Source organism: Pseudomonas mandelii (genome assembly GCF_006438925.1).
In the GTDB taxonomy this organism is placed as follows: Bacteria; Pseudomonadota; Gammaproteobacteria; order Pseudomonadales; family Pseudomonadaceae; genus Aquipseudomonas; species Aquipseudomonas mandelii_C.
In genome coordinates this window covers 112,788-332,117 of the sequence record NZ_RCZA01000009.1, presented here as the reverse complement: position 1 = coordinate 332,117, position 219,330 = coordinate 112,788, and the positions used below count along the sequence as shown (strand labels likewise).

General features: G+C 59.3%; 208 protein-coding genes, 4 tRNA genes and 1 pseudogene (1 of these 213 cut by a window edge). 94 read left to right on the top strand and 119 right to left on the bottom strand.

Annotated elements, in window-relative coordinates:
* Positions 1 to 304 precede the first annotated feature (304 nt).
* From msrQ to EAH74_RS22285, 6 genes are all read right to left on the bottom strand, one after another.
* Positions 305 to 925: a protein-methionine-sulfoxide reductase heme-binding subunit MsrQ gene (gene msrQ, locus EAH74_RS22310; RefSeq protein WP_140681143.1), complete on the bottom strand. Its 621-nt coding sequence runs from the start codon at positions 923 to 925 to the stop codon at positions 305 to 307.
* Complete coding sequence (gene msrP / locus EAH74_RS22305) at positions 925 to 1,938, bottom strand: protein-methionine-sulfoxide reductase catalytic subunit MsrP (RefSeq protein WP_140681142.1); 1,014 nt, start codon at positions 1,936 to 1,938, stop codon at positions 925 to 927. The genes msrQ and msrP overlap by 1 nt, the downstream gene beginning before the upstream one ends.
* 63 nt (positions 1,939 to 2,001) lie before the next feature.
* Positions 2,002 to 2,859 (bottom strand): CDP-diacylglycerol--serine O-phosphatidyltransferase, encoded by an 858-nt coding sequence (gene pssA, locus EAH74_RS22300; protein WP_056746100.1) that lies wholly within the window; start codon positions 2,857 to 2,859, stop codon positions 2,002 to 2,004.
* Positions 2,860 to 3,003: 144 nt separating this feature from the next.
* Positions 3,004 to 4,020 (bottom strand): ketol-acid reductoisomerase, encoded by a 1,017-nt coding sequence (ilvC, locus tag EAH74_RS22295; RefSeq protein WP_007948647.1) that lies wholly within the window; start codon positions 4,018 to 4,020, stop codon positions 3,004 to 3,006.
* 48 nt (positions 4,021 to 4,068) lie between these two features.
* Positions 4,069 to 4,560 (bottom strand): acetolactate synthase small subunit, encoded by a 492-nt coding sequence (gene ilvN / locus EAH74_RS22290; protein ID WP_003176102.1) that lies wholly within the window; start codon positions 4,558 to 4,560, stop codon positions 4,069 to 4,071.
* Between the two features lie 2 nt (positions 4,561 to 4,562).
* Positions 4,563 to 6,287 (bottom strand): acetolactate synthase 3 large subunit, encoded by a 1,725-nt coding sequence (locus EAH74_RS22285; protein WP_140681141.1) that lies wholly within the window; start codon positions 6,285 to 6,287, stop codon positions 4,563 to 4,565.
* Between the two features lie 400 nt (positions 6,288 to 6,687).
* Between EAH74_RS22285 and EAH74_RS22280 the strand changes: the two genes are divergently transcribed.
* Entirely contained in the window at positions 6,688 to 7,110 is a 423-nt protein-coding gene (locus EAH74_RS22280) for a DUF4124 domain-containing protein (RefSeq protein ID WP_140681140.1), read from the top strand.
* 23 nt (positions 7,111 to 7,133) lie between these two features.
* Here EAH74_RS22280 and EAH74_RS22275 read toward each other — a convergent pair whose 3' ends face one another.
* Genes EAH74_RS22275 through mrcB form a run of 3 tightly spaced genes read right to left on the bottom strand, consistent with a single transcriptional unit; the run spans position 7,134 to position 10,544 of the window.
* Positions 7,134 to 7,469, bottom strand: a complete 336-nt coding sequence (locus tag EAH74_RS22275; protein WP_033054374.1) for a YqcC family protein — start codon at positions 7,467 to 7,469, stop codon at positions 7,134 to 7,136.
* Positions 7,469 to 8,203 carry a tetratricopeptide repeat protein gene (locus EAH74_RS22270; RefSeq protein WP_140681138.1) on the bottom strand — a complete coding sequence of 245 codons (735 nt, stop codon included), beginning with the start codon at positions 8,201 to 8,203 and terminating at the stop codon, positions 7,469 to 7,471. Before EAH74_RS22270 ends, EAH74_RS22275 begins: the two co-directional genes overlap by 1 nt.
* A gap of 16 nt (positions 8,204 to 8,219) precedes the next feature.
* The gene (gene mrcB, locus EAH74_RS22265; protein ID WP_140681135.1) at positions 8,220 to 10,544 is read right to left on the bottom strand and encodes a penicillin-binding protein 1B; all 2,325 of its coding nucleotides are present in this window, start codon (positions 10,542 to 10,544) and stop codon (positions 8,220 to 8,222) included.
* 118 nt (positions 10,545 to 10,662) lie between these two features.
* Between mrcB and EAH74_RS22260 the strand changes: the two genes are divergently transcribed.
* From EAH74_RS22260 to EAH74_RS22245, 4 genes are all read left to right on the top strand, one after another.
* Entirely contained in the window at positions 10,663 to 12,219 is a 1,557-nt protein-coding gene (locus EAH74_RS22260; protein ID WP_140681133.1) for an AAA family ATPase, read from the top strand.
* A 91-nt stretch (positions 12,220 to 12,310) separates the two neighbouring features.
* A complete protein-coding gene (locus EAH74_RS22255) occupies positions 12,311 to 12,655 on the top strand; it encodes a pentapeptide repeat-containing protein (RefSeq protein WP_008015079.1) in 345 nt (114 codons plus the stop codon).
* A gap of 243 nt (positions 12,656 to 12,898) precedes the next feature.
* Complete coding sequence (locus EAH74_RS22250) at positions 12,899 to 13,171, top strand: TfoX/Sxy family protein (RefSeq protein ID WP_003228231.1); 273 nt, start codon at positions 12,899 to 12,901, stop codon at positions 13,169 to 13,171.
* A gap of 15 nt (positions 13,172 to 13,186) precedes the next feature.
* Positions 13,187 to 13,987: a Crp/Fnr family transcriptional regulator gene (locus EAH74_RS22245; RefSeq protein ID WP_140681131.1), complete on the top strand. Its 801-nt coding sequence runs from the start codon at positions 13,187 to 13,189 to the stop codon at positions 13,985 to 13,987.
* 233 nt (positions 13,988 to 14,220) lie between these two features.
* On the opposite strand, the gene EAH74_RS22240 is transcribed toward EAH74_RS22245, so the two are convergent.
* The 4 genes from EAH74_RS22240 to EAH74_RS22225 are packed head-to-tail and all read right to left on the bottom strand — an operon-like array spanning position 14,221 to position 17,766.
* Entirely contained in the window at positions 14,221 to 15,072 is an 852-nt protein-coding gene (locus tag EAH74_RS22240; RefSeq protein ID WP_140681129.1) for a ChaN family lipoprotein, read from the bottom strand.
* A gap of 20 nt (positions 15,073 to 15,092) precedes the next feature.
* Entirely contained in the window at positions 15,093 to 15,860 is a 768-nt protein-coding gene (locus EAH74_RS22235) for a heme ABC transporter ATP-binding protein (RefSeq protein WP_140681127.1), read from the bottom strand.
* Positions 15,860 to 16,843 carry a FecCD family ABC transporter permease gene (locus EAH74_RS22230; protein WP_161990846.1) on the bottom strand — a complete coding sequence of 328 codons (984 nt, stop codon included), beginning with the start codon at positions 16,841 to 16,843 and terminating at the stop codon, positions 15,860 to 15,862. The genes EAH74_RS22235 and EAH74_RS22230 overlap by 1 nt, the downstream gene beginning before the upstream one ends.
* A 50-nt stretch (positions 16,844 to 16,893) precedes the next feature.
* Entirely contained in the window at positions 16,894 to 17,766 is an 873-nt protein-coding gene (locus EAH74_RS22225) for a heme/hemin ABC transporter substrate-binding protein (protein ID WP_140681123.1), read from the bottom strand.
* 166 nt (positions 17,767 to 17,932) lie between these two features.
* Between EAH74_RS22225 and EAH74_RS22220 the strand changes: the two genes are divergently transcribed.
* The gene (locus tag EAH74_RS22220) at positions 17,933 to 18,250 is read left to right on the top strand and encodes a Rieske (2Fe-2S) protein (RefSeq protein ID WP_123367825.1); all 318 of its coding nucleotides are present in this window, start codon (positions 17,933 to 17,935) and stop codon (positions 18,248 to 18,250) included.
* On the opposite strand, the gene sfsA is transcribed toward EAH74_RS22220, so the two are convergent.
* Together sfsA and EAH74_RS22210 are read right to left on the bottom strand one after the other, a co-directional pair.
* Positions 18,247 to 18,960: a DNA/RNA nuclease SfsA gene (sfsA, locus tag EAH74_RS22215; RefSeq protein WP_140681121.1), complete on the bottom strand. Its 714-nt coding sequence runs from the start codon at positions 18,958 to 18,960 to the stop codon at positions 18,247 to 18,249. The two genes, EAH74_RS22220 and sfsA, sit on opposite strands and share 4 nt — an antisense overlap.
* Positions 18,960 to 20,132 carry a pyridoxal phosphate-dependent aminotransferase gene (locus EAH74_RS22210; protein WP_140681119.1) on the bottom strand — a complete coding sequence of 391 codons (1,173 nt, stop codon included), beginning with the start codon at positions 20,130 to 20,132 and terminating at the stop codon, positions 18,960 to 18,962. The genes sfsA and EAH74_RS22210 overlap by 1 nt, the downstream gene beginning before the upstream one ends.
* Before the next feature lie 332 nt (positions 20,133 to 20,464).
* Here EAH74_RS22210 and dksA point away from each other — a divergent pair, with 332 nt between their 5' ends.
* The 16 genes from dksA (at position 20,465) to EAH74_RS22115 (ending at position 41,630) form a co-directional block, all read left to right on the top strand.
* Positions 20,465 to 20,905 (top strand): RNA polymerase-binding protein DksA, encoded by a 441-nt coding sequence (gene dksA, locus EAH74_RS22205; RefSeq protein WP_007902025.1) that lies wholly within the window; start codon positions 20,465 to 20,467, stop codon positions 20,903 to 20,905.
* Positions 20,906 to 21,105: 200 nt separating this feature from the next.
* Positions 21,106 to 21,993 carry a tRNA glutamyl-Q(34) synthetase GluQRS gene (gene gluQRS / locus EAH74_RS22195; protein ID WP_161990843.1) on the top strand — a complete coding sequence of 296 codons (888 nt, stop codon included), beginning with the start codon at positions 21,106 to 21,108 and terminating at the stop codon, positions 21,991 to 21,993.
* A 77-nt stretch (positions 21,994 to 22,070) separates the two neighbouring features.
* Positions 22,071 to 22,247 (top strand): hypothetical protein, encoded by a 177-nt coding sequence (locus EAH74_RS22190; protein WP_003176118.1) that lies wholly within the window; start codon positions 22,071 to 22,073, stop codon positions 22,245 to 22,247.
* Complete coding sequence (locus EAH74_RS22185) at positions 22,231 to 25,185, top strand: sensor histidine kinase (protein WP_161990842.1); 2,955 nt, start codon at positions 22,231 to 22,233, stop codon at positions 25,183 to 25,185. The genes EAH74_RS22190 and EAH74_RS22185 overlap by 17 nt, the downstream gene beginning before the upstream one ends.
* A 22-nt stretch (positions 25,186 to 25,207) precedes the next feature.
* Positions 25,208 to 26,644, top strand: coding sequence for a sigma-54-dependent transcriptional regulator (locus EAH74_RS22180; protein WP_140681113.1), 1,437 nt, complete (start codon positions 25,208 to 25,210; stop codon positions 26,642 to 26,644).
* Positions 26,645 to 27,519: 875 nt separating this feature from the next.
* On the top strand, positions 27,520 to 28,920 hold the full coding sequence (locus tag EAH74_RS22165; protein ID WP_008153304.1) for a polynucleotide adenylyltransferase PcnB: 1,401 nt from the start codon (positions 27,520 to 27,522) through the stop codon (positions 28,918 to 28,920).
* Positions 28,921 to 28,923: 3 nt separating this feature from the next.
* On the top strand, positions 28,924 to 29,409 hold the full coding sequence (folK, locus tag EAH74_RS22160; protein ID WP_140681109.1) for a 2-amino-4-hydroxy-6-hydroxymethyldihydropteridine diphosphokinase: 486 nt from the start codon (positions 28,924 to 28,926) through the stop codon (positions 29,407 to 29,409).
* A gap of 367 nt (positions 29,410 to 29,776) precedes the next feature.
* Positions 29,777 to 30,577, top strand: a complete 801-nt coding sequence (gene panB, locus EAH74_RS22155) for a 3-methyl-2-oxobutanoate hydroxymethyltransferase (protein WP_140681107.1) — start codon at positions 29,777 to 29,779, stop codon at positions 30,575 to 30,577.
* Positions 30,574 to 31,434, top strand: coding sequence for a pantoate--beta-alanine ligase (gene panC, locus EAH74_RS22150; RefSeq protein ID WP_140681105.1), 861 nt, complete (start codon positions 30,574 to 30,576; stop codon positions 31,432 to 31,434). The genes panB and panC overlap by 4 nt, the downstream gene beginning before the upstream one ends.
* Positions 31,435 to 31,633: 199 nt before the next feature.
* A complete protein-coding gene (gene panD, locus EAH74_RS22145) occupies positions 31,634 to 32,014 on the top strand; it encodes an aspartate 1-decarboxylase (protein ID WP_003228271.1) in 381 nt (126 codons plus the stop codon).
* Between the two features lie 229 nt (positions 32,015 to 32,243).
* Positions 32,244 to 33,908: a glucose-6-phosphate isomerase gene (pgi, locus tag EAH74_RS22140; RefSeq protein WP_140681103.1), complete on the top strand. Its 1,665-nt coding sequence runs from the start codon at positions 32,244 to 32,246 to the stop codon at positions 33,906 to 33,908.
* Between the two features lie 226 nt (positions 33,909 to 34,134).
* Positions 34,135 to 36,072: an acetate--CoA ligase gene (gene acs / locus EAH74_RS22135; protein WP_140681101.1), complete on the top strand. Its 1,938-nt coding sequence runs from the start codon at positions 34,135 to 34,137 to the stop codon at positions 36,070 to 36,072.
* Between the two features lie 150 nt (positions 36,073 to 36,222).
* Positions 36,223 to 37,095, top strand: a complete 873-nt coding sequence (locus EAH74_RS22130; RefSeq protein ID WP_140681099.1) for an oxygenase MpaB family protein — start codon at positions 36,223 to 36,225, stop codon at positions 37,093 to 37,095.
* A gap of 177 nt (positions 37,096 to 37,272) precedes the next feature.
* The gene (locus EAH74_RS22125; protein ID WP_140681097.1) at positions 37,273 to 38,289 is read left to right on the top strand and encodes a class I SAM-dependent rRNA methyltransferase; all 1,017 of its coding nucleotides are present in this window, start codon (positions 37,273 to 37,275) and stop codon (positions 38,287 to 38,289) included.
* 105 nt (positions 38,290 to 38,394) lie between these two features.
* Positions 38,395 to 41,334, top strand: coding sequence for a DUF748 domain-containing protein (locus tag EAH74_RS22120; RefSeq protein WP_140681095.1), 2,940 nt, complete (start codon positions 38,395 to 38,397; stop codon positions 41,332 to 41,334).
* Complete coding sequence (locus EAH74_RS22115; RefSeq protein WP_140681093.1) at positions 41,334 to 41,630, top strand: DUF2845 domain-containing protein; 297 nt, start codon at positions 41,334 to 41,336, stop codon at positions 41,628 to 41,630. The genes EAH74_RS22120 and EAH74_RS22115 overlap by 1 nt, the downstream gene beginning before the upstream one ends.
* 235 nt (positions 41,631 to 41,865) lie before the next feature.
* On the opposite strand, the gene EAH74_RS22110 is transcribed toward EAH74_RS22115, so the two are convergent.
* Both EAH74_RS22110 and EAH74_RS22105 read right to left on the bottom strand, forming a co-directional pair.
* Positions 41,866 to 42,219 carry a BON domain-containing protein gene (locus EAH74_RS22110; RefSeq protein WP_140681091.1) on the bottom strand — a complete coding sequence of 118 codons (354 nt, stop codon included), beginning with the start codon at positions 42,217 to 42,219 and terminating at the stop codon, positions 41,866 to 41,868.
* Between the two features lie 310 nt (positions 42,220 to 42,529).
* Positions 42,530 to 42,961, bottom strand: coding sequence for a pilin (locus tag EAH74_RS22105; RefSeq protein ID WP_140681089.1), 432 nt, complete (start codon positions 42,959 to 42,961; stop codon positions 42,530 to 42,532).
* A gap of 225 nt (positions 42,962 to 43,186) precedes the next feature.
* On the opposite strand from EAH74_RS22105, the gene pilB reads away from it, so the two are divergent.
* The 5 genes from pilB to yacG are packed head-to-tail and all read left to right on the top strand — an operon-like array spanning position 43,187 to position 47,798.
* On the top strand, positions 43,187 to 44,887 hold the full coding sequence (gene pilB, locus EAH74_RS22100) for a type IV-A pilus assembly ATPase PilB (protein WP_140681087.1): 1,701 nt from the start codon (positions 43,187 to 43,189) through the stop codon (positions 44,885 to 44,887).
* A 2-nt stretch (positions 44,888 to 44,889) separates the two neighbouring features.
* A complete protein-coding gene (locus tag EAH74_RS22095; RefSeq protein WP_140681085.1) occupies positions 44,890 to 46,107 on the top strand; it encodes a type II secretion system F family protein in 1,218 nt (405 codons plus the stop codon).
* 1 nt (position 46,108) lies between these two features.
* A complete protein-coding gene (locus EAH74_RS22090; protein ID WP_140681083.1) occupies positions 46,109 to 46,981 on the top strand; it encodes a prepilin peptidase in 873 nt (290 codons plus the stop codon).
* Positions 46,978 to 47,601: a dephospho-CoA kinase gene (gene coaE, locus EAH74_RS22085; protein WP_123367804.1), complete on the top strand. Its 624-nt coding sequence runs from the start codon at positions 46,978 to 46,980 to the stop codon at positions 47,599 to 47,601. Before EAH74_RS22090 ends, coaE begins: the two co-directional genes overlap by 4 nt.
* Complete coding sequence (gene yacG / locus EAH74_RS22080; RefSeq protein WP_140681081.1) at positions 47,598 to 47,798, top strand: DNA gyrase inhibitor YacG; 201 nt, start codon at positions 47,598 to 47,600, stop codon at positions 47,796 to 47,798. Before coaE ends, yacG begins: the two co-directional genes overlap by 4 nt.
* Positions 47,799 to 47,801: 3 nt before the next feature.
* On the opposite strand, the gene EAH74_RS22075 is transcribed toward yacG, so the two are convergent.
* The 3 genes from EAH74_RS22075 to EAH74_RS22065 all read right to left on the bottom strand — a co-directional run bounded on the left by EAH74_RS22075 (position 47,802) and on the right by EAH74_RS22065 (position 49,779).
* Complete coding sequence (locus EAH74_RS22075) at positions 47,802 to 48,017, bottom strand: hypothetical protein (RefSeq protein ID WP_140681079.1); 216 nt, start codon at positions 48,015 to 48,017, stop codon at positions 47,802 to 47,804.
* A 63-nt stretch (positions 48,018 to 48,080) separates the two neighbouring features.
* Positions 48,081 to 48,770: an energy-coupling factor ABC transporter permease gene (locus tag EAH74_RS22070; protein ID WP_140681077.1), complete on the bottom strand. Its 690-nt coding sequence runs from the start codon at positions 48,768 to 48,770 to the stop codon at positions 48,081 to 48,083.
* A gap of 76 nt (positions 48,771 to 48,846) precedes the next feature.
* On the bottom strand, positions 48,847 to 49,779 hold the full coding sequence (locus tag EAH74_RS22065; protein ID WP_140681075.1) for a LysR family transcriptional regulator: 933 nt from the start codon (positions 49,777 to 49,779) through the stop codon (positions 48,847 to 48,849).
* Positions 49,780 to 49,900: 121 nt separating this feature from the next.
* Here EAH74_RS22065 and EAH74_RS22060 point away from each other — a divergent pair, with 121 nt between their 5' ends.
* Complete coding sequence (locus EAH74_RS22060; RefSeq protein ID WP_140681073.1) at positions 49,901 to 50,143, top strand: DUF2790 domain-containing protein; 243 nt, start codon at positions 49,901 to 49,903, stop codon at positions 50,141 to 50,143.
* 103 nt (positions 50,144 to 50,246) lie between these two features.
* Here the strand turns inward: EAH74_RS22060 and EAH74_RS22050 are convergent, their stop codons facing one another.
* The 4 genes from EAH74_RS22050 to EAH74_RS22035 form a co-directional block, all read right to left on the bottom strand.
* On the bottom strand, positions 50,247 to 51,512 hold the full coding sequence (locus EAH74_RS22050) for an OprD family porin (RefSeq protein ID WP_140681071.1): 1,266 nt from the start codon (positions 51,510 to 51,512) through the stop codon (positions 50,247 to 50,249).
* Between the two features lie 17 nt (positions 51,513 to 51,529).
* Complete coding sequence (locus tag EAH74_RS22045) at positions 51,530 to 52,750, bottom strand: benzoate/H(+) symporter BenE family transporter (protein ID WP_140681069.1); 1,221 nt, start codon at positions 52,748 to 52,750, stop codon at positions 51,530 to 51,532.
* The gene (locus tag EAH74_RS22040; RefSeq protein ID WP_140681067.1) at positions 52,747 to 54,114 is read right to left on the bottom strand and encodes an aromatic acid/H+ symport family MFS transporter; all 1,368 of its coding nucleotides are present in this window, start codon (positions 54,112 to 54,114) and stop codon (positions 52,747 to 52,749) included. The genes EAH74_RS22045 and EAH74_RS22040 overlap by 4 nt, the downstream gene beginning before the upstream one ends.
* Positions 54,115 to 54,415: 301 nt before the next feature.
* Entirely contained in the window at positions 54,416 to 54,883 is a 468-nt protein-coding gene (locus EAH74_RS22035) for an FAD/FMN-containing dehydrogenase (protein WP_140681065.1), read from the bottom strand.
* 129 nt (positions 54,884 to 55,012) lie between these two features.
* Here EAH74_RS22035 and EAH74_RS22030 point away from each other — a divergent pair, with 129 nt between their 5' ends.
* The 5 genes from EAH74_RS22030 (at position 55,013) to EAH74_RS22005 (ending at position 58,465) form a co-directional block, all read left to right on the top strand.
* The gene (locus tag EAH74_RS22030) at positions 55,013 to 55,639 is read left to right on the top strand and encodes a DUF1780 domain-containing protein (RefSeq protein ID WP_008154887.1); all 627 of its coding nucleotides are present in this window, start codon (positions 55,013 to 55,015) and stop codon (positions 55,637 to 55,639) included.
* The gene (locus tag EAH74_RS22025; RefSeq protein WP_140681063.1) at positions 55,636 to 56,163 is read left to right on the top strand and encodes an MOSC domain-containing protein; all 528 of its coding nucleotides are present in this window, start codon (positions 55,636 to 55,638) and stop codon (positions 56,161 to 56,163) included. The genes EAH74_RS22030 and EAH74_RS22025 overlap by 4 nt, the downstream gene beginning before the upstream one ends.
* Positions 56,164 to 56,214: 51 nt before the next feature.
* Complete coding sequence (locus tag EAH74_RS22020; RefSeq protein WP_008154890.1) at positions 56,215 to 56,388, top strand: DUF3094 domain-containing protein; 174 nt, start codon at positions 56,215 to 56,217, stop codon at positions 56,386 to 56,388.
* Positions 56,389 to 56,448: 60 nt separating this feature from the next.
* A complete protein-coding gene (locus tag EAH74_RS22015) occupies positions 56,449 to 57,747 on the top strand; it encodes an NAD(P)/FAD-dependent oxidoreductase (protein ID WP_140681061.1) in 1,299 nt (432 codons plus the stop codon).
* A 319-nt stretch (positions 57,748 to 58,066) separates the two neighbouring features.
* Positions 58,067 to 58,465, top strand: coding sequence for an HvfA family oxazolone/thioamide-modified RiPP metallophore (locus EAH74_RS22005; RefSeq protein ID WP_123367792.1), 399 nt, complete (start codon positions 58,067 to 58,069; stop codon positions 58,463 to 58,465).
* Positions 58,466 to 58,529: 64 nt separating this feature from the next.
* Here the strand turns inward: EAH74_RS22005 and EAH74_RS33940 are convergent, their stop codons facing one another.
* From EAH74_RS33940 to rluD, 9 genes and pseudogenes are all read right to left on the bottom strand, one after another.
* A complete protein-coding gene (locus EAH74_RS33940; protein ID WP_430539794.1) occupies positions 58,530 to 59,393 on the bottom strand; it encodes a methyl-accepting chemotaxis protein in 864 nt (287 codons plus the stop codon).
* Positions 59,385 to 60,155 (bottom strand): annotated as a pseudogene (locus EAH74_RS33935) (MCP four helix bundle domain-containing protein); the annotation flags it as partial. The pseudogene EAH74_RS33935 and the gene EAH74_RS33940, both read right to left, overlap by 9 nt.
* Before the next feature lie 167 nt (positions 60,156 to 60,322).
* A tRNA-Pro gene (locus EAH74_RS21995) sits at positions 60,323 to 60,399 on the bottom strand.
* Between the two features lie 98 nt (positions 60,400 to 60,497).
* Positions 60,498 to 60,573: transfer RNA gene (locus EAH74_RS21990), tRNA-Lys, on the bottom strand.
* 5 nt (positions 60,574 to 60,578) lie between these two features.
* A tRNA-Pro gene (locus tag EAH74_RS21985) sits at positions 60,579 to 60,655 on the bottom strand.
* Between the two features lie 9 nt (positions 60,656 to 60,664).
* Positions 60,665 to 60,740: transfer RNA gene (locus EAH74_RS21980), tRNA-Asn, on the bottom strand.
* 298 nt (positions 60,741 to 61,038) lie between these two features.
* The gene (clpB, locus tag EAH74_RS21975; protein WP_095130594.1) at positions 61,039 to 63,603 is read right to left on the bottom strand and encodes an ATP-dependent chaperone ClpB; all 2,565 of its coding nucleotides are present in this window, start codon (positions 63,601 to 63,603) and stop codon (positions 61,039 to 61,041) included.
* A 295-nt stretch (positions 63,604 to 63,898) separates the two neighbouring features.
* Positions 63,899 to 64,618, bottom strand: coding sequence for a peptidoglycan editing factor PgeF (pgeF, locus tag EAH74_RS21970; RefSeq protein ID WP_140681057.1), 720 nt, complete (start codon positions 64,616 to 64,618; stop codon positions 63,899 to 63,901).
* Positions 64,615 to 65,577, bottom strand: a complete 963-nt coding sequence (gene rluD, locus EAH74_RS21965) for a 23S rRNA pseudouridine(1911/1915/1917) synthase RluD (RefSeq protein WP_140681055.1) — start codon at positions 65,575 to 65,577, stop codon at positions 64,615 to 64,617. The genes pgeF and rluD overlap by 4 nt, the downstream gene beginning before the upstream one ends.
* Positions 65,578 to 65,728: 151 nt before the next feature.
* Here rluD and EAH74_RS21960 point away from each other — a divergent pair, with 151 nt between their 5' ends.
* The 4 genes from EAH74_RS21960 to EAH74_RS21945 all read left to right on the top strand — a co-directional run bounded on the left by EAH74_RS21960 (position 65,729) and on the right by EAH74_RS21945 (position 70,029).
* Positions 65,729 to 66,751, top strand: coding sequence for an outer membrane protein assembly factor BamD (locus EAH74_RS21960; RefSeq protein WP_140681053.1), 1,023 nt, complete (start codon positions 65,729 to 65,731; stop codon positions 66,749 to 66,751).
* Positions 66,752 to 66,873: 122 nt separating this feature from the next.
* Positions 66,874 to 67,107 carry a PP0621 family protein gene (locus EAH74_RS21955; protein ID WP_008154904.1) on the top strand — a complete coding sequence of 78 codons (234 nt, stop codon included), beginning with the start codon at positions 66,874 to 66,876 and terminating at the stop codon, positions 67,105 to 67,107.
* Entirely contained in the window at positions 67,097 to 68,686 is a 1,590-nt protein-coding gene (locus tag EAH74_RS21950) for a sensor histidine kinase (protein WP_140681051.1), read from the top strand. Before EAH74_RS21955 ends, EAH74_RS21950 begins: the two co-directional genes overlap by 11 nt.
* A 2-nt stretch (positions 68,687 to 68,688) precedes the next feature.
* Positions 68,689 to 70,029, top strand: a complete 1,341-nt coding sequence (locus EAH74_RS21945; protein WP_140681049.1) for a sigma-54-dependent transcriptional regulator — start codon at positions 68,689 to 68,691, stop codon at positions 70,027 to 70,029.
* A 3-nt stretch (positions 70,030 to 70,032) separates the two neighbouring features.
* On the opposite strand, the gene thiO is transcribed toward EAH74_RS21945, so the two are convergent.
* From thiO to EAH74_RS21910, 7 genes are read right to left on the bottom strand one after another with little or no spacing between them, the layout of a single operon-like run.
* Positions 70,033 to 71,133, bottom strand: coding sequence for a glycine oxidase ThiO (thiO, locus tag EAH74_RS21940; RefSeq protein ID WP_140681047.1), 1,101 nt, complete (start codon positions 71,131 to 71,133; stop codon positions 70,033 to 70,035).
* Positions 71,134 to 71,189: 56 nt separating this feature from the next.
* Positions 71,190 to 71,591, bottom strand: a complete 402-nt coding sequence (locus EAH74_RS21935; protein ID WP_140681045.1) for a type IV pilin protein — start codon at positions 71,589 to 71,591, stop codon at positions 71,190 to 71,192.
* A 14-nt stretch (positions 71,592 to 71,605) separates the two neighbouring features.
* A complete protein-coding gene (locus tag EAH74_RS21930) occupies positions 71,606 to 74,716 on the bottom strand; it encodes a pilus assembly protein (protein ID WP_140681043.1) in 3,111 nt (1,036 codons plus the stop codon).
* Positions 74,703 to 75,182: a pilus assembly PilX family protein gene (locus tag EAH74_RS21925; RefSeq protein WP_140681041.1), complete on the bottom strand. Its 480-nt coding sequence runs from the start codon at positions 75,180 to 75,182 to the stop codon at positions 74,703 to 74,705. The genes EAH74_RS21930 and EAH74_RS21925 overlap by 14 nt, the downstream gene beginning before the upstream one ends.
* An 11-nt stretch (positions 75,183 to 75,193) precedes the next feature.
* Positions 75,194 to 75,907, bottom strand: coding sequence for a PilW family protein (locus EAH74_RS21920; RefSeq protein WP_140681039.1), 714 nt, complete (start codon positions 75,905 to 75,907; stop codon positions 75,194 to 75,196).
* Positions 75,904 to 76,353 (bottom strand): type IV pilus modification protein PilV, encoded by a 450-nt coding sequence (pilV, locus tag EAH74_RS21915; RefSeq protein ID WP_140681037.1) that lies wholly within the window; start codon positions 76,351 to 76,353, stop codon positions 75,904 to 75,906. The genes EAH74_RS21920 and pilV overlap by 4 nt, the downstream gene beginning before the upstream one ends.
* Positions 76,350 to 76,823: a GspH/FimT family pseudopilin gene (locus EAH74_RS21910; protein ID WP_140681035.1), complete on the bottom strand. Its 474-nt coding sequence runs from the start codon at positions 76,821 to 76,823 to the stop codon at positions 76,350 to 76,352. The genes pilV and EAH74_RS21910 overlap by 4 nt, the downstream gene beginning before the upstream one ends.
* A gap of 131 nt (positions 76,824 to 76,954) precedes the next feature.
* Here EAH74_RS21910 and EAH74_RS21905 point away from each other — a divergent pair, with 131 nt between their 5' ends.
* Positions 76,955 to 77,512, top strand: a complete 558-nt coding sequence (locus tag EAH74_RS21905; RefSeq protein ID WP_140681033.1) for a GspH/FimT family pseudopilin — start codon at positions 76,955 to 76,957, stop codon at positions 77,510 to 77,512.
* Here the strand turns inward: EAH74_RS21905 and ispH are convergent.
* The 6 genes from ispH to murJ all read right to left on the bottom strand — a co-directional run bounded on the left by ispH (position 77,481) and on the right by murJ (position 84,983).
* Positions 77,481 to 78,428, bottom strand: a complete 948-nt coding sequence (gene ispH, locus EAH74_RS21900; RefSeq protein ID WP_033054296.1) for a 4-hydroxy-3-methylbut-2-enyl diphosphate reductase — start codon at positions 78,426 to 78,428, stop codon at positions 77,481 to 77,483. The two genes, EAH74_RS21905 and ispH, sit on opposite strands and share 32 nt — an antisense overlap.
* A 154-nt stretch (positions 78,429 to 78,582) precedes the next feature.
* The gene (fkpB, locus tag EAH74_RS21895; RefSeq protein WP_193560142.1) at positions 78,583 to 79,020 is read right to left on the bottom strand and encodes an FKBP-type peptidyl-prolyl cis-trans isomerase; all 438 of its coding nucleotides are present in this window, start codon (positions 79,018 to 79,020) and stop codon (positions 78,583 to 78,585) included.
* Between the two features lie 7 nt (positions 79,021 to 79,027).
* Entirely contained in the window at positions 79,028 to 79,540 is a 513-nt protein-coding gene (lspA, locus tag EAH74_RS21890) for a signal peptidase II (RefSeq protein ID WP_033054294.1), read from the bottom strand.
* Positions 79,533 to 82,364: an isoleucine--tRNA ligase gene (gene ileS / locus EAH74_RS21885; RefSeq protein WP_140681029.1), complete on the bottom strand. Its 2,832-nt coding sequence runs from the start codon at positions 82,362 to 82,364 to the stop codon at positions 79,533 to 79,535. Before ileS ends, lspA begins: the two co-directional genes overlap by 8 nt.
* Positions 82,365 to 83,315 carry a bifunctional riboflavin kinase/FAD synthetase gene (ribF, locus tag EAH74_RS21880; RefSeq protein ID WP_008154932.1) on the bottom strand — a complete coding sequence of 317 codons (951 nt, stop codon included), beginning with the start codon at positions 83,313 to 83,315 and terminating at the stop codon, positions 82,365 to 82,367.
* A 129-nt stretch (positions 83,316 to 83,444) separates the two neighbouring features.
* The gene (murJ, locus tag EAH74_RS21875; RefSeq protein ID WP_140681027.1) at positions 83,445 to 84,983 is read right to left on the bottom strand and encodes a murein biosynthesis integral membrane protein MurJ; all 1,539 of its coding nucleotides are present in this window, start codon (positions 84,981 to 84,983) and stop codon (positions 83,445 to 83,447) included.
* A gap of 252 nt (positions 84,984 to 85,235) precedes the next feature.
* Here murJ and rpsT point away from each other — a divergent pair, with 252 nt between their 5' ends.
* Complete coding sequence (gene rpsT / locus EAH74_RS21865; RefSeq protein WP_008154937.1) at positions 85,236 to 85,514, top strand: 30S ribosomal protein S20; 279 nt, start codon at positions 85,236 to 85,238, stop codon at positions 85,512 to 85,514.
* A 185-nt stretch (positions 85,515 to 85,699) separates the two neighbouring features.
* Here the strand turns inward: rpsT and EAH74_RS21855 are convergent, their stop codons facing one another.
* The 5 genes from EAH74_RS21855 to rplU all read right to left on the bottom strand — a co-directional run bounded on the left by EAH74_RS21855 (position 85,700) and on the right by rplU (position 89,475).
* On the bottom strand, positions 85,700 to 86,164 hold the full coding sequence (locus EAH74_RS21855) for a CreA family protein (RefSeq protein ID WP_046052761.1): 465 nt from the start codon (positions 86,162 to 86,164) through the stop codon (positions 85,700 to 85,702).
* A gap of 12 nt (positions 86,165 to 86,176) precedes the next feature.
* On the bottom strand, positions 86,177 to 87,295 hold the full coding sequence (gene proB / locus EAH74_RS21850; RefSeq protein ID WP_123367775.1) for a glutamate 5-kinase: 1,119 nt from the start codon (positions 87,293 to 87,295) through the stop codon (positions 86,177 to 86,179).
* 137 nt (positions 87,296 to 87,432) lie between these two features.
* Positions 87,433 to 88,656, bottom strand: a complete 1,224-nt coding sequence (gene cgtA, locus EAH74_RS21845; RefSeq protein WP_123367774.1) for an Obg family GTPase CgtA — start codon at positions 88,654 to 88,656, stop codon at positions 87,433 to 87,435.
* A gap of 194 nt (positions 88,657 to 88,850) precedes the next feature.
* Positions 88,851 to 89,126, bottom strand: coding sequence for a 50S ribosomal protein L27 (gene rpmA, locus EAH74_RS21840; RefSeq protein WP_140681023.1), 276 nt, complete (start codon positions 89,124 to 89,126; stop codon positions 88,851 to 88,853).
* A gap of 34 nt (positions 89,127 to 89,160) precedes the next feature.
* Positions 89,161 to 89,475 (bottom strand): 50S ribosomal protein L21, encoded by a 315-nt coding sequence (gene rplU, locus EAH74_RS21835; RefSeq protein WP_003176051.1) that lies wholly within the window; start codon positions 89,473 to 89,475, stop codon positions 89,161 to 89,163.
* A 240-nt stretch (positions 89,476 to 89,715) separates the two neighbouring features.
* Here rplU and EAH74_RS21830 point away from each other — a divergent pair, with 240 nt between their 5' ends.
* The 3 genes from EAH74_RS21830 (at position 89,716) to EAH74_RS21820 (ending at position 91,656) form a co-directional block, all read left to right on the top strand.
* Entirely contained in the window at positions 89,716 to 90,684 is a 969-nt protein-coding gene (locus EAH74_RS21830) for a polyprenyl synthetase family protein (protein WP_123367773.1), read from the top strand.
* Positions 90,685 to 90,850: 166 nt separating this feature from the next.
* The gene (locus EAH74_RS21825) at positions 90,851 to 91,192 is read left to right on the top strand and encodes a zinc ribbon domain-containing protein YjdM (RefSeq protein WP_123367772.1); all 342 of its coding nucleotides are present in this window, start codon (positions 90,851 to 90,853) and stop codon (positions 91,190 to 91,192) included.
* A gap of 206 nt (positions 91,193 to 91,398) precedes the next feature.
* Positions 91,399 to 91,656, top strand: coding sequence for a PA4570 family protein (locus tag EAH74_RS21820; RefSeq protein ID WP_140681021.1), 258 nt, complete (start codon positions 91,399 to 91,401; stop codon positions 91,654 to 91,656).
* 135 nt (positions 91,657 to 91,791) lie between these two features.
* On the opposite strand, the gene EAH74_RS21815 is transcribed toward EAH74_RS21820, so the two are convergent.
* From EAH74_RS21815 to EAH74_RS21805, 3 genes are all read right to left on the bottom strand, one after another.
* Positions 91,792 to 92,409 (bottom strand): FKBP-type peptidyl-prolyl cis-trans isomerase, encoded by a 618-nt coding sequence (locus tag EAH74_RS21815; protein ID WP_046048787.1) that lies wholly within the window; start codon positions 92,407 to 92,409, stop codon positions 91,792 to 91,794.
* Positions 92,410 to 92,530: 121 nt separating this feature from the next.
* Positions 92,531 to 92,830 carry a DUF6482 family protein gene (locus EAH74_RS21810; RefSeq protein ID WP_123367771.1) on the bottom strand — a complete coding sequence of 100 codons (300 nt, stop codon included), beginning with the start codon at positions 92,828 to 92,830 and terminating at the stop codon, positions 92,531 to 92,533.
* Positions 92,831 to 92,963: 133 nt separating this feature from the next.
* A complete protein-coding gene (locus tag EAH74_RS21805) occupies positions 92,964 to 93,452 on the bottom strand; it encodes a TIGR00645 family protein (protein ID WP_033054284.1) in 489 nt (162 codons plus the stop codon).
* A gap of 159 nt (positions 93,453 to 93,611) precedes the next feature.
* On the opposite strand from EAH74_RS21805, the gene EAH74_RS21800 reads away from it, so the two are divergent.
* Positions 93,612 to 95,441: a hypothetical protein gene (locus tag EAH74_RS21800; RefSeq protein ID WP_140681019.1), complete on the top strand. Its 1,830-nt coding sequence runs from the start codon at positions 93,612 to 93,614 to the stop codon at positions 95,439 to 95,441.
* Between the two features lie 5 nt (positions 95,442 to 95,446).
* Here the strand turns inward: EAH74_RS21800 and EAH74_RS21795 are convergent, their stop codons facing one another.
* Entirely contained in the window at positions 95,447 to 95,788 is a 342-nt protein-coding gene (locus EAH74_RS21795) for a hypothetical protein (RefSeq protein WP_046048783.1), read from the bottom strand.
* A 324-nt stretch (positions 95,789 to 96,112) separates the two neighbouring features.
* Complete coding sequence (locus EAH74_RS21785) at positions 96,113 to 98,551, bottom strand: Lon protease family protein (protein WP_140681017.1); 2,439 nt, start codon at positions 98,549 to 98,551, stop codon at positions 96,113 to 96,115.
* A 276-nt stretch (positions 98,552 to 98,827) separates the two neighbouring features.
* On the opposite strand from EAH74_RS21785, the gene EAH74_RS21780 reads away from it, so the two are divergent.
* The 4 genes from EAH74_RS21780 (at position 98,828) to EAH74_RS21760 (ending at position 102,413) form a co-directional block, all read left to right on the top strand.
* The gene (locus EAH74_RS21780; protein WP_046048781.1) at positions 98,828 to 99,316 is read left to right on the top strand and encodes a DUF3015 domain-containing protein; all 489 of its coding nucleotides are present in this window, start codon (positions 98,828 to 98,830) and stop codon (positions 99,314 to 99,316) included.
* Positions 99,317 to 99,421: 105 nt separating this feature from the next.
* Positions 99,422 to 101,275 (top strand): DUF4105 domain-containing protein, encoded by a 1,854-nt coding sequence (locus tag EAH74_RS21775; protein ID WP_140681015.1) that lies wholly within the window; start codon positions 99,422 to 99,424, stop codon positions 101,273 to 101,275.
* Between the two features lie 216 nt (positions 101,276 to 101,491).
* Complete coding sequence (locus EAH74_RS21765) at positions 101,492 to 101,848, top strand: hypothetical protein (protein WP_140681011.1); 357 nt, start codon at positions 101,492 to 101,494, stop codon at positions 101,846 to 101,848.
* A gap of 70 nt (positions 101,849 to 101,918) precedes the next feature.
* Entirely contained in the window at positions 101,919 to 102,413 is a 495-nt protein-coding gene (locus EAH74_RS21760) for a GreA/GreB family elongation factor (RefSeq protein ID WP_140681009.1), read from the top strand.
* Between the two features lie 156 nt (positions 102,414 to 102,569).
* On the opposite strand, the gene ettA is transcribed toward EAH74_RS21760, so the two are convergent.
* Positions 102,570 to 104,234, bottom strand: a complete 1,665-nt coding sequence (ettA, locus tag EAH74_RS21755) for an energy-dependent translational throttle protein EttA (protein WP_140681007.1) — start codon at positions 104,232 to 104,234, stop codon at positions 102,570 to 102,572.
* Between the two features lie 285 nt (positions 104,235 to 104,519).
* Between ettA and EAH74_RS21750 the strand changes: the two genes are divergently transcribed.
* The 5 genes from EAH74_RS21750 (at position 104,520) to EAH74_RS21730 (ending at position 113,053) form a co-directional block, all read left to right on the top strand.
* Entirely contained in the window at positions 104,520 to 108,368 is a 3,849-nt protein-coding gene (locus EAH74_RS21750; protein WP_140681005.1) for a sensor domain-containing protein, read from the top strand.
* A 249-nt stretch (positions 108,369 to 108,617) separates the two neighbouring features.
* Positions 108,618 to 109,871, top strand: a complete 1,254-nt coding sequence (gene glyA, locus EAH74_RS21745; protein ID WP_123367763.1) for a serine hydroxymethyltransferase — start codon at positions 108,618 to 108,620, stop codon at positions 109,869 to 109,871.
* 363 nt (positions 109,872 to 110,234) lie between these two features.
* Positions 110,235 to 111,548 carry a C4-dicarboxylate transporter DctA gene (locus tag EAH74_RS21740; RefSeq protein ID WP_123367762.1) on the top strand — a complete coding sequence of 438 codons (1,314 nt, stop codon included), beginning with the start codon at positions 110,235 to 110,237 and terminating at the stop codon, positions 111,546 to 111,548.
* A 67-nt stretch (positions 111,549 to 111,615) separates the two neighbouring features.
* Positions 111,616 to 112,320 (top strand): FadR/GntR family transcriptional regulator, encoded by a 705-nt coding sequence (locus tag EAH74_RS21735; RefSeq protein WP_123367761.1) that lies wholly within the window; start codon positions 111,616 to 111,618, stop codon positions 112,318 to 112,320.
* 25 nt (positions 112,321 to 112,345) lie between these two features.
* A complete protein-coding gene (locus tag EAH74_RS21730; RefSeq protein WP_140681003.1) occupies positions 112,346 to 113,053 on the top strand; it encodes a GntR family transcriptional regulator in 708 nt (235 codons plus the stop codon).
* Between the two features lie 103 nt (positions 113,054 to 113,156).
* Here EAH74_RS21730 and yjiA read toward each other — a convergent pair whose 3' ends face one another.
* The 3 genes from yjiA to EAH74_RS21715 all read right to left on the bottom strand — a co-directional run bounded on the left by yjiA (position 113,157) and on the right by EAH74_RS21715 (position 116,577).
* The gene (gene yjiA / locus EAH74_RS21725; RefSeq protein ID WP_140681001.1) at positions 113,157 to 114,128 is read right to left on the bottom strand and encodes a GTPase; all 972 of its coding nucleotides are present in this window, start codon (positions 114,126 to 114,128) and stop codon (positions 113,157 to 113,159) included.
* Between the two features lie 170 nt (positions 114,129 to 114,298).
* Positions 114,299 to 114,496, bottom strand: coding sequence for a YbdD/YjiX family protein (locus EAH74_RS21720; RefSeq protein ID WP_007895266.1), 198 nt, complete (start codon positions 114,494 to 114,496; stop codon positions 114,299 to 114,301).
* A 14-nt stretch (positions 114,497 to 114,510) separates the two neighbouring features.
* Positions 114,511 to 116,577, bottom strand: coding sequence for a carbon starvation CstA family protein (locus EAH74_RS21715; RefSeq protein WP_140680999.1), 2,067 nt, complete (start codon positions 116,575 to 116,577; stop codon positions 114,511 to 114,513).
* Between the two features lie 159 nt (positions 116,578 to 116,736).
* On the opposite strand from EAH74_RS21715, the gene EAH74_RS21710 reads away from it, so the two are divergent.
* Positions 116,737 to 117,105, top strand: coding sequence for a PilZ domain-containing protein (locus EAH74_RS21710; RefSeq protein WP_140680997.1), 369 nt, complete (start codon positions 116,737 to 116,739; stop codon positions 117,103 to 117,105).
* A gap of 129 nt (positions 117,106 to 117,234) precedes the next feature.
* On the opposite strand, the gene radA is transcribed toward EAH74_RS21710, so the two are convergent.
* The 3 genes from radA to EAH74_RS21690 are packed head-to-tail and all read right to left on the bottom strand — an operon-like array spanning position 117,235 to position 120,801.
* On the bottom strand, positions 117,235 to 118,602 hold the full coding sequence (radA, locus tag EAH74_RS21700) for a DNA repair protein RadA (protein ID WP_008149143.1): 1,368 nt from the start codon (positions 118,600 to 118,602) through the stop codon (positions 117,235 to 117,237).
* A 45-nt stretch (positions 118,603 to 118,647) separates the two neighbouring features.
* A complete protein-coding gene (locus tag EAH74_RS21695) occupies positions 118,648 to 119,202 on the bottom strand; it encodes an ankyrin repeat domain-containing protein (RefSeq protein ID WP_140680993.1) in 555 nt (184 codons plus the stop codon).
* A gap of 57 nt (positions 119,203 to 119,259) precedes the next feature.
* On the bottom strand, positions 119,260 to 120,801 hold the full coding sequence (locus tag EAH74_RS21690) for a catalase (RefSeq protein WP_140680991.1): 1,542 nt from the start codon (positions 120,799 to 120,801) through the stop codon (positions 119,260 to 119,262).
* 286 nt (positions 120,802 to 121,087) lie between these two features.
* On the opposite strand from EAH74_RS21690, the gene mscL reads away from it, so the two are divergent.
* On the top strand, positions 121,088 to 121,513 hold the full coding sequence (gene mscL / locus EAH74_RS21685) for a large-conductance mechanosensitive channel protein MscL (protein WP_140680989.1): 426 nt from the start codon (positions 121,088 to 121,090) through the stop codon (positions 121,511 to 121,513).
* 33 nt (positions 121,514 to 121,546) lie between these two features.
* Here the strand turns inward: mscL and EAH74_RS21680 are convergent, their stop codons facing one another.
* Entirely contained in the window at positions 121,547 to 122,323 is a 777-nt protein-coding gene (locus EAH74_RS21680) for a ferredoxin--NADP reductase (protein ID WP_123367755.1), read from the bottom strand.
* 335 nt (positions 122,324 to 122,658) lie between these two features.
* Between EAH74_RS21680 and EAH74_RS21675 the strand changes: the two genes are divergently transcribed.
* Positions 122,659 to 123,390 carry a helix-turn-helix transcriptional regulator gene (locus tag EAH74_RS21675; RefSeq protein WP_140680987.1) on the top strand — a complete coding sequence of 244 codons (732 nt, stop codon included), beginning with the start codon at positions 122,659 to 122,661 and terminating at the stop codon, positions 123,388 to 123,390.
* Between the two features lie 176 nt (positions 123,391 to 123,566).
* A complete protein-coding gene (locus EAH74_RS21670; protein WP_140680985.1) occupies positions 123,567 to 124,691 on the top strand; it encodes a methyltransferase in 1,125 nt (374 codons plus the stop codon).
* Positions 124,692 to 124,767: 76 nt separating this feature from the next.
* On the opposite strand, the gene EAH74_RS21665 is transcribed toward EAH74_RS21670, so the two are convergent.
* From EAH74_RS21665 to EAH74_RS21655, 3 genes are read right to left on the bottom strand one after another with little or no spacing between them, the layout of a single operon-like run.
* Positions 124,768 to 124,938 carry a DUF2474 domain-containing protein gene (locus EAH74_RS21665; protein WP_082555883.1) on the bottom strand — a complete coding sequence of 57 codons (171 nt, stop codon included), beginning with the start codon at positions 124,936 to 124,938 and terminating at the stop codon, positions 124,768 to 124,770.
* Positions 124,939 to 124,995: 57 nt separating this feature from the next.
* On the bottom strand, positions 124,996 to 126,003 hold the full coding sequence (gene cydB / locus EAH74_RS21660; protein WP_140680983.1) for a cytochrome d ubiquinol oxidase subunit II: 1,008 nt from the start codon (positions 126,001 to 126,003) through the stop codon (positions 124,996 to 124,998).
* A gap of 3 nt (positions 126,004 to 126,006) precedes the next feature.
* The gene (locus EAH74_RS21655; RefSeq protein WP_140680981.1) at positions 126,007 to 127,446 is read right to left on the bottom strand and encodes a cytochrome ubiquinol oxidase subunit I; all 1,440 of its coding nucleotides are present in this window, start codon (positions 127,444 to 127,446) and stop codon (positions 126,007 to 126,009) included.
* 362 nt (positions 127,447 to 127,808) lie between these two features.
* On the opposite strand from EAH74_RS21655, the gene EAH74_RS21650 reads away from it, so the two are divergent.
* Positions 127,809 to 129,047 carry an MFS transporter gene (locus EAH74_RS21650; protein WP_140680979.1) on the top strand — a complete coding sequence of 413 codons (1,239 nt, stop codon included), beginning with the start codon at positions 127,809 to 127,811 and terminating at the stop codon, positions 129,045 to 129,047.
* 22 nt (positions 129,048 to 129,069) lie between these two features.
* On the opposite strand, the gene EAH74_RS21645 is transcribed toward EAH74_RS21650, so the two are convergent.
* Together EAH74_RS21645 and EAH74_RS21640 are read right to left on the bottom strand one after the other, a co-directional pair.
* On the bottom strand, positions 129,070 to 129,621 hold the full coding sequence (locus EAH74_RS21645; RefSeq protein ID WP_140680977.1) for a DJ-1 family glyoxalase III: 552 nt from the start codon (positions 129,619 to 129,621) through the stop codon (positions 129,070 to 129,072).
* Positions 129,622 to 129,687: 66 nt separating this feature from the next.
* Positions 129,688 to 130,134, bottom strand: coding sequence for a DUF4879 domain-containing protein (locus EAH74_RS21640; protein WP_430539793.1), 447 nt, complete (start codon positions 130,132 to 130,134; stop codon positions 129,688 to 129,690).
* Between the two features lie 224 nt (positions 130,135 to 130,358).
* On the opposite strand from EAH74_RS21640, the gene EAH74_RS21635 reads away from it, so the two are divergent.
* Both EAH74_RS21635 and trmA read left to right on the top strand, forming a co-directional pair.
* Positions 130,359 to 131,654 carry an NCS2 family permease gene (locus EAH74_RS21635; protein WP_129441035.1) on the top strand — a complete coding sequence of 432 codons (1,296 nt, stop codon included), beginning with the start codon at positions 130,359 to 130,361 and terminating at the stop codon, positions 131,652 to 131,654.
* Complete coding sequence (gene trmA / locus EAH74_RS21630) at positions 131,651 to 132,730, top strand: tRNA (uridine(54)-C5)-methyltransferase TrmA (protein WP_140680973.1); 1,080 nt, start codon at positions 131,651 to 131,653, stop codon at positions 132,728 to 132,730. Before EAH74_RS21635 ends, trmA begins: the two co-directional genes overlap by 4 nt.
* 54 nt (positions 132,731 to 132,784) lie before the next feature.
* Here the strand turns inward: trmA and EAH74_RS21625 are convergent, their stop codons facing one another.
* The 3 genes from EAH74_RS21625 to EAH74_RS21615 all read right to left on the bottom strand — a co-directional run bounded on the left by EAH74_RS21625 (position 132,785) and on the right by EAH74_RS21615 (position 134,076).
* Entirely contained in the window at positions 132,785 to 133,231 is a 447-nt protein-coding gene (locus EAH74_RS21625) for a DUF2442 domain-containing protein (protein WP_140680971.1), read from the bottom strand.
* On the bottom strand, positions 133,228 to 133,656 hold the full coding sequence (locus EAH74_RS21620; RefSeq protein WP_140680969.1) for a DUF4160 domain-containing protein: 429 nt from the start codon (positions 133,654 to 133,656) through the stop codon (positions 133,228 to 133,230). Before EAH74_RS21620 ends, EAH74_RS21625 begins: the two co-directional genes overlap by 4 nt.
* A gap of 213 nt (positions 133,657 to 133,869) precedes the next feature.
* On the bottom strand, positions 133,870 to 134,076 hold the full coding sequence (locus tag EAH74_RS21615; protein ID WP_123367741.1) for a tautomerase family protein: 207 nt from the start codon (positions 134,074 to 134,076) through the stop codon (positions 133,870 to 133,872).
* 133 nt (positions 134,077 to 134,209) lie between these two features.
* On the opposite strand from EAH74_RS21615, the gene EAH74_RS21610 reads away from it, so the two are divergent.
* The 3 genes from EAH74_RS21610 (at position 134,210) to EAH74_RS21600 (ending at position 136,562) form a co-directional block, all read left to right on the top strand.
* Positions 134,210 to 135,121, top strand: a complete 912-nt coding sequence (locus EAH74_RS21610; protein ID WP_095130673.1) for a LysR family transcriptional regulator — start codon at positions 134,210 to 134,212, stop codon at positions 135,119 to 135,121.
* A gap of 140 nt (positions 135,122 to 135,261) precedes the next feature.
* On the top strand, positions 135,262 to 135,702 hold the full coding sequence (gene aroQ, locus EAH74_RS21605; RefSeq protein WP_008084592.1) for a type II 3-dehydroquinate dehydratase: 441 nt from the start codon (positions 135,262 to 135,264) through the stop codon (positions 135,700 to 135,702).
* Between the two features lie 5 nt (positions 135,703 to 135,707).
* Complete coding sequence (locus EAH74_RS21600) at positions 135,708 to 136,562, top strand: shikimate dehydrogenase (protein WP_140680967.1); 855 nt, start codon at positions 135,708 to 135,710, stop codon at positions 136,560 to 136,562.
* A 36-nt stretch (positions 136,563 to 136,598) separates the two neighbouring features.
* Here the strand turns inward: EAH74_RS21600 and EAH74_RS21595 are convergent, their stop codons facing one another.
* Positions 136,599 to 137,276 (bottom strand): TetR family transcriptional regulator, encoded by a 678-nt coding sequence (locus tag EAH74_RS21595; protein ID WP_140680965.1) that lies wholly within the window; start codon positions 137,274 to 137,276, stop codon positions 136,599 to 136,601.
* Between the two features lie 102 nt (positions 137,277 to 137,378).
* On the bottom strand, positions 137,379 to 139,280 hold the full coding sequence (gene quiC, locus EAH74_RS21590; protein ID WP_140680963.1) for a 3-dehydroshikimate dehydratase QuiC: 1,902 nt from the start codon (positions 139,278 to 139,280) through the stop codon (positions 137,379 to 137,381).
* Between the two features lie 429 nt (positions 139,281 to 139,709).
* Between quiC and EAH74_RS21585 the strand changes: the two genes are divergently transcribed.
* Positions 139,710 to 141,011, top strand: coding sequence for an MFS transporter (locus tag EAH74_RS21585; protein ID WP_240050540.1), 1,302 nt, complete (start codon positions 139,710 to 139,712; stop codon positions 141,009 to 141,011).
* 46 nt (positions 141,012 to 141,057) lie between these two features.
* Here the strand turns inward: EAH74_RS21585 and EAH74_RS21580 are convergent, their stop codons facing one another.
* Together EAH74_RS21580 and EAH74_RS21575 are read right to left on the bottom strand one after the other, a co-directional pair.
* On the bottom strand, positions 141,058 to 141,936 hold the full coding sequence (locus tag EAH74_RS21580; RefSeq protein ID WP_140680959.1) for a DMT family transporter: 879 nt from the start codon (positions 141,934 to 141,936) through the stop codon (positions 141,058 to 141,060).
* A 148-nt stretch (positions 141,937 to 142,084) separates the two neighbouring features.
* On the bottom strand, positions 142,085 to 142,861 hold the full coding sequence (locus tag EAH74_RS21575; protein WP_140680957.1) for an IclR family transcriptional regulator: 777 nt from the start codon (positions 142,859 to 142,861) through the stop codon (positions 142,085 to 142,087).
* 287 nt (positions 142,862 to 143,148) lie between these two features.
* Here EAH74_RS21575 and ypfJ point away from each other — a divergent pair, with 287 nt between their 5' ends.
* Together ypfJ and EAH74_RS21565 are read left to right on the top strand one after the other, a co-directional pair.
* A complete protein-coding gene (ypfJ, locus tag EAH74_RS21570) occupies positions 143,149 to 144,042 on the top strand; it encodes a KPN_02809 family neutral zinc metallopeptidase (RefSeq protein ID WP_140680955.1) in 894 nt (297 codons plus the stop codon).
* On the top strand, positions 144,043 to 145,002 hold the full coding sequence (locus tag EAH74_RS21565; RefSeq protein ID WP_140680953.1) for an alpha/beta fold hydrolase: 960 nt from the start codon (positions 144,043 to 144,045) through the stop codon (positions 145,000 to 145,002).
* A 97-nt stretch (positions 145,003 to 145,099) separates the two neighbouring features.
* On the opposite strand, the gene EAH74_RS21560 is transcribed toward EAH74_RS21565, so the two are convergent.
* From EAH74_RS21560 to EAH74_RS21550, 3 genes are all read right to left on the bottom strand, one after another.
* A complete protein-coding gene (locus EAH74_RS21560; protein ID WP_046056569.1) occupies positions 145,100 to 145,693 on the bottom strand; it encodes an HAD family hydrolase in 594 nt (197 codons plus the stop codon).
* Positions 145,690 to 146,559, bottom strand: coding sequence for an acyl-CoA thioesterase II (gene tesB / locus EAH74_RS21555; RefSeq protein ID WP_140680951.1), 870 nt, complete (start codon positions 146,557 to 146,559; stop codon positions 145,690 to 145,692). Before tesB ends, EAH74_RS21560 begins: the two co-directional genes overlap by 4 nt.
* A 103-nt stretch (positions 146,560 to 146,662) precedes the next feature.
* Positions 146,663 to 147,232 (bottom strand): GNAT family N-acetyltransferase, encoded by a 570-nt coding sequence (locus EAH74_RS21550; protein WP_140680949.1) that lies wholly within the window; start codon positions 147,230 to 147,232, stop codon positions 146,663 to 146,665.
* Positions 147,233 to 147,318: 86 nt separating this feature from the next.
* On the opposite strand from EAH74_RS21550, the gene EAH74_RS21545 reads away from it, so the two are divergent.
* Together EAH74_RS21545 and EAH74_RS21535 are read left to right on the top strand one after the other, a co-directional pair.
* Entirely contained in the window at positions 147,319 to 148,239 is a 921-nt protein-coding gene (locus tag EAH74_RS21545; RefSeq protein WP_140680947.1) for a histone deacetylase family protein, read from the top strand.
* A gap of 281 nt (positions 148,240 to 148,520) precedes the next feature.
* A complete protein-coding gene (locus EAH74_RS21535; protein ID WP_193560140.1) occupies positions 148,521 to 149,762 on the top strand; it encodes a TIGR03862 family flavoprotein in 1,242 nt (413 codons plus the stop codon).
* A 116-nt stretch (positions 149,763 to 149,878) separates the two neighbouring features.
* On the opposite strand, the gene EAH74_RS21530 is transcribed toward EAH74_RS21535, so the two are convergent.
* Positions 149,879 to 151,213 carry a DEAD/DEAH box helicase gene (locus EAH74_RS21530; RefSeq protein ID WP_140680943.1) on the bottom strand — a complete coding sequence of 445 codons (1,335 nt, stop codon included), beginning with the start codon at positions 151,211 to 151,213 and terminating at the stop codon, positions 149,879 to 149,881.
* 78 nt (positions 151,214 to 151,291) lie between these two features.
* The gene (yedA, locus tag EAH74_RS21525; RefSeq protein ID WP_140680941.1) at positions 151,292 to 152,218 is read right to left on the bottom strand and encodes a drug/metabolite exporter YedA; all 927 of its coding nucleotides are present in this window, start codon (positions 152,216 to 152,218) and stop codon (positions 151,292 to 151,294) included.
* Positions 152,219 to 152,383: 165 nt separating this feature from the next.
* Here yedA and EAH74_RS21520 point away from each other — a divergent pair, with 165 nt between their 5' ends.
* Positions 152,384 to 152,836: an Lrp/AsnC family transcriptional regulator gene (locus EAH74_RS21520; protein ID WP_140680939.1), complete on the top strand. Its 453-nt coding sequence runs from the start codon at positions 152,384 to 152,386 to the stop codon at positions 152,834 to 152,836.
* Between the two features lie 124 nt (positions 152,837 to 152,960).
* Here EAH74_RS21520 and EAH74_RS21515 read toward each other — a convergent pair whose 3' ends face one another.
* From EAH74_RS21515 to EAH74_RS21500, 4 genes are all read right to left on the bottom strand, one after another.
* Positions 152,961 to 153,509, bottom strand: a complete 549-nt coding sequence (locus EAH74_RS21515) for a BRO-N domain-containing protein (RefSeq protein ID WP_140680937.1) — start codon at positions 153,507 to 153,509, stop codon at positions 152,961 to 152,963.
* Positions 153,510 to 153,836: 327 nt separating this feature from the next.
* Complete coding sequence (locus EAH74_RS21510) at positions 153,837 to 154,448, bottom strand: 3'-5' exonuclease (RefSeq protein WP_140680935.1); 612 nt, start codon at positions 154,446 to 154,448, stop codon at positions 153,837 to 153,839.
* A 22-nt stretch (positions 154,449 to 154,470) separates the two neighbouring features.
* The gene (locus tag EAH74_RS21505; RefSeq protein WP_010467410.1) at positions 154,471 to 154,950 is read right to left on the bottom strand and encodes an NYN domain-containing protein; all 480 of its coding nucleotides are present in this window, start codon (positions 154,948 to 154,950) and stop codon (positions 154,471 to 154,473) included.
* 137 nt (positions 154,951 to 155,087) lie between these two features.
* A complete protein-coding gene (locus EAH74_RS21500) occupies positions 155,088 to 155,843 on the bottom strand; it encodes a DUF2076 domain-containing protein (RefSeq protein WP_140680933.1) in 756 nt (251 codons plus the stop codon).
* 175 nt (positions 155,844 to 156,018) lie between these two features.
* On the opposite strand from EAH74_RS21500, the gene EAH74_RS21495 reads away from it, so the two are divergent.
* Positions 156,019 to 156,693, top strand: a complete 675-nt coding sequence (locus EAH74_RS21495) for a YciC family protein (RefSeq protein WP_140680931.1) — start codon at positions 156,019 to 156,021, stop codon at positions 156,691 to 156,693.
* A 270-nt stretch (positions 156,694 to 156,963) separates the two neighbouring features.
* Positions 156,964 to 158,043, top strand: a complete 1,080-nt coding sequence (locus EAH74_RS21490) for an endonuclease/exonuclease/phosphatase family protein (protein WP_140680929.1) — start codon at positions 156,964 to 156,966, stop codon at positions 158,041 to 158,043.
* 128 nt (positions 158,044 to 158,171) lie between these two features.
* Here EAH74_RS21490 and EAH74_RS21485 read toward each other — a convergent pair whose 3' ends face one another.
* The 5 genes from EAH74_RS21485 to EAH74_RS21465 form a co-directional block, all read right to left on the bottom strand.
* On the bottom strand, positions 158,172 to 159,008 hold the full coding sequence (locus tag EAH74_RS21485; protein WP_140680927.1) for an ABC transporter ATP-binding protein: 837 nt from the start codon (positions 159,006 to 159,008) through the stop codon (positions 158,172 to 158,174).
* Positions 158,996 to 159,799 carry an ABC transporter permease gene (locus tag EAH74_RS21480; RefSeq protein ID WP_111451147.1) on the bottom strand — a complete coding sequence of 268 codons (804 nt, stop codon included), beginning with the start codon at positions 159,797 to 159,799 and terminating at the stop codon, positions 158,996 to 158,998. The genes EAH74_RS21485 and EAH74_RS21480 overlap by 13 nt, the downstream gene beginning before the upstream one ends.
* 9 nt (positions 159,800 to 159,808) lie before the next feature.
* Positions 159,809 to 160,795 (bottom strand): ABC transporter substrate-binding protein, encoded by a 987-nt coding sequence (locus tag EAH74_RS21475; protein ID WP_140680925.1) that lies wholly within the window; start codon positions 160,793 to 160,795, stop codon positions 159,809 to 159,811.
* Positions 160,796 to 161,156: 361 nt separating this feature from the next.
* On the bottom strand, positions 161,157 to 162,527 hold the full coding sequence (locus EAH74_RS21470; protein WP_140680923.1) for an aspartate aminotransferase family protein: 1,371 nt from the start codon (positions 162,525 to 162,527) through the stop codon (positions 161,157 to 161,159).
* 31 nt (positions 162,528 to 162,558) lie between these two features.
* Positions 162,559 to 164,052 (bottom strand): aldehyde dehydrogenase, encoded by a 1,494-nt coding sequence (locus EAH74_RS21465; protein WP_140680921.1) that lies wholly within the window; start codon positions 164,050 to 164,052, stop codon positions 162,559 to 162,561.
* A 225-nt stretch (positions 164,053 to 164,277) separates the two neighbouring features.
* Between EAH74_RS21465 and EAH74_RS21460 the strand changes: the two genes are divergently transcribed.
* On the top strand, positions 164,278 to 165,192 hold the full coding sequence (locus EAH74_RS21460) for a LysR substrate-binding domain-containing protein (protein WP_095130716.1): 915 nt from the start codon (positions 164,278 to 164,280) through the stop codon (positions 165,190 to 165,192).
* A 108-nt stretch (positions 165,193 to 165,300) separates the two neighbouring features.
* On the opposite strand, the gene hrpB is transcribed toward EAH74_RS21460, so the two are convergent.
* The gene (gene hrpB / locus EAH74_RS21455; RefSeq protein ID WP_140680919.1) at positions 165,301 to 167,820 is read right to left on the bottom strand and encodes an ATP-dependent helicase HrpB; all 2,520 of its coding nucleotides are present in this window, start codon (positions 167,818 to 167,820) and stop codon (positions 165,301 to 165,303) included.
* Between the two features lie 109 nt (positions 167,821 to 167,929).
* Between hrpB and EAH74_RS21450 the strand changes: the two genes are divergently transcribed.
* Complete coding sequence (locus EAH74_RS21450) at positions 167,930 to 168,349, top strand: hypothetical protein (RefSeq protein ID WP_008152885.1); 420 nt, start codon at positions 167,930 to 167,932, stop codon at positions 168,347 to 168,349.
* A 29-nt stretch (positions 168,350 to 168,378) separates the two neighbouring features.
* A complete protein-coding gene (locus tag EAH74_RS21445; RefSeq protein ID WP_140680917.1) occupies positions 168,379 to 169,275 on the top strand; it encodes a cation diffusion facilitator family transporter in 897 nt (298 codons plus the stop codon).
* Here EAH74_RS21445 and EAH74_RS21440 read toward each other — a convergent pair.
* Complete coding sequence (locus tag EAH74_RS21440; protein WP_140680915.1) at positions 169,269 to 170,333, bottom strand: DUF6515 family protein; 1,065 nt, start codon at positions 170,331 to 170,333, stop codon at positions 169,269 to 169,271. The genes EAH74_RS21445 and EAH74_RS21440 overlap by 7 nt on opposite strands.
* A 447-nt stretch (positions 170,334 to 170,780) precedes the next feature.
* Between EAH74_RS21440 and EAH74_RS21435 the strand changes: the two genes are divergently transcribed.
* Complete coding sequence (locus EAH74_RS21435; protein WP_007937367.1) at positions 170,781 to 171,260, top strand: Lrp/AsnC family transcriptional regulator; 480 nt, start codon at positions 170,781 to 170,783, stop codon at positions 171,258 to 171,260.
* A 236-nt stretch (positions 171,261 to 171,496) separates the two neighbouring features.
* On the top strand, positions 171,497 to 171,706 hold the full coding sequence (locus EAH74_RS21430) for a DUF2788 domain-containing protein (protein WP_123367715.1): 210 nt from the start codon (positions 171,497 to 171,499) through the stop codon (positions 171,704 to 171,706).
* On the opposite strand, the gene EAH74_RS21425 is transcribed toward EAH74_RS21430, so the two are convergent.
* The 4 genes from EAH74_RS21425 to EAH74_RS21410 all read right to left on the bottom strand — a co-directional run bounded on the left by EAH74_RS21425 (position 171,701) and on the right by EAH74_RS21410 (position 178,192).
* On the bottom strand, positions 171,701 to 172,342 hold the full coding sequence (locus tag EAH74_RS21425) for a pseudouridine synthase (protein WP_140680913.1): 642 nt from the start codon (positions 172,340 to 172,342) through the stop codon (positions 171,701 to 171,703). The genes EAH74_RS21430 and EAH74_RS21425 overlap by 6 nt on opposite strands.
* Positions 172,343 to 172,413: 71 nt before the next feature.
* Complete coding sequence (amn, locus tag EAH74_RS21420) at positions 172,414 to 173,913, bottom strand: AMP nucleosidase (RefSeq protein WP_178082220.1); 1,500 nt, start codon at positions 173,911 to 173,913, stop codon at positions 172,414 to 172,416.
* A 173-nt stretch (positions 173,914 to 174,086) separates the two neighbouring features.
* Entirely contained in the window at positions 174,087 to 175,733 is a 1,647-nt protein-coding gene (locus tag EAH74_RS21415) for an acyl-CoA dehydrogenase family protein (protein WP_140680911.1), read from the bottom strand.
* A 74-nt stretch (positions 175,734 to 175,807) separates the two neighbouring features.
* Positions 175,808 to 178,192, bottom strand: a complete 2,385-nt coding sequence (locus EAH74_RS21410) for a hybrid sensor histidine kinase/response regulator (RefSeq protein WP_140680909.1) — start codon at positions 178,190 to 178,192, stop codon at positions 175,808 to 175,810.
* A gap of 428 nt (positions 178,193 to 178,620) precedes the next feature.
* Between EAH74_RS21410 and EAH74_RS21405 the strand changes: the two genes are divergently transcribed.
* The 4 genes from EAH74_RS21405 (at position 178,621) to EAH74_RS21390 (ending at position 182,152) form a co-directional block, all read left to right on the top strand.
* Positions 178,621 to 179,418: a hydroxymethylpyrimidine/phosphomethylpyrimidine kinase gene (locus EAH74_RS21405; RefSeq protein WP_140680907.1), complete on the top strand. Its 798-nt coding sequence runs from the start codon at positions 178,621 to 178,623 to the stop codon at positions 179,416 to 179,418.
* Between the two features lie 32 nt (positions 179,419 to 179,450).
* The gene (gene thiE, locus EAH74_RS21400) at positions 179,451 to 180,074 is read left to right on the top strand and encodes a thiamine phosphate synthase (protein ID WP_140680905.1); all 624 of its coding nucleotides are present in this window, start codon (positions 179,451 to 179,453) and stop codon (positions 180,072 to 180,074) included.
* A gap of 15 nt (positions 180,075 to 180,089) precedes the next feature.
* Complete coding sequence (gene hemL / locus EAH74_RS21395; protein WP_140680903.1) at positions 180,090 to 181,373, top strand: glutamate-1-semialdehyde 2,1-aminomutase; 1,284 nt, start codon at positions 180,090 to 180,092, stop codon at positions 181,371 to 181,373.
* Positions 181,374 to 181,597: 224 nt separating this feature from the next.
* Positions 181,598 to 182,152: a tetratricopeptide repeat protein gene (locus EAH74_RS21390; protein ID WP_046048719.1), complete on the top strand. Its 555-nt coding sequence runs from the start codon at positions 181,598 to 181,600 to the stop codon at positions 182,150 to 182,152.
* Between the two features lie 140 nt (positions 182,153 to 182,292).
* Here the strand turns inward: EAH74_RS21390 and EAH74_RS21385 are convergent, their stop codons facing one another.
* Positions 182,293 to 182,622 carry a DUF1820 family protein gene (locus EAH74_RS21385; protein WP_007894425.1) on the bottom strand — a complete coding sequence of 110 codons (330 nt, stop codon included), beginning with the start codon at positions 182,620 to 182,622 and terminating at the stop codon, positions 182,293 to 182,295.
* 134 nt (positions 182,623 to 182,756) lie between these two features.
* Between EAH74_RS21385 and miaB the strand changes: the two genes are divergently transcribed.
* The 5 genes from miaB (at position 182,757) to lnt (ending at position 188,167) form a co-directional block, all read left to right on the top strand.
* Complete coding sequence (gene miaB, locus EAH74_RS21380; protein WP_161990840.1) at positions 182,757 to 184,091, top strand: tRNA (N6-isopentenyl adenosine(37)-C2)-methylthiotransferase MiaB; 1,335 nt, start codon at positions 182,757 to 182,759, stop codon at positions 184,089 to 184,091.
* A 201-nt stretch (positions 184,092 to 184,292) separates the two neighbouring features.
* Positions 184,293 to 185,297, top strand: a complete 1,005-nt coding sequence (locus EAH74_RS21370; protein WP_123367708.1) for a PhoH family protein — start codon at positions 184,293 to 184,295, stop codon at positions 185,295 to 185,297.
* Positions 185,290 to 185,784, top strand: a complete 495-nt coding sequence (ybeY, locus tag EAH74_RS21365; RefSeq protein WP_123367707.1) for an rRNA maturation RNase YbeY — start codon at positions 185,290 to 185,292, stop codon at positions 185,782 to 185,784. Before EAH74_RS21370 ends, ybeY begins: the two co-directional genes overlap by 8 nt.
* A gap of 5 nt (positions 185,785 to 185,789) precedes the next feature.
* Positions 185,790 to 186,629, top strand: coding sequence for an HlyC/CorC family transporter (locus EAH74_RS21360; protein WP_008152854.1), 840 nt, complete (start codon positions 185,790 to 185,792; stop codon positions 186,627 to 186,629).
* A 14-nt stretch (positions 186,630 to 186,643) separates the two neighbouring features.
* Positions 186,644 to 188,167, top strand: a complete 1,524-nt coding sequence (lnt, locus tag EAH74_RS21355) for an apolipoprotein N-acyltransferase (RefSeq protein ID WP_140680897.1) — start codon at positions 186,644 to 186,646, stop codon at positions 188,165 to 188,167.
* Between the two features lie 124 nt (positions 188,168 to 188,291).
* Here the strand turns inward: lnt and EAH74_RS21350 are convergent, their stop codons facing one another.
* Positions 188,292 to 189,053, bottom strand: a complete 762-nt coding sequence (locus tag EAH74_RS21350; protein WP_140680895.1) for a YdcF family protein — start codon at positions 189,051 to 189,053, stop codon at positions 188,292 to 188,294.
* Between the two features lie 108 nt (positions 189,054 to 189,161).
* The gene (locus EAH74_RS21345; RefSeq protein ID WP_123367704.1) at positions 189,162 to 189,482 is read right to left on the bottom strand and encodes a hypothetical protein; all 321 of its coding nucleotides are present in this window, start codon (positions 189,480 to 189,482) and stop codon (positions 189,162 to 189,164) included.
* 279 nt (positions 189,483 to 189,761) lie between these two features.
* Between EAH74_RS21345 and leuS the strand changes: the two genes are divergently transcribed.
* The 5 genes from leuS to EAH74_RS21320 all read left to right on the top strand — a co-directional run bounded on the left by leuS (position 189,762) and on the right by EAH74_RS21320 (position 195,889).
* Positions 189,762 to 192,368 carry a leucine--tRNA ligase gene (leuS, locus tag EAH74_RS21340; protein ID WP_140680893.1) on the top strand — a complete coding sequence of 869 codons (2,607 nt, stop codon included), beginning with the start codon at positions 189,762 to 189,764 and terminating at the stop codon, positions 192,366 to 192,368.
* A gap of 88 nt (positions 192,369 to 192,456) precedes the next feature.
* The gene (lptE, locus tag EAH74_RS21335) at positions 192,457 to 193,062 is read left to right on the top strand and encodes an LPS assembly lipoprotein LptE (protein WP_140680891.1); all 606 of its coding nucleotides are present in this window, start codon (positions 192,457 to 192,459) and stop codon (positions 193,060 to 193,062) included.
* A gap of 39 nt (positions 193,063 to 193,101) precedes the next feature.
* On the top strand, positions 193,102 to 194,139 hold the full coding sequence (holA, locus tag EAH74_RS21330) for a DNA polymerase III subunit delta (RefSeq protein ID WP_140681145.1): 1,038 nt from the start codon (positions 193,102 to 193,104) through the stop codon (positions 194,137 to 194,139).
* A gap of 200 nt (positions 194,140 to 194,339) precedes the next feature.
* Complete coding sequence (gene arfA, locus EAH74_RS21325; protein ID WP_056744572.1) at positions 194,340 to 194,504, top strand: alternative ribosome rescue factor ArfA; 165 nt, start codon at positions 194,340 to 194,342, stop codon at positions 194,502 to 194,504.
* A 62-nt stretch (positions 194,505 to 194,566) separates the two neighbouring features.
* A complete protein-coding gene (locus tag EAH74_RS21320) occupies positions 194,567 to 195,889 on the top strand; it encodes a lytic murein transglycosylase (protein ID WP_140680889.1) in 1,323 nt (440 codons plus the stop codon).
* A 106-nt stretch (positions 195,890 to 195,995) separates the two neighbouring features.
* On the opposite strand, the gene EAH74_RS21315 is transcribed toward EAH74_RS21320, so the two are convergent.
* The 13 genes from EAH74_RS21315 to EAH74_RS21255 all read right to left on the bottom strand — a co-directional run bounded on the left by EAH74_RS21315 (position 195,996) and on the right by EAH74_RS21255 (position 208,565).
* A complete protein-coding gene (locus tag EAH74_RS21315; RefSeq protein ID WP_140680887.1) occupies positions 195,996 to 196,946 on the bottom strand; it encodes a S66 peptidase family protein in 951 nt (316 codons plus the stop codon).
* A 162-nt stretch (positions 196,947 to 197,108) separates the two neighbouring features.
* Positions 197,109 to 198,134, bottom strand: coding sequence for a lipoyl synthase (gene lipA / locus EAH74_RS21310; RefSeq protein ID WP_010467371.1), 1,026 nt, complete (start codon positions 198,132 to 198,134; stop codon positions 197,109 to 197,111).
* 1 nt (position 198,135) lies between these two features.
* Positions 198,136 to 198,783 carry a lipoyl(octanoyl) transferase LipB gene (lipB, locus tag EAH74_RS21305; protein ID WP_140680885.1) on the bottom strand — a complete coding sequence of 216 codons (648 nt, stop codon included), beginning with the start codon at positions 198,781 to 198,783 and terminating at the stop codon, positions 198,136 to 198,138.
* Positions 198,783 to 199,058 carry a DUF493 domain-containing protein gene (locus EAH74_RS21300; protein WP_123367698.1) on the bottom strand — a complete coding sequence of 92 codons (276 nt, stop codon included), beginning with the start codon at positions 199,056 to 199,058 and terminating at the stop codon, positions 198,783 to 198,785. The genes lipB and EAH74_RS21300 overlap by 1 nt, the downstream gene beginning before the upstream one ends.
* An 80-nt stretch (positions 199,059 to 199,138) precedes the next feature.
* Entirely contained in the window at positions 199,139 to 200,296 is a 1,158-nt protein-coding gene (locus tag EAH74_RS21295; RefSeq protein ID WP_140680883.1) for a D-alanyl-D-alanine carboxypeptidase family protein, read from the bottom strand.
* Between the two features lie 183 nt (positions 200,297 to 200,479).
* On the bottom strand, positions 200,480 to 201,490 hold the full coding sequence (locus EAH74_RS21290; RefSeq protein ID WP_140680881.1) for a septal ring lytic transglycosylase RlpA family protein: 1,011 nt from the start codon (positions 201,488 to 201,490) through the stop codon (positions 200,480 to 200,482).
* Positions 201,490 to 202,500, bottom strand: a complete 1,011-nt coding sequence (gene mltB, locus EAH74_RS21285; protein WP_140680879.1) for a lytic murein transglycosylase B — start codon at positions 202,498 to 202,500, stop codon at positions 201,490 to 201,492. The genes EAH74_RS21290 and mltB overlap by 1 nt, the downstream gene beginning before the upstream one ends.
* A 17-nt stretch (positions 202,501 to 202,517) precedes the next feature.
* Entirely contained in the window at positions 202,518 to 203,621 is a 1,104-nt protein-coding gene (rodA, locus tag EAH74_RS21280) for a rod shape-determining protein RodA (protein ID WP_161990844.1), read from the bottom strand.
* Between the two features lie 31 nt (positions 203,622 to 203,652).
* Positions 203,653 to 205,548 carry a penicillin-binding protein 2 gene (gene mrdA, locus EAH74_RS21275; RefSeq protein WP_140680877.1) on the bottom strand — a complete coding sequence of 632 codons (1,896 nt, stop codon included), beginning with the start codon at positions 205,546 to 205,548 and terminating at the stop codon, positions 203,653 to 203,655.
* Positions 205,549 to 205,558: 10 nt separating this feature from the next.
* Entirely contained in the window at positions 205,559 to 206,026 is a 468-nt protein-coding gene (rlmH, locus tag EAH74_RS21270; protein WP_007937439.1) for a 23S rRNA (pseudouridine(1915)-N(3))-methyltransferase RlmH, read from the bottom strand.
* A gap of 9 nt (positions 206,027 to 206,035) precedes the next feature.
* Positions 206,036 to 206,530 carry a ribosome silencing factor gene (gene rsfS / locus EAH74_RS21265; protein ID WP_046055550.1) on the bottom strand — a complete coding sequence of 165 codons (495 nt, stop codon included), beginning with the start codon at positions 206,528 to 206,530 and terminating at the stop codon, positions 206,036 to 206,038.
* A 72-nt stretch (positions 206,531 to 206,602) separates the two neighbouring features.
* Positions 206,603 to 207,292 carry a nicotinate-nucleotide adenylyltransferase gene (nadD, locus tag EAH74_RS21260; protein WP_259696405.1) on the bottom strand — a complete coding sequence of 230 codons (690 nt, stop codon included), beginning with the start codon at positions 207,290 to 207,292 and terminating at the stop codon, positions 206,603 to 206,605.
* 1 nt (position 207,293) lies between these two features.
* Positions 207,294 to 208,565 carry a glutamate-5-semialdehyde dehydrogenase gene (locus EAH74_RS21255; RefSeq protein WP_123367691.1) on the bottom strand — a complete coding sequence of 424 codons (1,272 nt, stop codon included), beginning with the start codon at positions 208,563 to 208,565 and terminating at the stop codon, positions 207,294 to 207,296.
* A gap of 189 nt (positions 208,566 to 208,754) precedes the next feature.
* Here EAH74_RS21255 and EAH74_RS21250 point away from each other — a divergent pair, with 189 nt between their 5' ends.
* Positions 208,755 to 209,450, top strand: a complete 696-nt coding sequence (locus EAH74_RS21250; RefSeq protein WP_140680875.1) for a DNA-3-methyladenine glycosylase — start codon at positions 208,755 to 208,757, stop codon at positions 209,448 to 209,450.
* Positions 209,451 to 209,573: 123 nt separating this feature from the next.
* Positions 209,574 to 210,890 carry a bifunctional DedA family/phosphatase PAP2 family protein gene (locus EAH74_RS21245; RefSeq protein WP_140680873.1) on the top strand — a complete coding sequence of 439 codons (1,317 nt, stop codon included), beginning with the start codon at positions 209,574 to 209,576 and terminating at the stop codon, positions 210,888 to 210,890.
* Positions 210,891 to 210,980: 90 nt separating this feature from the next.
* Here EAH74_RS21245 and EAH74_RS21240 read toward each other — a convergent pair whose 3' ends face one another.
* From EAH74_RS21240 to EAH74_RS21230, 3 genes are read right to left on the bottom strand one after another with little or no spacing between them, the layout of a single operon-like run.
* Positions 210,981 to 211,571, bottom strand: a complete 591-nt coding sequence (locus EAH74_RS21240) for an LON peptidase substrate-binding domain-containing protein (RefSeq protein ID WP_140680871.1) — start codon at positions 211,569 to 211,571, stop codon at positions 210,981 to 210,983.
* Positions 211,572 to 211,581: 10 nt separating this feature from the next.
* Positions 211,582 to 212,298, bottom strand: a complete 717-nt coding sequence (locus EAH74_RS21235; protein ID WP_008152800.1) for an LrgB family protein — start codon at positions 212,296 to 212,298, stop codon at positions 211,582 to 211,584.
* On the bottom strand, positions 212,295 to 212,657 hold the full coding sequence (locus EAH74_RS21230; RefSeq protein WP_140680869.1) for a CidA/LrgA family protein: 363 nt from the start codon (positions 212,655 to 212,657) through the stop codon (positions 212,295 to 212,297). The genes EAH74_RS21235 and EAH74_RS21230 overlap by 4 nt, the downstream gene beginning before the upstream one ends.
* 195 nt (positions 212,658 to 212,852) lie before the next feature.
* Between EAH74_RS21230 and EAH74_RS21225 the strand changes: the two genes are divergently transcribed.
* The 3 genes from EAH74_RS21225 to EAH74_RS21215 all read left to right on the top strand — a co-directional run bounded on the left by EAH74_RS21225 (position 212,853) and on the right by EAH74_RS21215 (position 215,808).
* Complete coding sequence (locus EAH74_RS21225) at positions 212,853 to 213,308, top strand: MaoC family dehydratase (RefSeq protein WP_123367685.1); 456 nt, start codon at positions 212,853 to 212,855, stop codon at positions 213,306 to 213,308.
* Positions 213,309 to 213,420: 112 nt separating this feature from the next.
* The gene (locus tag EAH74_RS21220) at positions 213,421 to 215,139 is read left to right on the top strand and encodes a C13 family peptidase (protein ID WP_140680867.1); all 1,719 of its coding nucleotides are present in this window, start codon (positions 213,421 to 213,423) and stop codon (positions 215,137 to 215,139) included.
* 27 nt (positions 215,140 to 215,166) lie between these two features.
* Positions 215,167 to 215,808, top strand: a complete 642-nt coding sequence (locus EAH74_RS21215) for an oxidoreductase (protein ID WP_123367683.1) — start codon at positions 215,167 to 215,169, stop codon at positions 215,806 to 215,808.
* Between the two features lie 127 nt (positions 215,809 to 215,935).
* Here the strand turns inward: EAH74_RS21215 and EAH74_RS21210 are convergent, their stop codons facing one another.
* From EAH74_RS21210 to EAH74_RS21195, 4 genes are all read right to left on the bottom strand, one after another.
* Positions 215,936 to 216,220 carry a YceK/YidQ family lipoprotein gene (locus tag EAH74_RS21210; protein WP_046055560.1) on the bottom strand — a complete coding sequence of 95 codons (285 nt, stop codon included), beginning with the start codon at positions 216,218 to 216,220 and terminating at the stop codon, positions 215,936 to 215,938.
* The gene (ubiX, locus tag EAH74_RS21205; RefSeq protein WP_046048695.1) at positions 216,213 to 216,845 is read right to left on the bottom strand and encodes a flavin prenyltransferase UbiX; all 633 of its coding nucleotides are present in this window, start codon (positions 216,843 to 216,845) and stop codon (positions 216,213 to 216,215) included. Before ubiX ends, EAH74_RS21210 begins: the two co-directional genes overlap by 8 nt.
* Complete coding sequence (gene mpl, locus EAH74_RS21200) at positions 216,842 to 218,191, bottom strand: UDP-N-acetylmuramate:L-alanyl-gamma-D-glutamyl-meso-diaminopimelate ligase (RefSeq protein ID WP_074871220.1); 1,350 nt, start codon at positions 218,189 to 218,191, stop codon at positions 216,842 to 216,844. Before mpl ends, ubiX begins: the two co-directional genes overlap by 4 nt.
* 268 nt (positions 218,192 to 218,459) lie before the next feature.
* Positions 218,460 to 219,330 carry the 3' portion of a sigma-54-dependent Fis family transcriptional regulator gene (locus EAH74_RS21195; protein ID WP_140680865.1) on the bottom strand. 1,043 nt of this gene lie beyond the right edge of the window, so 871 of the gene's 1,914 nt are visible here — the last part of the coding sequence; its start codon lies beyond the right edge, outside the window; the stop codon is at positions 218,460 to 218,462.

Sequence of the window (219,330 nt, the reverse complement as noted above, 5' to 3'; positions counted from 1 at the left end):
AGCTTTCAAAGTTTCCTTTGCAACTTCAACCACTTGCGCTTCCGATCTCTCGTTAGCGGGAGGCGAATTCTACAGCGTTAGTCGCTGCTGTCAACACCTCTTTTACACCGCTTTCGACCGAGAAGATCGAATCGTTAAAAGAGCCAAACAACCTCGCTCTTTCAACTCCTTCTGGGCTTCGATGACCTGAAGCAACTCGCTGCCGAAAACTGCGTAACTCATTGTTTACCAAGGAGTTTTCCGTTTCGACTGCGCCGGAAGTGGGGCGAATTATAGACTTCCAGAATCTGCCGTCAACCCTTAATTACGCTTTTCGTGCAGAAGGTGTCTTTTTGGCAATTAATCGAGGGATTCGGCGGGTTACAGGGGGTAGTCGCAATACTAATAGCAATGCACCTATAGAGGCGTAAACCGCCCACTCCTTAAGATCAGCGCGCACGATCCACAACATATGCAGCAATCCAAGCCCGAGAACCACATAGGCAAGACGATGTAATTTCTTCCAGCTAGAACCCAAACGCCGCTGACTATAACGATTTGAGGTCACCGCCAAGGCCAATAAACACAGAAACCCAAGCGTCCCGACAATAATGTACGGCCGTTTGCGCAACTCGACACCCAACTGCGACCAATCAAAGCCGAGGATGAACGCCGTATACCCACTCAAATGCAAAACCACATAAGCGAAGCACCACAACCCCAGTTGCCGCCGGACAGCAACCCACCCCGCCCAACCGGTAAGCTTCTGCACAGGTGTCATGCTTAACGTAATGAGCAGCAGGACAAGCGTCCCCAGCCCCAACCGGTCAACCAGCACCTTGCCCGGATCAGGCCCCAGCACATCCTCCCAGGCCTGATACAACCAAAGCAGCGGCCAGACCGCAGCAGCTATAAAGACGCCAATTCGCCAAAACGGAAATCGCATCAGTAGTTCTTCCGCAAATCGAGCCCTGTATATAAGGAGGCGACTTCATCCGAGTAGCCATTGAACATCTGCGTGTCCCGCACATTGGGCTTGAACAGCCCGCTCGGCAGACGCCGCTCACGCGCCTGAGTCCAACGCGGATGGTCGACCGCAGGATTTACGTTCGCATAAAAACCATACTCATCCGAGGCAATGCTCTGCCAGGTGGTTTTCGGCTGCTCACTCACCAAACTGATCCGCACGATGGATTTGATGCTCTTGAAGCCGTATTTCCACGGCACCACCAAACGCAGAGGCGCGCCGTTCTGATTAGGCAGCTCCCGCCCGTACATACCCACGGCAAGAATCGCCAACGGATTCATCGCCTCATCCAGACGCAGCCCTTCCACATATGGCCAATCGATCAAGGCAAAACCGGAACGTTGCCCGGGCATGCTCTTGGGATCTTCCAGGGTTTCGAAGCGAATGAATTTGGCTTTGGAAGTCGGTTCGACTTCCTTGAGCAGGGCCGAGATGGGAAACCCGATCCATGGAATAACCATCGACCAAGCCTCCACACAGCGAAGACGGTAGATGCGCTCTTCCAACTGATAAGGCTTCATGAAGTCTTCCAGTGCGTACCGTCCCGGCTTGCCCACCTCCCCGTCCACCACCACACTCCAAGGTTCGGTTTTCAGCGCGCCGGCGTTGGCGGCAGGATCACCTTTATCGGTGCCGAACTCATAGAAGTTGTTGTAATGGGTTGCGTCCTTGAATGGCGTGATCGCCTCATCCTTGACTTTGACCGCCCCCCATTTGGTAGCAGGCAGTTTTTCGGTAAACCAGGAAGGCGCCGTGCCAGGCTCGACATCCGCATAACGCGCAGCATCTGCAGCACTGACCCAACGCGGCAGGCTGCTCACGGCCAAACCGGCAACGGCGGCACCGAGAACATTGCGACGAGATAGATAGAAGGATTCAGGCGTGACGTCCGACTCATGGCAGTCAGACGTTTTGGGGATTTTGATCAGCATGACAACTCCGCAGCATTGGAGGACAGATGCACCCATAGACTGCGGAGTATGAGGGAAATTACATCACTCGGCGTTTTTGTGCCGACGAAGACGTAACAGATATTGAACCGGGCCAGAGGCTGCATAAGCGAGGAAAACCAGCAGCAGGATGCGCGGCGGATCACTGAACACTACGGCAAACACCAACACCACCGCGAGGATGGCCACGAAAGGTACACGTCCCTTCAAGTCCAGCTCCTTGAAGCTGTTGTACTTGATGTTGCTGACCATCAGCATGCCGGCGGCAGCGACCATCAGCGCAACCAGGAAGGACATCTTCGAGCCCTGAATGCCGTAATCACTGAACGCCCAGACGATGCCTGCAACCACACCAGCAGCAGCCGGACTGGCCAGACCAATGAAGTAGCGTTTGTCCGCAGTGCCGACCTGGGTGTTGAAACGCGCCAGACGCAACGCGGCACCAGCTACATAAATGAAGGCAACCATCCAGCCGACCTTACCCATATCGCCCAAGGCCCAACCGAACGCCAGCAATGCCGGCGCGACACCAAAGGCGACCATGTCCGACAACGAGTCGTACTCGGCACCGAAGGCGCTCTGGGTATTGGTCATACGGGCAACGCGACCATCGAGGCCGTCGAGCACCATCGCGACAAAAATCGCGATCGCTGCAAAAGCAAAATACTTGCTTGCACCTATCGAATCACCGGCACTCAAGGCGCTCTGGGCACTCATCGAGTTGATGATGGAATAAAACCCTGCGAACAGATTCGCAGTGGTGAACAGATTCGGCAGAAGATAGATACCACGATGCCGGACTTTACGACCTTCAGCGTCATGCCCTTCCTCGATGTGCTCATCGATGGGCAGCAGGCTTTCGGCGTCAGAAGCCTGGTTTGGCTCTTCGGGACGTTCGCTCATGGACATTACCTTGCAACGGGGTGGAAAGTTTGGACAGGTGTCTGGGACGACGGTTCGGCCGCAAACGATGCAGCTTTATACCAGAACCAGCCACCCAAACGAAAAAACGCGGCCTAGGCCGCGTTTTTTGTACAAGTGCGCGACTTAGTTTTTAGCTTTGTCGACGATCTTGTTGGCACCGATCCACGGCATCATGGAGCGCAATTGCTCGCCGATGATTTCGATACCGTGAGCGGCGTTGTTACGACGCTTGGCGGTCATCGAAGGATAGCCGGTTGCGCCTTCGCTGATGAACATCTTGGCGTATTCGCCGTCCTGAATACGTTTCAGGGCGTTGCGCATGGCCTGACGGGATTCGGCGTTGATCACTTCCGGACCCGTCACGTACTCGCCGTATTCAGCGTTGTTGGAGATCGAGTAGTTCATGTTGGCGATACCGCCTTCGTACATGAGGTCAACGATCAGCTTCAGCTCGTGCAGGCATTCGAAGTAGGCCATTTCCGGCGCGTAGCCAGCTTCAACCAGGGTTTCGAAACCGGCTTTAACCAGTTCAACGGTACCGCCGCACAGAACGGCTTGTTCGCCGAACAGGTCGGTTTCAGTCTCGTCCTTGAAGGTGGTTTCGATGATGCCGGTACGACCGCCACCAACGCCAGCGGCGTAGGACAGTGCAACGTTTTTGGCGTTGCCGGAAGCATCCTGATAGATAGCGATCAGGTCAGGGATACCGCCGCCTTTGACGAACTCGGAACGCACGGTGTGGCCCGGAGCTTTCGGCGCGATCATGATCACGTCGAGGTCAGCGCGCGGAACAACCTGGTTGTAGTGGATCGCGAAGCCGTGGGAGAAGGCCAGGGTGGCGCCTTTCTTGATGTTCGGCTCGATTTCGTTCTTGTACAGAGCGGACTGGAACTCGTCCGGGGTCAGGATCATGACCAGGTCGGCAGCCGCAACAGCGGAAGCAACGTCGGTCACTTTCAGGCCGTGAGCTTCGGCTTTGGCAACAGTCGCCGAACCTTTACGCAGACCAACAGTAACGTCAACGCCGGAGTCTTTCAGGTTGCACGCTTGAGCGTGGCCCTGGGAACCGTAACCGATGATGGCAACTTTCTTGCCCTGGATGATCGACAGGTCGCAGTCTTTTTCGTAATAAACTTTCATGAAATTCCCCTATATATCCAGGCCGTTCAGGCCATTCGCTAATTTGGTTTAGATGCTGAGTACTTTGTCGCCGCGGGCAATACCGGTTACGCCGCTGCGGACGGTCTCCAGAATCGAGGCGGTGCCAATGGACTGAATGAAGCTGTCGAGCTTATCGCTGGTACCGGTCAATTGAACGGTATACACGCTAGCGCTGACGTCAACGATCTGCCCACGATAAATATCGGTAGTGCGTTTGATCTCGGCGCGCTGGGCACCGGTAGCCTTGACCTTGACCAGCATCAGTTCGCGCTCGATGTGAGCACTCTCCGACAGGTCGACCAGTTTGACCACTTCGATCAACTTGTTCAGGTTTTTGGTGATCTGCTCGATAACTTCATCGTGACCAACCGTGGTCAGCGTCAGACGCGACAGGGTCGGGTCTTCGGTAGGTGCCACGGTCAGGCTTTCGATGTTGTAGTTGCGCTGCGAGAACAGGCCGACTACACGAGACAGAGCACCCGGTTCGTTTTCCAGAAGCAAGGAAATAATATGCCGCATGATTAAGTACGCTCCGTCTTGCTCAGCCACATATCGCGCATGGAGCCGTCTTTGATCTGCATCGGGTAGACGTGCTCGCTGGTGTCGACCGAAACATCGATGATCACCAGACGATCCTTCATGGCGAACGCCTCTTCCATCTTCGTCTTCAAATCTTTCGATTCGGTGATGCGCACGCCGACGTGACCATAGGCTTCCGCCAACTTGACGAAGTCAGGCAGCGACTCCATGTAGGAATGCGAGTGCCGGCTACCATAGCTCATGTCTTGCCACTGGCGAACCATACCCAGAACACCGTTGTTCAGGATGACGATTTTCACCGGCAAGCCATATTGCAGACAGGTGGACAGTTCCTGAATGTTCATCTGGATACTGCCCTCGCCCGTCACGCAGACGACGTCGTCATCCGGGAAGCTCAGCTTGATGCCCATGGCCGCCGGAAAACCGAAGCCCATGGTGCCCAGGCCGCCGGAGTTGATCCAGCGGTTCGGCTTGTTGAACGTGTAGTACTGCGCCGCGAACATTTGATGCTGGCCCACGTCGGAGGCTACAAAGGCGTCGCCCTTGGTCACTTCGCACAGGGTTTCGATCACGGTCTGCGGCTTGATGACGCTGCCGTCGCCCTTGTCATAAGGGAACAGGCCGCGATCACCGCGCCACTCATCAACTTGCTTCCACCAGCTGGCAACGGACTCCTTGTTCGGGGTCTCGCCGATTTCCTTGAGGATCGCGACCATCTCGGTCAGGACACTCTCGACCGGACCGACAATAGGCACGTCGGCCTTGATGGTCTTGGAGATCGAAGCCGGGTCGATGTCGATGTGAATGATCTTGGCATTTGGGCAGAACTTCGCCGGGCCGTTGATCACGCGGTCATCGAAACGAGCGCCGACTGCAAGGATCACGTCGGCATGGTGCATCGCCAGGTTAGCGGTGTAGCTGCCGTGCATGCCGAGCATGCCGATGAACTGACGGTCGGTGCCAGGGTAGGCACCCAGACCCATCAGGGTATTGGTCACTGGCAGGTTGAGCATCTTCGCCAGCTCGGTCAGCGGCGCGGAGCCACCACCGAGAATCACACCGCCGCCTGCATACATCACAGGACGCTTGGCCGCCAGGAGCATTTCTGCCGCCTTGCGGATTTGCCCGGAGTGACCGCGAACAGCCGGACTGTAGGAACGCAGCTTGGCTTTTTTCGGGAAGATGTATTCGAACTTCTCGGCCGGGTTGGTCATGTCTTTCGGGATATCGACAACGACCGGACCAGGACGACCGGATTGCGCGAGGTAGAACGCTTTCTTCATGACTTCCGGGATTTCCGACGCGTGCTTGATCATGAAGCTGTGCTTCACGATCGGCCGGGAGATACCGATCATGTCGGTTTCCTGGAACGCATCGGTTCCCACCATGGTGCTAGGCACCTGGCCGGAAATGACCACCATCGGAATGGAGTCCATGTAGGCCGTGGCAATACCGGTAATGGCGTTGGTTGCGCCCGGGCCGGAGGTCACCAGTACCACACCGGCTTTACCGGTAGCACGGGCATAGCCGTCAGCCATATGGGTCGCAGCCTGTTCGTGACGAACCAGGATGTGGGTCACTTCCGGTTCTTTGAACAGGGCATCGTAAACATGAAGAAGAGCACCACCCGGGTACCCGTAGATATATTTGACGCCTTCGTCACGCAAAAAGCGGACGAGCATCTCACCGCCAGATAAAAGCTCCACGTTGTTCACCTCTAAAACGCCAGAATACCGCCCACATAAAAGGGGACGGGTCTTAATAGGTTTACTTCTCAGCAGAGCATGAGCGACGGTGGTCGCCGACTACGTCAGCACTGACTGAGCAAGTATTGGGATCGTCCCAAGTGTTGCGGGCTTTTCCCACCCAGCGCGAGGTAACGCGTTGCGGGTGTAACAGGTCGGCGCGGATGTGCGCCTCATGATCTGCTGAGCGGGCCTGCTTCTGGCAGTCCCTCTACAGCGGACTTTGGATTCTTCTGTTTCGTCCTCTCCAAGTCAAGTCGTCTATGTGCTTTATTGAACTAAGCACATGAGAAAGCAAGAAAAAACCGCTAAACAGCAACTGTGTTAGCTTCAATTGCGCAACCCAATACAAGGAAATGGCATGCGAACGTTTTTCCTGACCGTCAGCCTGCTGATTGGCATCAGCCCTCCGTGCATGGCCGCTCAGATCTACAAATGGGTCGACGCCCAGGGCGTTACCCACTTCGACGCCCAGCCGCCCCAAGGCCGGGAAGCCACCACCGTGGTCACGCCCTCCTCGCCCGCCAGCAACCAGTCCCCACCGCCACCCAGCGGTGCCATTGGCGATCAACAGGCCATCGACAAAAAAGTGAAAAAGCAGGTCAGCGAACAGCAAGCCCAGCTAAAGGCATTCTGCGAACAGGCGCGGACGAACCTGGCTCAACTGCAGAACAATCCGCGAATACGGGAGGATGTCGAAGGCGAGATGCGCCGCCTGACCGACCAGCAGCGGCAGGAGCGCATTAGCGAAGCACAGAAACAGATTGCGGATAACTGCCAGTAGACAGCTCGTGCAACGGATCGAACTCAGCGAGAGGCGGTGATCAGTAGATCAAACTCTTTGAGCAGCACCTGCAACTGCCGGTCCTTGCCCTGAACATTACGGGCGGCGAAGACCATTTCGGCCATCTCCTGAATTCCCGAAGCGTTTGGCAAGGGCAGATCCTGCTCGAGGATCACCTTCATCCGCGGAAGGAAGATCCATTGCAGCCACTGCTCGAAATCCAGCGTATCGACCGAGAATGGTTCGACACTGGAAAGCGCTTCGGCGGAGGGCGAGACCTCGTCCCACCAACCCTGAACCCGCAGCTCGCGCTCGATCAATAGCAACTGTTCGGCAATCTTCGGAAAGCGCGCATCCATCACAGCGATACCTTGGCCTTCTGACGGGCCAATGCTGCGCCAGCAGAATCACCCTGTTTCTCACGCGCCTGAGCGATCAATCCCCACAGGCTGGCCTGAAGTGCCGGACGACCGTTGGCGAAGGTCAGGCCACGACGAGCAAACTGTTCTGCTTGTGGCGCATCGCCTTGAGCCATACGCACCTGAGCCAGACGATAAAGCACTTGCGGCTCACGCGGCGCAACACGCTGGGCGCGCTCGAGGCTGGAGGAAGCACCGTTGAGATCACCGCTCGCCTGTTGCTGCTGAGCGGTAGTCAGCAAGGCCAGAACCGGACCGTCCAATTGCTCGTCGGCAGACAAGCCACCGGAGCTCGCCGAAGGAATCCCGCTCGGCGTCGACGGCATGCTGTAGCTGCCCTGATTGACCGGTGCCGACTGGACCGGCGCGGTATCGATCGGCCCCGGGGTAATCGGGCCTGGCGTGATCGGCGCAGTGCTGATCGGTGCCGACGTTACTGCCCCGCCACCTGGCACCATCACGACAACGCCGGTATCACCTTGTGGAATTGCCTGTGTCTGGGCTTGCGCAGGACGTTTAGTCGTCGTCTGACGGAAACCGCCATTCGCCGAAACCCGTTCACTGTTCGAAACGGCGCTACCGGAATCCACAACCGGAATCGACCCGCGTTGTACGGAGGAGCAACCGCTGAGCAAAGCCACGGCGGTAACCGCTGGAATCAACCACTTGTTCACTTGAAACCCTCTTTGCTTAATTCATCCAGCCCTTGACCCAATCCATCACCGTTTCGCCGGAAACAGGGCTTTCGCCACCGCAAGCGGCACCGGGAGGCGGTTCGCTGCCGCGAATATACGGCATCTGCACGGCACCTGGGCAGTTGGCATCAGAGCCTTGTCCGGTACGCGAATCGACCCAGGCCTGAACAATGTTGTCTGGCTGCGGCATATCCAGCGGCAACGGATCGGCCTTGCGCATGAAACTGGTCCAGACCTGCAGCGCACCGGTGGCGCCGGTGAACGGAGTCTTGCCGTTGTCATCGCGACCCAGCCAGACCACTGCCAGCAGGTCCTGACTGAAACCGGCAAACCAGCTGTCCCGCGAATCGTTACTGGTGCCGGTCTTGCCGGCCAGGGTCAGGGTTTTCGGCAACACGTTGTAAACCGAACTGCCGGTACCTTCCCGCATGACCCGCTGCATGGCGCTCTGGATCAGGTAAATGGAGGCCGGATCGAAACGCTGCTGAATCTGGAACGGATAACGCTTGAGCGGTTCGCCTTCAGCGGTCAATACGCTACGGATCCCGCGCATCGGCGTATTGAAACCACCGTTGGCCAGGGTCTGGTACATCGTCGCCACTTCGATCGGGGTCAGACCGCCAGCGCCCAACAACATCGACGGGAACGCCGGGAATTCGCGACTCACACCGAGACGCGCCAGGGTCTTGAGGACATTCGGCACGCCCACTGCCAACCCGAGACGCGCGGTCGACAGGTTGTAGGAATGCGCCAGGCCCTGATACAGGAACACGGTGCCATGGGAACGGCGATCGTAGTTCTGCGGCTTCCAGACTTGACCGTCCGCGCCTTTGACCGAGAAGGAATCGTCCGACAGCCAACTGGTCAAGGTGTACTGGCTCGGCTTCTCAAGGGCTGTCAGATAAACCGCCGGCTTGATCAAGGACCCGATCGGTCGTACAGCGTCCAGCGCACGGTTGAAGCCGGCAAAACTCGCCTGACGACTGCCGATCATGGCCTGGACTTCACCGGTTTCCGGGTTGGTCACGACCATGGCCGCTTCAACCTCATCGGAACCCTTGCGTCCGGAGAGTCTCTTGAAGGTGTCGTTGACCGACGCTTCGGCTTTCATTTGCAGGATCGGGTCGAAACTGGTGAAGATCCGCAGACCTTCTTCGGTCAAGTCTTCGTCGCGATAGTCTTCGCGCAGCTGACGCTTGACCAGATCGAGGAAGCCAGGGAACGAGCTGTCCGCCAGCTTGCCGCGAGTCGTCACGCCCAGTGGCATGTTCTTCGCGGCAGCGACTTGCTCGGCGGTGGCAACGCCTTGTTGCTCAAGTACATCGAGCACCAGATTGCGCCGCTCAAGCGCTCGTTCAGGGTTGCGACGCGGGTTGTAATAGGACGGCCCCTTGACCATGCCCACCAGCATCGCGACTTGATGCAGTTTCAGCTCGGACAACGGTTGCCCGAAGAAAAACTGGCTTGCCAAGCCGAAGCCATGCACTGCGCGCTGGCCATCCTGACCGACGAACACTTCATTGAGGTAAGCCTCAAGAATCTCTCGCTTGTCGTAATGCAGCTCAAGCAACATCGCCATCATGGCTTCGGTGAGTTTACGGGTCAGGCTGCGTTCGCTGGTCAGGTAGAAATTCTTGACCAACTGTTGTGTCAGCGTACTGCCGCCCTGGGTCATCTTGCCGCCAGAGGTATTGACGTAGACGGCACGGGCAATCGACTTGGGCGACACGCCCCAGTGGCTATAGAAATCCCGGTCTTCCACCGCAACCAGGGTTTCCAGCAGATAGGGGGGGACCTGATCGATTTTGATCAGAATGCGATCTTCGAGATTCTTCGGGTAAATCCCGCCGATCAGCAGCGGCTCAAGGCGCACCACAGAAAGCTTCGAACCGTTGGTCGCCGAAAGTTCGGCCACGTAGTCGCCGGAGAAGCGCACACGCACGGGCTGAGGTTTCTCCAGGCCTTCATAGAACTGGAAACCACGGGTATTCAAGTCGACGGTATTGCCGCTCACTGCGGCCGCGCCGGGGCCGTTGCTCACGGCTTCGCGTCGGTAGCCCAAGGCATCGAGCTCGGTGAGGAAGTCCTCCTTGCTCAACTTTTGGCCGGTAAACAGCTCCAGCGGGCGCGCGTACACCTTGGCCGGAATGGTCCAGCGCTTGCCGGAGAACTTCTCCTGGACGATCGCGTCGAGGTAAACCGCGAATCCGGCGAGCACCACCAGGCCGACCAGACTGAGTTTAAGGGCCCAGCCCAGCCAGGGGCGCAGGCCCTTGGAAGGTGGTTTTTTTGGGGTGCGGGGGGATCGAGTACGAGTCATGGCGGCGGATTATACGCACTTTATTCATACTCAACAGGAGCCCTCCGAGGTTTGCGTCAGACGGACTTGCGGCCATAATGACGGCCGTGAATTTTCCCCAGACTCTGAAGGATCGCCTGTGAGCCAGTCCCTGATCGCTGCCCTGCAAAACCCGGCCCTCTACCCGCATCCCGTAGACGGGTTCCAGGTCATCGAAACCCATATTTCCTGGGTAATCCTCACTGGCCCCTTTGCGTATAAAGTGAAGAAGCCCGTGAATTTCGGCTTCCTGGATTTCACCAACCTCAACGCTCGCAAGCATTTTTGCGGGGAAGAGCTGCGTCTTAACCAGCGCCTGACCAACGATTTGTACCTCGAAGTATTGCCCATCACCGGCAGCGCCGAAGCCCCACAACTGGGCGGCGAAGGCCCGGTCATCGATTACGCGCTGAAAATGCGTCAATTCCCACAGAGCGGGTTACTCAGCACGCTGCAAGCCAACGGCGAACTGACCACTGCGCACATCGACGAGATGGCCGCGCAGATAGCCCAATTCCACCTCAACGCACCGAAAGTGCCTGCCGAACACGAAGCCGGCACTCCGGATAGCGTGATGGCACCGGTACGCCAGAACTTCGAACAGATCCGCCCATTCCTCAGCGACAAGGCCGATCTGCTGCAACTGGATGCGCTGCAAGCCTGGGCTGAAAGCAGCTTCGAACGCCTCAAGCCACTGTTCGCCCAGCGCAAGGCCGAAGGTTTCATCCGCGAATGCCACGGTGACATCCACTTGGGCAACGCCACCGTAATCGACGGCAAGGTCGTGATCTTCGACTGCATCGAGTTCAACGAACCGTTCCGCTTCACTGACGTTTACGCCGACACCGGTTTCCTGGCGATGGACCTGGAAGACCGTGGCCTGAAGAGTCTGGCGCGCCGCTTCATCAGCCAATACCTGGAATTGACCGGCGATTACCAGGGTCTTGAGTTGCTGAACTTCTATAAAGCCTACCGCGCACTGGTTCGCGCCAAGGTCAGCCTGTTCAGCATGCCAGCCGAGGCCGACCCGGTGCAGCGAGCCACCACCCTGCGCCAGTACCGCAACTACGCCAACCTGGCGGAAAGCTACAGCACCATTCCTTCGCGCTTCATGGCCATCACCCACGGTGTTTCTGCCGTCGGCAAGAGCCACGTGGCCATGCGTCTGGTGGAAGCGTTGGGCGCCATTCGCCTGCGTTCCGATGTAGAGCGCAAACGTCTGTTCGGCGAACAAACCGTGCCAAACGACCCTCAGGCCGGCATCTATAGCGCCGACGCCAGCGCCGCCACTTACACCCGCCTGCATGAAATTGCCGCCGTGATCCTGCGTGCTGGCTTCCCCGTGGTGATCGATGCGACGTACCTCAAACGCGACCAGCGTGACGGCGCAGCGAAAATTGCCGAAGCCACCGGCGCGCCATTCCTGATCCTCGATTGCAATGCGCCGCAAGCAGTGATCGAGAGCTGGCTGGCCCTGCGTCAGGCAGACAAAAAGGACCCGTCCGACGCCACCCTGGTGGTTATCGAAGCCCAACAAGCCACTCGAGAGGCTCTGACGCCAGCAGAGATTCTCTGCAGCAAACGCGTTCAGACCAATGAAAGCGGAACCCTCGACACAGTCGTTGCACAGATTCGCCAGCGCCTGCCGGGCCTGTAAGAAACTATTTCAGCCGTGAAGCCTTCGCCGGCTTCACGACTGCCAAATAGTGGCACTATACTGGCGTCATAAAACCAACAGGTGATCTGACATGAGCCAGCCGAAACTTCTCGACACCCCGCTTTATGCGTTGCTGCACAAAGACGACATCACTGGCTTCAACAACGAGCGCCCAAAAGACGGACCTATCGATATGGTCGGTGGCGATTTTCGGGGGCTGGATCTGCGTGAACTGAACGCCGACGGCGTTGACTTTACCGATGCCTATTTCCGCTCCGCCGACTTGCGCGGCATCGACTTTCGCAACGCCTCCCTGGAAGGCGCGAGCCTTGCTCATGCACAGATTTCCGGCGCCTACTTCCCGCCAGAGTTGAGTGCTGACGAGATCCTGATGTCGATGAATTTCGGTACACGCCTGCGTTATCGCACCCGCTAAAAGCGACTTTTAACTGACCCGTTCGGCGCCCCCGCATTGCGCTGAACGCAGGCATATTTTGCCCGGAATTCTGATTCCACTGCCCTCTCTTCCTCCGCGCTCGCGAACTTTCACGCAGCTTTAAGACTTCGCTTCTTAGAAGCTTTTGCGTCGAAACCGACCAAACAATCACGCTTTTCCTACTGATGGCTACACTCCTGAGAAGCTCGCCCACGCACCGTTCGGCCGTCGCAAGGAGGCTTGATGAATGATGAACTGCAGCACCTGAAGAATCTTGGCAAGACGTCGGCGCAGTGGCTGCATGCCGTGGGCATCCACAGCGCCTCGGACTTGCGTCGCCTGGGAGCGGTGGATGCGTATCGGGCCGTGCGCACGCGCGGGTTTCGGGCGTCCAAGGTGTTGTTGTATGCCATCGAAGGTGCCCTGATGGATGTGCACTGGAATGACATTCCCGCCGAGCGCAAGGACGCCTTGAACAAACAGCTGGAAGCTATCTCGTCACGTCACAAGAACTGAACGGACGCAGCAGCCATGTACCTACTTGGGGAACAACCGGCTTACGCCGACGCGCTGATCAACCGACTGCAACATATTCCCGTCCGGCTGCTGGAAGGTTTGATGCCGTGCGGACCGACCCTGGAGTTTTCAGCCGTCGATGATCTGGCAGCCCTGTTACCCGGCAATCAACTGTTTGTGTTGAAAAATGGCCTGCTGCATGGGTGCATCGACGAGCGGGCATTGTTCTATCTGCACGAGGGAGATCTGATCGGCTTGCGTCAGGGTACAGAGCTGCCGCGTTGCCGCTTTCGCAGCGATAGCCCTTTGGCACTGACGCCTTATCTGCGATCCGAGGTTTTTCAGCATATCTACGCCGACCCGGAGCGTTCGGAACTGTTCCTTCAATACATGGCCGGTCAGTCCGCCCTGCTGTCCGACGCCGTCGCCCGCCTGAAACAACCCGAGTTTCGAAGCACCAATGGTTTTCAGCGCGTGGCCAGTGGCGAAGTGTTGATCCGTCAGGGCGATGAGCCGGATCACGTGTTCGTCATCATCGATGGCCATGCCGAAGCCTTTGTCGACGGCTATAAAGTTGGCGATATACCCAAGGACGAGATTTTTGGCGCCATGGCGGTGTTTACCGGCGAGAAGCGTAACGCCAGCGTGATCACCAGCGAACCCAGCACTGTCATGCTGATTCCCAAGGATCAGTTTCTCAGCCTGACCCAAGGCAATCCGAAGATCGCCCATAGCCTGATCGAGAGCATGGCCCGACGTATCGACCTGCTGAACAAGCAGATCATTCAACTGAGCTCGCTCAACCGCACAGGCTGAAACCCAATGATTACGGGGGTTTCCAGCGAACGGAAAGCACATCTCAAAGAATTGAGAGATCAGTGGTTGACTTGATAATGAGAATCGCTATGATTACCACAGCTGGTCGCGAGACTGGCCGATATTTGAAAAGCCCTTGGTTCGGACTCTCAGATATCTCCTCATCAGGCTAATCACGGTTATTTGACCCGGCTCTTGCCGGGTCTTTTTTTGCCTGCAGAAAAGTCGTTCGATCACTTGCCAAATTGCTTACGCATTTGCGCGCAGTAATCCTGCGGCGGCGTGGCAGGCGTGTACCAGACGTAATCAGCCATGGCCGGTGTGACCTCGCTACCCTGCTCCGCCAGCATCAACACTGCAGGCGCCTGAGGCCCTCCCAGATCAAGCACATGAATCGGCACGCCGACATCCTTGCGCGCATGGTAAGCACCGGCAAACAGCAGTGAAGGCGTGGGTGCCGCCAGCAGGCGCTCGGCCATCCGTCGGTCACGTTGCTGCTGAACCGCCAGCATCGCCGGCATCTGCGATGTCGGCAGCAGGCCGCAGTGGGAGTCGCTGACTTGCTTCAGCAACTCGTCCTTGACTGAAGCAGCGTTGGAGCGCGAACCGCTCAATGTCGGAGGATTAGCGTAAACGGCACGGACTTCAAGCATGTCCAGATTGGCTGCCAGCAACGGGTATGGCTGGGGCAGCGCGAAGCGAACGATCGGCCCGTACAGATTCCAGTCCCACCCCGACTGCCAGGCTAATGCACCGGGTAAATCCGCCGGTGGTGTCGAGGCGTGACGAACGTCATCGACACGCGGCTGCTGATCCGGCGTGAGCATTTCCAGCAGCAGACTGCCTTGAGGTCGCCGCTCACCCAGCGACTGCAATAACCACAACTGCAGTTCATGGTGATCGCGATTGTCATGTTGCTCGCCCACGATCAGCCTCGAGGGCTTTTCCAACCGTTTAACCAGTTCCTCTGCCGTGAGGGTCTGACCGCTGCGTAAGTCCCGGATCTCGCCGACAACCGGCGGCGGAGTCGAAACATGCTGACAGGCACTCAGCATCAGCAAGGCCAGCATCAAAATCCCACGCATGTTTTCACTCCATAAAAAACTCAGCGGGCGATGATCAGCGGATGCCCACGTTCCGGGTGCTGCTGCACGAGCACTTCCAGCCCGAACACTGCCTTCAGTGGTTCCGGGCGCAACACCTGCTCCGGCGTATCGAGTGCCACAGGGCGTCCGCCTTCGAGCAGTAACAGACGATCACAATAGCGCGCTGCCAGGTTCAGATCATGCAGGATCACCAGCACCGCCGCGCCTCTATTGGCGAACTCGCGCACGGCTTGCAACGTGGTGTGCTGATGAAGCGGGTCAAGCATCGACGTTGGCTCATCGAGCAACAACGTTTGTCCTGCTTCGCCCGGCCAGAGCTGCGCCAGAACCCGCGCCAGATGCACCCGCTGACGTTCGCCACCGGACAAGGCCAGATAGCTGCGGCCACTCAAATGTCCGGCATCGGCAGCGTGCAATGCGGCGGCAACGATCTCGTCATCGCGAACCCGACCGCTTTGATGCGGCAAGCGGCCCATGCCGACCACCTCTTCGACACGAAAGGCGAAGTCCAGGGTCGACACCTGCGGCAATACCGCCAAGCGCTGCGCTCGCGCCGTCCCCGTCCAATCGCTCAACTCGCGCTCGTCGAGCCAGACGCTGCCATGATGAGCCTGAAATTCGCCGCACAAGGCGCCGAGCAAAGTGCTTTTGCCGGCGCCATTCGGCCCCAGCACGCCGAGAACTTCGCCCGGTTTGAGCTCAAGCGTGATGTCCGTCAGGACAATCTTTCGGCCCCGACGGATTTGCAGATTTTGCGTTCGCAACATCAGGCACGCCCTCTGAGCAATAAATACAGAAAGAACGGCGCACCAATGAATGCCGTGACAATCCCGATCGGCAATTCGGCCGGCGCCAAGGCCAGTCGCGCCACCAGATCGGCAAACAACAAAAGACTGGCACCCGCCAATACTGACGCTGGCAATAGCACACGATGATCCGGCCCGGCCAGCAGTCGCACCAGATGCGGCACCACCAGACCCACAAACCCGATCATCCCTGCTGCGGCCACCGCGGCCCCGACACCCAACGCCGTGCAAAACACCAATTCGCGCTTGAGCCCTTCGACGTCGATGCCCAGGTGACCGGCCTCCGACTCACCCAGCAACAACGCATTCAAGGCCTTGGCCCGACGCGGCAGCCACAGCGCCACGCCGGCACTGATCAGCAGTAGCGGCCAGAGCCGCGAATAGCTGGCGCCATTGAGGCTGCCCAGGTTCCAGAACGTCAGGGTGCGCAGCGTCGCGTCATCCGCCAGATAGGTGAACAGCCCCACGGTGGAGCCGGCCAGCGCAGTCAACGCAATACCGGCCAACAGCATGGTCGCGACATGGGTCTGCCCATTGCGCCGGCCCAGTCGATACACCAACGCCGTCACGCCGAGCCCGCCGAGAAACGCGCACAGCGATAACAGATATGGCCCGAAGGACTCAGGCAGACCGCCGAACACAGAACCACCGACGATCGCAATTGCCGCGCCCAATGCTGCACCGCTGGAGACGCCGACCAGCCCCGGATCGGCCAGGGGATTACGAAACAACCCCTGCATTGCCACGCCGGACAGTGCCAACACCCCTCCCACAGCCAAACCCAACAAGGTTCGCGGCAAACGAATCTGCCCGAGGATCAGTTCGGCCTGCTCCAGCCCGTCGGGCGCGATCGGCACCCCCACCAGCCGCAGGGCTGCACGCAAGGTGTCGAACAACGGCAAGCTCACCGGCCCAAGCGCCAACGACAGCCAGATGGCCAGCACACACAGCAGGATCAGACCGATGAATAAAGCGCGGGGTTTAACCAGGATGGTCATTGGCCGGCCGAATCGGGGTAAAAGGCGTCAGACAGTTTTTTCAACGAAGGGGGTAGCCGCGACCCCAATCCCCCGACCAACAAAGTCGGATCAAGCTCCAAGACTCGCCCGTCCTTGACCGCGCGGGTCGAGGACAGGATCGGGTTCTCCTTGAACAACGCCGCACGTGCCGCATCGCCGATCAGTGCACGATCAGCAAACACCAGCACCTCAGGGTCCAGACTGACCAGGGATTCGACAGAAAAGGGTTTGTAGCCGGTATGCGTGGCCAGATTGTGCCCACCGGCCTGTTGCAGCAACCAATCGGCGGCGGTGTCCTTGCCGGCGATGAGCAGTTTGCCGCCCGCGTGGCCAAGCAACAACAGCACGCCCGGCGATTTTTGCGTCAGTTGTGCCTGAGTGACCCGACCCCTTTCATGATCGAGCATCCGTTGATAACTCTCGAACAACCGCGCCGCCCGGTCTTCAGCGCCGAGCAACGAGCCCAAATGCTTCAAGTTGTCCTGCAAGGTCATCAGATCCGGTTTAGCCGAAAACAGTTCGATTTGTACGCCGGCACTGCGAATCTGCGACAGCACCGGCGGCGGTCCCATTTCTTCGGTGCCGATCAAAATCTGCGGGCGTAAGCTCAAGATGCCCTCCGCCGACAGTTGCCGCTGATACCCGATTCTTGGCAGCGTCTTGAGGGAGTCAGGATGCTGACTGGTGGTATCGACACCGACCAGTTTTGACGCTCCGCCCAGCGCGATGACCCAATCCGTCAGCGCTCCACTGGCACTGACCCAACGTTGTGGCAACTCGGCCGCTGCGGCGAGGTGGCTGATGAGGAGTCCGACACAGAGCGCAGCAACGCGGGTACTCAGGCGCATAAACAGCTTCCTTTAAGGGTTTTTCCGGGCATCAAAATGACAGGCCACGTATCCTTGGCGCCTGGCATCTGTACCCGAAGGGCAAGGCAGCCATTTGATAATTGCTTGCATTTGAACGTCAAGCTCGGACATATCCAGTCACGAGCCGCAGGACTTGAGGATAGACATGAAGTTTCTTTGTGCAGGCGTTGAGCTGGCCGATGCCAGCAGTCGCGGTTTCGACATCGACGGCCAGAAGCTCTTTGCCGTGCGCCGTGGCGGCCAGGTTTACGTCTACATCAATCGCTGCCCGCACCGTGGCGTGGGACTGGAATGGAAGCCCGACCAGTTTCTCGACCCCAGCAACAGCTTGATCCAGTGCGCGACCCACGGCGCACTGTTTCTGATCGAAGACGGCGAATGCGTGTCCGGTCCTTGCGCCGGGCAGTCCCTGACCACCGTCGCCTGCCGCGAAGACGAGCAAGGGATCTGGGTCAGTCTTTAACCGTTGAGCAACACATCCAGACGCCGATCGACCACCATTTCTTTGTGGGTCAAGTGCACGCCATAGGCCAGCACCTCGACCCCGCACGACACCGCCTCACGCAAGGCTGCGGCGTAGGCCGAATCGATTTCTTCTGCAGGACGCACAGCGTCGATGCCGGTGAGATTGACGCAATACAACTGCACCGCACGAATTCCGTCCCTGGCCAAATGCGCCAATTCGCGCAAATGCTTGGCCCCGCGCTGGGTCACTGCATCGGGAAATGCCGCCACCGAAGAACCATCGAAGCCCAGGGTCACGCTTTTGACTTCTACATAAGCCGGCCCGCTCGGGTAATCGAGGCGGAAATCGATGCGACTGCTCTCCTGACCGTAGGCCACTTCGCGCTTCAGCTCGGTAAAGCCGGTGAGTTCGGTGATGACACCGGCTCGCAATGCTTCTTCGATCAAGCCGTTAGCCCGCCCGGTATTCACGCAAAACAAGCGCCCCTGAGGGGTTTCGCCGACTTCCCAGGTGCCTGGCAACTTGCGCTTGGGGTCGTTGGAACGGCTGAACCAGACCTGCCCCCCTTCGACCTGGCAATTGAGCATCGAGCCGGTGTTCGGGCAGTGAATGGTCAGCAACTCGCCGCTAACGGTTTCGATATCGGCGAGAAAACGCTTGTAACGACGAATCAAACGACCTTCTTCGAGGGGAGGATGAAAACGCATCAGCCTTGCCAACTCTTCAAGCCGCGCGCAATCCGCTCGACCGCTTCCTGTAGGCGCGGAAGACTTTGGGTGTAGGCAAACCGCACATGGTGGCCGGCCTGATAACGACCGAAGTCCAGACCCGGAGTAATCGCCACGTGTTCGGTTTCGAGGAAATGTCGGCAGAACGCGAAGGCATCACCGCCGAACTTGCTGATATCGGCATACAAGTAGAACGCGCCTTCAGGCTCGACGGCGATACCAAAGCCCAACTCTCGCAGGGCTGGCAGCAGGAAATCCCGACGACGACCGAATTCCGCACGACGTTCTTCCAGAATGCTGATCGTGGCCGGTTCGAAGCAGGCCAGAGCGGCGTACTGAGCCATGCTCGGGGCGCTGATGTAGAGGTTCTGGGCGAGTTTTTCCAGCTCACCGACCGCCGCTTCCGGCGCCACCAGCCAACCGAGGCGCCAACCGGTCATCCCGAAATACTTGGAAAAACTATTCAGTACAAAGGCACTGTCATCGACTTCCAGCACGCTGGCCGCATCAGTGCCGTAGGTCAGACCGTGATAGATCTCATCCACCACCAGATGACCGTGACGCTCCTTGATCGCGGCCGACAGGCCCGCCAGCTCATCGCGGGTCAGGATCGTCCCGGTCGGATTGGCTGGCGAAGCCACCAGGGCACCGACGCTGTCGTTATCCCAATGGCGGGCAATCAGGTCCGGCGTCAGTTGATAGCGCACGTCCGGACCTACAGGAACAAGCTGCGCTGCGCCTTCCACCAGCCGCAAAAAGTGTCGGTTGCACGGGTATCCCGGGTCCGCCAGCAGCCAGTGCTTGCCCGGGTCCACCAACAAGGCGCTGGCCAGCAGCAGCGCACCGGAACCGCCAGGCGTGATGAGGATTCGCTGCGGATTGATGTTCAAACCGTAACGTTGCTGATAAAAGCCGGAAATGGCCTCACGCAACTCGGGAATGCCACGCGCGGCGGTGTAACGGGTCTTCCCCGCCGTCAATGCGGCCTGGCCGGCCTGAATGATCGGCTCGGCGGTGGTGAAGTCGGGTTCGCCGATTTCCAGGTGGATCACGTCGTGACCAGCGGCTTGCAGTTCATTGGCCCGCGCCAGCAGCGCCATGACATGGAAAGGTTCGATCGCGCGACTGCGGGCACTGTAGGACTGAGCCATTAGCCTTCCTTCAACGGGGAAAAAAACCAATTCTACCCATGCGCAGGAACGAGCGAGAACCTAAAGCGGTCAGACCGTTATAACGCTGGTCTCAAACGACTCAAGCGTGTGTCTCAGGTTTGACTAAAATCAATAATTGATCAGGTCTCCAGCGCCACCAGACAAGGCTTTGCAATCATTTGCAAGCACTGCGGGCCACTACCTCGACATCCGGGAGTAGCGCGGTCCGATTTGATCTGGTAAGTTCGCCCGCTTGCAGCCGCAGGGCCGGCAGGTGTCGGTGATGGAGCAATCCTGCGCAATGGATTACAAGAGTAGAGGCGGTCCATTTCATGCCCACCCAAGCAAAGCAGCAAAACCAGTCGATCAGCGGCTTCGAACCCTACAAAGAAGTAAAGGGCGAGGAATACATGGGCAAGCCCATGCGCGCTCACTTCACCAAGATCCTGAATAAGTGGAAACAGGACTTGATGCAGGAAGTCGACCGTACGGTTGATCACATGAAAGACGAAGCGGCCAACTTCCCGGACCCGGCAGACCGTGCCAGTCAGGAAGAAGAATTCAGCCTCGAGCTGCGTGCCCGCGACCGCGAGCGCAAGTTGATCAAAAAGATCGACAAGACGCTGCAACTGATCGAAGACGAAGAATATGGCTGGTGCGAGTCCTGCGGCGTCGAAATCGGCGTCAAGCGACTGGAAGCCCGCCCTACCGCCGACATGTGCGTTGACTGCAAGACCCTGGCGGAAATCAAGGAAAAGCAAGTCGGCAAGTAATCTCGACCTGAACGAAAAACGGAGCGTGCGAACGCTCCGTTTTTGTTTCTGAAGTTCGCTTCGATAGCAAAAACTGTGGGAGCGAACCTGCTCGCGAAAGCGGAGTATCAGGCAACAGTAATGTTGGAGCTGATGGCCCCTTCGCGAGCAGGCTCGCTCCCACAGGGACTTGCGTACGCCGGACAACATAGATCGCCTTTATGACTTCCCCCACCTACATCGGGCGTTTCGCCCCCACGCCCAGTGGACATCTGCATTTCGGTTCGCTGGTCGCAGCGCTGGCCTCGTACCTCGACGCGCGCTCGGTGGGTGGCCGCTGGCTGATGCGCATGGAAGATCTCGATCCGCCACGGGAGGAGCCCGGCGCTCAAGCGGCCATTCTCAAGGCCCTGGAAAGCTACGGTTTCGAGTGGGATGGCGAAATGGTCCGACAGAGTGACCGGCACGATGCCTACGCCGAAGTCCTCAATCGCCTGTTCAATCACGGTCTGGCCTACGCGTGCACCTGTTCACGCAAAACACTTGCGCCCTACCACGGGATTTATCCGGGGCTGTGCCGCAACGCCGGTCATGACACTAAAAATGCCGCGATCCGCCTGCGCGTCCCCGAGCTGGAATACCACTTCATCGACCGGGTGCAAGGCGAATACCGCCAACACCTGGGCCGGGACGTCGGCGATTTCGTGATTCGTCGCCGCGACGGGCTCTACGCCTATCAACTGGCGGTGGTGCTGGACGACGCCTGGCAAGGCATTACCGATATCGTCCGCGGCGCCGACTTGCTTGACTCCACGCCGCGCCAGCTCTACCTGCAAGAATTGCTTGGCCTGCCGCAACCGCGTTATCTGCATATCCCGCTGATCACCCAGCCCGATGGCAACAAGCTCGGTAAGTCCTATCGTTCGCCGCCGTTGACCGAAGATCAGGCAACCCCCTTGTTGCTGCGTGCATTGCGCGCACTGGGGCACAATCCCGGCGCCGAACTGGCTTACGCCACCCCACGGGAAGTGCTGAACTGGGGCATCGCCCACTGGGATGCCTTGTTGATCCCGCGCACACTCAACCTGCCCGAAGCGCAACTACAGTGATCACACTTGCAGTGGCGCGCCCATCCGTTACCATCGCCGCACGTTTTCGGGCACGCGCATAAAAAAGAGAGGCCGGGATGTACATCTATCGCTTGGTCCTGCTCCTGGTAGTGGGGATTTATCTGTTCTCCCCGGCCATCATGGATTGGTGGATCGACGCCACTGGCGCCTGGTATCGCCCTTATCTGCTCTGGCTGATTCTGATCGTCGTGACCTTCATCCTGCAGAGCCAAAAAGATGCCGATGAGCTTTAGCCTGACCGAGATGATCCTGATCAGCGCCGCGTACCTGGCGGTGCTGTTCGGCGTAGCCTGGGTCAGCGAACGGGGCATGATCCCCCGGGCGATCATTCGCCACCCGCTGACATACACCCTATCGCTGGGCGTTTACGCCAGTGCGTGGGCGTTTTATGGCACGGTGGGCCTGGCCTATCAGTACGGCTACGGATTTTTGTCCAGCTATCTAGGCGTCTCCGGCGCGTTTCTGCTGGCACCCGTGCTTTTGTATCCGATCCTGAAAATCACCCGCACGTATCAGCTGTCGTCGCTGGCCGATCTGTTCGCCTTCCGCTTCCGCAGCACCTGGGCCGGCGCACTGACCACGATCTTCATGCTGATCGGCGTGCTGCCGCTGCTGGCGTTGCAGATTCAAGCGGTAGCCGACTCCATCGGCATCCTCACCCGCGAGCCGGTGCAACATCGCGTGGCCCTGAGCTTCTGTGCACTGATTACGCTGTTCACGATTTTCTTTGGCTCGCGCCACATCGCCACCCGCGAGAAACACGAAGGCCTGGTGTTCGCGATTGCTTTCGAGTCGGTGATCAAACTGATCGCCATCGGCGGCGTTGGCCTCTATGCGCTGTATGGCGTCTTCGACGGCCCGCAACAGCTGGAACTGTGGCTGCTGCAAAACCAGACCGCCCTCGCCGCTTTGCATACACCATTGCAGGAAGGCCCATGGCGCACGTTGCTGCTGGTGTTCTTCGCCTCGGCGATTGTGATGCCGCACATGTACCACATGACGTTTACCGAAAACCTCAACCCGCGCTCGCTGGTCAGTGCGAGTTGGGGCTTGCCGCTGTTCCTGCTGTTGATGAGCCTGGCGGTACCGCTGATTCTCTGGGCCGGACTGAAACTCGGCGCGACCACCAACCCGGAATACTTCACGCTGGGCATCGGCATCGCCGCCAATAACAAGGCCCTGGCGCTATTGGCTTATGTCGGTGGATTGTCGGCGGCCAGCGGCTTGATCATTGTCACCACCCTGGCGCTGTCCGGGATGGCGCTGAACCACTTGGTGCTGCCGCTTTATCAGCCGCCCGCCGAAGGCAATATCTACCGCTGGCTGAAGTGGACCCGCCGGGCGCTGATCGTCGCGATCATCATGGCCGGTTACGGTTTCTACCTGCTGCTGGGCGCGGAACAGGATCTGGCTAATCTGGGCATCGTCGCCTTCGTCGCCACCCTGCAGTTCCTGCCAGGTGTGCTGTCGGTACTGTACTGGCCGACCGCCAACCGCCGTGGCTTCATCGCCGGTTTGCTCGCGGGGATTCTGGTGTGGCTGGTGACCATGCTGCTGCCGCTGGTCGGCAATCTGCAAGGCTTCTACATACCATTGCTGAACATGATCTACGTGCTGGACGACACCAGTTGGCACATGGCGGCGATCGCCTCGCTGGCGGCCAACGTACTGATGTTCACCCTGATTTCGCTGTTCACCAACGCCAGCAGCGAAGAAGCCAGCGCCGCCGAAGCCTGCGCCGTGGACAACGTGCGCCGTCCGCAACGCCGCGAACTGCACGCCGCCTCACCCCAGGAGTTCGCCACGCAGCTTGCAAAACCCTTGGGCGCCAAGGCTGCGCAGAAAGAAGTCGAACAGGCCCTGCGCGACCTCTATCTGCCTTTCGATGAGCGCCGGCCTTATGCCTTGCGCCGCTTGCGCGACCGTATCGAAGCCAACCTCTCCGGCCTGATGGGGCCGAGCGTGGCTCAGGACATGGTCGAGACATTCCTGCCTTATAAGGCCGGCGGTGAAAACTACGTCACCGAAGACATCCACTTCATCGAAAGTCGCCTCGAGGATTACCACTCGCGCCTGACCGGGCTTGCCGCCGAACTCGATGCCCTGCGCCGCTATCACCGCCAGACCTTGCAGGAGTTGCCGATGGGCGTTTGCTCGCTGGCCAAGGATCAGGAAATCCTCATGTGGAACAAAGCCATGGAGGAGCTGACCGGAATTGCCGCACAGCGTGTGGTCGGTTCGCGCCTGAGCACCATTGCCGATCCATGGAAAGAGCTGCTGCAAGGCTTCATCAATCTGCCGGACGAGCATTTACACAAACAGCACCTGGCCCTCGACGGCCAGACCCGCTGGCTGAACCTGCACAAAGCAGCGATTGACGAACCGCTCGCGCCGGGTAACAGCGGCCTGGTTCTACTGGTGGAAGACCTGACCGAAACCCAAATGCTCGAAGACAAACTGGTGCACTCCGAGCGTCTGGCCAGCATCGGTCGACTGGCTGCCGGCGTGGCCCATGAAATCGGCAACCCGATCACCGGCATCGCCTGTCTGGCGCAGAACCTGCGCGAAGAGCGCGAAGAAGACAGCGAACTGAAGGAAATCAGCGGGCAGATCCTGGAGCAGACCAAACGCGTGTCGCGCATCGTTCAGTCGCTGATGAGCTTCGCCCACGCCGGCAGTCATCAGCACAGTGACGAGCCCGTCTGTCTGGCCGAAGTGGCCCAGGATGCCATCGGTTTGCTGGCCCTGAACCGACGCAATTTCGAAGTGCAGTTCTACAACCTGTGCGATCCCGATCACTGGGTCGAAGGCGACCCGCAGCGGCTTGCACAAGTACTGATCAACTTGCTCTCAAACGCCCGCGACGCCTCGCCTCCCGGCAGTGCGGTGCGGGTCAAAAGCGAAGCCGGCGAACACACGGTCGATTTGATCGTGGAAGACGAAGGCAGCGGTATTCCGAAGAACATCATGGATAGATTGTTCGAACCTTTCTTCACCACCAAGGATCCTGGCGAAGGCACCGGTCTGGGCCTTGCACTGGTCTATTCCATCGTTGAAGAGCATTATGGACAAATCACCATCGACAGCCCGGCTGATGTTCAAAGCCAACGCGGCACCCGTATCCGGGTGACCTTGCCGCGTCATGTCGAAGCGACGTCCGCTGTGAACTGAGACCGTCGAGAGTATCGAATCAATGCCGCACATTTTGATCGTCGAAGACGAAACAATTATCCGCTCCGCCTTGCGCCGCCTGCTGGAACGTAACCAGTACCAGGTCAGCGAAGCCGGTTCAGTGCAGGAAGCACAAGAACGCTTCACCATTCCCACGTTCGACCTGATCGTCAGCGACCTGCGTCTGCCTGGCGCGCCTGGCACCGAGTTGATCAAACTCGGCCAAGGCACTCCGGTGCTGATCATGACTAGCTACGCCAGCCTGCGTTCTGCCGTTGACTCAATGAAGATGGGCGCGGTGGATTACATCGCCAAGCCTTTCGATCACGATGAAATGCTGCAAGCCGTCGCGCGAATCCTGCGTGACCGTCAAGCGGTGCAAGCCAGCGGTGAGCCGGTCGCCGGTAAAGCCGGCAATGGCGCTGCGAAACCGGGCGCCAATAACACCAACGGCGAAATCGGCATCATTGGCTCCTGCCCGCCGATGCAGGATCTGTACAGCAAGATCCGCAAAGTCGCGCCAACCGACTCCAATGTCCTGATCCAGGGCGAATCCGGCACCGGCAAAGAACTGGTGGCGCGCGCCCTGCACAATCTGTCCAAACGCGCCAAGGCGCCGATGATTTCGGTGAACTGCGCGGCCATTCCGGAAAGCCTGATCGAGTCCGAACTGTTCGGCCACGAAAAAGGCGCGTTCACTGGCGCCAGCGCCGGGCGTGCCGGCCTGGTGGAAGCGGCCGACGGCGGCACCTTGTTCCTCGACGAAATCGGCGAACTGCCACTGGAAGCCCAGGCCCGCCTGCTGCGCGTGCTGCAGGAAGGTGAAATTCGTCGTGTGGGTTCGGTGCAGTCCCAGAAAGTCGATGTGCGTCTGATCGCCGCGACTCACCGGGACCTCAAGAGCCTGGCGAAGATCGGTCAGTTCCGTGAAGACTTGTATTACCGCCTTCACGTGATCGCCCTGAAACTGCCGGCCCTGCGCGAGCGCGGCGCCGACGTCAACGAAATTGCCACCGCGTTCCTGGCGCGGCAGAGCGCGCGGGTCAACCGCACCGACCTGAAGTTCGCTCCGGATGCTGAGCAAGCCATTCGTCACTACTCCTGGCCGGGTAACGTTCGGGAGCTGGAAAACGCCGTAGAACGCGCCGTCATCCTATGCGAGAGCCCTGAGATTTCCGCCGAGCTGCTGGGGATCGACATCGAACTGAGCGATCTGGACGATGACGATTTCATCGGCCTGCCCCCACAACAGGGCAGCGCCGCCGGTAACAATAGCCATGAGCCGACCGAAGACCTGTCACTGGAAGACTACTTCCAGCACTTCGTTCTCGAGCATCAGGACCACATGACCGAAACCGAGTTGGCGCGCAAACTCGGTGTCAGTCGCAAATGCCTGTGGGAACGCCGTCAGCGCCTGGGCATTCCGCGGCGCAAGACCGGAGTGGCCAGCGAGAGCTGAACCGTGCCTGTCTGATGCGCGGGTAACACGTGACTTTGTGAAAAAACTGTTACCTCAGCTTTTTCACGTAACAGAAGCCGGGGCTTACGGTAACGAAGCCCCGGTTTTTTTTGGCCTCTGAAAACCTCACCAGCCGGCCTAACCCCTTGTTTTGCTGGCCCTCACAAAAGTTGGCACGCACCCTGCTATATGTTTGGTACAAGAACAATAACAAGCAATGTACAAGACAATAAAAATAAGACGTATCGACTCACGCACAATAAAAACAAGACGGCGAGAGGCGTAGCTAACTGATTCTTTTGGAGAGGCGTTGTATTTGGGGCTTGCCCCACGACCAGGCCGAGAACAACAAAAACTGTCACAAGACAGAGCCTGCACTGGTTGGATCGCAAGATCACTGCAACACAGCGACCAAAGCAATCCGTTTGCTCTTGGCTCCCGATTGGGAGGGTCATGAAGGAAATCTTCATGGCGAGGGCACTTAATAAAAACAAAAAGCCCGAATCAAAAATAAAAATAGAGCATGCAACTACTTTCTTGGGGAGCTTCGGCTCCCCTTGTAGTTTCTGCGATTCGACATTCACGCTGCCCCTGTAGCAGCTGCCGAGCCTGCGAGGCTGCGTTCGACTACGCAGTAGTCGCAATATAGGCAACCGGCTTTCTCCTGACACACCGCAATCTCAGGTTTTACGACTGCTTCGCAGTCGAACGCAGCCTCGCGCTGCTCAGCAGCTGCTACATGCCTATGCGTACCAGCCCCTGCTTCAAGCGCTTGCGCAGCTTCCTACACCATCCCCCGACTAAATGCTAGAATCCCCGCCCATCATGCGGTCATTCTTCGTTTTGGCCGAACATTCCTTCAAACAGTGCATCCCATGCTGAAGAAGCTGTTCCAGTCATTCCGTTCTCCCAAGCGTCATACGCAACACATTCGCAGTACGCCTGAAGTGCTCAACAGCGGCCAACATTCGCTGCAAAAGGCCCAATTCAGTCGCTACGCGGTGAACATCGTCGAACGCCTGCAGAACGCCGGTTATCAGGCTTACCTGGTCGGCGGCTGTGTGCGTGACATGCTGCTCGGCATCACGCCAAAAGATTTCGACGTCGCCACCAGTGCCACCCCTGAACAGGTGCGGGCCGAATTCCGCAACGCGCGGATCATCGGTCGCCGCTTCAAGCTGGTGCACATCCACTTTGGTCGCGAAATCATTGAAGTCGCGACCTTCCGCGCCAATCACCCGCAAAACGATGAAGAGGAAGACAGCAACCAGTCTTCCCGTAACGAAAGCGGGCGCATCCTGCGCGATAACGTCTATGGCACGCTGGAAGAAGATGCGCAACGCCGCGACTTCACCATCAACGCCTTGTATTACGATCCGGTCAGCGAGCGCATCCTCGATTACGCCAACGGCGTACACGACATCCGCAATCACCTGATCCGCCTGATCGGCGATCCGAAGCAACGCTACCAGGAAGATCCGGTACGGATGCTGCGAGCCGTGCGTTTCGCCGCCAAGCTGAACTTCGGCATCGAAAAGCACAGCGCCGCGCCAATCCGTGAACTGGCGCCGATGCTGCGCGAGATCCCATCGGCCCGCCTGTTCGAAGAAGTGCTCAAGCTGTTCCTTTCCGGCCATGCCGCGGACACCTTCGAGATGCTGGTCGACCTGCAGCTGTTCGATCCGCTGTTCCCGGCCAGCGCCGAGGCGCTGGAATACAACCCGACGTACACCCACACGCTGATCAGCGAAGCGTTGATCAACACTGATCTGCGGATCAAACAGAACAAACCGGTGACCCCGGCGTTCCTGTTTGCGGCGTTGCTTTGGCCTGCCCTGCCGGCCCGTGTATTGCGCCTGCAAGAACGTGGCATGCCGCCGATTCCGGCGATGCAGGAAGCGGCTCACGAGTTGATTGCCGAACAGTGCCAGCGCATCGCGATTCCGAAACGCTTCACCATGCCGATCCGCGAGATCTGGGACATGCAGGAGCGTCTGCCACGCCGCAGCGGCAAGCGCGCCGACCTGTTGCTGGACAACCCGCGGTTCCGTGCCGGTTACGACTTCCTGCTGCTGCGCGAAAGCGCCGGTGAGCAGACTGATGGCCTGGGCGAATGGTGGACGGACTATCAGGACGCCAACGACAGCGAACGTCGCGACATGATCCGCGACCTCAGCGGCAAAGATGACGGCACTGGCGCGCCACGCAAACGTCGCCGCAGCGGTGGCGCCAAGCGCAAACGCACCGCAGGCGCACCGAGCGCCACGGGCGAGTAATCCATGGAACGCATCTACATCGGCATGGGCAGCAATCTGGCTGACCCCGCCGAACAATTGCGCAGCGCCGTCGAGGCGCTGGCGCAGTTGCCGCAGACCGAACTGATCGGGGTTTCCGCGTTTTATCAGAGCGACTCGCTGCTGCCCGGTCAACCGCGATACACCAATGCGGTCGCCGCCCTCGACAGCACGCTCCCACCGTTGGACCTGCTCGATGCGCTGCAAGCCATCGAGAACGAACAGGGCCGCGAACGTCTTGAGCGCTGGGGTCCACGCACGCTTGACCTCGATATCGTGCTGTTTGGCGATCGGCTGATCGACGAGCCGCGCCTCAAGGTGCCCCACTACCATATGCAGGAACGGGCTTTCGTTCTCTATCCACTGGCCGAACTGGCGCCTGCGGATTTGCGTCTGGCTGATGGTCGCAGCCTGAGTGATTTGCTCGCTGCCTGCCCGTTCGTCGGGCTGGAACGTCTCCTCCAAAATTGACAAAAATCCCCTGCGGGAGCGAGCCTGCTCGCGATAGCGGCCTGTCATTCAACATTGATGCTGGCTGATCCACCGCTATCGCGAGCAGGCTCGCTCCCACATTGGTTTTGTGTCGAACATGAGATCGGTAGTTGCTGAATCGCATCAGTTACCCCGGTAACACCCCACGCGTAACAATGCGGTAACACACGCAATTGACTTCCCGAGTTCTCCTCACGACTATAGGCGTCCCGCTGCCGCCAACACGGCGTTGAAGGGCGCAATCCAGGCCTTAAAAGCACGACAACAGACCGTGCGCCTGTATTTAACGAAGAATCACGCGCGTTACTCGCAGTAGTTTCCACAGCGCCTGAATGAGGAACTTTTCATGCCAGCCATCACCCTGACCACTCTGCAAGGTCTCAAGCAAAAAGGTGAAAAGATCACCATGCTGACCTGCTATGACGCGACCTTCGCCCACGCCTGCAATGAGGCGGGTGTCGAAGTGCTGCTGGTGGGCGACTCCCTTGGCATGGTTTTGCAAGGTCACGACAGCACCCTGCCGGTCACCACCGCTGAAATGGCTTACCACGTGGCATCCGTCAAACGCGGTAACACCGATGCGTTGATCCTCGCCGACCTGCCCTTCATGGCCTACGCCACCATCGAACAAACCATGACCAACAGTGCTCTGTTGATGCAGGCGGGTGCGCACATGGTCAAGGTTGAAGGTGCGCTGTGGCTGGCGGACTCGATCCGTCTGCTGGCCGAACGCGGCATCCCGGTGTGCGCCCACATGGGGCTGACGCCACAATCGGTGAATATTCTGGGCGGTTACAAAGTCCAGGGCCGTAGCGAGAACCAGGCACGCCAGATGCGCGCCGATGCCATCGCCCTGGAACAGGCTGGTGCAGCCATGCTGTTACTCGAGTGCGTACCGAGTGAACTGGCCCAGGAAATCACCCAGGCTGTGGGTATTCCGGTAATCGGTATCGGCGCCGGCAGTGCCACCGACGGCCAGGTGCTGGTTCTGCACGACATGCTCGGCCTTTCGATCACTGGCCGTGTGCCGAAGTTCGTGAAGAATTTCATGGCCGGGCAACAAAACATTCAAGCGGCGCTTGGTGCGTACGTCACTGAAGTCAAAGCGGCGACTTTCCCTGGTATCGAACACGGATTCTCTGCATGAACACCGTAAAAACCGTACGCGAATTGCGGGCCGCCGTGGCCCGTGCCCGCAGTGAAGGCAAGCGCATCGGCTTCGTGCCGACCATGGGCAACCTGCACAGCGGTCATGTGGCACTGGTGACCAAAGCCACTCAACGGGTGGACTTCGTGGTCGCGAGCATTTTCGTCAACCCATTGCAGTTCGGCGCCGGCGAAGACCTCGACAAGTACCCGCGCACCCTCGCAGCCGATCAGGAGAAACTGCTCCAGGCCGGTTGCCAGTTGCTGTTCGCGCCAACCGTTGAAGAAATGTATCCCGACGGCATGGTTGGCCAGACCCGCGTCAGCGTCCCCCAACTCTCCGAAGGCCTCTGCGGCGCCAGCCGTCCCGGGCATTTCGAAGGTGTGGCGACGGTAGTCACCAAGCTGTTCAACATGGTTCAGCCGGACCTGGCGATCTTCGGCCAGAAAGACTTCCAGCAATTGGCGGTGATCCGCGCCCTGGTGCACGACCTGAACATGCCGATCCAGATTATCGGTGAACCGACGGTACGTGCAGCCGATGGCCTGGCGCTGTCGTCGCGCAATGGTTTCCTCAGCGAAGAACAGCGGGCCATTGCGCCGGTTGTGTATCGCGGCTTGAGCCAGATTGCCGACACGATCAAACAGGGCGAACGGGATTTCCCGACGTTGATTGGCGCGCAGATCAAGCAGCTTGAAGCAGCGGGTTTGCGTCCAGACTATCTGGAAATTCGTCATGCCCAGACCTTGCGCCCGGCAACGGCGGAAGATCGGGACCTGGTGATTCTGGTGGCAGCGTTCCTGGGCACTACGCGGTTGATCGATAACCTGCACCTGAACCTCGACGCTACTGCCTAAAAGCACCGCAATTCCCCTGTGGGAGCGAGCTTGCTCGCGATGGCGGACTGTCAGCCAACATTGATGTTGAATCTGACGGCCCCATCGCGAGCAGGCTCGCTCCCACATTGGGTCGGCGGTGACTTCACACGCCGTATTGCTGACCCTCAAGCCCTTGGGCACAATGCCCGCCGTTCGATTCCGACCAGGGGAAACACTCATGCACGCCATCATGCTCAAAGCCAAGCTCCATCGCGCCGAAGTCACCCACGCTGTACTCGATTACGAGGGTTCTTGCGCCATCGACGGCGAATGGCTGGACCTGTCCGGCATCCGTGAGTACGAACAGATCCAGATCTACAACGTCGACAATGGTGAACGCTTCACCACCTACGCGATTCGTGGTGAAGAAGGCTCGCGCATGATCTCGGTCAACGGTGCCGCCGCACACAAGGCCAAGGTGGGTGATCGCGTGATTATCTGCGCATACGCTCACTACAGCGAAGCCGAGCTGCTCAACTTCAAGCCACGCATGCTCTACATGGCGCCGGGTAATGAACTGAGCCATACCAGCAATGCCATTCCGGTTCAGGTCGCCTGATCCAGTCTTAGCCCCTTCCCCTTCCGTTTGTCGGACCGTTCCCTGCTTGATGTATAAAAAAGTACCGGGAACGGGTCAGACAAAGTCAAGACAGATCGCAGCGCGAGGTTTACTGTATTCGCCCTGTGTCATGAAATCGTGTCGACGCAGTTGACCGGACGCCCACCCACAGCGCTCCGGTATTTTCAGTGTTCAAAAGGCCGTTCAAGTAAAAAGGAAACCCGCAGCGATGGCGTATTACCGCACCCCTCAAGACGTTACCGCTCTGCCCGCCTGGCAAGCGTTGAATGACCACCGCCAAGCCATGCAAGATTTCAGCATGCGCGAAGCCTTTAATGCCGATCCGCAGCGCTTTACCCAATTCACCCTCAGCAGCTGCGGCCTGTTTCTCGATTATTCGAAAAACCTGATCAACGCCCAGACCCGCGACCTGCTGGTCGGCCTGGCCAACGAAGTCGACCTCCAGGGCGCAATCAAAGCGCTGTTCGAAGGCGAAATCGTCAACTCCTCCGAAGGCCGCCCCGCCCTGCACACAGCCCTGCGCCGTCCGGTCGGCGATAAGCTGAAGGTCAACGGCGTCAACGTGATGCCGGAAGTGCACAAGGTCCTGAACCAGATCACCGACCTCGTGGGCCGTATCCATGACGGTTTGTGGCGCGGCTACTCCGAGAAGCCGATCACTGACGTGGTGAATATCGGCATCGGTGGCTCGTTCCTCGGCCCGGAACTGGTCTCCGAAGCGCTGCTGTCCTACGCCCAGAAAGGCGTGCGCTGCCATTACCTGGCGAACATCGACGGCAGCGAGTTCCACGAACTGACCATGAAGCTGCGTGCCGAAACCACGCTGTTCATCGTTTCGTCGAAATCCTTCAACACCCTCGAAACCCTGAAGAATGCCCAGGCCGCACGTGCCTGGTACCTGGCTCAGGGTGGTTCGGAAGCCGAGCTGTACCGTCACTTCATCGCCGTCTCCAGCAACAATGCAGCGGCGGTGGCCTTCGGGATCCGCGAAGAAAACATCTTCCCGATGTGGGACTGGGTTGGCGGCCGTTACTCGCTGTGGTCGGCCATCGGTTTGCCGATTGCCCTGGCCATCGGCATGTCGAACTTCAAGGAACTGCTGTCCGGTGCCTACACCATGGACCAGCATTTCCAGAGCGCGCCTTTCGAACAGAACATGCCGGTGCTGCTGGCGCTGCTCGGTGTGTGGTACGGGAATTTCTGGGGCGCGCAAAGCCACGCGATCCTGCCGTACGACCACTACCTGCGGAACATCACCAAGCATTTGCAACAGCTGGACATGGAATCCAACGGCAAGAGCGTGCGCCAGGACGGCACTCCGGTCTCCACCGACACCGGTCCGGTGATCTGGGGCGGCGTCGGTTGCAACGGTCAACACGCTTACCACCAGTTGCTGCACCAGGGCACCCAACTGATCCCGGCCGACTTCATCGTGCCAATCGTCAGCTTCAACCCGGTGTCCGACCACCACCAGTGGCTGTACGCCAACTGCCTGTCGCAAAGCCAGGCGCTGATGCTGGGCAAGACCCTTGCCGAGGCCGAAGCCGAGTTGCGCGACAAAGGCATGAGCGAAGAAGAGGTGCACAAAATCGCACCGCACAAGGTGATCCCGGGCAACCGTCCGAGCAATACGTTGGTAGTCGAGCGCATCAGCCCGCGTCGTCTCGGCGCATTGGTGGCGATGTACGAACACAAAGTCTTCGTGCAAAGCGTGATCTGGGGCATCAACGCCTTCGACCAATGGGGCGTGGAGCTGGGTAAAGAGCTGGGTAAAGGCGTCTACAACCGCCTGGTCGGCAGCGAAGAAACCCCGGCTGACGATGCCTCGACCCAAGGCTTGATCAACTACTTCCGCGGTCGTCACCGCGGGTGATAGGCTGAAGGGGCGGTTTACCCGCCCCTTTAACTTGTAGCATCGACAGCTCCACGGCACCGGGTTTACTGCAAAATCGGTGGCGTGCGCTATCACTGTAGGAGCTGCCGAAGGCTGCGATCTTTTGATCTTCTAAAAAGCAAGATCAAAAGATCGCAGCCTTCGGCAGCTCCTACGAGGGTCGCGCAGCTCCCCTCTTGTCGCAAAACAAGAATAAGGAACCGTCATGTTCGATATCAGCACGTTCCCCAAAGCCGATGCCGTCCGCCGGGCTGCAAATCTGAGTCAAGACGACTATAAGCGCCTCTATCGCCAATCCATCGAACACCCCAGTGAATTCTGGGCTGAACAGGCCACACGCTTTCTCGACTGGAGTAAGCCGTGGGATACCGTCCAGCGCTATAACCTGAAAACCGGCGAGGCGAGCTGGTTCGCCGGCGGCAAGTTGAACGTCAGTTACAACTGCATCGACCGCCACCTGGAAAAGCGCGGCGATCAAATCGCGATCATCTGGGAAGGCGACGAACCTGCCGAATCCGCGCAGATCAGCTACAAAAAACTTCATCACAACGTCTGTCGCCTGGCCAACGTACTCAAAAGCCGTGGCGTGAAGAAAGGCGACCGCGTGTGCATCTACATGCCGATGATCCCCGAAGCCGCCTACGCCATGCTCGCCTGCTCGCGCATTGGGGCAGTGCATTCGGTGGTCTTCGGTGGTTTCTCTCCGGACTCTGTGCGTGACCGGATTCTCGATGCCGACTGCCGCACCGTGATCACCGCCGATGAAGGCGTGCGCGGCGGTAAAGTCGTGCCGCTCAAGCAGAAGGTCGACAAGGCGTTGCAAAGTTGCCCGAACGTCAGCACCGTCATCGTGGTCGAGCGCACTCAGGGCGAAGTGGACTGGGTCGAGGGCCGGGACATCTGGTATCACCAGGCGCTGCGTGACGTCAGCGACGATTGCCCGCCTGAACCGATGGACGCCGAAGACCCGCTGTTTATCCTCTACACCTCTGGCAGCACCGGCAAACCCAAAGGCGTGCTGCACACCACCGGCGGCTATCTGCTGCAAGCGGCGATGACCTTCAAATACGTGCTCGACTACCGCGACGGCGAAGTCTTCTGGTGCACCGCCGATGTCGGCTGGGTCACCGGCCACAGCTACATCGTCTACGGCCCGCTGGCCAACGGCGCGACCACGCTGATCTTCGAGGGCGTGCCGAGCTACCCGAGCAGCTCGCGCTTCTGGCAGGTGATCGACAAGCACCATGTGAATATTTTCTATACCGCCCCGACCGCCCTGCGCTCCCTGATGCGTGAAGGCCCCGAACCGTTGAAGGAAACTTCCCGCGCGAGCCTCAGATTACTCGGCACTGTCGGTGAGCCCATCAACCCGGAAGCATGGGAGTGGTACTTCAATGCCGTCGGCGAACAGCGTTGTCCGATCGTCGATACCTGGTGGCAGACCGAAACCGGCGGCATCATGCTCAGCCCTCTGGTCAGCGCTCAACGGATCAAACCCGGCTGCGCCACGCAACCGATGTTCGGCGTGCAACCGGTGCTGCTCGATGAAGTGGGCAAGGAAATCAAAGGCGCCGGCAGCGGCGTGCTGGCGATCAAATCCAGCTGGCCGGCGCAGATCCGCAGCGTCTACGGCGACCCGCAACGAATGGTCGACACTTACTTCAAGCCCTACCCCGGTTACTACTTCACTGGCGACGGTGCCCGGCGCGATGAGGATGGTGATTACTGGATCACTGGGCGCATCGACGACGTGATCAACGTCTCCGGGCACCGCATCGGCACCGCGGAAGTGGAAAGCGCGCTCGTGCTGCACGACAGCATCGCCGAAGCGGCGGTGGTTGGTTACCCGCATGACGTCAAGGGTCAGGGCATCTATGCCTTCGTCACCCCCATGAACGGCACCGAGCCCAGTGACGAACTGAAGAAAGAACTGCTGGCTCACGTCAGCGAGGAAATCGGCAGCTTCGCCAAACCGGACCTGATCCAGTGGGCGCCGGCCTTGCCGAAAACCCGTTCGGGCAAGATCATGCGGCGCATTCTGCGCAAGATCGCCTGCAATGAACTGGACAGCCTGGGTGACACCTCGACCCTGGCTGACCCGAGCGTGGTCCAGGAGTTGGTCGATAAACGCCTGAACCAATAACACTCGGACCTGGAACGCCTAGCGTAGGAGCTGCCGAAGGCTGCGATCTTTTGATCTTCGTTTTCAAGATCAAAAAATCAAAAGATCGCAGCCTTCGGCAGCTCCTACAGGGGTATTCCAAGTCCGCCTTTTTTTCGCCACTGAGCCGCCATGGAATTCATTCGAACCCGCATCGAAACCCAGATCATGAGCCTGACCGGTCTGTCTCTGGGCAAACTCGACCTGGAAAACCCCAAGGGTGATCCCGGCCTGTTCGGCCCCGACTCGGTGAGCTGGCAAGTGCATGGCGACTTCAGCAGCATGCTGATCGGCGGCATCAGCGCCCTGATGCTGCAAGCCCTGCATCCACTGGCCCTGGCCGGGGTCTGGGACCATTCGAATTTCCGCGAGGACATGATCGGCAGACTCCGCCGCACCGGGCAGTTCATTTCCGGCACCACGTTCGGTTCGCGAAAGGACGCCGACTGGCTGATCGAGAAAGTCCGCACCATCCACCTGCAAGTGACCGGCACGGCACCAGATGGCCGGCCTTACGCCGCCAGCGATCCCGATCTGTTGACCTGGGTGCACGTGGCCGAAGTCAGCAACTTCCTCGCGGCCCATCTGCGTTACCGCAATCCGAACCTGTCCCTGGCTGATCAGGACCGTTACTACGGCGAGATCGCCCTGGTCGCCGAACGCCTCGGCGCCCGTGATGTGCCCCGCTCCCGGCAAGAGATCGCCGATTATCTTGAACGAGTTCGCCCACAACTGCTGTGCGACGAGCGCAGTCGCGAGGTGTTACGGCTGTTGTTGAACGCCCCATCCCCCAGCCGCTTGGCCAGACCTTTCGGCGGTTTGATGATGAAGGCCGGGATCGACCTGCTACCGGACTGGGCCAGTGACATGCTGGGCGTCAGCCAGAGCCCGCTGCAACGCAAGCTGATCCGTGCCAGCGTTAATCGCAGCGTGCCAATGCTGCGCTGGGCGGTGCGTAACGGCTCGGTGCACCGGGCCAAACGGCGGATGGGTTTGCTGACCTGAAAACCGCTTAAAAGCTTCGCGAGCAGGCTCGCTCCCACAGGGGATTTTCGGTGATTGCACATTTTGAGTTCGACACAAATCTAATGTGGGAGCGAGCCTGCTCGCGAAGGCAGCACCTCGGTTTGGCGCCAAGCTGTTAAACTCCCGCGCCAAATTCCCTCCTGCAAGGCGCCCAGCATGTCTTCCTTGAATCAGGCGCTGCGCGCCGCCCTCGATCGTCGTCAGGACCTGCTGGCCGAGCTGCATCAGCAAGGCACCGATTGCTATCGCCTGTTCCATGGCAGCCAGGAAAGCGCCGGCGGCCTGACGATCGATCGCTACGGTCCTCAATTGCTGGTGCAAAGCTTTCACCAGTCGCTGGAACGAGATGCGCTGCTGCAACTGCACGACACCATCAATCAGCACCTGGGCCTCGAAACGCTGCTGGTCTACAACGATCGCTCCCGGGGCAACTCACGCATCGACCGTGAAGACACTGTCTATCGCGCCGACGAAGCCGCCCTGCAAGACTTGGTCGGTCACGAATGGGGCTTGAATTACCGGGTTCGCGGCCGCCACGCCGGCCAGGACCCGCTGCTGTTCCTCGACCTGCGCAACACGCGCGGCTGGGTCAAGCAGCACAGCAAAAACAAAAGTGTGCTGAACCTGTTCGCCTACACCTGTGGCGTCGGCCTGAGTGCTGCGGCCGGTGGCGCGAGCGAAGTCTGCAACCTCGATTTCGCTGAGGGCAACCTGGCTGTCGGCCGTGAGAACGGCCTGCTCAATCCGCAGTTGCCGACCATGGACTTCATCCAGTCCGACTATTTCCCGGCCATCCGCCAACTGGCGGGCTTGCCGATCAGCCAGCGCCGCGGGCAAAAACTGCCGAGCTATCAACGTCTGGAACAGCGTCAGTACGACCTGGTGCTGCTGGACCCGCCAGCCTGGGCCAAGAGCGCTTTTGGCACCGTCGACCTGCTGCGTGACTATCAGAGCCTGTTGAAGCCGGCACTGCTGACCACCGCCGACAATGGCGTGCTGATCTGCTGCAACAACCTGGCAAAAGTCAGCATGGACGACTGGCGCGAGCAAGTTTTGCGTTGTGCAGAGAAAGCCGGCCGGCCGGTGCGCGAGTGGACAGTGATGAAACCGGGCGGCGATTTTCCGTCAATGGATGAGCAGCCGCCGCTGAAAACGCTGATTCTGCAGCTCTGAGATTCTTCCGAAAAATCAGATAAATCCTATAAAGCATGATCACTTCGGAACCGGAAACGCGTGCCATACTCCAACGCACTCCGATTCAGACAGATGAAGCCGCACATGCCCAAAGGATTGATTCGCGCTATTGGCGCTCTGTTGACCGCTCTAGCCCTCTACAGCCTGCTGGGTTTTCTTGTTTTGCCGGGCATCGCGTTACGGGTGGCCAACCAACAATTAGCCAGTTACGCGACGACGCCCGCGACGATCCAGCGGATCGAACTCAACCCGTTCAGCCTTGAAGTCACCCTTTGGGGCCTGATCATCGGCGAGCCGGGCAAGGAACAGGTCGGCTTCGAGCGCCTGTACGCCAATTTGCAGATCGACAGCCTCTGGACCAAGGCGCTGCACCTGTCCGATATCGAAATCGACAAACCCAAGACCGAAATCCTCTTCGGCAAGGACGGCAAGCTCAATCTGCTTGGCCTGTTCAAAATCCCCGTCAGTGAACCGACCCCGGCCGACCCGAACGCCAAACCGTTCCCGTTGCGCATCGAGCGGATCAAACTGGCCGGCGGCTATGTGCACTTCCAGGACGCACGGCCCAGCGAGCCGATCGAATTCCTCTACGACAAACTCGATTTCGAGCTGAAAAACCTCAGCACCCTACCCGAAGACAGTGCCGACATGACCTTGGTGGCTGTCGGCCCGGCGGGTGGCCAGATCGACTGGACCGGCAACTTCAGCCTGATTCCGATTGCCTCCGAAGGTAAGTTGAAGATTACCGACGGCAAGATGAAAGCCTTTTGGCCCTATGTGCGTGACGCTGTGCCACTGGATCTCGAAGACGGCGTCCTCAACCTCAGCACCGATTACAAGCTCAACCTGAGCAAGGAAACCGAACTGCTGATGAGTAACGTCGCCGTCAGCGTCGCCCCCTTCGCCATCAAGGCCCCGGATGGTCGACCACTGGCGAAGCTCGCACGCCTGGACATCAGCGAAACCACGGTGGATCTGGCCAAGCAGCAAGTGGTGGTCGGCAAGATCCGCAGCCAGAAACTGGAAACCTGGGCCGCCCTCGAAGCCGACGGGCAACTCGATTGGCAGAAACTGTTTGCCAGCCAACCGTCCAAAGCAACCGTCAAAGCCAAGGCCGAACCGGCCAGCACCCCGGCCGCCGCCGATTCACCGAAACCCGACCCGGCGCCACCGAGCAAGCCATGGCAGGTGCTGCTCAAAGACGTGCAACTGCGCGATTACCAGGTGCATCTGGCTGACCGCAAGGCGCAACCCGCCGTGGCGCTGGACATCGGCCCGCTGAACCTGGACCTGCAGAATTTCGACAGCCTCAACGGCTCGCCTTTTAACCTCAAGCTCGATACGGGCGTGGGCAAGCAAGGCAAGCTCACGGCAGACGGCGTGGTCAATCTCGCCCCAATCAGTGCCAAGTTAAAAGTGCAAACCAAGGACATCGACCTGCGCGTCGCCCAGTCCTATATCAACCCGTTCATTCGCCTGGAACTGCGCAGTGGCATGCTCGGCAGTGATCTGGCGGTCGATCTGAAAAGCACCGAGCCGCTGGCGTTCAACGTCACCGGCCGTGCTCAGGTCGATCAACTGCATACCCTCGACACCCTCAAAACCCGCGACTTCCTCAAGTGGCAACAATTGGTGCTTGAAGGCCTGAATTATCAGCACGGCGACAGCCTGTCGATCGACAAGGTCAACCTGTTCCAGCCTTATGCGCGCTTCATGATCAACGATGACCGCACCACTAACATCGATGATCTGCTAATTCCGCAACCGCCCGACTCCGGCGCCAAAACGGCTGAAGCCAAACCTGCCGGCAAGGAAAAACCGCTGGGCATCCACATTGGTGGCATTGCCATCAACGACGGCTCGGCCAACTTCGCCGACTTCAGCCTGACCCCGAATTTCGCCACGGCCATTCAACAGCTCAATGGGCAAATTGGCACCATCGACAGTCGTCAGGCGAAACCGGCCAGCGTCGATATCAAAGGCAAAGTCGACCGCTATGCGCCAGTTACCATCAAGGGCTCGGTCAACCCGTTCGACCCGATGGCCAGCCTCGACATCGCCACCAGTTTCAAACGTGTTGAACTGACCACGCTCACGCCCTACTCCGGCAAGTTCGCCGGTTACCGCATCCGCAAGGGCCGGCTCAATCTCGACCTGCATTACCTGATCACCAAGGGCCAGCTCAAGGCCGAAAACAAAGTGGTGGTCGAGCAGCTGCAACTGGGTGAGAAAGTCGACAGTCCGGATGCCGTGAGCCTGCCGTTGAAACTGGCCATCGCGCTGCTCAAGGACGTCGACGGCAAGATTTCCATCGAGCTGCCGGTGACCGGCGACCTGAACAATCCGCAGTTCAGCATCATGCCGATTGTCTGGCAGACCTTGCGCAACCTGATCGTCAAAGCTGCCGCGGCACCGTTCAAAATGATTGGCGGGCTGGTCAGTGGCGGTGGTTCCGAAGATTTAGGCACTGTGTCGTTTGCACCGGGTTCAAGCGACCTGAGCAAGGAGGCCGAGGGTTCACTGGTCAAACTGTCCCAGGCCCTCAAGGAACGTCCGGCCTTGCGCCTGGAAATCGAAGGCACGGCTGCTGCAAGCAGCGATGGCCCGCTGATTGCCGAGCAACGTCTGGAACGGGAATACCAGTACAACTACTACAAAATGCTCCAGCGTCGCGGTGACAAGGTGCCGGCTCAGGCTTCATTGCTGGAAGTACCGGATAACGAGAAAGGTTCGCTGCTGGAAGGGATCTACCGCACGCGCCTGAAGACGCAGCCGCCCGCCGAGTGGAAGGATCTGGGCAACGAAGAACGCACGGCAAAAATGCGCGAAGGCGTGATCAAGTTCTGGAGTTCCAGCGACGTTCTCTTACGCCAGCTGGGTCAGGAGCGCGCCAGCAGCATCAAGGACTATCTGGTCGACAAGGGCCAGTTGGCCGATGACCGCGTGTACTTCGTCGACGCCAACCTCGGCGAAGCGGAAAGTGACGGTCGAGTGGTTACGCCGCTGCATCTGGACGCCGAGTGATGCGCGCGAAATGGCTGATGAGCCTGGCTCTGGCGATGGCCGCCTGTCAGGCCTCGGCAGCCGATACCCTGCGCTGCGGCAGTCAATTGGTCAGTGTCGGGGACAGGTCCAGCGAAGTGCTGCAGAAATGCGGTGAACCGGTCAGCCGTGATCTGTTGGGCTACAAGCGCAGCGCTAACCGCCGGGAAGAGTTTCAAGTCGAGGAATGGACCTATGGACCCAACGGCGGGATGTATCAGTACCTGCGTTTTGAAGGTAATCGTTTGAAGCAGATCACCAGCAAGCGCGGCAACTGAAAATCAAAAGATCGCAGCCTCCGGCAGCTCCTACAGTGGAATGTGAACACCCTGTAGGAGCTGCCGGAGGCTGCGATCTTTTGCGTTTGCCAAATAGAACAGGCCCCTGACACGAATGCCCGGGGCCTGTAATGGCCACATCCTTATGGCCTTCGCATGAACTCTCCAGAAGCGGCAGACGTATTGCTCGGCCCGTCTGTCGCGCCTTCTCCCAGTCCAGGCGAGAAGTCTTGCCTTACTCGGCTTTCAGGCCGTCAGCGGAAACCGCTTTGACGCCTTTGATTTTCTTGGCGATCGCCACGGCGGTGGTTTTCTGAGCGTCAGTCACTGCAACGGTGGACGACAGGGACACTACGCCTTTGTTGGTTTCGACTTTGATGTCGGTGCCTGGAATGCCTTTTTCAGTCACTAGATCTGCTTTGACTTTGGTAGTGATCCAGGTATCGGAAGTGGATTCTTTAGCCTTAGTCATTTCACCCGCCGCCAGAGTCATCGGGGCTTGGGTGGTGGTGGTCTGTGCAAATGCAGCGTTGGCCAGGGTCAGGGTCAGCGCGGTAGCAGTAGCGGCAGCGATAGCGAACTTCTTCATACGAGTAACTCCTGTTTTTCATAAAGTCTGCTGCGTGTCTTGTCAGCAGGGTTACTGGAGATATTGCGAACGTTGTGCCAACTTTGAGACAGCCAATAAATACATATAAATCAATAGCTTACAAAAACACCTGATTTTCGGAATCATGCAAAATGCATGACTTCCAAATTATCGACATGCAAGTTGCGGGTTTTACCGCAGGCCTAAGGCCATGAATTGTTGGAAGTTTTCTCAATTACTCGATTTTTCCCAAACTGCGAACAAAAAAATGCCCCGTCAAACAGACGAGGCATCAGATCAAGCAGCCAAATTACGCGCCGCTGCCGGGACAGCCTTTTGGTGCAAAGTCAGCGTTAACAGTGCTGGCACATGTCCAGGTGCCCGCCGTGTTCCCTGATGAGCGAGTCAGTGTGATGGTTTTGCCCAACACCGGTCCTGGCGCATTAACCAGCGTACAAGTGATCGTGCCTGCACCTGTTGACGCTGTCCCTGAAGCAGCCAGCGTGCAATTGGAAGTCGTCGCCGTCGCGTTACCTGCAACCAATAGCAATGTAGGGTCGGTGCCTTGGTTGATGGTGTCTTCGAAAGGCACTTTCAACGCGCTGATCTCAGCCAGGCCGGCCGTAACTTTGGCTCGGGCCTGGTACTTGGAATATTGCGGCAACGCAAACGTCGCCAGAATCCCGATGATCGCCACCACGATCAGCAGCTCGATAAGCGTAAAACCTTTCTGAGTATTCATAGACAAGCTCCATGCATGAGTCGAAATCTCATGATCTGAACTAGCCGCAGCACAGCCCATGCCAAACCCTTCGCCCCGTGTTGGCGGGGCGTGCAATCGACAAAAAACCTTTTCCTACCCCCAGAATCCGCACTATCTGACACTTTTTGTCACCTCAACACCGCTGGTTTGGTTCCTTCCCTTGACTAGGCTATAAGTCATGAACTGTCTGCGTCCGGTATCCCAATGAATGACATCGCCCTTAGCGGTCTGGCCAAGCAATTGGTCCTGGCCGAACTGCTCACTGACAAAAGCGCGCAACAGGCGTATCAGCAAGCCCAACGCAACCAAATCTCCCTGGTCAGTTATCTGGTGCAGAACAAACTGGTGAAGAGTCGCCAGGTCGCCGAGATCGCTTCGGAACATTTCGGCATGGCCTTGCTCGACCTCAGCTGTCTGGACAAGGAAACCCAACCCAAGGGTCTGGTCAGCGAGAAGCTGATTCGCCAGTACCACGCCCTGCCCCTCTGGCGGCGCGGCAACAAGTTGTTCGTGGGCGTTTCCGACCCGAGCAATCAGCAAGCCATCAATGACATCCAGTTCAGCACCGGGCTGAATACCGAAGCCATCCTGGTGGAGGACGACAAGCTCAGCGACGCCATCGAAAAATTCTTCGATACCCAAGGCACCGGCCTGGAAGACATGGCCGACGTTGACCTCGATGGTGTGGACATCGAGTCGATCGATGACAACAAACACGACACTATCGCCGGACAGGATGCCGATGACGCGCCTGTGGTGCGCTTCGTGCACAAGATGTTGCTGGACGCGATCAAAAGCGGCTCTTCCGACCTGCATTTCGAACCCTACGAAAAAACCTACCGAGTGCGGATGCGCACCGACGGCATGCTGCGTGAAGTCGCCAAGCCGCCGATTCAACTGGCCAACCGCATCGCCTCGCGCCTGAAAGTCATGGCCAGCCTCGACATCTCCGAACGGCGCCGGCCCCAGGACGGGCGGATCAAGATGCGCCTGTCCAAGAGCAAGTCCATCGACTTCCGGGTCAATACCCTGCCGACCCTATGGGGCGAGAAAGTGGTGATCCGGATCCTCGACCCGTCCAGCGCTCAAATGGGCATCGACGCCCTCGGCTATGAGCCCGACCAGAAAGAACTGTACATGGCCGCCCTCAAGCAGCCACAGGGGATGATTCTGGTGACCGGGCCCACCGGCTCGGGCAAGACCGTGTCGCTCTACACCGGGCTGAACATACTGAACACCGTAGACATCAACATCTCCACCGCTGAAGACCCGGTGGAGATCAACATGGAAGGTATCAACCAGGTCAACGTCAATCCCAAACAGGGAATGGACTTCGCCCAGGCGCTGCGCTCATTTCTGCGACAGGACCCGGACGTGATCATGGTCGGCGAGATCCGCGACCTCGAAACCGCCGAAATCGCCATCAAGGCCGCCCAGACCGGTCACCTGGTGCTGTCGACCCTGCACACCAACAGCGCCGCCGAAACCCTGACGCGCCTGCACAACATGGGCATTCCGGGTTTCAACATTGCCACCTCGATCAGCCTGATCATTGCCCAGCGCCTGGCGCGCAAGCTGTGCAGCCATTGCAAGAAACCCATCGAGATTCCCCGGGATGCACTGCTCAAGGAAGGTTTCCCCGAGGAACGCATCGGCTCATTCACGATCTATGAGCCTGTCGGTTGCGATCAGTGCAACGGCGGTTACAAAGGGCGAGTCGGGATTTATGAAGTGGTGAAGAACACACAGAACCTGCAACGGCTGATCATGGCCGAAGGCAATTCACTGGAAATCGACAGTCAGATGCGTAAAGACGGCTTCAACGACCTGCGCACGTCAGGCCTGCTCAAGGCCATGCAAGGCATCACCAGCCTTGAAGAAATCAACCGGGTCACCAAGGACTGAATATGGCGGTCAAAGCAGCAAAAATCAGCGTCTACGCCTGGGAAGGCACAGACCGCAAAGGCACCAGGATGACGGGCGAGTTGAGCGGTCAGAATCCGGCGTTGATCAAGGCCCAGTTGCGCAAACAGGGCATCAACCCCGGCAAGGTACGCAAGAAGTCCGCCTCGATTTTCAACCTGGGCAAGCGCATCAAGGCCCAGGACATTGCCCTGTTCACCCGGCAGATGGCGACCATGATGAAGGCCGGCGTACCGCTGTTGCAGTCCTTCGACATCATCGGTGAAGGCTTTGATAACCCGGCCATGCGCACACTGATTGACGAGGTGAAACAGGAAGTCGCAGCGGGTAATAGCTTCGCCGCCTCCCTGCGCAAAAAGCCTCAGTATTTCGATGAGCTCTACTGCAACCTGGTCGATGCCGGCGAGCAGGCCGGTGCCCTCGATACCCTGCTGGAGAGAGTGGCGACCTATAAGGAAAAGAGCGAAAGCCTGAAGGCCAAGATCAAGAAAGCCATGACTTACCCGCTGGCGGTGGTGTTCGTCGCGATCATTGTGACCGGGATTCTGCTGGTCAAAGTGGTGCCGCAGTTCGAATCGGTATTCAAAGGGTTTGGCGCCGAATTGCCAGCCTTCACGGTGATGGTCATCGGCCTGTCGGAATTCATGCAGGACTGGTGGTGGGCGATGCTCGGCGTGCTGATCGCGGCCATCTTCGGCGTGCGCCACGCGTTTAAAACGTCGCAAGGCTTTCGGGACCGAATGGACACCTGGCTGCTGAAACTGCCGCTGATTGGCACATTGATGTACAAGTCCGCCGTGGCCCGTTACGCCCGCACGCTGTCGACTACCTTTGCGGCGGGTGTGCCACTGGTGGAAGCCCTGGATTCGGTGGCCGGCGCTACCGGCAACATCGTGTTCAAACGCGCGGTGCTGCGCATCAAGCAGGACGTGGCGACCGGTATGCAGCTGAATTTTTCCATGCGCACCTCCGGTATCTTTCCGAATATGGCGATCCAGATGACCGCGATTGGCGAAGAGTCTGGCGCGCTGGACGATATGCTCGACAAGGTCGCGAGCTTCTATGAGGACGAAGTGGACAACATGGTCGATAACCTCACCAGCCTGATGGAGCCGTTCATCATGGTGGTGCTGGGTGTTATCGTCGGTGGCCTTGTGGTTGCGATGTACCTGCCCATCTTCCAACTCGGCTCAGCGATCTGACATGCCCTTGAACGACATTCTGAACCTCTATCCTTTAGCCTTCGTGATCGCAGCCATGTTGGTCGGTCTGTTGATTGGCAGCTTTCTCAACGTGGTGGTCTGGCGCCTGCCAAAAATGCTGGACCACGAATGGCGTGAGGAGGCTCGTGAAGTGTTGGGCTTGCCAGGCGAAACACCGCTGCCGACCTTCAACCTGATGCTGCCCCATTCCCAGTGCCCACATTGCTGCCATCGAATCCGCGCCTGGGAAAATATTCCGGTGCTCAGCTATCTGTTCTTACGGGGTCGATGCTCGAACTGCACGGCAGCCATCAGCAAACGCTACCCGCTGACCGAACTGGCCTGCGGTCTGCTCTCGGCATTCATCGCCTGGCATTTCGGTTTCGGCTGGCAGGCCTGCATGGCGCTGCTCCTGAGCTGGGGGTTGCTGACGATGAGCCTGATCGACGCCGAGCACCAACTGCTGCCGGATGTGCTGGTGCTGCCGCTGATATGGCTGGGCCTGATCATCAACAGCTTCGGACTTTTCGTGTCCTTGCATGAAGCGTTGTGGGGCGCGGTGGCCGGCTATATGGCGCTGTGGTCAGTGTTCTGGCTATTCAAGCTGATTACCGGCAAGGACGGCATGGGCCACGGTGATTTCAAGTTGTTAGCGATGTTCGGCGCCTGGGGGGGCTGGCAGATCTTGCCACTGACCCTCTTGTTATCGTCGATGGTGGGCGCCGTTGTCGGCGTGATTTTGCTGCGTTTGCGCAACGCGAAAACCTCCACGCCGATCCCCTTCGGACCCTTTCTGGCAATTGCCGGCTGGATTGCCTTGCTCTGGGGTGGTCAAATAACCGACTTCTATTGGCAGTTTGTCGGTTTGAAATGAATACCCCTGTGGAAAAACCCTGGATTCTCGGCCTGACCGGCGGCATCGGCAGCGGCAAAAGCGCGGCTGCCCAGCACTTCATCGACCTGGGCGTACACGTTGTGGACGCCGATCACGCGGCGCGTTGGGTGGTTGAGCCGGGGCGCCCGGCGCTGGCAAAGATCGCCGAACACTTCGGTCCCGGCGTATTGCAAGCCGACGGGCAGCTGGATCGCGCGGCGTTGCGCAAACTGATCTTCGAAGTGCCAGACGAACGCCGCTGGCTCGAAGCGTTGTTGCATCCGCTGATCGCCAAGGAGATCGCCGATCATCTGGCCAAGGCACAATCGCCTTACGCGATTCTGGTTTCACCGCTGCTGATCGAGTCCGGGCAGTACGCCATGACCCAACGGGTTCTGGTGATCGATGCCCCGGAACAACTACAGATCGAGCGCACCCTGCAGCGTGACCAGACCAGCGAGCAACAGGTCCAGGCGATCCTCAAGGCCCAGTCCAGCCGACAGGACCGCGTGAGCCATGCCGACGATGTGGTGGTCAACGACCGCGACCTCGCCTGGCTGCACAGCGAGGTCGAACGCCTGCATCACTTTTACCTTACTTTGCGTGGAGGCCAGTCATGAGCCAAACCCCAACCGTCGATTGCCCAACCTGCGGCGCCCCTGTTGAATGGAGCCCAGAAAACAAATTCCGGCCATTCTGTTCGGACCGTTGCAAGCTGATTGACCTGGGCGCCTGGGCGTCGGAAGAACACAAGATTCCGGTCAGTCCGGATGCCGAAGACGACCTGTTCAGCGAAGACTTCGAGCCGCGTCACTGATCTTCAAGGCCGCATAAAACCGTAGTCCTGGCTGTCATCGAGGTTTTCCGCAAGAAAACGCAACTCATCGGCCAGGTCTTCGGCGCTGCGCACTGCCTTGCTCTGTTGCACCACTGCACTGAGCAAGGCACGCAGGCTCAACCCCGGATCAAAACCCACTTCCTGCGCCACATCCAGACTTTGACGCAACTCCTGCCTTGCCCATTCGTAGACACTCATTTCGATGCTCCTGAAGGTTTTCCAAAGCATGGATTCGTGAGTGATTTTTGCCTTTGATGTGGATCAAGATTTGGGATCGTCGTCTTTCCAGGGCGCTGAAAGGTAGCGCGTGCGATTGAACGTCTCCAGCCACTCGGGGCAAAACACCACCAGCGCACTGACCACCATGCCGTTGATGAACGCTTCCGGAAAAATCAGCAGCCACAAATAACCGACAAAATCTTCCAGCCAATAGGGCATGGCAAAACGTTCGTTGAACCACAGCAGCCACAGTGCCAACACCAGGCACAGCAATGCCGACAGCGCCGCAGCAAAGAAACCGGAAACGAAGATATACACAAAGGGATTACGCGGCTGCTTTCGCTCCACCAGGATGGCGCAGCATTCGGTGACCAGCACCGGCAGCAGAATCAGCAGCGCGCCGTTGACCCCCATCGCCGCCAGATCCTGCCGCCCGAGCAGCACCAATCCCGCTTGCGCCACCAATCCGCCGATAATCGCCAGCGGCCAATCGAGCAGCAAGGTCACCGCCGTCATGCCGATGAAGTGATAAGACACGCCAGTATCGAAATCTCGTCGCACCAGCCACAACATGAACAGCGCGAACACCGTGCCAAACAGTAAATGCTGACGACGGCTGTCGGTGAACAGTTCGACCCACGGTGCTCGCGCAACGGCCCAGATCAGCACCGGCACATAGATCAACCACCCCGCCGTGAGGGTTTCAGGTGACAGCAACTCGGCGCCGATCATGGCTGGGCACACTCCCTTGTCTTGCCGAAAGAGAACAGGCCCTCAGTCTACACCGCCCTTCGCACGCCCTTCGACTTCAGGCCCAATGCCGTGGATCGTTCATCACCGTCTCGTGTTCAGCGAATAGCTTGGGTAATTCGTCCTTGAGAAAGTCCACCCAGGTCCGGACCTTGGCATCGAGAAAACGCCGCGACGGGTACACCGCATACACGTTGCGCTCACGAGGGCGCCAGGCCGGCAGCAAGCGCAACAAGGTGCCATCGCTCAAGGGGCGCGTCGCGGTATAGAACGGAATCAGGCTGATCCCCATGCCGGATTCCGACGCCTTGACCATCGACTCGGCGACGTTGCATTGAAAGGTCCTGGCCGGGCTGACGGCGTGCTCGCCCTCTTCGTCCCGGAACACCCATTCATCGCTGTACAACGGGTCGAGCATACGCAGGCACTGATGATCGTTCAGTGCCGTCGGTGTGTGCGGCACGCCATGCCGTTGCAGGTACTCCGGGGAGGCGCAGGGCACGCTGTAAATCTGCCCGATGGACTGGGCGACCAATTGCGAATCGGCCAGTTCATGGGCAATTGAAATCACCACATCGTGCCCTTCCTCCAGCGGATCGGGATTGCGCTGCGACAGCGTCAGTTCGAACACCACATCGGGGTAAAGCTCGCTGTAACGGGCGATCAATGGCGTGATCAGCACGCCCAGGGCGTTCATGCTGTGAACCCGCAGCCGTCCACTCGGTTTGAGATGGGCGCCGCGGGCCTCTGCCGTTGCCACCTCCATTTCTTCGAGTATTTGCCGACTGCGCACCAAAAAGCGTTCACCGGCCTCGGTCAGGCTCAGTCGCCGCGTGGTGCGTTGCAGCAAGCGTGCTTGCACGTGCTGCTCCAGATCGGCCACCAGTCGCGACACTTGCGCGGTCGACAGGTCCAGCGCATCGGCGGCGGCGGTAAAACTTGCGCAGTCCACCACGCGGACGAACACCCGCAAGTTATTGAGCAGATCCATAAGCCCTCCAAGGGCGGTGACTGTTACGTTTCATGTAAGGCTGCATCAGGCGCTGGCCCCTTTATCGGTCGCAGGCAAAGACTAGAATTCAGGTATCGGAATCAACACGGAGCACGGAAAAATGAAAACCCTGATCAGCCTGTTTCTGACCGTTGTCGCCACCTCGGCCATGGCCGCCGGCAACGAGCTAGCTGCCACTTCTTACAACCCGGCACAGCCGATGGACATCGCCAAGGTCGTTTCAGTGTCGAACACCGCGACCGCCTGCGGGGTTTTGCCGGCGGCCATGGAGTATGTCGATCATCAAGGCCAGACCCATCGCGTGACGTACGAGGTCATGGGTGATTGCACGAGCAACCTGTAATCACTGGCAAACCGCACGACTCACACAATCATTCGTTTCGCCTGCAAGGCCAGATCATGCAGGCCGGCCAGACGCGCCATGATGCGTTCGTCTTTCTCAGGGTTCATAGCAGCGTCCATGTGTAGCTGAGGATCAGGCGGTTTTCGTCGATATCACTGCGGTAGTTGGAGCGAGCCATCGCGTTGCGCACGCGGATCCCGAGGCCTTTGAGGCTGCCGCTCTGCAGCACATAGCCAATGTCCAGGTCACGCTCGCGGTCCTTGCCCTCGAACCCTTTGCCGGTATCGACGTTGTTGCCGGTGATGTAGCGAACGGTGCTGGTCAACCCCGGCACGCCAAGGGCCGCAAAATCGTAGTCGTAACGCGCCTGCCAGGAGCGCTCATCGGTGTAGGCGAACTCGTAGGTCGGCACCTCGTTACCCAGTGGGCTGATGTTGGCAAACACTCGCGGGAAGGCGCTGTCGCCGAACATGCCCTGATAGCCGACATAGAACGTGTGGCCGCCACGCTTGGCCGACAGCAAGGAGAAGAACGCCCGGTTGTCGATGTTGCCCAGCAATTTTTTGCCGTCTTCGCGCGAATCGTAATACCCAAGGTTGGCGCCCAGGATCCAGTCACCTAGTGGCTCGCTGTGTTTGAGGCCGAGAAAACGCTGGTTGTAGATATCTTCCAGTTGCCCGAACCAGGCGCTGACCGAGCTGCGTTTATCGTTGAAGGCGTATTCGGCGCCGGCAAAGTTGAAACCATCACTGCTGACCTGACGCTGCGGTACATGACCGAGCATGGCTTGCATCTTTTCGTCGCCAGCCTCGTTGCGCAGGCTGGTTGAACTCAAGTGGCCGCCCTGCACAGTCAGGCCATTGATCTCGTTCGAGCTGATACTTGCACCCTGATAACTGGGCGGCAGCAATCGGATATCACTGAAGACCAGCACTGGCACGTTGGGTTGCAACTCGCCCACCTTCAACTCGGTTTTGGAGACACGCACCTTCAGCGCGCCTTCCAGTCGGCTGTAATCATTCGCCGCGCGCCCGTCAGACTGCACCGGCAGCAAACCGGTATTGACCCGGTCCGGGCTGCTGTCGAGTTTGAGGCCGAGCAGGCCAATGACATCCACACCAAAACCGACGGGGCCCTGGGTATAACCGGATTTGACGTTGAGGATGAAGCCCTGCGCCCACTCTTCAGCCTTCGACTGTTGGTTGGCCCCGACGATGTCGGAAAAGTCCCGGCTGAAGTAGTAATTGCGTGCTTGCAGGGTCGCCGTGGTGTCTTCGATGAACCCGCCCTCGGCCGCCATTGCACCGGCGGAGAAACTCGAGACGACAGCCATGGACAACACTGAACCGGTTGGAAGAATCTGTTTCATCGTTTTTTCTCTTATTTTTATTGATCGACAGGTTGAAGTGCTTCAGCCGCAGCGGTTTCGCGGCGGGGAACGGGACGACGGGCGTTTAACAACAAGTGCGTGACCATGCCGAAAATCAGCCCCCAAAAGGCGGCAGACAAACCCAACAACGACATGCCCGACGCGGTGGTCAGAAAGGTCACCAATGCAGCTTCGCGATCACTCGGCATGGCCATTGCGCCAGCCAATGCCCCGGCAATCGCAGCAAACAGCGCCAGCCCGGCCAAGGCAGCGATCAGCTCTTTGGGGAACGCCGAAAACAGTGAAACCAGGGTGGCGCCGAAGATCCCCAGCACCAGGTAACACAGCCCGCCCACTACCCCGGCTACATAGCGCTTGCCGGGATTTTCATGAGCCTCGCGCCCGGTACAAATCGCCGCGGTGATGGCTGCCAGATTCAGCCCATGGCAACCGAACGGCGCCAACAGCGCCGTGCCCATCGCACTGCTGGCGATGATCGGGCCGGCCGGTGTTGCGTAACCGCTGGCGCGCAGCACCGCCATGCCGGGAACGAACTGACCGGTCAGCGCCACCATCACCAGCGGCAAGGCGATATTCAGGGTCGCGCTCAGGCTGAACGCGGGCGTGATCCACACTGGCGTGGCCAACCCGATCAGCAACGCCTCGCTGTGCAAATCACCGGCGAGAAAAGCCATCGAGCAGCCCACCAGCAGCACCATCAACACCGCATACCGCGGCATCAGCCGTTTGCAGATCAGGTACGTGACGAACATCGCCAGCACCAGCAGCGGCTTGCCCTGCAACGAGACGAATAAGCCGGTGCCGAAGCTGAACAAAATTCCCGCCAGCATCGCTGCCGCAATCGCCGCGGGCAGTTTGCCGATGATCCGGTCAAACGCCCCCGAGACCCCGACCAGAAAGATAATCAGGCTGCTGACCAAGTAAGCACCCACCGCCTCCGGCATGGAGATCCCCGGCAACAGCGCCACCAGCAACGCCGACCCCGGCGCCGACCACGCGATGATCACCGGGACGCGGTAACGCAGGCTCAGACCGATGCCGAGCACGGCGCTGCCGATGGAAATCGCCCAGATCCAGGACGACAACACCTCCCGCGAGAGGTGCGCGGTCTCGGCGGCCTGGAAGATGATCACCAAAGGGCCTGCATAGGAAATCACCGTGGCGATAAATCCGGCGACGGCCGCAGACAGGGAAAAGTCCCGGACTAACGCTCTCATGAAACGTCGCCAACAGCCCCGTCGGGCGAACTGTGGCGCAGGCCCGACAGCGCTTGTCTAGCACTGCGCCGACTGCTGATGGCGAACACGGTCATGGCAATCGCGGCCACCGCACCGGGCAAGGCAAAGGCCATGAAGTTCAGTTGCAGCGGCAGGCTGATCCCGAGCAACGCACCGCCCAGCAGCGGTCCGACGATGGCACCATTGCGCCCGATACCTGACGCCCAGCCCAAACCGGTGGAGCGAATGGTCATGGAGTAGAACTGCGCGGCGCAGGCGTACAACAGAATCTGCGAGCCGATGGTGGTGGCGCCGGCGATGGCGATCAGCAGGTACAACAGCGGCATCGGGCTGTTGAAGCCCAGCAAGGTGATCGACACCGCAGCCACGGCGAAGAACACCGCCAACACCCGCGGCAGGTTGAGCTTGTCACCCAGCACGCCGCCGCCGACCGCGCCGAAAATGGCACCGAAGTTGAGCACCAGCAGGAACGACAGACTCGAGCCCAAGCTGTAACCGGCGTTGGCCATCAGTTTTGGCAGCCAGGAACTCAAGGCGTAGACCATCAGCAAGCAGCAGAAAAACGCCAGCCACAACATCAGCGTGCGCAGCGCACGACCTTCGCGAAACAGTTGCAACACCGGGGTGCCAGTGCCCTTCACTTCGCTCATGTGCAGCTGATCGCTGGTTTGCGCGACGTACGCCGGGTCAATCCGCTGCAGGATGTTGCGCGCCTCTTCATTGCGCCCCTGGCGCAGCATGAAACCCACCGACTCGGGCAGGAAGTACATAATCAACGGCAACAACAGCAACGGCAGCACCGCCACGTAAAACACCGATTGCCAGCCAAAACTCGGGATCAGCACGATACCGAGCCCCGCCGAGAGCATGCCGCCCACCGAGTAGCCGCTGAACATGATCGCCACCAGCGTGCTGCGGATTTTCTTTGGCGCGTACTCGTTCATCAGCGCCACGACGTTGGGCATCACCCCGCCAATGCCAAGCCCGGCAATGAACCGGCAAAGGCCAAACTCGGTGGGGTTGCGGGCAAAACCATTGAGCACGGTAAAACCGCTAAACAGCATTACACAGATCGTGATGGCTTTTTTGCGGCCGATCTTGTCCGACAGCGGGCCGAAAAACAGCGCGCCGAACATCATCCCGAACAATGCATAACTGCCCAGTGCGCCCGCTTGCAGAGGATTGAGCCCCCACTCTTTCATCAGCATCGGCAGCACCACGCCGTAGATCACCAAATCGTAACCGTCGAAAATGATGATCAGGGCGCACCAGAACAGCACCATCCAGTGGAAGCGGTTGAATCGTGCGTTGTCGATAACCTCATGTACGTCGATCTTGCGCATGGCATTTATCTCTTGTTGTTATTTTTTTAAGAGCGTCGGCAACACGGCTAACGTCCGTACAGCCGAGGGTAAAGGCGACAGGCACGGGGCAATATCCGCTTTGCGCAGATCGCTATCCGTTTTGTGCATGGCCCTGAACCGGGCGTGGTATGAGGCGTGTTGCGGGGATGGCGGGCCGCAAATCCGGCAGATCGGAACCTCTCCGATGAACTGCCTTCATTGCGATCACATTTGAACGCTAAGCGCGGGCTGATGGATGACTCAGATGTCAGCGTCTGCGGTCACAGGCGCTTTGCGCCAATCAGGGCAGGGCCTTCTCCAGCGCCTCTCGCAATTGCGCAGCCGTGGCGTATTCATGCTGAGCCACCAATTGACCGTCCTTGAGCTGCAGCCACAGCACTTTATCCACAGGCCCGGGATAGCGCGGCGCCACGCGACCATCACGGTCAAGCATCACTCGGTAGGAATAATCGCGCATGGCCGGTACAGCGAACATTTTCGCGATCAGTCGAGGCATGCGCTGGATGTCCGCGACAAATACCGCGTGCCGAGCCTCCAGGTAGCCCTTGGGCTGGTCCTGCAGAGCGGCGCCGACCAGTTTGGCGGCGTCCATGCTGCGCGCCACCAGCAGCGTCTGAGTCTGGATATCGAGCGTGAAGGCCTGATCGAACTGATCAAGCAAGGTCCACGGCGCCAGCCGCTCACCCACCTCCAGCGCCTGAACCCAAAGAGGCAGAAGACTGAGCAACAACACCGGCCAATATTTCACGTTCTACTCCTCGTTCGAGTGCGTATGCGTAATGGCCATCAGTCTACACCGCCCGTTTCGAGTGCCCAGCGCCCCTGTTTACCGTTTCACGCTTTCTGCTTGTCGCAAATGAACGCTAAGCTTGGGCTTATGGATGACTCAGATTATTTACGCCTGCTGACCATCGCGGCCGAGCAAGCCAACGCGTTCCTGTCCAATGCCCGCAAATGGGAGCGTGAGCGTTGGGTCTGTCAGCGCCTGCTGCAAGGCCTGAACATTCCCTATCGCGCCGACGAATTCGCCCCGGCCGGGGAGCCGCCGGACGTGCTGTTTCGTGACGCCAGTTTCGAAGTGTTTTTCGTGCTTGATGAAGGCCGACGCCTCAACGACGAATGGCGCGATGAGCTGCAACGTCGGCGCAGCGCGTTTTCTCTGAGTTCGTTGGTGCGCCGTGAGGCCAAACCCCGGCGCATCCCGGCCAATGAGTTTCTGCTGAGACTGGCGCCGACCTTGCGCAAAAAAGCGCACAACTATAAAGAACGCGGCATGGACCTGGGTGAACTGGACATCATCGCCTTCGCCAGCCTCAAGCGCGAAGTGCTGGACCTCAACAGCCATTTCCCGCCACCGACCGAATACCTGCGCCAAGGCTGGCGCTCGTTGTCGCTGGTCGGCCCGACCTTCGCCCGTGTGCTGTTCGCGCACCCGGATGCGCCGGATTTCCTGCGCAGCAACCTGGGCCGCAGCATTGTTTTCGACGTCGGGATCAGCCTGTGAGTCCATTGCAGGAGCTGATTGCCGAAGTGCCGCAAACGGGTCGCGTTCGCTGGATCGGCGTGCGCCCGGCACCTCATACTCCGATGATTGAACTGGAGGCCGTGGAAGCGCGGCTTGAGGCCGGTTTGACCGGCGATCGAGCCCGTCCCGGCGTACGCAATGCGCGGCAGGTGACGCTGATTCAGTGGGAGCATCTGGCAGTGATCGGCTCGCTCATGGGCCGCCCGGACGACAAACCGGTCTTACCGAATGATTTGCGGCGCAACCTCGTTATCAGCGGTATCAACCTGTTCAGCCTCAAGGGCCGTCGCTTCCGGATCGGCCAGGCGATTTTCGAAACCACCGGTTGGTGCCAGCCTTGCGCACGCCTGCAAAACAACCTTGGCCCCGGGACGTTTCAGGCGGTTCGCGGACATGGCGGAATCACAGCCCGAGTGTTACAAAGTGGGATCATTCGCCTGGACGATACGCTGAATGTCGAGCCTGTTCCGGACAGCGGCTATGCTCCGTTCAACGTTCGTTAAATCAGCCTGTAGCTTCTACACATTCAGCAACGTCTACCTGACGAGGCCTTTATGACCAGCCGCCTGAACCCCGACGACCAAAAGCATGTCGAAGAGTACCTGCAACTGTCCCAGCACCAAGTCGAGCGCCGGCCTTTCCGGCCGTGGATGCTCCTGGTGGTGGTGTTGGCAGTGACCATTGGTCTGGGCCTGTTGAGCCGACTTATCAGTTACCTGACGCTATGAGCAGCATCGCGCTCGCTCGGGTAATTGCACCGATTTCTTTTAGCCTTGCGAGATATCCCCATGACTCATCGTATTGTCATCGTTGGCGGCGGCGCCGGCGGCCTGGAGTTGGCTACCCGTCTGGGTAAGACTCTGGGCAAGCGCGGCACGGCCAGTGTGATGCTGGTCGACGCGAACCTGACCCACATCTGGAAACCGTTGTTGCACGAAGTGGCGGCAGGTTCCCTGAACTCTTCCGAAGACGAACTCAACTATGTTGCCCAGGCAAAATGGAACCACTTCGAGTTCCAGCTGGGGCGCATGAGCGGGCTTGATCGCGCACAGAAAAAAATCCAGCTGGCCGCCACCTACGACGAAGCCGGCATTGAACTGGTCCCGGCGCGCGAAGTGGGTTACGACTCGCTGGTGATCGCGGTCGGCAGCACCACCAACGATTTCGGGACTCAGGGCGCGGCGCAACACTGCCTGTTCCTCGACACCCGCAAACAGGCCGAGCGCTTCCATCAGCAATTGCTCAACCACTACCTGCGCGCCCATGCCGGGCAGACCGACAAGGTCGAGCAGATCAGCGTGGCCATCGTCGGCGCCGGTGCCACCGGGGTCGAATTGGCTGCCGAACTGCACAACGCCGCCCATGAACTGGCGGCTTATGGCCTGGACCGGATCAAACCGGAAAACATGCACATCACCTTGATCGAAGCCGGACCACGGGTGCTGCCAGCGCTGCCGGAACGTATCGGCGGGCCGGTGCATAAAACCCTGGAGAAACTCGGGGTCAACGTGATGACCAATGCCGCCGTCAGCGAAGTGACAGCCGACAGCCTGATTACCGCCGATGGCAATGTCATCAATGCCAGCCTGAAAGTCTGGGCGGCCGGGATTCGTGCACCAGGTTTCCTCAAGGACATCGATGGCCTGGAGACTAACCGGATCAATCAGCTGCAAGTGCTGCCGACCCTGCAAACCACCCGCGACGAGAACATCTTCGCCTTCGGTGACTGCGCGGCCTGCCCGCAGCCGGGCACCGATCGCAATGTGCCGCCGCGCGCCCAGGCTGCGCATCAGCAAGCTTCGTTGCTGGCCAAATCGCTGAAACTGCGGATCGAAGGCAAACCTCTGCCTGCGTACAAATACACCGACTACGGCTCGCTGATCTCGCTGTCGCGTTTTTCGGCTGTGGGTAACTTGATGGGCAACCTCACCGGCAGCGTGATGTTGGAAGGCTGGCTGGCGCGGATGTTTTACGTGTCGCTGTATCGCATGCACCAGATGGCGCTGTATGGCGCGTTTCGTACGGCGATGTTGATGTTGGGCAGCAAGATCGGGCGCGGGACTGAGCCGCGCCTCAAGTTGCACTAACACCCATCCCCTGTGGGAGCGAGCTTGCTCGCGATAGCGTCCGTACAGTCGACATCAATGTCGCCTGACACGCCGCCATCGCGAGCAAGCTCGCTCCCACATTTGTTATTCATTGCCCTACAGATCTGTGTCTCACTGTATCTCCCCGGTCGTTTCGCCCCTTCGCTTACAAACTCCCCCCTTGCGCGACACAGTAGCGATACACCACGCCCGCTAAATGGCCACACCCGAGCAAGGCACCCCGCCAGCTACGGTTATCGCCGCACTTACGTGGCGTCCTTTATCGAACGGTTGTGTCGTGCAACCCAGGAGTATTGAAATGTCCCGTACCACCAAAAACACTATCGGTTTGCTCGGCGCTGTTTTGGCCGGTGGCATGATGTTGTCCGGCGCGGTGTTCGCCTCGCAACCCCTGACTCAGGGCTACCTGCTGGCCTCGGCCGAACAGGTCGTGAAGACGCCTGAAGGTAAATGTGGCGAAGGCAAGTGTGGCGATGCGTCGATGGCAAAAACCGACACCGATGGCGACGGCAAGGTATCCCGTGCCGAATTCCAGAAAGTCGCGCCGAAGTCCAATTTCGACAAGATCGACACCAACCATGACGGCTTCATCGACGAGCAAGAGGCTTTCGACAACGTGAAGGCCAACTACGAAGCCAATGGCAAGAAAATGCCAAAAGGCCTGTTCGAGCACTTGAAAGACCAAGACGGCGCCTAAGCTTCCGAGACCCAAGCCGCGCTTTTCCGTCGAGAAGCGCGGCTTTTTTTTGCGTCTGGAACATTTAAATCTGGAAGCGCCGCACCATGCCCTGCAAGGCATTGGCCAGCTGAGACAACTCATGGCTGGACGCGCTGGTCTGATCCGCCCCGGCGGCAGACCGCACCGAAAGGTCGCGAATATTTACCAGGTTGCGATCCACTTCCCGCGCCACCTGCGCCTGTTCTTCGGCAGCACTGGCGATCACCAGGTTGCGTTCATGGATCAGATGCACCGACGCGGTGATGGTCTGCAACGCTTCACCAGCACGCTCGGCCAAGGCCAATGTGCTGGCCGCACGGGTTGAGCTGGCCTGCATGGAATCCAGTGCCTGAGTCGAGCCGTTGCGCATGCCCTGAACCATTTGTTCGATTTCCTGAGTCGATTGCTGCGTGCGATAGGCCAAAGCGCGAACTTCGTCGGCAACCACCGCGAAACCGCGACCGCTTTCCCCGGCCCGCGCCGCTTCAATGGCAGCATTGAGGGCCAGCAAGTTGGTTTGCTCGGCAATCGCACGAATCACGTCCAGTACCTTGCCGATGTCCTGAGACTGGTTGGCCAGGGACTGCACCAACCCGCCCGTGATCTGTACATCGCTGGCAAGGGCGCCGATGGCCGTGACTGTTTCGCTGACCCGCTCCTGACCGGCGTGCGCGGACTCACTGGATTGGCGCGTGGCGTCGGAGGTCGACACCGCGTTGCGAGCGACCTCCTCCACCGCGGTGGTCATTTCAGTGACAGCCGTCGCCGCTTGTTCGATCTCATTGTTCTGCTGTTGCAGGTTCTGCGTGCTGTCGAGGGTGACCGCATTCAACTCGTCAGCCGCTGTCGCCAATTGCGCGGCCGAGCCGCTGATACCTTGCAAGGTCTCGCGCAGGTTGCGCTGCATGGTCGCCAACGCCTTGAGCAAGCGACTCACTTCATCGTTGCCATGGGTTTCGATGGGGCGCGTCAGGTCGCCTCGTGCCACGTTTTCCGCGGCATGCAACGCTTCGCTCAACGGCTTGACGATGCTGCGGGTCAGCAGCATCGCCAGGCCGACGGTGGCCAATGCCGCCAATGCGATAAACAGGCTGACGATCATCCGCGATGTTTCGTAATGCGCTGCAGATTTCTGGCTCTCGGCGGCGACTTGTTTGGCGAACAGATCCGCCAGGTCGTTGAGCTGTTTGCCCGAGCCATCAACCACGGTTTTCATATCGATCAGCAGCAGTTGGGTCAGTTCGTCACGACGACCCTGTTCGGCCAGGGAGAACGATTGAGCAATACCGGAACGATAAGCCGCGAAGGTAGTTTTGAACTGGTCATACAAGGCTTTGCCTTCGACTGTGTTGACCAACCTGTCATAAGCCGCAATCTTCTCGCTCAACTCTTTGTCGCGAGTGTCCATCTGGCCGCGGTAGACAGGGATGTTCTTCGGATCCTGATCCAGGGCCATGCGCAGGGAAATGGTACGGATGCGCAGCATGATTTCGCGGATCTCGTCACCGCCGCGAATGCTCGGCAACCATTGTTTCTCCACCGTCACCTCGCTATCGCGAATGCTCGACATCTGCCCCAGGGCAAAAATCCCGAGCAACGCTACCAATACGGCAATCAGGGCAAACCCCAAGGCTGCCCGAGGAGCGATATTTAACTGTCGAAGCACCATAACGAACGCCCTTTTCTTGTAGTGGCTTAGATAAGGGGCGTTGTTTCGGCAGTACCCCGTCGCCTCGTTATCGGCAAGTTATACGATGACTGAAGTGTTATTTCTCGAAGACAAAAAATCGAAGACAAAAAAAATCCCCGTATCTTTCGATACGAGGATTTTTAATATGGTCGGGGTAAGGGGATTCGAACTCCTGACATCCTGCTCCCAAAGCAGGCGCGCTACCGGACTGCGCTATACCCCGGTAATAAAAAGGCGACCTTTAAAAAAGTCGCCTTCTTCGATCAGTGCTTTTGGCCTCTGATCTTAAGATCTGATCCCAGCGTGAACTGGTTTCAAAAATGGTGGGTCGTGTGGGATTCGAACCTACGACCAATTGGTTAAAAGCCAACTGCTCTACCAACTGAGCTAACGACCCAAAAATGGTCGGGGTAAGGGGATTCGAACTCCTGACATCCTGCTCCCAAAGCAGGCGCGCTACCGGACTGCGCTATACCCCGGTTTGAAATTGGCTCCGTGACCAGGACTCGAACCTGGGACCCAATGATTAACAGTCATTTGCTCTACCGACTGAGCTATCACGGAACTGCATATTTCAATTTACAACTGTGAAGCTTGCTTCACCTCTTCGACCCGTTCGCATCGCTGCGTTCGTGTGTCTGAGGCGCGCTATTCTACAATCTTAAGCACCTCTGTCAACCCCCTAAATTGCCTTCAAGTTAATGATTTGCAACTTATTTCAGATTCCTGCTTGGGGAGCAGGAACCCTTCAGGGCGACTTACTGCGGGGCGCACTTTACAAGCCTTTTCCTTAGAGTTCAACAGCCTGGCGAAAAAAAGGCCTCGCAATGCGAGGCCTCTTCAATTTTGCTGCCACCGTGGATCAGACGAATACGATTTCGTCGTTCTCCACGACACCCTTGGCGGTATCGCCCGGCATGAAACGACCGGACAGAATCAGCTGCGCCAGCGGGTTCTCGATCCAGCGCTGGATAGCTCGTTTGAGCGGCCGTGCGCCGTAAACCGGGTCGTAACCCACCGCTATCAGCTTATCCATGGCCTCAGGGCTGAGATCAAGCTTCAGCTCGCGCTCGGTCAGGCGACTGCGCAGGCGACCCAACTGGATCTCGGTAATGCCCGCGATCTGATCCCGAGCCAACGGCTCGAAGATCACCACTTCGTCGACCCGGTTGATGAACTCCGGCCGGAAGTGCGTGGAAATCGCATCCATCACTGCCGCACGCTGAGCCTCACGATCACCGACCAATTCCTGGATCTGCACCGAACCGAGGTTGGAGGTCATGACAATCACGGTATTTTTGAAATCCACCGTGCGGCCATGACTGTCGGTCAGTCGGCCATCTTCCAGCACTTGCAGCAAGATGTTGAAGACGTCCGGGTGGGCCTTCTCGACCTCGTCCAGGAGGATCACCGAATAAGGCTTGCGACGCACCGCCTCGGTCAGGTAACCGCCCTCTTCATAGCCTACGTAGCCTGGTGGCGCACCGATCAGACGAGCCACGGAATGTTTCTCCATGAACTCGGACATGTCGATCCGCACCATCGCCTCTTCCGTATCAAAGAGGAACTCGGCCAGTGCCTTGCACAGCTCGGTTTTACCGACACCGGTAGGGCCGAGGAACATGAACGAGCCGCTCGGGCGATTCGGATCGGACAACCCGGCACGGGAACGCCGCACGGCGTTGGAAACGGCAATCACCGCTTCGTCCTGGCCGATCACACGTTGGTGCAACAGGCTTTCCATCTTCATCAGCTTGTCGCGCTCGCCTTCGAGCATTTTCGACACCGGAATGCCCGTCCACTTGGACACGACCTCAGCGATTTCTTCTTCGGTCACCTTGCTGCGCAGTAACTGGTTTTCAGTTTTACCGTGCTGGTCGACCATTTGCAGGCTGCGTTCCAGGTCCGGGATGATCCCGTACTGCAACTCGGCCATACGGTTCAAGTCGCCTTTGCGGCGGGCAGCTTCCAGTTCCTGACGGGACTGTTCGATTTTCTGCTGGATCTGCGCAGAACCCTGAACTTCGGCTTTTTCCGCGTTCCAGATTTCCTCCAGGTCCGAGTACTCACGTTCGAGGCGGACGATTTCTTCCTGGAGTTTTTCCAGACGTTTTATCGCGGCCTCGTCGCTTTCTTTCTTCAGCGCCTGGGATTCCACCTTCAGCTGAATCAGTCGACGCTCCAGACGATCGAGCACTTCCGGCTTGGAGTCGATCTCCATGCGGATGCGGCTAGCCGCTTCGTCGATCAGGTCGATGGCCTTGTCCGGCAACTGACGGTCCGTGATATAGCGATGACTGAGCTTGGCCGCGGCGATGATCGCGCCGTCGGTGATCGCCACTTTGTGGTGAACCTCGTAGCGCTCTTTCAGGCCACGCAGAATCGCGATGGTGTCTTCTTCGCTCGGTTCGTCCACCAGCACTTTCTGGAAGCGCCGCTCGAGGGCTGCGTCCTTCTCTATATATTGGCGGTATTCGTTGAGCGTGGTCGCGCCGACGCAGTGCAGTTCACCACGGGCCAACGCAGGCTTGAGCATATTGCCCGCGTCCATCGAGCCTTCGCCTTTACCGGCGCCGACCATGGTGTGCAGTTCGTCGATGAACAGAATGATCTGCCCTTCCTGCTTCGACAGTTCGTTGAGCAGGGATTTTAGGCGTTCTTCGAACTCGCCACGGTACTTGGCGCCGGCAATCAGCGACCCCATGTCCAGGGACAGCAGGCGCTTGCCTTTCAGTCCATCCGGGACTTCGCCGTTGATGATGCGCTGGGCCAGGCCTTCGGCGATGGCGGTTTTACCCACGCCCGGCTCACCGATCAGCACCGGGTTGTTCTTGGTGCGACGTTGCAGGACCTGAATGGTCCGGCGAATTTCATCGTCACGGCCGATCACCGGATCGAGCTTGCCTTCTTCGGCACGCTTGGTCAGGTCGACGGTGTATTTATCCAGCGCCTGGCGCGACTCTTCGTGGTTGGCGTCATTGACGGCTTCACCACCGCGCAGGTTGTTGATCGCGTTTTCCAGGGCTTTCTTGCTGACGCCCTGGCCGAGCAACAATTTGCCAAGCTTGCTGTTCTCGTCCATGGCGGCCAGCAACACCAGCTCGCTGGAGATGAACTGGTCGCCCTTCTGCTGGGCCAGACGATCGGCCTGGTTGAGCAGACGCGCCAAATCCTGCGACATGTTGACGTCGCCGGTCGGGTTCTGGATTTTTGGTAGTTGGTCGAGCTCTTTGGTCAGCTCTTTACGCAGGCTGTTGACGTCGAAGCCGACCTGCATCAACAGGGGTTTGATCGAACCACCCTGCTGTTCAAGCATGGCTTGCATCAAATGCGCTGGCTCAATGCCCGGATGATCGAGGCCGACGGCCAGGGATTGGGCGTCGGACAAGGCTAACTGCAACTTGCTGGTTAAACGGTCTATACGCATGGGTCACCTTCCTTTTGAGCAGGCCGGACCTATAAACATCCTGAATGAAGAAACCTGCCAGATACCGTTATAGATGCGGTCGATTCTGGGAGTTTCAAGCGTCGTACAGTTGATGTAGATCAGAGAAGTTTAGCGTTTGTGCCCTGTCTTACGAGTACGTTCCTCTTTTGACGAGTGACTGTTGTCGTCAGGCAAGGCGTCGCGACGAGTCATAGCCCGCTATGGCGAGGAGCGACAACGCAGCATGACGGCAACAGACACCGTCAAAAAGGAACAGTACTCGTGAGACAGGACACTAAAGCCAGATCAGGGAGGCAAACCGACCAGTACGTGGACTGCGGCGGTAAGAAAAGAAGCGTGGATCAGTTACGGTGCAGAAACCGCCACCATAAACAGCGGTGACACCGCGAGCCGCCAGACGTAAGCGCGCAAGCTCATAGATATCAGCCATGAATTTGCCAGCATTTTGACTCGGCACAAAGGCTTTAGCGGCTTCGGGCAATTGCTCGACGAAGGTTTCGCGCACTTCAGGGCCGACTTCAAAGGCTTGCGGACCAATGGCCGGACCGAGCCAGACCAGCACTTCTTCTGGCGGCACGGCCAGACTGTCGAGTGTTGCTTCCAGCACACCCGCCGCCAACCCGCGCCATCCGGCATGAGCCGCCGCTACGCGAGTACCGGCACGGTCACAGAAAAGCGCCGGCAGGCAATCCGCGGTCATAGCCGTGCAGGCAATACCGGGCGTTGCCGTCCAGCTGGCATCGGCAGTGGCCGTAAGGCTTGGGTCTGCGTGGGCCACGGCAATGCCGTGAACCTGCTTTAACCAGGCCGGTTGAATAGAGAAATGATCGGTGAGGCGACGGCGGTTTTCGACAACAGCTTCGGGGCTGTCATCGACGTGATCGCCGAGGTTGAGGCTGTCGAACGGCGCCAGACTGACGCCGCCCGCACGGGTGGTAACGCAGGCTTTCACCCCGGCAGGCGCAGGCCAGTCGGGAATCAGCCAGTCACTCATCCGATGAACGCCTCGCGGTCTTGCTTGAGCAGCGTCAGCAACCAGACGAAATCGTCCGGCAGTGGCGATTCCCAGCTCATGCGTTTACCGGTGGTCGGGTGATCCAGTTCCAGGAACCGCGCATGCAGTGCCTGACGCGGGAACGCCTTCAACGATTCGACCATGGTCACACTGGCTGCCGGCGGAATGCGGAAACGACCGCCGTAGGCAGGATCTCCGACCAACGGGAAGTTAATGTGAGCCATATGCACACGAATCTGGTGCGTACGACCGGTTTCCAGCTTCACCCGCACGTGAGTGTGGGAGCGGAAACGCTCGAGCACGCGGTAATGGCTGACGGCCTGCTTGCCACCTTCCATCACGGCCATGCGCTGGCGTTGCTGACCGTGACGACCGATCGGCGCGTTGATCTTGCCGCCGGCAGTCACCACACCGATCACGATGCACTCGTAGATCCGGCTTACGCTGCGGCTCTGCAATTGCGTGACAAGCTGTGTCTGCGCCTGAATGGTCTTGGCCACCACCATCAGACCGGTGGTGTCCTTGTCCAGGCGATGCACGATACCGGCGCGGGGCACATTGATGATGTCCGGCACGTGGTGCAGCAAGGCGTTGAGCAAGGTGCCATCAGCGTGGCCGGCAGCCGGATGCACCACCAGACCCGCAGGTTTGTTGATCACCAGGATGTCGTCGTCTTCATAGACGATGTCCAGCTCGATGTCCTGAGCGATCCATTCGCCCTGAGCTTCCTGCTCGGCAGTGAGTTCAAGAATGGCACCACCATGAACGATGTCTCGCGGGCGGATAACCGCCCCATCCACAGTCAGGCGGCCGTCTTTGATCCAGGCGGAAAGGCGCGAGCGCGAGTGCTCAGCGAATAATTGTGCGGCGACTTGATCGAGGCGTTGGCCGCCCAATTCGGACGGCACCTCTGCGCGAAGTTCAATTTTATCGGACATGCTCAGACTAGGCGTCGGCACAGCCTTTGGTTTCGGCTGCGCGCTTGTGGTTAAATACGGCGTCTTTTGCCCCGAGGCTATTCAACGGGGCGCTCATCATAACAGGACGGCCCCGCCCAAGACAGCGGCCGTCATAGGGACGCAAGCCGCCATGCAAGTGAAACACCTGCTGCTGATCGCCATCCTCGCATTGACCGCTGCTTGCTCATCGAAGGAAGTCGTAGACGAAAACCTGAGCGAGGTCGAGCTGTACCAGCAGGCTCAGCACGATCTGGACAACAATAGCTACACCGCCGCCACAGCCAAGCTGAAGGCGCTGGAGTCGCGTTATCCGTTCGGTCGCTACGCCGATCAGGCTCAACTCGAGCTCATCTACGCCAACTACAAGAACGCCGAGCCTGAAGCTGCGAAGTCCGCCGCCGAGCGCTTCATTCGCCTGCACCCGCAGCACCCGAACGTGGATTACGCGTATTACCTCAAGGGTCTGACTTCTTTCGACCAGGACGTCGGCCTGTTGTCGCGCTTCCTGCCGTTGGACATGACCAAGCGTGACCCGGGCGCCGCTCGCGACTCCTACAACGAGTTCGCCCAGCTGACCAGCCGCTTCCCCAACAGCCGCTACTCGCCGGACGCCAAGCAGCGCATGATCTACCTGCGCAACCTGCTGGCGGCCTACGAGATTCACGTTGCCGACTACTACCTGACCCGTCAGGCCTATGTCGCCGCCGCGAACCGTGGTCGCTACGTGGTGGAAAACTTCCAGGAAACCCCTTCGGTCGGTGACGGCCTGGCGGTGATGACAGAAGCCTACCAGCGTCTGCACCTGGACGACCTGGCTGCCACCAGCCTCGAAACCCTGAAGCTCAACTACCCGAATCATCCAAGCCTGGTGGACGGTCAGTTCGTGCCATCGGTGGCCGAAGCCGATAACCGTTCGTGGTTGAGCAAGGCGACCTTGGGCCTGATCGAATCCCGTCCACCGCTGCCGCCGGGCGAAACCCGCGCCAACCAGGACGTGCAGAAGCAGTTCCAGGACGCCAAGGACGCGATTCCGAACGATCTCAAGCCTAAAAATGAAAATGGCGACGTGATCGAAGAAGAGCAACACGAGTCCGAAGCCAATAACAGCGACCGCTCGTGGTTCAGCTACATGACCTTTGGCGTGTTCGACTGACACGTCGGGTTGTACAAAAAGGAGCCTTTCGAGGCTCCTTTTTTATGGGCTCGATGATTACGCTGTGCGCTGGTCATGTCCTTGGCTAAACTGGCTCATCACTCGTCAAATAGCAGCTCATCATGCTTCGTTTACTGTTCTGGATCGCCCTGATTGCCGCTGCGGTATGGTTCTGGCGCAAGTTCAAGGGCCAGGCTTCTGTGCCCAAGTCCTCTGCCGAGCTGGAAGCGGCCCCCATGGTCCGCTGCGCCCATTGCGGCGTACACCTGCCACGCGACCGCGCGCTGAGCCTTCAACAACAGTGGTATTGCAGCCAGGCTCATCTTGAGCAAGGCCCGGGCTCCAGTGACCGCTGAGACCTCCAGTCCCGGCAGCAAACAGGCCCGGCGACTGCTGCGCCTCTATCACCTTTACCGTTTGAGCATCGGCATCACCCTGGTGCTGTTGATCTCCAGCAACATGGACAACCAGCTGCTGACGTTCAGCAATGACGACCTGCTGCGCAGTGGCAGCTGGTTTTACCTGGTGCTGAATATCCTGCTGGTGGTATTCCTCGGGAACACCCGGCGCCCGGCGCAACTGTTCAGCCTGGCGCTGACCGACGTCCTGCTGCTGTGTGGTCTGTTCTACGCCGCCGGCGGTGTGGCCAGCGCCATCGGCAACTTGCTGATCGTATCGGTAGCCATCAGTAATACCTTGTTGCGAGGGCGCATCGGCCTGCTGATTGCCGCCGTTGGCGCGCTCGGCATCGTCGGGCTGAGCTTCCTCCTGAGTTTCAGCCATCGCGCCACCCCCAATGATTACCTGCAAGTCGGCACGCTCGGCGCCTTGTGTTTTGCTGCGGCATTGCTGGTGCAAGGGCTGATCCGACGCCTGGAGGTGAGCGAAACCCTCGCCGAACAACGGGCCAGCGAAGTCGTCGGCCTCGAAGCCCTCAACGCACTGATCCTGCAACGCATGCGTACCGGCATCCTGGTACTCGACGACAAACGGCGGGTTCAACTGGCCAACCACAGCGCCTTGAACCTGTTAGGCAGGGAAAATCTTGCAGGCCAGCTGATCGACGACTACTTACCCAACCTGGTCGAACGCCTGCAACTGTGGCTCAACAATCCAACGCTGCGCCCCCAGAGCCTGAAAGTCGCCAGTAGTGGTCTGGAGCTGCAACCGAGCTTCATTGCCCTGGACCAAAGCCCACACCACCAGACCCTGGTCTTTCTCGAAGACCTCGCGCAAATCGCTCAACAAGCCCAGCAATTGAAGCTCGCCGCCCTCGGTCGCCTGACCGCCGGTATCGCCCATGAAATTCGAAATCCACTGGGCGCCGTTAGTCATGCCGCGCAGCTATTGCAGGAATCAGAGGAACTGAACCGCGCGGATCGACGTCTGACACAGATTATTCAAGACCACTCTCAGCGAATGAATCGGGTAATCGAAAACGTCCTGCAACTGTCCCGCCGCCAGCAAACCGTAGCGCAACGGCTTGATCTGAAGCCGTGGCTGGAACAGTTCGTCAACGAAACCCGCGAGGGGGCGACCGAGCGTCAGAAAACTCACCTGCGCATCGGCTCAGGGGACTTCAAGACCCTGATGGATCCAGACCAACTGACCCAGATTCTCGACAATCTGTTGCGTAACGCCTGGCGCCATAGCGCCTTGAATCACGACTTGGCACAGGTCTGGCTCGAGTTGTTTGTCGACCCGGACAGCCAACTGCCGGTCCTCGAGATCCTGGACGATGGCCCCGGAGTGGCACCGGAGCACCACGTGCACTTGTTCGAACCGTTCTTCACCACGAGCACCCAAGGCACCGGCCTGGGGCTTTATCTGTCCCGTGAGCTGTGCGAAAGCAACCAGGCCCGCCTAGACTTCAAACCACGCCAAGGCGGCGGCTGCTTTCGCATCACTTTTGCTCACGGACGGAAACAAAGTTGAAGATGAGCCCACGGCAAAAAGTCCTGATCGTCGACGACGAACCGGATATCCGCGAACTCCTGGAAATCACCCTGGGACGGATGAAACTCGACACCTTCAGTGCCCGCAACCTCGGCGAAGCCCAGGCCCTGCTGTCGCGAGAGACGTTCGGCCTGTGCCTGACCGATATGCGCCTGCCGGACGGCACCGGCCTTGAGCTGGTGCAACACATCCAGCAACGCCACCCAAACGTACCGGTGGCAATGATCACCGCTTATGGCAGCCTGGAAACGGCGATCAACGCCCTCAAGGCCGGCGCCTTCGACTTCCTGACCAAACCGGTGGACCTCACGCGCCTGCGGGAACTGGTCAGCAGCGCGCTTCGGTTGCCTGCGCCGGGCGGCACTGGCATCGCCATCGATCGCCGGCTACTGGGTGATTCGCCGCCCATGCGCGCATTGCGCAAACACATCGACAAACTGGCCCGCAGCCAGGCGCCGGTGTACATCAGCGGCGAATCCGGCAGCGGCAAGGAATTGGTCGCGCGACTGATCCATGAGCAAGGACCGCGCGCCACCCAACCCTTTATCCCGGTCAATTGCGGGGCGATTCCGTCAGAATTGATGGAGAGCGAATTTTTCGGTCATCGCAAAGGCAGCTTCAGCGGTGCCATCGAAGACAAACCCGGACTGTTCCAGGCTGCCCATGGCGGCACCCTGTTCCTCGACGAAGTGGCTGATTTGCCGCTGGCGATGCAGGTCAAACTGCTACGAGCCATACAGGAAAAAGCCGTTCGCGGTGTCGGCGAGCAACAGGAAACCGTGGTCGATGTGCGTATCCTGTGCGCCACCCATAAAGACCTCGACGCCGAAGTCGCCGCCGAACGCTTTCGCCAGGACTTGTACTACCGGTTGAACGTAATCGAACTACGGGTACCGCCCTTGCGCGAACGCCGTGACGACATCGAATCCCTCGCCAGCCATATGCTCAAACGCCTGGCCACCAGCACTGGCCAACCCGCCGCAAAACTCCACCCCCAAGCCCTCGACGCACTGAAAAACTATCGTTTCCCCGGCAATGTGCGGGAACTGGAGAACGTGCTCGAACGGGCGCACACGTTGTGCGAAAACAAACAAATTGAAGCCAGCGACCTGCGACTGGCCGAAGGCAACTGCAACCCGGAAGGCGGTGTGCCGGACCTGACGCAGATCGACAACCTGGAAGACTACCTGGAAAACGTCGAACGCAACCTTATCCTCCAGGCCCTGGAAGAAACCCGCTGGAACCGCACGGCGGCGGCTCAGCGGTTGAATCTTTCATTCAGATCGATGCGCTACAGGCTCAAGAAACTGGGACTCGATTGAGTCTCAGATCCGTCCAGCCGGCGCATACGGTGCCGGATCAATGATCGGCTCACGCCCCAGCATCACATCCGCAAACAACTGACACGACGCCGGCGCCAGCACCAAGCCATTACGGTAATGCCCGCAATTGAGCCAAAGCCCTTCGAACCCTGGCACCCGACCGATGTAAGGAATGCCTTCCGGCGAGCCCGGTCGCAACCCGGCCCAGTGTCCCACGACCTCGGCATCCGCCAGTGCAGGAATCAACTCCACCGCCGATGCCTTCAGGCTCTCCAGGGCAGATTCGGTTGGTGTCTTGTCGAAGCCTTCATGCTCCAGCGTACTGCCGATCAGAATGTGGCCGTCGCGCCGAGGAATCGCATAACGCCCCTTGGCCAGAACCATGCTCGGCAGGAAATCCGCTGCGCATTTGTAGAGAATCATCTGCCCTTTCACCGGTTCGACCGGCAGGTCCAAGTCCAGGCTCTTGAGTAAATCACCGCTCCAGGCACCCGCGGTCAGAACCACCTGATCGCCATGAATCGCTCCTGCCGAGGTCTGCACCCCGACCACCGTAGCGCCTTCACGGATAAACCCGCTGACTTCACACTGCTCATGAATCGTCACGTTCGGCAGGGCGAGCAACGCAGCCTTGAGGGACTTCACCAGCCGCGGATTACGCACGTTGGCCACATCGGCCATGTAGATCGCCCGGGAAAAACCGCTCCCCAACACCGGCATCGCGTCGTGAGCCGCCGAGATATCCACAGCCCGCAACGGACGGTTTTCCCGCTCGGCCCATGCCAGCGCCTCGGCCTCGTCATCGAGGTCCAGCCAGTACAACCCGGTGGTATGCACCTCGGGATCGACACCGGTGGCTGCAAACAGTCGCTCACCCAGCTGTGGATAAAAATCCTGGGACCAATGCGCCAACGCGGTGACCGCCGGGCTGTAGCGCCACGGGTAGAGCGGCGAGACGATGCCGCCGCCGGCCCAGGACGACTCTTGACCGACGTTCGAACGATCCAGCAGCACAACACTTTGCACTTCTGACGCGAGATTGAACGCTGTCAGCAGACCAATCACGCCGCCGCCGACAATCACCACTTGCTGTTGCCTGGTCATGTTCTGATCCAACCGTTAAATAGACAGAGGGCACAAAAGGCACCCGAAAAAGAAACTCAGCGACCCCAGCAATCTTTAGTGACGAGCCCGGCCGTCGCATTGACCATGCTTCTGACACCGGTGTTGGAGATGGTGAAATCCCCACATTTGTCAGTCTCCATGGCTTTGCCAGACTTGCGCACGGCCGTCAGCAGGAAGGTCTGATCGGTCAGTGTCTGGGTAATGGTGTAAAAGTCATTGCCTGGGCTCAGGCCGGCGGCGTTGGTGTAAACATTGTTCTGCGAATAAAAACGCTCGAGGATCTGCGCCTGCTCGGAGAGCAGCCCGGCCACTTCAGTTCGACGGCCCTTTTTTACGTACTCGGTGAGGCTAGGGTAGCCAATGGTGATGACGATCCCGATGATCGCAATCACGATCATGATTTCGATCAGGGTAAAACCTCGGTTGGATCTGCGCATGACTCAACTCTCACTTACTGTATTTGTCGCCACATGATGCGACGGCTACCGCCGCCGCCGGGCTTTTCCACCAGGGAGCTGATGCCACCGCTGGAGTCGTTCACAATCTTGCGGGATGCATTGTTGACGATCGCGTTCAGCGTCGGAATACCGCCGGTGAAAATCACCCCGCTGGAAATCGAATCCTTGATGTCGACCAGCCCGTCGCCATTGGTGTCGAGCACCGCGTAATTGAGCATCTTACCGCTGAATGCATCCAGTTCGACCAGTTTGCCGGTGCCGAAGCTGGCACACGGGTCCGTGGTATCCACACTGGCCGTGGTAAAAACGATTCGCCCCGACACCAGACTGGCCTGATTGATCACCCGCTCACCGGTTAGCACGTTGTTGAACACCAAGGGCAAGTACCAGCCTTTCTTTGCCGGGTAGATTACTTCGTTCTGGCTGGTGGTGATGAGTTGCCCCGTGCTGCCCGAAATAACGCCGGTCACCGCCTGCGCCTGCAAGCTGGAAGTGGTGATTTGCCCCGTACCACCCTCCGCGTCCCATACCGCGTAGAACGCCTGTAGATCCTTGTTGATCTTGTCGGCGGTCTCATTGAATTTGCCGGTGCCGAAAAACACTTCCTTGCCGCCCAATGCGTGATCGGCGAGCAATGGTTGTACGGTGATCGGCTGGCTTGCGCCGCCCGCCGTGGTAAACAACGGCTTGCCGGAAAACGCCACACCCCAGGTGTCGGTGGTGGCGCCACTCAAATCGAACTTCCACAACCGCCCTTTCAGGTCGCCACCATAGGCAGACTGCACTACATTCTGCGAGTTGACCCTGAGCTTCACCGACGACAGGCCATTGGTGGTATCTGTACTGTCGACCACGATTTTTTTGATCAGCGAGCCGTCACGGATATCCACCACATACAGCGCTGCCACGCCGGAGTTGCTGCCATAGCCGTTGGAGATAAACGCCGCCCAGCGACCATCGGCCAAGCGTGCCACTTCGGGGCGCGCATAGGCATAACCCAGATCATTGAAAACATTCTCCGCACTGGCCGTGGCCGGCGCACTGATCTCCCACAATGCCCTTGTCACGTTACCGGCCGATGCGTCGAACAGTTGCAGTGCATAGAAGGTTTTGCCGCCTGCCCCTGTTCCGCCAATCGCCAGCGTTTTCCAGGCACTGTCGAGTTGAGCATCGAACACGCCGACCTGGCCATCCACCAGAAACTTGTGGCTTACCCCATTGATGTAAGTGGGGTCAGCGATGTAGCGCAATGATGGCAGCACACTGGAGGGCATATAGGCGTAACGTCTGACACCCTTGGTCGAGTTGATGACGTTTACAAAACCATCGTTGGCGTTCACCACCAGGCTGGCATTCATGTTGGCGGCTTTGGTGCTCAGGTAGGTGCTGTAGGTAGTATCACCCACCAGATCGGATGCGGTTTTGTCCGTGGGCGCGGCGAGCACGAGTGGCGAATTAATGATGTCGCCGAGCAATACACTGCGCGCTTTTAACCCGGTCTTGTTGGTGCCCTTGCTCCACTCCACCAGATCGCTACCGGTGATGCCGGTGGGCAGCCCCTGGCCGAGGGAAGTCTGTTGGACCGGAGAGAAATTGCTGTAGGCCAGGGTGACGACGGCGTTGGTCAGGGTATTCCAGGACTGGTAGGTCGGCGCGGTGGCACCGGGCAAGATGGTGGTATCGGTCGTCCACAGCGCTGCGGCTGTGTTGACCGCGCCGGCCGATGTGAAGCCAAAGGCTTTGATGGTGCCCCGCCAGTCCTTGGGATCGTAGCTTGTCTGGAAGTAGCTTGAGTTGCTGGCCAGAGTGGTGCCACTGGCCACGCCGCTGCCACCTGAGCCAGCCTTGGAGGTGATATCGCTCAAGGCCGAAGACAGTGCGCTGTTGAGCCCAGTGCCGTCGGTCGCCCGGTAGTACTTACCCTGTCCATAGGCCGCGGCATCCGACAACATCTGGTTTGCTGCGGTGAAACCCACGGTGTAGGTATTCATGTTCTGCCTGGGAAAATCCAGGGTGTCCCAACTTTTGCCCGCGGCATCGGTTCCCGTGGAGCGCATGTCGATATCGAAGGCAAACTTGGCGATGTCATCCAGGAACAGGGTGTCGCCCTCGTTGTCGCCAAAACGGTTGGCGCCATCGTTACTGCTGATACCGTCCCAGTTCGGCAACTGGCTGCCGCCCAGCGGATCGTCGGTCGGAAAGGTTTGGTCGAAGGTCGGCAGACCACCGGTGATTACTACGCCGTAATTTCTCTGGCAGCGGTATTGAATCGGACTGGTGTAGGTGGTGGGCGTCGAGTTGTTGTATGGCGCCATGCCACGGAAATAGCGGGTGATCTCGTAATAGGCTTCCGCCAGCGGCGTATTGGCCTGCGCGCTCAGTTCATCGATTCCGGCGAGCAATGCGTTGTAGTTGGTATCGGCCTGCGCCTGTGTCACGGTGCCGCTGACTGCCGACAAATCACTGACCGAACGGGCGATGTAACCGCCGTCATCCTTATGGTTGCCGACAGCCAGGTTGAACGTTGCCAGGCCGATGCGCAGCGAGCGGTTGCTGGCCACCAACGCCTTGGAAACGTTGCGCGCCACATTCATCCGATAATCATTGGGAATCGAGCCATCGGTGAAATCCCGGTCGGAATTGTTGGCCAGGCTTATCAGATAAGACAGGTAATTCGCCGTATATAGAGTGTCCTCGCTCCCCACCGGATCGGGAAGCTTGAGGCAAAGCGAATCAAGACCGAGAAGGCTGTTTTTATAAAAACCGTACCATCCGGCCTTCGAGCATGTTCCATGATTCAAACTCGACAGGGCAATATTGTTATCGGTCATGTCAAGATCCCGGCCTTTCAAGCACGTACCATTCGAGAGGCAAATAGTCACCGGAGTACGTGCAACCGTCGGATCAAAGCCTGCCGCCCAGATAATGTTGTTCATACTCTCCGAGTCATCGAGTAACAGCATCACGTTGGGAGCCACGGCGGCGGCGTTCAACAGCGGCGAATCCGAGGGCGTGAACGCATAGGCCGGCGCCGACAGGCAAAGCCCCAACACCGCGCCGCAAAACAACCGCCACAACCCGCCACGCCATTCAATCCTTTGCATAAATACTCTCCACCACACTGCGCGAGTTACCCGCGATGCCCACGGCGGTCACCCGGTACAACGTTGTCGAGGTGTTGCTCGGCACATTCACGGCAGTCAAGGTGGTGCCGATGTTCTGCACCCCGTAAAAACCGCTGCCGGAGGCGATCCAGGTCACCCCCGAGGTGGAATTGAAGCCGGCGCCGGTGATTGTCGACGACTCGGCCGGCGGTGCGCATTGGGTAGTGCCGCTGCAGACCAGCAACGAAAAGGTATCCAGTTGCACCGCGCTTTCACCCACGCGCAACGCCGATTCCGCGCCCTGGAACGACTGATTGCGCAAGGTCACACTGGCGGCCATTTTTTCCTGCAGGGTGGCGTTTTGCATGGATGAAAGGCCGATCAGTGTCAGCAACAGAAGAAACACCAGGCTGATCAGCAGCGCCATGCCGCGCTGGGAGTGAGGGATCTCGGGAGAAATACTCATCGGCCCTCCCCTCATGGCAACCGGTTGCGCAAAGCGGCAACCACGTTGAAGGTTTGATTGCGTACCCGGTTGTTCGGGTCCGTGAGAGTCAACGTGAGGCGAACACTACGAATGCGCGCCGGATCAGTGGGGTTGCTGCTGTAACTGGAGGCGGCCACATCAGTGGCGGAACTGGCGAGGCCGAAGCTCACGTTGAAGGCACTGACGTTGTTCACCAGCACCGCCTGAGCCGGCGTGCCGGTGCCGACACCCATCAGCAGTTGATTGTTGCTGAAGCTGTAGATCAAGCGCCGGATCGGAAACGCCAGCTCTCCCGACCCCGGAACCCGGACGCCGGTGTAGGCCGTTGCATTGTTCCGACAATCGGAAACCACCGTCCAGGTCGGTACCCCACCACTGCCGCCGACATCCGCTGTCACCAGGGTCAGTTTGAGGTTGGCGTTATCCCAACTGATGGGCGTTGTCTGGCTGGCATTGAAGTCACCCGCCGAGCTTGAATCGGTGACCGCCCCCAGACATCCGAACATGCCGACCATGCGAATTTCCTGAATCATCTTGCTCAGCACGAAACGCGCATCTTCCTGCATGGCGGCAGCGGTGTTCTGGCTGACATAGGTGTTCTTGGCCGCGATGAAAATCTGCGCCACGCCCAGGACCACGACCAAACTCAATGCCAGGGCGATCAGTAACTCGATCAGGCCGAAACCTCTGTTGGACTGGTTCATGGCGTCGACACCGGATCGACGGTGGCGCGACTGGTCAGGACGAAACTACGCCGCGAATTGGCGATGTTCGCAGCCCGCGAGTCATCCCAGGTGATGGTGATGGTGTACACCCGCTGAATGAGCGTAACGCTACCGGTGGCAGTGGCACCGCCAAAATTAACGATGTTGGTGGTGAAGTCGTAGAGATCCTGATCCCGGGATACGCTCAGGTTGCCCGAAGTCGGTGGCGTGACGGTGTAGTCGGCACCGGTGTTGGCGCGAATGCGGTCCATCATGTCGTAGGCGATAAAACTCGCCTGACTGGTCATCCGCGCGCTGTCCGTGTACTTCAGCGCATTAAGCTGAATCGCCGCAGCCCCCAACAGCCCCACGGTCAGAATCAACAATGCAACCAACACTTCAATCAGCGTCATGCCATCCTGTGCGCGCTTGCTCCATCCCCTCATCCGCAGCTTCCACCCAATAGAATTCGTCCGTTCAAACACACATTCAGCGTCCTGCTTTGCGCCCCCAGTACATAGCTGATCACTACCGCCGTGGACGGTGCTGACAACCCGCCAAGGTTGTTGAAATCGATGGCGGTCACTCCTGAGGTTAGCGTCAGAGTCGCGCCGCTGCTCATCGCTGGAACAACCCGCAATACATTGGCCGGATTGCCAGTACCGTCAAAGACCGTTAATTCTCCGGTCCAGGCACTGCCGCCGGCCGTCGGGCGCAGCCGGGTGGTGACACCACGGTCGATGGCCTCAAGTCGGGCGAAATTGAGTCCGCGTTGCAGATCGCCTATTTCGGTGTCGGCCTTGGTGCTTTGCACCGAACGGGTAAACGCCGGTACGGCCAGAGTGATCAGGACCAGAAACACCGCGAGCGCGATCAGCAACTCGATCAGCGTGAAACCTTTTGTACGATGATCCATCGGTGCCCTCCGTTGCCGTCGGCTATACCTGCTTCTACACGCTAGAACATTCGACCGGCGGATGTACGGTTGTTTTGCCATTACTCGCGCAGGGATCGCGCGGGCCGCAGCACTCCAGGGAGGGAGATGACATGCATCAGCGAGGTTTCAGCCTGATCGAACTGCTCATGGGACTGACAATTGTCGGGATTGTTCTGCTGTTGGTCAGTCCGGCGTTTGCTGCACTGACTGAATCGAACCATCGCGAGCAAGTGGCCGAGTCGCTTATCAGCGGTATACGCAACGCCAGAACCGTTGCCATCACAGGCAACCAGAGCGTCGTGATTCACGCTATCAACGGCGACTGGAGCCAGGGCTGGCGGATTATTCTGGATATCAGTGGTAAAGGGGCGGAGGACGCCAGCAATCCGCTGTTGGTTGAACGCACGAGTGGCACTCAGGTGCCGATTGTCGGCAATTGGCCGGTCAGGCGATACATACGTTTCAACAGTATCGGCGAGCCACAGATGCCCGGACGGGCCTTTCAAGCGGGGACACTGCACATTTGCGCAGCCCGCGAACCGGTCACTCAGCTCCAAGTGGTGCTGGCCGCGACCGGCCGCGTCAGCCTGCGCAGCCATAAGGCTGAGCAGGCGCTGTGCCCAGGGGGCAAAAGCGTTAAAGCAGGGAACGGACGCGCAACTCTTTAGGCATGGAGAAGGTGATGTTCTCCTCGCGACCGGCCAGTTCATCCGCACCGGTAGCGCCCCAAGCCTGCAACTGCTGGATCACGCCACGCACCAGGACTTCCGGGGCGGAGGCGCCAGCGGTGATGCCGATTCGCTCGACACCGTCGAACCAGCTCTTTTGCAGGTCTTCGGCACCGTCGATCAGGTAGGCTGGGGTAGCCATCCGCTCGGCCAGTTCACGCAGGCGATTGGAGTTGGAGCTATTCGGGCTACCGACCACCAAGACCACGTCGCACTCGTCGGCCAGTTGCTTGACCGCATCCTGACGGTTTTGCGTGGCGTAGCAGATGTCGTCCTTGCGCGGGCCACCGATCGCCGGGAAGCGTGTACGCAGTGCGTCGATGACGCGGCTGGTATCGTCCATGGACAGGGTGGTCTGGGTCACGAACGCCAGTTTTTCAGGGTTGTTCACCTGCAAGGCGGCGACGTCTTTCTCGTCTTCGACCAGATAGATCGCGCCACCATTGCTGCCATCGTACTGGCCCATGGTGCCTTCGACTTCCGGGTGACCGGCGTGGCCGATGAGAATGCATTCACGGCCGTCGCGGCTGTAGCGTGCCACTTCGATGTGTACCTTGGTCACCAGCGGACAGGTGGCATCGAACACCTTCAAGCCACGACCGGCAGCTTCGGTGCGCACGGCCTGGGAAACACCGTGGGCACTGAAGATCACGATGACGTCGTCCGGCACCTGATCCAGCTCTTCGACGAAGATCGCCCCGCGAGCACGCAGGTCTTCGACGACAAATTTGTTGTGGACCACTTCGTGGCGCACGTAGATCGGCGGCCCGAAGACTTCCAGGGCGCGGTTGACGATTTCGATCGCCCGGTCCACACCGGCGCAGAAGCCACGGGGGTTGGCGAGTTTGATTTGCATGCTGTGCCTCGTGTCTTGCGCGCAAGAAACAGTGAATAACCACTGTGGGAGCGAGCCTGCTCGCGAAAGCGGTGTGTCAGACGACATCAATGTCGAATATCAGGCTGCCTTCGCGAGCAGGCTCGCTCCCACATTTCTAACCGAGTCCGGTCAGTTACAGCGATTTGACGTTGATGATTTCTACGTCAAAGGTCAATGTCTTGCCAGCCAACGGGTGGTTGAAGTCGATGGTCACTTGCTCGTTATCGAATACCTTCACCACGCCGGGCAACTCAGTATTGGCCGCATCGTTGAAGATCACCAGCAAGCCAGGCGACAGTTCCATGTCCTTGAACTGCGAGCGCGGGATGATCTGTACGTTCTGCGGGTTGGGTTGGCCAAAAGCGTTTTCCGGCTGAATCGTCAGCGTACGCTTGTCGCCAGCCTTGAAGCCGAACAGCGCTGCTTCGAACCCTGGCAACAGGTTGCCGTCACCGACTTTGAAGGTCGCCGGGTCTTTGTCGAAGGTGCTGTCGACGGTGTCGCCGTTCTCCAGGCGCAGTGCAAAGTGCAAGGTGACTTCCGTGTTCTGGCGGATGCGTTGCTCAGCCAATACCTGTTCAGTCATGAACGGCTTCTCCGGTTTTCTTACTTTTGAACATGTCCAGCGCAAGCATTACGGCACCGACAGTGATTGCACTGTCGGCAAAGTTGAACGCCGGGAAATACCAGCGGTTCTGCCAATGCACCAGAATGAAGTCGATCACATGGCCCAGGGCAATGCGGTCATACAGATTACCCAGCGCGCCACCCAGCACCAGCGCCAGAGCGACGGCCAGCCAGGTTTCGTTGCGCCCCAGACGTTTGAGCCACACGACCAGCACCGCACTGACCACGACCGCGATCAGGGCAAACAGCCAGCGCTGCCAGCCGGAGCTGTCGGCCAGGAAGCTGAACGCCGCGCCTGTGTTGTAGGCCAGGGTCCAGCTGAACAAATCGGGGATCACCACGATTTGCTGGTACATCTCGAGCTTGCCTTCGAAGTAGAACTTGCTGGCCTGGTCGATGACCAGGACCAGCAAACTCAACCAGAGCCAGCTCAGCCGTCCGAAACGGCCAGCCGCATTAGGCATAGTGACGAACCTCGCCAGCGCCGCTGATGTTGTCGACGCAACGACCGCAGATTTCCGGATGCTCCGGGTTCACGCCGACGTCTTCACGGCAGTGCCAGCAACGGGCGCACTTGGCGTGGCTCGACTTGACCACTTGCAGTTTCAGACCGGTGACTTCGGTGACCACGGCATCGGCCGGCGCCTGAACGAACGGTGCAACGGTGGCGGTCGAGGTGATCAATACGAAGCGCAGTTCGTTGCTCAGCTTGGCCAGGTCGGCGCTCAGCGCCTCTTCGGCGAACAGCGTCACTTCGGCTTGCAGGTTGCCACCGACGGCCTTGGCCGCGCGCTGGATTTCCATTTCCTTGTTGACCGCAACCTTCACCGCCATGATCCGCTCCCAGTAGGCGCGGTCCAGCTCGACGTTTTCCGGCAGCTCGGTCAGGCCTTCGTACCAGGTGTTGAGCATTACCGATTCGTTACGCTCGCCCGGCAGGTATTCCCACAGTTCGTCAGCGGTGAATGCCAGGATCGGCGCGATCCAGCGCACCAACGCTTCGGAGATGTGGTACAGCGCGGTTTGCGCCGAACGGCGGGCCTTGCTGTTGGCGCCAGTGGTGTACTGACGGTCCTTGATGATGTCGAGGTAGAAACCGCCCAGCTCCTGCACGCAGAAGTTGTGGATCTTGGAGTAGACGTTCCAGAAGCGGTATTCACCGTAGTGCTCTTGCAGCTCGCGTTGCAGCAGCAAGGTGCGGTCCACGGCCCAACGGTCCAGCGCCAGCATTTCTTCGGCGGGCAGGATGTCGGTGGCCGGGTTGAAGCCGGTCAGGTTCGAGAGCAGGAAGCGCGCGGTGTTGCGGATCCGCCGGTAGGCGTCCGCACTGCGCTGCAGGATCTGCTCGGAAACCGCCATTTCACCCGAGTAATCGGTGGAAGCCACCCACAGACGCATGATGTCGGCGCCCAAGGTGTCGTTGACCTTTTGTGGCGCGATCACGTTGCCCAGGGACTTGGACATCTTGCGACCGGACTCGTCGACGGTGAAGCCGTGAGTCAGCAGCTCGCGGTACGGCGCGTGGTTGTCGATGGCGCAACCGGTCAGCAACGACGAATGGAACCAGCCACGGTGTTGGTCCGAACCTTCCAGGTACAGGTCGGCACGTGGACCGGTTTCGTGGCCCATCGGGTGCGAACCGCGCAGAACATGCCAGTGCGTGGTGCCCGAATCGAACCAGACGTCCAGGGTGTCGCTGATCTTGTCGTACTGTGGCGCTTCGTCACCGAGCAGTTCGGCGGCGTCCATCTTGAACCAGGCTTCGATGCCTTCGACTTCGACGCGCTTGGCGACTTCTTCCATCAATTCAGCGGTACGTGGGTGCAGCTCGCCGCTTTCCTTGTTCAGGAAGAACGGGATCGGCACGCCCCAGTTACGCTGACGGGAGATGCACCAGTCCGGACGGTTGGCGATCATCGAGTGCAGGCGCGCCTGGCCCCAGGCCGGGACGAACTTGGTCTCTTCGATGGCTTTGATCGCGCGCTTGCGCAGGGTGTCGCCGGTCACAGGTTCTTTGTCCATGCCGATGAACCACTGCGCGGTGGCGCGGTAGATCAGCGGGGTCTTGTGACGCCAGCAGTGCATGTAGCTGTGTTCGATGATGCTGGTGTGCAGCAGCGCACCCACTTCGGTCAACTTGTCGACGATGGCCGGGTTGGCCTTCCAGATGAACTGGCCGCCAAAGAACTCCAGCGACGGTACGTAAACGCCGTTGCTTTGTACCGGATTGATGATGTCATCGTTGACCATGCCGTACTTCTTGCAGGTCACGAAGTCGTCCACGCCGTAGGCTGGCGAGGAGTGAACCACGCCCGTGCCGGCGCCCAGCTCAACGTAGTCGGCCAGGTAAACCGGCGATAGACGATCGTAGAACGGGTGACGGAAGTTAATCAGTTCCAGCTCTTTACCGGTGGTGGTCGCAACGACCGAGCCTTCCAGGCTGTAACGGGCCAGGCACGACTCGACCAGCTCTTCAGCCAGCACCAGCAGTTTGTCGCCAACGTCGACCAGGGCGTAGTTGAATTCCGGGTGAACGTTCAACGCCTGGTTGGCCGGGATGGTCCACGGGGTAGTGGTCCAGATCACGATCGAAGCAGGCTTGGCCAGCGACGCCAGACCGAAAGCGGCAGCCAGCTTGGCTTCGTCGGCAATCGGGAAGGCCACGTCGATGGTCGAGGATTTTTTGTTCTCGTACTCGACTTCCGCTTCAGCCAGGGCCGAACCGCAGTCAAAGCACCAGTTCACAGGCTTCAGGCCCTTGAACACGAAACCGCCCTTGACGATTTCAGCCAGGGCACGGATTTCGCCGGCCTCGTTTTTGAAGTCCATGGTTTTGTACGGGTTGGCAAAGTCGCCCAACACGCCCAGACGGATGAATTCGGACTTCTGGCCTTCGATCTGCTCGGTGGCGTAGGCACGGCACAGTTCGCGGGTTTTGTCCGCGCCCAGGTTTTTACCGTGGGTCACTTCGACTTTGTGCTCGATCGGCAGACCGTGGCAGTCCCAGCCCGGAACATAAGGCGCATCGAAACCCGACAGGGTTTTCGAGCGGATGATCATGTCCTTGAGAATCTTGTTCAGCGCATGACCGATGTGAATCGTGCCGTTGGCGTACGGAGGACCGTCGTGAAGTACGAACTTCGGACGATCCTTGCCAATCTCGCGCAACTTACCGTACAGGCCAATGCTGTCCCAGCGCTGCAGAATCTGCGGTTCGCGCTGAGGCAGGCCGGCCTTCATTGGGAAGGCGGTGTCCGGAAGGTTTAGCGTGGCTTTATAGTCGGTCATTTAAGGCTCTTCATTAGCGATTGGCGCTAGGTGCGACAGGGCACGGGCGGCGGCAACATCCGCATTGATCGCCGTCTTAAGCGCCTCCAGAGAGGCGAAACGCTGCTCTTCACGCAGCTTGTGGTGGAAAACCACCGTCAAACGCCGGTCATACAGATCGCCGGCAAAATCTAAAAGGTGCACTTCGAGGTGGGCTTTGCCATCACCTTGAACGGTTGGCCGCACGCCGATATTGGCGACGCCTGGCCAGGTCTTGCCGTCGATATCGACGTTGACCAGGTAAACCCCGGTCAGCGGCACGCGACGACGCTTGAGTTGTATGTTGGCCGTGGGTGTACCCAATTGGCGCGCCAGCTTCTGGCCATGCAGGACCCGCCCGGCAATCCGGAACGGACGACCGAGCAGTCGTTCGGCCAAGGCAAAATCGGCAGCGGCCAATGCATTGCGAACCTGGGTGCTGCTGACGCGAATACCGTCCAGCTCGACGGTTTGCGCCGCTTCGACGGTAAAGCCTTGCAGAACGCCAGCCTGTTGCAGGAAATCGAAATCCCCTACCCGGTCACAGCCAAAACGGAAATCGTCACCGACCTCAAGATGTTGCACACCGAGGCCGTCCACCAGAATGGTATCGACGAATTCGGCGGCGCTGAGCTTGCTCAAGCGCTGGTTGAAGGCCAGGCACAGGACCCGGTCGACACCTTCCTCGGCCAGCAGCTGCAGTTTGTCCCGCAGCCGGGCCAGACGGGCCGGCGCCGTGTCCGGCGCGAAGAACTCTCGCGGCTGCGGCTCAAAAATCACCACGCAGCTGGGCACGCCCAACTCGAGCGCACGCTCACGGAGCCTCGCCAGGATAGCCTGGTGGCCACGGTGAACACCGTCAAAGTTGCCAATAGTGGCGACACAGCCCCGATGCTGGGGGCGCAGGTTGTGGAGGCCTCGAACCAGCTGCATAACGCGCTTCTTGCTCATAAAGTGGTCGATTATAACCACACCCGGCGGCCGACGACAGGCAACACCGTAACCCAAAGTGATCGAGCCGACAAAACCGTCGATTCGCCCGTGTTTATCAAGGTCGTGACCTCAGCTCAGCGTTTTGCGATTGAAGTCGCGCAAACGGAAGCCCATCAACAGCAACATGCCGAAATAAGCCACCACACCGGCAACGACCAATGCGCCCAGACGCAGGAACCTCTCCAGCATATGCCCCTGATCCCAGGCTGGCATGAAATGCATCCCGCCCAGTAACACAGCAGACATCACCAACACTGCAATCACTAGCTTGAAGCCGAACTTCGCCCAACCCGGTTGCGGCTCATACATCTGCTGCTTGCGCAGTTGATAGAACAGCAGGCCGGCGTTAATGCACGCACCGATGCTGATGGCCAGTGCTAGGCCGGCGTGAGCCAGCGGGCCGATCAACGCCAAGTTGAACAATTGGGTAACGATCAGCGTGAAAATCGCGATTTTTACCGGCGTGCGGATGTTTTGTTGCGCATAAAAGCCCGGCGCCAGCACTTTGATCACGATTATCCCGAGCAAACCGACCGAATAAGCGATCAGCGCCCGCTGGGTCATGGAGGCGTCAAACGCGCTGAACTGGCCGTACTGAAATAAAGAAACCGTCAGCGGCTCGGCGAGAATCCCCAGCGCCAGGGAGCACGGTAACACCAGCATGAAGCACAGGCGCAACCCCCAATCGAGGATTCGCGAGTATTCCTGGCGATCCTTGCTGGCGTAGGTCTTGGCCAGGGTCGGCAGAAGTATCGTACCCAGCGCCACACCCAGAACACCGGACGGCAACTCCATCAAACGGTCGGCGTAGTACATCCAGGACACGGAACCGGCGACCAGATAAGAGGCGAAAATGGTATTGATGATCAGAGAAATCTGGCTCACGGACACGCCGAGAATCGCCGGCAGCATTTGTTTCATGACCCGCCAGACGCCGCTGTCACGCAGGTTCAGGCGCGGCAGCACCAACATGCCGATCTTTTTCAGGTGCGGCAGCTGATAGAGCAATTGCGCCAGACCGCCCGCCAGAACCGCCCAACCCAGCGCCATGACCGGCGGATCGAAGTACGGCGTCAGGAACACCGAAAAGATGATCATGCTGACGTTGAGCAGGGTCGGCACGAAGGCCGGCACCGAGAAGCGGTTATACGTGTTGAGGATCGCCCCGGCCAATGAAGACAGGGAGATCAGCAATATATAAGGAAAGGTCACGCGCAACAGGCTGGCCGTCAGCTCGAATTTTTCCGGCGTATCGGTGAAGCCCGGCGCGGTCGCCCAGATGACCCACGGCGCAGCGATCATGCCCAAAGCAGTGACCAACGCCAGAACCAGCGTCAGCAAGCCCGAGACGTAGGCAACGAAGGTTCGCGTCGCCTCCTCGCCCTTCTGGCTTTTGTATTCAGCAAGAATCGGCACGAATGCCTGGGAAAAAGCCCCCTCGGCGAAGATCCGTCGCAGCAGATTGGGCAATTTGAAGGCGATAAAGAAGGCGTCGGTCGCCATCCCCGCACCAAATGTACGTGCGATAAGGGTGTCACGAACGAACCCCAGAATCCGGGAAAGCATCGTGATAGAGCTGACGGCGGCCAACGATTTGAGCAGATTCATTGAAAGAGTTTGTGCCTGTCGATAAACAGCAGGCGAACAAAGCGCCTACTTATGCGATACTCCGCGCCGCAGCAGCACAGAGCCAAAGCTCGCGAGTTTACAGGTCAAGCGCCGGAAATAAATATCCCGCCTCTTTATACCTACCACTTAGCGGAACGTCTCAACCGCCCTTGACAAGACATCAACTCATCGGCATGATTCGCGGCCTATTTTGTTTGCTATTTCCTAAAAAGTCTTTCGAGGAGCTCGACGGTGGCCAACACACCTTCCGCCAAAAAACGTGCAAAACAGGCTGAGAAGCGTCGCAGCCACAACGCCAGCCTGCGTTCCATGGTTCGTACCTACATCAAGAATGTAGTTAAAGCCATCGACGCAAAAGACGCTGAAAAAGCTCAAGCTGCTTACGTTCTGGCCGTGCCAGTTATCGACCGTATGGCCGATAAAGGCATCATCCACAAGAACAAGGCTGCTCGTCATAAGAGCCGCCTGAACGGTCACGTCAAGGCTCTGAACCTTGCTGTTGCCGCATAAGCGATAAGCTTGTTAAAAAACCGACCCCAGGGTCGGTTTTTTATTGCCTGCGATTTGGCAAAAGCACCGCAAAAAAATGCGGGAGCGAGCCTGCTCGCGAAAGCGGCGTGTCAGACGACATTAATGCCGACTGACACTCCCTCTTCGCGAGCAGGCTCACTCCCACAATTTGGATCTTCGCTAGCTTATTGAGCGTTCGCCCACGGCAGGATAGGGATGGCGGTGACCGCATTCTGCGGACTACCCTCGATCACTCGATCGCTATAGACCAGGTACACCAGCGTATTGCGCTTCTTATCAAGGAATCGCACTACCTGCATGGTCTTGAACACCAGCGACGTGCGCTCCTTGAACACCTCGTCACCATCCTTCAACTCGCCTTTGAAGCTGATCGGCCCGACCTGACGACAAGCGATAGACGCTTCCGCGCGATCTTCAGCCAATCCCAAACCACCCTTTACGCCACCCGTCTTGGCTCGCGACAGGTAGCAAGTCACACCCTCAACCTTTGGATCATCAAACGCTTCGACGACGATGCGGTCGTTCGGACCGACAAACTTGAACACCGTCGACACCTGACCAATCTCCTCGGCCGAGGCCAGCAGCGGCATCGCCAACAGCAGACCCAACAATCCTTTTGCCACGCGCATTCAGGTATTCCCTCAGACCAGGATCAGGTTATCGCGGTGAACCAGTTCCGGCTCCGCCATGTAACCCAACAGACCGACAATCGCCTCAGACGACTGACCGATGATTTTTTGTGCCTCCAGCGCGCTGTAGTTGGCCAGGCCTCGGGCGATTTCACGACCATCCGGCGCCACGCAAACCACCATCTCGCCACGACGGAAGCTGCCTTGGACCAGCTTGACACCCACAGGCAGCAAACTTTTGTTGCCTTGGGACAGCGCCGTCACCGCACCGGCATCCAGCACGAGCGTGCCGCGGGTTTGCAGGTGCCCGGCCAGCCATTGCTTGCGCGCTGCCAACATGCCGCGCTCAGGCGACAGCAAGGTGCCGATGCGCTCGCCTGCCTTGAGACGATCCAGCACACGGTCAATACGCCCGCCAACGATGATGGTATGCGCACCGGAGCGAGCCGCCAGTCGCGCAGCACGCAATTTGGTCTGCATACCGCCACGCCCCAGCGCACCACCCGTACCGCCCGCCACCGCATCCAGCGCCGGATCATCGGCGCGCGCTTCGTAAATCAGATTGGCGTTGGGGTTGTTGCGCGGATCGGCGTCAAACATGCCATCGCGATCGGTAAGAATCACCAGCAAGTCAGCTTCGACCAGGTTGGCCACTAGCGCCGCCAGGGTGTCGTTGTCGCCGAAACGTATTTCATCAGTGACCACGGTGTCGTTCTCGTTGATCACCGGAATAACTTTCAGCTCGACCAGCGCGCGCAAGGTGCTGCGGGCGTTCAGGTAGCGCTTGCGGTCGGACAAGTCGTCGTGGGTCAGGAGAATCTGCGCGGTATGCCGGCCATGCTCGGCAAAGCTCGACTCCCAGGCCTGCACCAACCCCATCTGACCGATGGCGGCAGCGGCCTGCAACTCGTGCATCGCACTGGGTCGTACGGTCCAGCCCAAGCGGCTCATGCCGGCCGCCACCGCCCCGGAGGACACCAGCACCAGCTCGACGCCAGCCTCATGCAAAGCCACCATCTGCTCGACCCAAACACTCATTGCCGCGCGATCCAGGCCCTTGCCGTCCGCCGTCAGCAAAGCGCTGCCGATCTTCACGACCCAACGCTGCGCACCTGTCACCTTGCTCCGCATCATCTTCAACCTTAGCTTGAGGACAGCGCGACCTGGCACTGCCCGTGACGTTAATCGTGGTTATTGCTGACCAACGATCGATTTCCAGATACTAAAACGCCGCTCGATTGAGCGGCGCTTAAGTTTACTGCAACGAATCAGTCACGCACGTAAATGATTTCCGGACCGTCTTCGTCATCCACATCTTCTTCGTCCCAATCATCGTCCCCGATGTCGTGGACCGACTTCACGCCGCTACGGCGCAGGGCACGCTGGTCATCCAGGGCCTGCAGCTGAGCACGGGCTTCGTCTTCGATGCGCTGATCGAGTTCGGCCAATTCTTCTTTGTAAACCGGGTCGTTAGCCAAGCGATCAGCACGATCTTCCATGTAACGCATGATGTCGTGGCAAAGACGCTCGGTGCCCAGCTTGGAGATGGCCGAGATCACGTAGACCGGACCAGTCCACTCCAGGCGATCAACGATCTCCTTGACGCGCTCATCGTGCTCTTCTTCAAGGATCTGGTCGCACTTGTTCAGCACCAACCAACGATCACGCTCAGCCAGGGATGGGCTGAACTTGGTCAGCTCGCTGACGATCACTTCCGCAGCATCCGGGGCGCTGGCATCATCGAGCGGCGCCATGTCCACGAGGTGCAGCAGCAGACGCGTACGCGACAAGTGCTTGAGGAAGCGAATCCCCAGGCCTGCGCCATCGGAAGCACCTTCGATCAGACCCGGAATGTCCGCAACCACGAAGCTTTTCCAGCGATCGACACTGACCACACCCAGGTTCGGCACCAGCGTGGTGAACGGGTAGTCGGCGACTTTCGGCTTGGCGGCCGACACCGAACGAATGAAGGTACTTTTGCCAGCGTTCGGCAAGCCCAGCAGGCCGACATCAGCCAACACCTTCATTTCCAGCTTCAGATCACGCGCCTCACCCGGCTTACCCGGAGTGGTCTGACGCGGAGCACGGTTGGTACTGGATTTGAAACGGGTGTTACCCAGACCGTGCCAGCCGCCGTGAGCCACCAGCAGTTTCTGGCCAGCCTTGGTCAGGTCGCCGATCACTTCCTGAGTGGCGGAGTCGATGACGGTAGTACCGACCGGAACACGCAGGACCAGCTCTTCACCTTTCTTGCCGGTGCAGTCAGTGCTGCCGCCGTTGGAACCACGCTCGGCATCAAAGTGCCGGGTGTAACGGTAGTCCACCAGGGTGTTGAGGTTTTCGTCGGCGATCATGTAGACCGAGCCGCCATCACCACCATCACCGCCGTTCGGGCCGCCGTTTTCAATGAATTTCTCGCGACGGAAGCTCATGCAACCGTTGCCGCCGTCACCGGCCTTTACTCGAATCGATACTTCATCAACAAACTTCATAACAAAACGCCTCTCGTCATACGGACGAGCCGAAAAACACTAAGACATAAGACTCTTGCAAAAATGAGCGCAGCGACCTCAATCAACGACCGCAAATCCAGCGCTGGAGCCCATCACAAACAGCTTTGCAAGAGACTCACCCCACAAACGAAAAAGCCCCGTCGCGAGACAGGGCTTTTCCAGCAACTACGTAATTATGCCGCGACGACTTCAGTCTTCGGGATAATGCTCACGTAACGGCGGTTGAAAGCGCCTTTTACTTCAAACTTGATCACGCCGTCGATTTTAGCGAACAGAGTGTGATCTTTACCCATGCCAACACCGTAACCGGCGTGGAATTGGGTGCCGCGCTGACGCACGATGATGTTGCCCGGAATGATAACCTGGCCGCCATACATCTTCACGCCAAGGCGTTTGGCTTCTGAGTCGCGACCGTTACGGGTACTACCACCAGCTTTTTTGTGTGCCATGAGTCAATTCTCCTAGTGAGGAATTAGGCTGAAATTAAGCCTGAATACCGGTGATTTTGATCTCGGTGTACCACTGGCGGTGGCCCATACGCTTCATGTGGTGCTTACGACGACGGAACTTGATGATGCGGACTTTATCGTGACGACCTTGGGAGATCACTTCAGCCACAACGGTAGCGCCTGCAACAACTGGAGCGCCGATGTTCACGTCATCGCCATTGGCGACCAACAGAACGCGATCAAAAGTAACGGATTCGCCGGTAGCGATTTCCAGTTTTTCGATCTTCAGGTATTCACCTGGGGCGACCTTGTATTGCTTGCCACCAGTAACAATTACTGCGTACGACATGGTATTTCTCCGATAATCCTGCTCACCCAGCTCTTTATAAGAAGAGGTATTGGCTGGCATGGCTGCATAAGGCTGGAAGGCCTGTTTGCAATTGCGTAAGGCAGGTGCTGCCCAGGAAGTTCAGGGTGCGCGATTGTACGCAAGCTACCGAGGCTATGCAAGAGGCCGTCCATCGTACCTTGACACCCGTCGACGCGGGTCCTAGCATGCCGCGCAACCCTTCTGGAGCAACTGTCGCTGATGCAACCCCAAGCTTTCTACCGCGCGGTGGCGGACGATTTTAGCGCCGTCGACGGCATCATCAAGAAGCAGCTGACTTCCCGAGTGCCGCTGGTATCGAAAATCGGCGATTACATTACCTCGGCTGGCGGTAAACGCCTGCGCCCTCTATTAGTTTTGCTGTGTGGCAAGGCTCTGGGTCGCGAAGGCGATGACCTGCGCCTGCTGGCCGCGACCATCGAGTTCCTGCACACCGCGACCCTGCTGCATGACGACGTGGTCGACATGTCCGGCATGCGCCGTGGCCGCTCGACCGCCAACGCCATGTGGGGCAACGCCCCTAGCGTGCTGGTGGGTGACTTCCTGTATTCGCGGTCCTTCGAAATGATGGTCGAACTGGGCTCCATGCCGGTGATGAAAATCCTTTCGCAAGCCACGCGCATCATCGCCGAAGGCGAAGTGTTGCAGCTGTCCAAGGTCCGTGACGCCAGCACCACTGAAGAAACCTACATGGAAGTCATCCGCGGCAAGACCGCGATGCTCTTCGAAGCGTCGACCCACAGTGCTGCAGCGCTCTGCGAAGCTACATCGGAACAGGCAGAAGCTCTGCGTACGTTTGGTGATCACCTGGGTGTGGCTTTCCAACTGGTCGACGACTTGCTGGACTACAAAGGCGACGCCGAAACCCTGGGCAAGAACGTCGGCGACGATCTGGCCGAAGGCAAACCGACCCTGCCGCTGATCTACACCATGCGCGAAGGCACGCCGGAGCAGGCTGCACTGGTGCGCAAGGCGATCCAGAAAGGCGGCATCGAAGACCTGGAAAGCATCCGCGAAGCCGTGGAAGCGTCTGGTTCGCTGGATTACACCGCCCAGCTGGCCCGCGACTACGTGGCCCGCGCGATCAAATGCCTCGACGCGCTGCCCGCCAGCGAATACCGCGATGCGCTGGTCGAGTTGAGCGAGTTTGCGGTCGCTCGTACGCACTGATTTTTACAGCAAGATCAAAAGATCGCAGCCTTCGGCAGCTCCTACAGGCGCACACAAAACCCTGTAGGAGCTGCCGAAGGCTGCGATCTTTTGCTGCCAGCTCCCTCCTCCGACAAAACCCTATACAATGTGCGCTTTTTAGCGATCCTGAATCCAAGGAGCTTTAGTGAGCACGTTGCCACCCTGCCCAAAATGTAATTCCGAATACACCTATGAAGACGGCGCTCAGCTGATCTGCCCGGAGTGCGCCCACGAGTGGTCCGCCGGCGGCGAAGCCGAAGCAGTGTCCGATGACACCGTGAAAAAGGATTCGGTCGGCAACGTCCTGCAGGACGGCGACACCATCACCGTGATCAAGGACCTCAAGGTCAAAGGCACGTCGCTGGTGGTCAAGGTCGGCACCAAGGTCAAGAACATCCGCCTGTGCGATGGTGATCACGACATCGACTGCAAGATTGACGGCATCGGCCCGATGAAGCTCAAATCCGAGTTCGTCAGAAAAGTCTGAGCCTGCTGTCTTCCATCCCGCGCCCGGCGTGGGATGGTGCTTCACCCTCCCCCGCTTCGCCCAACAATCCCTCGCAATAGCCAAACGCCAGCGGTTTTGACCTTACGCAACCTTCGCCCTTAAAAAAACACAAACCGCCAATAGGTCCTTGCTATTTGATGAATAAGAATTATTCTCATTAAAACCAATCAATGGAGATGAGACCCATGACTTATTTGATCGATGCCTGGCTGGACCGCCCACACCCTTACCTCAGGATCCTGCATCGGGAAACCGGGGAAGTCTGTGCGGTGCTTGAAGAAGAAGCCTTGAGCGAGCTGCAGGATCAGGGTGATCTGGACGTCAACGGCTTGAGTTCCAGCGAGCCGGTGGTGCTCAAGGAACTGGTGCGCAATCTGTTTCTGTTCTGCTATGCCCGGGCATTGCGCCCGACAAGCGAACTGCACCACAAGATCGAAATATGAAAATCAGCGCAAAAAATTGTGGGAGCGAGCCTGCTCGCGAAGGCGGTGTGTCAGACAACATCAGTGTTGAATGTCAGACCGAATTCGCGAGCAGGCTCGCTCCCACATTAGCCCGATGTGATATCGAGCCGGGTCTTACAGAACGTCGAGCAGTTCGACGTCGAATACCAGTACGCTGTGCGGCGGAATGCTGCCAACGCCTTGAGCGCCGTAAGCCAGTTCGCTCGGCACGTACAGACGCCATTTGCTGCCGGCGTTCATCAGTTGCAGGGCTTCGGTCCAGCCAGCGATCACGCCGCCAACCGGGAATTCTGCAGGCTGACCACGATCGTAGGAGCTGTCGAACACAGTGCCGTCGATCAGGGTGCCGTGGTAGTGGGTGCGCACTTGATCTTCACGGGTTGGCTTGGCGCCTTCACCCTGAGTCAGCACTTCGAATTGCAGGCCGGAAGCCAGGGTGGTGATGCCATCACGCTTGGCGTTTTCAGCCAGGAATGCCAGGCCTTCGCCAGCAGCGGCTTCGGCTTTGGCAGCGGCTTCAGCTTGCATGATTTCGCGAATAACCTTGAAGCTCGCGGACATTTCTTCCTGACCCACACGGCTTTCCTTGCCGGCGAAAGCGTCGGTCAGACCCGCCAGGATCGCGTCCAGGCTAACACCTGGTGGCGGGTTGTCGCGCAGTTGATCGCCCAGCTGACGGCCAATACCGTAGCTGACGCGGGTTTCGTCGGTGGACAGATTTACTTCGGACATGACACTGCTCCGCTGTGCGGACGGCCCTGGAACTTGCCGTGCGTACACAGCGCGTCCCGGAGCGCCCGGAACCAAAAGGGCCAGCAGACTAGCACAGATGTCATTGGGTTGATGAGAGCCGTCAGTGCTGCCACGCGATTGGTACCTTCAGGCTTCCCTCGGAGCTAGCACCGAGTCCACACATCTCGTCATGCACCGAAACGTGTACAAGGTTGAACGGCAAGCTGGGAAAGGCATGAAGCACTTCACGTGCATGCTCGACCGACCGCAAATGAAACATCTGGCCGCGGGCATCACTCAATGGGTACGCCGCGCCATGCATCCGCGCTTCCAACAGGTAGATCCCACCTTCCATTGAAATCAGATTGAGCTCATCGACCTTCCCTGCGATGGCATAAGCATTCAACTCTTGCAGGTTCATGAACACACCTCACACAGTGGCGAGCCAAGATCCTTACAGGCATAGGCCTCGGCGCATCAAAGTACAAGCCACAAACAACACCGCCCGTCTGTTTCGCAACAGACAGGCGGTTTGGTATAGCGATAAAAAGCGATCAGTGCTTGGTCAGCTTATCCAGATAACCCATGGCAAACGCCGAAATCACGAAGGTCATGTGGATGATGACGTACCACTTCAAATGCTCGGGATCGACGTTCTTGGCGTCCATGAAAATCCGCAGCAGGTGGATGGACGAAATGGCCACGATGGAAGCGGCCACCTTCATCTTCAATGAAGAGGAATCCATGGTGCCCAGCCAGTTGAGCTTTTCCTTGTCGTCGTCGATGTCCAGTTGGGAAACGAAGTTCTCGTAACCGGAAATCATCACCATCACCAGCAAACCGCCTACCAGCGCCATGTCGATCAGCGAGAGCAGCACCAGAATCAGATCCGACTCGGCCATCGAGAACACGTTAGGGATGACGTGGAACACTTCCTGGAAGAATTTCAGCGCCAGGGCCAGCAGCCCAAGGGACAGACCGAAGTAGATCGGCGCCAGCAGCCAGCGGCTGGCGTACATTGCATTTTCGATAAAGCGTTCCATTAAATCTCACACAAGGCCTGGAAATGGCCGCGAGTATAACAGCCGCCCGTTACACCCAGAAACCATTGGGAAATCCGCAACCTGCGCGTGTGTGACAAGGTTTTTCTGCTAGTGTCCAAAGCATTGACAGCTCAGCGACATCGGACAGGAAGACGGGAAATGGATGTGCGATTGCCTTTGACGAGCGCCGGAATTTGCCTGGCTTTGCTGATGAGCGCCTGCTCACCCAGCGATGAGAAGCGCCAGGTCAGCCTCGAGGAAAAGACGGCGCAGTTCGAGAAGTCTCTGGATGCGATTCAGGACCCAAAACTCAAGGATGCCGTGGCTGAACTCGGCGGCTCACTGTTGTTGCTCGAGCGTGCGCAACTCAAGCTCGACAGCAAACCGGTGGAAACAGAATATGGCGAAGACGCCCTCGCCGTCCTAAAGCACTATCCGACGCCCCAGGCCTTGGTCGACACGTACATCAACGGCTTGTTCGTGCTGCACAAAGATTCCAGTTCCGACTACCTGACCGATCTGCAACCGGTGTTCCCCTTCAGCTTCAACATTCCAGTCGCGTTTCTCTTTCCCCATAATCTTGAATGGCAATCGGTGACCTTGAGCAACAAACGCGTCATCCCGTTTCAGCCGGAATGGTCAGAAACCGATCCTGGAATTCAACTGAGCCCATCGAGCTCAAACCTGACCAACCCCGAAGACCTGACGGTGACCTATCCATTCATCGACGGCCTGGACGTGGACAAAAAGAACCAGCCACAACCGGTGAGTCTGCAAGGCAAGGTGGAAGTGATCGCTCCGCGCCGACTCTACAGCTTCGACCTGACGAAAAAGGACGTTGGCCAGACTCGCACCAACGACAACCTCAGCGTCACCCTGCTGAACCTTGCCAACAACTACGCCGAAATCGAATTCAACAACAGCGCACCACTGGCCCCCGAAGTCAGCGAAACACCCGTGAACCCGCTGATCGTCCAGGCCAAGGACAGCACCGGGCAATTTCTCGCGCGCTCAGGCTCGATCAACGAAACCTCTGCACAAATAGCCTTCTATCAAAAGCAATTGGCGAAAATGCAACAGCAGAAAGCCTGGAGCGAGAGCTTCGAGAAACAGATCGATGAAGAGCAGCGCGCCTTTGAGAAGCAGCAGAGCCACCATTATTCAAAGGTGTACTTCAACGGGCCGATCGAAGCTCTTGAGGTCAGCGTACTGGACTATTCAACCGCCACGGTGACCCGCAAGGACCTGAACCTGCCGGTACTTCGCTTCGACCCACACACCACGCAAAAGACCATCCAGCCACTGACGCCGCCGGTGGTGGTGTACGACGATCAGGCCCCGACCTGGCTCAAGGGCGCCACTCTTGGCGAGGAACAACTGAAAAAGAGCGTCAGCATCAGTCAGTCGGTCGAAGACCCCAGCGCCGCGCGTATCGAGTTCGATCACCCCAAAAGCTTCAATGATGAGCTGCTCGGCACCTCCTTCAGCCCCGGTGACAGCCCGGTCAGTTTCTTTACTGAGGACGGTAACGGCAAACGCGATGGGCCGATCGAATTGCCGCCAGAGGCTTATCAGGTCGATTCCCTGCGCGGCATCATCACCTACGACTTGAACCTGTTTCCGGAAACCCCGGCTTTCGCGGTGGGCTCCATGCCGCTGTTTCTCGCCACCGTCGAAAAGAAAACCATCGACGCCCACCAGTTGCCCAAAGGCCTGGCGCTCAAAGGCAATACGCTGGTGGTTGATCTGAAGCAGTTTCCCGCCCAGGACTGGCGTTTCTTCGCCAAGGACGATAGCGGCAATTATCTGAAGGAGATTCTTTCGGTCAGCCACGATGCGAGCGCAGAAGGCCCGGCATTATTGGGGGTGCATTACTTCTACGGGCAGCCTGCCCGCCTGGAAACCTATCAACGAACCGATCTCTCCACCGTGCAATATGGCTTCGAGGTCAAACTCGACAAGGCGGACACGTCCAACCTTGCTCAATAGCCTGTTCAGTGCTCGGGCCGAAACTCGAAACCTCCAGGGTTGCGGCAGCGGCCACCATTGATTTCCCGCAGCTGAGCTTGCAGGTGCAGGCACCAGATTTGCGGATCATCGGCCAGTTCATACCCGTGCAGGGTGAGGCTTTCAACGATGGTGTCGAGGATCGACTCAGCCACAAAGGGACCATGAAACGGGCCCTGGGCTTTGATGGCAGAAGGTTGTTCGCCGGCCATTCCGGCGGCGAAGAGCAAGGTCCACATGCCCGTATCCCCCGCCAATGGGCGGATGGCACACTCGATACGGGTCACAAGGCCCAGGCATTGACGGGTGAGGCAGAGGTTGCGCGACATGGCGGCGACCCTCGGTAGAGCCGGTATTCAGCCCCCACGGGAGGGCTGTCTCGATCCAGTGATTACTGTCGATATCCTTGACCTGAGAATAGAGGAAAAGTCTGACTAGCACGTCAAGTGAGACCAGAAGGCGCCGAATGGTCATTGTGTGAATATTGACGCCAGACTGATGGCACTTTTTCGGAGTGCGCCGGATACAAATGTGGGAGCGAGCCTGCTCGCGAAAGCGGTGTGTCAGGCGACATTGACGTCAACTGGCACTCCCTCTTCGCGAGCAGGCTCGCTCCCACAGTGGATCTATCTGATCCTCAAATTGTTTCTGTATCAGGCGGGCTTGGTTTCCAACAAGGCTTCCTGCGCCATCTCTTTCTCGGCGTCCTTGAGGTCCTCTTCGCTGATCATTTCTGCGATGACCCGCAAGCGTTCCACCACCCGCGCGTTAACGCTGCCTTCAGGGAACTGGCCATCGGCGTCCGGCGCACCGGCCGGCTCGCCGACCAACAGGCTCAAGGCTTCATCAGCCTGGCGCACGGCGTAGACGTGGAACTGCCCGGCGCGCACCGCCGTCAGCACTTTCTCGTCGAGCATCAGCGTGGCAACGTTGGCGTGGGGAATGATTGCTCCCTGCTCACCGGTCAGCCCGCGCGCTTCGCAGAGTCGGAAGAAGCCTTCGATCTTCTCGTTGACCCCACCCACCGCCTGTACTTCACCGAACTGGTTGATCGAGCCGGTGATCGCAAAACACTGCTTGAGCGGGGTTTTCGACAGCGCCGAAATCAGCGTGCAAGCCTCGCCCAACGATGCGCTATCACCATCGACGTAACCGTAGGACTGCTCCAGGGCGATACTCGCGGAAATCGCCAGCGGGAATTCCTGGGCGTATCGGCTGCCCAGATACCCGGTGAGAATCATCACGCCTTTGGAGTGAATCGGCTGGCCAAGATTGACCTCGCGCTCGATGTCGACGATGCCGCTACCGCCCGGATAGACCGTGGCGGAAATCCGCGCCGGTACACCGAACGCCGAGTCGCCGACCTCCAGCACTGTCAGCCCGTTGCATTTACCCACCGCCGCGCCATCCGTGTCGATCAGGATGATCCCGGCCAGCATGTCATCGAGAATCCGCGCCGAGACGCGCCCGGTACGCGTGGCCTTGGCCTTGAGCGCACGTTCGATGTGCCCGGCATCGGTCATTTCGTCACTGGCCAGTTGGCGAATGAAATCCGCCTCGCTGACCAATTGGAACAAATCACCGATCCGCGCCGACAAACGCCCCTGGTGCTCAGCCAGGCGAGCACTGTAAGTCGCCAGACGCGCCACCGCATCGGCGGTCAGCGGCGCCATGCCTTCTTCGGAAGTGCGGGTCTTGAGCAACTGGGCGAATTGCTCCAGGCTTTCGTCGACCATCGGGATGTCTTCGTCGAAGTCCACCAGTACACGGAACATCTCCTGGAAGTCCGGATCGAGGTCCTGCAGCGTGTAGTACAACTGCCGGGCGCCAATGATGACGACTTTGACCTGCAGCGGAATGTGTTGCGGTGTCAGGGTCACGGTGGCGAAACGGCCCATCTCGCCCAGCGGCGATTCCATTTTCAATTTGCGCGATTGCAGCGCGCGTTTGAGCGCATCCCACACGAACGGCTCGCTGAGCATTTTTTCTGCTTCAAGAATCAAGAAGCCGCCGTTGGCGCGGTGCAGCGCACCCGGACGCAACTGTCGATACGTGGTGTAGAGCGCGCCCTGATCGGTGGTGTACTCGATGCGGCCGAACAGGTTTTCGTAAGTCGGGTGCGGCTCAAAGACCACTGGCGCACCGCCGCTGAACGGATGACCGACCACCAGGCTCGGTGCGTATTGCTCTTCCAGCAGCTTGCGGGCGATGGCGTCCGTCTTGCTGTCGTCCACCAGTTGCTCGACCACGGTCTTGAGCAGATATACCTGCATCGCTTGCAGGTAACCGCAAACGCCGGCGTTTTCCGCGTACTTTTCCGACAGCGGCGCGAGCAAGGGTTGCAAGGCCAGGGTGATGGTTTCTTCGTTGAGCTGGCGCAGTAGATTGCTCGACTCACGCTTCCATTGCGGCAGGCTGGCGAGTTCTTCGTTCAGCCGCTCTTCCAGCCATGAAATGTCGTCGTGAAAACGCTCGCGATCGGCTTCCGGCAACTGGGCAAATTCGGCTTCGTCCACAGCTTTGCCTTCGCTCATCGGGGTGAAGGCGATATTGGTGCTGTCGCGGTACAGCGCAACGTCCTTCTCCAGCGCCAGGCGCTCGATCACGTCCAGCGCCTTGTCGTAACGCTGGTTGAAGGCGCGGTCGATGGCGCTTTTCTTCTGCTGGTAGGACGGGTGCTCGAACACGGCCGGAAAAGTCGCCAGCAGGTTGTCGATCAAGCCGTTGATGTCATCGATAAAGGCGCCGGCGGTACCCGACGGCAATTCCAGGGCACGAGGCTCGCGAGGATCATCAAAATTGTTGACGTAGACCCAGTCCGCCGGGGTCTGCAGGCGTTTGCCTTCGGCCTTCAGGTAGCGTTTGACGAACGAAAACCGGCCGGTGCCGGGCTCGCCCATGACGAATACGTTGTAACCGGGGCGTGGCATCGCCACACCGAACTGCAGCGCTTCGACCGCACGTTCCTGGCCAAGCACACCGCGGAAGGGCTCCAAATCATTGGTGGTAGAGAAGCTGAACTGTTCAGCGGAAAACGGACGGGTCAGCGCTTCGGGCGCTAGACGCAAGCTGGCAGCAACAGGATCAGGCATCGGGCTTCCTTACATCAGGCGGGGCAGATAGCGGCATTCTGGCGCTGCCCATACCTCACTTGCAAGGCGCGCCTCTAGCCAAAGCATAGACAAAGCGACATCCCCAGGCGGGCCGGGGCCAAATCAATGTTTTCAATGAATGTTTTGCAAAAAATCACGGAACCCCGGGATCGTGCCTAAACTCCAAACTGCGCGGCTGGATTAATAACTGGCCCACTGGCGCCGGATTGGGCCAGACCCCTTGTCCATTGGTATGCACATAAAGAGAACAAAGCTATGAAACGGATTCTTCTCGGTACTCTCTTCACCGCTGTATCCATCAACGCCATGGCTCAGGCGCCAGGCGGCCCGGATTGCGGTTGGGGCAACATGCTGTTCGAAGGTCAGCGTGGCACCCCGGCTCATTTCCTGGCATCCACCACCAACGGCACTTCCGGCAACGCAACGTTCGGTATGACCTCCGGTACCAACGGTTGCGCGACTAATGCGTCGCTGACCTATGGCGGCAAATCCTGGATTGCCATGAATGGCATGATGAACGAGCTGTCCGAAGACATGGCCAAGGGTCAGGGCGAAGCGCTGACCACTTACGCTGTGGTACTGGGCGTGGCGCCGGAAGACCGTGCGCATTTCGCCGCTGTCACTCATGAGCACTTCCAGCAGATCTTCAGCAAGGCTGACGTGACCGCTGACGACGTGCATACCAACACCCTGGCCGTCCTGAAGAGCGATCCTCGTCTGGCCAAGTACGCCACTCAAGCTTAAGCTCGACCCGCCCGCTCCTTTCGGGGAGCGGGTTTTGTTTTTTGAACCTGGCCCTTTTGGCCTGCCCCTTTGGGTCTTTGTTTCTTTCGACTTAAGTTGCCCACTATGCTCAAACGCCTTGCCTGGCTGGCGCTCTGTGTCTGCGCCCCGCTGTCTGCCACGCCCAAAATCGACAATCAACGTTTGCAGCAACTGGCCAATGACCCCTTCTGGATTTCCCTGGGCCACTACGAAACCGCCAAACTCGGCGGCTGGCGCAGCTATGTCAGCGACAAGAAATTCTTCCTCGCCGCCGACGGCAATGAACATCCTGACCGCGAGCTGGCGGCGACCGTGCAAGCGCTGTACGCCCCGGCCAGTGCTGGTGAAAAACATGCGCAATGCGTCTACCCGGCTCGCACCCGCTGGCTCAAGGCACAGCTCAACCTGACCGATCTGCCGACGCTCGACTGCACTGAATTCAAGCAATGGTTCAAGGATGTTTCGCCCCACAGTGCGGTGATGATTTTCCCTGCAGCGTATCTGAACAGTCCATCATCGATGTTCGGCCATACATTGCTGCGCATCGACCAGGCCAATGTGCAGAGCGATCAAACCGCCCTGCTCAGTTATGCGATCAACTTCGGCGCGTACATCGAAGGCTCGGACAACAGCATCCTGTATGCCTGGAAAGGCTTGATGGGCGGCTATCCCGGTTTGTTTGCGCTGGTGCCCTATCAAGAAAAACTCTCGGAATACCGCAGCCTCGAGAACCGCGATCTATGGGAGTACCGCCTCAATCTGACCCAGGCGGAAACCGAGCGCATGGTCGAGCACGTCTGGGAGCTCAAACAGATCCAGTTCGATTATTTTTTCTTCGACGAAAACTGCTCTTATCGTCTGCTGGAACTGCTGCAAGTGGCCCGCCCGAGCCTGCGACTGACCGAACAATTCCCGCTGACCGCGATTCCTACGGACACCGTCAAAGCGGTGAAAGAAGCCGGACTGGTGGAATCCATTCAGTACCGACCGTCTCGCGAACGTGAACTGCTGAGCCGCGCCGAGCCGCTGACCACTGAGGAACAGGATTGGGTGCTGAAAGTCAGCGCCGACCAGAAGCAACTGCAAGAGCCGGCGTTCAAGGCTCAACCCAAGGATCGTCAGGCGTTGATCATCGACGCTGCCTATCGCCTGGAGCGCTACCGCGCCAACGGCCAGGAGCGTGATCCGCAACGGGCGCAGCGCAGTTTCGAACTTCTGCGGGCGATCAACCAGAACCCGGCACCGGAACTGGACATCCCGCAACCCGGCCTGCCCGAGGACGGCCATGAATCGCGCACCTGGCAGGCCGGTATCGGCACTCGAGGCGACAAGGCGTTTGGCGAGTATGGCTTGCGTATGGCTTATCACGACCTCAACGACAACGCCGAGAGCTTCCCCCTCGGCGCACAAATCGAAATCTTGCAAATGAAGCTGCGCCAGTACGAAGGCAATCATTGGCAGTTGCAGCAATTGGACCTGGCGACCATCCGCTCCCTGACCCCGCGCAATGAATTGCTGCAGCCACTGTCGTGGCAAGTCACCGGCGGCCTGGAGCGCGTGCCGGGCAAGCATGACGACGAAACCCTGGTCAGCCACGTCAATGGCGGTGGCGGCGGGACCTGGCAACTGGGCGACGACATGCTCGGCTTTGCTTTGGGCACCGTGCGCATTGAACACAACAACGACTTTGCTGGCTTCATCGCCCCGGCGGCGGGTTTCAACAGCGGTTTGCTGTGGAAAAACCCATTGGGCAACCTCAGCCTGGAAGCCAAGGGCGACTTTTTCACCAACGGCGAAGTGCGCCGTAGCGTGAGTCTGAATCAGCAGTGGGAATTGTCGCGCAACCTGGGTTTGCGCCTGAGTGCCCAGCGAGAGTTCAGCCACCTGGCTTCACCCGAGAACGAAGTGATGCTTGAGGTGAAGTGGTATCACTACTAACCCATAAGCTCCGCTATTCCCTTGTGGGAGCGAGCCTGCTCGCGAATGCGCAGTGTCAGTCAACATCAACGTTGGCTGATCCACCGCTTTCGCGAGCAGGCTCGCTCCCACAGTTGTTTTGTGGTGATCAATAGATTTTTCACAGACCTTCCACAAACACCTCACGAATCCACTCCTAGACTTCTCCTATAGGCCGTTGACGGTCGGGAGTCTGAGATGTGGCGTTGCGTGGGTGTGGTGGGTTTGCTGATGTTGATCGCGGGTTGCCAGACGACCCACGAGGATCTGATCGCCAAGGGTTATCCACCGGCATTCGCCGATGGCTTCGATGACGGTTGCAGCAGTGGCCGGCAAGCGGCGGGGGCAATCACCGGAGAGTTTCGTAAAAACGTTGCGCGTTACCTCAAGGACAAGCAGTACGCCGAGGGCTGGAGCGATGGCTTCCGTCAGTGTCAGGCGATGCGCGAAAGCGAGGACCGTGAGGATTATCGCAGCCACCATTGGGACGACCGGGACAAAGCCTGGCAGCAGCAGAAGGACCAGGACGCCGCTCGTGCTTTTCGCTCGCAATAAGTCGCTGACAGATATCTGTCGAAACTAAAAGCCTGCGACCATGGCCCAAACCCTATAACGGGAGAAAACCATGAGTCGTGCCTTCGTCAATGAAGATAACGCCGCCGCGCAAGCCGATCAGCCCGTCGAACGGCAAGTCAGTGCGCAGCCCAATTACGTCACGCCGGCCGGTCTCGCCCAGCTTCAAGCGAAACTCGCCGAGGTGCAAAACCTGCTCAATGAACAAAGTGCAAAAGGTGAACTGGCTGACAAACAGCGCCAGGCCGACCTTGAGCGTGACTGGCGGTATTTCAATCAGCGACTGCAAAGCGCCCAGTTAGTCGTCCCGGCCTCCTCGACCGACAAGGTACAGATTGGCGGCTCGGTGACGTTCGCCGATGAACAGGGCAATGAACAGTGCGTGCAGTTGGTGGGCGAGGATCAGGCGGACGCCGCCACTGGTTTGATCAACTGGGGTTCGCCATTGGGTCGGGCACTGTTGGGCGCGCAGGTCGGAGATGAGGTGGTCTGGAAGCGGCCGGTGGGGGATTTGGTGATTGAGATTTTGAATATAGATATTGAGTGACCATTAAGCCGCCTTCGCGAGCAGGCTCGCTCCCACACTTGAAATGCATTCCCCTGTGGGAGCGAGCCTGCTCGCGAAGGCCGCGCCGCGGTCTCACTGGAAAACCCAAAAAAAACGGAGCCCCGAGGGCTCCGTTTTTTATGCAACCAACCTGATTCAGGCCAGTTTCTTGTGCCGTACACGATGCGGCTGAGTTGCGGCTTCGCCCAAGCGTTTGCGGCGATCGGCTTCGTATTCGGTGTAGTTACCTTCGAAGAACACCGCTTGCGAGTCGTCTTCGTACGCCAGGATGTGAGTCGCGACGCGGTCAAGGAACCACCGATCGTGAGAGATCACAATGGCAGCGCCCGGGAAGTCCAGCAGGGCTTCTTCCAGGGAACGCAGGGTTTCAACGTCGAGGTCGTTGGACGGTTCGTCGAGCAGCAGGACGTTGCCGCCCTCTTTCAGGGTCAGGGCCAGGTGCAAGCGACCGCGCTCACCACCGGACAGGTCCTTGACGAACTTCTGCTGATCGCCACCCTTGAAGTTGAAGCGACCGACGTAGGTGCGCGACGGGATCTCGTAGTTGCCGATGCGGATCTGGTCGGAACCGTCGGAGATTTGCTGGAACACAGTCTTGCTGCCGTCCAGGTCTTCGCGGCTTTGATCGACGCACGCCAGTTGCACGGTTTCGCCGACTTCGATGCTGCCCGAATCCGGTGTTTCCTTGCCCATCAGCATGCGGAACAGGGTCGATTTGCCGGCACCGTTACCGCCGATCACGCCAACGATGGCGCCTTTAGGCATGGAGAACGACAGGTTGTCGATCAGCACGCGATCGCCATAACCCTTGGAAACGTTTTTGAATTCGATGACCTTGTCGCCCAGGCGTGGACCGGCCGGGATGTAGATCTCGTTGGTTTCGCTGCGCTTCTGGAATTCCTGCGATTGCATTTCTTCGAAGCGTTGCAGACGAGCCTTGGATTTGGACTGGCGGGCCTTGGCGCCTTTACGCACCCACTCCAGTTCTTCCTTCATGGCTTTTTCGTGAGCCGACTGCTGCTTGGATTCGGCAGCCAGACGATCGGACTTGGCTTCGAGCCAACCCGAATAGTTGCCCTCGTACGGGATACCGGCGCCGCGGTCGAGTTCGAGGATCCAGCCGGCAACGTTGTCCAGGAAGTAACGGTCGTGCGTGATCGCTACCACAGTGCCCGGGAAATCGTGCAGGAAGTGCTCCAGCCAGGCGACGGAATCGGCGTCCAGGTGGTTGGTTGGTTCGTCGAGCAGCAGCATGTCCGGAGCAGACAGCAGCAGGCGGCACAGTGCCACACGACGCTTCTCACCACCGGACAGGAATTCGATCTTGGCATCCCAGGCCGGCAGACGCAGCGCATCGGCGGCGACTTCCAGTTGGCGATCCAGGTTGTGGCCGTCGCTGGCTTGCAGAATGGCTTCGAGCTTGGCCTGTTCGGCGGCCAGTTTGTCGAAGTCGGCATCTTCATCAGCATAAGCCGCGTAGACCTCGTCCAGGCGAGCCTGGGCGTTCTTGATCACGCTGACCGCTTCCTCAACCACTTCACGCACGGTCTTGGTCGGGTCCAGGATCGGTTCTTGCGGCAGGTAGCCGATGTTCAGGTCCGGCATCGGACGGGCTTCGCCATCGAACTCGGTATCAACGCCCGCCATGATTTTCAACAGGGTGGATTTACCCGAACCGTTAAGGCCGAGTACGCCAATCTTGGCGCCCGGGAAGAACGACAGCGAAATGTTTTTCAGGATTTCCCGCTTCGGCGGAACAACTTTACCCAGCCGATGCATGGTGAATACGTATTGAGCCATGGAGAACCTAGGGTCAGTGAACGATGAATGATTGGGGCGCGGGCGATGCCCGGCCAGGCCGTGCGCGTCGTCCGATTGATAGGTATCAATGCGTGCGCGCTAAAAAAGCCTGAGTCTAGGAGCTGGAACGCTCCCGCGTAACCGGCAAAGCTACCTGATTGACGGAAGGCAGTCCAGCCGAGCAGGACTGGCACTTTGCCACAACTCAGGGCATGCTAGCCGCCCTTCGGGCGTCCGGCTTATAGTGCACGTCGCGCCAGTCCAGCCAAACCGCAGGATTACAGTTTGTCTAATGTCTCCCCACCTTCTTCCGTGAGCGCACTCAATCCTGCGACTGGCTCACCCCTGCGTGGCTCCTTGAAGGGCGCGCTGGCGATGCTCGTCCTGCTGCTGCTCGCGCTGCTGTTTTGGCAGTTGCTGGATCAGCTGCGAGAAACCCAGAAAAACCAGCGTCAGTACACCATCGACTACACCGCCGATCTGGCCTCGCAAGTCAGCCTGAACATGGCGCTCAACGCCCAGATCGCCCTCAACCTGCTACCGATCGTCGAACAACCGCAAAGCGCCGACGAACAGCAGGCGCTGTTGCGCAAACTGCAAAAGTCCTTGCCGGACCTGCGCAGCCTCGCGCTGCTCAGTCCTTCCGGGAAAGTCCTCAATGACAGTGCCGACGACAGCGACGACGCCGAGTATCTGAGCGAACTGGTCCGGCGCAGTCACGCCCAGGCCCATTATTTCAGCAACGCCAATGACGGTTCGGTGGTGCATCTGCTCCTGCATCAGGCCAGCGGTAACATTCGCGGCTACTGGGTTCTACGCCTGACGCCGACATTTTTCTCGTCGCTGACCAAACAAAACGAAACCGGTATTCGCCCGCTGTGGCTGGTGGAAAACCGCGTCAATCACCAGATCGTCAGCCGCGACGATGCGCAGCCCTTGGCCACTCCGTCGTTGATGACAGCGGATGAACTGGCCAACAGCGTGCTGACCGTGCCCCTGAGCAGCAGCGACTGGCAACTGCGCGGGTTGTTCGACCGACAACGGGTGATCGAACACTTGCTGCCGGCGCTCATCGGCAAATGCCTTCTGGGCCTGGCTTTCTCGCTGCTGCCGTTCATCGCCCTGCTGAACATGCGCCGCCGCCAACGCCAGGTGCACGAAGGCCGTCGACGCTATCAGGATATTTTCGAAGGCACTGGCGTCGCCCTGTGTGTGCTCGATGTGTCCGGGCTCAAAAGCTTCTTCGACAAGGCTCAGTTGCACAGCAGCGAACACCTGAAGGCCTGGCTCGAAACACCGGAACAACGCCAGCAACTGCTGCAGGAACTGCGCATCACCGAGGTCAACCTGGTCGCCCTGCAACTGCTCAACGTCAACACCTGCGATCAAGCCTGGAAACTGCTGATCGACGGCAACCCGCAGGACGGCACCGCCATCGGCGATCAAGTGCTCGACGCGGTGCTCAACCAGCAGAAACAGCTTGAACTGGAAATCAAACTGCAAGACGCCAATGGCCGCGACCAGCACTTGTGGCTGGTCCTGCGTCTGCCGGAAGACCAGGACGACTATAAAGCGGTGATCCTGAGCATCACCGACATCACCAGTCGCAAGCTCGTCGAACTGTCCCTGCTGGAACGTGAAGGATTCTGGTCCGACGTGGTACGCACCGTGCCGGATCATCTGTACGTGCAAGACGTGATCAGCCAGCGAATGATTTTCAGCAACCACCACCTGGGCCAGACGCTCGGTTACAACCGTACCGAACTGCACCAGATGGGCGAGTATTTCTGGGAAATTCTGCTGCACCCCGAAGATGCCGACTTCTACCACCGCTCGCGCCAAACCCAGCGGCTGGCCGGTTACAGACAATTGATGCAATGCCAACTGCGCTTCCGTCACCGGGACGGCAAATGGCGGCGCTTCGACATCCGCGAACAGGCGCTGGCGCGGGACAAGCACGATCAGGTCACGCGAATCATCGGCGTGGCCAAGGACATCACCGATCAGATTGAAGCCAGTGAGTCCCTGCGCGACAGCGAGCAGCGCTACCGGATGCTCGCCGAAAGCATCAGCGACGTGATTTTCTCGACTGACAGCAAGATGGCGCTCAACTACGTCAGCCCGTCGGTGCAAGCCGTGCTGGGCTACGACGCCGACTGGATTTTCCAGAACGGCTGGCAGTCGACCATCGCCAACCCGCAACAGCTGACCGGCATTTACCACCTGATGGATCGGGTCAGCAAAGCGCTGAATAAACCCGACCAACTGGCGCTGTTGCGCAGCCAGGTGCAGACCCAACTGTTTTTGTTCGACTGCCTGCGGGCCGACGGGCGCAAGATTCCTATCGAACTGCGGCTGGTGCTGGTCTGGGATGAACACGGTGCATTCGAAGGCGTGCTGGGCGTCGGTCGCGACATCAGCCAGCAACGCCGGGCCGAAAAAGACCTGCGCATGGCCGCGACAGTATTCGAGCACTCGACTTCTGCGATCCTGATCACCGACCCGGCCGGCTACATCGTCCAGGCTAACGAAGCCTTCAGCCGTGTCAGCGGTTATGCGGTGGAGCAGGTGCTCGACCAGTTGCCGAACATGCTGACCGTCGACGAGCAGCAGGAAGCCCATCTGCGGTACGTGCTCAAGCAATTGCATCAGCACAGCACGTGGGAAGGCGAAGTCTGGCTCAAACGACGCAATGGCGAGCATTACCCGGCCTGGGTCGGGATCACGGCGGTGCTGGATGACGAAGGCGATCTGGCCAGCTACGTGTGCTTCTTCAGCGACATCAGCGAACGCAAGGCCAGTGAGCAGCGGATTCACCGCCTCGCCTATTACGACGCCCTGACCCACTTGCCCAACCGCACGCTGTTCCAGGATCGCCTGCACTCGGCGCTGCAATCGGCCGAACGGCAGAAGTCCTGGGTAGTGCTGATGTTCCTCGACCTGGACCGCTTCAAACCGATCAACGACTCCCTGGGCCACGCCGCCGGCGATCGCATGCTCAAGGAAATGGCCACGCGCCTGCTCGGTTGTGTCGATGATGACGATACTGTGGCGCGCATGGGCGGCGATGAATTCACCTTGCTGCTGCAACCGCGGGCCAACCGTGAAATTGCCTTGAACCGGGCGATTCATGTGGCCGAACAGATTCTCGCCAGCCTGGTGAAACCGTTTGTGCTTGAAGGCCGCGAGTTCTTCGTCACCGCCAGTATCGGCATCGCCCTGAGCCCTCAGGACGGTAACGAACTCAGCCAGCTGATGAAAAACGCCGACACCGCGATGTATCACGCCAAGGAGCGCGGCAAGAACAACTTCCAGTTCTATCAGGCCGACATGAACGCCAGCGCCCTGGAGCGTCTGGAGCTGGAAAGCGACTTGCGTCATGCCTTGGAGCAAGACGAATTTGTGCTGTATTACCAGCCGCAGTTCAGCGGCGATGGCAAACGCCTGACCGGCGCCGAAGCCTTGCTGCGCTGGCGCCATCCGCGACGCGGTCTGGTGCCGCCGGGAGACTTCATTCCGGTGCTCGAAGAGCTCGGCCTGGTGGTGGATGTCGGTGACTGGGTGATCAGCGAGGCCTGCCGTCAGCTCAAGACCTGGCATCAGGCCAAGGTCCGGGTGCCGAAGGTGTCGGTGAACATTTCGGCCCGGCAATTCTCCGACGGCCAGCTCGGCACGCGAATCGCCAATATTCTCAAGGAAACCGGCCTGCCGCCGGCGTGCCTGGAGCTGGAACTGACCGAAAGTATCCTGATGCGCGAAGTCAGCGAAGCGATGCAGATTCTCGCAGGGCTGAAAAATCTCGGCCTGAGCATTGCGGTCGACGACTTCGGCACCGGTTACTCATCGCTCAACTACCTCAAGCAGTTCCCCATCGACGTTCTGAAAATCGACCGCACCTTCGTCGACGGCCTGCCGTCGGGTGAGCAGGATGCGCAGATTGCCCGCGCGATCATCGCCATGGCCCACAGCCTCAATCTGGCGGTTATCGCCGAGGGCGTGGAAACCCACGAGCAACTCGACTTCCTGCGTGAGCATGGTTGCGACGAGGTTCAGGGGTATCTGTTCGGGCGGCCGATGCCGGCGAACCGGTTTGAAGCGCAGTTCAGCAATGATGCGTTGTTCATGTTCGACTGAAGCTTTGCGGCGGGGCTGATGCCCCCTTCGCGAGCAGGCTCGCTCCCACAGGTTTTTTGGGTGTACACAAGATTTGTGACCACTGAAGATCCACTGTGGGAGCGAGCCTGCTCGCGAAGAGGCCGGCACGATCACCGCTGATCCCGTCATGAAGCCCACTTGTCTGCGACATGATGTCCTTTCATATGCCATCTAAAACCCATTGGGTTAGAATGCCCCCCTTTTCTGCCCCGATCCTTGAGGACCGCCATGTTCAGCCGTGATTTGACTATTGCCAAGTACGACGCCGATCTCTTTGCCGCCATGGAGCAAGAAGCTCAGCGCCAGGAAGAACACATCGAGCTGATCGCTTCGGAAAACTACACCAGCCCTGCGGTCATGGAAGCTCAAGGCTCGGTACTGACCAACAAGTACGCCGAAGGCTACCCGGGCAAGCGCTACTACGGTGGTTGCGAGTTCGTCGACGTGGTCGAGCAACTGGCCATCGACCGTGCAAAAGAACTGTTCGGCGCTGATTACGCCAACGTTCAGCCACACGCCGGTTCGCAAGCCAACAGCGCCGTTTACCTGGCTCTGCTGCAAGCGGGCGACACCATCCTGGGCATGAGCCTGGCGCACGGTGGTCACCTGACCCACGGTGCCAGCGTTTCCTCCTCCGGCAAGCTGTACAACGCCGTTCAGTACGGTATCGACGGCAACGGCCTGATCGACTACGACGAAGTCGAGCGCCTGGCGGTTGAGCACAAGCCGAAAATGATCGTGGCCGGTTTCTCTGCCTACTCGCAGATTCTGGACTTCCCGCGCTTCCGCGAAATCGCTGACAAGGTTGGCGCCTACCTGTTCGTCGACATGGCCCACGTGGCCGGTCTGGTCGCCGCTGGCGTCTACCCGAACCCGGTGCCTTTCGCTGACGTCGTGACCACCACCACGCACAAGACCCTGCGCGGTCCACGTGGCGGTTTGATCCTGGCTCGCGCCAACGCCGACATCGAGAAGAAGCTGAACTCCGCAGTTTTCCCGGGCGCCCAGGGCGGCCCGCTGGAGCACGTGATCGCTGCCAAGGCGATCTGCTTCAAGGAAGCGCTGCAGCCTGAGTTCAAGACTTACCAGCAACAAGTGGTGAAGAACGCCAAGGCCATGGCCGGCGTGTTCATCGAGCGCGGTTTCGACGTGGTTTCGGGCGGTACTGAAAACCACCTGTTCCTGCTGTCGCTGATCAAGCAGGAAATCTCCGGTAAAGACGCCGACGCCGCTCTGGGCAAAGCGTTCATTACCGTGAACAAGAACTCCGTGCCAAACGATCCACGCTCCCCGTTCGTCACCTCCGGTCTGCGCTTCGGTACTCCGGCTGTGACCACTCGTGGCTTCAAGGAAGCAGAGTGCAAAGAGCTGGCCGGCTGGATCTGCGACATCCTGGCGGACCTGAACAACGAAGCGGTGATCGACGCCGTTCGTGAGAAGGTCAAGGCCATCTGCAAGAAGCTGCCGGTATACGGCGCCTAATCAGCCCGCAGAACCGCAGCAATGAAAAAACCGGCCAGTGATGGCTGGTTTTTTTTCGCCTGCCATATAAGGCCATTGAGATCAAAAGATCGCAGCCTTCGGCAGCTCCTACAAAGGCTGCGAAATCACGGGTGTACCCGGTTTCTGTAGGAGCTGCCGAAGGCTGCGATCTTTTGATTTTCAACGGGATCAGCTCAACCGGTCAGACCGGTCATGCCAATTTTTCTATTTCCACTTGTAATCCTGAAAAAACCCAGCGTAGACTGCGCCTGCACTGGACATACCGGTAAGACCACAATAATTAAGTCCTGAATCTGATGCGCTTAAGCGTCGGCAGCCAGGACACCGACCAGGATTCCTCCCATGCTCAGATGGTGCTCGCGTTCAATCTTCCTCCAAGTGGTTCTCGGACTGGTGCTCGGCATCGTCTGCGGGCTGACCCTTCCTGAATACTCCGCCCAGCTCAAACCGCTCGGCGATGGCTTCATCAAACTGATCAAGATGCTCATCGGTCTGATCGTGTTCTGCGTGGTGGTCAGCGGCATCAGCGGTGCCGGCGACCTGAAGAAGGTCGGACGCATCGGCCTGAAATCGGTGATCTACTTCGAAGTCCTGACCACCATCGCCCTGGTGATTGGTCTGGTGTTCGCCTTCAGCACCGGCATCGGCAGCGGCGCGAACATACATCTGGATCAGCTCTCCGCTGCCGACATGGGCGACATCGCCCAGCGCGGTCAGCACATGCACACCACCACGCAGTTCCTGATGGACCTGATCCCGACCTCGGTGATCGGTGCCTTTGCCGACAACAACATCCTGCAAGTCCTGCTGTTTTCGGTGCTATTCGGCAGCGCCCTGAACCTGGTGGGTGAAGCGGCCTCCGGTATTTCCCGGTTGATCAACGAACTCAGCCACGTGATCTTCCGCATCATGGGCATGATCGTGCGCCTGGCGCCGATTGGTGTGTTCGGCGCGATTGCCTTCACCACCAGCAAATATGGCCTGGACTCGTTGCAACACCTGGGCAGCCTGGTCGGCCTGTTTTACCTGACCTGTTTCGCGTTTGTGTCATTGATTCTCGGCCTGGTGATGCGCCTGTCCGGCCTGCGGATGTGGCCATTGCTCAAGTACCTGCGCGAAGAACTGCTGATCGTGATGGGCACCGCCTCTTCCGACGCCGTGCTGCCACAAATCATGCGCAAGCTTGAGCATCTGGGCATCGGCAGTTCGACGGTCGGGCTGGTCATTCCTACCGGTTACTCGTTCAACCTGGACGGTTTCTCGATCTACCTGACCCTCGCCATCGTGTTCATCGCCAATGCCACCGGCACGCCGCTGGCCATGACCGACTTGCTGACGATTCTGCTGGTGTCGCTGATCACCTCCAAAGGTGCTCACGGGATTCCCGGCTCGGCACTGGTGATTCTCGCGGCGACACTGACGGCGATCCCGGCGATTCCGGTGGTCGGCCTGGTGCTGGTATTGGCAGTGGACTGGTTCATGGGCATCGGCCGGGCGCTGACCAACCTGATCGGCAACTGCGTCGCCACCGTGGCCATCGCGCGCTGGGAAAAGGACATCGATATCCAGCGGGCGAACAAAGTACTTTCTGGTCAGGTGGGTTATACCTTCCAGCCGAGAAAGCCTGTCGGCCCGGCGCATCAGCAGGAATTCTGAATAATCGCCGTGCCTGCCCACGGGCAGGCACGGTCATCAATCGTTTTGGATGCTCATGGAGCGAACAGTGATCACCACATCAACCGTCGTCAATTCAGTCGTAGAAAAACTCCGGGCCGCTTTGGCCCGTGGTCAGTGGCGCTCCGGCGAGATGTTGCCCGGGCAGCGTGAGTTGGCCGAACAACTGGGCATCAGCCGCCCGAGCCTGCGTGAAGCCGTCATCGTGCTGGAAACCCTCGGGCTGGTGCGTTCCATGCCGGGTAAAGGCGTGGTGGTGCTGGAGGCCAATCTCAGCGACAGCCAAAGCCACGACAGCGCAGTCGCCGGTGCGAGCCTGGAAGACGTGCTGCAACTGCGCTACACCCTCGAGCCGTTCATTGTCGGTCTGGTGGCGCAGTCGATCAGCAGCAAGGAAGTCGGACAACTGCGCCTGACCCTGATGGACATGCGCGAAGCGCTGGAAGCCAACGACAGTGAAGCCGGCGTGAACGCCTACATCGCGTTCCACGAAGAGCTGTTCACGCTGACCTCGAATCCGATCTTCCAGAGTGTGGTGCAACAGACCAGCAATGCCCTCAAGCAAAGCGCCGACGTGCTGCGCAACTCCCCGGAGCATTTGGCTGAGCGCCTCGAGGAGAACGAGGCCGTGGTGCGCGCTATTCGCAGTAAAAACAGCGCCCAGGCCAGCGCCGAAATGCGTCGGCACATCCTTCGGGAAGGCCAGCGGATGGGCATCGAATTGAATATTCCGGACGACAACCTCGTCAGTTGAGTCCGCTTCGAACTGGAGACAAGCCATGAACAGCTTCGCCTCACCGCAAACCCTCGCTGCCCTGCCCTTCCCCCGAACGAACACCGGGAAGCCATCGGCGGATGATCTCTACTCACGGATATTCGATGCCATTCTCGAACAGCGCATTCATGCGGCCAGTCGCTTTACGGAAGAAAGCCTGGCGCAGATGTTCGGCGCCAGGCGAAGCGACATTCGTGGTGTGCTGACGCAACTGTCCCATCAGCAGATCATCGTCCTGCGGACCAGTCATCGGCCCCGCGTCGCCGCGCTCGACAGCGAGCAAACCCGGCAAATGTTGCATGCACGGCGATTGACCGAAATCACCTTGGTGCACCTGGTCTGCCAGCAATCGCGCACGCAAGACTTGAAACCACTGAGAGCCTTGATCGATAGCGAGCGTCAATGCACCGCCCGTGGTCCGGCGATTCGCTTATCGGGGGAGTTTCATTTGCAGTTGGCGGAAATGGCTGGGAATGCACCGTTGACGCATTTTCTTGGTAGCTTGGTGCCGCTGACTTCGCTGGCGATTGCGCAGTTTGAGGTAGGGTTGGAGGGTTATTGCGTTTGGCATATGCACCAGGCGATTCTGGAAGCCGTGGAACGCGGCGAAGCAGTGAAGGCTGAGAACTTGCTGGGCCAGCATCTGGATCATTTGGAAGCGATGTTACTCAACGCCGGACCGACACTCAGTCAGAATCGTGTTGTCGGTTAGGCCGCTATCGCGAGCAGGCTCGCTCCCACATTTGAAATACATTCCCCTGTGGGAGCGAGCCTGCTCGCGAAAGCGGCATCAAACTCGCTAAAAATGTCGGACTTTATTCCGCCGCTACCCGCGCAAACCCCTCACGGATTTTCTCTTCCGGCAAATCATCGGCAATGAACACGATCACGCTTTCGCGCGTTTCATCGTCCGCCCACTCGGTGTCCCAATCGAATCCGTACAGCTTCAATACGCCCTGAAACACCATGCGCCGCGGCTCGCCAAGGATGTTCAACACGCCTTTGTAGCGCAGCAATTGCTTGCCATGGTCCTCCAGCAGTTCGTTCATGAACTCACTGAGTTTGTCGATATCCAGCGGTTTATCAGTGCGCAGCACCAGGCTGGAAATGCGGTCGATGGACGGCGCTTTGCTCACCGGGCGCAGGCTGACTCCGCCGCCAAGGTCGGCATTGAGATTGAAACCGCGCACGTCGAGCAATTCGGCCAGGTCAATTTTGCCGTGGTCGACCACGCGGATCGGTGCGCGACGGTTGATGCGGGTCAGGCGCTCGCTCAGCGCGGTAAAGGTCGCCTCGTCCACCAGATCACGTTTGCTCACCAGTAAGCGGTCGGCGAAACCGATCTGCGCCTGGGCGATGGTTTGCGTCAGGTGAGTGTCGGCGTGCGCCGCATCGACCAGAGTAATGATGCCGTCGAGGATGTAGCGCTCGCGCAGCTCTTCATCGATGAAAAAGGTTTGGGCCACAGGTGCCGGGTCGGCCAGGCCGGTGCATTCGATCACCAGACGGTCGAAGGCGATTTCGCCGCTGTCCAGGCGCTCGAGCAACAAGTACAAGGCTTTGGTCAGATCGGTGTGGATGGTGCAGCAGACGCAGCCGTTGGACAGCGTCATCACTTGCACCGGTTCGTCGCCCAACAGCTGGGTGTCGATACCGGCGTCGCTGAATTCGTTCTCGATCACGGCGATTTTCAGGCCGTGTTCGGCTTTGACCAGGTGGCGCAACAGCGTGGTTTTGCCCGCGCCGAGAAAGCCACTGAGGATCGTTACCGGGATGGGAGAGGACAACTGGAGTCTCCTGTTTCACAAAGTTAAAAAACAACACAAAACGAATGTGGGAGCGAGCCTGCTCGCGAAAGCGGTGTGTCAGTCAACATCAGTGTCGAATGACCGATTGCCTTCGCGAGCAAGCTCGCTCCCACAGTTTTTTGCTTCACATCATGATCTGACTCAGCAGATCAACAGCACTTCGGCCCACCTTTGCCACCGTAACGAGCCTCTTGGCGTTCCCGGAAGAACATTTCGTAGCTCATCACCGGTTTGTCCGGGTGTTTGGTTTGCATATGCTCGACGTAATTGTCGTAGTCGGGCATCCCGACCATCAGGCGCGCGGCCTGACCGAGGTATTTACCGAGGCGACTCAGGTCATTGAACATGCTGCAATCCTCGATTACGCATCCGGCAGAGCCTGGAATGGCGCTTCTTTATCCGTACGTTCTTTGCTGCCCCAGGCGGAAATACCGACCTTGAGCGCATAGAACAGGATACTGAATACCACGAACAGGAACAGCGCGGTCAGCGTTGCGTTGGTGTAGGCGTTGAAGATCACGTGCTGCATCTGCGTAATGTCCTTGGCCGGGGCGAGGATCTGACCGTTGGCCAGCGCATCGCTGTACTTCTTGGCCAGCGACAGGAAGCCGATCGCCGGGTTAGCGTCGAACAGCTTGATGAAACCGGCGGTGGTGGTGCAGATCAGCAGCCACACGGCGGGCAGCATGGTGACCCAGACGTAGCGCTGGCGCTTCATTTTGATCAGCACGACGGTGCCGAGCATCAGCGCGATACCGGCCAGCATCTGGTTGGAGATACCGAACAGCGGCCACAAGGTGTTGATGCCGCCCAGTGGATCGATCACGCCCTGGTACAACAACCAGCCCCACATCGCCACGCAACCGGCGGTTGCGATCAGGTTGGCGGTCCAGGATTCGGTGCGTTTCAGCGCTGGCACGAAGGAACCGAGCAAGTCTTGCAGCATGAAACGGCCGGCACGGGTACCGGCGTCGACGGCGGTCAGGATGAACAGCGCTTCGAACAGAATCGCGAAGTGGTACCAGAACGCCATGGTGTTTTCACCCGGCAGGACACTGTGCAGAATCTGTGCGATACCGACCGCCAGGGTCGGCGCACCGCCGGCACGGGCCAGGACGGTGGTTTCACCGATGTCCTTGGCCACCGCTAGCAGGGCTTCTGGCGTAATCGCGAAACCCCAGCTGCTGACGGTTTGTGCCACGGCCACCACGTCACCGCCGACGACTGCCGCCGGGCTGTTCATGGCGAAATACACGCCTGGCTCGATCACTGACGCGGCAACCATGGCCATGATGGCGACGAAGGATTCCATCAGCATGGCGCCGTAACCGATGTAACGGGCGTTGACTTCGTTATCCAGCAGTTTCGGCGTGGTGCCGGAAGCAATCAGCGCGTGGAAACCGGAGACCGCGCCACAGGCGATGGTGATGAACAGGAACGGGAACAGACCGCCCTTCCACACAGGGCCAGTACCGTCGATGAACTGGGTCAGCGCCGGCATTTTCAGCTCAGGCATGGTGATCAGGATGCCGATCGCCAAGGCCACGATGGTGCCGATTTTCAGGAACGTCGACAGGTAATCACGCGGCGCCAGAATCAGCCAGACCGGTAACGAGGCGGCCACGAAACCGTAACCGACCAGCATCCACGTAATCTGCACGCCAGTGAAGCTGAACGCCTTGGCCCAGAACGGATCAGCGGCAATCTGCCCGCCGAGCCAGATCGAACCGAGCAGCAACAGCACGCCGACCACGGAGATTTCACCGATGCGGCCCGGGCGGATGTAGCGCATGTAAATGCCCATGAACATCGCGATCGGGATGGTCGCCATCACCGTGAAAATACCCCACGGGCTTTCGGCCAGGGCTTTTACAACGATCAGCGCCAGCACCGCCAGGATGATGATCATGATCAGGAAGCAGCCAAACAGCGCGATGGTGCCGGGGATGCGGCCCATTTCTTCACGGACCATGTCGCCCAGGGAACGGCCGTTGCGGCGGGTGGACATGAACAGGACCATGAAGTCCTGAACGGCACCGGCCAGCACCACACCGGCAATCAGCCACAGCGTACCGGGCAGGTAACCCATCTGCGCCGCCAGGACCGGACCGACCAGCGGCCCTGCGCCAGCGATGGCTGCGAAGTGGTGACCGAAGAGGATGTGTTTGTTGGTGGGGACGTAGTCCAGACCGTCATTGTTGAGCACGGCGGGGGTGGCCCGTCGCGGGTCGAGTTGCATCACATTGTTAGCGATGAACAGACTGTAGTAACGATACGCAACCAGATAGATGGCCACGGCGGCGACCACAATCCACAAGGCGTTGATCGCCTCGCCTCGGCGCAATGCCACTACACCTAGGGCGCACGCTCCCAGGATTGCCAGCAGCAGCCAGGGTAGGTGGCGTAGCAGGCTATTATTATTTTTCATTTTATGATTCCAGCCAGGGTGGACAAGAAAGACAGCCATCTCGAGTTTAGCGCTAACGGCCGCAAAGGCCATCCCCCCGACATGGGTTGAGCCATCACTGTGCTGGCAGCCTTTGACGATGCGGGTCTATAGTCAGCGAACATTTACGAGGATTGCGCCATGAGCGAGCAACCTGCCGATCGCCGCCGCTTCAAACGTATTGCGTTCGATGCCCGAACCGAGCTGAGTCAGGGGGAATTCATCTGGCCGGTGAAGTTGATCGACCTGTCACTGAAGGGACTGTTGATCGAAAAGCCCGAACCGTGGTTGGGGAATCGGGAGTGGCATTTCCTGGTCGATATTCATCTCAACGAGGACGTCGAGATCAAGATGGATGTGATGTTGACCCACGATGACCATGGCCAGCTCGGGTTCGTCTGCAAACACATCAGCCTGGAATCCATCGAACGCCTGCGGCGACTGGTTGAACTCAACCTTGGCGACTCGCAGGAGCTCGAACGGGAGTTGGGGGCGCTGATCGAAGTTTGAAGGCCAATCCCATACCCATGTGGGAGCGAGCCTGCTCGCGAATACGGTCTGACATTCAACATTTAAGTCGACTGACATACTGCTACCGCGAGCAGGCTCGCTCCCACAGGTTTTGTATCGACCTGAACGTTATTCGAAGAGGGCGTCCAACGCCTGTTCCAGACGCGTTACAGCAATAATCTGCAACCCCGGCGGCGCTTCTTTAGGCGCATTGCCCTTAGGCACGATGGCGCGTTTGAAGCCGTGTTTGGCCGCTTCTTTCAAACGTTCCTGGCCGCTCGGCACCGGACGTACTTCGCCGGAAAGCCCGACCTCGCCGAACACCAGCAGATCGTGCGGCAGTGGCCGGTTGCGCAAACTGGACATGACCGCCGCCATCAGCGCCAGATCGGAGGCCGTTTCCAGCACCTTCACCCCGCCAACCACGTTGAGAAACACATCCTGATCATGGGTCGGAATGCCACCGTGACGGTGCAGCACCGCCAACAACATCGCCAGTCGATTCTGATCCAGCCCCAGCGTTACCCGACGTGGATTGGCCAGGTGACTGTCGTCCACCAGCGCCTGGACTTCCACCAGCATCGGCCGCGTCCCTTCCCACGTCGCCATGACCACACTGCCCGGCACTTCCTCCTGCGCACGGGTAAGAAAAATCGCCGAAGGATTGGAGACTTCTTTCAGCCCCTTGTCGGTCATACCGAACACGCCCAGTTCGTTGACGGCGCCGAAACGGTTCTTCACCGCCCGCAGCAAACGCAAGCGCCCATCGGATTCGCCTTCGAAATACAGCACCGTGTCGACCATGTGCTCCAACACTCGCGGCCCGGCCAATGCACCTTCTTTCGTCACGTGACCGACCAGGAAAATGGCGGTGCCGCTCTGCTTGGCATAGCGCACCAGCAACGCCGCGCTTTCCCTGACCTGGGACACGCCGCCCGGTGCCGATTGCAGTTGCTCGGTGAATATCGTCTGAATCGAGTCGATCACCATCACCTTGGGTTTTTCCTGCCGGGCGGTGGCGATGATGGTCTCGATGCAGGTTTCGGTCATCACCCGCAGTTGATCCTGAGGCAAGCCGAGACGGCGGGCGCGCATGGCCACTTGCTGCTGGGACTCTTCGCCGGTGACGTACAGCGCCGGCATGACTTTGGCGAGGTTGCACAAGGTTTGCAGCAGAATGGTCGATTTGCCGATACCCGGATCACCGCCGATGAGCACCACCGAGCCATCCACCAGACCACCGCCCAGCACCCGATCGAGTTCACTGGAGGCCGTGGAAAAACGCGGGATTTCTTCGACACTGACTTCGGCCAGGGTCTTGATCTGTGCCTGTTGACCGGTCCAGCCGGTGCGACCGCTGGGGGCTGCGGCACCACCGCTCTCCACCATGGTTTCGGTCAGGGTGTTCCAGGCCCCGCACTCACCGCACTGGCCAGCCCACTTGGGGAAGGTTGAGCCGCACTCGGTGCAGCCGTACATGCGCTTGGCCTTGGCCATCTGAACTCCCGGCAAAAACCGCGATGATAGCTCAGCTGGAGCGGATCAGCGCGGCGCCGCGGTGCGGATTTCACCGCTGGCCAGACGCGCGGCGCTATTGCCCATCGGATCCTCGGCGCAAAGGTCCGCCCCCTTGGCTTTGAGCGCGTCGAGCAACTCGACGCGCTTGAACAATCCGGCGTACATCGCTGCGGTCTGCCCGGCACCATTGCGTTGATCGGGGCTGCAATTGGTCGCCAGCAGGGTTCGAGCAATCTGTACTTCGCCCTTGAAAATCGCGCCCATCAGCGCCGTGTTGCCACGAGTGTCCTGAGCACAAGCGTCTGCCCCGGCAGCGAGCAATCGGTCCACCGCTGCACTCTGCCCGTGATAAGCCGCCAGAATCAGTGCGGTGTAGCCCTTGTTATCGCGAGTATCCAGGGAGTATCCAGCCTCGATGAAGGTCTCGAGCATCGGCACATCGCCGCGACGGGCAGCATCAAAGTAGTAGTCCTGCAATTGGGCTTTCAGTGCAGCAGGATCTTTCGTGACTTGCGTGGCCGGCCCGGCGAACAAGCCGAACGGCAAACACGCCAGAAAAAAAAACAGATAAAAACGCATGACAAGGCTCCTTGGCCAGACGGGACCTCGCATGAGGCCCCGCTTCAGGCTGAAAAATCAGTCAACCAGTTTGGCGGCCAGAGCCTTGACCCGGTTCAGATCCCCCTTGGCAACCTCGGTCACCCCAGTCCCGTACTCCGGGTCGGCCTTATAGAGGAAGGACAGCATGATGTGTTTGCTCTCATCATCGGTGGTGACCAGCGAACCACCGAAGCTCTCGATCAGGTCCTTGCGTTCTTTCTTGCTGAAGGAGCGATAAAGATCACCGGCCTGCTTGAAGTTTTGTTCACGCTGAATCTTCGCCTGCTGCGTGCTGCCCGACAGCGCCGATTGGCTGTAGCCCGCGGTTTGCAGCTCTTCACGAGGCAGCAAACGGCTTGGCTGGTAATTCACCCCAGTGCTGCTGTGGCCGATATTCATTGCGCCGTCCTGATTACCGTTGTTTACCGCAATCTTTGGAGCATTGATCGGCAACTGCATCGCATTGGCCCCCAGACGATACAGTTGCGTATCGGCATAAGAAAACACTCGCCCCTGCAACAATCGGTCTTCCGAAGGTTCGATACCGGGAACAAGATTGGCCGGCGCCATAGCAACTTGTTCCGTTTCCTGGAAGACATTCGCAGGATTACGATTCAAGACCATCTGTCCAACTTTTCGCTCTGGAACGCCGGGCCAAATCTTGGTTGCATCCAAAGGATCGAAATCAAACTTGTACAAGTCTTGAGGATTTAAAATCTGAACGTACAAGTCCCATTTCGGAAAATCGCCTTTATCAATATGTGTAACCAAGTCATTAGTCATATGACTGTAGTCTTTACCTTGAACTTTCGTCACGGCTTTCGGATCGAGATTGTTAATCCCTTGCAAACTTTTCCAGTGAAACTTCACGTAGTGAACTTCACCTTTGGCGTTAATTAACTTATAGGCGTGAACACCATTACCATCCATTTCCCGATAACTGGCAGGAGTACCAGAGTTAGAGTACAACTCGGTCAGGGTGCGAGTGGCTTCTGGAACATGAGAGAAGAAATCGAAACGACGGGCGTCATCGTCGAGGTTGGTACGCGGGTCAGGCTTGAAGGCATGGACCATGTCCGGAAACTTGATGGCGTCACGGATGAAGAAGGTCGGGAAATTGTTGCCGACCAGGTCCCAATTGCCGTCCGCGGTGTAGAACTTGGTGGCAAAACCGCGAGGGTCACGCAGGGTTTCCGGTGAATGGTTGCCGTGGACCACCGCCGAAAAGCGTACAAACACGGGAGTGTTCTGGCCAGCGGCGAATACCTTGGCCTTGGTCAGATCAGTCAGGTCGTCAGTCACGCTGAAGATGCCATGGGCACCCGCACCGCGGGCATGCACCACTCGCTCAGGAATGCGTTCACGGTCAAAGCGCTGGAGCTTCTGGATCAATTGCACGTCTTGCAGCAACACCGGGCCGGTCGCGCCGGCGGTTTGCGAGTTCTGGTTGTCGCCCACCGCGGCACCGTTATCGCGGGTCAGGGTTGCTGCGTTGACGGAGAAAGACAGCAGACTGGCGGTCAAAACGCCAAGGGTGCGCCGATGGGAAAAAGTCCCGAGGCCAATGGTCGAATTCATTACAAGTTCCTCTGTTTTTTAAGGCGCAATCCAAGTGCGCTTATCAGAGGCTAGAGGTCGAAGTCGCAGAACATAAATAGAAAGAACGTAATGCGATGATTCAGAATTTTGTGTGGATAATCAGCTTGTTAACGTGTATTTCGCGCGCGAATGATGGCACTTTGCAAACTAATTACTGGCAAATGTGTCGATAACACCGAGCATTGTAAAGAGGTGTTTCGAGCAAGACCCGTTCTGCTGATTTACACTGCGGTCACCAACCTCATCTGTAACAAGGAAATAACCTATGGGCGTGATAAGTGAGTTCAAGGCCTTCGCGGTCAAAGGTAACGTGGTCGACATGGCCGTCGGTATCATCATCGGCGCCGCCTTCGGCAAAATCGTTTCATCGTTTGTCGGCGACGTGGTCATGCCCCCCATTGGCCTGCTGATCGGAGGGGTGGACTTCAGTGACCTGACCGTCACGCTCAAAGCAGCCAACGGCGATATCCCGGCGGTGGTGCTGGCGTACGGCAAATTCATCCAGAGCCTGATTGACTTCATCATCGTCGCCTTCGCGATCTTCATGGGCGTCAAAGCCATCAACCGCCTGAAACGCGAAGAGGCCGTTGCGCCAACGCTGCCGCCGGTTCCGACCAAGGAAGAAGAGCTACTGGAAGAGATCCGCGATCTGCTCAAGGCTCAGAACAATCGGCCCTCAACAGGTCAGTAAAACAAGCAACGGCGCCCTTGAGGCGCCGTTTTTTTACCAGTAGTTTTCCACTGCCACTTGCCCGGGTCGGCGACTGAGGCTCAAGTGCATGTGGCGCTGTTTGAGCAATTTGCGCGTGTCATCAATCATCTGCGGATTGCCGCAGAGCATGACCCTTGAGTGCTCGGCCGTCAGCGCCAGGCCTGCCGCCCGCTCCAGCTCGCCATTTTCGATCAGCGCCGTGATCCGGCCGCTCAGAGCGCCAGGATGCTGCTCCCGGGTGACGGTGGTGATGAACTGCAGCTTGTGCGCAAACTCCGCTAAATAGTCGCGCTGGGCCAACCCGCTGACGAGGTCCTGATAAGCCAGTTCCCGGGCCTCGCGCACACTGTAGACCAGGATGATCCGTTCGAATTTCTCCCAGACCTCGAAGTCCTGCAGGATCGACAGAAACGGCGCCAGGCCGGTGCCTGTGGATAAAAGCCAGAGATCACGGCCGTCGACAAAGCGATCCAGTGTCAAGTAACCAAAGGCCTGACGCTCGACCAGCAGCGTATCGCCGACTCCCAGCCGACTCAGCTCACTGGTGAACTCCCCCCCTGGCACCACAATGGAAAAGAATTCGAGGAACTCGTCATAGGGCGACGACACCATGGAATAGGCCCGCCATACGGTGCTGCCGTCAGCCTTGGTAACGCCCAGCCGGGCGAATTGCCCTGCACGAAAACGAAAACCCGGATCCCGGGTGGTCCGCAGGGTGAACAGACTGGGGGTCAGCGACTGGACGTCGAGCAAGGTCTGGCGAGTGAATTTTTCTGCACTGGCGGTCATGGGGTGCTCCATTCAACAGATAGCCACAGTGTCCCGCAAAGCGAAGGGCTTAAACACCGATGATTTGTAGTGGCTTTAGGAACTCATTCGCATTAACTTCATAGAATGACTTAACATTAACCACCCGGCTAACACACAACTCCAAGCCTGTTTATAGTAAGCCCGACATTCCGTTATCTAAGCCAGTACTCCCAAACGTTAGAACCAGATACTTGATTAAAAATCGCAAACAAAGCCAAAAAGTCTCACACGAACATAGGAAACATCCTACACTCGGCTCGTGCCAGATCTTGGATCCAAAAGGCACCCCCAAGTAACACACATGGAGAGTAACAATGGAGAGGTGGAAGGAGTCACAACTCAACCAATTATCGCGGGCAACGGAGATTGATATTGCCTACCGGATTTCACTGGGTTTCGCGAAAAATATAGGTTTTAAATTTTTCGCCTTTTCAACAACATACCAAACAAAAACTGACCACTTTAATACAGTCCAGCTCAACAACTACCCTACGGACTGGAACATTGAATATGAACAAAAAAAATTCGGCGAGATAGACCCAGTAGTGGCTCACTGCAATCATTCCAGGTTGCCTGTCCTTTGGAGCGAAGAACTTTTTTCCAAGACCCCGTGGTTGTGGGACGCGCTCGAGAAACAAGGATTGCAGCACGGCTGGTCGCAATCGGTCCACGATGAGGACAGTGGTATTTGCAGCATTCTGAGCCTGGCCAGAAGCCATTGCCCGATCACTGCGTTTGAGCTGTATGAAAATCTCGGTTTTTCAGTGTTCATCGGGCGCCATCTGCATGCGCTGATCGCACAGTCACTGCCCAGGAAATCGACCAAGCCACCCGTGCCGCATTTGTCCCCCCGTGAGATCGATGTATTGAAACTGGCGGCTGATGGCAAGACGGCGTATGAGAGCGCCAGAATCCTCAATCTCAGCGCACGCACGGTCAATTTCCATGTGCAAAGCGCGATCCTGAAGCTCGGGGTCAATAACAAAATTTCGGCAGTCATCGCCGCGACCAAGGACGGTATTCTCAACAGCAGCGCGATACGCTGACCCAAAAAACCTGCAAGTAATCCAAAAGAAAAAAACGTACCATTTGCGGTCCTTCTTGAGTGATGACGTGTGAACCTTCGCGACGCAGTACACTCGGACGGTCTCGCCCGCTACAACGCCCCTGGGCCGCGGGACACCCGTTGATGACCCCTGTTGATTACCCAGAGCCCCGCCTCATGCCCTTGCTCGAAACACCCTTCGCCCGACTCGACCTGATCCGCCAGCCCGAACAGCAGAACGAACCGCTGCAGGCGTTTGATGCCGCAGACGAATACCTGCTCACCCATCTGGCTGACCAACAGCCCTCGGCCGACACTCGGGTTTTGGTGCTCAACGACAGCTTTGGCGCATTGGCTGCCAGCCTGGCGGGCAAGGTTCAAGTGACCAGCAGCGGTGACTCGTTCCTTGCTTTTCAGGGACTGGAAAAAAATCTGATCCGTAATGGCCAGGCGTTTGATGTGGTGCCAAGCGTACCTGCCAGTGAAGCCTTTTCAGGCCCTTTCGACCGGGTACTGATCCGGGTCCCGAAAACCCTCGCCTTGCTGGAAGAACAATTGATTCGCCTGCAGGGTCAACTGGCGCCGGGGGCTCAGGTGATTGCTGCGGCGATGATCAAGCATTTGCCTCGCGCTGCGGGCGATCTGCTGGAACGCTACATTGGCCCGGTGCAAGCCTCGTTGGCGGTGAAGAAGGCTCGGCTATTGATCGCGACCGCGGAGGTCAAAGCACCCGTCGTGTCCCCCTACCCGACCCGCTATCGACTCGACGCCCCTGAGATCGAACTGCTGAATCACGCCAATGTGTTCTGCCGCGAAGGGCTGGATATCGGCACGCGAGCGTTTTTGCCGCACCTGCCAAAGAACCTCGGCTCAGCGCGGGTTGCCGACTTGGGATGTGGCAACGGGGTTTTGGCCATCGCCAGCGCCCTGCAAAACCCCGAGGCCCACTACACGCTCGTGGACGAGTCGTTCATGGCCGTGCAATCGGCAGCCGAAAACTGGCGCGCGGCGCTGGGTGACCGGGAAGTGGTCGTACGTGCCGGTGATGGTTTGGCGGGGCAGGAACCTCAGTCTCTGGACGTCGTATTGTGCAACCCTCCGTTTCACCAACAACAAGTCGTCGGCGACTTCCTGGCCTGGCGCATGTTCCAGCAGGCCCGAGAGGCTCTGGTGGTGGGCGGCGCGTTGTACATCGTCGGCAACCGTCATCTGGGGTATCACAGCAAGCTCGCGCGGTTGTTCCGCGGCGTCGAGCAAGTGGCGGCCACACCCAAGTTCGTGATCCTTAAAGCCCGAAAATAACGGGCAAAAAAACCCTCCGTCAGGAGGGTCGTAAATCCGTGCCGCAAGGCAACGGGATGGGATCGGGTGCAAAAAATCAGTGGGTCGTCAGGCCTGCGGCATTCATGAACATGCGCATCAGGCTGGCCACGATGAACAGCGCCACAACGCTGCCCGTCCAGATCATCGCCAGCCAGCCGAGTCGCTGCCAGAGCGGCTTTTTCTCTGCTGCTTCGATTTCCTGCAAGGAATGTTTACCGGCCTTCATCGCAATCTCCTCAGAAGAAATGGCGCAGGTCTCAGCCCTGCGCCACTGTCACGCGTTCTAGTGGTAGCCATCTTCGTGGGTGACCTTGCCGCGGAACACGTAGTAGCTCCAGAAGGTGTAACCCAGGATGAACGGGATGATGAACAGCGTACCGACCAGCATGAAGCCCTGACTTTGCGGCGGTGCGGCGGCGTCCCAAATCGAGATCGACGGCGGCACGATGTTCGGCCACAGGCTGATGCCCAAACCGCTATAGCCGAGGAAGATCAGCACCAGGGTCAGCAGAAATGGCGTGTAGTGCGCATTGCGAGCCACCGCACGGATCAGACCGTACATGGTCACCAGCACCAGAATCGGCACCGGCAGGAACCAGAACAGGTTCGGCAGGGTGAACCAGCGAGCGGCAATCTCGGCGTGGGCCAGCGGGGTCCAGATGCTGACGATACCAATCACCGCCAGTACCACGAAAGCCAATGGCCGAGCCAGGTCATGCATCTGCTCCTGCAACTTGCCTTCGGTCTTCATGATCAGCCAGGTGCAACCGAGCAGCGCGTAAGCCACCACCAGCGCTGCGCCACAGAACATTGTGAACGGGGTGAACCAGTCCAGTGAGCCACCGGCAAACTGACGGTTGACCACTGAAAACCCATCGATGAACGCCCCCAAGGCCACACCCTGGAAGAACGTTGCAGCGATCGAGCCCCCGATGAAGGCCTTGTCCCAGAGGTGGCGCTTGTCATCCTTGGCCTTGAAGCGGAACTCGAAGGCCACGCCGCGGAAGATCAGCCCGATCAGCATAAAAATCAGCGGCAGGTACAACGCCGAGAGCACCACCGAATACGCCAGCGGGAAGGCACCGAACAACGCTGCACCGCCCAGCACCAGCCAGGTTTCGTTACCGTCCCAGACCGGCGCGACGGTGTTCATCATGACGTCACGATCGGTCTTGCCCGGAATGAACGGGAAGAGAATCCCGATCCCCAAATCGAAACCGTCCATGACCACGTACATCATGATGCCGAAGATGATGATCACGGCCCAGATCAGCGGAAGATCAATACCCATGTGTCAAATCTCCTTGGTCAGGCTGGGGCTGTGGTCGCCGTCACCGTTGTCATCGGCGGCGGACAGCGGCCGGGCCGGTGTGCGTTTCTTGCCTGGACCGCCCTCGGGCGTTTCCTTGCCTTCGTCGATCTTCGGCCCTTTGCGCACCAGGCGCATCATGTAGCCAAGCCCGGCACCAAACAGCGCGAAGTACACCACCACGAACAGAATCAGCGTGATGCTCATCTGCATGAAGCTGTGATTGGAGGACGCGTCTGCCGTGCGCATCAGGCCATAGACGACCCACGGCTGACGGCCGATCTCAGTGGTGAACCAACCGGCGAGGATCGCGATCAGGCCGGACGGCCCCATCCACAACGCCAGGTACAGGAACGGACGCGAGGTATAAAGCTTGTCGCGTTTACGCAGCCACAGGCTCCACAAACCGGTGAAGATCATCAGGAAACCCAGGCCGACCATGATCCGGAACGACCAGAACACGATGGTCGAATTCGGTCGGTCTTCCGGCGGGAATTCCTTGAGTGCAGGCACCTGTTTGTCCAGCGAGTGCGTGAGGATCAGGCTGCCCAGGTACGGAATCTCTACCGCGAATTTGGTCTTCTCGGCTTTCATGTCCGGCCAGCCGAACAGGATCAGCGGTGTCGGTTCATCACCGACGTTTTCCCAGTGGCCTTCAATCGCGGCGATTTTCGCCGGCTGATGTTCAAGCGTATTCAACCCGTGGAAGTCACCGATGACGGCCTGAATCGGCGCCACGATCAAGGCCATCCACATGGCCATCGAGAGCATGGTGCGGATTGCCGGGTTGTCCTTGCCGCGCAGTAAATGCCAGGCCGCCGAGGAGCCAACGAAGAAGGCGGTCGCGACGAACGCTGCCGTCGACATGTGTAACAGACGGTACGGGAAGGACGGGTTGAAGATCACCGCCAGCCAGTCCACCGGAATGACCTGGCCATTGACGATTTCGTAGCCTTGCGGGGTCTGCATCCAGCTGTTGGAAGCGAGAATCCAGAAGGTTGAGATCAGTGTGCCGATGGCGACCATGACCGTGGCGAAGAAGTGCAGATTGCGCCCGACCTTGTTCCAGCCGAACAGCATGACACCGAGGAAACCGGCTTCGAGGAAGAAAGCGGTGAGTACTTCGTACGTCAGTAGTGGCCCGGTCACGGAGCCGGCGAAGTCCGAGAAGCGGCTCCAGTTGGTGCCGAACTGATAGGCCATGACCAGCCCGGAGACCACGCCCATGCCGAAGTTGACCGCAAAGATCTTCGACCAGAAGTGGTACAGGTCGCGGTACGTATCGTTATGGGTTTTCAGCCACAAGCCTTCGAGCACCGCCAGGTAACTCGCCAGGCCAATGGTGATGGCGGGAAATAGAATGTGAAACGAAATGGTGAACGCAAACTGCATCCGGGCGAGATCAAGTGCCTCCAAACCGAACATAAGTCTTCCTCTGTCAGGTAATACCGGCTGCGGGGTGGAGGCCCTGCACCCACTGCCCCCACGGATATGGAGTGTGGCGAATTCGAATTCGTTCTTTTTTTACAAACATCACAACGTAGGGAGTCTGGCCATCTGGCCGCCGGATCAATTCCACGAGCGGTCTTGATCTGGATCAAGCAACGTTAAAAGAGTAGTCCCATTTTTGACGATGGACGGTGTGGTCTTTTGCCGCGTGACAGGTTGCCTCACCGATGCGAGCCAGGCATATCGGTGTCTAGCTAACGAAATTTCCCAGCCCTGCAACTTTTGGTTACAGCTTGGTGATAATCTCGACCCTCCCCTCGCTCAAGACCGGCCCTCAGATGCCCAGCCAAGCGCCCTTGCTGTTACGTCATCACCGCCCATTTATCGCGTTTTGGCTGGCTCGGGTGTTTACCGCTAGCGGTTTCCAGATGCTCACGGTGGCCATTGGCTGGAACCTCTACCAACTGACCGGTAATGTGCTCGACCTGGGCCTGGTCGGTCTGGTGGAATTCGCCCCGCGAGTGCTGTTCATGCTGCACACCGGGCATGTCGCGGACCGTTATGACCGGCGCAAGGTCGCGGCAATTTGTCAGTCCCTGCAAGCGTTAATCGCCCTGTCGCTGGCCATCGGTAGCGCGACCGACAATGTCACCCGGGAGATGATCTTCATCCTCGCGTTCCTGCTCGGTGCCGCCCGCTCCTTCGAAATGCCGACCACTCAGGCCCTGTTACCGAGCATCGTGCCCAGCGCGCTGTTCCCCCGCGCGGTCGCCGCCGCACAATCAGCACAGCAATCGGCGACGATCGTTGCCCCGGCCCTCGGTGGGTTGCTTTACGCCTTCGGCAGCGTCTGGGTCTATGGCCCGACGGTGATCCTCTACATCATCGCCTGCATGCTGATGCTCAACCTGCCTGCACGGCAGACCCCGCTGAACAAGGGCAAGGCAACTCTGGATTCGCTGCTGGCGGGCATCCGCTTCATTCGCAGTCGGCCCGACATTCTCGGGGCGATTTCTCTGGATCTGTTTGCCGTCCTGCTCGGTGGCGCGACGGCGTTGCTGCCGGTGTTCGCCAAGGACATTCTGCTGACCGGCCCTTGGGGCTTGGGCCTGCTGCGTTCAGCGCCGGCAGTCGGTGCGCTGCTGATGTCGCTGTACCTGGCGAGATTCGCCGTGGAGCGCAAAGTCGGACGGGTCATGTTTACCGCAGTGGGTGTATTCGGCGTCGCGACCATTGCGTTCGGCCTGTCGACCTCGTTCTGGTTTTCCCTGGCGGTGTTGGTGGTGTTGGGCGCGGCGGACATGATCAGCATGGTGATCCGCGCTTCCTTCGTGCAACTGGAAACCCCGGATGAAATGCGCGGCCGGGTCAGTGCCGTGAACGGTTTGTTCATTGGCGCTTCGAACCAGTTGGGCGAGTTTGAATCCGGCCTGACCGCCCACTGGTTCGGCACCGTGCCAGCGGTGGTCATGGGCGGTATTGGCACATTGGTGGTGACCGGGGCGTGGATCAAGCTGTTCCCGACCCTGGCTAGCCGCGACCGCATGCATGTGCCGGTGGAAGAAGTGAAGGTCTGAAGCAGTTTGTCCGGGGCACTCTCTAGACCACCAACTCCCCCGCAACCGCCGCTCGCCTGGCCTTACCGCAGAGTTGTTCCACCAGCGTCAGGGCGAATTGCAATGCCGCCCCTGAACCTTGGGCAGTGATGCAGTTGCCATCGACCACCACCGGTTGATCGACGAAGTTGCACCCCAACAGTTGATGGCTGGCCGATGGCAGGCAGGTCATGCGCCGCTGACGCAGTACGCCAAAGGCTTGCAGCGCCACCGCCGGGGCCTCGGCGATGCCGGCGAACAGACGCCCGGCCGCCGCCTGATCTTTGATCAATTGTTGCAGGGGCTGATGCGCCGCCAGATGTTGCGCCCCCACGGCACCACCGGGCAGGACGATCAGATCGAACGGCTGTGCCAGCACGTCCACCAGCATCGCATCGGACGTCACTCGGGTGCCGCGTGCGCAGGTGAGCATGCGCCGCCCTTCGATGCTGGACACCACCACTTCAACCTTGGCACGGCGTAGCACATCGATCAGGGTCACTGATTGCAGGTCATCGATGCCCTCGGCGAGGGTAATCAGAGCTCTAAAGGTCATGGGCGCAGTCCACTGGATGATCTTTAAAGCGTAGTCAGCTTTCCTGCCCCTTGTTCGAGCCCGCCGTTACTTGATGTAAAGCTGCGTCGACAGCGTATTGCCTGGCGCGTTGATCGACGTGTTGCTGAAGGTGAACGTGCCTTCCTGTTTACCCGCCAGATCGAAGACGTACAGATAGCCGACGGTTTTTTTCCCGACGGTGCACTCAGTCAGGTTGCCATTATCAAAAGCACAGACCGGGGTCCGGGTGCCGTTCACTTCAAAACCGTCCAGCCCGACATGCGCGCTACGACCGTAACCGACTTCCAGCACGTAGACCTTGATGTTCGGACCGCTGTGATTGCAGCGGGTTTGCTCTTGCCCCTGCGCAATGTCTTCAAAACCACAGCTCGGCGACTCGACCTTGAGTACCTTCACCTGACTCAACGGCGCCGCCGATGCAGCCGAGGCGGTGTGTGCCCCCAGGAACATGGCGATCGCCATTGCGAATACGGCCATCAGACGTTTATTCATGCGATACATAAGTCCCCCCCAAAATCAGCGCGCAGTATGGCGCACTTGGCTTTACCGCAAAACATCGACGACGATCGCAGCCATAAGCAGCCATAGCCCCACGCTGCTGGTATGATGCGCGGCTTTTTCCGACCCACAGAAAATTACCAGGCGCCAGTAGCGGTCTGTGCTTTGCTGTTGAGGTCGATACATTCACGGCGCCTGGCGCGCCACGGGGAGCAGACATGCTGGAAAGGCTGTTTCAACTCAAGGCACACAACACCAACGTGCGGACCGAGATTCTGGCGGGCGTCACGACCTTTTTGGCCATGGCCTACATTCTGTTCGTCAACCCGAGCATCCTCGGTGAGACCGGCATGGACAAGGGCGCGGTGTTCGTCGCCACGTGTCTGGCAGCCGCCATCGGCTCCACGGTGATGGGCCTGATCGCCAACTACCCGATCGCTCTCGCGCCGGGCATGGGCTTGAACGCCTTCTTTACTTACACCGTGGTCCTGCACATGGGCCACACCTGGCAAGTGGCGCTGGGTGCGGTGTTCATTTCGGCAGTGCTGTTCTTCCTGCTGTCGATCTTCCGCATCCGCGAATGGATCATCAACAGCATCCCGTTGCCGCTGCGTTCGGCGATTGCCGCCGGTATCGGCCTGTTCCTGGCCCTGATCGCCCTGCATAACGCGGGCATCGTGGTGAGCAACCCGGCAACCATGGTCGGCCTCGGCGATTTGAAACAACCGGCCCCGATCCTCGCGACCCTCGGCTTTGCCCTGATCGTGGCGCTTGAAGCACTGAAAGTGCGCGGCGCGGTACTGATCGGCATTCTGGCGGTGACCATCGTTTCGATCCTGATGGGTTTCACCCCGTTCGGCGGCGTGATGTCGATGCCGCCGTCCCTGGCCCCGACCTTCCTGCAACTGGACATCAAGGGCGCCCTCGACATCGGGTTGGTCAGCGTGATTTTCGCCTTCCTGTTCGTCGACCTGTTCGACAACTCCGGCACCCTGATCGGCGTCGCCAAGCGCGCGGGCCTGATGGGCAAGGACGGCCACATGCCGAAAATGGGGCGCGCCCTGATCGCCGACAGTACCGCGGCCATGGCCGGTTCCTTGCTGGGCACCTCGACCACCACCAGCTACATCGAATCCGCAGCCGGCGTGAGTGCCGGTGGCCGCACTGGCCTGACTGCCGTTGTCGTGGCGATTCTGTTCCTGTTGGCGCTGTTCTTCTCGCCATTGGCGGCCAGCATTCCAGCCTTTGCTACCGCGCCTGCACTGCTGTTCGTCGCGGTATTGATGACATCCGGCCTGGCCGAAATAGACTGGGACGACATCACCGTCGCCGCACCGGTCGTGGTCACTGCTCTGGCCATGCCGTTCACTTATTCCATCGCCAACGGCATCGCCTTCGGTTTCATCTCCTGGACCGCGATCAAGTTGCTGTCCGGCCGCGGCCGTGAGCTGAACCCGGCACTGGTGATTCTGTCGATTCTGTTCGTGATCAAGTTGGGTTGGTTCAACGCATGACTTTTGATTCCCAGGCTTACGCCGTTCAGCTCGAAGAGAAGGTCACGCGCCTGCGTGACCTGCTGGCCCCCTTCGGTGCGCCAGAACTTGCGGTGTTCGACTCGCCGCTGAAAAACTTCCGCCTGCGCGCCGAATTCCGCCTATGGCGCGAAGCCGGCGAGCGTCACTACGCGATGTTTTCCCAGGAAGACAAGCGCACACCGATCCTGATCGAAGAATTCCCGATCGCCAGCCTGCGCATCAACGAGTTGATGCCGCAGCTGAAGGCAGCGTGGCAAGCCAGTGCGGCCCTCAGCCACAAGCTGTTTCAGGTGGAGTTCCTGACCACCCTGGCCGGCGATGCGATGATCACGCTGTGCTATCACCGCCCGCTGGACGAGCACTGGCACTCGGCAGCGTCGAAACTGGCAGCTGACCTGAACGTCAGCGTCATCGGCCGCTCCAAGGGCAAACGCGAAGTGATCGGTCACGATTACGTGATCGAGCAGATGGACGTCGGCGGCCGCACCTTCAGCTATCGTCAGCCGGAAGGCGCGTTCACCCAGCCCAACGGCACCGTGAACCAGAAGATGCTCAACTGGGCTTACGACTCACTCGGCGATCGCACCGACGATTTGCTGGAGCTGTATTGCGGCAACGGCAACTTCACCTTGCCGCTCGCGACGCGCGTACGCAAAGTGCTGGCCACCGAAATCAGCAAGGCGTCGGTCAACGCCGCGTTGAGCAATCTCAGCGAAAACGCTGTGGATAACGTCACCCTGGTGCGCTTGTCCGCCGAGGAGCTGACCGAAGCCCTGAACGAAGTTCGTCCGTTCCGTCGTCTGCACGGTATCGATCTGAAGAGCTACGAGTTCGGTAGCGTCTTCGTCGACCCACCTCGCGCCGGCATGGATCCGGACACCTGCGAGCTGACCCGTCGCTTCGACAACATCCTCTACATCTCCTGCAACCCGGAAACCCTGGCGGCCAACATCGCCCAGTTGCACGACACCCATCGCATCACCCGATGCGCAATGTTCGACCAGTTCCCGTGGACCCATCACATGGAATCCGGGGTGTTGTTGACCCGCCGGTAATTGCTGGCGCCAGATACAAATCAGCCGTCATCACGACGGCTTTTTTGTGCGTGCTTAAAGGGTGGTATCTGTCTTGCGCGGACGCCCGCCCTTACGGCCATTCGCCCGCGCAGCCTCTGCTTTGGCGGCGCTGCTTTGGCGACCATTACGCGAGGCGATGACCGACGCGGCCATATCCATCAGCGGCTTGCTGGCCGAAACCATCCCGGCGATGGAGACCTGCAGATCCTTACCCTCGTGGCAAAGGGCTGTCCCGGAAAAGCCGACTTTCAGGTCTGCGAAATCCTCGACGTCGAAATCATCGAATTCCGGATAGTGCTGCACGGGCAACAGCACGCCACTGCCATCAATGAAACCGACCGCCAGGCACGGTTCCACAAAGGTCACCGAAGTCGCCTGCAGACCGCCTTTGTGGCGCACTTGCCCACGCTGGATGGCTTCATCCAGCACGGCTTCGGTTACGGGCCGATCCACCAACATTTTTGCTGTTATCGTTTTCATAGTTCGATCTCCACGCCCTCCGGAACGCCCATCAGCGCCAGTAGGGTCTTGTTCGTCGCGGGCTCATAGCAAGCCGAGCCAATCATGCAGGTCGTACTGGCGACCCTTTTTACCACCACCACTTCGCTGGTTTGCCAGTCCCATATCTGATGATCGAGGCAGACCGTGTGCAGCTTGTCCCACCAGAAACACCGAGCGCGGCGCAAATGAGCGGGTTGTCCGAGCGCGTGACGCAACCCTTCCAGCACCGCCACAGGTGGCCTGCGAGAATGAGGAACCACGTCCCACAGCTCGACACTGTTGTGCCAGAAGCTGAATTTGAAGCGCGCACTCCAGGTTCCGGCATCCACATGTGCATGCGGCGGGCAGTGCTCATCGCGCAACATGATCACCATTGAAAACCCTTTGTAGCTGAATAATCTCATGCTAACCCATCCGTTAGGTTAATGAGCCCGAAGACCCGACATTCCCTGGAAAATCCGATAACTGGCGCCGTGTTGAATCATCACTGCGACTTTTGAGACTAGCGCCAAGGCTCGGCTCGAGCCGGTGGATAACACCGCAAAATGGTAAGCAATCCTTTCCTCGCGCCTACAAAAAAGCCGTCCCGAGGACGGCTGTCTTGGCTTGTCAGGAAATCAACCCGACTGGTTTTTTCGATACTCGGTGGTGGTGATGCCCGCATACCCCCAGTTATCCGTGTCGACTTCCTCGATCACAATGTGGGTCAGCTCCGGAGGCTTGCCAAGGACGCGCTTCAAGGTGTCGGTAATTTCAGCGATGACCTGGGCCTTCTGCTCCCGGGTCACACCATCGCGGGTAATACGTACGCTGACGAAAGGCATGCTGGTTCTCCTGCTTGCTGGTTAAGAAAGGCTTACTGCTTGCCGCTGCTCATCACGAACTCACTGTATCTGTGTGCAGGCATCTGATAAATACTGACTCACACACTTTATTTGATCCTCGGTGTAATCAATCATGCAGCGACAATTCGACGATCTTCAACTGGGCAGCATCGAGCTGTTTTGCCTGGCCGCCGAAGCCGGAAGCTTTACCGCCGCCGCGCTGGTCGCGGGCGTGACGCCGGCAGCCGTGAGCCGCTCGGTGTCGCGCATGGAGGAACGCCTGGGCGTGCGGTTGTTCGCCCGCACCACCCGCAGCGTCAAACTGACCGACAGTGGTCGCCGGTACTACGAGGAATGTCGCCAGGCGCTGGCGCAACTGGTCGAGGCCCAGCGTGAGGTCATGGGTCAGCAGCAACAGCCTTCCGGCACCTTGCGCATCAGCATTCCCACCACCTATGCCCATCACCGGATTCTGCCGTTGTTGCCGGCTTTTCGGGCACGCTTTCCAGCGGTGAAGGTCGAGTCGCACATCAGCAATCGCAACATCGATTTCGTCGGTGAAGGCTATGACATGGCGATCCGCGTGCGGGCGATTCCGGATTCCGGCCTGATCGCCCGACAGTTGGAAGACGCCGCGCTGGTGATGATTGCCAGTCCTGACTACCTCAAGCACGCGGGCATTCCACAAACGCTGGATGATCTTAAACAGCACGAGTGCATCCAGTACGAATTGCCCAGCAGTGGTCGGCGGATTGCCTGGCTGTTCAACGACAATGGCGTGCACCGGGAGATTCTGGCCGAGGGCAATCTCAGTTGTTCCGACGACGTACTGGGTGGGGTGACCCTGGCCAAACACGGGGCTGGATTGTTCCAGACCTATCGTTTCATCGTCGAAAACGAATTGGCCGATGGCTCGCTGGTGGAAGTGCTCAAGCCCTATGGCGGTCGCTCGCGGCCGTTCACCCTGCTCTACCCGCAAACTCGCCATATGCCGTTGCGTTTAAGGGCGTTCATCGATTTTCTGGTTGAGCATCTGCCTCGCTGAAAGCCGAAACCGTCCGATCACCGCACACATTAACCCTGATAACCGTCTCTTCAATTGACCAAATTAACCAGCTAGTACAATTTATCTCCACAAGCTGAAACCCTCGGCCAATGCCAAAAATAATAAGTGGAGAGACCCCGATGCCCCCTATCGTTCTGGTGCTCAACGGCCCGAATCTGAACCTGCTCGGCACCCGTGAACCGGCGACTTACGGCCACGAAACCCTGGCCGACATCTCAGCCTTGTGCGGTCGTGCCGCCGAAGAGTTCGGCCTGGCGGTGGAGTTTCGCCAGACCAATCATGAAGGCGAACTGCTCGACTGGATTCACGCCGCGCGCGGCCGTTGCGCCGGGATCGTCATCAACCCGGCCGCCTGGACCCACACCTCGGTCGCGATCCGCGATGCCCTGGTCGCCAGCGAATTGCCGGTGATCGAAGTCCACCTGTCCAACGTTCATGCCCGCGAACCCTTCCGCCACCACTCTTTTGTGTCGGCCATTGCCACGGCGGTGATGGCCGGTTTCGGCAGCCATGGCTATCGCCTGGCGCTGGAGCATTTCAGCCAACGTTTGAAGGGGTGAAGGCGGTGACTCAGACCAACGCTGTACTGGCCGGACTGATCGGCGCCGGCATCCAGGCTTCCCGCACCCCGGCGCTGCACGAGCATGAAGGCGATGCCCAGGGTTTGCGTTACCTCTATCGCCTGATCGATCTGGACCCGTTGAAACTCGACAGCGGCGCCCTGCCCGACCTGCTGTTAGCCGCCGAGCGGATGAACTTCACCGGCCTGAACATCACCTTTCCGTGCAAGCAGACGATCATCCCGCTGCTCGACGAATTGTCTGCGGAAGCCCGCGGCATTGGGGCGGTGAACACGGTTGTGCTGAAGGACGGCAAACGCATCGGCCACAACACCGACTGCCTGGGCTTTGCCGAAGGTTTCCGTCGTGGCTTGAAGGGCGTTGCCCTTGAACGCGTCGTGCAAATGGGCGCCGGTGGCGCTGGCGCGGCAGTGGCCCATGCCCTCTTGAGTGAAGGTGTACAGCTGCTGACCATTTTCGACGTGGAGATCAGCCGTGCCCAGAGCCTGGCGGACAATCTCAATCAACATTTCGGCGTCGGTCGGGCTGTGGCGGGCCATGACTTGCCGAGCACCCTGGCCCAGGCTGACGGTCTGGTGAACACCACCCCCATGGGCATGAAAAAACTGCCGGGCATGCCAGTGCCGGTGGAGCTGCTTCGAGGTGAGTTATGGGTGGCGGAGATCGTTTACTTCCCGCTGGAAACCGAACTGCTGCGCAACGCCCGCGCGTTGGGTTGTCGCACGCTGGATGGCGGCAACATGGCCGTGTTTCAGGCGGTGAAGGCGTTTGAGTTGTTCAGTGGCGTGGTGCCGGATGCGCAGCGAATGCTCGAGCATTTTCAGAGCATGAATGGCTGAACGGAGGTGGCGAGGGGGCAATCCCCTCACCCCACATCAGGCCTGCAGATACCGCAAAACCGACTCGCAAATCATCTCTCGATGACGCTGCTTGATGCTTTCGTCCGGCAAGTCGATCTGAAAGATCTCACCAAAAGTATGGCGGTTCGACACGCGATAGAAGCTGAACGAGCTGATCAGCAGATGCACATCCAACGGCTCGAGCCCCGAGCGGAATACACCTTCCTCAGCACCGCGACGCAAAATCTCGCCCAGTGAATCGAGAATGGTGTTGTTCATCGCCTTGATCGCATCGGAGCGCTTCACGTATTCAGCGTTGTGAATGTTCTCGATGCTGACAATCCGCACAAAGTCGACGTTGCGATCATGGTGGTCGAAAGTGAATTCCACCAGCCGCCGAATCGCTTCCACCGGCGCCAGTTCAGCCAGGTGCAGACGGTTTTCGGTGCTGCGGATATCGCCGTAGAGTTTCTCCAGCACCTCGACGTAGAGCTGTTCCTTACTGCCGAAGTAGTAATAGATCATGCGTTTTGAGGTGTGGATGCGCTCGGCGATCGCATCGACGCGAGCGCCGGAAAGCCCCTGCTGGACGAACTCGACAATCGCCTCTTGAAGGATATTCTCGCGGGTCTTTTCCGGGTTGTTCTTGCGACTCTTGCGCGGCTCGACAATCGGCTCGTCGGGCACGGCGGGGAGTTCTGAAGTTATCGTCATTGCGGGCTCACGGCCATCACTGCACAGGTTGGCGATTATGGGCCGCGCCGCACAGTGAAGGAAGCCGCGCGGCAGCGGTTTGTACCCGTGTTTACGATTTTCCTACAACTTTGCCTGACGTACGGCACCGCTTCGAGACTTGGCCATCGCCGCCAGTCGCACCGCGACGTTGGCTGCGCCGTAACCTGCATAGCCGTTCTTGCGCTGGATGATCTCGAAGAAGAAGCGACCTTCGAACGGTTCGGTATACACATGGAACAGCTCGCCACCTTGAGCATCGCGGTCGTAGAGCACGTTGTAATAAGCCAGTTCGCTGAGGAACTCATCGTCGAAATCGAACCGCGCAGCAAGGTCATCGTAATAATTGAGCGGGATATCCAGCAGCGGTACGCCCGCCTCCTTGGCCCGGCTGACTTCGGCAAAAATGTCGTCGCAATCGAAGGCGATGTGATGCACGCCGGAGCCGCGATAACTCGACAGCGCGTGTGAGATCGCGGTGTTGCGGTTCTCGGAAATGTTCAGCGGCAAGCGGATCGAACTGTCCCGGCTGCGCAGCGCCCGACTCTTTACCAGACCGTACGGGTCAGGCAGCACCACTTCATCGTCGGCTTCGAAATCCAGCAGGCTTTTATAGAACAGCACCCAACTGTCGAGGCTGTCGGCCGGCAGCGCCATCGCCATATGGTCAATGCGCTTGAGGCCGCCACTGGCCACGGCGGCGGGTTGCAGATTGAAGTCGGTGCCGTAGACATCGGCGTCCTGGTCCACCAGATAGATCAGACTGCCATCCGGCGCGCGCACTGCGGCGAGCTCCAGTTCATTGGGGCCGACCAGTCCGCGATACGGCTGACCTTTGTAAGCCACGGCCCGAGCCAGCGCACTGGCGCTGTCCTTGACCCGCACGGCGGTGGCGCACAGCGAGGGGCCGTGAGCTTCGAAAAAACTGTGGGCGAAGGAGTAAGGCTCGGAGTTGAGGATCAGGTTGATATCACCCTGACGCAGCAGGCTCACACTCTTGGAACGATGCTGGCCAGCCTTGACGAAACCCAGCCGCTCCAGCCAATGGGACAGCTTGGCGCCAAGGCTTTCGTCCACGGCGAATTCAAGAAACTCGATGCCGTTGTACTCGCTGGCCTTGGGCGTCTCGAACAGAATGTCGACAGTGGCCGGTGGCGTGGCTTCCTGCGCCAGACGCTCGCGGGTTTTCTCCTCCAGGTACAGCAACGACCGCAAACCGTCGGCGGCATTGGCCCGTGGCGGCGCGGCGCGGAAGCCGTCATTGAAGATCTCCAGCGACAACGGCCCGGTGTAACCGCTCTTAATGATCGGTGCGAGGAAACCCGGCAGATCGAATTCACCCTGGCCCGGGAAGCAGCGGAAATGCCGGCTCCACTCCAGCACGTCCATGGCCAGGATCGGCGCGTCGGCCATTTGCACGAAGAAAATCTTGTCGCCGGGAATCTCGGCAATCGCGCTCGGATCGCCCTTGAGTGACAGCGTGTGAAAGCTGTCCAGCAATACGCCGAGGCTCGCGTGATCGGCCTGACGGACGATGTTCCACACCTGTTGATAAGTGTTCACGTGGCGGCCCCAGGCCAGCGCTTCGTAGCCGATCCGCAAACCACGGGCACCGGCGTGTTCGGCCAGCAGGCGCAAGTCGTCGACTAAAATCTGTTCATCGCCGAGGGCGTCGGCCGAAGCGTTGCTGCACACCAGCACCAGGTCAGTGCCCAGTTCCTGCATCAGGTCGAACTTGCGCTCGGCCCGCTCCAGGTTGCGCGGCAGGCGGTCGCGGCGGCAGCCCTCGAAATCCCGGAAGGGTTGAAACAGCGTGATCGCGATCCCGAGATCGGCGCACATCTGTTTAATTTCCCGCGGACTGCCGTCGTAGTAGAGAAGGTCATTCTCGAAAATCTCCACCCCGTCGAAATCGGCGGCGGCGATGGCTTCAAGTTTTTCCGGCAGGGTACCGCTCAAGGACACGGTGGCAATGGAACGCTGCATATTTCGACTCCCGGTGGTGGAGACAATCTTGTTATCGACATCGCACGCTTTCGCTTTTACGTAGGAGCTGTCGAGTGAAACGAGGCTGCGATCTTTTGATGTCGGTTTTTAAGATCAAAAGATCGCAGCCTCGTTTCACTCGACAGCTCCTACAGGGATCAGGGATCGCGTTTATCTGTGAGCGAATTATTGGCCGGGGGAATCTGCACAGCAATTCAAAGTGTACTACCCGGTTAGTTTTGTGTTCGATTATCGAACACAATGACCCTCGGCGAATTGACGATTTTTCGTCCACTGCGCAACATCAACGCCACATTGGGTCCGGCCGTAAACAACAGGACCCGGTTACCAAAGACCCAGAACACCACATAAAAATAATCGGTGGCCTACATGACTCCTTCTCAAAGCTCTTCCGTGGAGCGTTCCTCCATGACTCCTGCCACTGGCGGCATCGGCGACAAGATCCGTGGCGCGATGGCGGTCGGCAAAACCCGTTGGGGCATGCTGGCGCTGGTGTTCTTCGCCACCACCCTGAACTACATTGACCGCGCCGCACTGGGTGTGATGCAGCCAATTCTCGCCAAGGAAATGAGCTGGACGGCGATGGACTACGCCAACATCAACTTCTGGTTCCAGGTCGGCTATGCCATCGGTTTCGTGCTGCAAGGCCGGTTGATCGATCGGGTCGGCGTCAAACGCGTGTTCTTCTTCGCCGTGCTGCTCTGGAGCCTGGCAACCGGCGCCCATGGCCTGGCCACTTCGGCCGTCGGCTTCATGGTCTGCCGATTCATTCTGGGTCTGACGGAAGCCGCCAACTACCCGGCGTGCGTGAAGACCACCCGGTTGTGGTTCCCGGCCGGCGAACGCGCCGTGGCCACCGGCATCTTCAACGCCGGGACCAACGTCGGTGCGATGTTCACCCCCATGTTGTTGCCGCTGATCCTGCATGTCTGGGGCTGGCAGGCAGCCTTCCTGTGCATGTCGGCACTGGGCGGGATCTGGCTGGTGTTCTGGGGTTTGAAGTACTTCAACCCGGAAGATCACCCGAGCGTTAAACAATCGGAACTGGACTACATCCAGAAGGAAGTAGAGCCGGAACAATCCCGCGTACCGTTCTCGAAAATCCTGCGCATGCGTGGCACCTGGGCCTTCGCCCTGGCTTACGCGATCACCGCGCCGGTGTTCTGGTTCTACCTCTACTGGCTGCCGCCGTTCCTCAATCAGCAATACAACCTGGGGATCAACGTGACCCAGATGGGTATCCCGCTGATCATCATTTACCTCACTGCCGATTTCGGCAGCGTCGGCGGCGGGATCCTGTCCTCGTTCCTGATCGGCCGCGGCGTCAACCCGATCAAGGCGCGGCTGATGTCCATGTTCCTGTTCGCCTGCTGCATCGTCGGCGTGATCATGGCGGCGGGTTCGAGCAGTCTGTGGGTCGCCGTGTTCGCCATCTCCCTGGCCATCGGTGCGCACCAGGCCTGGACCGCGAACATCTGGAGCCTGGTGATGGACTACACGCCGAAACACATGATGAGTACAGTGTTCGGCTTCGGTGGCATGTGCGCGGCCATCGGCGGGATGTTCATGACCCAGTTGGTCGGCCACATTCTGACGATCACCAACAACAACTACACCGTGCTGTTCACCATGATTCCGGCGATGTACTTCATCGCGCTGATCTGGATGTACTTCATGGCACCGCGCAAGATTCCTACCGTCACCCCGTAAAACCCCTCCCCCCGGCAGGCCTGATTCCAGGCCTGCCCTGCTTCTCTCACCGACGACTCTGCTGCCACGCTGCTGCCAACCCGCTGCAACAAATCACCGCGATTCCGACCACCGTGGTCAGGGTCGGCGTGTGAGAAAACAGCAACCAGCCCAGCAAACCGGCAAAGACAATCTGGCAATAACCAAACGGCGCCAACAACGCCGGGGCCGCGTGGCGGAAGGCTTGCGTCAGAAACAGGTGAGCCGTCATCCCGCAGGCGCCCAGCGCCACCATCATGAATCCATGGCCCAGGCTGGGGACTTGCCAGAAGAAAGGGACCAGCGCGCTCATCACCAGCGTGTTGCACAGCCCGGCGAAGAAGTTGCTGGTGGTCGGGCTGTCGATTTCACTGAGCTTGCGGGTGAGCAACTGATAGAAGCAGAAAAACAGCGCCGAGCAGAGCGGCAGCAACACCGCCGGGGTAAAGAGTTCTCCACCGGGATGGACGATGATCAACACGCCGATGAAGCCGCAAATCACCGCAATCCACTGGCCACGCGTGACGTGCTCGCGCAGCAGTGGCACCGACAGCGCGGTTACCAGAACCGGCGCAAGAAAGTTAACTGCCGTGGCTTCGGCCAAAGGGATGTACTGCAAGCCGGTGGTGAAAAACAGACTGGTGCCCAACAGGCACAAGGCCCGCAACAGCTGAAGTAACGGCCGTTTGGTTCGTAGGACACCCAGCCCGGATTGCGGCAGGAAAATCCCGGCCATCAGTAAGGTATGAACCAGATAACGGGCCCACACCACCATGACAATCGGGTAGAAGCCCGAGAGGTATTTCGAAAAGGCGTCGTGACTGGAAAACAGGAAAGTCGCAACGACGATCAGCAGAATCCCTTTGAAGGGTTGGTTTACGCCGGAGAGCGGAGTGCTGACGGTCATTCGGTATCCCTTGTGTTTTGCATCAACTATTTAAAAGCATCCCTTACAGGAAAGACGAACCCGAATAATTTAGAACCTTGTTCCAGTTTCCTACACAAGTAAACCGAAAAAGTGTGCGAACAGCGCACGGCTTCTGTAGGGGAAGCGATCAGCTGAACAGCTCCGACGCCAGACTGGCCGCCGACAGCTCCTCGGTAAACTTCAACAACAACGGCGCCAACTCATGCAGTCGCGCCCCCGGCATCCGCGCACTGGGCCCGGCGATGCTCAGCACACCGATGACTCGATCATCACTCGGATGTCGCACTACCGCAGCAATCGCCGAGGTGCCCACCGCCGAACTCTCCTCGACCCAGGCATAACCCTGCTCCCGCGCCATACGCAGGCGTTCCAGCAATTCGATGTTGGAACGCGGTGCATTCGGCCCAAGGTCCCTCGGCCGCTCACCACCCTGGCGCTCCACCAGCGACAAGGCTTCTGCATCGCTCATGCACGCCAGCCACGCATGCCCCGACGCGGTGTAAAACAAAGGCGCATCGCGGCCCATGTCCGGGTCGTAGCGCAGGCCGGAACGGGCGCCCTGGGATTTGGCGATCCAGATCTGCCGCTCACCTTCAATCACCCCAAGACGCACCAGCTCGCCGGTTTCCTGGGCGAGGCGATCAAGCACCGGCTGCACAATATCGGCGCCGCTGCCCGAGAGGTAACGGAAACCCATGGCCACCAGTTTGGTCGACAGGTGATAGCGCAGGTTCTCCGGATTCTGCCGCACATAACCCAGCCGAATCAGCTCGGCGAGCAACCGGTGGGTCGCGCTTTTAGGAATATCCAGTTGCTCCGCCAGCGTCTGCATCGGCAAGCCGCGAGGGTCGCTGGTGAGGCTTTCAAGCACGCGGAAAACACGTTCGATCTGACTGCCGGCCATGGGAGGGTCCACACAAAATTTATCCGATTCTAGAAGACAACCGACCGAATGCGAAATCTGGAACCCACTGTCCGAGAACGAAGCAGGCGGTCGCCTGCTCGATAAAAACCCATCGCCTGAAGGAATTAGATGGGTTGTCCGTGTTCAATACGAGTCTGGAAGACTTCCGGCCACCCACCACAGGTTGCCGGGAAGGCTGCTGTGCGCGACAAAAGATGGACGACCGGACTGGCGCCGCTCCCACTCAGCAGCAACACTCATCCCACGGACAATCAGAGGGTTCCCACATGCTATGGAGAAAAGGCCGACGCAGCGACAACGTCGTCGATGCCCGCGGAGATGATGTCGGCGGCGGTGGTGGCGGGATGCGTTTTGGTGGCGCCAAGGGCCTGAGCCTGACGGCGATTATCTTGATCGTCGGGATCGGCTGGATCACCGGCCAGGACCCGATGCAAATTCTCGGGCAACTGACCGGGCAAATGAGCGAGCAATCGGCACCGGCCCCGACTCAAACCCGCAAGGCGCCACCGGCTACTGATGAAGGAGCCGAGTTCGTGCGCTCGATCCTCGGCGATACCGAAGACACCTGGGGTCAGATTTTCCAGCAGGCCGGTCGTCAATATAAGGACCCGACCCTGGTGCTGTTCAGCGGCCGCGTCAACTCGGCCTGCGGTCTGGCCAGTTCGGCGACCGGTCCGTTCTATTGCCCGGCAGACCAGAAGGTCTACCTGGACATGAGTTTCTTCCAGGAAATGTCCCAACGTTTTTCCGCCGCTGGCGACTTCGCTCAGGCCTACGTGATCGCTCACGAAATCGGACACCATGTGCAGACCTTGCTCGGTGTTTCAGCGAAGATTCAGACCGCCCGCCAACAGGGTCGGCAGATGGAAGGCGACGGTGGTTTGCTGGTACGCCAGGAACTGCAGGCCGATTGCCTGGCCGGAGTCTGGGCCAATAATGCGCAGAAACGGCTGAACTGGCTGGAACCCGGTGACATAGAAGAAGCCTTGAACGCCGCCAATGCCATCGGCGATGACCGTTTGCAGCAACAAGGTCAGGGGCGCGTGGTCCCGGATTCATTTACTCATGGTACGTCGGCGCAAAGGGTGCGCTGGTTCAAAACCGGATTCGCGCAAGGCCAGGTCGGCCAGTGCGATACCTTTGCAGCGAAAAACCTATAAATGAATAAGTGGCTGTTAGCTCTACTGATCACCTGCGCAAGCGCCCAGGCTGCCGAGCATGCGGTCAAAGAGGTCAGCTCCGGACGCCTGCTGCTGACTGCCGGTGAAATCTCGGTGGGCATCGGCCCGGCGCCGACGAAAATCGAGCGTGTGCTGATCATCATCCATGGTCGATTGCGCAATGCCGATACCTATCGCCAGAGCGCCGTGCACGCGGCCGAACAGGCCGGGCAAACCGCGAGCACCTTGGTGCTCGCCCCGCAATTTCTCAATGAAACCGACGTCGCGGCCCATCCCGTGGCTGACAGCGTATTGCGCTGGCAGGGCAATGACTGGATGGCGGGCGGTTTATCCACCGCGCCGTTTTCCCTGAGCTCCTACGCGGCGCTCGACGAAATCATCGCCCGAATCGGCGACCGGAAACAGTTTCCGGACGTGAAGCAAATTGTCATCGCCGGTCACTCCGGCGGCGCTCAGGTGGTGCAGCGATATGCGTTGCTGGGCCACGATCAGCCAGCGCTCAAGGCGGCCGACATACAGGTGCGTTACGTCATTGCCAACCCGTCGTCTTATGCGTACTTCGATGAACGACGGCCGGTGGCGTTCAAACACGCCGGTTGCCCGAATTTCAATCGCTGGAAATATGGGCTGGCGGATTTACCCGCCTATGCCCAAGGGCTAACCGCCAAGCAGCTGGAGGAAAACTACGTCAAACGCGATGTCGTTTATCTACTCGGGCAGCAGGACAGCGACCCGAAGCAGCCGGCGCTGGATAAAAGCTGTGAGGCCCAAGCTCAGGGAGCCAATCGATTGGCTCGCGGGCGCAATTATTTTGCTTATCTGAAGCGGCTGCATCCTCAAGGTTTGAATCAGCAACTGATTGAAGTGCCCGGGGTCGGGCATGACGGGGATGGGATGTTTAACTCGCCGCAGGGGCAGAAGGCGTTGTTCGGTCAGTGAGTTTTTGTGGTGGCTGATCTGACGCCATCGCGAGCAGGCTCGCTCCCACTTATGACCGCATTCCAATGTGGGAGCGAGCCTGCTCGCGAAGGGGCCCTCAAGCTGACAACATTTCCCGCAACGCTACGCAATCGGCGGCATGCCAATCCGTCAATTCCGGCCAGGGATTATCCGGCAGGTTCACCAACACCGTCCGCGCCCCTGCCGCCCGACCGCAATCCAGATCAAAGCGGTAATCACCCACCATCACCATCTCACTGGCCGGGACATTCCAGGCCTGGGCCAACTTCAGCAAACCACCGGGATGCGGTTTTGGCGGCGCTTCATCACGGCCCAGTACATCCTCCACCGCAAAGCAGTCGGCCAGGCCGATCGCCTCTAGCGTGACATGTGCCAGTTCGCGCGCATTGCGCGTGAGAATGCCCAGGCGATAACCGCGCCCGGCCAGCTCACGCACCAGCTCTACCGCCCCCGGTGCCGCTTTCGAACCCAGAGCCAGGTCCCGTTCGTGTTCCAGCAACCACGCATGTTTGGCTGCAGCCTCATCGGCCGGCAGCGCGGCGAGGTGGGTCAGGATGTCGTCTTCGGCAGGAATCGCCAACGCCACGCGGATCGCCGCGAAGTCATGCACGGCCACCGTCAGGGTGCCGTCCATGTCGAACACCCAGTGCCGCACCTCGGCCAGGCTCATGCCCAATCCTTGCGGTGGCGAATCAGGCCTTCCTGAGTGACCGACGCCACCAGTTGCCCGGCGCGGTTGAACACGCTGCCACGGGAGAAACCGCGCGAGTTGCCCGCCCAAGGACTGTCCATCGCATACAGCAACCAGTCATCGGCACGCAGATCCTGATGGAACCACAGCGCGTGATCGAGGCTGGCGACCTGCATGTCTTTCTGCCAGACCGATTTGCCATGGGGCTGCATCGAGGTGGTCAGCAGACCGAAGTCCGAGGCGTAGGCCAGCAAGTATTTATGCAGTGCCGGAGAATCGGCCAACGCTCCGTCGGCGCGAAACCAGACGTATTTGATCGGATCGGACGGCTGCGGGTTGTAGGGATCTTTCTCGGTGATCGGTCGGAACTCGATCGGTTTCGGGCACAGAAATTTTTCGCGCATGTGCTCGGGAATCAGGTGCGCGCGCTGCTGAGTGAGTTCCAGCTCCGACGGCAGGTTCTCCGGGCCAACCACCGTCGGCATCTCGGCCTGGTGCTCGAAGCCTTTTTCGTCGTATTGGAACGACGCACTGCAGGTGAAAATCGGGTTGCCCTTCTGAATCGCCGTCACCCGACGGGTGCTGAAACTGCCGCCGTCGCGTACCCGATCAACCTGATAAACCACAGGCAACGCGGAATCGCCCGGACGCAGGAAATAGCCGTGCATCGAATGCACATGGCGGGCTTCTTCGACCGTCTGACTGGCCGCCGACAGGGACTGACCGATCACCTGACCACCGAACAGCTGACGAAAACCCAGGTCCTGGCTGCGGCCACGGAACAGGTTTTCTTCAATCGGTTCCAGGGTCAGCAGGTCAACCAGATCATCCAACACTTGGCTCATTCAGACTCTCCTCACACAACGCATGCCGCGCAGTCTTGGCTGCGACGGTCGATTCAATTTCTGGCCAGGGCCCGTGGGAGCCATTGTAAACGTCCGTGACCGCTTATCCATGCAAGGTTTGCAGCCATTGTTCACGGGTGATGCGGTACAGCGCATGGTGACGCAGGGGATGATCGGCCGCGAGCATCGGGTGGTCGAAATCATCGGCTGAATCATGGTGCATGCCGATGGCCTGCATGACTTTCTGCGATGGCATGTTGGTTTCGGTGGTGAAGGACACCACTTCTTTCAGCGCCAACCGGTCAAACCCGCAGCGCAGAGCGGTCCACGCCGCTTCACTGGCGTAGCCAAGGCCCCAGTGTTCGCGGGCCAGGCGCCAGCCGATTTCGGTGGCCGGGGTAAAGCGCGCGTCGAAGCCGACCTCTGCGAGCCCGGTAAAACCGATAAATGCCCCGGTGTCCTTGCGCTCCAGCGCCCAGAGACCGAAGCCATGTTCGACAAAATGGCCACGAATCCGTCCGATCAGCGAGGCACTTTCCAGACGACTCAAAGGCGCCGGAAAATATCGCATCACCTGTGGATCGGCGCACATCGCCGCAAACTCCGGCAAATCTTCATCGCGCCACTGCCGCAACAGCAGTCGCGCGCTCTCGAGTTCCAGTATCGGTTCCATCGTGCTCCCCCGTTCCCATGCCGCAAGTCTACATCGCTGGTAGGATCCTTCACTCATTCCTACCTACCGTCCTGTATAAATCAGCCATGCCCCTGCCCCTGATCTACCACGAAGACTACAGCCCCGAGTTCCCGGCGGATCACCGCTTCCCCATGGACAAGTTTCGCCTGTTGCGCGATCACCTGGTGGACAGCGGACTGACGCGCGACGCCGATCTCCTGCGCCCCGACCTCTGCCCGCCAGAGATTCTCGCGCTCGCTCATGACCCTGCGTATATCGAACGCTACATGGGCGGCGAGTTGTCCCGCGAAGACCAGCGGCGCCTCGGCCTGCCGTGGAGCGAAGCCCTGGCCCGGCGCACGGTGCGTGCGGTTGGCGGCTCGCTGCTGGCGGCCGAGCAGGCGCTGGAACATGGTTTGGCCTGTCACTTGGCCGGCGGCACCCATCACGCGCATTACGACCATCCTGCCGGGTTCTGCATCTTCAATGACCTGGCGGTGATCAGCCATTTCTTGCTGGAAAGCGGCCGTGTGAATCGGGTGCTGATCTTCGACTGCGATGTGCATCAGGGCGACGGGACTGCACGGATCCTGCACAACACCCCGGAAGCGGTGACCGTTTCCCTGCACTGCGAGAAGAACTTTCCTGCACGCAAAGCCGAAAGCGACTGGGACATTCCACTGCCCAAAGGCATGGGCGATGCCGATTACCTGAAGGTGGTGGACGATGCGCTCAATTATTTGCTGCCGCTTTACCAACCTGACCTGGTGTTGTACGACGCCGGCGTCGATGTGCATAAAGATGACGCGCTCGGCTACCTGAAGCTGACAGACGAAGGCGTCGCCGCTAGAGACGAAAGTGTTATGCGCCATTGCCTGGGCCGGGATATCCCGGTGGTCGGGGTAATCGGCGGCGGCTACAGCAAGGACCGCAAGGCGTTGGCGCGCCGTCATGGAATCCTGCATCACTGTGCGCAACGAGTCTGGCAGTCATCAGGTTGTCATTGAGGTGTGGGTCTTTACCCACAATGTCTGTGGAACTGCCTGTGGATAACCTGAGTGAAAGGTCCTACAGACCAGACCGCGTAGAGCCTACACCGCGGCGGTTACTTTTTAACCAGCCCGTCAAAACAACATAGAACCCCTGTGGGAGCGAGCTTGCTCGCGATGGCAATTTATCATTCAACATAGATGGTGAATGACACTCCGCTATCGCGAGCAAGCTCGCTCCCACAGGGATTTGTGCTGATAGAATGCGCGGCTTATCCAGCCATACCGCAGCGCATTCCATGACCCCATCCTCCTCAGCCCTCCCCCCTCACGTTGCCATCATCGGCGGCGGCCCTGCCGGTTTGATGGCGGCTGAAGTGCTGAGCCAGGCCGGGATCAAGGTTGATCTGTACGACGGCATGCCTTCAGTAGGGCGAAAATTCCTGCTGGCCGGCGTGGGTGGCATGAACATCACCCATTCCGAAGCCTACCCGGCATTTCTCTCACGCTACGCCGAACGCGCGCCGCAGATTGCGCCGCTGCTGCGTGGCTTCGGCGCCGATGCGCTGTGCCAATGGATTCATGACCTGGGCATCGAAACCTTTGTCGGCAGTTCCGGCCGAGTCTTTCCTACAGACATGAAAGCCGCCCCCCTGTTGCGTGCATGGCTCAAACGTCTGCGTGACAGCGGCGTTGTTATCCACACCCGTCACCGCTGGCTCGGCTGGGATGACAGCGGTGGATTGCGCATCGACAGCCCCGAGGGCGAAAAAACCGTCATGCCTGACGCAACCTTACTGGCCCTCGGCGGCGGCAGCTGGGCGCGCCTCGGTTCGGACGGCGCCTGGATGCTGCCACTGGAACAACACGGCGTAGGACTCGCGCCGCTGCAACCGAGTAATTGCGGCTTCGAGGTGCAGGCCTGGAGCGAGTTGATGGTCAGCAAATTCGCCGGCGCCCCGCTGAAAAACATTGCCATTGGCCTCAATGACGACGTGCCGCGGCTCGGGGAATGTGTGATCACGGCGACCGGGATTGAAGGCAGTTTGATCTACGCCTTGTCGGCGCCGATCCGCGAAGCCATCAATCAGCACGCCTCGGCAACCATTCACCTGGACCTGTTGCCGGGCAAGCCTGTGGATAAGGTTCAGGCTGCGCTGAGCAAACCACGCGGTTCACGCTCAATGTCGAAGCACTTGCACAGTCAGCTCGGGATCGATGGTGTGAAAGCGGCTCTGCTGCGCGAACTCACTCCGGCCGAATACTTCGCTGATCCGGCGCTGCTGGCCAAAGCGATCAAGGCGCTTCCACTGACACTGGTGAAAACCCGCCCACTGGACGAGGCCATAAGCAGTGCCGGTGGCGTGCTGTTCGAAGCGATGGATGAGCGCTTGATGCTCAAGCAACTGCCCGGCGTGTTCTGCGCGGGGGAAATGCTGGATTGGGAAGCGCCGACGGGGGGCTATCTGCTGACCGCGTGTTTCGCCAGTGGGCGAGCGGCAGGGCTGGGGATGGTGGAGTGGTTGAAGCACAAGGCTTGAAACCGAGTTAACCCCTTCGCGAGCAGGCTCGCTCCCACACTGGATCTGTGTCGTCCACAAATCCCCTGTGGGAGCGAGCCTGCTCGCGAAGGCGGCCTAACAGACGCCGCGTGTATTCAAGGCTTCTTCTTGCGCGGTCCTGTGTTAAACACCGGCACCTTGCGCACAGGTTTGATCGAAGGCTCCGGCGCCGACGCATCACCGCTCTCAACCCACTTACCCAGATTGCGTTTACCGCCACTGGAGGTCTTCGGCTTCTTCGGTTTTTTCGGCTTCTTGACGACCTGACCGCTGGCATCGGTGTCCGGCACCCGGTGCTCAGGCTCGAAGTCATGTTCCATCTGGCGAGGCAATGTCTGACGGGTCAACGTCTCGATGGCCGACAGCAGATTCACTTCATCAGCGCAGACCAGCGAAATCGCCTGCCCGGTTGCACCCGCGCGACCGGTACGGCCGATCCGGTGGATGTAGTCCTCAGCCACGATCGGCAGGTCGAAGTTGACCACCAATGGCAAATCTTCGATATCCAGACCACGGGCCGCAACGTCGGTGGCCACAAGAATCTGCACTTCACTGGCCTTGAAACGGTCCAGTGCACGCTGACGGGTTGCTTGAGGTTTGTCGCCGTGGATGCCGTCGGCATTGATGCCCAGACCCTGGAGTTTTTCCACCAGCGCGTCCACACCATTGCGGGTCTTGGCGAACACCAGCACCTGCTTCCACTTGCCCTTGCGCATCAAGTGAACGAACAGTTCAGGCTTGCGCTTCTTGTCCACCACCACCACCCATTGCTTGACGGTGCTGGCAGCGACGTTGCGCGGGCTGACTTCGATGCTCAGCGGATCGTTGAGCATTTGTCCGGCCAGCAAGCGGATCGCGTCGGAGAAGGTCGCGGAGAACAGCAGCGTCTGACGTTGCTTGGGCAGCACGCGGTAGATATTCCCCAGTTCCTCGGAGAAACCCAGATCGAGCATGCGATCGGCTTCGTCCAGAATCAGGGTTTGCAGCTGATTGAACTTGAGAGCCTTCTGGCGATACAGGTCGAGCAAACGACCCGGAGTCGCCACCAGCACGTCTACACCCTTGCGCAGCTTCATCATTTGCGGGTTGATGCTGACGCCGCCATACACCGCGTAAGTGCTCAACGGCAGATTCTCGGCGTACTGACGCACGGCTTCGTGAACCTGTTCGGCCAATTCGCGGGTCGGCACCAGGATCAGTGCGCGCACCGAGTTAGACGCCACTTTCGGCCCTTCCATGGCCAGCAATTGCAGGAGCGGCAGCGCGAAGCCGGCGGTCTTGCCAGTCCCGGTCTGGGCGGCGGCCATCAGGTCGCGACCGGCCAGCACCGCCGGAATGGCTTGCGCCTGAACCGGCGTCGGGGTCTGGTAGCCGAGCGTCTCGAGAGAGCGCAGCAAGGGTTCGATCAGGCCAAGGGAGGCGAAAGTCATGGGATTACCGTAGGAAAATTCAGCGCGGGTTTTTCAAAACAAGTGTGCAAAACAAGATGCAATGGCGCGCAGTTTACCCTAATTCACACGGGATTCTGTCTGCACCACGGCAGCAGGTCGTTCCGGCGCCCGGCGCCACTGCGGCAAACCGATCAACACCACGGCGCTGATGATCACCAACATGGCCAGCGCTTCTTCGATCCCGATGGTCTCGCCGACAAACACGATCCCCAGCAACACCGCCACCGCCGGGTTGACGTAGGCATAACTGGTGGCCGCCGCCGGCCGCACGTTTTTCAACAGATACATATAAGCGTTGAAAGCGATGATCGAACCGAAAAAGGTCAGGTAGGCCAAGGCCGCCCAGCCTTCGATCGGCGGCATGGCTTCCAGATGCTCACCACTCAGCGCACTGCCGATCAGCAGCGCTACGCCGCCCACCAACATTTCCACGGCACTCGCCATCGCGCCTTGGGGCAGCGGCAAGTGTTTGCTCCACACCGAACCGAAGGCCCAGGCCGCGGCGGCGAACACCAACAACGCCGCACCTAATGGGCTCGATTGCAGGTTGGAGCCGAGGTTGAGCATGGCGATGCCGATCAGCCCGAGCACAATCCCGGCCCATTCGAGACGGGTATTACGCGCGCCCCAAAAATAGCCACAGAGCAAGGTAAACAACGGCACCGTCGCCACCGCCAACGCCGCAACCCCGGACGCCACGCCCGTGTGCTCGGCCACGCTCACCGCGCCGTTACCAAAGCTGAGCAGCAAAATCCCGATGATCCCCGCCGCTTTCCACTGCGCCCACGTCGGCGCCGGTGCCCCGCGCCAGCGCAGGAACGCGTACATCAGCGTCCCGGCAATCACAAAGCGAATCCCGCCGAGCATCAATGGCGGCCAGTACTGCACGCCGATGCGAATGACCAGATAGGTCGAGCCCCAAATCACGTACAACGCGAAAAAGGCAGCGATCAACGGTAAGGGAAAACGACGTAAGCCAGGCATGGGGCAGCTCGAAAGGCAAGACAAGGAGATCGGATATTCTAGAAAGGCCAGGCCGTAAAAATAAGTTACAAAACCTGTTTATCGCACCGGTACACTTTTCAAAGCACGGAGATCAGCGCGATAAACCGTGTTTTCGAAAGTCATGTCATTTTCAGGAATCCCACGATGGACAAGTACGACCGCATGCTCCTCAGCGCCCTGTTGGAAAACGGTCGGGAGTCCTACGCCGAACTGGCGCGCAAAGTGAACCTGTCGGCCCCGGCCGTGGCCGAGCGCGTGGCCAAACTCGAAGCGTCCGGCGTCATCACCGGTTACCAGGCGAAAGTCGACATGTCGAGAATCGGCCTGCCGATCCAGTGCGTCATCGAACTGCGGCTGAACCAGCACGGCAACCAGAAGGCCTACGACGACCTGATCAAAATCCCGCAATTGACCGAGTGCCATCGGGTGACAGGCGATCCGTGCGTGATCATGCAAGCGGCGGTGGGGTCGATGCCGGAGCTGGAGGAGTTGATCAACCGGATTGCCAAGTTCGGGTTCAGCAAGACGTCGATTGTGTTGTCGAGCGCGATAGAGAAGCGCGTGCCGTTGGGGCAGTTGGAAGGAAATGGTAAATAGCGATCCCGTAGGAGCTGTCGAGTGAAACGAGGCTGCGATCTTTTGATTTTGCTCTTTAAAAACAAGATCAAAAGATCGCAGCCTCGTTTCACTCGACAGCTCCTACAGGGGGTCAGCGGTGTCGTCAGAATCCGCGAACGCCGCTGTATTCCGCGCCCAACAAACACGGCATATCTTTCAAACGAACCCAAGGCTCTGTCCGCCAATGCAGCAGGCTTAACGTCCCCCCCGCCCACTCCATCAAGCGCAAACTTGGCGTTTGATTCGAAGCAACCCCGCCACCGTCCCGCAGCATCGGCACCACGTGATGGGTGAGCCAACGTCGCAAATGCCGGTTCTCCGGGCAGTAGTGATAGACCAGCATCGCGTACACGCCGGATTCGCTCAGCATCAATGTTTCCTGGGGGGCGTCGCTTCCAGACAAACACATCATCCGGCGCTGGTCCGCATCAAGCTTGAGCGCGTACCGGCCGTTTATATCCACGCCCATTAACCGGCCGATATCTCGGGCGCAAAACCACGCCTCGGCATGCAGTAACAGTGCTTTTAGCTGGATGTGATGACGGATGAATGTTTGGGGGACGAAGTGAGCTTCTCTTGAAGCTGGTTGCACTATTTCGGACTGATCTGAGTCAGCACTGCTATCAGGGATATTGAGGGTAGCTTTGACCATGGGCGAATCTCCGAACCAAATATGCCTCCAACGATTCGGGCTTGCAGTCCCGGTTGCTGCATTGGCAGCAACGGTCAAAAGGTTATCGATGCCCCAGATGAGGGGCAAGACAGACATTCCCTAAAATTCGGTAGGACCGATCATCGAATCGGAGGCGTCGTTAAACACGAATCTAACGTCACAGGAGATCCAATGTGGGAGCGAGCTTGCTCGCGATAGCGATTTATCATCCAACATTGATGTCGACTGACACGGCGCCATCGCGAGCAAGCTCGCTCCCACAGGGGATTTGTGGTGTGTCATTCAGAGGATTTGTGGTGTTTTCAGTCAGAACCCGCGATGGCGCTTCAGGTGCTCATTGATCTTCGCCGCCGGCACTTTCTGCAAGCTCACCAACAGATCATGGGACAGCTCGCACAACCCGTGCTTCTGCCGCAACTCCTGGGCCAAATGCGCCGTCAGGTTGGCCGCCATCTCGGCATCGGCCATGGCCCGGTGAGCCTTGCCGGTGTGGGGCAGGTTGGCGAACGTGGTGAGGGTGCCGAGTTTGTGGTTCGGCGCGGCGGGCATCAAACGGCGGGCGAGGAGCAGCGAGCAGGCAAAGTTCTGCAAGCGTGTGCGTTTGATACGCCCCAGCTCAAAGTCCCAGAACTTCTGGTCGAACGCGGCGTTGTGCGCCAGCAGCGGGGTGATGCCGACGAATTCGTTGACTTCGTTCATCACCTGCTCGGCTGATGGTGCGGTGCGCAGCATGGCGTTGCTGATGCCGGTGAGTTGTTCGATGAAGGCCGGGACGCGCACGCCGGCATTCATCAGGCTTTGGTAACGCTCGACGATGCGCCCCTGTTCAAGGATCACCACGGCAATTTCCGTGGCCCGGCAGCTGCTGCTCGGGGAGATCCCGGTGGTTTCAAAGTCGATGACTGCTATGCGTTCCAAACCTGTTTCAACTCCGTAAAAATCAATTCTTGAGCAGCAACGCGCCTTCGATCGGCACGTAGCGGCTGGCGGCGCGGATCAGCGAGTTGGCCGTCAGGCCCGGCACGCCGTATGCCACGGCTTGCACCCCGTGCTTGGTGATGATGCGCTCCAGCAGCATGTCGAAATCACCGTCACCGGAGGCCAGCACCACTTCGTCGACATGATCGGCGGCGTCCATGATGTCGAGAGTGATGCCCACGTCCCAGTCACCCTTGGCCGAGCCATCGCTGCGCTGGATGTAGGGCTTGAGCTTCACAATGAAGCCGAGGTTGCGCAGGATCTGCTGGAATTGCTGTTGTTTGCTGTCGCCACGATCGATGGCGTAGGCATAGGCCTCGACGATCTCGCCCTGTTTGCTGATATCAGCCCACAGCGCCGCATAGTTGAAATGGCAACCATAGGCCTGACGCACGGTGTAATAGAGGTTTTGAACATCGGCGAACACTGCGATTTTTTTCACCGGTCATCCTCGTTGGCGCGCCGCAGCGCAGGCAGGATCAGGCACCAGGCCCGAAAAGTTGCCCAGTATGCCAGCCTGAAGGATTGTTCCGCGAATAATCGGCCCGGAGCGCCATAGCGCTCCGGACGAATGGCGTATCAGACGAAGGAATCGTCGTCGCCGCCGAAGAACGATGAACTGTCATCGCTGTAGTCGGCGTCGGTAAAGCCGCCCTGATCACTTGAGTTGTCAGCCACACGCTGATCATCGCCCGAGCCGTTGTCACCACTCTGATCGTTGACCTGAGCCGGTTCTTCCTTGATCACTTCAACCACTTCCGGCTGCTGATTGTGATGGAACAGGCTGCTGATGCCTTGCGCCAGCATCACGCCACCGGCCACACCGGCGGCGGTTTTCAGCGCACCACCGAGGAAACCGCTGCCGACAGGCTGTTGCGGGGCGTAGTTCTGCTGAGGCGGCGCCGCACCGAAGTTCTGTTGTGGCGACTGCGAATTGAACGACGGCCGCCCCGGTTCACGCCAGCCGCCACCACTCGAGGCGGGTGGGCTTTGGGTGGACGCTGGCTGCGGATCACGGGAACCGCCACCGAAAATGCTCGACAGGAAGCCACCGCTGCTCGGCGCCGGTGCAGCTGGCTGAGCCTTGGCCGATTGCAGTTCAGCCTCCAATTGCTGGACTTGCTGGGCGAGCTGTTTGTTTTGTTCGTCGAGGCTTTTGAGGGCGGCCTCTTGCACCAGAATCGCCTGGGTCATGAAATAGCCTGCCGCGGGCTGGCGAGTCAGGTGTTCCTTGATCCGCGCCTCGGCCTGGGCGTCGCGCGGGGCTGAGTCCGTTTCGGCCTGTTGCAGCCGGGAAAACAGTCCATCGATCAGGGTTTGTTCTTCGCTGTTCATGGCGACCTCGTAGATTGCCGGGAATATCTGCCCTATCCAGTGTGGACAAGGTACACCCCCGTAATGGAGGTTGATGCAGGATGTTTCAATGGTCTTTACCGAACGTTTACGTTTGCGCCCCAAAGCGCTTCATCGGTTAAAGTGGGCCACTGCTTTCAACCTGCGATACCGACTGATGAATTCGTTCGATGTACTGCGTGACTCTCTGTATTTCTTCAAGCGCAATCTGGGCCAGATCGTGCGGCTGTGCCTGCCGCTGGTGATCTTCGAGGCGTTGCTGCAACAAGTGGTCGATCACTCCACCGAGCCGGACAGCTTTCCCGGTATCAGCGTGATAGTCGGCTTGCTGGTTTATCCGCTGTACACCGCCGCGCTGATTCTGTTTCTCGATGCCCGCAGCCGTGGCGAATCACCGCGCAATCGCGACCTGCTGGCCATGTCCGCAACCCTGTGGCCACGCTTCGCCCTGCTCACCGCGCTCAACACCCTGTTGATCCTGATCGGCCTGTCGCTGTATTTCCTGCCGGGCATCTGGCTGATGGTGACCCTGGCGTTTGGCGAGTACCTGCTGGTGCTGCGCGGCTTCGCACCGCTGGCGGCGATGAAGGAAAGCCTGCGCCTGACCCGCGGCCATTTCCTGCGCATTCTGGTGTGCATTCTCTGTGTAATGGGCCCGTTGTGGGTGCTCAAGGGCGCGACCCTGGCGGTCTATCCCGAACCGCAGAACCCGGTGATTTCCCTGCTGATCGACAGCGCCCACAGCTTCCTGCAACTGTTCGTCAGCGTGGTGCTGTTCCGCTTGTTCATGCTGATCGGCGATGTACCGGAAAAGATTGATCGACCTCTCTGAAGAACGACGCGCCCCCCTGTAGCAGCTGGCGAAGCCTGCGTTCGGCTGCGAAGCAGTCGTAAATCCGGCGAGCGCGGTCTACCTGATTCACCGAGAGCACTGATTTTACGACTGCTTCGTCCGAACGCGGCCCGAGCCGAACGCAGGCTTCGCCAGCTGCTACAGGGTGCGTGTTTCGGCTAATTGATGGGCAGGCCGTTTCACTCTTGGGATTAAACCCGACGCTCGGTTATGCTCGGGGTCAACTTTTGTAACGCTATAAGCCGAGCCATGACCCGTCTACTGCGCTACACCCTGCTGGGCCTGTTGACCGTAACCGGCCTGATTGCCTTGCTGATCTACAACCTGACCTGGCGCCCCGAAGCCAAGGAAGCCTTGCCGGTCAGTTGCAACGCCCAGGCACCGACGCTGGTGCCCGGTCAGGCGCTGAAGGTGATGACCTGGAACGTCCAGTACCTGGCGGGAAAACGCTACGTGTTCTGGAATGACCTGGCGGCCGGCAATGACGAAAAACCCACGCCCGAAGACATGGCTTTCAGCCTCGATGAAGTGGCGCGGGTGATCCGCGACGAGCAACCGGACGTCGTGCTGTTGCAGGAGCTCGATGAAGGCGCCAAGGCCAGCGATTACCAAGACCAGTTCAAGCTGCTTCAGGAGCGAGTCGCGGACCTGTATCCGTGCAGCACTCACGCCTTCGACTGGAAAGCCGACTTCGTGCCTGAGCCGCACATTTTCGGCAGCGTCGGCCGGCAACTGGCCACCCTCAGCCGCTACCAGATCGAACACGCCGAACGCCTGCAATTACCGATTGCGCCGGCTAACTTCATCACCCGCCAGTTCAAACCGAAAAATGCCTTGTTGGTCACGTATCTGCCGTTGAGCGACGGCGGTCAGATAGCGGTGCTCAACACCCATCTGGACCGCATCATCCCGCCCGACGAAACGCTGCAATCTCAGGTGACGGCCACGGTCAAAGTCCTCGACAAGTTCGAAAGCCGCGGCACGCCGTGGTTGATCGGTGGGGACTTCAACCTGTTGCCGCTGGGGCAATTTCGACGCCTGCCCGACGAACAACGCACGCCCTACTCCGCCGACAGCGCGCTGCATGTGCTGTGGGACAAATACCCGATGATCCCGACCAACAGTGAAGCCAGCGGCATCGATCGGGCGCGGTGGTTGACCCATTACCCGAATGATCCGGGCTTGAACGGCCCGGACCGGACTGTCGACTACCTGTTCTACAGTCCGCGGATCAACCGGGTCGAGGCGACGGTGAGGCAGGACGACACCTTGCGGATCTCCGATCACCTGCCGGTGATCGCCCGTTTCCTCTTGCCGGCGGCGCCCTAACCTCCGCCCTATGCAAAACCTGTGGGAGCGAGCCTGCTCGCGAAAGCGGTGCGCCAGGCAACATCAACGTTGAATGTACTGCCGCCTTCGCGAGCAGGCTCGCTCCCACAGGGATAGATAGCGCACGGTCAATGTTCCTCTTCAAGCTCATCATGTAGCAGCCCGAAGATCTTGCGCTTCATGTCGATAAACGAGCGCTCCATCACCATGTCCAGGGTCCGTGGGCGTTCGATCGGCACGTCCAGAATCTGTTTGATCCGCCCAGGCCGAGCGCCCATCACGTAGACCCGGTCGCCCAGCAGAATCGCCTCGTCGATATCGTGGGTCACGAACAACACAGTCTTCTTGCTGTTGCCCCAGACCCGCAACAACAGCTGCTGCATTTGCAGGCGCGTCTGGCTGTCGAGCGCGCCGAAGGGTTCGTCCATCAGCAGGATTTGCGGATCGTTGGCCAGCGCCCGAGCAATGGCGACGCGCTGCATCATGCCGCCGGACAGCTGCTTGGCGTAGTTGTCGGCAAACCCGGTCAGGCCGACTTCGTTGACGTAGTAGTCGACGATCTCCTTGCGCTGGGCGGCCGCCATACCGCGACGCTTGAGGCCGAACTCGACGTTCTGCCGCACCGTCAGCCAGGGGAACAGCGTATAGCTCTGGAACACCATGCCGCGATCCGCACCCGGCCCTTGAACTTGCTGGCCACCAACGTAGATCTCGCCTTCCGTGGGCTCATTCAAACCCGCCGTGAGGTACAGCAGACTCGACTTGCCGCAGCCCGAAGGCCCCACCAGCACGGCGAATTGCTGATCCGGCACTTCGAACGACACCTTGTCCAGCGCGGTGAACACGCCACCGTCGGGCTTTTGATAGCGAAGGCTGACCTTGTCCACTTGCAGCCGTGGTGCGGCGTGCACCGGGGCGGCCTGTGACGTGACGAAACGAGGGTTGACGGCGCTTACTGAGCCCATGCGGCGATCCTCAGACGGAGAAAACGGAACAGTTGATCGGTGACCAGGCCCAGCAGGCCGATGATCGCGATTGCCAGGAAAATCACATCCACCTGAAAGCCGCGCATGGCTTTAAGGCTCAAGTAACCCAGACCACTTGAAGCCGCGACCAGCTCAGCGACCACCAGGTAAGTCCAGGCCCAGCCCATGGTCACGCGCAAGGTGTCGAGCACACCCGGTAATGACGCCGGAGCGATCACATGCAGCACCGCATCGCGACGGTTCGAGCCAAGGGTGTAAGAGGCGTTGATCAGGTCCTTGGAAATGCCTTTGGACACGTCCGCGATCATCACCAGTTGCTGGAAGAACACGCCGAAGATGATCACCGACACCCGCTGCTCCAGTCCGATACCAATCCACAGAATGAACAACGGTACGAACGAAGTGACCGGCAGGTAGCGGATGAAATTGACCATCGGCTCAAGGAACGCCTGAACGATACGGAAGCTGCCCATCAGCAACCCCAGTGGCACCGCCACCAGCGACGACACGATGAAGCCGACCATTACCACTTCGAGGCTGGCCCACACATGCAGACCGAGCGTGCCGTCGCGGCCCAGGCGCACGGCGGCCTCGACCACCGCACCCGGTGTCGGCAGGAACATGCCCGGCACCACGCCGCCGTAAGACAACCCGGCCCACAGGCCGACCAACAACACCCAGGCCAGACCGCTCGCGCTCCAGATCACCGACACCGGCAAACCGGTCTTGGGCGTGATGCAGCGGCTCAGCCATGAATTGCGCTTGAACATGCAAACCTCCTAGAGCGGGCTGACGAAGCGGTTGTCGATCAGGTCGTCATTGCTGACGTTGTAGGGTTTGCCCTGCAATTCACTGGCGGTCTCGTTGGCCAGTTTGATCAGCGGTTCGCTGTCGCCCGGCTTGCCCGGCGAGCCAAGGAGTTTCTCGCTCATGGCCTGATCGTAGAAGCGCACGCCCTGCGCGGCAGCGGCCAGTTCCTTCGGATCGGCGAGGTAACCGCCGACGCCTTTGGCCATGATTTTGTAAGCTTCTTGCGGATGATCCTTGGTGTACTGCACCGCCTTGTACAGACCGGCCACCAACGCCTTGACGTCTTCCGGCTGCTTCTCGATGACCGTGCAGTTGAGCGCGACCACGTCGACAATCACCCCCGGCGTGCTGCTGCTGTCGATCAGCACCTTGCCTTGTTGCTTGCTGCGAACCATCGACAGGTGCGGTTCCCACGTCACGGCAGCTGGCACGCGACCGGCGATGAACGCGGTGGCGGCGTCGTCAGCCGTCATGTTCTGCACGGTGATGTCGCTCATGGTCATGCCGTGCTTTTTCAGCAGGTAAGACAACCAGAACTGCGAGGTCGAACCTTCGTTCACCGCCACGGCTTTGCCTTTCAGCTCCTGCAGACTCTTGACGTCCTTGCCCACGAGTACACCGTCGCCACCATGGCTGTCGTCCAGTGCGGCCACCGCTTTGAAGCAGAATTGCGGGCGGTACTTGAGCACCTCGTCGATGGTCGACGCCGAGCCCGACAATTCGCCCGAGGCCTGCGCGGCCATGTACATCGACGCTTCTTCGACGACGGGTAATTCAACGGTCAAACCGTTTTCCTTGAAGTAGCCCAGGTCCTGAGCCAGGTAGAGCGTGCCGTAGCCGACCCATGTGGTGTGGCCGATAGAGAGGGTGCCGGCCTGGGCGCTGGTGGCGACCGTCGCGGCGATGGCGGTGACCGCCAGTGGATGTGCGAAGCGGGTAAGCAAGGACTTGATCATGGAGCACTCCCAAAGCTGTTGATTTAGTTTTGTCATGGGCAGTACGGCCAGCGGCCATGGAAATCGGCTGTCACCTGAGGTCTCTGATGGACCTTTCGGCGAGCAGCGTTTGGCTGACTGGCGAAGTCGATGTTGGCCCAAGGCCGGGATTAGGAAAATTAGGAAATATGTCGAGGCGAGCGATGAAAAAACTGGGTAGCGTGCGCCGTAAAAGGGCGGGATTGGCGGGGGTGCACGGGGAGAGTGCAAAGCGCTATCAAAAGCAAAAGATCGCAGCCTTCGGCAGCTCCTACATAGGAATGCGATCTCCTGTAGGAGCTGCCGAAGGCTGCGATCTTTTTAGGATCACACTAATTTCAGATCAGAGCCGGTCGTATTCCTGCGCCGTACGATCAACGGCTTTCAGGGTTTTGCCGACCAGTTCATCAACCTCTTCCCGACTGGCAATCAACGCCGGCGCCATGATCATCCGCCCCAACGTCGAGCGAATGATCACCCCCTCTTCAAAGCCAATCGTGCGGCAACGCCAGGCAATGTCGTTCTCATTGGCAAAGCGCTTGCGACTGGTTTTGTCCTCCGCCAATTGCAGCGCTGCCACCATGCCGACACCCTGAATATCGCCCACCAACGGGTGATTGCCGAACACCTCGCGCAAGCACTGTTGCAGGTACGGCCCGATGTCATCCTTGACCCGCGCCACCACCCCTTCATCGCGTAATGCCGTGAGGTTGGCGATGGCCACCGCCGCGGCCACCGGGTGCCCGGAGTAGGTCAAGCCGTGGGCAAACACCCCGCCCTGCTCCACCAGTACCTGAGCCATTTTCTTCGACAGAATCAGACCGCCCATGGGGATGTAACCCGAGGTCAAACCCTTGGCAATGGACAACGTATCCGGCTCGAAACCGAAGTGCTCGTGGGCGAACCATTCACCGGTACGACCGAAGCCGCCGATCACTTCGTCAGCGCACAACAGCACGTCGTATTTACGGCAGATCCGCTGAATTTCCGGCCAGTAACTCTCGGGTGGAAAGATCATCCCGCCAGCGCCCTGGAACGGTTCGGCGATAAACCCGGCGACCTTGTCCGCGCCGAGTTCGAGAATCTTCGCTTCCAGCTGCTGCGCCGCCCGCAGGCCAAATTCAGCCGGGGTCAGGTTGCCCTCGTGGGCGAAAAAGTACGGCTCATCGATGTGTTCGATGTCGGGAATCATGCCGCCCATTTCGTGCATGAATTTCATGCCACCGAGCGCCGTCGCCGCCAGGGTGGAACCGTGGTAACCGTTCCAGCGACCGATCATGATTTTCTTCTCGGGCTTGCCGAGGATCGTCCAGTAACGACGCACGGTGCGGATCAGCACCTCGTTGGCCTCGGAGCCGGAGTTGGTGTAGATCGCGTGGCTGTAGTGCCCCGGCAACAGGCTGAACAGCAACTCCGACAGCTCGATCACCTGCGGGTGAGTGGTGTGGAAAAACATGTTGTAGTACGGCAACTGCTCCAGTTGTCGGGATGCGGCGGCGGCCAGGTCCTTGCGCCCGTAACCGAGGTTGGTGCACCACAGCCCGGACATGCCGTCGAGGTAACGCCGACCATCGTTGTCCCACAGGTGCAGACGCTCGCCACGGACCATCACTCGAGGCCCTTCATCGTTGAGCGCTTTTTGATCGACGAATGCGTGGATGTGGTGCGCAGCATCGGCGGCCTGGTAGTCGCGGGTTTCACGTGGTGTGGTCATCGCCAGTTCTCCGTTTTGTTATTAGCGGCTGTTATGAGCGCAGCTGAAACCAGGTGGTCTTCAACTGGGTGTATTTATCGAATGAATGCAGCGACAGGTCGCGGCCGAAACCGGATTGTTTGCCGCCACCGAAAGGCACGGTCACATCCAGCGCATCGACGCTGTTGACCGACACCGTGCCGGCTCGCAATTGCCGCGCCACGCGGTGGGCGCGGTTGAGGTCGTCGGTCCACAGCGACGCGGCCAAACCGTAGACGCTGTCGTTGGCCAGTTGCAAGGCGTGGGCCTCATCATCGAACGCCGTGACCGCCAGCACCGGGCCGAACACCTCATCGCGAAACAGCGGCATGTCCGGCGTCACGCCGGTGAAAATGGTCGGCTGAATGAAGTTGTCGGAGCCGTTGAAAATCGACTGTCGACCGCCACAAAGCTTCGTTGCACCTTGGCGTTCGGCCTGCTGGATAAACTTCATGATGCGTGCCGTCTGGCGGCTGTCGACAATCGCCCCGGCACGGCTCGACGGGTCCAGCGGATCACCCGGTTGCCAACGTTCGGCCTGCACTTTGAGGCGCTCGACGAACTCGTCATGAATCGAACACTCCACCAACAACCGCGAGTTGGCCGAGCACACTTCACCCTGATTGAAGAAGATCCCGAACGCAGCTTTCTCTGCAGCGAGGTCGAGGTCCTGACAATCAGCAAACACCAGATTGGCGCTCTTGCCGCCGCACTCCAGCCACACCTGTTTGAGGTTCGATTGCGCGGAGTACTGCATGAAATATTTGCCGACTTCGGTGGAGCCGGTGAACACCAGGCAATCGACGTCCGGATGCAGACCGAGGGCTTTGCCGGTCTGCTCGCCCAGCCCCGGCAACACGTTCAACACGCCTGCCGGCAGCCCGGCTTCCAGCGCCAGCTCGGCCAGACGCAGGGCGGAAAACGGTGACTGCTCGGCGGGTTTGAGGATCACCGAATTGCCCGCTGCCAACGCCGGTGCGAGTTTCCACGCGGCCATGTCCAGCGGGAAATTCCAGGGCACCACGGCAGCGACCACGCCCAGCGCTTCGCGGGTGATGGTCGCCAGCACGTTCTGTGCGCTCGGGGCGATCTGGTCATAGAGTTTGTCGAGGCTTTCGGCGTACCAGCGAAACACCCCGGCGGCGCCCGGTACGTCGATGTTGTAGGCGTCCATCACCGGTTTGCCCATGTTCAGCGAATCGAGCAGCGCCAGTTCTTCGCGGTGGGTCATGATCAGATCGGCCAGGCGCAACAGCACTTGCTTGCGCTCATTCGGCGAACGCGCCGACCAGGTTCCGGCCTCGAACACTTGCCGCGCATTGCGCACCGCGGCGTCCACGTCTTCATCGCCGCACGCGGCCACGTTGGCCAGGCACTGGCCGGTGGCGGGATTGATCGCGGCGAAGGTCTGCCCCGACTGCGCCGCACAGGGTCTGCCGTCGATCACGGCCTGATCGGGAAACCGCAGCGCAGCGGCTTTGTTTTGCCAGAATGTAAGCTCGAACACGTTCAGATGCTCCATGGGCTTTCTTGTGGATTGGATGGTGGCCCAGGCCTGTGTCCAGTAAAAATAGTAAAAATGTCTTCGCAGACCATGAAAAAACTGGGCAGCCGATCTCCCCGGTGGCGCGGTATGTGGTTATTGTTCAGGCACAACAACACCGTCGTCAGAACGGATGCAGTCGGCGCGAAAATTGCCTGGATGTCGACATCATCCACCCCGAGGTTTGCCGTGGCTGCCTACAACCTGCGTCAATTGAAGTACTTCATCACCACCGTCGAATGCGGCAGCGTCGCCGAGGCGTCGCGCAAGCTATACATCGCCCAACCGGCGATTTCCACGGCGATCAAAGGCCTGGAAGACAGCTTCGGCGTGCAACTGCTGATCCGGCATCACGCCCAAGGCGTGTCCTTGACCCCCAGCGGCGCACGCTTCTACCGCAAGGCCCAGGAACTGCTGCGCATGGCCAAGGAGTTCGAACAGAACGCCCTCGCCGACAACGACGTGGTGGCCGGGCAAATCGATATCGGTTGCTTCGAAACGGTCGCGCCGCTGTACCTGCCGCAGTTGATTGCCGGGTTCTCGGCGCTGTATCCGGGGGTGAAAATCCGTATCCGCGACGGCGAACAGCAAGAGCTGGTGCAAGGCCTGACCTCGGGCACCTTCGACCTGGCGATCCTGTATGAACACGACCTCGACGCCACCATCCAGACCGAACCCCTGATGCCGGCGCAACGACCTTATGCGTTGCTGCCGGCGGATCATCGTTTTGCTCAGCTCAAGCAAGTGTCGCTGCGTGATCTGTGCCTGGAGCCGATGATTTTGCTGGACGTGCAACCGAGCCGGACCTATTTCGTCAGCCTGTTCGAAGAGTTGGGGCTGACGCCGAATATCGCCTTCAGCTCACCGTCGATCGAGATGGTCCGGGGCATGGTCGGGCAAGGGTTCGGCTTCTCGATCCTGGTCACCCGGCCGCACTCGGAATGCACCTATGACGGCCAGAAAGTGGTGTGCGTGGACATCGTCGAAGACGTCACCGGCTCAGGGCTGGTGGCAGCGTGGTTGAAGCGCGGGCAGTTGACCAAACCGGCGCAGCTGTTTGCCGATTATTGTCGGGAGCAGTTGACGGCCAAGGCTGCCTCTTGAGCATCAACGTCAAAAGATCGCAGCCTCGTTTCACTCGACAGCTCCTACAAGGGATTCGCGGTACATGTAGGAGCTGTCGAGTGAAACGAGGCTGCGATCTTTTGATCTTCAGCTTTTACGGGGTTTGATCCGCGCGGTCGCTTCGGCCACCAGCGGATCATCCGGCCAGTAGTGCTTTGGATACCGCCCTTTCAAATCCTTCTTCACCTCGGCATACGTGCTACGCCAGAAGTTCGCCAGATCCTGTGTCACCTGCACCGGCCGTCGCGCCGGGGACAGCAGATGCAGTTTGACCACCTGCCGGCCACCGGCAATCCGCGGGGTCTCGGCCAGGCCGAACAACTCCTGCAACCGCACCGCCAGAATCGGTGGCTGCTCGCTGTAGTCCAGACGAATCGACGAACCGGACGGCACGCTCAAATGATGCGGCGCCAGCTCATCGAGCCGCTGCGGCAGCGGCCACGGCAACAGGTTATGGACGATGCTCGACAGGTCCAGATTGGCGAAGTGACTGAGCCGCGAGACTTTGCCCAGATACGGCATCAGCCAATGTTCGAGGCTTTTGAGCAGGGCGGCGTCGCTGACATCTGGCCATTCGCTCTCACCCTTGCTACCGAGATCCAACTGCCGCAACAACGCCACCCGCGCCTGCCATTGACGCAGCTCCGGGGTCCACGGCAACAGCTCCAGACCTTTACGCCTTACCAGATTGATCAACGCCTGACTGCGCGCGGTTTCATCGAGACCGGTCAACGGCTCGCGGCTGAGGATCAACTCACCGACCTTACGCTGACGCTCGGCCCGCAACACGCCTTCACGCTCATCCCAATCCAGTTGATCGACGCAGCGTACCTGTTCGGCCAGCACTGAATCAAACAGCGCCGGATCGAAATCCGCCGCCAGATAAATCCGCTCTTCACGCTGGCCCTGACGGCTGCCGAGATCGGCGATCACCAGCCACGGTTGCTTCATCAAACTGTCGGCCTCGGCAAACAACGCCGCACGGCCATTGGCCAACCGATACTCCGCGCCACCGGCCCGGCGCTGCTGGGCAACGCGGTCGGGATAGGCCAACGCCAACAGCGCGCCGAGCCAGCGCGGATGATCCGGATCGCTGACCGGTTCCGACGCTTTACCCCGCAGGTAACCACGATACTGCCGCGCCAATTGCCGGGCACGTTGCACGCCGCCCTGAGCGCCGCGTGTGGCGCGTTCTTCGCCGGACAACAGCACCAATCGGCTGTGCAGATCCGCCCCGGCGCCCCGCAAAATATCTCGCTCGCCGAGCAAGGCCGCGACGTCGCAGGCCATGTTGGCCAAGCCGAGCGCCTGACCGCGCAACAGCAAATGCGCGATACGTGGATGCGCCGGCAGTTCGGCCATGGCCTGACCGTGACGGGTCAGCGCTTCGCCGTCCAATGCGCCCAGGCGATCAAGCAGGTCCTGAGCCTGTGCATAAGCGGCCGCGGGCGGTACGTCGAGCCACACCAATTGCCCCGGTGTCACGCCCCAGCGGCCGAGCTGTAACGCTAATCCGGCAAGATCCGCCGAGAGAATTTCCGCGCTGGCGTAGGCCGCCAATTGTTCGTGCTGATCCTGCGACCACAACCGATAACACACGCCCGGTTCCAACCGCCCTGCCCGGCCCGCGCGCTGAGTAGCACTGGCTTTGGAAATACGCTGAGTATCGAGGCGGGCCATGCCGCTGCCGGGGTCGAAACGTGGCACCCGTGCCAGCCCGGCATCGATCACCACGCGTACGCCGTCGATGGTCAGACTGGTCTCGGCAATGTTGGTCGCCAGCACCACTTTGCGTTTGCCGGCGGGGGCCGGATCGATTGCGGCGCGTTGGGCGGCGAGGTCCAGTTCACCGTGCAACGGGCAGAGCAGAACTTGCGTGCTCTCGCCCAGTGCGTCGGCGAGTTGCTGATGCACCCGACGGATTTCCGCCTGCCCCGGCAGGAACACCAGCACGCTGCCGGTTTCGTCATTCAGTGCTTCGAGAATGGTCTGCACCAGACGCGGCTCGATGAATTCACCGGGCTGGAACGGCCGACCCCAGCGCATCGCCACCGGGTACATGCGGCCTTCGCTGCGCAGGATCGGCGCGTCATCGAGCAACCCGGCCAGGCGTTCGCCTTCCAGGGTTGCCGACATCAACAGAATCTTCAGCGGTTGATCGTCACGAAACAGCTCGCGGCCATTCAGGCTCAAGGCCAGCGCCAGATCGGCGTCGAGGCTACGCTCGTGGAATTCGTCGAAGATCAGCAGGCCAACGCCTTCGAGCGCCGGGTCGTCCTGCAAGCGTCGAGTCAGAATCCCTTCGGTGACCACTTCGATGCGGGTGTTGGGGCCGACTTTGCTGTCGAGACGAATGCGATAGCCGACGGTTTCGCCGACTTTCTCGCCCAGCTCACTGGCCAGACGCTCCGCCGCCGCCCGCGCAGCCAAACGGCGCGGTTCAAGCATCAGAATGGTCTGCCCGGCCAACCAGGGCTCATTGAGCAAGGCCAGTGGCACGCGGGTGGTTTTACCGGCGCCGGGCGGTGCTTCGAGCACGGCTTCGTGGCGTGTAGCCAAGGCTTCACGCAGGGCGGGTAAAACTTCATCAATCGGCAAAGAAATCATGCTGGCTCCAAAACAGAGCGGCGAGTATAACGGCGAACTGCTCGGCGTTAATGACGGTCCTAATTCATACAGGCGTCCTTTCGTTTTGAAATTACCCAGGAGATTTCATATGCGTGTTCCCTTTCGCTTGATTGGCGGTGTACTGGTCGCGACGTTGCTGACCCAGGTGACCGCTTGCGGATCGATTTTCTACCCTGACCGTCGTGGTCAGATTGACGGCAAGATCGACCCGGCCATCGCCGCGCTCGATGCCGTGGGCCTGCTGTTCTACATCATCCCTGGCCTGATCGCGTTTGCCGTGGACTTCGCCACTGGCGCGATTTACTACGCGCCGGGCGAGACCGCTCAGGTGGCCCCGGAAAAACTCAAGGAAGCCATCGGCGCCGACGGCAAGGTCGATAACCACAAGTTGCAGACTATTCTCGAAACCGAACTGGGCCGCAGTTTCCCACTGGATGACCCGCGCTTGATCCAGCACAAGGGCAGTGCGCAGCAACTGGCCATGTTCGGCCTGCAACCTGCCGCGTAATCCATGCACTTAAAGGAATAGCCGCACTTATGATCTCCAGCTCCGAACATGCCCGCCTGCTGCGGCTGGCGACCCGTGCCTCGGTGGCAGTGGCGTGCACGCTGATCGTCGCCAAAGCGATCGCCTGGTGGTTGAGCGGTTCGGTGAGCATGCTCGCCGGGTTGACCGACTCCGCGCTCGACGGCATCACCTCGCTGCTCAACCTGCTCGCGGTGCATTACGCCTTGCGTCCGGCCGACGATGATCACCGTTACGGGCACGGCAAGGCCGAGTCGCTGGCGGGCATGGCTCAGGCGCTGTTCATTGGCGGCAGTGCAGTGCTGATTGCCTTGCAGGCGATTGATCGACTGAAACACCCGGAACCGGTGGGGGCGCCGTGGATCAGTATCGGGGTGATTGTGTTTTCCCTGGTGCTGACCGTCGCCCTGCTGATGTTGCAACATCGGGTCGTCAAGGCCACCGGTTCCAACGCGGTGCGCGCCGACTCCCTGCATTACCGCTCGGACCTGCTGCTCAACGGCAGCATTCTGGTGGCGCTGATACTCGCCGGGTTTGGCTGGCATCAGGTCGACCCTTGGTTCGGTTTGGGGATCGCCGCCTACATTCTCTGGAGCGCGATTCAGATCGCACGGGAAGGTTTTACGGTGCTGATGGATGAAGAGCTGCCGTCGGACGTCAGCCAGCACATGCTCGAACTGGCCTGCAGCGTACCGGGAGTGTTGGGGGCGCACGACCTGCGTACGCGGGTTTCCGGCAACCAGTGGTTCGTGCAGTTGCACCTGGAATTGCCGGGGAATTTGACCCTGTCAGTCGCTCACGGCATCAGCGACCAAGCCGCCGATGCGATTCACGCGGCTTATCCGCGAGCCGAAGTGCTGGTGCACGCCGACCCGCAGGAAGTGGTGCTGGCAGACAGGACTCAGTAAGAAACCTGATAGCCGCGACTGCTCAGGCAGTTGCCCTGGGCCTGACGGTAGGCTTGCACCACCGACGGGTCCGGCTGGTAGGTGGCCGTGCGCGGATCGAAGCCACTCTGCTGCACCGCGTATTGATAGCACTCGTAACCGTCCTGGCTGACCTGCTCCGGCGACTGACCGTTGGCCGGATACGCCACCACGTCATAACCATTGCTGACCGGTTGCGGCTGCGGTTGTACGGGCGGCTCGACCACGACGTAATCCTGAGTGCTTTCCTGATAGGCGTAATAAGCACCGGCCGCCAGGAACAACAGCGCACCACCGATCCACACTTCACGCGCGTAATCGGGCAAGTAGCTGACGCGAATCCCGCGTGGTGGCTCAACCACCACGTAGCGCGGGCCTTGTGGGCGATACCAGTAGCCGCCGGAGTAGAAGTAGTCCTGACCACGGTACGGCACACGGTAATCACGGTCGGGGAAGCGATCGATCACATGACCGGGACGGTACTGCGGGCCCGGTCCCCAGCCATTACCATGCCCATCCGGGCGACCGGCCCAGCGATGGTCATCGGGACGCGGACCGTTGTTCTGCCAATGCTGGTTGTTATCGTTGCGTCGCGGCACGTCCTGATAGTAGCCACGCTGCGGCTGCTGGGTCTGGCGCACGGTGTCGGGCCGGCCCTGAATCGGCAGGTCATTGGCCGGTAGTTGCGGCGGTGGCGGCGGTGTTCGAACCGGATTGTTGTAGTCGTGCGGCGCACGGTTCTGCCGTTGTCCGTCGTTCTGATTCTGGCCGTTGTGCTCGAACTGGCGACTGTTGTCGCCACGAATGATGTCGTTATTCTGCGCACGCGGCTGGTTCTGCTGCGGATTGTTCTGCTGCGGATTGTTCTGCGGGCGCGGCTGGTTATTGCCGCCGTGGCCCTGATTGTTTCCCTGATGGCCATCCGAGCCGCGTTGCCCGCCATCGGGGCCACGGTTTTGCGGCTCATCTGCCAGCGATTGCGCAGTGACACTTACACACAGCAAACCAACACCGGCCAAACGCCAGATGCGCGACTTCATGCTTTTCCTCACTGCGGGTTAGGGCCTGTACGTAAGACTGGGAAAGCACAGGCCGGTTCTGCAACAGGTTATCAGTCGCGCAACTTATTTATTGAGGGACACTTTCCAAAGGCATGAAAAATCGCGGGCAAAAGAAAAGGGAGACCCGTCGGCCTCCCTTTGAGAACTTCGTCCGTGCTCGACGCTTTTGACGTCGGCTCACCTCACGCCGTCTTCTGGACAGTGTGTAGCTCGGGGGCCGGCTCATCCCCGGTGGGGGTGGCGACCGCAGCTGGCCTGATTGGGCGAGCCGCACTGGACTGTTTGTCCGAGCAGTGATTCTGGTGATAAGAATAGGCTCGCGGCGCCGGCAGAGGATTGCGAAGATTGCTCAAATAAACATCACTTGCGCAATTTTTAACCCTGGATAGATAATCCACCGCAATAGTTATGACAAAGGCCTGATTGATGAGCAAACTCGACCGATACGACCTGAGCATTTTGGCGGAATTGCAGCGTGACGCGCGCATCTCCAACCAGGAGCTGGCCGAACGCATCGGCCTGTCCCCTTCGCCATGCTCGCGGCGGGTCAAGCAGCTGGAAGATGACGGTTATATCTCCCGCCAGGTGGCTCTGCTGGACCGCAAGATGCTCGGTTTGAGCCTGACGGCTTACGTGTTGATCGGCATGGACCGCCATACCCCGGAGCGTTTCGAAAACTTCGAAGCGGCGATTCGTACGTTGCCGCAGGTGCTGGAATGCAGTTTGGTGACCGGGATGGATGCCGACTATCAGCTCAAGGTCGTTGTGCCGGACATGGACCATTATCAAAAATTGCTGCTGGGACACCTCACCCGGATTGAAGGGGTGACGAGTGTGCGGTCGAGTTTTGTGCTGAACCAGGTATTGAACAGTACTGAGCTGCCGCTGACTCATTTGCGTAGCTGAGACCCGCTTCTGCAGGAGCTGTCGAGTGAAACGAGGCTGCGATCTTTTGATCTTGTTCTTAAAAGCAAAATCAAAAGATCGCAGCCTCGTTTCACTCGACAGCTCCTACAAGAGCGAGCCCGGCGTCGATCAGGGCGACGAATGACTGCGACACACCGACGCAGGTCAATACTCCGCCAATTCCCCGTGGCGTATACTCCAGCGCCTTTTAGCCCCGCCCGCGCTGGAGATGTTCGATGGATCCTGCCGTATTCGAAGAGTGGATGATGACCGGACTGGTCAGCATTCTGATCATTTTCATGGGTTTCATCGTCTGGGATCTGGCGAAGAAGTCCAACGCCGGCCGCTTTGGCTCGTTCATCCTGTTCTTTGTACTCGGCCTGGGCGTGGCCGCGTTCGTGATCAAAAGTGTGGTCATCGGCCTGATTGAATCCGGCACGTTATAAACGCGCTGGCACTTCCTTCCACTGGCCCTGATCGAGCCCTTCGATCGTCCAGTCGCCGATTCTGACCCGCACCAGACGCAACGTCGGCAAGCCAACCGCCGCGGTCATGCGCCGTACCTGACGGTTTCGCCCTTCACGAATCACCAGCTCCAGCCAACTGGTCGGCACGCTTTTGCGAAAGCGTACGGGCGGGTTGCGTGGCCACAGTTCAGGTTCTTCAAGCTGCCGCGCTTCAGCCGGTAGCGTCATGCCATCGTTCAGCTCCACGCCATCGCGCAAACGCTGCAATTGCTCGGCACTCGGCTCGCCTTCCACCTGCACCCAATAGGTCTTCGCCAGTTTGTGTTTCGGGTCGGCGATCCGCGCCTGAAGCTGGCCATCGTTGGTCAGCAGCAGCAAACCTTCACTGTCGCGGTCCAGCCGTCCTGCCGGATAAATCCCGGGAATCTCGATGTAATCCTTGAGCGTCGCCCGCCCTTCGCCATCGCTGAATTGCGTCAGCACATCGAACGGCTTGTTGAACAGAATCAGCTTTGGCTCGGCCGGCGGCGCTTTGGCGACACGGCGCGGGGCTGAGGACGATGGCGCAGGTTTCACGCCAGGGCGGCGGGAAACGGGACGTTGAGGACGAGACATGGGAAAAGGAACATCTAACGGTCAGGGCTGCTAATGCTAGTGCCCTGACCGCTAAATGACCATGACAACTATTACCGGAACGGCGGCTCGTCGAAGCTGCGCAGTTTGCGCGAGTGCAACGAGTTGAGTTCGGTGCGCAACAGATCCACAGCCTCGATACCGATCTTCAAATGCTGGCTGACCGCGCGCTCATAGAAGGCGTTGGCCGAACCCGGCAGTTTGATTTCGCTGTGCAGCGGCTTGTCCGAAACACAGAGCAACGTGCCGTACGGAACCCGCAAGCGATAACCTTGCGCCGCGATGGTGCCGCTTTCCATGTCCACCGCCACGGCGCGAGACAGGTTGATCAGCGGACGTTCCTGCGCCCAGCGCAATTCCCAGTTTCGGTCGTCGTAAGTCAGCACCGTGCCGGTACGCAGGCGTTTTTTCAACTCGTCGCCCTTCTCACCGGTGATATTGGCCGCCGCTTGCTGCAACGCCATCTGCACTTCGGCCAGGGCCGGAATCGGAATATTCGGCGGCACGACCCGATCGAGAATCCCGTCGCGGCGCATGTAAGCGTGCGCCAGCACGTAATCGCCAATCGTCTGCGACTGACGCAAACCGCCACAGTGGCCGATCATCAGCCAGCAATGCGGACGCAGCACCGCCAGGTGGTCGGTGATGTTCTTGGCGTTGGACGGGCCGACGCCGATGTTCACCAGGGTCACACCGTGGCCGTCGCTGGCGATCAGGTGATAGGCCGGCATCTGGTAGCGGTGCCAGACCACGCCGGCGGCAATCGCCGAGGCTTCGCCGTGGTCCATGCTCTTTTCGATGATCACGTTGCCCGGCAAGACCATGCGCACGAAACGCGGATCGCTGCGCAACTGTTCCAGGCCATGGACGATGAACTGGTCAACGTAGCGGTGGTAGTTGGTCAGCAGAATCCATGGCTGCACATGACGCCAGTCGCTGCCGGTGTAATGCACCAGACGGCGCAGGGAGAAATCCACCCGCGCAGCGTCGAACAAGGCCAACGGCAGCGGGTCGGTGTTTTCCCAATCGTACAAACCGTCGGCGATGCCATCGGTCGCGGCAGACAGGTCGGTACTCGGGAACACCCGCGCCAGCACGGCAGCGGTGACGCCGGAGCCGGCCAGCTCATCGCCCTGCTCGACCACGTACGGATAAGGAATGTTTTGCTGGCTGATGCCGACTTCCACCGTGACGGTGAAGTCGTGCATCAGCGGCACCAGTTGTTCCAGCAAGTATTTACGGAAGGCCGCGGGATGAGTGACGGTGACGCTGTAGGTCCCTGGCAACTGAACCTTGGCGTAGGCGCGAGTAGTCTGTGGGACTTCGCCCTGGCAAAGGTAGGTCAGACGCAGTTCGGGATAACGAAACATCGCACGCTGTTCGGCGTCCGGTTCCACTCGATCCTTGAGATAACGCTTGAGCGCCTGGTTCAGCGCGGTGGTTGCACGATTGTGCAAGAGCGCAAGCCGGTCCACGGCTTGCTCGGCGGTTTGAACGACAATAAAAGCTTCGGTCACGATCAGCATCCTGTGTTCTGACTTGCAGGCCTTCATCTTGCCTGTATCGTCGCTTCACGGGAACAGCGGTTGCTACACAAATGCCAAGTCCACCCTAGATCCAATGTGGGAGCGAGCCTGCTCGCGATAGCGGTATGAAAGTCGACATAACTGTTGAATGTTGAACAGTCATCGCGAGCAGGCTCGCTCCCACAGTGGATCGGTGTCGATCATAGAAGTGGCGTAGACCTCGCAACAATCGCCTCCACCTCCAGCCCACGTGGCAACGCGCCATACACCCGACCAGCGGAACCGAGGCGGCTGGCGATGAAAGCATCACTGACGGCCGCGTTGCCCGCCTCCAGCAACAGCTTGGCCTGAAGGCCCAAGGCGATGTCTTCGGTGAGCTGACGGGCGCGGTATTGAATGTCGCTGGTGTCTTTGAAGGCCGCCTGCAATTGAGTGATGTGTGCAGCCAGGCGTTTGTCGCCATGACCATCGCCCAATTCGCTGAACAGTACGTCGAGCACACCAGGTTCCTTGGACAACGCTCGCAACACGTCGAGGCATTGCACGTTGCCGGAACCTTCCCACGTCGAATTGACCGGTGCCTCACGGTACAACCGCGGCAGGATGCTGTCTTCGACATAACCGGCGCCGCCCATGCATTCGGCGGCCTCGTTGATCATCCCGGGCGCGCGTTTGCAGATCCAGTACTTGCCTACCGCCGTGACCAGCCGCGCGAATTTGGCTTCATGGACGTCATCCAGATGATCCAGCGCCTGGCCCATGCGCAGGCTCAAGGCCAGGGCGGCTTCGCTTTCCAGGGCCAGGTCGGCCAGTACGTTCTGCATCAAGGGTTGTTCCCTGAGCAATTTGCCGCCGACCTTGCGGTGAGCGCAGTGATGGCTGGCCTGGGTCAGGGCCTGGCGCATCAGCGAACTGGAGCCGACCATGCAATCGAAGCGGGTCATGGCGACCATTTCGATGATGGTCGGAACGCCCCGTCCCTCCTCGCCGACCATCCACGCCAGCGCACCACGGAACTCCACTTCGCTGGACGCGTTGGAGCAATTGCCGAGTTTGTTCTTCAGGCGCTGTATGTAGAACTGATTGCGCGTGTCGTCCGGGCGATGGCGCGGCAGCAGGAAACAGGTCAACCCCTTGTCAGTCTGGGCCAGGGTCAGGAACGCATCGCACATCGGCGCGGAACAGAACCACTTGTGGCCCACCAGTTCATACGCCTGGCCCGGACCACTGGCGCCGACCGGATAAGCCTTGGTGGTGTTGGCCCGCACGTCGGTGCCGCCCTGTTTCTCGGTCATGGCCATGCCGATGGTGACCCCAGCCTTGTGGGCCATGCCGACGTTGCGCGGGTCGTATTCGGTAGAGAGGATTTTCGGCAGCCACTGCTCCGCCAGATCCGCTTGCAGGCGCATCGCCGGGACGCTGGCGAAGGTCATGGTCAGCGGGCAACCACTACCGGCCTCGGCCTGGCTGTGCAGGTAGGTCATGGAAGCGCGGGCGACGTGGGCGCCGGGCTGCGGATGCGCCCAAGGCAATGAGGTCAGACCGTGTTCGACCGCCGTGCGCATCAGTTCGTGATAGGCCGGGTGAAACTCCACCAGGTCGATGCGATGGCCGTAACGGTCATGGCTGCTGAAAATCGGCTTGTTCTGATTGGCCAGGAACCCCGCTTCCATCAGCGGCCCGCCGGCCAGTGCGCCGTAAGCGTCGATCCGCGACTCGGCCCAGCCGGCCCCGAAACGCCGCGACCACTCCTGCAACGGCAGGTCGATGCGATACAGGTTGGCGCCGTCCAGCGACGGTGGCTGGTTGGTGACTTCGTGGGTTTCGGCGAACTGATGCAGGTTCATGACGGGGCTCCTTTGGTCAGCCAAGGGACTTCAGTTAAGCACCGCCCCCCGGCCGAACAAAGTGTCATATCCGCCTAACTGTCGGCGCTTTCGCCTTGCCTTGGGCACAGCACCCGGCGATAGAGCGCTGCCTGCAGGTCCTCGAATTTCACCGGTTTGTTCAGATAATCGATCAAGGCACCGGTCGGGCAGCGCTCCCGATCAATGCTCAAGGCAATCACGAATACCGGCAGTTCGGCGCAGCCCGGCAACGCGCGGATCTGGCAACAGAGGGACGTGCCGTCCAGCGGTGGAAGCTGCCAGTCGAGCAATACCGCATCGAAGGTTTCGCGCTGCAAGTGATCGAGCGCGGTAGCCCCGTTGTCGACGGAACGCACCCGAAACCCCAGCTTGAGCAACATGCCGCGCATCACCAACTGATTGATGCTGTTGTCATCAACCAGCAGGACGGTGCAGTCCTGAGGCAGTCGCAGGCGAGGAAACTCCCGGTTCATCAAGGGCACTGGCGGCCGCTCCACCACGGGCAGTTCGAACTCGACGTCGAGCTGGAAGCGGCTGCCACGACCAGGCTCGGAGCGGTGGGTCAGTTTTCCACCGAGCAATTCGACCAGTTGCCGACAGATCGCCAGGCCGACGCCCAGACCGCCGTATTCACGGGTCATCGAGCCATCGAGCTGGAAGAACCGCTGATACAGTGTCGCCTCCCCCAGATCGGTGAAGCCGATGCCGGTGTCGATCACCGCAAAGGACAGCGCCAGTCGGTTGGGCGCCACGGGTTTACCCGTCACCCGCAGCGCCAGTCCCCCAATCCGAGTGAACTTGATCGCGTTATCCAGCAGGCATTCCAGGCATTGCGCCAACTTGGCGCTGTCGCCGTGCAAGCGATCCGGCAGTCCCGGCGTGACCTCGACTTTGAAGTCCAGCGACTTGCTCAACGCGTTGCCCTCGAACTGCAGGCGCAAAGCCTCGACCACGCCGCGCAAACTGAAAACGGCCGGATAGGTCTTGAGCTTGCCGGCCTGCAACTCCGTCAGGGTGAGGATGCCGTTGACCATGCGCATCATGTCTCGCGCGGAACCGGCGGCCGTTTGCTGATATTGCTCCAGCTCCGGGTCCATCTCGACGGTCTGCATCAGCTCAAGCGAACCGATCACACCGTTCATGGGCGTGCGCAGTTCGTGGGTCAGGGTGGCGAGGAATTCGTCCTTGAGCTTGTTACTGCGAGCCAGTTGCTGGTTCAGCACTTCAAGCGTTTGACCGGCATCGAACAGGGTCTGTGCCTGTTGCTCGCGCATGGCGTTAATGCGATCGGCCAGTGCCAGGGACAGCAGCGCCACTTCAATCGCCGAACCGATCTGGCTGGAATACATGGTCAGGAACACGTTTGGCAGGTAACCCAGCACCATCAGGGTGTTGACGATGCCGCCGAGTAAAAACGCCGACCAGGCAATAATGAAATAACGCGCCACTCGCAGGCCACGCAGCCAGGCGAAAATCCCTGCGGCAAAAATCACTACGGTGAAAGTCAGTGCCAGCGCCGTCGCCAAGCGCAGGGCCAGGGCGTAACTGGTCATCAACGACAACCCGACAACCACCGCGCTAAACGTAATCAACGCCATCAGCAAGCGGTCGAGCCAACGACCATGGGTTGCCGTCTGCAAGAAGCTGCGCGCGAACTGGCTGCCGAACAGTCCTGCGCAACCGATGAAAAAAGGCGTCGCAGCGTTGGCCCACCAGGGATTGTTCGGCCAGAAATACTCCACGGCCGCGCCGTTCACCGACAACTGATACAAGCCGAACGAAGCGATATAGAAGATGTAATAGAGGTAGCTGGTATCGCGCACGCTGAGATAGATGAACAGGTTGTACACCAGCATTCCCAGCAACACGCCGTAGATCAGCCCCAGCACATACAGTCGGGCCGGCTGATCTTCCAGGTAGGCAGTGCTCGACCACAACGTGACCGGCGCCTGGATCGACCCTTCACTCTGCAGGCGCAGGTACAGGGTTTGCGCTTGATCAGGGGTGAAGCTCAGATTGAACAGGTAGTTGTTCTGGCGGATCTCGCGACTGTCGAACGGCAAGGCATCGCCGGTCTGACGTGCCAGTTGATAGCCACCCGCCGCATCGGGCAAATAGAGATCAATGTGATCAAGGGGCGGATAGGCCAGTTCCAGTAACCAGGTGCGTTGCACCGTGGGGTTGTTCGGGCGGTAACGCAGGTCGATTTTCAGCCAGAACACTGAACGCGAGTAACCGGCGTTGAGGGTGGCTTTGTCGTGGGGTTTGAAGTTTCCGACCGCGGCTTGTGCACGGACATCGGCAATGGTCGCCTGACCGCCCACGTCTTCGAACACTTGCAAGGTTCGGCCCAGGGGAAGGCTTTGAGTGAATTCGTCGAATTCGACTGCACTCGCCATGAGGGGCAAGCACAACAGCAACATCAGCAAATAGCGCATTTAAGCCCCAGCGTGGCCTGTCCGGTTATCTCAGGAAGCCCCTCATTCCTTTTGAGTAGACGTAAAACCGGTATTACCTGTTATTGGTTTGGATCCACTCTAGCATAGCCGTTGGTGGCCATTGAACACCATTGAAATTTTTCCTACAAAGGCTCTAGCACGGGCGTTCCAGCTCCATGCATTGGACTAGAGCTGTTTGCCCAGTCAAATTGTGACAATGCCCTATTCCCTGTAGCAGCTGGCGAAGCCTGCGTTCAGCTGCGTAGCAGTCGTGAAGTCAGTCGCTGTGGTGTATCAGGCAGACCGAGTGTTCAGTTTTTACGACTGCTGCGCAGCCGAACGCAGCCTTCGGCAGCTGCTACATGGGCCCGCGTCATGACTCGCTGGGGGCACCCGAAAAACGATGTTTGGTGGTAAGCTCGCGCACCATGAATATCTACAGCTCTCGCCCCGTTGTCCTCTGTCTCTCCGGCCACGACCCAAGTGGTGGCGCCGGCTTGCAGGCAGATATCGAAGCCCTGCTCGCTCAGGGTTGTCATGCGGCCCCGGCCGTCACCGCCCTGACCGTGCAAGACACGGTCAATGTCACTGACTTCCGCGTCCTCGACCGTGAGTGGGTGTTGGCCCAGGCCAATGCCGTGCTCAACGACTCGACGGTCGCGGCGGTGAAACTGGGCATGCTCGGTTCCCTGGAAATGGTCGACACCGTGGTCGAACTGTTGTCGGCGCACCCGCATTTGCCGGTGGTCTGCGACCCGGTGCTGCGCGCCGGTGGCGGCGGACGCCTGGGCAAGGACGAAGTCGGCTACGCCATGCGCGAGCGCCTGCTGCCTCTGTCGATCATCGCCACCCCAAACCTTCCCGAAGCCCGCATCCTCGCCGAACTGCCCGAAGGCACCGCGGACGAGTGCGCTGAAAAACTCCTGCCGTTCGTCAAACACCTGCTGATCACTGGCGGCCATGGCGATGAACACGAAATCCACAATCGCCTGTACAGCCGCGACGGTCATCGCGAAACCTTCACCTGCCAGCGCTTGCCCGGCAGTTATCACGGCTCCGGTTGCACGCTGGCCAGTGCCCTCGCCGGTCGTCTGGCCCTTGGCGAAAGTCTCGCCAGTGCCGTGCAGACCGCGCTTAACTACACGTGGCGCACCCTGCGTGATGCGGAGCAGTTGGGCAAAGGCCAGTTCGTGCCGCGCCGCCTGCCGCTGGATTTCTGTTCGTAACTGTCCATGCGTAAAGCAAAAAGGATTGCCCGATGAAGCTACGTGGCCTGTACGCCATTACCGATAGCCAGCTGCTGGCAGGTAAATTTCTTTCGTACGTGGAGGCGGCGCTGGAAGGCGGCGTCACCCTGCTGCAATACCGCGACAAGAGCAGCGACGAGGCCCGCCGTCTGCGCGAGGCCGAAGCCTTGCGCGATCTGTGTGAACGCTACAAGACCCAGCTGATCATCAACGACGATGCCGAACTCGCTGCACGCCTGAACGTCGGCGTGCACCTGGGCCAGACCGATGGCCCGCTGATGCCGGTTCGGGCACTGCTCGGCCGCCAGGCGATCATCGGCTCGACCTGCCACGCGCAACTCGAACTCGCCGAGCAAGCGGCCAAGGAAGGCGCCAGTTACGTCGCCTTCGGTCGTTTCTTCAATTCCAACACCAAACCCGGCGCACCGACTTGCAGCCTCGAATTGCTCGACCAGGCCCGCAGCAAACTGCACCTGCCGATCTGCGCGATTGGCGGCATCACCCTGGAAAACGCTGCGCCACTGGTGGCCCACGGGGTCGATCTGCTGGCGGTGGTTCATGGTCTGTTTGGCGCCGAGAGCACGGCTGAAGTGACACGCCGCGCCCGCGCATTCAACGAATTACTAAAAATCTGATTTGAGAGCCCGATCATGTCTCGTTCCGAAACGCTGTTTGCCAATGCCCAGAAACACATTCCCGGTGGCGTGAACTCGCCTGTTCGCGCATTCAAAAGCGTGGGCGGCACGCCGTTGTTCTTCAAACACGCGGAAGGCGCCTACGTCACCGACGAAGACAACAAGCGTTATGTGGATTACGTCGGTTCCTGGGGGCCGATGATTCTCGGCCACAGCCACCCGGACGTGCTGGACGCCGTGCGCAAACAGCTTGAGCACGGATTGTCCTACGGCGCGCCGACCGAGATGGAAACCCAGATGGCTGATCTGGTCTGCTCGATCGTGCCGTCGATGGAAATGGTGCGCATGGTCAGCTCCGGCACCGAAGCAACCATGAGTGCTATCCGTCTGGCCCGTGGCTTCACCGGCCGCGACAGCATCATCAAGTTCGAAGGCTGCTACCACGGTCACTCCGACAGCCTGCTGGTCAAGGCCGGTTCCGGCGCCCTGACCCAAGGCGTGCCGAGCTCGGCCGGTGTGCCGGCGGCCTTCGCCAAGCACACCCTGACCCTGCCGTTCAACGACATCGACTCCGTAGCAACCATGCTCGATGAAGTCGGCCAGGACGTGGCGTGCATCATCGTCGAGCCAGTGGCCGGCAACATGAACTGCGTACCGCCAGCGCCAGGTTTCCTCGAAGGCCTGCGCACCCTGTGCGACAAGCATGGCGTGGTGCTGATTTTCGACGAAGTGATGACCGGTTTCCGTGTCGCCCTTGGCGGTGCACAAGCCCACTACGGCGTGACGCCAGACCTGACCACCTTCGGCAAAATCATCGGTGGCGGCATGCCGGTTGGCTGCTTCGGCGGTAAACGCAAGATCATGGAGTGCATCGCGCCATTGGGCCCGGTCTATCAGGCAGGCACATTGTCGGGCAACCCGCTGGCCATGGCGGCCGGCCTGACGACCCTGCGCCTGATCAGCCGCCCGGGCTTCCACGCAGAGTTGACTGACTACACCAGTCGCCTGCTCGATGGCCTGCAACAACGCGCGGATGCCGCGGGCATTCCGTTCGTGACCACACAGGCCGGCGGCATGTTCGGTCTGTACTTCAGCGGTGCCGACGACATCGTGACCTTCGATGACGTGATGGCCAGCGACGCCGCCCTGTTCGGGCGCTTCTTCCACCTGATGCTCGAAGGCGGCGTGTACCTGGCGCCGAGCGCCTTCGAAGCCGGCTTCACCTCGATCGCCCACGGCGAAACCGAACTGAAACTGACGCTGGATGCCGCCGAGCGCGCATTTGCTGCATTGAAATAACACTGTGCCGCTGACGTTGGCGGTTGCCAGCGTCAGCTTTTACCTGCATTCCAGCCCTTATTCCTACGCTTCTGCTCAAAATCCCCAGCAAAGTGGGCGATATATTCCCCGCGCAGCAGAAAAACGAGTAAAGACTTTGTAAGGTTGGCCCTGCTTATTTCATAATGCGCGCTTATTGGATCCCTCGATGGGTCCGCGCGCCCTTCAGAGGTAAGTCGATTCCCATGAACCGCACCGGCCGCGCCCTTGCCTTGGGCTGCCTGTTGCTCCTTCAGCCCCTGCTCGCGCTCGCACAAGCAGGCGGCAACTCGTTGTTAATCCCAGCGATGGGTCGTTGCACCCTCAATACTCAGCCGCAAGACCTGGCACAGGCTCTCGCCGCCTGCCAGAAAGCGTCGGATGAAGGGGATGCGCAAGCGCAATACGAGTTGGGTGAGTTCTACTACGACGGCAAAAATACGCCGCGCGACCTCAAAAAAGCCTTGGCCTACTTCGAAAAGGCCTCGCTGCAAGGCCACGCCCAGGCGCAGTTCAAACTCGGCACCATGTTCTTCCACGGCGAAGGCGTACCGGCCAATAACGTTCAGGCGTATATCGTGCTGAAAATGGCTGCGGTCAATGGCGCTGAAGAAGCATTGGACACCGCCGACGAAGTCGCCGAGAAAATGCCCCGCGAAGAACTGGAAGTCGCTACCCAGGTGTTGGGGCAAATCTTCCGTAAATATCTGATGGAATTGCAGAGCGCCGATGGGCGTACGCCGTTCTCGCCCCTGCCCTGAATCCTGCGTCAATCTTACTGGCCCCTTCGCGAGCAGGCTCGCTCCCACATTTGATCTTTGTGAACACAATATTTGTGAACGCCAGAGATTCACTGTGGGAGCGAGCCTGCTCGCGAAGGGGGGCGACTCGGTCTTGAGGCTTACTTCTCAGGCATCGGCATCGGAAACGGCATGACATTGCCGACCGCGCCGCGGGCTTCGCTGATTTTCGGCGTACCAAGGCGCTCGACCTCGTCGATCCGCACGATCGAATGCATCGGCACAAAGCTGCGCACAACGCCTTCGAACTGAGCCTTGAGCTTCTCTTCGCTCGGATCGACGACCACTTGCGTGCGCTCGCCAAAGACGAACTCTTCCACTTCCAGGAAGCCCCACAGATCACTTTGATAGATCTGCTTGGCATACATTTCGTACACCTGGCCCTGGTTGAGGAAAATCACCTTGTAGATTGGAGCTTCACGTTTGGTCATGGTGGGCGAGCAACACATCGGGGATAAAAATGAGGGCGCGAACTATAGCATAGCCACCGGACGCACAGCGGTAGGAACCTTGGGTCATGTTCCCTATAATGCGCGGTTCTTTGAATCACGTGATGACTCTGTCCATGGCCAAGAAGCTTTACATCGAAACCCACGGTTGCCAGATGAACGAGTACGACAGCTCGCGCATGGTTGATCTGCTGGGTGAACATCAAGCCCTGGAAGTCACCGCTCGCGCTGAAGATGCCGACGTGATCCTGCTCAATACCTGTTCGATCCGCGAACGCGCCCAGGACCGTGTGTACTCCCAACTGGGCCGCTGGCGCGAACTGAAACTGGCCAACCCGGACATGGTCATCGCCGTCGGCGGTTGCGTGGCCAGCCAGGAAGGCGCTGCCATTCGCGACCGCGCCCCTTACGTGGACGTGGTCTTCGGTCCGCAAACCCTGCACCGCCTGCCGGAAATGATCGACGCCGCCCGCGCTACCAAGTTGCCGCAAGTCGACGTCTCGTTTCCGGAAATCGAAAAATTCGACCACTTGCCCGAGCCGCGCATCGATGGCCCAAGCGCCTACGTGTCGGTCATGGAAGGCTGCAGCAAGTACTGCACCTTCTGCGTGGTGCCTTACACCCGTGGTGAAGAAGTCAGCCGACCCTTCGATGACGTGATCGCCGAGATCATGCACCTGGCCGAAAACGGCGTGCGCGAAGTGACCCTGCTGGGGCAGAACGTCAATGGCTATCGCGGGACCACTCATGATGGTCGTTTGGCTGACCTGGCCGAGCTGATCCGGGTGGTGGCCGCCGTCGATGGCATCGACCGCATCCGTTACACCACCTCACACCCGCTGGAGTTCTCCGACAGCCTGATCCAGGCCCACGCCGACGTGCCGGAACTGGTCAAACACCTGCACTTGCCGGTGCAGTCGGGCTCGGACCGAATCCTGGCGGCGATGAAACGCAACCACACCGCGCTGGAATACAAATCCAAACTGCGCAAGCTGCGTGCCGCCGTGCCGGGGATCTGCATCAGTTCGGACTTCATCGTCGGCTTCCCGGGCGAGACCGAAAAAGACTTTGAACAGACCATGAAGCTGATCGAAGACGTCGGTTTCGACTTCTCCTACTCGTTCGTCTATAGCCAGCGCCCGGGCACTCCAGCCGCCGATCTGGCCGACGAAACGCCGGAAGCGCTGAAAAAAGAACGCCTGAACGCCCTACAACATCGCCTGAACCAGCAAGGTTTCGAGATCAGCCGACAAATGGTAGGTTCGATCCAGCGGATCCTGGTGACCGATTATTCGAAAAAAGACCCCGGCGAACTGCAAGGCCGGACCGAGAATAACCGCATCGTCAATTTCCGCTGCGACAATCCGACGTTGATTGGTCAGTTCGCCGATGTGCATATCGACGCCGCACAACCGCACTCGCTGCGGGGCTCGCTCATTACGCAATACTAAATATCCCCCTGTGGGAGCGAGCCTGCTCGCGAAGGCGGCGTGTCAGCTGCATTAATGTCGACTGACATGCCCTCTTCGCGAGCAGGCTCGCTCCCACAAGGAACGGTGTTTGGTGCTGGATTATTTAAGAGCTTTCGCACCCAGGCCACTGGCGTTATCCTTGATTTCATCTTAATTGCCCCAGGGCGGCTAAATACGACCTTGAACGCACCCATAGAACCACATCGTTTTATCCTCGAGCCTTTTGAAGCTCGCCGCTTCGCCAATCTGTGCGGGCAATTCGACGAGCATCTGCGCTTGATCGAACAGCGCCTGACCATCGAGATCCGCAACCGCGGAAACCAGTTCGAACTGATCGGCGAGCCCAAGCACACCACCTCCGCGGAAAACCTCCTGCGCCGCCTGTACCGGGAAACCAAGGGTACCGAACTGTCGCCGGACATGGTTCACCTGTTCCTGCAGGAATCGGCCGTCGAAGAGCTGGACAACGTCTCCCCCTCCGAACCCTCCGTCGCCCTACGCACCAAAAAAGGCATGATTCGCCCTCGCGGCTTGAATCAGTTGCGCTACGTGAAGGAAATCCTCGGTAACGACATCAACTTCGGCATCGGCCCGGCCGGTACCGGCAAGACCTATCTGGCCGTTGCCTGCGCGGTAGACGCGCTGGAACGCGAGCAGATTCGCCGCATCCTGCTGGTACGTCCGGCGGTTGAAGCGGGCGAAAAGCTCGGCTTCCTGCCCGGTGACTTGTCGCAGAAGATCGACCCGTACCTGCGCCCGCTCTACGACGCACTCTACGAAATGCTCGGCTTCGAACACGTCGCCAAGCTGATCGAGCGTCAGGTGATCGAAGTTGCGCCGCTGGCCTACATGCGCGGTCGCACCTTGAACAACAGTTTCATCATCCTCGACGAAAGCCAGAACACCACCGTCGAGCAGATGAAGATGTTCCTGACCCGGATCGGCTTCGGTTCTACCGCAGTCATCACTGGTGACATCACCCAGGTCGACCTGCCGAAAGGCACCAAGTCCGGGCTGCACCATGTGATCGAAGTGCTCAAAGACGTGCCAGGGATCAGCTTCACCCACTTCAAGCCCAAGGACGTCGTGCGCCATCCGCTGGTGCAACGTATCGTCGAAGCCTACGAGCGCTTCGAAAACCGGGTCGCCGACGAAGCGCCAAAGGACAAACGCCACGATGCTTGAGCTTGATCTGCAACTGGCTACCAAAGCGCCTGCCCCAAGCGAAGCCGAGTTCCGCCAATGGTGCGAACTGGCGCTGCGCCAGCGCACAGCCGACTCCGAAATGACCATCCGTTTGGTCGATGAAGAGGAAGGTCGCGAGCTGAACCACACCTGGCGGCAAAAGGATTACGCCACTAACGTCTTGTCGTTTCCTGCCGATGTGCCCGACGAGTTTCTCGACATCCCGCTGCTGGGCGATCTGGTGATCTGCGTGGCGGTGGTCGAGCGCGAAGCCGCCGAACAAGGCAAAGCTCTTAATGCCCATTGGGCGCATCTGGTCATTCACGGCTGCTTGCATCTGCTTGGTTACGACCATATAGATGACGATGAAGCCGAAGAAATGGAAGCACTGGAACGAACGTTGCTTGCAGAGTTGGGCTATCCCGACCCTTACGCGGACGACGAAACCGAAACATCCCCTATCGTTACAACAAAGGATTCAGAGTAATCGCTATGAGCGAAGATCGATCGAGCAACGGGCAAAAGTCATGGCTGGGTAAGCTCACCCAGGCTTTTGCCCACGAGCCGAAGAACCGCCAGGAGCTGCTGGAGCTGCTGCGCGATGCGCACCAAAACAAGTTGCTGGACAGCGAAGCGCTGGCCATCGTCGAAGGCGCCATCCAGGTTGCTGACCTGCAAGTACGGGACATCATGGTCCCGCGCTCGCAGATGATCAGCATCAAGGCGACCCAGACACCCCGCGAGTTCCTGCCTGCCGTGGTCGACTCGGCCCACTCCCGCTACCCGGTGATCGGCGAAAGCCACGATGACGTGATGGGCGTGTTGCTGGCCAAGGACTTGCTGCCGTTGATCCTCAAGGAGAACGGCGACAGCTTCAACATCAAGGACTTGCTGCGCCCGGCCACCTTCGTGCCCGAGTCCAAGCGTCTGAATGTGCTGCTGCGCGAGTTTCGCGCCAACCACAACCACATGGCCATCGTCATCGACGAATACGGCGGTGTGGCGGGCCTGGTGACCATCGAAGACGTGCTGGAACAGATCGTCGGCGACATCGAAGACGAGCATGACGTCGAAGAAGACAGCTACATCAAGCCGCTGCCCAGCGGTGACTTCCTGATCAAGGCCCTGACGCCGATCGAGAACTTCAACGAGTTCTTCGACAGCCAATTCTCCGATGACGAATTCGACACTGTCGGCGGTCTGGTGATGAGCGCGTTCGGGCATCTGCCAAAGCGCAACGAAATCACTGAAATCGGCCCTTATCGCTTCCGCATTTTGAACGCTGACAGCCGTCGGATTCATCTGCTGCGCCTGACACCTATCGCCCGGTAATTCTAAGGATTGAAATGCATCGTCTGACCCGCCCCGGCTGGCCCGGTAACCTGCTGGCCGTGGTGGCCGGTGCAATCACCACCCTGGCGTTGGCGCCGTACGATATCTGGCCATTGGCACTGCTGGCGGTCGGTTTCTTCTATGCCGGCTTACGCGAGCTGAACCCCCGTCAGGCCCTGGGCCGTGGCTGGTGTTTCGGTTTCGGCCTGTTTGGCGCTGGCACCAGTTGGATCTACTACAGCATTCACCACTTCGGCGGCGCTTCGGTGCTGTTGGCCGGTTTCCTGATGCTGATCTTCACGGCGGCAATTGCCTGGTTCTTCGCCCTGCCCGCCTGGATCTGGGCGCGCTGGCTGCGCCGTAACGAAGCGCCGCTGGCCGACGCCCTGGCGTTTGCGGCGTTGTGGGTCGGGCAGGAAGCCTTTCGCGGCTGGTTCCTGACTGGTTTTCCCTGGCTTTACTCCGGCTACAGCCAGCTCGACGGCCCGTTGGCCGGGCTCGCACCGCTCGGCGGGATGTGGCTGATTTCCTTCACTCTGGCCCTGACGGCCGCGCTGATCTACAACGCGTTGCGTCTGGTGCGCACCGGCCGCAAAGGTTTCATCGCCGCGGGTGTGTTGCTGCTGGTCGGCCCTTGGGTGGCCGGCATGGCGCTCAAGGAACACGCCTGGACAACCCCGGCGGGTGCGCCGCTGAGTGTCGCGGCGATTCAGGGCAACATCGAACAGAGCATGAAGTGGGACCCGGCGCAGCTCAACGCGCAATTGGCGCTGTACCGCGACATGAGTTTCAGCTCGAAACGGGTCGACTTGCTGATCTGGCCGGAAACGGCCATCCCGGTGCTCAAGGAGTCCGCCGAGGGCTACCTGAACATGATGGGAAGCTTCGCAGCAGAGCGTAAGTCCGCACTGATTACCGGCGTACCGATTCGCGAGGAAGTCCATCACCAGAAGCGTTTCTACAACGGCATCACCGTGGCGGGCGAAGGCGATGGCACTTACCTCAAACAGAAGCTGGTGCCGTTTGGCGAATATGTTCCGTTGCAGGACGTGCTGCGCGGACTGATCGCCTTCTTCGACCTGCCGATGTCGGACTTTGCCCGCGGTCCCGCCGATCAGCCGATGCTGCAAGCCAAGGGCTATCAGATTGCGCCGTTCATCTGCTACGAAGTGGTTTACCCGGAATTCGCCGCCAGCCTTGCGGCGCGTAGCGATCTGCTGCTGACCATCAGTAATGACACCTGGTTCGGCACATCCATCGGTCCGCTGCAACATTTACAGATGGCGCAGATGCGCGCGCTGGAGGCTGGTCGCTGGATGATCCGCGCCACCAACAACGGCGTGACCGGTTTGATCAACCCGTTCGGTCAGATCACCGTACAGATCCCTCAGTTTGAACGTGGCATTTTGTACGGTGAAGTGGTGCCCATGCACAACCTGACGCCTTATCTGCAATGGCGTTCGTGGCCGCTGATCATTGTTTGCGTGCTGTTGTTTGGCTGGGCGTTGGTGGCTAGCCGGATGGCCAGGACCGTTTAGGTATTGCGGCGCCAGTAAAAAGATCGCAGCCTCGTTTCACTCGACAGCTCCTACACAGCTCCTACAGAGTACGCAATCCCCTGTAGGAGCTGTCGAGTGAAACGAGGCTGCGATTTTTTGATCTTCAGCGGTAAAACATCGAATATCCGATCTGCCCCACCGCCTCATTCAACAACTGCCCGCTCTGCCAGATTGACTTGAATTCCGGCATCCAGCCGCCCAGTGGCCGGGCGTTGTCCACGCCTAAAAACCCCACCGGTGCTGACACCACTTCAAATCCTGCCTTTTTGAAACTCCAGACCGCTCGCGGCATGTGCCAGGCCTGAGTCACGACGACCACGCGCTTGATCCCTTCCGGCAACAATACCTCGGCGCTGAACTGCGCGTTCTCCCAGGTCGTGCGGCTGCGCCCTTCTTGCCAGCGCACTGCCATGCCGAAATCATCGAGCAACGAGTCCGCCATCAACTTCGCTTCGGTCGGCGGGGTGCCGTAATGCAGGCCTCCGCTGGTCAGAATCGGCAAACCGGAGGCCTTGGCCAGGCGCGCCGCATAGCGCTCGCGTTCCAGGCCTACGCCCGTTGGCTGGTCAGCACCCCATGCCAGATCACCCCGCTCACGCCCCGAACCGAGCACCACGATCGCATCGGCGCGCTGACTCAGCGTTGCCCAATCGTCGCGGGCCAGCGGCGCTTCACGCTCCAGCGCCTTGGCGCCCCACTGCACCACCACCGGCAAGCTCATCAGCCAGAAGCCGCCCACGCCCAGCGCAAAGCACAACCCGGCAAGACGCGGTCTTGAGCGACGCAACCACCAGGCAAGCACCAACAGCAGCAAAAGAATGCCGGGCGGCAACAGGAGTTGTTTAACAAAATATCGAAAAGGCATCGAGCATCTCCAAAAAGATGCCCGAAGCCTAAGTGGGTTGACGCAATGCGACAACAAATACGGAAGGACTATGCTTCACAAATACATCAGACATTACTTCCAGTGTCCTTACTTGAATTGCAAAGACCGGACCTTTACCGCGTCCTTGCCGGGAACCTTGTCCTTGAGCCAGATGATCTTGGCCGAACGTGGTGCGTCGAGTTGCTTCACTGCTTCTGACAAGCATCCGTGTGTCTCACGTTCACTGCGATCGAGATACGCCTTGACCAGTGCAAACTCTGCGGGGCTCAAGCCACGCAATTCCAGTTCCAGTGGACGTTCATCGCGTAACCGGTCAGCAGTTTTTGCCGCGTCCAGGGCCATCCCCAGACGATCGATCAGTCTTTCGTACAGCTCCGGTTTTGTAACTTTTCGCCGTGACTCAACCATCCATCACCTCATTGAAGATAAGACTCACTCCCCATTTAGAGCTTAGCTTCCATGAACAAACCGGCTGAGTGCTGCGACCAACGGCCCTCGCAGCGGTTTTTGGGCGACCCGCAGCAGTAATCAGGGTTTCCCTCGGTAGAGTGCGGTCATGTATGCTACGGCGCTTCCTGTAACTCCACTTCCAGCTCGCCTGGGCACCGAAACGCCGATTTGGCGTGATCACCGTCCAGCGTTGCATTGAAGAGGATTAGGCCACCCCTATTCAGTTCAAAAGTAGCCATGCACGAACAATATCAGCCCCGTGAAATCGAAGCCGCCGCCCAGTCGTTCTGGGACGAGCAAAAGTCCTTTGAAGTCAGTGAACAGCCAGGCAAGGAGACTTTCTACTGCCTGTCGATGTTCCCTTACCCCAGCGGCAAGCTACACATGGGGCACGTGCGCAACTACACCATCGGCGACGTGATCTCCCGCTACCAGCGCATGCAAGGCAAGAACGTCCTGCAACCCATGGGTTGGGACGCCTTCGGCATGCCGGCGGAAAACGCCGCGATGAAGAACAACGTAGCGCCCGCCAAGTGGACCTACGAAAACATCGCTTACATGAAAACCCAGCTGCGCAGCCTGGGCCTCGCCGTGGACTGGTCCCGCGAAGTCACCACCTGCAAGCCTGATTACTACCGCTGGGAACAATGGCTGTTCACTCGCCTGTTCGAAAAAGGCGTGATTTACAAAAAAAGCGGCACCGTGAACTGGGACCCGGTCGATCAGACCGTTCTGGCCAACGAACAGGTGATCGACGGTCGCGGCTGGCGTTCCGGCGCGCTGATCGAAAAGCGCGAAATTCCGATGTACTACTTCAAGATCACCGCTTACGCGGATGAGTTGCTGTCGAGCCTCGACGATCTGCCGGGCTGGCCTGAACAGGTCAAGACCATGCAGCGCAACTGGATCGGCAAATCCCGCGGCATGGAAGTCCAGTTCCCGTACAACGTCGATTCCATCGGCGAAACTGGCGCGCTGAAAGTCTTCACCACCCGTCCAGACACGCTGATGGGCGCGACCTACGTTGCCGTAGCCGCCGAACACCATTTGGCCGCACTGGCCGCGCAGAACAACCCCGAGCTGCAAGCGTTCATCGCTGAATGCAAGGGCGGCAGCGTCGCCGAAGCCGACGTCGCCACCCAAGAGAAAAAAGGCCTGCCGACCTCGCTGTTCGTCGAGCACCCGCTGACCGGTGAAAAACTCCCGGTATGGGTCGCCAACTACGTGCTGATGCACTACGGCGACGGCGCGGTCATGGCTGTACCGGCTCACGACGAACGCGATTTCGAGTTCGCCACCAAGTACAACCTGCCGATCAAGTCCGTGGTGCGCACCAGTTCCGGTGACACCAACCCGGCTCCATGGCAGGACGCTTACGGCGAACACGGCACGCTGATCAACTCCGGAGAATTCGACGGCCTCGACTTCGAAGGCGCTTTCGACGCCATTGAAGTCGCGCTGATCAAGAAAAATCTCGGTGCCTCGCGCACTCAGTTCCGTCTGCGCGACTGGGGCATCAGCCGTCAGCGCTACTGGGGCTGCCCGATCCCGATCATCCACTGCAACACCTGCGGTGATGTGCCGGTCCCGGAAGATCAGTTGCCAGTCGTGCTGCCGGAAGATGTCGTACCGGACGGCGCTGGTTCGCCACTGGCACGCATGCCTGAGTTCTACGAGTGCAGCTGCCCGAAATGCGGCGCACCGGCCAAGCGTGAAACCGACACCATGGACACCTTCGTCGAGTCCTCGTGGTACTACGCCCGTTACGCCTCCCCGCACTATGAAGGCGGTCTGGTGGAAAAAGCGGCGGCCGACCATTGGTTGCCGGTTGATCAGTACATCGGCGGTATCGAACACGCGATTCTTCACCTGCTCTACGCGCGTTTCTTCCACAAGCTGATGCGCGACGAAGGCCTGGTGAGCTCCAACGAGCCGTTCAAGAACCTGCTGACCCAGGGCATGGTGATCGCCGAGACTTACTATCGTCGCGAAGCCAATGGTGCTTACACCTGGTTCAACCCGGCGGACGTCGAACTCGAGCGCGACAGCAAGGCCAAGGTTATCAGCGCCAAGCTGATCGCGGACGGTCTGCCGGTGGAAATCGGCGGCACCGAGAAGATGGCCAAGTCGAAGAACAACGGCGTTGACCCTCAGTCGATGATTGACCAGTTCGGTGCAGACACCTGCCGCCTGTTCATGATGTTCGCCTCGCCACCCGACATGAGCGCGGAATGGTCCGACTCCGGAGTGGAAGGTTCGCACCGCTTCCTCAAGCGCGTCTGGCGCCTGGCTCAAGCCCACGTCACTCAGGGCCTGCCGGGCAAACTGGACGTCGCCAGCCTGAATGACGAGCAGAAAGCCATTCGCCGTTCGATCCACCAGGCCATCAAGCAGGCCAGCCACGACGTCGGCCAGAACCACAAATTCAACACCGCCATCGCTCAGGTGATGACGCTGATGAACGTGCTGGAAAAAGCCCCGCAAGGCACCGCACAGGATCGCGCGCTGGTTCACGAAGGTCTGGAAACCGTAACGCTGCTGCTGGCTCCGATCACGCCGCACATCAGCCACGAGCTGTGGAATCAACTGGGTCACGCTGACCCGGTGATCGACGCAGCTTGGCCGGTGCTGGACGAAAGTGCTCTGGTGCAAGACAGCCTGCAACTGGTGATTCAGGTCAACGGCAAGCTGCGCGGCCACATCGAAATGCCCGCCAGCGCCAGCCGTGAAGAAGTCGAAGCAGCCGCACGGGCCAACGAGAACGTGCTGCGCTTTGTCGACGGCCTGACTATTCGTAAAGTGATCGTAGTGCCCGGGAAACTGGTCAATATCGTCGCCAGCTAATTGGATCAGGCGCCAGGTCATGCCTGGCGCCGAGTAAAACCTTTCGGGCCGCACGATCGGCCCACATGGTTTCAAGGGGAGCAACAAGATGATCAAACGCAATTTACTGGTGGTAGGCCTCGCTGTTCTGCTGAGCGCCTGCGGTTTCCAGCTGCGTGGCACCGGCACCACCGAACTGGCAATCAAGGAACTCGACCTGAGCGCCCGCAACGCCTACGGCGAAACCGTGACTCAACTGCGCCAGGTACTCGAAAGCAGTGGCGTCAAGGTTTACACCGGCGCTCCCTACAAACTGGTGCTGACCGATGAGCAGGAAAGCCAGCGCATCCTCAGCTATGCAGGTGCCGGTCGCACTGGTGAGTATCAGGTGACGACGGTGCTGAACTACGATATCCGTGGTGGGCACGACCTGTCGCTGCTGAGCGACAAGCTCGAAGTGCAGAAGGTCTTCATCCACGACGGCAACAACCTGGTGGGTTCCGACCAGGAAGCCGGTGATGCGCGCAAAGACACGCGTCGTGAGCTGGTTCAACGCATGATGCTGCGCCTGCAACAGCTCACGCCGGCCCAGCTGGATCAGCTGCAACAGACCGCCGAAGCCAGAGCCAAGGCTGAAGCGCAGGCCCTGGAAGCGGCGCAGAAGGCTGAAGCGAACACTCCGCGTCAGTCGCCAATCCAACTGCCGCAGCAGTAAGACTTACGGGGCGCTCAGGCGCCCCGTTTGTCCTCGCCTATGAAACTCGCCCCCGCCCAACTCGCCAAACACCTGCAAGGCGCCCTTGCGCCGGTCTACATCATCAGTGGCGATGACCCACTGCTGTGTCAGGAAGCCGCCGACGCCATTCGTGCCGCCGCCCGCCAACAGGGATTCGACGAGCGCCAGGTCTTCGCCGCCGACGCCAGTTTCGACTGGGGAACGTTGCTGCAAGCCGGCGCAAGCATGTCGCTGTTCGCCGAAAAACGCCTGCTGGAACTGCGTCTGCCATCCGGCAAGCCCGGTGACAAAGGCGCTGCCGCGTTTATCGAGTACTGCTCGCGACCCGCCGAAGACACGGTGTTGCTGATCAGCCTGCCGAAACTTGATGGCAGTGCGCAGAAAACCAAGTGGGGCAAGGCGCTGGTCGAAGGTCAGCACACTCAGTTCGTGCAAATCTGGCCGATAGAGGCCAACCAGTTGCCAAGCTGGATCCGTCAAAGGTTGTCCCAGGCCGGGCTTTCCGCCAGCCAGGACGCCGTCGAACTGATCGCCGCACGGGTCGAGGGCAACCTGCTCGCGGCTGCCCAGGAAATCGAAAAGCTCAAACTGATGGCCGAAGGTGGTCAGATCACTGTTGAAACCGTGCAAGCGGCAGTGGCCGACAGTGCGCGCTTCGATGTCTTTGGCCTGACCGATGCGATTCTCAACGGCGAAGCGGCTCATGCCCTGCGCATGCTCGAAGGGCTGCGCGGCGAAGGCGTCGAACCCCCCGTGATTCTCTGGGCGCTGGCCCGGGAGCTGCGTCTATTGGCCAACCTGTCGCTGCAGTACAGCCAGGGCGTGCCACTGGACAAAGCCTTCAGCTCTGCCCGACCGCCGGTCTGGGACAAACGCAAACCACTGATGAGCAAAGCCCTGCAACGCTACTCGGCGCAACGCTGGGCGCAGTTGTTGCTCGAAGCACAGCGGATCGACGCACAGATCAAAGGCCAGGCGGCGGGTTCACCGTGGATGAGTTTGAGTCGGTTGTCGTTGCTGATGGCCGGGCAGAGATTGTCGTTGCCCGCTGAATAAGATCAAAAGATCGCAGCCTCGTTTCACTCGACAGCTCCTACATTGGAATGCGTCCCCCTGTAGGAGCTGTCGAGTGAAACGAGGCTGCGATCTTTTGATCTTGCTTCCTACAAATCAAATCTGAATTTCCCCTCTAGACAGCCCCCAAACTTCGGCAGATTATTTCCCACGCAAAACCCACCTAACCGAGAGATCTCATCATGAGCAAAAAGCCATCCAAGCATGGCCCCAACAAGGCCAAATCCATCATCGCCCAGCCTCTGTTCCGCAGCCGTCAGGAACCAGCCGGCAAGGGCAAAGGCAGCTACCGCCGCGAAGCCTTCCAGTCTAATAGCTGGGAGGCTTCTTACTTTCTGGCGGCCTGAAAGGCAAGCGCTCGCTCAACATGTTAAGGTCTGCACCTGATTCGTACTCCCTGGACCCGTGCATGCCCCTTTGTATTTCCCGTCGTTGGCCCCTGCGCCAACTGATCGCTGCCTCCAGCCTCGTTTTGCTAGTCGCCTGCGCGGAAAAACCGACCGCCGCCGACGCCCAACCGCTTCAGACCCTCCCCGTAGCGACAGCCCCTGCGGTCATTCCGCCCGTGGTTCCGACCGGTGAAAACCTCGACATCCAGCCCACCCAGACCTTCGCCGAATGGCAGGCGGGTTTCCGCAAGGACGCTCTGGCCGCCGGTATCCGCGCCGACCTGTTCGACCGCGCCTTCGCCAATGTCAGCCTCGACACCAGCGTGATCCGCGCCGACCGCAGCCAGCCGGAATTCTCCCGCCCGGTATGGGAATACCTCGACGGCGCCCTTTCGCCGCTGCGGGTACGCAATGGTCAAGCACTGGTCAATCAGTACGCCGACATCCTGCAAAGCATCGAACAGCGCTACGGCGTTGATCGTCAGGCACTGGTCTCGGTGTGGGGCATGGAAAGTAACTTCGGGCAGTTTCAGGGCAACAAGTCGGTGATTAATTCCCTGGCGACCCTGGCCTATGAAGGTCGGCGTCCCGGGTTTGCCCACGCGCAACTGATCGCCGCCCTGCAGATCCTGCAACAGGGTGATATCGAGCCTGAGAAAATGCTTGGCTCCTGGGCCGGCGCCATGGGCCAGACCCAGTTCATCCCAACCACCTACAACACCCATGCTGTGGACTTCGATGGTGATGGTCGCCGCGATATCTGGGGCAGCCCGGCCGACGCGCTGGCCTCGACGGCGCACTACCTGCAAAGCTCGGGCTGGCAGAAAGGCCAGCCATGGGGCTTTGAAGTGCAGCTGCCGGGCAGTTTCAACTACGTCCTGGCCGATGGCACGATTCGCAAGAGCGTCGCTGAATGGCTGCAACTGGGCGTCACCCTGCCCAATGGCCGCCAGGTTCCGCCAGGCTCCGAACAGCTGTCAGCCGCCCTGCTGCTGCCGGCCGGTTACCGTGGCCCGGCGTTCCTGGTCCTCGACAACTTCCGCGCGATCCTCAAGTACAACAATTCGTCTTCCTACGCATTAGCCGTGAGCCTGTTGTCCGAGCGTTTTAACGGTGCCGGCCTGATCAACGGCATATGGCCCAAAGATGATTTGCCGCTGAGCCGTACCGAGCGGATCGAACTGCAAAGCCTGTTGAGTGCTCAGAACTACGACGCGGGCACCGCCGATGGCATTATCGGCGCCAACACCCGCAAGGCGATCCGCAGTGCCCAGCAGTCGTTTGGCTGGCCGGCGGATGGGTATCCGACGCACAAGTTGCTGGAAGGCCTTCGTAACCGCTGAAAAAGCTTTCGCGAGCAGGCTCGCTCCCACAGGAGATTTGTGAACAACACAGATCAAATGTGGGAGCGAGCCTGCTCGCGAAGACTGACTATCAGACGACCAAACTCTAAGCCTTGACCACCACATCCTGCTCCAACACCAATTCCTTATTACCCGCATCGAGCCTCACCAGCGCGCCCATCGGCAACGTCAGGTTCGGATCGCAATGCCCGCTGCGCCAACCGGACAACACCGGTATCCGCAACGGCTCGAAGGTCTGCTTGAGTAAGCGCTCCAACGCAACCGAATCAACCCCCGCCACATCCCCCACCAAAACCCCGCGCAGCTTGTGCAGCGTACCGGCAAGACGTAGATGGGTCAGCAGCCGGTCGATACGATACAACGGCTCGTTGATGTCCTCGATGAACAGGATGACGCCCTCGGCATCTATCTCATACGGCGTACCCATCGTCGCGGCGATCATCGACAGATTGCCCCCCAGCAAGCGCCCGTGAGCGACACCCGGCTCAATCGTCGTCAACGGGTAGGCGACCGGGTGCGGCAGCACGCTGCCCGCCTTCACCTGTCCTCTGAGCATGTTGAAGAATGAAGACTCAGTAGGTTTTTGCTTGTCACCTAGCAGGTCGGCGTTGAGCATCGGGCCATGGAAGGTCACGAAGCCCGCATAACGGCTGATTGCCGAGTGCAGCGCGGTGATGTCGCTGTAGCCGATGAACGGCTTGGCATTGTTGCGCAGCAGTTCAAAGTCGATGCGATCGAGCAACCGTGGCGTACCGTACCCCCCACGCAAGCAAATGACGGCGTCGACCTCACTGTCGGCGAACGCTGCGTGCAGATCATTGAGGCGTACATCATCACTGCCGGCCAGGTAATCGGCTTTCTCATGCACGCCGGGGAAAATCCGCAGTGAATATCCGCGAGCGCACATCCAGGCGATGGCTTTATCGGTGTCCAGCGCTGCGGGACCGGCGGGCGCAATAACGCCGATCAGCCCTTGCGACGGCAAGGCCGGAACGGGGGCATGAGGACAAAGGGTGTGAGTCGGTCGAACGGTCATCCATGAATCTCCCTGCGTGAATGCGTCAAGCACACAGTAGTCAGGAACGGGGACAAACAGAAGAGGGTCAGTCGCCCCGCAGGTTGCAGGAAAAGACTGTAGTGGCCGTAGACACGGCCAACAAAAACGCCCGCAAGGCTGAAAAGCCTTGCGGGCACTTTGTTACAAGGACGACATCAATTCAGCTTTAACCAGTTTCGCCTGCTCGTCGGCGTGGTACGAGGAACGTACCAGCGGGCCGGAAGCGACGTTCTTGAAGCCCATTTTGTAACCTTCCTCGGCGAACCAGGCGAAGGTATCCGGATGCACAAAACGCTCCACCGGCAAGTGACTGCGCGATGGTTGCAGGTACTGGCCCAGGGTCAGCATGTCGATGTCGTGCTCGCGCATGCGCTTCATGACTTCGATGACTTCTTCGTCGGTCTCGCCCAGGCCCAGCATCAAGCCGGACTTGGTCGGGATGTGCGGCATCATCTGCTTGAAGCGTTGCAGCAGGGTCAGCGACCACTGGTAATCCGACCCTGGACGCGCGGCCTTGTACAGGCGCGGCACGGTTTCCAGGTTGTGGTTGAACACATCCGGCGGCTCGGCAGCGGTGATTTCCAGCGCGACGTCCATGCGGCCACGGTAGTCCGGGACCAGGGTTTCGAGCTGCACGTTCGGCGACAGCTTGCGGATCTCGCGGATGCAGTCGGCAAAGTGCTGGGCACCGCCATCACGCAGGTCGTCGCGGTCAACCGAGGTGATCACCACGTACTTGAGTTTCAGGTCAGCGATGGCGATGGCCAGGCTTTCCGGCTCATTGACGTCCAGTGGCTTCGGACGACCGTGGCCAACGTCGCAGAACGGGCAGCGACGGGTGCAGATGTCACCCATGATCATGAAGGTCGCGGTGCCGCCGGAGAAACATTCGCCCAGGTTCGGGCAGGACGCCTCTTCGCAGACACTGTGCAGCTTGTGTTTGCGCAGCAGGGCCTTGATGCGGTCGACTTCCGGGGAAACCGGGATACGCACGCGAATCCAGTCAGGTTTCTTCGGCAGTTCGGTGGTCGGAATGATCTTCACCGGGATACGTGCAACCTTCTCGGCGCCGCGCAGCTTCACGCCGGCTTCAACCTTGGCACGCGGGGCCGGACGCTCGGTGACATCCAGCGTCGGGATCATGGTTTGCACTGCATCAGTAGTCATATCAGTCGATTCCGCCCGTTAGGGTCGTCTGCTCAGCATAGTCGAGGTGTTTGACGAGCTGCGCGCGCAGCCGGGCACTTACCTCGGCAAATTCAATCGATCCTGCGTGATCGCTCAGCTGGGTCATCGCCAGCCCGGCGTAGCCGCAGGGATTAATCCGTCGAAACGGTTCCAGGTTCATGTCCACATTCAGGGCCAGGCCATGAAAGGAGCAACCGTGGCGGATCCGCAGACCCAGAGAAGCGATTTTCGCCCCATTGACGTAGACACCCGGCGCATCGGGCTTGGCCACGGCAGTAACGCCGTAGCTGGCCAGCAACTCGATCAGGCATTGTTCCATGCGGCTGACCAGGTCACGCACGCCGAAACCCAGCTTGCGCACATCGAGCAACAGGTAGGCCACCAGCTGGCCGGGACCGTGATAAGTCACTTGACCACCGCGATCAACCTTTACTACCGGAATATCTCCCGGGAGTAACACGTGCTCAGCCTTGCCGGCCTGCCCCTGGGTGAACACCGGTGGGTGCTCGACCAACCAGATCTCGTCCGCTGCATCGCTGCCGCGTTCGTTGGTGAAGCGTTGCATGGCATGCCAGACCGGCTCGTAAGCCATCTGGCCGAGCTCGCGAAAGCCCACCGTGCCAGACATCACAGCACCATGTGCACGAAACCGGTAGCCCGCAACTCGCTGTTGATGTCGTACAGCTGTTCTTGACCGGTGGCGATGATGTGCAGCTGGATGGTCGTGTACTTGCCGTTGGTGCTCTGACGCTCGGCCAGGGTCTTGTGATCAACGGTCGCGTGTTTCTCAAGGATCGCGATGATCTTGTCCTTGAAGCCCACGCCGGTATCGCCGATCACCTTGATAGGGTAATCCGCGCAGGGGAATTCGATTTTTGGCGCCTTTACATCGTTGTCTGTCATGGCGTAACGGCCTCGTAAGCCGTGGCAACGGACATGGCCCCGGTCCGGATTGGAACAGGGCCATGCAAGTCCACACTAATTCAGTTGAACAAGCCGTAGAAGAATAGACGGATGCTATCCCACATGCGGCGGAAGATACCACCCTCGTCGACCGCGTCCAGAGCGATCAGATCAGCGCTATGCACGACTTTGTCGTCCAGCTTCACGTCGACTTTACCGATTACGTCGCCCTTGGCGATTGGCGCAACCAGTTGCGGGTTCATGGTCATGCTGGCGGCGAGCTTTTTCAGCTGGCCTTTTGGCAGGGTCATGGTCAGGTCTTCAGCCAGGCCGGCCTTGACTTGATTGGTGGTGCCTTTCCAGACAGGAGCCTGAGCCAGCTCGGCGCCTTTCTGATAGAACGTCTGGGTTTCGAAGAAGCGGAAACCGTAGGTCAACAGCTTCTGGGTTTCAGAGGCGCGAGCCACTTCGCTGTTGGTGCCGAACACCACAGCGATCAGGCGCATGCCATCACGTACTGCCGAAGACACCATGCAGTAGCCGGCTTCGTCGGTGTGGCCGGTTTTCAGGCCGTCGACCGTCTTGTCGCGCCACAGCAGCAGGTTACGGTTAGGTTGCTTGATGCCGTTCCAGAAAAACTCTTTCTGCGAGTAGATCGCGTAGTGAGCCGGGTCTTCGTGGATGATCGCGCGAGCCAGCACCGCCATGTCGTGAGCCGACGAGTAGTGCTCAGGGTTCGGCAGACCGGTCGGGTTCATGAAGTGGCTGTTGGTCATGCCCAGATCGGCCACGGTTTTGTTCATCATGTCAGCGAAGGCATCTTCGCTGCCGGCGATGTGCTCGGAGAGCGCAACGCTGGCGTCGTTACCCGACTGAATGATGATGCCGTGCAGCAGATCGCTGACAGTGACTTGCGAGCCGACCTTGATGAACATCCGCGAACCGCCGGTACGCCAGGCGTTTTCGCTGACGGTCACCGGGTCGTTTTCGCCGATCTGGCCACGACGGATTTCCAGGGTCGCGATGTACGCGGTCATCAGCTTGGTCAGGCTGGCCGGAGGCAGACGCTGGTCACCGTTGTTCTCCACCAGCACGTTGCCGCTGCTGGCGTCCATGAGGACATAGGCTTTGGCGGCCAGTTGCGGCGGCGACGGCATCATCTCGACCGCGAAAGCGGCAGGCGAGAGGAGCAGCGGGACTAGCAGACACAGGCGTTTGGCAAAGGTGGTGATGTTCATCCGTCTCTCGAAATCGCTAATGGAAACTGCCCTAAGGGGCAAAACTAATCAGACAGCTTTCTAACGAGCTGTCGCGTGTTCAGCTGTTCACTCAGAACCCTTGCCGGGCTTTTGTTCTTTAACGAGCCAACAACCAGGTCCACCCCCCAAACCGCAAGCGAACCGTCAATCAAGTACTACGTATTACTCGGCAGTGACCAGGCTCGGCGAACCGAGATTGGCCAGGCGCACACTGTTCTGCACTTGCTGGATTTCACCCGGCGAGCCGATCGGCCCCAGGCGCACCCGATGCAGCGTCTGTTGATTGCGCACGATCGAACTGATGAACACCGGAGCGCTCACCATCCCGCTGAGCTTCGATCTCAGGAGTTCTGCAGCGTCCGGGTTGGCGAACGCGCCCACCTGCAGATACTGGCCAGAGGCTGGTACAGAAGCGTTTTTTTTTGCACTGATCGGCACAGGCACGGTGTCCGAAGCGTGTTGCTGCGGCGGTGGCGTCCATTGCTCGACCGTCCCCGCCGAAGCGGTAATCGTCGGCGCGGCATTTTGCGCTACTTGAGGCTCATTGAGCATCAAAGGCGCCGGACGGCCTTTCGCGGCCCACCACTGTTGTGGATCGATACCTTCAACCTTGACCCGCGCGGTGCCGATTTCGGCGTAGCCCAGTTTCTTGGCGGCGGCATAGGACAAGTCGATGATGCGGTCCGAGTAGAACGGCCCACGGTCGTTGACTCGCAAAACCACGCTCTTGTTGTTGTCCAGGTTGGTCACCCGAACGTAACTTGGCAGCGGCAAGGTCTTATGCGCGGCACTCATGCCGTACAGGTCATAGACTTCGCCGTTGGCGGTGTTCTGGCCGTGGAACTTGGTGCCGTACCAAGACGCCGTGCCCGAGGCGACGTAGGTCTTGGAGTCTTGCAGCGGGAAGTAGGTCTTGCCCAGCACGGTGTACGGGTTGGCTTTATAAGTACCGCTGTGCAGGGTCGGCGTGGCATCCGGGATACGCGAAACATCCACGTCCCACCACGGCGCGCCATCTTTGTGCGCGCGGTTGATGTCCAGGCCTGGCGTTGCGCGCACGGCGGTAGAAGACTTTGGGGTCGGCGAACGGCTGGTCGAACAACTGGCGAGCAGCACCGCCAACGCGGCGAATGCCATCAGCTTCAGGGGTTTATTCATAGGCAATGCCCGCATTACTTGACGCCCCGTGCTTGGACCAGCTGTTCAGACAGTTGATGTACGGCCATGGCGTACATCACGCTGCGGTTATAACGCGTGATCGCGTAAAAATTGTTCAGGCCCATCCAGTATTCGGGGCCATTGTCACCTTCCAGGCGGAAAGCCGTGACCGGCATATCATCGCGCAGCGCATCATGACTTGACCACCCCAGCGCCCGCAACTCCCCGACGGTTTTAGTCGGTTCGATGCCCGTGGTCAAACCTTCGTCCACCTGGTCGCCACGCACATCGGCGCGGCTGACCACCGGTTCGCCGGCTACCCAGCCGTGACGCTTGAAATAACTGGCGACGCTGCCAATGGCATCGTCCGGATTGGTCCAGATATTAATGTGGCCGTCACCGTCGAAGTCCACCGCATAGGCGCGAAAACTGCTCGGCATGAACTGCGGCAAGCCCATGGCCCCGGCGTACGAGCCTTTGAGGGTCAACGGATCGACCTGCTCTTCCCGGGCCAGCAACAGGAACTCACGCAACTCCTTGCGGAAAAATTCGGCACGGGGAGGATAGTCGAAACCCAGGGTCGACAAGGCGTCGATTACCCGAAAATTGCCGGTATTACGACCAAAAAAGGTCTCAACGCCGATGATCGAAACAATAACCTGCGCCGGCACACCGTATTCCTGCTCGGCGCGGGCCAGTACCGCCTCGTGCTGACGCCAGAAGTCCACACCACGGGCGATGCGCGCGTCGGTGATGAACATCGGGCGATACTCGCTCCACTGCTTGACCCGTTCGGCCGGTTTCGAGATCGCGTCCAGAATCGACTGCTTGCGCTCGGCTTCGCGGAACACGCCCATCAGCTGTTCACCGGCAAAACCGTAGTCGCGGGTCATTTCACCGACGAATTCGGCCACCTGGGGTGAACCTTCGTAATCGCCGGCCAACGCTTCCTGCGCTGTGCCAAGGATGCTTACCAGGCCGACCCATGGCGCATATCGAGTCGCCCAGCCACGCATTACTTGCATTGAAATCTTCACCTTATTCAAACCTGAGCGATCCACTTACGATGGGTATGGATCGACATCAAAACCCCAAACGCTGACAGCAGCGTCACCAGCGAAGTTCCTCCGTAGCTAATGAACGGCAACGGCACCCCCACAACCGGCAACAGGCCACTGACCATACCGATGTTGACGAAAACGTAAACAAAAAACGTCATGGTCAGGCTGCCCGCGAGCAATTTGCCGAACAATGTCTGGGCTTGAGCGGTAATCACCAGTCCGCGGCCGATCAACAGCAGATAAATCAGCAGCAGCGCGCAGATACCCACCAGGCCGAATTCTTCGCCCATGACCGCAATAATGAAGTCGGTGTGGCTTTCCGGCAGGAAGTCCAGGTGCGACTGGGTGCCGAGCAACCAGCCCTTGCCGAACACACCGCCGGAACCGATGGCGGCTTTCGATTGAATGATGTTCCAGCCAGTGCCCAACGGATCGCTTTCGGGATCGAGGAAGGTCAGGATTCGCTGCTTCTGGTAGTCGTGCATGATGAAGTACCACATGCCGACCGCCACCGGCACAGCCGCGGCAATCACGCTGAGAATCCAGCGCCAGCGCAGGCCGCCCATGAACAGAACGAACGCGCCACCGGCGAGGATCAACAGCGAAGTGCCGAGGTCAGGCTGGCGCACGATCAGGATAAACGGCAAGCCAATCAGAAACAGACTGACGCCCACATGCTTGAGCTGCGGCGGCAAGGTGCGCTTGGACAAGTACCAGGCGATGGTCGCGGGCATCAGAATCTTCATGAATTCCGAGGGCTGGAAGCGGATCACCCCGGGAATGTTGATCCAGCGCGTGGCGCCCATGGCGTTGTGGCCCATGACGTCCACCACCACCAGCAACAGCACACCGATCACATAGCCGACTGGCACCCAACGGGCCATGAACCGCGGTTCGAACTGCGCAATGACGATCATCGATACCAGGCCGATACCGAACGAAGTGGCTTGCTTGGCCAGCAGATCCCAGCTTTTGCCGCTGGCCGAATACAGCACGAACAGGCTGCCGGCAGCGAGGGTCAGCAGCAGGATCAGCAACGGGCCATCAATGTGCATGCGTTGCAACAGCGTTGCGCGGCGACGCATCACATCCTCGCTGGAGAGGATGCGATCAAAATTACTCTTCACGGGCCGTAGCCTCCGCACTGATAGGGCTGGCGTATTCGGCCTTCAACCGACCGTCCTGGTCCAGAAGCCAGGCGTCCATGATTTGACGTACCACGGGCGCTGCAACGCCGGAACCGGACTCGCCGTTCTCGACCATCACCGACACCACGATTTGCGGGTTGTCGGCGGGTGCGAAGCCGACGAACAAGGCGTGGTCGCGATGGCGCTCCTGAACCTTGGAGCGGTCGTACTTCTCACCCTGCTTGATCGCGACCACCTGAGCCGTACCACTTTTGCCCGCGATGCGGTATTGCGAACCGATCGCCGCTTTGCGTGCCGTACCCCGGGCACCGTGCATCACCTGTTGCATGCCGTGGTTGACCTTGGTCCAGTCGGACGGGTCACGCAGGATGATATCCGGCATCGGGTTTTCATCCTTCGGCCGCTCGCCTTCGACAGTTTTGGCCAGGTGCGGACGGTTCCAGACACCCTTGTTCGCGACCAGCGCGGTGGCCTGGGCCAGTTGCAAGGGCGTTGATTGCATGTAGCCCTGACCAATCCCGAGAATCAGCGTTTCGCCCGGGAACCAGGCCTGACGCCGGGTTGCACGTTTCCATTCACGTGTAGGCATCAGCCCCGGCGACTCTTCGAACATGTCCAGCGAAACCTTCTGGCCGATGCCGAACTTGCTCATGTACGCCGACAAGCGATCGATTCCCAGTTTGTGGGCCAGATCGTAGAAGTAGGTGTCGTTGGACCGCATGATCGCCGTGTCCAGATCGACGTAGCCGTCACCGGTACGGTTCCAGTTACGGTATTTGTGATCGTAGTTGGGCAACTGGTAATAGCCGGGGTCATACACCCGACTCGACGCGTTCACAACGCCAGAATCCAGGCCGGCAATTGCCACAGCCGGTTTGATGGTCGAGCCCGGCGGGTACAGGCCGCGCAGCACGCGGTTGAACAGTGGCCGGTCGATGGAATCGCGCAGCTCGGAATAGGCCTTGAAACTGATGCCGGTGACGAACAGGTTCGGGTCAAAACTCGGCTGACTGACCATCGCCAGGACTTCGCCGGTTTTCGGGTCCAGCGCCACCACTGCGCCACGGCGACCGCCGAGTGCAGCTTCGGCGGCCTCCTGCAGTTTGATGTCCAGGCTCAGGACGATGTCCTTGCCGGAAATCGGTTCGGTACGTTTGAGTACCCGCAGCACGCGGCCACGGGCGTTGGTCTCGACTTCTTCGTAACCGACCTGACCGTGCAATTCGGGCTCGTAGAAGCGCTCGATGCCGGTTTTGCCAATTTGATGGGTGCCGCTGTAACTCACCGGGTCCAGAGACTTGAGCTCTTTTTCGTTGATTCGCCCCATATATCCCACCGAGTGCGCAAAGTGCGCGCCCTGCGGATAGTGACGAACCAGCTGCGCGACCACTTCCACGCCCGGCAGACGGAACTGGTTCACCGCGATGCGGGCGATCTGTTCTTCGGTCAGCTCGAACAGGATCGGCACCGGCTCGAACGGCCGACGCCCCTGACGCATGCGTTTCTCGAAGATCACCCGGTCCTCGGGCGTCAGCTCCAGCACTTCGACAATGACGTCGAGCACTTGCTGCCAGTCGCCGGAACGCTCGCGGGTCATGCTCAGGCTGAAGCTGGGCCGGTTATCCGCCACCACCACGCCATTGCGATCGAAGATCAAGCCCCGGGTCGGCGGAATCGGCTGCACATGGACGCGGTTGTTTTCCGACAGGGTCGAGTGGTACTCGTACTGGATCACCTGAAGGAAATACAGCCGCGCGATCAGCACACCGATCAGCGTCACGACCGCAATTGCCCCGAACACGACGCGGCCACGCACCAGACGGGCGTCTTTTTCGTGGTCCTTGATGCGGATCGGCTGGGGCATGAGGGCAGAACTACTTGTGGTAAGGGTGGCCGGACAAGACTGTCCAGGCACGATACAGCTGTTCGCCGATCAGGATTCGCACCAGCGGGTGCGGCAACGTCAACGGCGACAATGACCAGCGCTGATCGGCTCGGGCACAGACTTCCGGCGCCAGCCCTTCGGGGCCGCCGACCATGAAATTCACCGTGCGCGAGTCCAGCCGCCAGCGATCGAGCTCGACCGCCAGTTGCTCGGTGCTCCAGGGCTTGCCGTGGACTTCGAGGGTCACAACGCGCTCGTTCGGCCCGACCTTGGCCAGCATGGCCTCGCCTTCCTGACGGATGAAGCGCGCCACGTCGGCGTTCTTGCCACGGGTGTTGAGCGGTATTTCCACCAGTTCCAGCGCCAGCTCGGACGGAAGACGCTTGGCATATTCATGCCAGCCTTCTTCCACCCACTTGGGCATGCGTGAACCGACGGCGATCAGTCGCAGTCGCACAGCGGTCCCTTATTGCTGGTCTTTATTGAGCTTGACGAAGTGCTCATGGGTGTTTTCCGGGCTGTGGTGAGCCGCGTTCAGAGCACGGCTCTGTTCCGCACCGGACCACAGGCGCTCCAGGTCGTAAAACTGACGAGCCGAAGCGGTCATCATGTGCACGATGACATCATCCATATCCAGCAGGACCCAGTCGCTGTCGCCCTTGCCTTCTTCACCCAGCGGCTTGACGCCCAGGGCTTTGACCGCCTCGCGGACCTTATCCAGCATCGCGCCGATCTGGCGGTTGGACGTACCGGTAGCGATGATCATGAAGTCAGTGATGCTCTGCTTTTCACGAACGTCGATCACCTGAATGTCCTGGCCCTTCACGTCTTCCAGGGCCGCTACGGCAACCTTGACCAGCTCTTCGCCGCGCAGCTCAGGGCCGGTTGGAACCTCTACTGGCAGTGGGGCGCTCTTGAACGTGCCTTTGCGCTTTACTTTAGTTACGTCTTTGTCAGTCATATAAAACTCGTTTTGCTCGTATGTTCGGGCGCTTCGGTACACGCGTTCACGTGTTTTGAAGCGCTCCCTTTTTCAGTTCGACGCACGGTAGAGACCGTGCGCATCGATGTAGGCCAGGACCGCGTCGGGCACCAGGAAACGTACCGACTTACCGCTGGCCAGCAGTTGACGGATCTGGGTGGCGGATACCGCGAGCGGTGTCTGCCAGACGAATGCAATCTGTCCGCTCGGCCCTTTGAGGGCCAGCGGGTCGCTCACCGAGCGTGCCGCCAACAGATTGCGCAAGGCATCCGGCGGTTCGCTGTCGGCATCCGGGCGTTGCAGCACCAGGATGTGGCAATGCTGGAGCAACTCTTCCCAGCGGTGCCAAGTGGGCAGGCCGCAAAATGCGTCCCAGCCCAAAAGTAGAAAAACCTGGTCTTCAGCGGCCAGTTCGGCACGCATCAGTTCCAGGGTGTCAATGGTGTAGGACGGTTTGTCCCGCTGCAATTCGCGGGCGTCCACCACCAGCGGCGCCACACCGGCCACCGCGCACTCGACCATCGCCAGACGGTCTTTCGCCGAGACCTGCGGCGTACCGCGATGAGGCGGTCTGGCACTGGGTGTCAGACGCAGCTCATCGAGCGCCAGCGATTCGGCGACTTCCAGCGCACTGCGCAAATGGCCGATGTGCACCGGGTCGAAGGTTCCGCCCAGCATTCCAATGCGTCGAGGCGCAGGCTCGCTGGCGGTTACCGGGGCTGAGAGGTCGAGGTCGCCCAAGTCAGACCGACGCCTGGCCGCGCAACTGGCCATCACCGACCACGATGTACTTCTCGCAGGTCAGACCTTCGAGGCCCACCGGGCCGCGGGCGTGCAGCTTATCAGTAGAAATGCCAATCTCGGCACCCAATCCGTATTCGAAGCCATCGGCGAAGCACGTCGGGGTGTTGATCATTACCGACGATGAATCGACTTCCGCGACGAAACGCCGGGTGTCAGCAAGGTTTTCGCTGACAATCGAATCGGTGTGATGGGAGCCGTACTTATTGATGTGTTCGATGGCCTGGTCCAGCCCGTCGACCACGCGGATCGAAAGAATCGGCGCCAGGTACTCGGTGTTCCAGTCTTCTTCGCTGGCGGCAACAGCCTCGATGATCGCCCGGGTGCGTTCGCAGCCGCGCAGCTCGACGCCTTTTTCACGGAACTGTGCAGCCATCGATGGCAGGAAATCCTTGGCGACCGATTGGTCCACCAGCAGGGTTTCCATGGCACCGCAGATACCATAGCGGTAAGTCTTGGCGTTGAACGCGATGCGCTGGGCTTTCGGCAGATCGGCATGAGCACTCACGTAAACGTGACAGATGCCATCCAGATGCTTGATGACCGGCACGCGGGCGTCACGACTCACGCGCTCGATCAGGCCACGGCCGCCACGGGGCACGATAACGTCGACGTATTCAGGCATGGTGATCAGTGCGCCAACGGCGGCACGGTCAGTGGTTTCGACCACTTGCACCACGGCGGCAGGCAAATCGGCTTCGGCCAGACCGCGCTGGATGCAGGCGGCAATGGCACGATTGGAATGAATCGCTTCGGAGCCGCCACGCAGGATGGTCGCGTTGCCGGACTTCAGGCACAGGCTGGCGGCATCGATGGTCACGTTCGGCCGGGATTCGTAGATGATCCCGATCACGCCCAACGGCACGCGCATCTTGCCGACCTGAATGCCCGACGGCCGAAAGCTCATGTCGCGGATCGCGCCGACCGGGTCCGGCAGAGCCGCTACCTGACGCAAACCGACGATCATGCCGTCGATGCGTTCCGGGGTCAGCGCCAGACGCTCAAGCAATGCAGGCTCAAGACCATTGGCGCGGCCAGCGGCCAAATCCAGTTCATTGGCAGCCGTCAGCTCGGCGCGTGCAGCGTCCAACGCATTGGCAGCAGCCTGCAAGGCGCGGTTTTTCTGCGCGGTGCTGGCACGGCCGATGACGCGAGAAGCTTCGCGGGCAGCGCGACCCAATCGGGTCATGTAGTCAAGAACGGACTCAGTCATGGTCTGGAGTGGTCTTTGCTAAGGTCTTGGTAAAGAGTAAAGCGGCAGATTATAGCTGTCGCGTCCCGGGACTAACAGCGGTGACGGGCGGATGGTCGAAATGGAGGGCAATTTGCCGACGTTCAGCCGTGATTAAGCTGCAAATTGTTATCATCGCGACTCAATCAGCCTTGATAAACGCCGTTCATCATGACCAACCTGACTGTTCGCACGTCCGCGACGAGCCTGCCCAAGGGGCTCGCGGATGCATTTTTCGACAGAGATGCCCAAACGCTGGCCCGGGAATTACTCGGCAAAGTCATCCGTCACCGGGTCGGCGACCTGTGGCTCAGCGCCCGGATCATCGAGACCGAAGCCTATTACTGCGAAGAAAAAGGCAGCCACGCCTCCCTCGGCTACACAGAAAAACGTAAGGCTTTGTTTCTGGATGGCGGCCACATCTATATGTACTACGCCCGTGGCGGCGACTCCCTGAACTTCAGCGCTCAGGGGCCGGGCAATGCGGTGCTGATCAAATCCGCCTATCCGTGGGTCGACGACTTGAGCGGGCCGGCGAGCCTGGCGCAGATGCTGTTGAACAATCCCGACGCCCAGGGTCGCCCTCGCCCCTCGCAAAAGCTTTGCGCCGGACAGACGTTGCTCTGCAAAGCGTTGGGCCTGAAGGTGCCGGTCTGGGACGCCAAGCGCTTCGACCATGAAGTGCTGCTGGTGGAAGATGTCGGCCCGGCGCCCGCTCACATCATACAAACCACGCGTTTGGGCATTCCCCACGGCCGCGATGAGCATTTAATGTACCGTTTCATCGATGCGGCTTACGCGCCGTATTGCACGCGCAACCCGCTGCGGCGGGGGCAGATCGAAGGTCGCGATTATTTTTTGCTGTAAACACAATCCCCTGTAGGAGCTGCCGTAGGCTGCGATCTTTTGCCCTTAAAGGATAAAGATCAAAAGATCGCAGCCTTCGGCAGCTCCTACGCCGGGGTCAATTCGTAAAATGGAGTTGTTTTTATGGGCCCATGGCTCGATAGCGTGACCGGTTGGTTGACGGTCAACCCGCAATGGCTGGCCGCGGCGGTGTTCATAGTGGCTTTTGTGGAATGCCTGGCGATTGCCGGGTTGATCGTACCCGGCACGGTGCTGCTGTTCGCCGTAGCGGTACTGGCCGGCAGTGGCGCGCTGTCGTTGGGTGAAACGCTGCTGCTGGGGTTTCTCGCCGGTGTGCTGGGGGACATCGTTTCGTACTTCATTGGACGACATTTCCATCAGAACATCCGGCGCCTGCCGGGGCTGCGCCATCATCCGGAATGGATCGCCGGGGCCGAGGCATATTTCCAGCGTTACGGCATCGCCAGCCTGCTGGTCGGGCGCTTCATCGGTCCGCTGCGACCGATGTTGCCGATGGTCGCCGGGATGTTCGACATGCCCTTCCCGCGCTTCGCCGCCGTCAGCCTGCTGGCCGCCGCTGGTTGGAGCGTCGCTTATCTGCTGCCCGGCTGGGCCACGGGGGCGGCAATTCGCTTGCCGTTACCGGAAGGGTTCTGGCCCGAGGCCGGCATCGTCGCCGGCAGCATCGCCCTCATGGTGGGCTTGAGCATCACCAGCAGCATGCGCCGTCATCGCAAAGCGACGATGCTGATTACTGGAATGAGCTTCCTGATTTTGGCCGGTCTGTTTATCGGCTACCCGCACCTGGCCGCCCTCGATCAGGGCGTGATGACCCTGGTCCAGGAGCACCGCAGCCCGCTGCTCGATGAGGTGGCGGTGACGTTCACGCTGATCGGCGAGTTCCGCAACATGCTGGTGTTCAGCGCCCTGCTGACGGGGTTGCTGTTGCTTACCCGGCAATGGCGCCAGGCGATTTTCGCCGGTAGCACCCTGCTGTGCACCGCGCTGGGCAACACCGTGACCAAACACTTTTTCGCCCGCGTACGACCGGAAGTGTTGAGCGATCCTCTGACCAGCTACAGCATGCCCAGCGGCCACGCCTCGGGCTCTTTTGCGCTGTTTCTGACACTGGCCGTGCTGGCCGGCCGCGGACAACCGCCGCGCATGCGCCTGACCTGGCTGCTATTGGGTTGCTTGCCCGCACTGGCGATTGCCCTGTCGCGGGTGTACCTGGGCGCGCACTGGCCAACGGATGTGCTGGCCGGCGCGATGCTGGCGGCGTGCGTGTGTGCGGCGAGCTTGTGGCTGAATCAGCGCCCGGCACCGCTAAACGCCATGCCACCGAAGGTCTGGTGGCTGGTGATGCCGGCGATGGTAGCGCTGTTCGGGTTCTTTGCATTGCGGCATTTGCCGCATGCGATGTTGCGGTATGCCTACTAAAGATCAAAAGATCGCAGCCTGCGGCAGCTCCTACAGGTGTACGCCTTATCCATGTAGGAGCTGCCGCAGTCTGTGATCTTTTAGCGGGAGTCAGGCAAACAACTCACCCTGCAACTCATCCAGCAGCGCCTGAATCGCATCCAGTCGCTGCTGCGGATCATCGAGTTGCAGCAGGTCGACCTTGTCCACTTCGGCAAACGGCAACAGGTACGCCAACTGATTGGCCAACGACTGCTGCCCGGTTGCTTCGGTACCCATGTTCAATGCTTCGACCATCGGGTGTTCGGCCAAGGCTTTGAGCAGCGCAACCAGGTCGGCGTCCTCGTCCTGTAGCGGTTGCTCAGGCTCGTCTTCCAGCCACTCGACCTCGGCGACGGTCAGTTGATCGCGCTGAATCTCGGTGCGCAACACGTGGAAACGCCGTCCGCCCTGCACCCGAATCCCCAGCAAGCCATTGTCCTGCTGTTTGAAATCAGTGATCAGCGCCTCGCACCCGACCAGCGCGTAGCCCGCCGGAGCGATGCCGACTTCTTCGCCGTCGAGGATGCACACCACGCCGAAGCCGCCGCCCTGCTTCATGCAGCGACTGATCATGTCCAGGTAGCGCGCCTCGAAGATCTGCAAATCGAGGATGCAGCCAGGAAACAACACCGTATTCAGCGGAAAAAGCGGCAAGCTCATAGACATTTCCTTACACCACCATCGACACCGCCAACGGCAGGAAAACTGCCGTGGCCACGCCCATCAGACTCATCGCCAGCGCCGCGAAGGCGCCACATTCTTCATTTTCCTGCATCGCCACCGCCGTGCCGACCGCATGGGCGGTCATGCCCAGTGCCATACCGCGCGCCTCAGGGCTGTGCACACCCAGCCGGGTCAAAAGACTCGGCCCGAAGATCGCCCCGATCACCCCGGTAATCAACACGAACACTGCCGCCAGCGCCGCAACACCACCGATCTGCTCCGCCACCAACATGGCAATCGGCGAAGTCACCGACTTCGGCGCCATGGTCATCAGGATCATGTGTTCGGCACCAAACGACCAGCCCAGCAATACACCCATACCGGTGGCGACGACGCCACCTATCACCAGCGTAGTAAATATCGGCCAGAACAACTGCCGAATGCGTCGCAGATTGAGGTACAGCGGCACAGCCAGCGCCACGGTCGCAGGCCCGAGCAGGATGCTGAGGATCTCGGTGCTCTTGCGGTACTCGGCATAGGTCAGGCCGCAACCCACCAGTACACCGATCACCAGCAGCATCGAGACCAGCACCGGCTGCAGAAAAATCCAGCGGGTTTTCTCGAACGCCGCCAGCACCAGCTGATAAGCCCCCAGCGTAATACCGATGCCAAACAACGGATGATGAATCACCGACGCCCAGGCGCCGTGCCAGTCGAAGATCATTGGCTGTCCTCACGATGAGCGTGACGCTTGACCATGCGCTGCATCAGCACGCCGGCGAAGGCCAGGGACAGCAACAGTGACAACACCAGCGCGCCGACGATGGCCCAGAAATCCGCGGCAATGTCTTTGGCGTAAACCATCACACCCACGGCGGGCGGCACCAGCAACAACGGCAGGTAACGCAGCAGACTGCTGGCCGCGAGGTTCAGCGGTTCGCCGACCTGGCCACGGCTGATCAGGAACACCAGCAGTAACAGCAGGCCAACAATCGGTCCCGGCAGTATCGGTAAAAACAAATGGTTGATGGCTGTGCCCAGCAATTGGAACAGCACCAGCCAGGTCAGGCCACGTAACAACATCCGTCTTCTCCCGCCAATATCATCCCGCACAAGCGGGCCGAGCATTATAAGCACGCCAACGCTATAGACCGGCATTCGCCAAAATCATGGTCAGTTGACCGGAGCCATTTGCCATGTTGATCTAAAGTGGTAATCCGGGAGGTCAAATCCCCCCACCTCAAAACTATAAAACCGATGAACCCAAGGAGAGTCTCAATGCCCTATGTTCCAGTTGCAGAGCTCAAAGATTATGTCGGCAAGGAACTCGGACGTTCCGAATGGCTCACCATCGATCAGGAGCGCATCAACCTGTTCGCCGAAGCCACAGGGGATTATCAGTTCATCCACGTCGACCCGGTCAAAGCCGCGCAAACGCCATTTGGCAGCACCATTGCACACGGTTTCCTGTCGCTGTCGCTGATCCCCAAACTGATGGAAGACATCCTGATCCTCCCTGAAGGGGCGAAGATGGTGGTCAACTACGGCTTGGATACCGTGCGTTTCATCCAGCCAGTGAAGGTCAATTCCAGGGTACGACTCAAGGTCGACATGAACGAAGTCATCGAGAAAAAGCCCGGCCAATGGCTACTCAAAGCCACCGCCACGCTTGAGATCGAAGGCTCGGATAAACCGGCCTACATCGCCGAGCCACTGTCCCTCTGCTTCGTGTAACCCATCCCGGATGCGAAGCAGCTCGCGCTGTTTCGCGCCCTCTTCTGTTTCCTGGCTATATAAGGTCAAACAGCTGCGGCATACTCGGTCGCCTAATTGCCCGGATCCCGCTATGCGCCCACTTGCACTCCTCGCTCTGACCCTATTGCTCACCGCTTGCGGCGACGGCGAATCGCTGTTGCCCCCCGACGCCCGGTTGCCGGACGGCGGACGCTATCGCGGTGAACTGGTCAACGGATTGCTGCAAGGCCAGGGCCGTATCGATTACCCGAACGGCAGCTGGTACGCCGGCGATTTCGACAAGGGCCAATGGCATGGCCAGGGCGAATGGCACGGCAGTAACGGCGAAGTCTATCGCGGGGGATTCAATCTAGGGCTGTTCGACGGCAAGGGCACACTGACCACCAGCGGCAGCAGCTTCACCGGCAGTTTCAAAGCCGGTCGACGGGACGGCGAAGGCACCCTCAAAGAAAACGGTATGACCTACCGCGGTGAATTCAAGGCCGATCAATATTCAGGGCTCGGTCGTCTCGAACTCGAAGACGGCAGCTCGTATCAGGGCCAGTTCGCCCACGGCAAACCCAACGGCGAAGGCCAACGTAGCGACGCCAGCGGCAATCAGTTCACCGGGCATTTCGTCGACGGTCAGCTTGAAGGTAACGGGACTTTTAACAGCGCCGAGGGTGATATTTATGTCGGCGGCTTCAAGAACAACCAACTGCACGGCAAGGGCCGCTACGAGAACGCCGACGGTGATGTCTGGCTCGGTCTGTTCAAGGAAGGGTCGCTGAACGGCAAGGGCGAGTTGATCGGCGCCGACGGCAGCCATTACATCGGCCAGTTCAGTGACTGGCGCTTCACCGGCCAAGGTCGATTGAACCTGTCCGACGGCAGCTTCTACATCGGCCAATTCGACGGTGACAGTTACTCGGGGCACGGCACCCTGGTGCTGACTGACGGCACGGTGCAAAACGGTACGTGGGTCAATGGCCAACGTGTTCGCGATGCCGATGGCAAGCTGCTGCCCGACAGCCTGGAACTCGGTTTGCTGGCCCAGGGCCGTTTGCTCGACGACGCACTGTCCAGCGTGCCGGCTTCGACCCCGGCGGTCGAGTTGTACACCCTGACACTCGGCGGTGACGGCAAGCAAAGCGTGTTCCTGCGCGAATCCGATTACGTCAGCAACATGCTCAGCAGCCGCTTTGGTGCGTTTGGCCAGATCCGCCTGGTGAACCATCGCGACCACCTCGTCGACCGGCCGATGGCCACCCGGGAAAACCTGCGCCGCGCCGCCGCCACCCTGGCCGAACGCAGTGGCCCGGAAGACTTGATCTTCATCTACATGACCAGCCACGGCACCAGCGAACACGAACTGGTGCTCGACCAGCCGCGCATGGAACTGTCCGATCTGCCGGCCGACGAACTCGCCGCGGTTCTCTCTCCGCTGAAAAACCGCGACAAGATCATCGTGATTTCGTCCTGCTACTCCGGTGGTTTCATTCCGGCGCTCAAGGATGAACGCACCCTGATCATGACCGCCTCGCGCGCTGACCGCGTGTCCTTCGGCTGCTCGGAAGAAGCGAACTTCACCTACTTCGGCGATGCGCTGTTCGCCCAGGCACTGAACCAGACCGACGATCTGGAGCAAGCCTTCAAACTGGCCAAGGCCACCGTCGCCGAACGCGAGCTGGCGGACAGCTTCGAAGCCTCTGAACCGCAGATCTGGGCGCCGAAAACCGTTCTCTCTCACTGGCAGCTGTTACGCAAACAGCAGGCACGAAAAGCACTACAAAGTGTCTCTATCAGCAACAAGGATGCAAAGAGCAACTAAGCTGAATAGTATCAAGGGGGAAACACTATGTACTTGACACCTCAGCACGTACTGCTTGCCGGAGCTACCGGGTTGACCGGTGAACATTTACTTGATCGCCTGCTCAATGAACCCACGATCTCACGAGTATTGGCGCCCTCACGCCGGCCATTGGCCGAGCATCCCCATCTGGAAAACCCGGTCGGTGACCCTGCGGTGTTTCTGCCGCAATTGAATGGTCGCGTCGACATCGCCTACTGCTGCCTTGGCACTACCATCAAACAGGCCGGCTCGGAACAAGCGTTTCGCGCGGTGGACCTGGACATGGTGGTTGCCTTCGCCAAACGTGCCCGAGAGATGGGCGCACGGCACCTGATCGTGATCAGTGCCCTGGGGGCCGATCGAAGATCCTCGATTTTCTACAACAAGGTCAAAGGTGAGATGGAACACGCATTGCGCGCGCAGGACTGGCCGCAACTGACCATTTGCCGCCCTTCGCTGCTGCTGGGCGATCGCCTTGAGCCGCGTCCGGCCGAGCAATTCGCCGGGCCATTGTCCCGCTTGATCCCCGGCAAATACCGCGGCATCGAAGCCTGCCAACTGGCCCGCGCCATGTGGCGACTGGCGCTGGAAGAGCAGGATGGGGTGCGGATTGTTGAGTCGGATGAGTTGCGCAAGCTAGGTAAATAATTCTGCGGCGCCTGAAGTGACGCCTTCGCGAGCAGGCTCGCTCCCACATTGGATCTGTGGGGTTCACAAATCCAATGTGGGAGCGAGCCTGCTCGCGAAGGGCGCGACACCGATTTAATGCCGAACGCTACAACCCGCCCGTCGCCTGAAAACTTACCCCGATCACCGTAAGCACCGACAGCGGCAACAGCAGCGTGTCAAGCAACGCACTGGCCGGCAGGTCGACGCCGGGGTAGCTCGGGGCTTCGGCGCCGAAGCGGTCCATGGCGCAGCAGCCGCCGTTCATGGCATACAAATCCAGACGTGTCCCCGAATACACCACCGGTGCACCAGGCTTGGCGGCATCAAGCGTTCGCGCCGTGGCGCAACCAGCCAATTGCAGCGCCAGCACAATCGCCAGCAGTTTATTCATCGCTGGTCAGATGGTGTTCGCCCCAACGCGGCAGCATGTCCTGGGGAATGTTCAGCAGATTGAGAATTCGCGCCACGACAAAATCGATCAAGTCGTCGATGGTTTGCGGCTGATGATAAAAACCGGGCGACGCCGGCAAAATCGTCACGCCCATGTTCGACAACTTGAGCATGTTCTCCAGATGGATGCTCGAATACGGCGCCTCACGCGGCACCAGAATCAGCTGACGACGCTCCTTCAGGGTGACGTCGGCGGCACGCTCGATCAGGTTGTTGCAGGCTCCCGTCGCGATGGCCGACAAGGTCCCCGTGGAACACGGCACCACCACCATCGCTGCCGGCGCGCCTGAGCCCGAAGCCACTGGCGACATCCAGTCTTCCTTGCCATACACCCGAATCTGTCCGGCGGCAGCACCGGTGTATTCGGTCAGGAAAGCCTGCATCATCTGGGTTTTCGGCGGCAACGTAACATCAGTCTCGGTGGCCATCACCAGTTGCGCAGCCTTGGAGATCATAAAGTGCACCTCGCGGTCTTCACGAATCAGGCAGTCAAGCAGACGCAAACCATATTGGGCGCCCGAAGCGCCGGTCATCGCCAGCGTGATGCGTTCCGGGCCGTTGTTCATTGCAGCGCCTCGGCGAGTTTGCCGTGCAGGCCGCCGAAGCCGCCGTTGCTCATGATTACCACGTGAGTACCGGGCTGGGCCTGGCTCTTCACGCGCTCGATGATGCCTTCCAGCGAATCACTGACGATCGACGGCACCGTACACAACGCAGCAGTAGCCCCCAGATCCCAACCGAGGTTGGCCGGCGCGTACCAGATCACCTGATCGGCATCGACCACGCTCTCCGGCAAGCCGTCGCGGTGAGCACCGAGCTTCATGGAGTTGGAGCGCGGCTCGATGATCGCAATCAACGGTGCATCGCCGATGCGCTTGCGCAGACCGTCGAGGGTCGTCGCAATTGCCGTCGGGTGGTGAGCGAAGTCGTCATAGATGGTGATGCCGCGAACCTCGGCGACTTTCTCCATCCGGCGCTTGACGCTTTTGAATGCGCTCAACGCAGCGATGCCCATGGACGGCACAACACCGACGTGGCGCGCCGCAGCCAACGTGGCCAACGCGTTGGCGACGTTGTGTTGGCCGGTCATGTCCCACTCGACCACACCTTGAGCGACACCTTCGAACATCACTTCAAATTTCGAACCGTCTTCGCTGAGCAGTTTGACCTGCCACTGACCGCCGGCACCGGTGGTTTGCACCGGGGTCCAGCAACCCATCTCGATCACACGCAGCAACGCAGGCTCGGTGGTTGGATGGATCACCAGGCCTTCGCTCGGGATGGTCCGCACCAAATGGTGGAATTGCCGCTCGATGGCTGGCAGATCGGGGAAGATGTCGGCGTGATCGTATTCCAGATTGTTCAGGATCGCCGTGCGCGGGCGGTAATGAACGAACTTGGAGCGCTTGTCGAAGAACGCGCTGTCGTACTCGTCGGCTTCGATCACGAAGAACGGTGTGTCACCCAAGCGGGCGGACACCGAGAAGTTTTGCGGCACGCCGCCGATCAGGAAACCCGGGCTCATGCCCGCGTGTTCCAGCACCCAGGCGAGCATGCTGCTGGTGGTGGTTTTGCCGTGGGTACCGGCGACGGCCAGCACCCAGCGACCTTGCAGCACGTGATCCGCCAGCCATTGCGGGCCGGAGACGTACGGCAGGCCTTTGTTCAGCACGTATTCGACAGCCGGGTTGCCGCGGGACATGGCATTGCCGATCACCACCAGATCCGGTGCCGGATCGAGCTGCGCCGGGTCATAGCCTTGGGTCAACTCAATGCCCTGAGCCTCAAGCTGAGTGCTCATCGGCGGATAGACGTTGGCATCGGAGCCCGTCACGTGATGGCCCAGCTCTTTGGCCAGAACCGCCATCGAACCCATGAAAGTGCCGCAGATACCAAGAATATGAATGTGCATTAGTCGACCTCGTAAAACATGGCCGCAGGTTAGCGTAGGGTGGGAAAATTCGCACTCTTTAGGTGAAGGCTTAAAATCCACCCCTCACCCCAGCCCTCTCCCCAGAGGGGAGAGGGGGAAAGGGAGCCGATCTTGGTGATGTTCAAAACCTGAGCTCGACTCGGAGTTTCAGGTCGCCGTATCCCGACCAAACACCTCGGTCAGTCCCCTCTCCCTACGGGCGGTCCGACGTTTCGGGAGGGTTAGGGTGAGGGCTGGATCTATCGGTCTACCGCTCAATTCCATGTTTACGCAATTTTCTATAAAGGGTGTTACGACTGACACCCAACTGTTCAGCCGTGTGAGTCATATGCCAGCGCGTCTGTTCCAGCACATTCAGCAACGCCAACCGTTCAGCGTCATCCAGCGGATGCTCCGACGGCTCTTCAACGGCAACAAGCGGAACCGGTCGAGCCTGACGAATCATCACCGGCAAATCTTCCAGCCCGATCCGCCCGCCGTCGCACAACGCCGCCAAGGTGCGCAGCACATTGCGCAACTGCCGCACGTTCCCCGGCCAGGCGAAGGCCAGCAACGCCTGGCGTGCCGGACCGTCGATCAATACGGTTTCCCCGCCCGCCTCTTCGGCCAGTAAAAAGTCGAGCAACTGAGATTTATCACTGCGATCACGCAGCGCCGGTAGTGCAACTTCCAGCCCGTTGAGCCGGTAATACAAATCCTCGCGGAAGCTGCCATCCTGCACCCGCTCCAGCAGATTGCGGTGAGTGGCGCTGATGATCCGTACGTTGACCGACTCCGGCTCGCCGCCGATCGGCACTACCTGACGATCCTCCAGCACCCTTAATAGCCGGGTCTGCAAAGCCAGGGGCATGTCGCCGATTTCATCGAGGAACAGAGTCCCGCCATCGGCCTGCTGCAACTTGCCGCGCATGCCTTCCTTACGCGCACCGGTAAAGCTGCCGCCGCGATAGCCAAACAGTTCGCTCTCGATCAGGCTTTCGGGGATGGCTGCGCAGTTGAGGGCGACGAAGGCTTTTTCTGCTCGCTGGCTGGCCTGATGGACGGCTTTGGCAAACGCTTCTTTGCCGGATCCGGTTTCGCCGTTGATCAGTAGCGGTACGTCCCGCTCGAACACGCGC

Bases quoted from the DNA above. Each gene is read 5' to 3' on its own strand.
- msrQ (WP_140681143.1), bottom strand. From the start codon at position 925: ATGCGATTTCCGTTTTGGCGAATTGGCGTCTTTATAGCTGCTGCGGTC.
- msrP (WP_140681142.1), bottom strand. From the start codon at position 1,938: ATGCTGATCAAAATCCCCAAAACGTCTGACTGCCATGAGTCGGACGTC.
- pssA (WP_056746100.1), bottom strand. From the start codon at position 2,859: ATGAGCGAACGTCCCGAAGAGCCAAACCAGGCTTCTGACGCCGAAAGC.
- ilvC (WP_007948647.1), bottom strand. From the start codon at position 4,020: ATGAAAGTTTATTACGAAAAAGACTGCGACCTGTCGATCATCCAGGGC.
- ilvN (WP_003176102.1), bottom strand. From the start codon at position 4,560: ATGCGGCATATTATTTCCTTGCTTCTGGAAAACGAACCGGGTGCTCTG.
- EAH74_RS22280 (WP_140681140.1), top strand. From the start codon at position 6,688: ATGCGAACGTTTTTCCTGACCGTCAGCCTGCTGATTGGCATCAGCCCT.
- EAH74_RS22275 (WP_033054374.1), bottom strand. From the start codon at position 7,469: ATGGATGCGCGCTTTCCGAAGATTGCCGAACAGTTGCTATTGATCGAG.
- mrcB (WP_140681135.1), bottom strand. From the start codon at position 10,544: ATGACTCGTACTCGATCCCCCCGCACCCCAAAAAAACCACCTTCCAAG.
- EAH74_RS22255 (WP_008015079.1), top strand. From the start codon at position 12,311: ATGAGCCAGCCGAAACTTCTCGACACCCCGCTTTATGCGTTGCTGCAC.
- EAH74_RS22250 (WP_003228231.1), top strand. From the start codon at position 12,899: ATGAATGATGAACTGCAGCACCTGAAGAATCTTGGCAAGACGTCGGCG.
- EAH74_RS22245 (WP_140681131.1), top strand. From the start codon at position 13,187: ATGTACCTACTTGGGGAACAACCGGCTTACGCCGACGCGCTGATCAAC.
- EAH74_RS22240 (WP_140681129.1), bottom strand. From the start codon at position 15,072: ATGCGTGGGATTTTGATGCTGGCCTTGCTGATGCTGAGTGCCTGTCAG.
- EAH74_RS22235 (WP_140681127.1), bottom strand. From the start codon at position 15,860: ATGTTGCGAACGCAAAATCTGCAAATCCGTCGGGGCCGAAAGATTGTC.
- EAH74_RS22225 (WP_140681123.1), bottom strand. From the start codon at position 17,766: ATGCGCCTGAGTACCCGCGTTGCTGCGCTCTGTGTCGGACTCCTCATC.
- EAH74_RS22220 (WP_123367825.1), top strand. From the start codon at position 17,933: ATGAAGTTTCTTTGTGCAGGCGTTGAGCTGGCCGATGCCAGCAGTCGC.
- sfsA (WP_140681121.1), bottom strand. From the start codon at position 18,960: ATGCGTTTTCATCCTCCCCTCGAAGAAGGTCGTTTGATTCGTCGTTAC.
- EAH74_RS22210 (WP_140681119.1), bottom strand. From the start codon at position 20,132: ATGGCTCAGTCCTACAGTGCCCGCAGTCGCGCGATCGAACCTTTCCAT.
- dksA (WP_007902025.1), top strand. From the start codon at position 20,465: ATGCCCACCCAAGCAAAGCAGCAAAACCAGTCGATCAGCGGCTTCGAA.
- gluQRS (WP_161990843.1), top strand. From the start codon at position 21,106: ATGACTTCCCCCACCTACATCGGGCGTTTCGCCCCCACGCCCAGTGGA.
- EAH74_RS22190 (WP_003176118.1), top strand. From the start codon at position 22,071: ATGTACATCTATCGCTTGGTCCTGCTCCTGGTAGTGGGGATTTATCTG.
- EAH74_RS22185 (WP_161990842.1), top strand. From the start codon at position 22,231: ATGCCGATGAGCTTTAGCCTGACCGAGATGATCCTGATCAGCGCCGCG.
- EAH74_RS22180 (WP_140681113.1), top strand. From the start codon at position 25,208: ATGCCGCACATTTTGATCGTCGAAGACGAAACAATTATCCGCTCCGCC.
- EAH74_RS22165 (WP_008153304.1), top strand. From the start codon at position 27,520: ATGCTGAAGAAGCTGTTCCAGTCATTCCGTTCTCCCAAGCGTCATACG.
- folK (WP_140681109.1), top strand. From the start codon at position 28,924: ATGGAACGCATCTACATCGGCATGGGCAGCAATCTGGCTGACCCCGCC.
- panB (WP_140681107.1), top strand. From the start codon at position 29,777: ATGCCAGCCATCACCCTGACCACTCTGCAAGGTCTCAAGCAAAAAGGT.
- panC (WP_140681105.1), top strand. From the start codon at position 30,574: ATGAACACCGTAAAAACCGTACGCGAATTGCGGGCCGCCGTGGCCCGT.
- panD (WP_003228271.1), top strand. From the start codon at position 31,634: ATGCACGCCATCATGCTCAAAGCCAAGCTCCATCGCGCCGAAGTCACC.
- pgi (WP_140681103.1), top strand. From the start codon at position 32,244: ATGGCGTATTACCGCACCCCTCAAGACGTTACCGCTCTGCCCGCCTGG.
- acs (WP_140681101.1), top strand. From the start codon at position 34,135: ATGTTCGATATCAGCACGTTCCCCAAAGCCGATGCCGTCCGCCGGGCT.
- EAH74_RS22130 (WP_140681099.1), top strand. From the start codon at position 36,223: ATGGAATTCATTCGAACCCGCATCGAAACCCAGATCATGAGCCTGACC.
- EAH74_RS22125 (WP_140681097.1), top strand. From the start codon at position 37,273: ATGTCTTCCTTGAATCAGGCGCTGCGCGCCGCCCTCGATCGTCGTCAG.
- EAH74_RS22120 (WP_140681095.1), top strand. From the start codon at position 38,395: ATGCCCAAAGGATTGATTCGCGCTATTGGCGCTCTGTTGACCGCTCTA.
- EAH74_RS22115 (WP_140681093.1), top strand. From the start codon at position 41,334: ATGCGCGCGAAATGGCTGATGAGCCTGGCTCTGGCGATGGCCGCCTGT.
- EAH74_RS22110 (WP_140681091.1), bottom strand. From the start codon at position 42,219: ATGAAGAAGTTCGCTATCGCTGCCGCTACTGCTACCGCGCTGACCCTG.
- EAH74_RS22105 (WP_140681089.1), bottom strand. From the start codon at position 42,961: ATGAATACTCAGAAAGGTTTTACGCTTATCGAGCTGCTGATCGTGGTG.
- pilB (WP_140681087.1), top strand. From the start codon at position 43,187: ATGAATGACATCGCCCTTAGCGGTCTGGCCAAGCAATTGGTCCTGGCC.
- EAH74_RS22095 (WP_140681085.1), top strand. From the start codon at position 44,890: ATGGCGGTCAAAGCAGCAAAAATCAGCGTCTACGCCTGGGAAGGCACA.
- EAH74_RS22090 (WP_140681083.1), top strand. From the start codon at position 46,109: ATGCCCTTGAACGACATTCTGAACCTCTATCCTTTAGCCTTCGTGATC.
- coaE (WP_123367804.1), top strand. From the start codon at position 46,978: ATGAATACCCCTGTGGAAAAACCCTGGATTCTCGGCCTGACCGGCGGC.
- yacG (WP_140681081.1), top strand. From the start codon at position 47,598: ATGAGCCAAACCCCAACCGTCGATTGCCCAACCTGCGGCGCCCCTGTT.
- EAH74_RS22075 (WP_140681079.1), bottom strand. From the start codon at position 48,017: ATGAGTGTCTACGAATGGGCAAGGCAGGAGTTGCGTCAAAGTCTGGAT.
- EAH74_RS22070 (WP_140681077.1), bottom strand. From the start codon at position 48,770: ATGATCGGCGCCGAGTTGCTGTCACCTGAAACCCTCACGGCGGGGTGG.
- EAH74_RS22065 (WP_140681075.1), bottom strand. From the start codon at position 49,779: ATGGATCTGCTCAATAACTTGCGGGTGTTCGTCCGCGTGGTGGACTGC.
- EAH74_RS22060 (WP_140681073.1), top strand. From the start codon at position 49,901: ATGAAAACCCTGATCAGCCTGTTTCTGACCGTTGTCGCCACCTCGGCC.
- EAH74_RS22050 (WP_140681071.1), bottom strand. From the start codon at position 51,512: ATGAAACAGATTCTTCCAACCGGTTCAGTGTTGTCCATGGCTGTCGTC.
- EAH74_RS22045 (WP_140681069.1), bottom strand. From the start codon at position 52,750: ATGAGAGCGTTAGTCCGGGACTTTTCCCTGTCTGCGGCCGTCGCCGGA.
- EAH74_RS22040 (WP_140681067.1), bottom strand. From the start codon at position 54,114: ATGCGCAAGATCGACGTACATGAGGTTATCGACAACGCACGATTCAAC.
- EAH74_RS22030 (WP_008154887.1), top strand. From the start codon at position 55,013: ATGGATGACTCAGATTATTTACGCCTGCTGACCATCGCGGCCGAGCAA.
- EAH74_RS22020 (WP_008154890.1), top strand. From the start codon at position 56,215: ATGACCAGCCGCCTGAACCCCGACGACCAAAAGCATGTCGAAGAGTAC.
- EAH74_RS22015 (WP_140681061.1), top strand. From the start codon at position 56,449: ATGACTCATCGTATTGTCATCGTTGGCGGCGGCGCCGGCGGCCTGGAG.
- EAH74_RS22005 (WP_123367792.1), top strand. From the start codon at position 58,067: ATGTCCCGTACCACCAAAAACACTATCGGTTTGCTCGGCGCTGTTTTG.
- EAH74_RS33940 (WP_430539794.1), bottom strand. From the start codon at position 59,393: ATGCAGCGCAACCTGCGCGAGACCTTGCAAGGTATCAGCGGCTCGGCC.
- clpB (WP_095130594.1), bottom strand. From the start codon at position 63,603: ATGCGTATAGACCGTTTAACCAGCAAGTTGCAGTTAGCCTTGTCCGAC.
- pgeF (WP_140681057.1), bottom strand. From the start codon at position 64,618: ATGAGTGACTGGCTGATTCCCGACTGGCCTGCGCCTGCCGGGGTGAAA.
- rluD (WP_140681055.1), bottom strand. From the start codon at position 65,577: ATGTCCGATAAAATTGAACTTCGCGCAGAGGTGCCGTCCGAATTGGGC.
- EAH74_RS21960 (WP_140681053.1), top strand. From the start codon at position 65,729: ATGCAAGTGAAACACCTGCTGCTGATCGCCATCCTCGCATTGACCGCT.
- EAH74_RS21955 (WP_008154904.1), top strand. From the start codon at position 66,874: ATGCTTCGTTTACTGTTCTGGATCGCCCTGATTGCCGCTGCGGTATGG.
- EAH74_RS21945 (WP_140681049.1), top strand. From the start codon at position 68,689: ATGAGCCCACGGCAAAAAGTCCTGATCGTCGACGACGAACCGGATATC.
- thiO (WP_140681047.1), bottom strand. From the start codon at position 71,133: ATGACCAGGCAACAGCAAGTGGTGATTGTCGGCGGCGGCGTGATTGGT.
- EAH74_RS21935 (WP_140681045.1), bottom strand. From the start codon at position 71,591: ATGCGCAGATCCAACCGAGGTTTTACCCTGATCGAAATCATGATCGTG.
- EAH74_RS21930 (WP_140681043.1), bottom strand. From the start codon at position 74,716: ATGCAAAGGATTGAATGGCGTGGCGGGTTGTGGCGGTTGTTTTGCGGC.
- EAH74_RS21925 (WP_140681041.1), bottom strand. From the start codon at position 75,182: ATGAGTATTTCTCCCGAGATCCCTCACTCCCAGCGCGGCATGGCGCTG.
- EAH74_RS21920 (WP_140681039.1), bottom strand. From the start codon at position 75,907: ATGAACCAGTCCAACAGAGGTTTCGGCCTGATCGAGTTACTGATCGCC.
- pilV (WP_140681037.1), bottom strand. From the start codon at position 76,353: ATGAGGGGATGGAGCAAGCGCGCACAGGATGGCATGACGCTGATTGAA.
- EAH74_RS21910 (WP_140681035.1), bottom strand. From the start codon at position 76,823: ATGGATCATCGTACAAAAGGTTTCACGCTGATCGAGTTGCTGATCGCG.
- EAH74_RS21905 (WP_140681033.1), top strand. From the start codon at position 76,955: ATGCATCAGCGAGGTTTCAGCCTGATCGAACTGCTCATGGGACTGACA.
- ispH (WP_033054296.1), bottom strand. From the start codon at position 78,428: ATGCAAATCAAACTCGCCAACCCCCGTGGCTTCTGCGCCGGTGTGGAC.
- lspA (WP_033054294.1), bottom strand. From the start codon at position 79,540: ATGCCTAATGCGGCTGGCCGTTTCGGACGGCTGAGCTGGCTCTGGTTG.
- ileS (WP_140681029.1), bottom strand. From the start codon at position 82,364: ATGACCGACTATAAAGCCACGCTAAACCTTCCGGACACCGCCTTCCCA.
- ribF (WP_008154932.1), bottom strand. From the start codon at position 83,315: ATGCAGCTGGTTCGAGGCCTCCACAACCTGCGCCCCCAGCATCGGGGC.
- murJ (WP_140681027.1), bottom strand. From the start codon at position 84,983: ATGAATCTGCTCAAATCGTTGGCCGCCGTCAGCTCTATCACGATGCTT.
- EAH74_RS21855 (WP_046052761.1), bottom strand. From the start codon at position 86,164: ATGCGCGTGGCAAAAGGATTGTTGGGTCTGCTGTTGGCGATGCCGCTG.
- proB (WP_123367775.1), bottom strand. From the start codon at position 87,295: ATGCGGAGCAAGGTGACAGGTGCGCAGCGTTGGGTCGTGAAGATCGGC.
- cgtA (WP_123367774.1), bottom strand. From the start codon at position 88,656: ATGAAGTTTGTTGATGAAGTATCGATTCGAGTAAAGGCCGGTGACGGC.
- rpmA (WP_140681023.1), bottom strand. From the start codon at position 89,126: ATGGCACACAAAAAAGCTGGTGGTAGTACCCGTAACGGTCGCGACTCA.
- rplU (WP_003176051.1), bottom strand. From the start codon at position 89,475: ATGTCGTACGCAGTAATTGTTACTGGTGGCAAGCAATACAAGGTCGCC.
- EAH74_RS21830 (WP_123367773.1), top strand. From the start codon at position 89,716: ATGCAACCCCAAGCTTTCTACCGCGCGGTGGCGGACGATTTTAGCGCC.
- EAH74_RS21820 (WP_140681021.1), top strand. From the start codon at position 91,399: ATGACTTATTTGATCGATGCCTGGCTGGACCGCCCACACCCTTACCTC.
- EAH74_RS21815 (WP_046048787.1), bottom strand. From the start codon at position 92,409: ATGTCCGAAGTAAATCTGTCCACCGACGAAACCCGCGTCAGCTACGGT.
- EAH74_RS21810 (WP_123367771.1), bottom strand. From the start codon at position 92,830: ATGAACCTGCAAGAGTTGAATGCTTATGCCATCGCAGGGAAGGTCGAT.
- EAH74_RS21805 (WP_033054284.1), bottom strand. From the start codon at position 93,452: ATGGAACGCTTTATCGAAAATGCAATGTACGCCAGCCGCTGGCTGCTG.
- EAH74_RS21800 (WP_140681019.1), top strand. From the start codon at position 93,612: ATGGATGTGCGATTGCCTTTGACGAGCGCCGGAATTTGCCTGGCTTTG.
- EAH74_RS21795 (WP_046048783.1), bottom strand. From the start codon at position 95,788: ATGTCGCGCAACCTCTGCCTCACCCGTCAATGCCTGGGCCTTGTGACC.
- EAH74_RS21785 (WP_140681017.1), bottom strand. From the start codon at position 98,551: ATGCCTGATCCTGTTGCTGCCAGCTTGCGTCTAGCGCCCGAAGCGCTG.
- EAH74_RS21780 (WP_046048781.1), top strand. From the start codon at position 98,828: ATGAAACGGATTCTTCTCGGTACTCTCTTCACCGCTGTATCCATCAAC.
- EAH74_RS21775 (WP_140681015.1), top strand. From the start codon at position 99,422: ATGCTCAAACGCCTTGCCTGGCTGGCGCTCTGTGTCTGCGCCCCGCTG.
- EAH74_RS21765 (WP_140681011.1), top strand. From the start codon at position 101,492: ATGTGGCGTTGCGTGGGTGTGGTGGGTTTGCTGATGTTGATCGCGGGT.
- EAH74_RS21760 (WP_140681009.1), top strand. From the start codon at position 101,919: ATGAGTCGTGCCTTCGTCAATGAAGATAACGCCGCCGCGCAAGCCGAT.
- ettA (WP_140681007.1), bottom strand. From the start codon at position 104,234: ATGGCTCAATACGTATTCACCATGCATCGGCTGGGTAAAGTTGTTCCG.
- glyA (WP_123367763.1), top strand. From the start codon at position 108,618: ATGTTCAGCCGTGATTTGACTATTGCCAAGTACGACGCCGATCTCTTT.
- EAH74_RS21740 (WP_123367762.1), top strand. From the start codon at position 110,235: ATGCTCAGATGGTGCTCGCGTTCAATCTTCCTCCAAGTGGTTCTCGGA.
- EAH74_RS21730 (WP_140681003.1), top strand. From the start codon at position 112,346: ATGAACAGCTTCGCCTCACCGCAAACCCTCGCTGCCCTGCCCTTCCCC.
- EAH74_RS21720 (WP_007895266.1), bottom strand. From the start codon at position 114,496: ATGTTCAATGACCTGAGTCGCCTCGGTAAATACCTCGGTCAGGCCGCG.
- EAH74_RS21715 (WP_140680999.1), bottom strand. From the start codon at position 116,577: ATGAAAAATAATAATAGCCTGCTACGCCACCTACCCTGGCTGCTGCTG.
- EAH74_RS21710 (WP_140680997.1), top strand. From the start codon at position 116,737: ATGAGCGAGCAACCTGCCGATCGCCGCCGCTTCAAACGTATTGCGTTC.
- radA (WP_008149143.1), bottom strand. From the start codon at position 118,602: ATGGCCAAGGCCAAGCGCATGTACGGCTGCACCGAGTGCGGCTCAACC.
- EAH74_RS21695 (WP_140680993.1), bottom strand. From the start codon at position 119,202: ATGCGTTTTTATCTGTTTTTTTTTCTGGCGTGTTTGCCGTTCGGCTTG.
- EAH74_RS21690 (WP_140680991.1), bottom strand. From the start codon at position 120,801: ATGAATTCGACCATTGGCCTCGGGACTTTTTCCCATCGGCGCACCCTT.
- mscL (WP_140680989.1), top strand. From the start codon at position 121,088: ATGGGCGTGATAAGTGAGTTCAAGGCCTTCGCGGTCAAAGGTAACGTG.
- EAH74_RS21680 (WP_123367755.1), bottom strand. From the start codon at position 122,323: ATGACCGCCAGTGCAGAAAAATTCACTCGCCAGACCTTGCTCGACGTC.
- EAH74_RS21675 (WP_140680987.1), top strand. From the start codon at position 122,659: ATGGAGAGGTGGAAGGAGTCACAACTCAACCAATTATCGCGGGCAACG.
- EAH74_RS21670 (WP_140680985.1), top strand. From the start codon at position 123,567: ATGCCCTTGCTCGAAACACCCTTCGCCCGACTCGACCTGATCCGCCAG.
- EAH74_RS21665 (WP_082555883.1), bottom strand. From the start codon at position 124,938: ATGAAGGCCGGTAAACATTCCTTGCAGGAAATCGAAGCAGCAGAGAAA.
- cydB (WP_140680983.1), bottom strand. From the start codon at position 126,003: ATGGGTATTGATCTTCCGCTGATCTGGGCCGTGATCATCATCTTCGGC.
- EAH74_RS21655 (WP_140680981.1), bottom strand. From the start codon at position 127,446: ATGTTCGGTTTGGAGGCACTTGATCTCGCCCGGATGCAGTTTGCGTTC.
- EAH74_RS21650 (WP_140680979.1), top strand. From the start codon at position 127,809: ATGCCCAGCCAAGCGCCCTTGCTGTTACGTCATCACCGCCCATTTATC.
- EAH74_RS21645 (WP_140680977.1), bottom strand. From the start codon at position 129,621: ATGACCTTTAGAGCTCTGATTACCCTCGCCGAGGGCATCGATGACCTG.
- EAH74_RS21640 (WP_430539793.1), bottom strand. From the start codon at position 130,134: ATGAATAAACGTCTGATGGCCGTATTCGCAATGGCGATCGCCATGTTC.
- EAH74_RS21635 (WP_129441035.1), top strand. From the start codon at position 130,359: ATGCTGGAAAGGCTGTTTCAACTCAAGGCACACAACACCAACGTGCGG.
- trmA (WP_140680973.1), top strand. From the start codon at position 131,651: ATGACTTTTGATTCCCAGGCTTACGCCGTTCAGCTCGAAGAGAAGGTC.
- EAH74_RS21625 (WP_140680971.1), bottom strand. From the start codon at position 133,231: ATGAAAACGATAACAGCAAAAATGTTGGTGGATCGGCCCGTAACCGAA.
- EAH74_RS21620 (WP_140680969.1), bottom strand. From the start codon at position 133,656: ATGAGATTATTCAGCTACAAAGGGTTTTCAATGGTGATCATGTTGCGC.
- EAH74_RS21615 (WP_123367741.1), bottom strand. From the start codon at position 134,076: ATGCCTTTCGTCAGCGTACGTATTACCCGCGATGGTGTGACCCGGGAG.
- EAH74_RS21610 (WP_095130673.1), top strand. From the start codon at position 134,210: ATGCAGCGACAATTCGACGATCTTCAACTGGGCAGCATCGAGCTGTTT.
- aroQ (WP_008084592.1), top strand. From the start codon at position 135,262: ATGCCCCCTATCGTTCTGGTGCTCAACGGCCCGAATCTGAACCTGCTC.
- EAH74_RS21595 (WP_140680965.1), bottom strand. From the start codon at position 137,276: ATGACGATAACTTCAGAACTCCCCGCCGTGCCCGACGAGCCGATTGTC.
- quiC (WP_140680963.1), bottom strand. From the start codon at position 139,280: ATGCAGCGTTCCATTGCCACCGTGTCCTTGAGCGGTACCCTGCCGGAA.
- EAH74_RS21585 (WP_240050540.1), top strand. From the start codon at position 139,710: ATGACTCCTGCCACTGGCGGCATCGGCGACAAGATCCGTGGCGCGATG.
- EAH74_RS21580 (WP_140680959.1), bottom strand. From the start codon at position 141,936: ATGACCGTCAGCACTCCGCTCTCCGGCGTAAACCAACCCTTCAAAGGG.
- EAH74_RS21575 (WP_140680957.1), bottom strand. From the start codon at position 142,861: ATGGCCGGCAGTCAGATCGAACGTGTTTTCCGCGTGCTTGAAAGCCTC.
- ypfJ (WP_140680955.1), top strand. From the start codon at position 143,149: ATGCTATGGAGAAAAGGCCGACGCAGCGACAACGTCGTCGATGCCCGC.
- EAH74_RS21565 (WP_140680953.1), top strand. From the start codon at position 144,043: ATGAATAAGTGGCTGTTAGCTCTACTGATCACCTGCGCAAGCGCCCAG.
- EAH74_RS21560 (WP_046056569.1), bottom strand. From the start codon at position 145,693: ATGAGCCTGGCCGAGGTGCGGCACTGGGTGTTCGACATGGACGGCACC.
- tesB (WP_140680951.1), bottom strand. From the start codon at position 146,559: ATGAGCCAAGTGTTGGATGATCTGGTTGACCTGCTGACCCTGGAACCG.
- EAH74_RS21550 (WP_140680949.1), bottom strand. From the start codon at position 147,232: ATGGAACCGATACTGGAACTCGAGAGCGCGCGACTGCTGTTGCGGCAG.
- EAH74_RS21545 (WP_140680947.1), top strand. From the start codon at position 147,319: ATGCCCCTGCCCCTGATCTACCACGAAGACTACAGCCCCGAGTTCCCG.
- EAH74_RS21535 (WP_193560140.1), top strand. From the start codon at position 148,521: ATGACCCCATCCTCCTCAGCCCTCCCCCCTCACGTTGCCATCATCGGC.
- EAH74_RS21530 (WP_140680943.1), bottom strand. From the start codon at position 151,213: ATGACTTTCGCCTCCCTTGGCCTGATCGAACCCTTGCTGCGCTCTCTC.
- yedA (WP_140680941.1), bottom strand. From the start codon at position 152,218: ATGCCTGGCTTACGTCGTTTTCCCTTACCGTTGATCGCTGCCTTTTTC.
- EAH74_RS21520 (WP_140680939.1), top strand. From the start codon at position 152,384: ATGGACAAGTACGACCGCATGCTCCTCAGCGCCCTGTTGGAAAACGGT.
- EAH74_RS21515 (WP_140680937.1), bottom strand. From the start codon at position 153,509: ATGGTCAAAGCTACCCTCAATATCCCTGATAGCAGTGCTGACTCAGAT.
- EAH74_RS21500 (WP_140680933.1), bottom strand. From the start codon at position 155,843: ATGAACAGCGAAGAACAAACCCTGATCGATGGACTGTTTTCCCGGCTG.
- EAH74_RS21495 (WP_140680931.1), top strand. From the start codon at position 156,019: ATGAATTCGTTCGATGTACTGCGTGACTCTCTGTATTTCTTCAAGCGC.
- EAH74_RS21490 (WP_140680929.1), top strand. From the start codon at position 156,964: ATGACCCGTCTACTGCGCTACACCCTGCTGGGCCTGTTGACCGTAACC.
- EAH74_RS21485 (WP_140680927.1), bottom strand. From the start codon at position 159,008: ATGGGCTCAGTAAGCGCCGTCAACCCTCGTTTCGTCACGTCACAGGCC.
- EAH74_RS21480 (WP_111451147.1), bottom strand. From the start codon at position 159,799: ATGTTCAAGCGCAATTCATGGCTGAGCCGCTGCATCACGCCCAAGACC.
- EAH74_RS21475 (WP_140680925.1), bottom strand. From the start codon at position 160,795: ATGATCAAGTCCTTGCTTACCCGCTTCGCACATCCACTGGCGGTCACC.
- EAH74_RS21470 (WP_140680923.1), bottom strand. From the start codon at position 162,527: ATGACCACACCACGTGAAACCCGCGACTACCAGGCCGCCGATGCTGCG.
- hrpB (WP_140680919.1), bottom strand. From the start codon at position 167,820: ATGATTTCTTTGCCGATTGATGAAGTTTTACCCGCCCTGCGTGAAGCC.
- EAH74_RS21450 (WP_008152885.1), top strand. From the start codon at position 167,930: ATGCGTGTTCCCTTTCGCTTGATTGGCGGTGTACTGGTCGCGACGTTG.
- EAH74_RS21445 (WP_140680917.1), top strand. From the start codon at position 168,379: ATGATCTCCAGCTCCGAACATGCCCGCCTGCTGCGGCTGGCGACCCGT.
- EAH74_RS21440 (WP_140680915.1), bottom strand. From the start codon at position 170,333: ATGAAGTCGCGCATCTGGCGTTTGGCCGGTGTTGGTTTGCTGTGTGTA.
- EAH74_RS21435 (WP_007937367.1), top strand. From the start codon at position 170,781: ATGAGCAAACTCGACCGATACGACCTGAGCATTTTGGCGGAATTGCAG.
- EAH74_RS21430 (WP_123367715.1), top strand. From the start codon at position 171,497: ATGGATCCTGCCGTATTCGAAGAGTGGATGATGACCGGACTGGTCAGC.
- EAH74_RS21425 (WP_140680913.1), bottom strand. From the start codon at position 172,342: ATGTCTCGTCCTCAACGTCCCGTTTCCCGCCGCCCTGGCGTGAAACCT.
- amn (WP_178082220.1), bottom strand. From the start codon at position 173,913: ATGAAGGCCTGCAAGTCAGAACACAGGATGCTGATCGTGACCGAAGCT.
- EAH74_RS21415 (WP_140680911.1), bottom strand. From the start codon at position 175,733: ATGAACCTGCATCAGTTCGCCGAAACCCACGAAGTCACCAACCAGCCA.
- EAH74_RS21410 (WP_140680909.1), bottom strand. From the start codon at position 178,192: ATGCGCTATTTGCTGATGTTGCTGTTGTGCTTGCCCCTCATGGCGAGT.
- EAH74_RS21405 (WP_140680907.1), top strand. From the start codon at position 178,621: ATGAATATCTACAGCTCTCGCCCCGTTGTCCTCTGTCTCTCCGGCCAC.
- thiE (WP_140680905.1), top strand. From the start codon at position 179,451: ATGAAGCTACGTGGCCTGTACGCCATTACCGATAGCCAGCTGCTGGCA.
- hemL (WP_140680903.1), top strand. From the start codon at position 180,090: ATGTCTCGTTCCGAAACGCTGTTTGCCAATGCCCAGAAACACATTCCC.
- EAH74_RS21390 (WP_046048719.1), top strand. From the start codon at position 181,598: ATGAACCGCACCGGCCGCGCCCTTGCCTTGGGCTGCCTGTTGCTCCTT.
- EAH74_RS21385 (WP_007894425.1), bottom strand. From the start codon at position 182,622: ATGACCAAACGTGAAGCTCCAATCTACAAGGTGATTTTCCTCAACCAG.
- miaB (WP_161990840.1), top strand. From the start codon at position 182,757: ATGGCCAAGAAGCTTTACATCGAAACCCACGGTTGCCAGATGAACGAG.
- ybeY (WP_123367707.1), top strand. From the start codon at position 185,290: ATGCTTGAGCTTGATCTGCAACTGGCTACCAAAGCGCCTGCCCCAAGC.
- EAH74_RS21360 (WP_008152854.1), top strand. From the start codon at position 185,790: ATGAGCGAAGATCGATCGAGCAACGGGCAAAAGTCATGGCTGGGTAAG.
- lnt (WP_140680897.1), top strand. From the start codon at position 186,644: ATGCATCGTCTGACCCGCCCCGGCTGGCCCGGTAACCTGCTGGCCGTG.
- EAH74_RS21350 (WP_140680895.1), bottom strand. From the start codon at position 189,053: ATGCCTTTTCGATATTTTGTTAAACAACTCCTGTTGCCGCCCGGCATT.
- EAH74_RS21345 (WP_123367704.1), bottom strand. From the start codon at position 189,482: ATGGTTGAGTCACGGCGAAAAGTTACAAAACCGGAGCTGTACGAAAGA.
- leuS (WP_140680893.1), top strand. From the start codon at position 189,762: ATGCACGAACAATATCAGCCCCGTGAAATCGAAGCCGCCGCCCAGTCG.
- lptE (WP_140680891.1), top strand. From the start codon at position 192,457: ATGATCAAACGCAATTTACTGGTGGTAGGCCTCGCTGTTCTGCTGAGC.
- holA (WP_140681145.1), top strand. From the start codon at position 193,102: ATGAAACTCGCCCCCGCCCAACTCGCCAAACACCTGCAAGGCGCCCTT.
- arfA (WP_056744572.1), top strand. From the start codon at position 194,340: ATGAGCAAAAAGCCATCCAAGCATGGCCCCAACAAGGCCAAATCCATC.
- EAH74_RS21320 (WP_140680889.1), top strand. From the start codon at position 194,567: ATGCCCCTTTGTATTTCCCGTCGTTGGCCCCTGCGCCAACTGATCGCT.
- EAH74_RS21315 (WP_140680887.1), bottom strand. From the start codon at position 196,946: ATGACCGTTCGACCGACTCACACCCTTTGTCCTCATGCCCCCGTTCCG.
- lipA (WP_010467371.1), bottom strand. From the start codon at position 198,134: ATGACTACTGATGCAGTGCAAACCATGATCCCGACGCTGGATGTCACC.
- lipB (WP_140680885.1), bottom strand. From the start codon at position 198,783: ATGTCTGGCACGGTGGGCTTTCGCGAGCTCGGCCAGATGGCTTACGAG.
- EAH74_RS21300 (WP_123367698.1), bottom strand. From the start codon at position 199,058: ATGACAGACAACGATGTAAAGGCGCCAAAAATCGAATTCCCCTGCGCG.
- EAH74_RS21295 (WP_140680883.1), bottom strand. From the start codon at position 200,296: ATGAACATCACCACCTTTGCCAAACGCCTGTGTCTGCTAGTCCCGCTG.
- EAH74_RS21290 (WP_140680881.1), bottom strand. From the start codon at position 201,490: ATGCGGGCATTGCCTATGAATAAACCCCTGAAGCTGATGGCATTCGCC.
- mltB (WP_140680879.1), bottom strand. From the start codon at position 202,500: ATGCAAGTAATGCGTGGCTGGGCGACTCGATATGCGCCATGGGTCGGC.
- rodA (WP_161990844.1), bottom strand. From the start codon at position 203,621: ATGCGTCGCCGCGCAACGCTGTTGCAACGCATGCACATTGATGGCCCG.
- mrdA (WP_140680877.1), bottom strand. From the start codon at position 205,548: ATGCCCCAGCCGATCCGCATCAAGGACCACGAAAAAGACGCCCGTCTG.
- rsfS (WP_046055550.1), bottom strand. From the start codon at position 206,530: ATGACTGACAAAGACGTAACTAAAGTAAAGCGCAAAGGCACGTTCAAG.
- EAH74_RS21255 (WP_123367691.1), bottom strand. From the start codon at position 208,565: ATGACTGAGTCCGTTCTTGACTACATGACCCGATTGGGTCGCGCTGCC.
- EAH74_RS21250 (WP_140680875.1), top strand. From the start codon at position 208,755: ATGACCAACCTGACTGTTCGCACGTCCGCGACGAGCCTGCCCAAGGGG.
- EAH74_RS21245 (WP_140680873.1), top strand. From the start codon at position 209,574: ATGGGCCCATGGCTCGATAGCGTGACCGGTTGGTTGACGGTCAACCCG.
- EAH74_RS21240 (WP_140680871.1), bottom strand. From the start codon at position 211,571: ATGAGCTTGCCGCTTTTTCCGCTGAATACGGTGTTGTTTCCTGGCTGC.
- EAH74_RS21235 (WP_008152800.1), bottom strand. From the start codon at position 212,298: ATGATCTTCGACTGGCACGGCGCCTGGGCGTCGGTGATTCATCATCCG.
- EAH74_RS21230 (WP_140680869.1), bottom strand. From the start codon at position 212,657: ATGTTGTTACGTGGCCTGACCTGGCTGGTGCTGTTCCAATTGCTGGGC.
- EAH74_RS21225 (WP_123367685.1), top strand. From the start codon at position 212,853: ATGCCCTATGTTCCAGTTGCAGAGCTCAAAGATTATGTCGGCAAGGAA.
- EAH74_RS21220 (WP_140680867.1), top strand. From the start codon at position 213,421: ATGCGCCCACTTGCACTCCTCGCTCTGACCCTATTGCTCACCGCTTGC.
- EAH74_RS21215 (WP_123367683.1), top strand. From the start codon at position 215,167: ATGTACTTGACACCTCAGCACGTACTGCTTGCCGGAGCTACCGGGTTG.
- EAH74_RS21210 (WP_046055560.1), bottom strand. From the start codon at position 216,220: ATGAATAAACTGCTGGCGATTGTGCTGGCGCTGCAATTGGCTGGTTGC.
- ubiX (WP_046048695.1), bottom strand. From the start codon at position 216,845: ATGAACAACGGCCCGGAACGCATCACGCTGGCGATGACCGGCGCTTCG.
- mpl (WP_074871220.1), bottom strand. From the start codon at position 218,191: ATGCACATTCATATTCTTGGTATCTGCGGCACTTTCATGGGTTCGATG.